This window comes from Bacillus sp. EB V-12 (assembly GCF_056158125.1).
In genome coordinates, this window is record NZ_JBUXJL010000011.1 from 1 (window position 1) to 166,931 (window position 166,931).

Below are 166,931 nucleotides of genomic sequence, written 5' to 3' on the forward strand. Positions count from 1 at the left end.
TTACATAAAGGCTCGGTAGCTCAGTCGGTAGAGCAGAGGACTGAAAATCCTCGTGTCGGCGGTTCGATTCCGTCCCGAGCCACCATTTTGAAGTCGCAAGCCGACTTAGCTCAATTGGTAGAGCAACTGACTTGTAATCAGTAGGTTGGGGGTTCAAGTCCTCTAGTCGGCACCACTTTCAAAATGAGCCATTAGCTCAGTTGGTAGAGCATCTGACTTTTAATCAGAGGGTCGAAGGTTCGAGTCCTTCATGGCTCACCATTTACAATTTAATGCGGGTGTAGTTTAGTGGTAAAACAAGAGCCTTCCAAGCTCTGGTCGAGAGTTCGATTCTCTTCACCCGCTTTTCAATTATGGGCCTATAGCTCAGCTGGTTAGAGCGCACGCCTGATAAGCGTGAGGTCGATGGTTCGAGTCCATTTAGGCCCACCATAATTGTTCCGCAGTAGCTCAGTGGTAGAGCTATCGGCTGTTAACCGATCGGTCGTAGGTTCGAGTCCTACCTGCGGAGCCATATTTATAGAGAAGTACCCAAGTGGCTCAAGGGGCTCCCCTGCTAAGGGAGTAGATCGCGAACGCGGTGCGAGGGTTCGAATCCCTTCTTCTCTGCCAGAACTGGCCCGTTGGTCAAGTGGTTAAGACACCGCCCTTTCACGGCGGTAACACGGGTTCGAATCCCGTACGGGTCATACTAAAAGAGATAGCATAATCTGCTATCTCTTTTTTGTTGTGTAAAAGTGGACTTTGAATAGTCTGCTTTTTTATGCAATAGAAGAAATATGAAGTATTCGCTGTTGCAGTTGGGTACATAGAGAGCCGTAAATACAATCATGTTAATTATTTGGACCTGTATGAATATGAAGGAATTAACTTCAACTTGAACTTTTACCCCAGCTGTATGGCTGTAGCCTCCTACACTTGGAGAAACCGATGAAAATACATCCGGGAGCTACTGTGGAAAATAAATAATATATAGAAGAAGCTGCCTCTCAATAGGGTGACCTACTGGAGACAGCTTTTTTATGTTGTCATTATTGTCGAGTTTTGTCGGTAAGTCGGTATATTGCAAAAATCGCTGATATAATTTGAGTTACGATCGATAAATTTTAATAATCGCTGATATATTTGGAGTTACGGTCGATATATTCTAAAAATCGCCGATATAATTTCACTTACCGATGAAAACCACAAGAAAAACCCTTTCACAATCTAAAGAAAACGCCTCCATTGAAATGGATTCCACACCTATTCCAATAACTTTACACCCTATGTGAAAAAGTTCACAAATAGGTCATAATTTGTGAAGTAATTCACAATAATACGTGCTACAATATGAATGTAAAGAAGTTAAACAACATTAAATTAGTATTTTAATTAATTACTTAAACAATCATAAAAAAATATATGTGAACAATAGAGAGGGGAAATTACCATGAAAAAAGGTATCAATCGTGTAGTATTAGTAGGAACAGGAGCTGTAGGTTGTAGTTACGCTTACTCAATGATCAACCAAGGTGTAGCTGAAGAATTCGTATTAGTAGATGTTAATGAAGCAAAAGCAGAAGGGGAAGCAATGGACTTAAGCCATGCGGTACCATTCTCTCCATCACCAACAAAAGTTTGGAGCGGTAGCTATGCAGATTGTAAAGATGCAGATTTAGTAGTTATCACTGCTGGATTACCACAAAAGCCAGGTGAAACTCGTTTAGACTTAGTTGAGAAAAATACAAAGATCTTTAAACAAATCGTTCGCGGTATTATGGATAGCGGATTCGATGGAATCTTCTTAATCGCAACTAACCCAGTTGACATTTTAACTTACGTAACTTGGAAAGAATCTGGTTTACCAAAAGAGCGCGTAATTGGTTCTGGTACTACTTTAGACTCTGCTCGTTTCCGTTACATGTTAGGTGACTACTTAGATGTAGATCCACGTAACGTTCATGCTTACATCGTTGGTGAACACGGTGATACTGAACTTCCAGTATGGAGCCACGCTACTATCGGTGTACAAAAACTAGAAACAATCTTAGCTAACAACGAACAGTACAAACAAGAAGACTTAGATAAAATCTTCGAAAATGTACGTGATGCAGCTTACCATATCATCGAGCGTAAAGGTGCAACTTACTACGGAATCGGTATGTCACTACTTCGTGTAACTAAAGCAATCTTAAACAACGAGAACAGCGTATTAACTGTATCTGCATACCTTGAAGGCCAATACGGTGAGAAAGATGCTTACGTAGGTGTTCCAGCTGTAATTAACCGCGAAGGTGTACGTGAAATCGTAGAGCTTGAGTTAAATGAAGAAGAAAAAGCGAAGTTCGCTCATTCTGTAAAAGTATTAAAAGAAACAATGGCACCAGTACTATAATAATTGCTAAATCATTCAGGGGCGGGACACTGCTTCCTACCTCTGAATTCATATAATTTAATATAAATTCCTTTTCCGGTTTCCCTTGTATATCCCCAATATACCCCTTTTGCTGGATCAGGGTCGTTTATAGAAAAGAGCACTCTACTTTAAGTAGAGTGCTCTTTATTATCCCGCATTAACGGGCAGTAAGATCCCCACCTCAAAATGCAGCGAAAGCAAAGAAGTTAGTTTGGTGATCAACTGCCCGTAAAAGCCCGATTGGTTCAACTAATAATCAGTGGGGGATGAACCCCCCCCACTGATTAAAGTTTCACTTTATCATTTTTTAGGCGTTAATCCTAATTTCTTTAAAATATCTGCCAGTGTACCGCTTTTGGATTTTTCTACAGGTGTTTGTGATTTAGATGCATCTGGACCTTTTTTCAAGAAGTTCTTTTCGACGAAGCGAATATCTTTTTCGTCGACAATACCATCTTTATTAAGGTCTCCGTCTTTTACAGTTAGTCCTTTTTTATCATAGTTGCTAGCGATAATTTCGGTTTGATTTAGTTGTCCTATTTATTTTGCCTCTGATATAATCAGCCTTATAAGAGGAGACTTTTGGTATAACCATGAAATTAAATAATAGTAACTCAGTGTTCATGTTGTGTTATCATCTTTGGTGGCTAGCCGTAGATAAAGTAAAACAGTTTATGGGAGATCAAGGCGAAAAGTGAGATGAATTAATATGACAAAGCATAATAAGGCGTACAAGTTTCGTCTGTATCCAACAGAAGAACAAGCAAATCTGATACGTAAAACTTTTGGGTGTGTACGCTTTGTATATAACAAAATGCTAGCTGAACGAAAAAAAGTATACGAAAAATACAAAGAGAACAAGGAAGAACTAAAGAAACAAAAATTCCCTACTCCTGCGAAATACAAGGTGAAGTATGAATGGTTGAAAGAAGTCGATTCATTAGCATTGGCTAACGCTCAATTAAACTTGCAAACTGCGTATAAGAATTTTTTTAGTGGTCAAAGTGATTTTCCTACATTCAAAAGTAAAAAGAGTAGAAAATCCTATACAACAAATAGAGTAAACGGAAATATTATGTTATTTCATGGTTATATCAAACTACCGAAACTGAAATTAGTGCGATTGAAACAACATAGAGAGATACCGCAAAACCATATCATTAAATCATGCACGATTTCGCTGACACCAACTGGTAAGTATTATGTGTCTGTTTTAACTGAATATGAAAAGGAAATTGTTCAGAAAGAAGTAGAAAGTGTAGGTGGATTAGACTTCGCAATGGCCGAATTGTATGTGAGTAGCGAAGATGAGAAAGCCAATTATCCTCGCTTTTATCGTCAGATGCTGAATCGATTAGCAAAGGCACAACGAGTATTAGCAAGACGTGTGAAAGGCTCAGTACGCTGGAATAAACAACGCATTTGTGTAGCGAAGTTGCATGAAAAAGTCGCCAATCAACGTAAAAATTTCCTTCATCATAAGTCTAAAGAATTAGCTACGAACTTTGATGTTGTAGCAATTGAAGACTTACATATGAAAGGAATGTCACGAGCACTTCGCTTTGGTAAGAGTGTAGCAGATAACGGTTGGAGGATGTTCACTACATTTTTAGCATATAAGCTACAAGAACAAGGAAAACAGCTTGTAAAAGTAGATAGGTGGTTTCCTTCTACAAAGATGTGTAGTAATTGTGGAAACAGAAAAGATATGCTACTATCTGAACGCACGTATGAGTGTTCTTGTGGACTAACAATAAGTCGCGACTATAACGCAGCTATTAATATTAAAAGAGAAGCCATACGCCTATTAGCTAGCGATAGCGTAAATAGCACAAAATAACCTTTGGAACAAGGGTGTTAGCTCGGCTGTCCTAGGACAAATTCGTTAGCTATTAAAAGTAGCGACTAACCGAGAAGCCCCCACTTCAAGTAAGCTCGTAAGATATGCTAAGTGGTGGGTAGTTCACTTCTGATAGTTTTGTTTCCCACAAAATCTCATGATCATCGTTTGGATTAGATGGCTGTCCATCATTTACTAGAAACTTGACGATAATGTGATCACCTAAATCTTCACCGTCATTATTTTGCTTTGCATCTGTAACTTCATATGATGTTTCAAGTGCTACTTTTGCGATATCCAATGTACCTTTATTTTCAAGCTTGAAGTTCCTTTCAATAAAATCACCTGGTTTTAAATCTTTCACATTAACGATTACACTTGGATTAATAGAAAGATCTAGTGTTCCAGCTTGAAATGAGTTACTTGATGTTTCTGAATCACTGAAATAGGCGAATACACCGCCGAATGTAAGGGATAAGCCAAGTGAAGCGGTGATAACTCCCATTCCTACTTTTTGTTTTAATGACATAAGAAAGCCTCCTAGTTAAATTTGTATAGCAACCGTTCGCAACAAGGATAAATGAGTAAACATAGTAGTCCGCTATGAATTGTGGTTACGAAAGATTGATGTTCTTTATTGAGAACAAGTATATGCTTATAAATTTCGCATTTCAATAAAATTGTGACAAAAAATATTGAGAAACATTTTTTTATGACAGATTATTTTGTTTTGATTTTAAGTGAAAAATAGCATGAAAAATAGGATAAACATAATAAAATAAAGGTTGAGAAAAAATAATTGGTAAAAATATAGAAGAATAATAAAGCGTTTTCAATGAATATTCGTCAAAATTCGATATTTTACACGGAAATGTGAAGGAAAACTAACATTTTTAAGAAAAAAACGAATGTTTTTTATAAATTAACAAGGATATTGCAGTTTTTCGCAGAAATAGTTAAAGTATAAAAAATTCTGTCATCTAAGTGAGGTGAGCATATTGAGTGTAATAAATTGTGAAGAAGTGAAACGAGATGAGTTTCATACAGAAAAGTACTATGAAAGTTATAATATCTTTGGCGCACATGTTGTGACGGAAGATGAGATTCAAGGAGTACGATTTACAGTGTGGGCTCCTCATGCGAAAGCAATGAGTGTTGTTGGAGATTTTAATGAGTGGGATTATGAGCAACATAAAATGCTACAAGTGACAGAAGAAGGCATTTGGTCCTTGTTTATACCGCATATTGAAGAAGGAGAAATATATAAATATGCGATTGAAACGTTGGCTGGTGACGTCATTTTAAAGGCAGATCCGTATGCTGTATATGCAGAAGTAAGACCGAATACGGCATCTGTAGTTTTTGATATAAAAGGATATGAATGGAATGATAAAAACTGGACTCGTAAGAAAAAGAAAAAATCGATTTATAAAGAAGCGATGACAGTTTATGAATTGCATTTTGGTTCTTGGAAAAAGAAAGAAGATGGAACACTGTATTCTTACAGGGAAATGGTAGAAGAACTCATTCCATATGTGGTGGAACATCAATTTACACATATTGAAATTATGCCGCTTGTTGAGCATCCATATGATCGTTCTTGGGGATATCAAGGAACGGGATATTATGCAGCGACGAGTAGATTTGGTACACCGCATGATTTAATGTATTTTGTCGACGAATGTCATAAATATGGAATCGGTGTCATTTTAGATTGGGTGCCGGGGCATTTTTGTAAAGATGCTCACGGTTTATATTTGTTTGATGGCACACCGACCTATGAATATAAAGATAAAGATGTACAAGAAAATCCAGTATGGGGAACTGTCAATTTTGATTTAGGAAAGAGAGAGGTACGTAATTTCTTAATTTCAAATGCGTTATTTTGGATGAGATATTTCCATATTGATGGTTTCAGAGTTGATGCAGTTGCGAACATGTTGTACTGGAATAAAGAAGGACAAGAGCAAAGTAATGAGCATGCTGTTTCATTTTTAAGAGAGTTAAATGAAGCAGTGTTTGCAGAGGATGAAGATTTTCTTATGACGGCAGAAGATTCAACAGCTTGGCCACTTGTAACAACTCCAACGTATGAAGGTGGGCTTGGATTCAATTACAAATGGAATATGGGCTGGATGAATGACGTGCTGAAATATATGGAGTGTGCGCCTGAATATAGGAAACACATTCATGAGAAAATGACGTTTTCTTTGCTATATGCGTACTCTGAAAACTTCATATTACCGCTTTCTCATGATGAAGTCGTTCATGGGAAAAAGTCGTTATTAAATAAAATGCCAGGTGATTACTGGGATAAGTTTGCTCAGCTTCGTTTATTATATGGATATTTCTTTACTCACCCAGGAAAGAAATTACTTTTCATGGGAGGAGAATTCGGACAGTTTGATGAGTGGAAAGACCTTGAAGATTTAGATTGGAATTTACATGATTTTGAAATGCATCGTTATATGCATGATTACTTTAAAGAGCTCATAGCATTGTATAAGCGCTCAAAACCACTTTGGCAGCTTGATCATTCGCCTGAAGGTTTTCAGTGGATTGATGCTAATAATAACGAGCAAAGTATTTTCTCGTTTATCCGTCAAGGGGATAAACAAGAGGATGCGTTAGTTATCGTATGTAATTTTACGAAAGCTACATATGAAAACTATAAAGTAGGTGTACCAGATTTCGAGTATTATAACGAGATTTTAAACAGTGATGCACAGCAATATGGCGGTTCGGGGCAAGTGAATAAGAAACGTCTTAAGACGATTCTAGAACCGTACCATAATCAAGCAGCACATGTAGAGATTACAATTCCACCATTTGGCGTATCCATATTACGACCAGTGAAGACGAGAAAGGGGAGCAAAAAACAAGATGGCTCAAAAACAAAAGTGCGTAGCAATGTTACTAGCAGGGGGAAAAGGTAGTCGTTTAAGTGCATTAACAAAAAATTTAGCCAAGCCAGCTGTTCCATTTGGTGGTAAATATCGCATTATTGATTTTACGCTAAGTAACTGTGCGAATTCTGGTATTGAAACGGTTGGGATTTTAACGCAATATCAACCACTCGAACTTCATAATTATATCGGAATCGGAAATGCGTGGGATTTAGACCGAGTAAACGGTGGAGTCACAGTATTACCTCCTTATGCGGAGTCTTCAGGGGTTAAGTGGTATACAGGTACGGCAAGTGCCATTTATCAAAACTTAAACTATTTAAGTCAATATGAACCAGAGTATGTTCTTATTTTATCAGGCGACCATATTTATAAAATGGATTACAGTAAGATGCTAGATTACCATATTGAGAAAGAATCGGATGTATCCATTTCTGTTATTGAAGTACCTTGGGATGAAGCGAGTCGCTTTGGCATTATGAATACGAATGAAGAGATGGAGATTGTTGAGTTTGAAGAGAAACCACAATTTCCAAGAAGTAATCTTGCATCAATGGGAATCTATATTTTTAATTGGTCAATTTTGAAAGAGTATTTAGAGATGGATGCAAGAAACCCTGAATCTAGTAACGATTTCGGAAAAGACGTACTTCCGCTTTTATTGGATGAAGGGAAGAAGTTAATGGCGTATCCGTTTGAAGGATATTGGAAAGATGTTGGAACGGTGAAGAGCTTATGGGAAGCGAATATGGATTTGCTTCGCGATGAAACATCACTGAATTTAAACGATCGTAATTGGCGTATTTACTCTGTCAATCCAAACGAACCGCCTCAATATATTGCTGAAAAGGCGAAAGTAGAAGAATCGCTTATTAACGAAGGGTGCGTCATTGAAGGGGACGTGAAGCATTCTGTTTTATTCCAAGGAGTGACGGTGGAAGAAGGAAGTATGGTGATTGATTCTGTCGTTATGCCAGGGGCTAAGATTGGTAAAAATGTTGTGATTGAAAGAGCGATTGTTGGATCAGAAATGGTTATTGAAGATGGAACAGTCATTCGTCCAGAAAAGAATGTTGACGATGTAGTATTAATTGCTGAAGGGAAATAGAAAAGGGGGATGAAATGAATGGGAGAAAAAATGTTAGGAATTATTAATGCAACGGGAAGTTTTCCTTCCTTAAAGAAAGTAACAGGGCATCGTTCACTAGCGGCGTTACCGTTTGGGGGCCGTTATCGACTCATTGATTTCATGCTTTCAAATATGGTGAATTCTAGTATTCATAGTGTGGCAGTTTTTACAAGCCATAAAAATCGTTCGTTAATGGACCATGTTGGTTCAGGAAAACAGTGGGATTTAGATAGAAAACGAGACGGACTATTTTTATTCCCGCCAAACTGCCAATGTGACCAAGATGAATTTGGGTCTTTTGCACACTTTAGAAGACATATTGATTATTTTCTAAGAAGCAGAGAAGAGTACGTTGTTATTACGAATAGCCATCTCGTAACAGCATTAAATTTTCAAGCGGTGTTAGAGCGACATATACATACGGCAGCTGATATTACAGAAGTTTGCCATGAAGGGGTTTCGCTTCAAACATACGTGTTAAAGAAACAATTATTGTTAGACTTATTTGAGTCATATAAAGGTGTGGAACAATACAGTTTATTTGATGTAGTGAGAGAAAAGCGCGGGAAATCATTACACATTGCTACATATGAACATACTGGATATGTAGCAATTATTGACTCGATTGAAAGTTACTATAAACATAGCTTAGAAATTTTGCAACCTGCTATTTGGAAGCAATTATTTAAGAAAGAAGCACCGATCTTTACGAAAGTAAAAGATGAGCCACCAACTCGTTATTTAAAGGGTGCAGTCGTGAAAAATACAATGATTGCAAATGGCAGTATTATTGAAGGGGAAGTCGAAAACAGTGTTGTTTCCCGTTCAGTTAAAATTGGAAAAGGTTCAAGTATTCGTAACAGTATTATTATGCAAAAGAGCCAAATTGGAGATAACTGTATAATAGACGGTGTTATTATTGATAAAGACGTGAAAATTGGCGACGGTGTCGTATTAAAAGGAAGCGCCGATGAGCCGTATGTTGTAGAAAAAGGAAGCGTACAAAACAGTACGATTAATAGTTATTCCTAAAGAATCAGTGGGGGCTTTTTCCTCCACTGATTAAAGTTTTAATTTAAATGAAAACTCGAAGGGAGGAAGCTGCAAGAGGAGTAATAAAAACTTTTCGCGCAGTGGGACAACAAGTGAATATTTTATTTGCAGTATCAGAATGTGTACCGTTTGTGAAATCGGGAGGATTAGCTGATGTAGCGGGTGCACTCCCAAAAGAGCTAAAAAAATTAGGAGTGGACGTTCGTATTATACTTCCGAATTATAGTCTCATTCCGCAAAAGTTAAGAGATGGATGTACGTTACATAAAGTAATTAACGTCCCTCTTGGGTGGAGAAATCAATATTGTGGAATTTTAAAAGGTGAGCAAGACGGAATTACGTATTACTTAATAGATAATGAATATTATTTTAAGAGAGATTCTCTGTATGGGCATTACGATGACGGAGAGCGTTTTTCTTATTTCTCAAAAGCAGTGTTAGAGTGTATTCCGCACCTTGATTTTGAAGTGGATGTTCTTCATAGCCATGATTGGCATACGGCTATGGTTAATTTCTTACTTCGTGAAAAGTATCAAGATAACCCGTTATATGAGCGTATTAAAACGGTATATACGATTCATAACTTGCAGTTCCAAGGTGTATTTCCTCCTGAAGTGATGTACGACTTGTTAGAGCTTGGTGATGAATATTTTCATAGTGAGCAGCTAGAGTTTTATGGAAACGTAAACTTTATGAAAGGCGGTATTATTGCTTCGGATCAAATTACAGCGGTGAGCCCGACGTATAAAGAAGAAATTCAATATAAATTTTTCGGTGAGAAGTTAGATGGATTACTGCGAAAATATAATGATAAGCTTAGCGGCATTGTAAATGGTATTGATACGAGCGTATATAATCCAGAAACGGATTCGTATATTAAGGCCCAGTATGATGCAGAGTCATTATATGAAAAGAGTGAAAATAAACGCGCCTTGCAGCGTTATTTTGGTTTACCAGAAAAAGAGGATACACCAATTATTTCAATGGTAACGAGATTAACGAAGCAAAAAGGTCTTGATTTAGTACGTACTGTATTCCGCGAAATAATGGAAGAAGATGTACAATGTATTATTTTAGGTTCAGGTGATTCGGAATATGAGCAATTCTTTGAGTGGATGGCATATGAGTATCCGGAGAAGGTAAAAGTTTATATCGGATTTAATGAAGAATTAGCTCACCAAGTGTATGCGGGAAGCGATTTGTTTTTAATGCCATCGCTGTTTGAACCGTGTGGACTTGGACAACTTATCGCATTAGCATACGGTACAATTCCAATTGTAAGAGAAACAGGTGGGTTAAACGACACGGTACATTCTTATGATGAAGAAACAGGCGAAGGAAATGGTTTCAGTTTCACGAATTTTAATGCACATGACATGCTACATACGATTCATCGTGCAATTGAATTCTATCACGATAAACCAGTGTGGGAGCAGCTTGTAAAACAAGCGATGAATGAAGATTATAGCTGGGAGCAATCGGCTCTTGCTTATAAGGAATTGTATAAAAGTCTCATGGAATAACATGTAGGTGGTGAAAAAATGTTTACTCATGTTGAAAGTTTTAAATCAACTTTTCTAGAAAAGTTAGAGACGATGTATGGTAAAAGTTTTAAAGATTCTACAACTCGTGATCAATATAATACGCTCGGCCATATGGTACGTGAGTATATGAATAGTCAATGGATTGCAACGAACGAGAGTTATCGATCCGGAGAGCAAAAGCAAATGTATTACTTGTCTATTGAGTTTTTGCTTGGACGTTTGCTTGGAAGTAACATCTTGAATTTAGGTATTCGAGAGGTATGCGAGCAGGGGTTATCTGAACTAGGGATTTCGTTACAAGAGTTAGAAGAAGTGGAAGCAGATGCAGGCCTTGGTAATGGTGGGCTTGGACGCTTAGCAGCCTGTTTTCTCGATTCACTCGCATCTTTAAACTTACCAGGACACGGCTGTGGAATTCGTTATAAACATGGTTTGTTTGATCAGAAAATTGTTGATGGTTATCAAGTTGAATTTCCAGAACAGTGGCTTCTTCATGAAAACGTATGGGAAGTAAGAAGGTATGATCAAGCTGTAGAAGTAAGTTATTTCGGCAGTGTTGAACCGCTAGAAATTGACGGGCGTTTAGAGTTTAGGCATACAAATGCAGAAGTCATTATGGCCGTGCCATATGATGTGCCGGTAGTTGGCTATGAGACGAGTACTGTAAATACACTTAGACTTTGGAATGCTGAACCAGTTCCTTTCCCGCAAAATTGCAAAGATATTTTGAAATATAAGCGTGAAACAGAGGCTGTATCGGAGTTTTTATATCCAGATGATACGCATGATGAGGGAAAAATACTTCGTTTAAAACAACAGTATTTCCTCGTATCAGCAAGTTTGCAAAATATCGTTCGAATGCATAGAGAAAGATATGGTGACCTTCGTCAACTACATGAAAAAATTGCGATCCACATTAACGATACACATCCGGTTTTAGCAATTCCGGAACTGATGCGTATTTTACTAGACGAAGAAAAGTTAGCATGGGAAGAAGCTTGGCACATAACGACGCAGACGATTTCTTATACGAATCATACGACGTTATCAGAAGCGCTCGAAAAGTGGCCAATTCACATTTTTAAACCGTTATTACCGAGAATTTATATGATTATTGAAGAGATTAATGAACGTTTCTGTCATGAACTGTGGGAACAGTATCCGTATGAGTGGGATCGTATTGAAGCAATGGCGATTATTGCACATGACCTTGTGAAAATGGCTCATTTAGCGATTGTCGGTAGCCATAGCGTAAACGGTGTAGCAAAAATTCATACGGAAATATTAAAGCAGCGGGAAATGCGATTGTTTTATGAATTTTATCCAGATAAGTTTAATAATAAGACGAATGGAATTGCTCATAGGCGCTGGCTTATGAAAGCAAATCCACAGTTAACAAATCTCATTTCAGAGGCGATTGGAACGGAGTGGAAGAAAGAACCGATTAAGCTTCAAGAGCTACAATTAGTTCAATATGATGCGAGTTTCCAAGAGAAATTTGCAGAGGTAAAACAAGAGCGTAAAGAGATTTTAGCAGAGCGTATTCATAATACAATGGGGATTACCATTGATCCAAATTCTATTTTTGATGTGCAAGTGAAAAGATTACATGCTTATAAACGACAATTATTAAATGTTCTTCATATTTTATATTTATATAACCGTTTGAAAGAGGATGCTAGTTTTACATTTTATCCGCGTACTTTTATTTTTGGAGCGAAAGCATCACCTGGCTATTATTACGCGAAAAAAATTATTAAATTAATAAATGAACTCGCAAGAAAAGTAAATAATGACCCGTATGTCAGTCAATATATGAAAGTTATCTTTCTAGAAAACTATCGAGTTTCTTTAGCGGAAGATATATTCCCAGCGGCGGATGTAAGTGAACAAATTTCAACGGCGAGTAAAGAAGCATCGGGAACAGGTAATATGAAATTTATGATGAATGGTGCGATTACACTCGGAACGCTAGATGGTGCTAACGTTGAAATAAAAGACCGGGTCGGTGATGATAACTGTTTTATTTTCGGTTTAACGGCCGAAGAAGTTCTTCATTACTATCAAAATGGTGGCTATCGTGCAAGTGATTATTATCACCACAATAGACACATTAAAAAAGTAGTTGATCAATTAACAAATGGTTTCTTTGCACAATCGGGAGCTGAATTTGAAGCGATTTACGATTCTCTCGTTATTCAAAACGATGAATATTTCGTTCTGCGAGATTTTGGTCCATATGCTGAAAGACAAGAGGCTGTCGGTAGAGCTTATGAGAACCGAACGAAGTGGCTAGAAATGTCGATTTTAAATATTGCACAGTCTGGTCATTTTGCGAGCGATCGAACAATTTTGCAGTACAGTAATGAAATTTGGGGTATTGGTAATGCAGTTAAACAGTTTTAAAGAGGTTGCTATATTGGGAGATATATTATCGATTTACCAACAGAAATGGATATTAATAAATAAAACGTGCTTAATAAAATTAAGCTCGTTTTATTTATTTTGCTTAAGAAAGAAATGGAACAGTGGTATATATGATACCTGCCCCATCATACTCTCCTGTCGCAAAGTATGAAAATGTAAAGAAACCTGTAACCGTAAAAATTACAATAAGGAAAAATGCGAAGATAAATTTTAACATGTAAGGTCCCCTCATCCAAAAATAACTTCATAGATTATTATAGTATACGAATATTTTATTTCCAATTGTTTACTGGTTAAAAATGAGAAGTCAGACATGTTTTGTATGTTGTAATGGAATGATTATTTGTAATGGATTTTGTGTTTTTTGTAAATGTCATGTTGTGATGGACGTGTGCATACTCCCAATCATGATCATTAAAATTTATGTTTCGGGGAGGGAGAAGTGGAACGACATCGAATAAGTTGACGAAACGAAAGCTACTAGCTACTTGTAGTTTATAATAATTTCGAAAAGCGATATCTCCTACTTTTGGAGAAGCGAATGTATAAAGTCCATACTGTGCGAAGGCAGTATTTATACGTGCATCTAATATGTGTAATGTGGCAAGCGCGCCACCTAGACTATGCCCAGTAGCTAGCAGTTTTTTATGTGCTGGCAATGATACGAGCATATCCATAATAGAATCACGACAAGACTCATAAATAGAGAGAAAACCGTTATGGACATTTCCGCCATTTAAAGCATAAGGATAAGGTTTTTGATTGACGAGAGAATCAATAATCCAATCTGGATCTGTTTGAGTGCCTCTGAAGGCAACGATAATTGTATCCTCAGATTCTAATATAAATCCGAACCATTCTGTTGTTTGAATGGCCTTTCCTTGAAAACCTTGTACATATTGAAAACCATCTGGTATTTCGAAAATACCATTTTGTTTATATTGTTCATACGTTAACTCACAACAAGAAGCTAACAGTATGGCAGTTTCTTTATCAAAGGATAAAGGAGTACGCATTAAGGTAGCCCTCCTTAAGAAAAGGTATAGTTTAATATATGCGGTGAGGAACTTGATTCATTCTTTTGGAGGTGGGGAATAGCTTGTATCGCTTACCTAAATCAGTGGAGGAAATTATAATGGCAAAATAAAACAGTGCCTGATAAGGGCACTGTTTACTCTTTTTCATCTCAAGGAATCGACTTTTTTAGTTATTCTTAATGAACTGACGCATGCGTTAGTTGCATAAGTAAGAGGTTTGAAAAAATAGCCTGTATATATTTGAATGATGAATAACTTACCTATTTTCTTGTGTTTGTTTGCGTTACATACAGAAAAAATTCGGAAAATAAAACATATTATTTATCTGTTTGTTTTTGCTTCTTTTTCAAATACTCCGTACGCAATTTTTCAAGTTGCTGCTTTTTATCAAATTTGGCAGGCTTCTGTTTTTCATGGAACTTTGCCACAGCTACCTGACTTTTGGAATCCAATTGATATTTTCCCACTTTGTTCACCTACTTTTCTTGTCTCTAAAGAGAATCTACTCAACAAATATAATATACCTTATTTTCCTGAAGTAAACCTTATTACTTTATTTTAACTGCTTTTTCTCGTTTGTAGACGTAAATTAAAACACCCTTTCACTTTATTACTGCAAGCAAGGGTGTTTTAATTTTATTATTTTATTAGTTGATGGCCATGCCCACATAAGGGCACAGTTTACTCTTTCCCATCTAATAAACGACCAAGGCCACCTAATACACTACCTTCGCCAGTACTTTGCGCTGCTGGGCTTGTAAGGCGTGCTGCTAATCGGCTAAGTGTTAAGGACTGAATCCAAACTGTTCCAGGTCCTTCTAACGTTGCGAAGAATAAACCTTCGCCGCCAAATAGAGCTGTTTTTACTTTTCCAACGAACTCGACATCATAGTTAATGTCTTTTGTCATAGCAACGAGACAACCTGTATCAATGCGAAGTTTCTCACCAGGTTTTAATTCACGTTTATATACAGTTCCACCTGCGTGCATGAAAGCAAGACCGTCACCTTCAAGTTTCTGCATGATAAAACCTTCACCACCGAAGAAACCAGTTCCTATTTTTTTCGTAAATTCAATTCCGATAGAAACACCTTTTGCGGCACAAAGAAAGGCATCTTTTTGACAAACTACTTTTCCTTGATATTCTGTTAAATCTACAGGAATAATTTTACCAGGATAAGGAGCAGCAAATGAGACGTGGCGTTTGCCGTGACCTGTATTTGTAAATACAGTCATAAACATACTTTCGCCTGTAACGAGACGCTTACCAGCGCCCATTAATTTTCCGAATAAACCTCCAGATGGGCCAGAACCATCACCGAAGATTGTTTCCATTTCTATGTAATCTTCCATCATCATCATTGCGCCAGCTTCTGCGATCACGCTTTCTTCTGGATCTAACTCAATTTCAACAAACTGCATATCATCTCCGTATAACTTATACTCGATTTCATGTGCTCTCATTTTTTTCACCTCGTATGTAATAGATACTTATATTGTACAGAATTTAATAGGATTAGAATACTTTAGTTTTGTTAATTTTCAAATAAAGTGGAACAAACCAAAACTGATTATCAGCTCCCGCCAATCAAGCTGTCCGCAAATACCGGGCTAAAATATGAATATGGAAATTCAACATTATATTAAAATTATAAAAAAATGGTGGAATGAAAGTGTTCTCATTTGACGTTTTGGATATAGCGTGATATAGTGAAATCACTATTGAGCTACATAATGTGGTACGGAAATAAAGCACGTTGAATTAAAGGCTGTAAGCTTGTTATACATTCATGTCCTTTATATCCACCTTTTCATGTGGATTCATAGTTTCATTTTTATTTAGGAGGTACATGACATGCAAACAGGTAAAGTTAAATGGTTCAACAGCGAAAAAGGTTTCGGTTTCATCGAAGTTGAAGGTGGAGACGATGTATTCGTTCACTTCTCAGCTATCCAAGGTGACGGATTCAAAACTTTAGAAGAAGGTCAAGAAGTTTCTTTCGAAATCGTTGAAGGTAACCGTGGACCACAAGCTGCTAACGTTACAAAAAACTAATTAGCTAGCGATAAAAAGCATTCCGATTTTCGGAATGCTTTTTTTTATTCTTTGGAACTCGACTCATTTGAAGATAATTCGCCCTTAAAGGTACGCTCTTCAAAGTCATCAAGCATTTGTTCATATTCTTCATGTTCTTCCGTAGCGAAAACTTGCGGATTTTTTCCATACATATCTGTACCAATAAAGTTTTCGAAATCTTCTACGTATCCTACATTTTCCTCACTGTTTACGTACATGCCATTATAGTTTTTCGAATCTCGTCTTTCTAAATCAGACGGTGTTTCAGACGTTCCATAATTGGCAACATCTTGCCACGCATCTTCTGCATCGTACTCAACAGAGCGATCCTCATCGTGTTTATGGAAAGAGGGAGACAATACTTCTTCTTCAACTGGTCGTGTATTCATATTTAGCTTATTTGTCGCGTGCTGGATGCATGTTGTAGCAGTCGGCATTGCTTCTAATCTTTCAAATGGAATTTCTTCGCCAGACACTTCGCAAATGCCGTACGTACCCGCTTCTATTTTTTGCAAGGCATGTTTCGTATCCTCTAGCTGTTTATGCCAAAGTTCAATAAGCCCGAAGTCTTTTTCACGTTCATATAGCTCTGTTGCCATATCAGCTGGATGGTTATCATAGCTAGATAATTCTCCAACAGACTCACGTTCAGATGCACGATCTTCATTTTCGTGTGTTTGTATCGTTTGCTCTAGTTCGTGTTTTTGTTTTTCTAAAACGGATTTAAATTGATTTATTTGTTGTGGAGTTAACATAGTCGTCCACCTTCCTACAATTCAGTTTCTTTACATAGTATGAGCGTTGCGAGTAGGAATTATGAGATGAATTTCAGATATGAAAAAGGAGCCGCATAAGCAGCTCCTTTTATAGAAAGTATCCAAGTAATAATCCGATTCCCATGAGGAGACCGAAGATCGTATTTGTTTTTGCTGTTGCAATCATCGCAGGTACCATTTCCATCGGAATGCTTTTGCCGATAAAGCCTTTCGTCGCTTTAAATGCTTTCGGAGCACTTAAAAATACGATAAGCATCCATGGTGATACGATGCCCACGATAATTAAAGCAATTGTCCAAATGTAGGAAACGATGAACATCGAAGCAAGTACACCAACAGCTCGCTCACGTCCGACGAGAATTGCTAACGTTTTACGACCGTTTTCTTTATCGCCATCCAAGTCACGAATATTATTAGCTAGTAAAATGGCGCCAATTAAAATGGAGCTTGGGATAGATAGTAAAATGACTTCTGATGTTACAGTTCCAGTTTGAATAAAGAATGAAATCCCAATAATAATGACACCCATAAATAATCCGGCTGTCAACTCTCCAAATGGTGTATATGCAATTGGAAGTGGGCCACCTGTATAAAGGTAAGCAACGGCCATACAAACAAGACCGATTGCAGCAAGCCACCAGCTAGAATTCATACAAATATAAACACCTAATAGTATTGCGATGCCGAAAAATCCAAATGCTAAGTTAAGCACTGTTTTTGGCTGAATGCCATCGCGAACGATAGCGCCGCCGATACCAACTGAACCTTCGTGATCGAGTCCTCTTTTATAATCAAAGTATTCATTAAACATGTTTGTTGCTGCTTGAATGAGAAGACAAGCAAGAAGCATCATAAGGAAAAGAGGAAGATGTATTTGATTTATACCTCCGACCTGCATCGAATATGCTGTTCCGATGAAAACAGGTACGAAAGCGGCTGTTAATGTATGGGGACGTAGTAAACTCCACCAGATGCGCCAGCCTGTTTGCTTACTTGGCTTTGGCGCCGTAGGAGAGGAATTCGTTTTGACGTTCATTTCCATGTTGAATCCTCCTTTGGTCACATATTGTACACAACTAAGTGTAGAAAAAGCATCATTTAGTGTCAACGTTTATTTTCTAGGAAGAGAAGGTGAATTTCTCAGAAATGCTAAACGTTGACAGGCCTTTCGTTTGAGGTGTATCTTAAAATCAAGCGTAATTATGACTATTTTTCGCCCATAGGGGGGAGACAATTGTGATTCAAACGAAACAAAAAGGCTTGCAAGAAGTTCTTATTGCAGCTATCAAGCGTGCAACTAACGAAAAAACATTGGTTAGTTTTGTAAAACAAATAGACTGGGTGGATCCGCTTCTGTTCTATGCAGCAGGAAAAAGGATTTCATTCGAAAATAGATGTTATTTTGCAGACCCGGCTCAGCATGTAATATTTGCAGGAATTGGCTCTGTTTTCACTATAGCAAATTCTTCTCATAAGCGCTTTCAAACCGCTCGCGACGAGTGGGAGAAAGTAAAAGAGAATGCATTTGTCCAAAGAGATGAATATGAATTTGGAACGGGTCCGCTTTTATTTGGTGGTTTTTCCTTTGATCCAGAAAAAGAGAAAACGGACCTATGGAAAGAGTTTAAAGATACGACATTTTCACTACCAGCATTTTTATTAACTGTAAAAAATGAAAAAGCATGGTTAACGATGAATACATTTGTTTCAGCAACAGATTGTGCAGAAAATCTTTATAACGAAATGATTTCTTTAGAAGAGAAAATTTTGAGAGAGAGTAAATGTGCGCTAAACGGATCGAAATTGACTGTTATTTCTAAAGTAGAAGTGGATCCGAAAGGCTGGATGAAAGCAATTGAAAAAGTACAAGATGAGATGAAGCAGGGTAACGTGCAGAAGGTTGTATTGGCGAGGGAACTAAAAGTAGAGATGAATCATTCGATTGATTCTGCTCTTGTTTTAGAAGCACTTCGCATTGGTCAACCGGATTGTTACGTATTTTCTTTTGATTATAAAGGGGCATGCTTCTTAGGAGCGACGCCTGAGAGATTAATTCGCAAAGAAGATGAGAAATTTACATCGATGTGTCTTGCGGGTTCAATCGGTCATGGTCATTCTATAGAAGAAAGTAAGCGAAATAGTAATGCGCTTCTTCATGATGAAAAGAATTTAGCTGAACATGGGTATGTTGTTAACATGATCCGCTCGGTACTAAATGAACATTGCGAATACGTTAATATTCCGGAAAGCCCAGGTTTATTAACAACGAAAAACTTAATTCACTTATATACGCCTGTAGAAGCAAAAGGCGATGCGAGTCTTTTAACAATGGTAGAAGAATTACATCCAACACCAGCTCTTGGCGGGACACCTCGTTTGGAAGCGATGAAACTGATCCGTGATGTTGAATTGTTAGACAGAGGGTTGTATGGTGCACCGATTGGCTGGATAGATGATGAAGGAAATGGTGAATTTGCGGTTGCGCTGCGCTGCGGATTATTAAACGGCGAGAAAGCATCCTTATTTGCCGGTTGTGGTATTGTAATTGATTCAATCCCGCAGCTTGAATATGAAGAAACAAGTTTGAAGTTTAGACCGATGCTTGGTGCTTTGGAGGAATTAATGAAATGAACAATCATATAGAAGCATTATCATATTATTTAGGCGCGTTCGTGGATGAACTGACGCGTCTAGATGTATGTGATGTTGTCATTAGTCCAGGCTCACGGTCAACGCCGATTGCTTTACTAATGGAACAACACGAAGGAATGAACACATATTTACATGTGGATGAAAGATCAGCAGGATTTTTCGCGCTCGGTATTGCGAAAGCAAAAAAACGTCCAGTAGCATTATTATGTACGTCAGGAACAGCAGCAGCGAACTATTATCCAGCTGTATGTGAAGCTTTTCATTCAAGGGTCCCACTTATCGTCTTAACAGCGGATAGACCGCATGAATTAAGAGATGTGGGTGCACCACAAGCAATGAATCAATTTAATTTATACGGTACTTTTGTGAAACAATTTACAGAGATGGCACTGCCAGAAGCAAGTGAAGCGATGTATCATTACGCTCGTATGACGACGCAGCGTATAGTAGCAAATGCTTGTTTAGCACCGCAGGGTCCTGTTCATCTTAATTTTCCAGTTCGCGAGCCACTTATCCCTGATTTCTCACTAGAAAGCTTATGGGATAAAGGACGTAGTGAATATACAGGAGTAGTTCAGCAAGGAAACGCGGTGATGCCGAGTGAATATGTAGATTCTCTTGTAGGGCGCCTTTCACATATGGAAAAGGGGCTTATTATTTGTGGAGATGATAGTCATGCAGAAATCGCAATGTTTGCAACGCAACTAGCTGAAAAAACTGGCTATCCTATATTAGCAGACCCACTTTCTAATATTCGTAGCGGACACCACGATAAAACAATGGTAATTGACTGTTATGATACATTTTTACGAAATGAAAAGTTAAAAGAAACATGGAAACCGGACGTTTTAATTCGCTTTGGTGGTATGCCTGTTTCTAAATCATTAACGCAGTTCATAAAAAAACAAACAAAAGCAGTTCATATCGTTGTCGATGAATCAGGACAATGGAGAGATCCAGCTCTTGTTGCGACAGAAGTTGTGCAAGCAAGTGACATTGAATTCTGCAAGGCATTAATAGAAAAAATGCCAGTTATGAAAAAGAATGATTGGTCCCTAATGTGGCAACATATAAACGAAAAAACGAAGGAAACGCTTCGTGAAATGGAAACATATGAAACTGCATTTGAAGGAAAGGTTATTACAGATATTGTGCGCGTATTACCAGAAGACGCAACGTTATTTGCGAGCAATAGTATGCCAATTCGTGATACAGACTCATTCTTCTTCACATCGGATAAAAACATCCATGTGATGGCAAACCGTGGTGTAAATGGTATTGATGGAATCATTTCGACAGCTCTAGGAGCAAGCGTTATTTGCGATCCACTTGTATTAGTAATTGGTGATTTATCATTTTATCACGATTTAAACGGGCTGTTAGCAGCGAAATTACATGAATTAAACATAACAATTGTCGTTGTAAATAATGATGGTGGGGGTATTTTCTCATTCTTACCACAGTATGAGAAAAAGGAACATTTTGAATCATTATTTGGAACACCAATTGGACTTGATTATGAGCATGTTGTCAAAATGTACGGCGGTTCATTTAGCCGTGTAAATGGTTGGGAGCAATTCCGAGAAGAAGTTCGAAAAGGAACGACGACAGAAGGTTTACACGTTGTGGAAATTTGTACGAACCGTGATGAAAACTTAACATTGCACCGTACGTTATGGGCAAAAACACAGGACGTAATTACTACATCTTTACAAGGTGAATCAAAATGAAAGTAACGCTGCAAGGTGTATCGTATGAATATGAAGTAGTCGGAAGCGGGGAACCACTTCTACTTCTTCATGGTTTTACGGGAAGCATGGAAACGTGGCGTTCTTTTATCTCTTCATGGAGTGAGCAGTTTCAAGTTATTGTAGTTGATCTTGTTGGGCACGGAAAGACGGAGAGTCCTGAAGATGTTGCGCATTATGATATCCGAAATGTGGCATTGCAAATGAAAGAACTACTAGATTACCTTCATATTGAAAAAGTACATATACTTGGCTACTCAATGGGAGGAAGACTGGCGATTACGATGGCATGTCTATATCCAGATTATGTACACTCTCTTTTATTAGAAAATTGTACAGCTGGGCTCGAAGACGAAGCGGATAGAAAAGAACGTCGTGAAAAAGATGATCGACTTGCCGATAAAATTGAGCGAGAAGGCATAGAAAGTTTTGTATCGATGTGGGAAGATATTCCGCTTTTTGCAACGCAAAAACGTTTAGCAAAAAACGTACAAGAAGCGGTGCGAAAAGAACGACTTGCTAACAACCCAAAAGGGCTCGCAAATAGCTTGCGCGGCATGGGAACGGGGGCTCAGCCTTCCTGGTGGGATGAGCTGAAAAACTTAAAAATACCTGTTCTTTTAATGAACGGAGAATATGATGAAAAGTTCTTCCGCATATTAAAAAACATCGAAAAATGCGTCTCTGACGCGAAATTTGTCAAAATTCATGGTGCTGGCCATGCAATTCATGTGGAACAACCGGAAAAGTTTGATACAATAGTAAAGGGATTTCTAAAAACTATGCAGTGATACTTTTTTCAGTAAGAAGGAAGCCACGCTTATAGGTGAAATCAGAAATATACAAGGAGGTAGTTGTAATGGCTATTGAATGGGTAAAAGAAGGCAATTACGAAGATATTATTTATTCAACATACAATGGTATCGCAAAAATTTCGATTAACCGTCCTGAAGTACATAACGCATTCCGTCCAAAAACGGTAATGGAGTTAATCGACGCTTTTGCACAAGCTCGTGATGATGCAAATGTTGGCGTTATCATTTTAACAGGTGAAGGGGGACGTGCATTCTGTTCTGGCGGCGACCAAAAAGTTCGCGGTCATGGTGGATATGTAGGTGACGACCAAATCCCTCGTTTAAACGTATTAGACTTACAACGTCTAATTCGCGCAATTCCTAAACCAGTTATCGCAATGGTAGCAGGTTATGCAATCGGTGGTGGACACGTACTTCATATCGTATGTGACTTAACAATCGCTGCAGACAACGCTGTATTCGGACAAACAGGTCCTAAAGTAGGAAGCTTTGACGGTGGATACGGAGCTGGTTACTTAGCTCGTATGGTAGGCCACAAGAAAGCTCGCGAAATTTGGTACCTATGCCGTCAATACAACGCTCAAGAAGCGCTTGATATGGGCTTAGTAAACACTGTAGTACCATTAGAAGAGCTTGAAGCAGAAACAGTACAATGGGCACAAGAAATTTTAGCAAACAGCCCAATGGCACTTCGTTTCCTAAAAGCTGCATTCAACGCAGACACAGACGGTCTAGCTGGTATTCAACAACTAGCTGGAGATGCAACGTTATTGTACTACACAACTGACGAAGCAAAAGAAGGTCGCGACGCATTCAAAGAAAAACGCAGTCCGGACTTCGGTCAATTCCCTCGTTTCCCGTGATCAAACCAAAAGCGAAAGCGGCTCGCCAATAAAGTGAGACGCAACGAAAAGGTCAAACCGGAAACAAAACAACTAAGAGACTTGATATCATATCAAGTCTCTTTCTTTCATGAAAGGAGAATGAATGATGGAGACGATGCCAAATTGGTTAATGCAACGTGCATTTTTAACACCAGATCGCACTGCAATTGAAATAGAGGAAGAGAAAGTTACTTTTATGGAGCTGCATGAAAAAGTAGTATCTGTTTGTGAACACCTCACGCATGTTGGAGTGGAGCGAGGGCAAAAGGTGGCTGTTCTGATGAAAAATGGTATGGAGATGATTACAGTTATTCACGCCCTATCTTATGTAGGTGCAGTAGCTGTGCTTTTAAATACGCGTCTTTCAAGAGAAGAGCTACTTTGGCAAATGGATGATGCTGAAGTTGTTTGTTTAGTAACGGATCAAGATTTTGATGCTAAAGATGTTCCTGTTTATTCATTCGCCGAAGTGATGAATGGACCAAAAGAGGAAGCCTCTATACAAGAAGAGTTTTCTTTAGAAGAAACGATGACAATCATTTATACGTCAGGGACGACAGGAAAACCGAAAGGCGTTATTTTAACGTACGGTAATCATTGGGCAAGTGCGGTCGGCTCTTCGCTTAACTTAGGGCTTCGTGATGATGATTGCTGGTTAGCTTGTATGCCGATGTTCCACGTTGGCGGACTATCTCTTTTAATGAAAAATATTATGTATGGCATGCGCATTTTACTCGTTCCGAAATATGATGCGGATTTTATTCATAAAGCACTTCAAACGAGAGGCGTAACGATTATTTCTGTCGTTTCTAAAATGTTAACTGATTTATTAGAGAGACTTGGGGCAGAGACATATCCATCTTCTTTACGATGTATGTTACTTGGCGGAGGACCAGCGCCGAAACCGTTATTAGAAACGTGTGTAGATAAAGGAATTCCTGTGTATCAAACGTATGGTATGACAGAAACGTCTTCGCAAATTTGTACGTTATCAGCTGATTACATGTTAACGAAAGTAGGATCAGCTGGAAAACCACTATTTCAGTGCCAGCTTCGTATCGAAAAGGACGGCGTAGTAGTGCCGCCACATGCGGAAGGTGAAATCGTAGTAAAAGGACCGAACGTAACAGGCGGTTACTTTAACCGTGAAGATGCGACGCGAGAGACTATTCAAAATGGATGGCTTCATACTGGCGACCTCGGTTATTTAGACAAAGAAGGGTTTTTATACGTATTAGATCGCCGCAGTGATTTAATTATTTCTGGCGGAGAGAATATATACCCAGCTCAAATTGAAGAAGTGTTACTCTCCCATCCGGCAGTAGCGGAAGCTGGTGTTGTCGGCATGGCTGACGATAAATGGGGACAAGTACCAGCTGCTTTTGTTGTGAAAAGCGGCGCGGTAACAGAAGAAGAAATTCTTCACTTTTGCGAGGAGAAATTAGCGAAATATAAAGTGCCGAAGAAAGCATGTTTCTTAGAGGAATTACCACGTAACGCTTCGAAAAAATTGTTAAGACGAGAGCTAAGACAATTAGTGGAGGAGATGTAGGTGGAAATAAAAAAAGCGACACTGTATATAACAGAAATGCCACTCTTAATCCCATTTGCTGCAAGCTACGGGACTTACGAAAAGCGTGAGAGTATCGTTATTGAATTAGAGGATACGGACGGGTACATTGGATTTGGGGAAGTCGTTGCATTCTCTGAACCGTGGTATACGGAAGAAACGGTGAAGACGGCGCTGCATGTACTGCAAGACTTTTTAATACCTGATTTATTAAAGGCTGAAATTTCTCATCCGAATGAGGTACCGGGTCTATTTCAACATATAAAAAGAAACCGAATGGTAAAAGCCGGAATAGAGGGGGCTGTTTGGGATTTATATGCGAAGCGTCAAAAGAAATCGTTAGCGACAGTACTTGGCGGAACTAGTCACGAAATTGAAGTCGGCGTTGTAATTGGCCTTAATACGATTCCAGTTATGTTAAAACAAATCGAGAAGTACGCGGAAGAAGGATACGAGCGTTTTAAAGTAAAAATAAAACCGGGGCATGATTATGAGTTATTGAAAGAAATTCGTAAAGAGTTTCCGCATATCCCGTTAATGGCTGATGCAAATTCAGCATATACATTAGGGGATACGGAGAGGCTGAAACGACTAGATGAATTCCAATTAATGATGATTGAACAACCGTTAGCGGATTACGATTTTCTTGATCACGCGGAATTGCAAAAGAAAATTGAAACGCCGATTTGTTTAGATGAAAGTATTCATAGTTTAGAAGATGCACGCGTTGCGATTACGCTTGGCAGCTGCCAAATTGTGAACATTAAACCAGGGCGAGTGGGCGGATTAACAGAATCAATCCAAATCCATAATTATTGTATGGAACATAACGTACCCGTTTGGTGCGGTGGTATGGTAGAGATGGGGATTTCACGAGCGCAAAATGTTGCGCTTGCGTCATTGCCTAACTTTACGATTCCAGGAGATATATCTGCTTCTAGTAGACATTGGGAGCAGGATATTATTTGGCCGGAAGTGACGCTTGAGGGCGGGAAAGTGATGGTGCCGCAAAGCGTTGATGCTGAGTATGAAGTAGATCGCGGAAGATTGGAAGAAATTACGAAGCAGCGGATTGTGTTTGAGCGGTAAATGGAAGTTTCATTAGGATGCCCGCAAATAGCGAGAGGATTTTGTCGTTCATTGTCGGTAAGTCGATATATTTCAATAATTGCTGATATAATTTGAGTTACGGTTGATATAATTGGAAAATCGCTGATATAATTCAAGTTGTGTTCGATATAATTAGAAAATCGCTGATATAATTTTATTTACCAAGGTTACTCTAACGAGTAGCCTTTTTGTATTGTACAAATTGGATAGACTAGTTTACAATCGAGCGTATAAAAATGGAATGAAAAAGGGGGAGTAAAATGAAGCGCATTTCAATTTTAATAGCGGATGACGAGGCAGAAATTGCTGATTTAATTGAGATACATTTAGAAAAAGAAGGATACCATGTTGTGAAGGCAGCGGATGGGGAAGAGGCGGTTCATATTATTGAAACGCAGCCAATCGACTTGGTGGTTTTAGATATTATGATGCCGAAAATGGATGGATATGAGGTGACACGTCAAATTCGCACGAAACATCATATGCCGATTATTTTTTTAAGCGCGAAAACTTCGGACTTTGATAAGGTGACAGGTCTTGTACTAGGCGCGGATGATTATATGACGAAGCCTTTCACACCGATTGAATTAGTTGCACGTGTAAATGCACAACTGCGTAGGTTTTTTACGTTAAATCAACCGAAAGTAGCGGAGAGTAAATCTGCTTTAGAAATAAGCGGAGTCGTAATTAATCCCGAGCGTAGGACGGTTGATGTATATGGTGAGCAAATTGAATTAACGCCGAAAGAGTTTGATATTTTATATTTATTAGCGAGTCATCCGAAGAAAGTGTACAATGTGGAAAATATTTTTCAGCACGTATGGGCAGACGATTATTATGAAGGTGGAAATACAGTAATGGTACATATTCGTACGTTGCGTAAGAAACTTGGAGAAGATAAAAGAAAGGATAAATTAATAAAAACAGTGTGGGGAGTAGGTTATACTTTTAATGGCTAATATGATGAAAAGTTTTCGATTTAAAATGATTGCCTTATTTGCGTTAAGTATGGTGCTTGCAGCAACTGTAACTTATATAATTTATAAAGGATTGCAGCTGTATTATAAAACGATGGTTCGCTACGAAGAGCCTTTAGCACAATTTAGGTCAATGGTAAGGGAATTTGGAGACATTAATTTCTTTTTAATTTTCTTTATTCCGTTATCTATTATCTTTTTCTTCTTTTTGACAAAACCGTATTTAAAATACTTTGATGAAATTTCTAATGGGATTCATCATCTTGCGAACGGTAACTTTACGAATAAAGTTCAAGTTTCATCAAATGATGAGTTTGGAAATATCGCGCGTGAAATAAATGTTGCAAGTGAAAAGTTAAAAGAAGCTGTTGAAAGAGGAGATTTTGCTGAAAGTAGTAAAAGTCAGCTCGTTGTGAATTTAGCTCATGATTTAAGAACACCATTAACATCCGTGTTAGGATATTTAGATTTAATTCTTAAAGATGAAAATTTAACAAAAGAACAAATTAAACATTTCTCCACAATTGCATATACGAAATCGCAAAGACTGGAAAGCTTAATTGATGAGCTATTTGAAATTACACGTATGAATTATGGCATGCTAAAGCTGGATAAAAAGCCGATTGATATAAGTGAGTTGCTTATACAGTTAGAGGAGGAATTGTATCCGTTATTAGAAAAACATCATTTAGAAGCTAGATTGAATGTGGCTCCTCATTTACCGATGCACGGTGATGGAAAATTGTTAGCTAGAGTATTTGAAAACTTGTTAACAAATGCCGTTCGTTACGGCTATGATGGACAATTTGTTGATATGAATGGGTATGTTGATAATGGAGAAGTTGTCGTACAAATTATGAATTACGGAGATAGCATCCCGGAAGAAGATTTACCGTATCTTTTTGATATGTTCTATACAGGTGATAAAGCAAGAACTGAGAACCGTGGCGGGACAGGCCTTGGACTATTTATTGCGAAAAATATTGTCGAGCAACATAACGGTACGATTTCTGCTGAGAGCAATGTAGTTAGAACGATATTTGAAGTACGATTGCCAAAAGACGAGAATGTAACAATTTAATAAAAATTTAAACTTTACCCCACTTTTTATTTTAATAGTTTTTTCTATTCTATACGTAAGTTACGTTAAGGAGGAACTAGAAATGAAAAAGTGGGTATTTATTTCTTTTTTTATAGTATGCACAGTATGTGTAGGCGTTTATATATCACCGTTATTTCAAAAGGAAATCGACGTTAAAATTGTCGGGAAAGATGAGCTAGTAAAGGCGGCAAACACCGATGGGAAAGAGATTACGAAGGAACAAATTTATAAGGGCGATTTATTATTAGTTAACAGGGATTATCCAGTAAAAAAAGATAGTATTAGGTCTGATATTATAAATGTAAATCATAATAGTGAATTAGTAAGAGGTTATGTAATATTTGATAGAAATCTTCGTTTATCAAAGGATGTTGTGAAAAAGTTTTTGAACGTTGTCGATGCGGCTGGAAAAGAAAGTGTTAACCATTTTTTGATTAGTAGTGGTTATAGAGATTTCCAAGAGCAAAAACAGCTATATGAAAAAATGGGATCTGATTATGCACTTCCAGCAGGATACAGTGAACATAATTTAGGATTATCACTGGACATTGGGTCTACTCAAAAGAAAATGGAGAAAGCGCCTGAAGGAAAATGGATTGAAGAGAACGTATGGAAGCATGGCTTTGTATTACGTTATCCGAAAAATAAAAGTAACATTACAGGCATTCAATATGAGCCATGGCATATACGTTATGTAGGCTTACCTCATAGCGCAATTATGCAAAAAAAGAATTTCACACTAGAGGAATATTTAGAGTTTTTAAAAGAGGAAAAAGAGATTTCAACTGAAGTAGAAGGTAAGAAATATACTGTTTCTTATTATAAAGTTTCTGAGAATATGAAAGTGAACGTTCCAGCAAACAAGCAGTATGAAATTTCCGGGAACAATATGGATGGGGTTATTGTGACGGTTCAGGAATAGAGAAAGAGGTTGTTCCGTTTGGAGCAACCTCTTCGTATATATAAGAAAGGGATTGATGTTTTTTGTCGGTAAATCGATATTCTTTGTCGAATCGTTGATATATTGTGAGTTACGGTAGATATAATTGAAAAATCGTTGATATATTGTAAGTTATGATAGATATATTCAAAAAATCGTTGATATAATTTCCTATACTATTAGCATTTTGGAGGAGCATCTTTTTATTTGCTTTTAAACATTATAACGTTATATTTACTTCTCCCTTTTTTTGTGTTACGCTAAACGTGTGAAAGAGATATAAAATGAAACTTTAATGTAAGCGTATTCTTATGGCTTCTTATAGAAAAGGGTGGAAATACAATGACAGAACGATTCGTACTACGTAATGTGAAACGTGTGAACGGGGAAGAGATTGACATTGTAATTGAAAATAATAAAATCGCACAGGTGACGAAAGCTGGTGCTGGCGAGGGTGGAAAGGTTCTTGATTACTCTGGTACTTACGTATCGAGTGGTTGGATTGATTTACACGTTCATGCTTTTCCAGAGTTTGATCCGTATGGCGATGAGGTGGATGAAATTGGCGTTAAGCAAGGGGTAACGACAATTGTTGATGCGGGTAGCTGCGGAGCTGATCGTATTGCAGATTTAGTAAAAAGTAGAGAGCAGGCAAAAACGAATTTATTTGCCTTTTTAAATATTTCTCGCATCGGTTTGAAACGAATTGATGAACTATCCAATATGGAATGGATCGATAAAGAGAAAGTAATAGAAGCAGTAGAAAAGTATAAAGATGTAATCGTTGGGTTAAAGGCGAGAATGAGTAAAAGTGTCGTTTGTGATAGCGGAATTGAACCGCTTCATGTTGCACGCTCTTTATCCCGTGAAACATCATTACCAATTATGGTACATATCGGTTCAGCGCCTCCTCGCATTGAGGAAGTTGTACCTCTTTTAGAAAAAGATGATGTCATTACACATTACTTAAACGGGAAAGAAAATAATTTATTTGATGAAGAAGGCAAACCGCTACCTGTATTACTAGATGCAGTGAATCGTGGTGTTCATTTAGATGTTGGTCACGGTAATGCTAGTTTTTCTTTTAAAGTAGCAGAGGCGGCGAAGCATCACGGTATTGCTTTTAATACAATTAGTACAGATATTTACCGGAAGAATCGCGTGCATGGTCCAGTGTATAGTATGGCTCACGTTCTTTCGAAATTCCTTTACTTAGGTTATCCGCTAGAAGAAGTAATTGATGCGGTTACGAAAAATGCAGCAGAGTGGCTTAAAAAACCAGAGCTTGGCCGTATTCAAGAAGGCGATATTGCAAACTTAACTTTATTTACGGTGAAAGATGAGAAGGTTACGTTAATTGATTCAGAAGGGGATCAGCGCATTGCTGAAAGAAGGATTGATACGAAAGGGGTTGTAATTAATGGGTCATTCATTGAATGCTAAGTACGGATTAAAAAGAGTAATTAATGCGAGCGGTAGAATGAGTATTTTAGGTGTATCTGCTCCTACAGATACAGTAATGGATGCGATGAAACATGGGGGACAAAATTATGTGGAAATTGCTGATTTAGTAGATAAAGCGGGAGACCATATTGCGAGAATTCTAGATTCAGAGGCAGCGGTCGTTGTGAACTCAGCATCGAGTGGAATTGCGCTTTCTATCGCTGGTATCGTTACAGAAGGAAATCGCCGTAAAAGTGAAAGACTTCATCAAGAAGTAATCGCGAAAAACGAAGTGATTATGTTAAAAGGTCATAACGTTCAATACGGTGCTCCTGTTGAAACGATGATTTACTTAGGCGGCGGTAAACTTGTAGAAGTTGGCTATGCAAATGAAGGGAAAGCAGAGCATATTGAAGATGCAATTGGTGAAAATACAGCAGCGATTCTGTATGTGAAATCACATCATGCAGTGCAAAAAAATATGATTTCTGTTGAAGAAGCATGGGAAGTTGCGCAGCGAAATAAAGTACCGCTTATCGTGGATGCAGCAGCTGAAGAAGACATTCAAAAATATGTGAAGTATTCAGATCTTGCTATTTATAGCGGTTCAAAGGCAATTGAAGGACCTACTTCTGGTATTGTGGGCGGTAAAAGAAAGTATATTGAATGGCTGAAAGTGCAATTACATTGCATTGGAAGAAGCATGAAAGTTGGGAAAGAAACAACTTTTGGTTTACTTCAAGCACTTGATGAGTACGGAGTAAAAGAAGATAAGAGCGAGCAAGAAAAAGAATTGCTACAAATACTTATGCCGCTAAAAGAATTAAATGGTGTAAATGTAACGATCGTTCAAGATGAAGCTGGAAGAGCAATCTTTCGAGCTCGTATTCATATTAACGAGAAAGAATTAAATAAATCAGCAAAAGATGTTGTGACTGCATTACGCGAAGGGGAAATTGCCATTTATACACGTGATTACGGAGTAAGACAAGGATTCTTTGATATTGATCCACGTCCACTTCAAGGTGATGACATATATGTGATTGAAGAAAAATTGAGAGAAATTGTAGGGGGAAACTAAAATGACAAACATTCAAAAACGTTTTTATAAAGACCGCGTAGCATTAAATGTATTGGCAAACAATATCCAAAATGCGAAAGATATTTTTGAAGCAGCAGAAGGATATGTAGTAGTAGGTGTTTTATCAAAAGATTATGCAACTGTAGAAGAAGCTGTTACAGCGATGAAAGCATACGGAAAAGAAATTGATGACGCTGTATCAATCGGACTAGGTGCAGGAGATAATCGCCAAGCGGCAGTTGTCGCTGAAATTGCGAAGCATTATCCTGGCAGTCATATTAACCAAGTGTTCCCTTCAGTTGGAGCGACACGTGCAAATCTTGGCGAAAAAGATAGCTGGATTAATAGTTTAGTATCGCCAACAGGAAAAGTAGGTTACGTAAATATTTCTACTGGCCCAATTAGTGCGGCTGGAGAAGAAAAAGCAATCGTTCCAATTAAAACAGCGATTGCACTTGTACGTGATATGGGCGGAAATTCATTGAAGTACTTCCCAATGAAAGGGCTAGCTCACGAAGAAGAATATCGCGCAGTTGCGAAAGCTTGTGCGGAAGAAGGATTCGCATTAGAGCCAACAGGCGGAATTGATAAAGAAAACTTCGAAACAATTGTACGTATTGCGCTTGAAGCAAATGTAGAGCAAGTTATCCCGCACGTGTACTCTTCTATTATTGATAAAGAAACTGGTAACACGAAAGTAGAAGATGTGCGTGAATTATTAGCAGTCGTGAAGAAGCTAGTTGATCAATATGCGTAAGAAAATTGCAGCGTTCGGCGAAGTAATGATGCGCCTGCAAGTACCTGGATATGAATTGTTGTCGCAAGCTAACACGTTAAATTACTCATTTTCAGGTACAGGTGTGAACGTTGCAGCGGCACTTTCTCACTTAGGGCATGAAGGGCTTCTTATTTCAACTTTACCGGAAAATTCGGTTGGAGATGCAGCTGTATCTTACATTCAAAAGTTAGGGATTCAAACTTCTCTTGTTTCAAGAGGCGGTAAATATGTAGGTATGTATTTTTTAGAAAATGGATTCGGTGCACGTGCAAGCCGCGTTACGTATTCGAATCGACTAGAAAGTAGCTTCAATACGGCGTCTGAAGAGATGTACCAATTTGAAGAAATTGCTAAGGAAATTGATATCGTTCATTTTTGCGGTATTACACTTGCGATGAATGATACGGTGCGCCATCATATGAAGTCTTTAGCGAGAGCAGTTAAAGAAAACGGAGGAACCGTCGTTTTTGATTGTAATTATCGTCCATCACTTTGGGGAGAAGACGGATATGAACAGGCAAAACCGCATTATGAAGAAATGCTGGGACTTGCTGATATCGTTATGATGAACGAAAAAGATGCAATGTTTGTTTTAGGAATAAAAACCGAAGAAACGGAGCGAGAGGCGCAACTTGTTGATCTTATTCCAAAGGTAGCTGAAACGTATCATATCGCTACAATCGCTGGTACTCATCGCTCTATTAACAGTGATAATACACATTCGCTTCGCGGGTTTATATGTAAAGATGGAACGTTCACTTTTGCAAAAACACTTACGTTTTCTGTATATGATAGAATAGGTGCTGGAGATGCTTATACGAGCGGAATTATTCATGGCGAGATAAAGGAGTTCGCACCAGAGAAAGCTGTTTCATTTGCGTCAGCAGCTGGAATGCTAGCACATACAATCGTCGGTGATACGCCAATGTCATCAGAGAAGGATATACTTCGGGCAATGACGGCATCAGTAGGTGATGTAGAAAGGTAGTGGGTGTAACGGTGAACGTAACGAGAAAAAAAGGACCATTATATTTGCAAATAAAAAATATTATTCGTGATCGAATATTGCATGGTGTATATGCGATTCATACGAATATTCCTTCCGAACCGCAGTTAGAAGAAGAGTTCAAAGTGAGTAAAATTACAGTGCGAAATGCGATTAAAGAACTCGCTCAAGAAGGATATTTGGAAAAGAAAAGCGGTAAAGGAACGAAAGTCATCCGCAATACTTCTGCGACAAAACTGTCAAAGGGTAAGAAATTTACTGAAGTGTTAGTGGAAGAAGGATATAAAGTACAGAAGAAATTGCTAAAAGCAGAAATTGTGCAGAATGAAGAAGGAACAGTGCCATTTCGATTATTCGGTAAGGAGAGTTTTCGTATTGAACGTTTATATACGTTAAATGATGCACCGTACATTCATTATACGCACTATTTCTCAGCAGGAATGGCAAGTTCAGATTTATCGGATTTTGACTTGCAATCGCTTTATGATTTAGTTGAAGACCGAGGTATTCATTTAGAAAACTTCAGAGATGAATTCGCTGTTGGACTCGCGCCTATTTTCGTTGCAGAAGCGCTAGGTGAAAAAGAGGGGACAGCGCTATTAAAACGCATGCGTTATTCTTACGATGAAGTTGGCGAAATAATTGAATATAGCGAAGGCTACTACAATACAGAAATGCAGCATTATGTAGTGAATTATGACGTATAAAAAAGAGGGGATTTTCCCTCTTTTTTTATAAAGTAAGGAGAATGGGAGATGGATATATACTTATTAATCGTCACGTTACTTGCAATTGCGATTGTTATTTTAGGGGTATCATGGTGGAAATGGCATGCATTTATTAGTTTAACAGTTGCGAGTTTGTTTTTAGCTATCATGTCTGGACTGAACTTAACGAAAATAGTGACTGCCTATGAAACTGGTGTTGGTAGTGTACTAGGGCATTTAGTTGGTATTTTAGCTCTCGGAACAATTTTAGGGAAAATGATGTCCGATTCAGGGGCCGGCATGCAAGTGGCAGATTTCTTTATTCGATTTTTCGGTGTAAGGAAACTACCTTGGGCTATGTTATTTGCAGGATTTGTTATAGGGATTCCAGTGTTTTTTGAAGTGGGGATCGTCATTTTATTACCACTTGTTATTTCCATTCGAAAAACGACGAAGCAAAATATATTATTAATTGCGTTACCTGTCATTGCAGGATTATCTATTGTTCACGGGCTCGTGCCTCCGCATCCAGGGGCGATGACAGCAATCGGTATTTATAACGCGAACTTAGGAAAGGTACTTTTATATTCATTAATTATCGCGTTACCAACAGCCATTATCGCAGGACCGATATTTGCAAAGTGGGTACATAAAAGGGTTATACCTGAAAATGAACCAGAGCTTATTCGAGTTACGACTGTCTCAACTGATTTGCCGAGTCGTAAAGTTTCATTCTTTATTATTTTACTACCAGTTGTATTGATGATTTTATCAGTAGTTGCACCATATATTTCATTACCGAAAAAAATGACTGAATTTTTCGTGTTTATAGGAAGTCCAGTAATCGCCTTACTTATTTCATGTTTCGCAGCATTTTATTTACTTGGTATCAAACAAGGAATTAATAAAAAGATGATTAAAAAATTAACAGACGAAAGTTTATTACCGGTCGGTTCCATTATTTTAATTATCGGTGCAGGCGGTGGATTTAAACAAATATTAATTGAAAGTGGCGTTGGAACGGCCATTGCGCAAATGGCAGAACATATATCGTTATCACCAATTGTATTAGCTTTCATGGTAGCTGGATTAATTCGAATTGCAACAGGTTCAGCGACAGTAGCATTAACGACAGCAGCAGGGATTGTTTCACCAGTTATTCAGCACATGTCTGGTGTGAATTTAGAGTTGCTTGTTATTGCAACCGGTGCAGGATCATTGATGTTTTCTCACGTAAATGATGCAGGGTTCTGGCTTGTAAAAGAGTATTTAGGTTTGACGGTGAAGGAAACGTTTAAAACGTGGACGGTACTCGAGACATTGTTATCATTTATTGCATTTGGTTTTGCTCTTTTGTTGAATATGTTTCTTTAGGAGAGGAGATCAGATTTAAACGAATAAAACCTACAGAGGAAATGTAATTTCTCTGTAGGTTTTATTCGTTTTTTGTGCTTTCTATTACTTAATGGAACGGACATACTGATCTTCTCCATCGTCTTTGACAAAGACTCCTAGCTCATTCAAATCTTTGCGTAAATGCTTCTTTTTTTTCGAGTTTCCTTCTCGAAGGGCATTTCGTCTTTCATACAAAATAGTATTTATGCTTTTATTAAATCGCTCATCCTCTAATTTCCATAAGCTATACTCATGTTTATAAGGATCTTGTTCCACCCAGGGGAAGCCGTGCATTAAGAAAGTATCTTTAATTTTGCTTGGGGTAATGTCAGATGTTTCACGTAACCATTCTCGGTCTTCTTGATCAATGATAACCACTTGACGCTTATCTACAAAAACGGCTTTTACATTTGATCTGGTGATTTGTTTCTTTTGATCGTCCTTATTCACGTGAATGCTTTCCGAAGTAATGTTCATTTTTAAAGCTTCACTATAAATAATTAAAGAAAATAAAATTCCTGCAATAACACCAATTAGCATGAGGATAATAGGAAGCCAGAAGGGGTTAATAGAATGTAAAAGTTCTATAATTTTTGAATCAGAAAAGAGAGGAATCTTTTTTATAATCTCTATTAATTTAGGGGAAAAATATCCAATAACGCCTAAAAGGATGGGACTTGCTATAGCAAGTAATTTTTCTAAAAAACCTAATCCAATGACAGATGCCTTTTTCATGTGTAGTTCATCCTTTCTTATATATTTTTTTTAACCAGGCATGTTTTAAACAGTGAGTTTCTTCACCATTTTTATGAGCTCATCTGAGTAATTTTCTATGGATATAGATGAATTTGCCTTCAGCATTCTTTCTTCGATTGCTCCTAAAATAAATGAAGCTAATGTGTCGGTTTGGAAAGAATCGGAAAACACGCCATTTTGTTGACCAGTCTTCAAAATATCTAATAACATCGTTCTAAGAGCATCCTCCTCTTCGTCGTCTTCGATTCTGTAATAAGGAACGTTCTCTTCATTTCTTGCATTAAAGACAATCTCAATTAAGGCAATATTATTTTTGTAATGAGTTTCTTGATAAGCCAAATGTGCTTCAATAAAAGCCTCTAGTTTATTTATTTCAGATTGAGCTAATAGTACTCGATTAGTAATAAATTCATGTTGTTTGGCAACTAAAAATTGTAATGTACGGTTCATAAGGTAAAGCTTATCATTAAAATGATAAGAAATAAGTCCGGTACTAATCTTAGCCTTTTTTGCCACCTTCGTTAAGCTCAAGTTGTTATATCCAACCTCTTCTAATGTATCAATACATGCAAGAATAATTTGTTCACGCCTAGCCTCTGCGATAAAAGAATCAGTCACGCTATTCAACTCCTGATTTATATAATTTGAATGTATAATCAAAAAATTGATTGATCGTTCAATTAAATATTAGTAAGAAATTAAGAGGATGTCAAATGTTTTATGCTTACATCTGGATAAGGCTCATTCGCTTTTTAATAAAGCCCAATTGCTAAAACAAGCCCGTTTTTAGGTAAGCCAAGCTTCCTATTCGCCCTGAAAACATAATATAAATGGAATCCCCTCATTTAGAGCAAGGTGAACTTGTTATGAATGATACTAAAGGAGGAATAGGGTAATGAGCGAAAAGTGTGAACACAGACATGATGATTGTAACCGCAGACATGGTTGCGGAGGCGGTTTTGCGCTTCTAATCGTATTGTTTATTTTATTAATTATCATCGGTGCTAGCTGCTTCGGCGGAGGCGGCGGTTGTGGTTATGGCGGTTACGGCGGCTACGGATATGGTGGCTACGGCGGATATTGCTGCTAATTATTAAAAACTATTGAAAATGGCCTTGTGCAATACGCACAAGGCCATTTTATTCATATTTTTATATGCTGTGATAATTTATTAATGTACAGAGAACGGATTAAGAAGAAGAAAATGATCTCGATAATCCCGAAAAAGGTGAGTACGATACATGTCTCTTTTAGTAATGAGAAAGAGAACATGCTTTGTAAAAACTTAACTGCAAATAACGTGTGAATACCAGCAACGATGTAAGGGACGAAAAATAAAATTCCTAATTGAATCGTTGCAGAGCGAAACATTTCTGATTCAGTTAAGCCAAGCTTTGTAATCGTAATATACTTTTGTCTTTCAGTTGTTAAGTCATTATACATACGGAAATATAAAACACTAGCTGCTCCGATAAAGAAAATAAAGCCGAGAAATGCCCAAATAAAGAATTGAGCGACTGCATTTCCTTTACTATGAACGAGTTCATCCGTAGCTGTATAAATATAAAATGGTTTAATGAAATCTTCTTCATTTTTATGTGCTTCATACAAGGTTTCTGCATCATGATTTAAGCTTTTTAATATATTTTTTGTTGGGACAATTGCATTTTCCCAATTTTCCACGAAGTAGTTATAGACTGTAATTGTTTCAATATGAGGAATCATATTTTCAATTACTTCATCTTGCATCACAATTAAGTGAGGTAATGCAAAGGGAGGCTCAATTCCTCTATTAATAAAACCTTTAATTTGAAATTCCTTTTTATTAGAGCCAAGTGTAATCGTGTTCTGCTTCGCAAATGGGTTAGACACGAGATTTAATAACACTGGTGAATAGCGAGAAATATTATAAACTTGTGAAGAATCGAGAGTGATTTTTGGTCTGTTTAATTGCTGTGCTATTGCGTTATAATCACTCATTTTCATAATGGCAATTGATTCTTTTGAAGCTGTATCTTTTAAAACGGTAAATTTATATTTGTCATATTGAAAATTAGCATTTGTAAGTTCAGTTTCAATCGTAGTAATATGCTTTTGTTCAAATGCATTAACACCTTCTGATGTATAGGTGAATGGTATTGGATATCGTTCTAGTATGGGTGCTTTCGTATTATTGTTTGCAGCAAATAACCCGATAATAATTGTAAATGCAAGTGCAGATAGCATAGAAACAATAAAGAGTACATTAATATTACTGCGTGTACGAGAAACTAAATCTGAAATCCATAACATATTTATTTGTTTTAAATAAAACTTTCTTCGTTTCTTTAAAATATAGATAAAGAGAAGAAATGTTTGTGAAAAAAATAAATACGTCCCAACTACTACAAGCGGTAAAATAGATAGCATAATTAAGAATACAGATCCATTTTGTGCATTTTTTTCCGTTATGTAGCCTTGCGGATAACCAGCAATATAATAGCATAGTCCTAAACAAGTTAAAGCAAATAGTGAAATCAGTATAGATGGTTTTTTTTCGCTCTTCTCTTTGTTAACGCCCTTAATAAGCTTCGTTGTTTTTCGAGTACGAATAAACATTGGTGTAAATGTAGAAACGATTAAAAATAAGATGATAAACGTTACGGTTGTAACGATAATCGCTTCTGTTGGCCAATATAAATAGAGACCTTTCGCGTTTGTTAATTTCGAAGTGACTAATAAGAAAAAGTTAGAAAATACAAGTCCACCTTGAATGCCGATAAAGATAGACAATATCCCGATTATCATATTTTCAGTAAATAACAGTCTCTTTAATTGTCTCTGTGAGATACCGAGAATGGTGAGTATCCCGAATTGCTGCTTCCGTACATTTAAAAATGTTCCAATTGAATATAAGAGAAAGAAGAACGAGAACATAACAATCACAAGCTGTGCTGTACTAGCTAAGTTCATTAGAGGATCACGTTCTTGGAAACTTTGTACACTTTGTAACCGCGGGTGATACGCGTATACAGTAAATGAAAAGAAAACCATGATAGAAAACGCACTACTTACAAAGTAGGCGAAATATGCTTTCGAATTACGTGAGACATTTTTAAATGCGAATTGCCAAAATGTCATCCACGTCTTCCTCCTAATAATGCTAAAACATCTAATATTTCTTGATAAAATTTCTCACGGTACAATCCGCGGTGTAGTTCATTGTAAAGCTCTCCATCTTTAATGAAAATAACACGGTTACAATAACTTGCTGCAAACGGATCATGGGTAACCATTAAAATCGTTGCATCTTCTTCTTTATTTAATTTCGTAAATAGCTCCATTACGTCAATTGCCGCTTTTGAATCTAAGTTTCCTGTCGGTTCATCGGCAAGTAGAAGTGAAGGATGATGAATGACAGCACGTGCTACTGCGGTACGCTGTGCTTGTCCCCCGGAAACTTCAAAAATACGCTTGTCCAAAATATGATCAATTCCAAGCTTTTTTGAAATGTTATCAAGCTTTTCATCCATTTCTTTTAATGGAACATTATCTAATGTTAAAGGTAGTACGATATTTTCACCGATTGTTAGTGTATCTAGTAGGTTAAAGTTTTGGAAAACAAATCCTAACTCTTGGCGGCGGAAAATAGCTAACTTCTCTCTACGAAATGTGTGCGGTTTTTTTCCGTTAATCACGACATCACCAGAAGTCGGAGAATCGATTGTAGAGATAACGTTTAAAAATGTAGATTTCCCGCTACCAGATGGTCCCATAATGGCAACGAATTCACCTTTATCCACGTGTAAATTTATATTTTTTAAAGCAGTATGAGGGACTTTTCCCTCATATACTTTTGAGACGTTTTTTATGTGTAATACTTCTTCCATAGTAATCACCTTTCTACTTTTTAAAACTTAATGTGTTGTGATAATTTTTGCATATAAAAGGAACGAATTAAAAGGAAAAATAAAATTTCAACTGTTCCAAAAATCATAAGTACGACTGTAATTTCAGCGAAGAACGAGAGATGTAATATTTCTTGTAGCATCTTTGTCGCAAACATCGTATGGATTGATGCCATAATGTAAGGCACGAAGAAAAGAATCGCAAGCTGAATTGTCGCTGAACGTTTCATTTCAGTCTCAGTTAAGCCAATTTTCGTAATCGTTATATATTTTTCTTGCTCATTTGTTAAATCTGTATACATTCGGAAGTAAAGAACACTACCAGCACCGATAAAGAAAATAACACCTAAGAAAGTACCAATTAAGAAGAATGAGGCAACATTTAGTTTTTTCTTATATAGAGAATCGCTCGCTTCACTTGCATGGAAAGGTGGGTGCTCTGCTTGAATTGCTGCATTATCGTTATGGATTTTTGTTATAAACGATGAACCGATATTATGTGCTTTTTCCCAATCTGTAACTTTGAAGTTATATACACTCATTTGTTTGGAAACTGTGGATAAGGCTTCTACATTTTCATCAGATAGTATGAGTAATTGGTATATTAAGCTGTTTGGGAATGGGCTATAACTTTTATATTCTTTTACTTGTAGTTGTAAATTGTTTTGAGTAAGTGTAAGAGTATTTTTCTTTTCTTCATTGTGAAGTGTTCCAATAACTTGATCATCTAAGTCTTTCATAAGAATATAAGATTCATTCTTATTTACCGTGAGTTTTTCCAAATTTAATGCTTTAGCAAGTACATTATAGTCACTTTGTTTAATTGCGTAATAGAGCTGCGTGTTATCTTCAGCTGAAGATACCTCATATATATCCGTTTTAAATTTTGTATAAGTAAAGTGCCCTTCATTAAATTTCTGCTCTAACCAGTTTAAATGTTCATCAGCTAATGTATTTTCAGTATGCGATAAATACGTAAACGGGAAAGGGTTTTGTCTAATTGCATCAAACTTTGTAAATTTCCCAAAACCGTATAAGAATGTAATCATTGTAAAAGCGAGTGTTGATAGCATCGCTACAATAAAGAGCATGTTAATGTTTGTCCGAATGCGCGCTGCTAAATCCGAAATCCAAAGCATATTAATTCGTTTCATATAAAACGTTCTTCGCGTTTTTAAAATACGAATAAGTAAAAAACTAATTTGTGAAAAGAAAAAGTATGTTCCAGCTGCAATAAGCGATGGGATGACAAATATACTAGAGACGGCATATAAAAGCCCAATGATGTCACCTAGCGACATAAAATACAACGGATTTGCGGCTAACGCATATCCACATATTAAACACGTCGCACCAAATAGAGAGATGAGCACGGATGCTTTTCTTTCTTTTTGTTGTGTTCCTTCTTTTAAAAGACGTACGGCTTTTCTCGTACGAATGAGCATCGGTGTAAAAGATGATACGAGAATGAAGAGCCCAAGAAAGATGATGATAGTTAAAACGATAGCACTTGTAGGCGGATATAAATATAAACCAGGTACGTGTGTAATTTTGGCGGTAACTAATAAAAAGAACTGTGAAAAGACAACTCCAAGTTGAATGCCAAAAAATATAGAAAGAGCACCAATTAACATATTTTCTATAAATATGAGTCGCTTTAATTGTTTTTGAGATATGCCAAGTACTGTTAAAATCCCGAACTGTTTTTTTCGTACTTTTAAAAACGTCCCGATTGAATACAGTAAAAAGAAAAATGAAAAGAACACAATGACAACTTCTGAAATTGTCATTAATATGTTCAGAGAATAATTTACGTCTGTCATATGCAATTTCGGATGAAATAAATAAACTGCAAATGAGAAAAAGATTGCGATGGAGAACGCACTGCTTACAAAATAGGCGAAATAAGCTCTGGCGTTCCGCGTCACGTTTTTAAATGCAAACTGCCAAAATGTCATTCACCTAAACCTCCTAATAGGGTGAAGATGAAAAGAGTATGAGAGATACTCTTTTCATCAAGTTTGTTTTAAATATTTTGTCCACTCGTGTATTGTGATAATTTTTGCATATAAAGTGAACGAATGAATACGAAAAATACGATTTCAACGAATCCAAAAATAATAAGAACGGCTGAAACCTCTTTGAACAGAGATAAACCAATTACATCTTGTAGCATTTTTGTTGCAAACATTGTATGAATGGATGCCATAATGTACGGAATGAAAAATAAAATACTAAGTTGAATGGTTGCAGATCGTTTCATCTCTGTATCTGTTACACCGATTTTAGAAATCGTTATATATTTCTCTTGTTCGTTCGTCAAATCCGTATACATTCTAAAGTAAAGAACGCTACCAGCTCCAATGAAGAAAATAACTCCTAAAAAGGTCCCAATTAGGAAAAATGCAGCACTGCCTGATGTTATTTTGTATAACGATCCTGCTGATTCAAAGGAACGAATAAGAGGTCCTTCATACTGGGATTTATTTCGATCTTTTTGCACTTTTTCTATAAAATTATCAGCAATTTCATATGTCTGTTCCCAGTTTTGAATTTTGTAATTGTATGCTGATATATGCTTTACGGTGCTAGGTAAGTTATTTACGATAACATCAGGCAAAACTATCGTTTGATATGAAAAGCCAGATGGAATTGCATTCACATGCTCATAGCCTTTCACTCGTAATTTCGTATTTGTACTAGAGAGTGTAATGTAATCTCTTTTGTAGCTTTGCTCAAATTCGTTGAATATGGTGTTATAAGATGTCCCTGTTAGCACATATGCTTCGTTATCATCCATAAATAGTTGTTTCATTCGTAAAGAATCTGCAAGTTTGTTATAGTCACTTTGCTTAATTGCGTATACGTCATTATAAATAGCTATATCTTTATCTTCTTTTAGTGGTGTTTCATATATATCAGCTTTTATTTTTTGATAAGGGAAATGCTCTTTTTGTAATTGTTGCTCAAGCCAATTTAAATGTTCTGTAACAAAAGGGTTCGCATCATAAGAAAAATAAGAAATTGGAAAAGGAGAAGTTCTATTCACCTCTAGCTTAATAAATTTCCCGAATCCATATAGAAACGTAATCATTGTGAAAGCAATTGTAGATAGCATCGCTACAATAAACAGCATATTAATATTCGTTCGAATACGGCTTGCTAAATCCGAAATCCAAAGCATATTAATCCGTTTCATATAAAACTTCCTTCTTTTCTTTAAAATATAAATAAGTAAGAAACTAATTTGTGAAAAGAAGAAATATGTTCCAATTGTAACAAGCGTTGGGATAATGAAAATACTTGAAACCATATATATAACACCGATTTGCGGGCTTACTGATACGAAATATTTAGGATTTCCAGCTAACGCATAACCACCAAATAAACAAATCGCACCAAATAATGAAACAAGTATGGATGGTTTTCTTTCTTTTTGTTTTCCACCATTTGTTTTTAAAAGGTGTACTGCTTTTTTTGTACGAATAAGCATTGGTGTGAATGCAGATACAATGATAAAAAGACTAAGGAAAACAATGGTTGTTAAAATAAACGCGTTAGTAGGCCCGTATAAATATATTCCTGGAACATGGGTAAGTTTGGCTGTTACTAATAAGAAAAATTGAGAAAAAACAACTCCAAACTGCATGCCGAAAAAGATAGATAAAATCCCGATTAACATATTCTCCATAAAAACAAGACGATGTAATTGTTTTCTCGATATTCCTAAAATGGTCAAAACACCAAATTGTTTTTTTCTAACTTTTAAAAAAGTACCAATGGAATATAGTAAAAAGAAGAAAGAGAAAAATACAATTACTACTTCTGAAAATATCATTAATCCTGAAATTTCAGAGGTCATGTCAAAGTTTTGTAATTTCGGATGGAATAAGTAAACAGCAAACGAAAAGAACACAGCAATGGAAAAGGAGCTACTTACAAAGTAAGCAAAATAAGCTCTTGAGTTGCGCGTGACGTTTTTAAATGCAAATTGCCAAAATGTCATAGATTATACCTCCGGCTAGAAGATATAGAAGTAGTTGTATTGCAAAAAATGTATGAGAGTGAGTTCTCATACATTTTGCTTGCATATGTTACGATCATGCTTCGGTCACCTTCTCCGTATGTTCTGCTTGATTATTTGCAGCGTTGTGGAAGATGATTTTAATCGTCGTTCCTTTACCAACTTCAGAATCTAGTTTGACAGAGTGACCTAAATAATCACAAATTTTACTTACAATATAAAGTCCCATACCAGTAGATTCTCCGAAGGCGCGACCGTTTTTCCCAGTGTAAAATGGTTCAAATACTCTTCGAATATCTTCTTGCGGAATACCAACACCTTCATCGCGAACTTCTAAAATAATATCTTTTCCGTTTCGGTAAGCAGATAAGAATACTTTCTTTCCGCGTTCCCCAGAGTAACGAACAGCATTTGTCATTAACTGATAGATGATAAATTTTAGCCATTTCGCATCAGAAGCAACTTTTAAATCAGAATGGACTTCTAAAACAGGGAAGACACCATTACGAATGAATAGTTCTTTTAATCCGTTAATATTTTTTGTTACCGTATCTTTTAATGAAATCGTCTCGACATGGAAATCTTCATGGAAGTTATTTAACCTAGCCATGTATAAAGCCATATCAAGTCCTTGGTTTAGACGCTCTAATTCTTTTTTAAACTTTGGAATTAAATGCTCGTCTTCCATTTCTAGCACCATAAGCTGCATAACAGAAACAGGTGTCTTCATTTGATGTACCCAATGGTTAATGAATAATTGATGTTCTTGTTGTTTTACTTCATACGATTGTAGTTCTTTTTGGAATAGACGGTACTGCGTACGTACGAGTTCATTGACACCGTGAGGCATCGGAGCAGTTGCTCTTTCAATAAACGCATCTTCCATTTTTTCTGGTTGCTCACTTAATCTATGGTACATTCTACGATTGCGAACGTAACGATAAGCGAGGAAACAAATAAATAAGTATAAACTTAAAACGACGAAGTAAAATTTATTATTTTGAAATCCGTCTACTGCATCATAAAGAACGAAAATGATACCGAAGTTTAATACGTACAGTAGAAAAAATGCAAAATGATCACGTAAAAATAGCTTCATGCTTATTCACTCCAAGTTGCGTTAAAGCGATATCCAAGTCCACGTACTGTTTCAATAGAGTTCTCAATGCCAAGCTCATTAAACTTTTTACGAAGACGTGTAATGTTTACGTTTAATGTATTTTCCTCAACGAAACTTTCGTCATCCCAAAGCGCAGCTAATAAATCTTCACGGCTCGCTGTACGAGGGAATTTAGATAATAACATTTCTGCTAAAATTGCCTCTTTCTTCGTTAAAAGAACTTGTTCAGATCCAAAATGAATTTCTGGACGTTCTGGGAATAGTTTTAATCCTTCTACTTCAACGATACGTTCCGAAATATTTGGTGCATAATCACCGTAAATACGGCGTAATTGTCCTTTAATTTTCGCCATTACAACGTCGTAGTGGAATGGTTTTGTAATGTAATCATCCGCACCGCTTTCAATTGCCATAATTTGTTCCATCTCACCAGCACGCGCTGAAATGAAAATAATTGGACAAGTAGATTCATGACGAATTTGACGGCACCAGTAGAAACCATCGAATTTCGGTAAGTTTACATCAAGTAAAACAAGATGTGGTTTCACTGCGTTAAACGATTCCATAATATCATCGAAATTCTCCGCTACCACAGCCTCATAACCGTACTTCTGAATGTGAGATTGCAGTAATGATGAAATATTTGGATCGTCTTCAACGATTAAAATTTTATACATATGTATATTCCTCCTCAAAAAAACAATTGTAGCTATAGTGTATCATGTGTTTCAAGTCTTTTCATTATGTTGAAAGATAAGCTAGTAAACAGTATAGGTTAAAAGTGAGAAAAGTAAAAAGGGCGCTGGATGAAATTGACAAATAACGGTAATTGGTTTAATATTTAGATAAATATCTAAATGTCTAATTATCGAAAGGAAGAAAGACATTGAATCAAGCATTCAAAGCATTAGCAGATCCAACAAGGCGAAAAATTTTAGACTTATTAAAAGAAGGCGATCTAACCGCTGGTGAGATTGCTGAACATTTCAATATGACAAAACCAAGTATTTCACACCACTTAAATGCACTTAAAAATGCTGAACTTATTCAAGATGAAAAGAAAGGGCAATTCGTTATGTACTCTTTAAACACAACGGTCTTTCAAGATTTATTGACTTGGGTGTTTACATTTACGAATAAGGGGGAAGAGGGGAAATGAAAAAGCATCTTTTTGCAATCTTATTAATTGTTATAACTTGTTTAGCTTGGGCGTTTGCTTGGCCACATTTACCGGATACAATTGCAACGCATTGGAGCGGCGGTAAAGTAGATGGATATTCTTCTAAATTGTATGGAATGCTTTCTATGGTTGGAATTATGATTGTTTTATATATTTTTCTAAACGTGTTACCAAAGATTGATCCAAAGAAAGCGAACTACGAGAAGTTTTCTAAAGCTTTTATGATGATGAATAACGGGATACTACTGCTACTATTTGTAGGGAATATAGATATTATTACAAGTGGATTAGGATACAATTTATTCATTAATCGCGTGCCGGAATTATTAGTGGGTATTTTATTTATAGTCATCGGAAACTATTTACCACAATGTAAACCAAACTACTTTGTAGGTATAAAAACACCGTGGACATTAAGTAACGAAGAAGTGTGGAGAAAAACGCATCGTTTTAGCGGAAAGGTGTTTGTTGCATTGGGGATCATTATGATTTTAAGTGTTTTTGCACCAGTGGCGTGGAAATCTTTCGTAATGGTTGGAATTATTATTGGTGCAGTAGGATTAACGATGGGATATTCATATATTGCTTATAAAAAAGAAATAGGGGCCTAATAAAAAATTATGGGGGAGAGAGGATGAAAAGACACGTATTACCATGGAGTTTAATTAGTGGCATTGCAATTGGATGGTATATTGTATGGCCATATTTACCAGAACAAATTCCACGCCATTATAATGCAGCAGGAGTAGTAGATGGATATTTTTCTAAAATAGAAGCAAGTTCATTCTCGATAGGTAGTATGGTAGTGCTCTATATGATATGGCTAGTTTTTGGATTCATAAAAGATAAGTCTACACAGCAATCCAAAGTTCTTTCAGCGATTAATTATGCCATTCTCTTTATCGGATTTGGATGTAACATATTTGCACTATTAGCAGCGTCTAATTATATTGCATCGGGCTCAATTGCATTTAATTTTGGACTTGGAACATTGTTTCTTGTACTAGGTAATTACATGCAACAAACGAAGCCGAACGGGTTAGTAGGCATTCGAATGGACTGGACATTAGAAAATCCTGTAGTTTGGAGAAAAACACATAGATTTGCTTCGAGGGTATTTGTAATAGGTTCACTTTGTATATATGCCGGGGCTTTGCTTCCAGATCCATTTAATATTTTTATGGGGATTGGAATCATATTAATATGTATTATCGTATCAACAATAAAGTCATATAGTATTTATAAAGAAGAGTTGAAAATGTAAATAAAGCTGCTTTTCCTTTTAGGGAAGAGCAGCTTTGTTTTTTTATCACTTCTTCAAAACCGGTATCCAAATTTCACTTTTAAAGTTTGGAGAAGATATATCTTTCTGTTCATTCCACAATATTTCCGGTCCTTCCGCTAGTTCATAGTTCGAAGAAGGGAACCATTCAGAATAAATACGTCCCCATACATTTTGTAGTGCATCAGGAAATGGACCGACAGCTTCGAATATAGCCCATGTTGAAGCTACGACTTCGAGTTGTTTAAACTGCTCTGGACAATCTTTTGTTGTGGCTACTCCAATATAGTGATCAAGTTCTCCTTTTTCCTCCATTCTTCTTTCAGAAAAATTAGTAGAAGCACTAATAATTCCATTCGGTTCCATGTTTGAAAGTGACTTTAACATTTCAATGGACTCTGGGTTTAAACTTTTCCACATAGAAGCAATTTCTTCATTTACACCATTAAAAACGATTGGTACTCGTTTTGTAATACCTATAATTCGAAAGGGCTCTTTTTCTTCAATTCGATAGTTCATTTCATTTCCTCCTTGAATGGATAATTGGAAGGTCATTGGTGAATAAGCCTTCAAAGAATGGCTACTATTTCGGGCCTCTGAAGGTGTTATACCGTGCAAGTTTTGAAATGCACGAGCGAATGAATCTGGTGAGTTGTATCCATATTTTATAGCGATATCAATGACTTTTACATTGCTGTTTTTTAGTTCAAAGGCAGCGAGAGTAAGACGTCTACAGCGAATATAATCAGATAGTGATATACCTGCTAAAAACGAAAACATTCTTTTAAAGTGATACTCAGAACAAAGAGCTAGCCTCGCAACTTCTTTAAAATCAATTTCATTCGTAAGGTTATCTTCAATATAGCGCATTGCAGCATTCATATTTTTAAGTGAATCCATATTATGACCTCCTCTGTACATAGAATAGCAGGAACGAAATAGCTCCATCCGACATTTCGTGCACAACTTTGTAGGTGCATTTTTTACCTTACAAAATTGTAATGTTCCTGTAAGGAGAATGAATGGATGGTATGATATCCCAATGTTATAGTAACAAAGTACTTTAATTCATTACGTTAACTTTTTGATTTCTTTACTTATGTGCCTTACATAACTGTCATGTTTGTGTAAGAAACATCGATAGTGGCAAGAGTAGAGAGTGTATATAGTTGAAAATAGAGAATAGAAGAAATGAGGGATGTCGAGATGAAAACAGTATTAGAAGCAAAAAATATTGAAAAAGTATATGACACGGGTGGTAATAAATTTGCAGCGTTAAAAGGTATTAACTTACAAGTAAAAGAAGGTGAGTTCGTTGGAATTATGGGACCTTCTGGTTCTGGTAAGACGACTTTACTAAATGTTCTTTCTACAATTGATAATGCGACGAACGGTGAAATTTTAATTGATGGAAAAGATATTGTGAAAATGAATGATGATAAGTTAGCGTTATTCCGCCGCGATCATTTAGGCTTCATTTTCCAAGATTATAACTTATTAGATACGTTAACAGTGAAAGAGAATATTGCTTTACCACTTGCGTTATCAAAGGTGAAAGCGAGTGAGATTGATCGCCGCGTTCTTGAAATCTCAAAGAAATTTGGTATTGATCATATTTTAAGTCAGTTCCCATATCAAGTATCTGGTGGACAGAAGCAGCGCTGCGCAGCATCACGTGCAATCGTTACGAATCCAAGTATGATTTTCGGAGACGAGCCAACTGGAGCGCTTGATTCTAAATCTGCAACAGATTTACTTGAAAGTATGAAGTCATTAAATGAATATGATAACTCAACAATTTTAATGGTAACGCATGATGCATTTGCAGCAAGTTATTGTAAACGAGTTATTTTCATTAAAGATGGTGAACTATATAAAGAATTGCACCGTGGTGAATCAACGCGTAAACAGTTCTTCCAAAAAATTGTTGACGTAATGTCTTCTATTTCTGGAGGTATGGCTGATGACCTTATCTAGCATTGCCCTCCGCAACATACAGCGGAACTTTAAAGACTACTTTGTATATTTCGCATCTATGATTTTTAGTATCGTTATTTATTTTACATTTAAAGCACTGCAATATAATTCACAAATGGAAAAAGCAGCAGAAGCTTCAAAAAAAATTAGCGGAGCGTTCCAAGTTTCAAGTGTCATGCTTATCATTTTCGTAGCAGTGTTTATTATATATTCGAACGGTTTCTTTACACGTAAACGTAAAAAAGAAGTTGGCTTATATTCGTTATTAGGTATCCGTAAAAGACAAATTGGTAAAATGCTCTTTTATGAAAATATGTTAATGGGATTAATGTCTTTAATTATCGGTATTGCGATTGGTAGTGTCCTTTCAAAATTATTCCTTGAACTGCTAGTAAGCATGATGGGATTAAACTTAAATGTTCATTTTGAAGTACCGATGGCTGCCATTATTGATACAGCACTTATTTTCTTTGTGATTATTTTATATACATCACTTCAAGGATATCGTTTAATTTATCGATTTAAGCTAATTGAACTTTTCCGCGCCGAACGTGAAGGAGAAGCAATGCCAAAAGGATCAGTTATTATGGCATTAATTTCAGTTGTCTTAATCGGTTCAGGTTATTTTTTAGCATTAATGTTCATGAAAGCAGTTAAATATGCAGACTTTATGGCAGTTGCACTTTATATTTTATTGGCGACAGTATTAGGTACGTACTTACTATTTATGTTCTTTACAGTATTCGTATTGAAACGTGCAAGAAATAATAAATCATCGTTTTATAACGGTATGAATATGGTAACGACGTCGCAGCTACTATATCGTATTAAAGGAAATGCAAAATCACTTGCGACAATTTCTATTTTAAGTGCGGTAACATTAACAGCGGTTGGTACGTCTGTTACGATGTATTACAACACATTTACGCAATCAAAAGCAGTTGCACCATATAGCTATTCTTATGAGAAAAAAGATGCAGCGCTTGATAAGAAAGTAAATGCGATTTTTGCAGAAGAGAAGAAAGATCATCCGATTAAAGATCAATTTGAAATTGAGACAGTTCCTGTAAAAGGGAAGTTTGAAGGAGATAAAGTTGATTTCATCTTTAATATGAACTACAGTATCTCAGAGAAATATCAATTTATGTCTCAATCTGAATTTAATAAGCTTGCTAAGAAAATCGACGCAGAAACAGTGAATGTAGCTGCTGATGAAGCATTTATATATGATAGTTCGTATATTGAAGGACATGAGTTTAGTCCACAATATAAAGGAAACAAAGCAGTATTCCAAATTGGGAACGAAACGAAGCAATTAAAAATCCAAGGTGCAAATGACGTTGCGATTACAAATTTAGGTGAATTAGTTGTTGTCGTTTCAGATGAAATGTATGAACAAGCGAAACAAGCATTTGGAACACGTATTGTAAAAAATATTGATGTGAAAGATGAGAAAAACAGTAAAGTGTTAACGGAAAAATTAACAAAAGTGATGCCAGCTGGTGAATCAGAAATGGTGTTATCATTTAGAGATTTCTACACTGGTTTCCATATGGGGCTTGAAGGAACAGGATTAATGATGTTTATTGGAATGTTCTTAGGGCTTGTATTCTTACTAGCAACAGGTTCTATCATTTACTTTAAACAATTAACAGAAGCAAATGCTGATCGTGAGCGTTATGTTGTACTTCACAAAATAGGGGTCACAAAACAAGAAATGAAAAAAGCTATTGCAAAACAAGTAAGCTTTATCTTTGCAATCCCGTTAGTAATCGGAATCCTGCACAGCTTGTTTGCATTAAAAGGTTTAGGGAACATACTACCATTTGAAATTATGATTCCGCTTCTAATTAGTATCGGAGTATACGGCGCTATTTATATTGGATATTACTTCTTAACTGTTCGTTCTTATTATAAGATCGTGAGTGCGAAGTAATAAGGGGCAGCTATCGCTACAGGCGATAGCTGTTTTTTTATTCTTCATAAAATCTTAAGAAACTTCCTCAATTTTTATTAAGAAACGATAGTTATACTTAGACACAAGTTAAAAACTATCGAACGAATGAGGAGAGGTTTACATGCAACTCATAACATTCTTACATGAATTTATGAAACATCCGAAACATACTGGTGCAATTGCGCCAAGTTCAAAAATATTAGCAAAGAAAATGGTAGGAGTAATTGATTTTAATAAAGCGCAGTGCATTGTAGAATTAGGGCCTGGTACAGGAGTCTTTACGAAAGAAATTATGAAGAGAAAGAAGAAGGAAACAATATTTCTTCTTATTGAAATTAATGAAGTGTTTTGCAAAGAGCTAAAGAGAAAATTTAAAGATGAGCAGAACGTCATTGTTGTGCACGGTTCAGCTGAAAATATAAAGAAGTATATGGAAGAGTTCCATATAGAATGCGTGGATTACGTTTTATCGGGATTACCTTTTACTTCTTTACCAGAAGAAGTTTCAAAGCGTATTTTAAACAATGTAATGGAAGCGATACATGAGAATGGTGAATTTATTACATTTCAATATTCACTTGTGAAAAAAGGATTTATACAGCATTTCTTCCCTGAAATTACACTAGAGAAAGTGTGGCTCAATTTCCCACCAGCGTACGTCTTTAGCTGTAAAAAAGAGCTAAGGAGAGCGTATGCATAATGGAATTACATGAATTATTATCCTATATTGAGCAGTACGGTTATTGGGCATTATTTTTCTGTTTATGGTTAGGTATTATCGGTATGCCAATTCCAGATGAAATGATTGTTATGAGCGGAGGATTTGTATCTTCATTAGGTATATTAAATGTTATTCCTGCGTTTTTATTAACGTATTTAGGCGTTGTGTCCGGACTTTCTTTAGGCTATATATTAGGGAAAATATTTGGTACAAAAGTACTTGATAAGCTAATGAAAAAGAAAAAAGCAAAGTATGTTGTGAAATCGCAAGAGATGGTAGAGAAGTATGGTCATTATGCATTAGTTACAAGTTACTTCATACCAGTTGTAAGACATGTTGTACCGTATTTAGTTGGAATGAATAACATGTCATTTAAGACGTATGCTTTGTATTCTTATACGACAGGATTTCTTTGGACACTCGTTTACTTTGTGCTAGGTTCTTTATTTGGACAACATATTGAAAGAATTGTAGCAGTTGCGATAGAGTATGGCTTGTATTTTGGCGTGATTGTTTTTATTGTTACAGGTATTCTTTATTTATATAGACAAAAAAGAATCACACTGATGAGTAAATAGAAGTAAAGAAAGTTTCTTCCAGTATGAAGGACAAGATAGGATTATAAGTATAAAATTATCTTTATTTAATGGTAAAATATAGGTAAGTAGTTAAGGGAGGAAGAGCGTTGTGCTACTCATTTTTAGCCTTATCTTAATTGGAATTATGTGCAGTATGAAAATAGTATCTTTACACATGATAGAACGACAAAAGGTAGAGGAACGATATGTATATTGTCCAAAATGTGATACAAAAATTAGAAGAGGAAATTCAGCTCCTTTTTGTTCGAAATGTAATTTAATATTTTAAAAATAAAAAGTCCGAAATCACTTTATATAGTTTCGGACTTTTTATTTTTAAGTAAACATTAATCCACCTAGTTCTCTTTCGTTTGTTTATTAGCTAAAATGGATTATGAATAACAATAGTATGTAAACGAAAATAAATATAAATGTACACATGGAGTGTTATATTTGGAGATTTTAATCATAGTAGGATGCCTATTAATAGGAATTATTTTGATTAGTATAAGTATCTATCGATTTGTTAAAGAAATAAAAGAAAAAAATTCAAAGAAAGAGAAATGGAAAGTAGTAGCTGGAAATTTGATAGAGTTATTTAGTGATCCATTGCACGGAGCACCGTTCTATTTTTTAACTGGGGGTCTCTTTTTTGTAATCGGGCTGTTATTTCTTTCTATGGGAATGGGATGGCTTGAAATTGATTAAGGCGTATTAACAAAGATGTTTCATAGTTGTATTGCGAAGAGGAGAGAGCAAATGCCGGTTATAAGAGATATACAATTGAGTTTTCTAAAAGTAAAAGAGCATACTAGAAGCACTGAGACATTACAGTTAGCATCTACAAGCAACTACGATGAAGATATCTCTTTTGGTAAAGAGACGAGCTGTATTACTTCTTTATATTGTCGACATATGCCAAAGTTAAGAATGGAGTATGAGAAAGGTATTTTGATTCATTGTGTGGATGATATTTCATTACTCGATGAGTGGGAGAAGAAATATAGAATTTTTCCTGAATATATGAATGTTTTTGTGGAGTATGAGAGTGTGAAGGATTTTCCATATTTATCAGATAGAGAGAAAAAAGAATTAGCCCTTCAAATCGTTCATGCGGAAATGAAGCGTTTAGCTGTGAAATATGATTGGGATATAGAAGAGTTAGAAAAAGTGAAGAATAAGATACTAGAATTGAATTATAGAAACGAGTTCGTATATATAAAAAAGAGTAGTCCGAATAAAAAATACGTATGTAATATAACATGTCAGCATGAAGTGGCTTATGCTGACGTGTACTTAGAAATAAGAGAGTATAGAACGAGGCGGTTAATCAAAAAGGAAAAGCTTATTAGAGAAGAAGATATGTATAAGATGTTTCATCATGTTAGTGAAGTGGCTTGGAAGTTAAATCATAAAGTGCTACTGATGAATGATAAAGGAAAAACTGTATGGATGTTAACCTTTTTAGAGAAAGATATCCCAGCTAATTTAGTTTGGAAGATTGAAAGAATAGATTGAAAATAGATGAGAAGTGGAGTGCATATGATGGAGACACAAATCGTTATTGGAGTACCTGGTTTATGGAAAGATAGAACAGAATTAATACAAGAAGTTGTGAGTAAAAGTAACTATATATTAGCGGGAAATGTGATGCACCATAAGGAGAAAGAGATTGGCTTTGAAATTGATATATATGAACAAGACCCTTCTTTGAGAGAGGCTTTCTTCTATGCAGGTGGTGAGCGTTTTAATGAAGAATTGCTTCAGGAGTTGGAGAAGCATACTTATACAGTGTATATTATTGCAAAAGTTGACGATACAGAGAGATTACAAGAAGTAATTGATGTAGGAATGGAACTTTTAAATGCAGGTGGACTTGCTTTAAAAGTTGAAACAGCAGGTGTGGCTTATTTGAAAGAAGAATGGCAAGAGCTTGCAGAGGATAAGGAAATCTTCCCGATGTATTCGCACCTTGTAACTTTAGTTGGAGATGAAGAGGACGGTTATTATTCATGTGGAATGCAAGCATTTAATCTACCAGACGTTGTTTTAGACGGAGGGATAGATCCGGAAGTAGCTGTAGATTTATTGAATGATTTTAACCTACATAATATATTGGAAAAACCTAATTTGAAAGATGGAGATACAATTAGTTTCACAGAAGATGCTCCAGTGTATCTCTTATCTCATTATATAGATAATCGTTATGAACAAGAGGATCCATTTTATAATCCGTGTGGGGTATGGAAGTTAGAGAGTGCTTCGGCAAAGAAATCTATCTTTCAAAAATTGGGGAGTGTGCTAAAAGGATGGAAAAATACATAAAAGAACAGAGGAGTATATGTGATAAATATAAAGCGGAGTATGTAGAATCTCCGAATGACTTGAAATTAGGAATAGCGCAAAATGTGAAAGATGGTATTGTTCCGATTAATGGGTTACGAATGCCTATAGAAAACGGAACGACAGGTTGGTACATTTGGGCTGGTGAAGAAATGGGGACAGAAGAAGATTTCTTTCTTCCTTTACATGTTCAACATATTGATGAATGGGCACCTGAAATAAAGAAGTATTTAGGGTTACCACCTGGTTGGAGATTTTTAATTGCTGGAGATTACGAGGACGTGTGGTATGATCCGAATTTGTTTGATGAAGATTTAGAAGAGGATACAGATGAATGGGAAGAAAATATGCTACAAGAGTATGGATGGTACATGCATAGCATATTAGCAGAAGATATTGATGGCATCCATGCTAATTATCATACGCATGGTCTAAGAGATAACTTTAATCATCAAGATTTACAAATAGCATTAAATATGGATCCTGAAGTCGCGCATAGTGTTTTTTGTACCATAATAGAAGAAATAAAGAGCGGAAAAAAGTTTGAACAAGGGATTGAGTATACGGATATTATTGAAGGATATCCCATTATTATGAAGTCTTTCGTAGAGATGGATCGAGAAGTTTTGAGGGTTTTATTACCTGATGAAAGAGGGATTCTTCCTACTAGGTCAGAGTGTGATGAGTGTTATAAGACTCAATTGGATAGTATTGAGGAAATTTGATAAAAAAAGAGCTTGAAACTATTCAAGCTCTTTTTTTATCACTATTTATGTCCTAAAATATGCTCAATCTCATGCAAACTTAATTTACTTGCCTTAGCAATCGTTTCAAGTGGTATACCAAGATCATACATATTTTTAATCATTTGAATTTTCCCCTGTTGAATGCCTTTTTCAAGCCCTTTTTCAATGCCTTTTTCAAGCCCTTTTTTAATTCCTTGTTCCATTCCTCTTTTTATTCCTTCTGTCTCTGCATGGGCGAATTTTGCTGCTTCATCCATTAAAACTTTCTCCCTTGCGTCATAGGCTTGTCGGAAAGAAGAATCCTGACTCATACGTTCCCATTTATTTATTGCTTTTTGTAAAATAGGGTCTTGGTTCATAGCAATATCCTCCAATAGTTTAGTTAAGTGCTCATCCTCATTTGCTGAAAGCAATAAAAGCCAACGAACAAATGGATCTTTCCACGGATTTACTTTTTCTTCATGCCATTGTTCAGTTAACTTTGGAATTTCTATAATGTGGATTTCAATGTCGTCACTCAGGAGTTTTTGTTGTTGTGTATTCCATAATATGCTTGTTGTATGGAAGGCTGGGTGTTCCGAAAACATTACGCAGTTTAGTAAGTTTATGGTGATGGTTTTGTGAAGTGCACTGTAGGGCATCCCTTTTTGTAGTTGAGATGTGTATAGTCTTCCCCAATAATATAAACTGCGTTTAACCATATCGTGATTATTATTGAGTTGTATTTCTACATTGACTTTTGTTCCTGTGTCTAATGTTGCTGAAATGTCTAAAATAGATAACTTATCCTCTTCATATTCCCTGTGTAAATGTGGATCTTCTAGTTGTAGAGAAGCAATGGGCGACTCTAAAGACTCTTGTAACATAGCATTTAAAAATGCAATTAGAATATCTTCGCTACCATTCGTACCAAACAATTGTTTAAATGCAAAATCAATGCGTAAATTAACTAATTGTTGGTTGAACAAAGTTTGTCCTCTCCCTTATATGAAGGTACTTCTTTCCTTCATTGTACATAAAAAGAACTAGAGTATGCAAACAAGCCATTCTTCTATTTTATTAGAGGTTGTTTAGAGCTTCCTATCATTGACTACCACGAAAATTTCATATGGACTGTTTGGGTATCACTTAGTAAAGAAAGTTATGATGAAGTATTAGAAAAGTGGGATGAGAGAAGCCGAGAAAATAGTGATCCTTATTTTGGTTGGTTATCTGTAGAAATACCATTTTATCCAGAAACATTAAATTTAAAAACAAATGTACATATAAGAGAAGTTGGAACGGCACCGTATGTTGAATTAGAGCCAACCGAGCATCCTTTAGCAATCGAACAAAGAAATGGAATTACTTTAGAGAGAGTTAAAGAAATACAAGAAATGATTCAACGACATAGCTAGATTAGAAGAGAAAAAAACGAGTGCTAGCACTCGTTTTTTTCTTTACACAACCGCAGGATTATAAATCATCGTAAAGTGTCCTGTTAATAATTCAATGTGACAAGGTGTATGAAGCGAACTTTCTCCATCTGTATCTACTTCTTTTTCTTCTTTCGTTTCAATATGAATGGATTTCGCTTTTACGTGGAAGATGTCATTTTCATTTGAATCCTCGAATAGTTTCTTTCCGATGTAATCTTTAAATGCTTGAATACCTGTTGATTTGACTACGAAAATATCAAGTGTTCCGTCATCACATTTAACGTTCGGAATAAAGGATGGAATACCACCAAGATATTCACCATTTCCAACCATGACAAGGACAGCTTCGTCTTCATATACTTGTCCGTCATAAGTAATTTTTACTGGGAATGTTTCAGCATTTTTTACAGTTCGAATTGTGCTTAAATAGTAACCGATTTTACCAAGCTTTGCTTTTTCTTCTGCATCGATATTGTTTGATACTTCAGATACGAGACCAATGCCCCAGAAGTTTAAGAAATGTTGTCCATTTGCTTTTGCAACGTCAACTGGTTTTATATGTTCTTTTGTAATAAGTTTTGCCGCTTCTGCAATGTTTTGCGGAACGCCAAGTGTGCGAGAGAAGTCGTTGCAAGTTCCGCCTGGAATGATTGCAAGTGTAGGTCTATTTTCGAGAGGTGCTAAGCCATTTGTGCATTCAAATACTGTTCCATCACCACCAAAGACGATAATTAAATCTACTTTACTAGCAAACTCTTGGCAATATTTTGTTGCATCACCTTGTTTTTTCGTATGAAGGATATGTAGATCAGGAAAAGCTGCGGCAAGAGGTGGTACGATTTTCGTTAAATTTGTATGTAAGTCACCTTGACCAGCTTTCGGATTTACGATGAGGAGTACTTTTTCAAATTTTGTCTTTGTCATATTTCATCTCTCCCTGTAGTTTGTAAATGGAAAGAAAGGAGCTGTTCCCATGTATTTTAGAACAGCTTCTCCCTATTAATTGGATGCTAACATTGTCAGTTATTGTCGGTAAGTCGATATATTAAAAAAATCGCCGATATACATTTTATGTACTATCAATTTTTTAAGTTATACGATTATTCCGTTACAACTGAAGCAATGAATGGTAAGTTACGATATTTTTCCGCACAGTCGATACCGTATCCAACGATGAATTCGTCTGGAATTTGGAAGCCAACATACTCAGCTGTTAAGTCTACTTTACGACGTTCTGGCTTATCAAGTAATGTACAGAACTTGAGTGCCTTTGGTTTATGCATAAAGAAGTGGTCTTTTAGGAAATGAAGTGTTAAACCAGAATCGATAATATCTTCTACAACAATTACGTTTTTTCCAGTAATGTTTACGTCGATATCTTTTAGTAGTTTCACTTTTCCTGTTGTTTCTGTTTGATTTCCGTAGCTAGATGCAGAAATAAAGTCAATTGTTACATCATTTTTGATGTGACGAATTAAATCAGCAGCAAATACGAATGAACCTTTTAATACTGCGATAACTACGATTTCTTCTCCTTCAAAGTCACGTTCGATTTGAAGTGCTAATTCTTTAACTTTTGCTTGTAATTGTTCTTCAGAAATTAAAGTGTCTTTTATTTCAATATTCATTGTAATCCTCCTACAGTGTAAAACTTGCGAACATTTCGACTGTAAAGGATAGAATAGAAAAAGTCAAAGGAGATAGTAATTTTTTACAAAGATAACGCCAAAATCATCTGATGATATGATATACTAAGTGTATTAAGAAAACGCTTCCATAAAGGGTGAATATGATGAAGAAGAAACAGTACACAAGTGTAACATTTATAAAAGCATTACTTTTAACAATTGTTCTTGGCCTGTTGGCTTACGTAATTGATGTACCTGCGATTCGTATTTCATTAATTGGAATGACTTTAGTGTTAGGAGCAATTTCGCACGGTATGATGTCGCAGCTAAAAGAAGCTGGACTTGATGATATGAGAGATCATATAGATAAAAAGTAAGAAACCTTCATTATATCGAGTGAAGGTTTTTTTGTTTCTTACAAAAATGTAAGGTAGTTGTAAGGCAAATCGATAGTTGCATAAGAGCATTTTGGATAAACTATGGGTGTAAGGTAAAAGGCAAGCATATTTTAGGTAAATTAAGTTTTAGGCACTCTATATGTGAAAAAGGAGTAGGAGGGCATGGAGAAACGTTGGACGACCTTTTCTTTTTTAGCGACTAGTAACACCGTAATGCTAGATGGAAAAATGGATTTTTTGCACTTGTTTGATCGTGAAGATGATCATTCTTCTTCTAAATTTACAATGAAATGGAATAAATGGAGCGAGAGTTGTAGGTTTGAAGAAGAGGCCCCTAACGAAGAGCAAAAGATTATTTTAACAAACCCTATTAAAGCGTGGGTTGTTCAACGTCGTAAGTGTAACGTCAAAAATCACTTCAAGAAAACTGAGCCGAGACAATTAGTTATCGCTCCGGCCCGTTCTACTTCCAAATCACGCGAAAGTAACATGTAAATAATTGAGACACACACCCGAAAAAACATCGTACATATTGCGATGTTTTTTTCTTTTTCTACAATGAAATCTTTAAATGAAATATATTTCATCTGCATCTTATATTTATATCTCTTGCTTATTCTAGTAATACATCCGGTGCGAGTTGATGTGAATAAAATATAAGGAGAGAATTAAGATGAAAAAGAGACTATTACCAATTTGTGCAATGGCACTTTTAGCAGTAGGATATTCTTCAGTAGCGAGTGCAGATACTGGAACAGTAACAAAGGAAGAAGCGCAAGTGCAACAAGATAAAGCTAAAAAAGAAGAAGCAATTAAGGAACAGCAAAAAAGTGAAGTAGAGAAAAAGCAAGCGGCACAAGTACAAGAAAAAAATGATATGGCTAAAAAAGAAGAAGCAATAAAAGCTGAGAAAAAAAGTGAAGAAGAGAAAAAGAGAATAGCGCAAGAACAGTTAAAAAACGATATGGCCAAAAAAGAAGCAGCGATAAAAGCCGAGCAAAAGAATGAAGTAGCTAAAAAAGAAGTAGCAAAGCCAGTTGTACAAGGTGAAAAATTACCAAATACAGCATCGAATAATGTAGTAATGATGGGATTAAGTGCATGTCTTGTAGCGGTAGGTACATTATTTGGTTTGAATCGTCGCAATAAGATTAAAGCGTAAATAAAATATTTTCCTATAAAGAATGGGATAATTTCATATATTAAAAATGGTAGGTTACTCCTACCATTTTTGGCATGGAGGAATGAAGAATGAAGTTACTCAATTATATCGGTATCATATTGATGGCTATAGGGCTATTCATGGGATCCTATTATGCTGTGGAATGGTATAAAGGAAGAAGCTCTGCCGGGCAATTAACTGCAGAAGAAATAAAGAGCCTTAAAAATATACAAGATACTCAACTTTCTCATGAAACACCTGTAACTTCTCAAGTGCCTTCTTCTCAAACAGAACATAAAGAAGGAGAAAAGGTAGCGATGTTAAACATACCGAAAATAAAGAAGAAGTTTTCTATATATTGGGGAGCAGATGATACGACTTTGAAAAAAGGAGTGGGTATGTTCGTTAGCGATTTAACGACAACTCCATCTGGAGGGGGACATACTGTACTGAGTGGACATCGAGATACTGTATTTACAGATTTAGGAGAGTTGAAAGAAAAGGATACTCTTATTTTAGAGTATGATAATAAAACGTACACATACGAAATTCAAAAGACGTGGATTACCCATGCGGATGATCGCACTGTTATTATAAAAAAAGAAGAACCGATATTAACACTGACAACTTGTTACCCATTTAATTATATAGGGGATGCACCAGATAGATATATTATCGAGGCGAAGTTAACTGCTAGTTATTCAAAGTGAAATTATAGTTTCTGAAAGCGAGAGGGGGATAAATAAGTTATGTCAAAAAACATTTTAATTGTTGAAGATGAAGACATATTACGTGAAATATTAAAAGATTATTTTTTAAGTGAGCAATATGTAGTGTTTGAAGCGAGGGACGGGAAAGAGGCTTTAGTTGTATTTGAAGAAGAAGAGGTTGATTTAGTTATTTTAGATATTATGTTGCCAGAACTCGATGGATGGTCTGTTTGCCGAAGGATTCGAAAGACGTCCGAGGTGCCTATTATTATGCTGACGGCGCGTGTAGATGAAGACGATACGTTACTTGGTTTTGAACTTGGGGCAGATGATTATGTGACGAAGCCGTATAGTCCGCCAATTTTATTAGCAAGAGCGAAAAGGTTGTTAGAAAGCAGAAAAGTGACAAAGCAACTTTTAGAGAATGAAGATGATACATTATCAATCCACGGCATTCACGTTCATTTTCCGTCTCGCACTGTTACGGTAGATAGAACCGATATTAATTTAACGCATACAGAATTTGAAATATTAGCGTATTTCATGAAAAATCAAGGAATCGTTTTAACGCGAGAGCAACTCATTTCAAGAATTTGGGGATATGAATTTGCTGGTGATGATCGAACGGTGAATAGTCATATTCGTAATTTAAGAAATAAATTAGGAGAGAAAGCAAAGTACATTACAACTGTAGTACGAACTGGTTATAAATTTGAGGGGAATATATGAGAAAAGGAATTGTACTAAAATTATTTACTCTTACAACAGCATTATGTATGTTGATTTTAGCGACGATATTTATTGGACAAACGATATTTTTTAAACAATATTATGCGAATCGAAAAGTGGAAGATATTAAAGTAAATTTAAATTCCTTTGAGAAGAATTATTTAAATTATGCAGGAAATGCAGAAGAAATTCAAAAACTAGAGCAAGACTTTTTAAGAGAAAATAATACGTGGATTACGACATTAGATAAGAACGGGAATTTAAAACATGCAGATGATTTTTATTTTGAAGTAACGATAGATCGTAGGCAACAAAAGAGCTTTGGACAACAAATATTCAAAATTCCTTTAGGCAATCTCGTCAATATAGAAGAGATTGAGAATAAATCATCAGATCAGTTTCTAGGCCAAGGAATTTATTTTTCTGGAGTGAAAAAAGGAGATAGTTTTATTCCATTCTCTTTCTCGTTATCTAAGCAGAATTTAAGTGGATCTAATAAACCGTTAGAAAAAGCATTTAAGGAGAAAATGAGTAAATTAGATGAGGAGAAAAAGAAAGCAGCTGAGGAACAAGTAAGTAAGGAAAAGAAGCCGGCTGTTCAGGAGCAAGCTGCCCAAGAACCAGATGCTTATATAGGTGGGTTTGTTACAAAAGTACAGTTTCCAGATGTAAAAGGCCTCGTAAATCCAATTTATAAAAATACTTTGTTTTTGGATAGTATAAAAGAATTTCAAACGGATGTATTACTAAAAGAGAGTAATCAAATAGAGTATTCAACAAAGACAATGGACTATGAAAAGAATGATATAAAATATAAATTATTAATGAAACCAATAAAAGAAAAAGATGGATCAGTAACATATATTTATGCGATGGCTTCTTTACAGCCTGTAGATGAAGCTGTACAAATGGTGCAAGATTATTACATCTATATCATTGCATTTGTAGTCGTTCTTATTTTTTTAGCTTCGTTTTATTATTCAAAACAAATTGCAAAACCATTACTAAAAATAAATGATACGACGAAGAAAATAGCACAATTAGATTTTACAGAAAAAATACCGATTACTTCAAAAGATGAAATTGGAGATTTATCGAAAAATATTAATGTTCTATCAAATAAACTCCATTCGCATATTGGGCAGTTAGAAGAAGATATTGAAAAGGAAAGAAAGTTAGAAAAGACGCGAAAAGAATTCATTTCTGGTGTTTCACATGAATTAAAAACACCGCTAAGTATTATGAAAAGCTGTATTTCTATTTTAAAAGACGGGGTAGCTGAACATAAAAAAGAGTATTATTTTCAGGCAATGGAGAGAGAAGTAGACAAAATGGATACGTTAATTTTGGATATGCTTGAGTTAGCTAAATTTGAATCTGGTACATATAAAATGAAAAAGGATTCGTTTTATATTGATACAGTAATTGAAGACATATGTGAACATCTATCTGTGGAAATAGAGAAAAAAGAGCTTCGTGTTCATAAAAATATATGTTCATTTGAAGTGATTGCAAATCAAGGCCGGATTGAACAAGTCATCGTGAATTTCATTACGAATGCCATACGTTATACACCAAATAAAGAAGATATTATTATTTCTACAATAGATGAGAAGGATCGTATAAAAGTGTGCATTGAAAATAAAGGTACTCACATTGAAGAAGAACAATTAGATAAAATTTGGGATCGTTTTTATCGAGTGGATACAGCTCGTCAGCGTTCACAAGGTGGGACGGGACTTGGGCTTGCCATTTCAAAGAATATTTTAGAACTACATGATACTGAATATGGGGCAGGAAATACAGAAGATGGTGTGTTATTTTATTTCTATTTACCGAAAAAAGCGTAGACAATATGATCTATGCTTTTTTAATTTATTTTCATATTATCTTTACCTAATCTTTATTTTTAATCAGTATAATTTGTTTAGAATATGAGGTTATGTAAGGAGTCGATGAACCGTGCATAGCAATTGGCTAAGTATAATGGTATTTATTTTCTTTTGCGCATTTATTGTATTTTTAATTGATATTACGATATGAAAAAAGAGCGCTCATTAAGCGCCCTTTTTTTGTGTATTCATTTGATAAGCACTGATGCTTTTGAATAATCGTGGTGAAGTGATAAATAAAAATATAAGTAAAACGGTACATAAAATAAAAGAACCAAGCATTGTACTTCCATTTACGATTAATGAATATAACACAGCTGATTGACCTTTCGGCGCATATTGTCCCCAGAAAATAATGCCGGCAATAAAGTGGCAGAAATAGCGAGCAAAGCTACCGATAAATGTAGCAAGGATAATATAAGCAAGGACTTTCTTACCCTGATTTTGTTTTGATGAAGGTTTGTCTTTACGGTTACCTAAATTTGATTGTTCTAAGCTATTTTCATTGGATGTTAAAAGTGCTTTTTGAATTGGACGATAGAATAAGCCAGCAAATCCGATAAAAGCAAAGGCAATGAAGTACTCAATGAATGCTTGAACAGGTGTTAAAATATAAGCATCTCCCACGACAATTTGTAATAGTCCCCAAACTAAACCGCCTAAGAAAGCTGATTTAAAGCCCCAGCGGTAAGCAATAATAAAAATAGGAATCATAGCGAATGAGATAGAACCGCCTGTTGGAAGTTTAAGTGATAATGGTAAAATATCGATAATCATGGCGAAGGCTGCAAGAATAGCAGATTCGATCATCGCTTGTAAATTGGTGTTACGCATGTTGTCTCCCCCTAAATCCAAGTTGTACAAAAAAGAATAGATATCATAGGAGGATACGAAATACGTAAATAAAAATGAGGTATGTATTTCGGACGTTTGCACAATCCCTGCGTTAGCATTAACTAACAGGTTCGAAGGGTCGGAACGAAGTGTTCCCTCTCAGCGGCATGGCTCCCCCAGTGATAACGAGATTCTTTATTTGCTATTGTTTATTGTAAGCGAAATGGATGAGAATGGCAAACAAATGCTGTATGACAATAATTGAAATAGAATTGTAGCGAAATGTTAATAAATATGAAGCAAAAGGGTATAGTACAAGAGAAATTGGGTGTGGTATAATTTTTTTGAAAATAATTATCATTCTCTTCTGAGGGGGAAGGTTATGAGCTTAGTAGATATTAAAATTGGAGAGAAAGTGTTAGTAAAAAGTATTCAGTCTTTAGATCAGCTATTAAAGCGTAGACTAGCTGCTTTCGGTCTTGCGGAAGGAAGCGAACTTCGCTTGAAACAGAAAGCGATGTTCAAAGGTCCTTGTACATTGGAGTGTCGTGGACAGTTAATTAGTATTCGTCATTGTGACGCGAAAATGATAAAGGTGGAATTAGCGTGAATAAGGTAGCTTTGCTAGGGAATCCGAATACAGGGAAGACATCATTATTTAATGCACTTACTGGTTCTTATGAATACGTAGGAAACTGGAGCGGTGTAACAGTAGAAAAAAAGGTTGGTAAATTAAAAGATAGACAAGGAACATTAATTGATTTACCAGGTGTTTATGATTTAAATCCAGTTTCACGTGATGAAGGTGTTGTAACAAACTTTCTATTAACAGAAGAATTTAATCATATGTTAAATATCGTAGATTCCTCGCAGTTTGAAAGAAATATGCATTTAACGTTGCAGTTACTTGAATTTGGTAAGCCAGTCTCAATTGGTTTAAACATGGTTGATGTGGCGAAGCAAAGAGGAATTGTCATTGATGTAAAACGATTATCAGAGCTATTAGGTGTAACAGTCGTTCCTGTTGTTGCAAGAAGTGGAAAAGGCTGTGAAGAACTGCTTACGACTCTTAAAGAAAATGACAAAAAAGAGAAAAAGCCATTCCTTATTTCATATGGTGTACAAATGGATGAAGGAATTGGAGAAGTAATTGCTCTTTTAGAGACAGCGAATTACGAGCATCCGAGATGGTTAGGACTTCAATTTTTAAGCAATAACGAAGTAGTAGAAAAAGAAATGAAAGCATTACCAATTTATAAGGAACTCATAGCCATTCGATCTCGCTTAGAAGGAAGACTTGATTGTACGTTAGAAGAGCACATTTACAAAACTCGTGAAGCGTATATTGAAAAGTTAAAAACAAATGTTATGAAGCATGAGAAAGAAGGAAAAATTCCTTTTTCAGAAAAAATTGATAGATTAATTACACATAAAATTTTAGGACTTCCAATCTTTTTAGCAGTTATGTTTTTTATTTTTCAGGTTACGTTTACGTGGATTGGTACACCTTTATCGGATATGTTAGATGAGTTTTTTGGTGGCCAGCTTACGGATTGGGTGACGGCTGGACTTACAAGTATTGGAGCTTCTGATTTTATTCAAGCACTAGTTACAGAAGGTATTATTGCCGGTGTTGGTGCTGTATTAGTGTTCGTACCACAAATCTTTGCACTATTCTTTTTTATTTCATTATTAGAAGACTCAGGGTATATGGCGCGAATTGCAGTTGTTATGGATAGAATTATGGAGTTTTTCGGCTTAAACGGAAAAGCTTTTATTCCGATGATTATCGGTTTTGGATGTAACGTTCCAGGTATCATGGCTGCGAGAACGATTGAACAGGAAAAAGAACGTTTACTTACCATTTTAGTAACACCATTTATGTCTTGTTCAGCACGATTACCTGTATATGCATTATTTGCGGGCGTATTTTTCCCGCATAGTCAGGCGACTGTTGTATTTTCTTTATATGTTGCAGGGATTGTTCTTGCGTTATTAGTTACAAAAATTATGTCTCTTACAATTTTGAAAGCGGAAAAGTCTATTTTCGTAATTGAATTACCGCCTTACCGTGTGCCACAAGCAAAAACATTATGGCTAAGCACGTGGGAGAAAGGAAAGGGATTTGTTCGTAAAGCTGGTACATTCATCTTTGGTGGTTCGGTTGTTATTTGGTTATTAAACTATGCAGGTCCATCAGGATTCGGCGTTGATATGGGAGATAGCTACTTAGCGATGATTGGTGGATTTATCGCACCATTATTTGCACCACTCGGCTTCGGAACGTGGCAAGCTGCAGCATCCCTTTTAACAGGATTTTTAGCGAAGGAAGTTGTCGTTTCTACAATGGCAATTATTTATGCAGTTAAAGAAGATGTGCTTGGAAATGTAATGGGAGCACATTATACAGCATTATCAGCTTATGCATTTATGTTCTTTATTTTATTATATGTTCCGTGTTTAGCGACGGTAGCTGTTATTAAACGTGAAACAGGATCAGCGAAGTGGACGATTTTCTCAGTCGTTTATCCACTCGTAGTTGCTTATGTATTAACGCTCATTATATACCAAGTTGGATCCTTACTCGGATTCTAGAAGGAGATGTATTGTGATGATGGTCAATATTATAATTGGAGCTATCATTTTTGGTTATGCAGCATATACGTTAGTTAATTTTGTAAAGAGAAGTAAAAAAGGAAAATGCGCGGCATGTTCTTTAAATAAGTCATGTCAGTCGCAAACTTGTAGCCCGGATATGGAGCAAATTGCTCATAATAAATAGAAAAAAGCTTTGCGAATTTCGCAAAGCTTTTTTGTTTTACTTTTTAATTTTTACAAGTTGAGAAGCTTCTACGCCTTTGTAACCAGGGAATTCTTTACTTGGGTCTTTATCAAATTTTAATACACCTACAGATTTTTCATCACCTTTTACATTGCTGTAAGTTGCGTCATCGACAATCGCATACATATCTGTATATGCACGACCACTTCCGATAATTGTGTTGCCTTCATATTTTAATTTTGCCCCATCAAGTGCAGCATTTTCTACTTTTTCTTTTGCAAATAATACACCTTGTTCTGTTGTTACAGCTGGTAATTTATCAAGTGGTTTCGTGTTGTCTTTTTCATCAACTTTGCTAAGTAACTCTTTTTTCACTAGTTCTTCACCAGTTTTCTTATCCATTACAAGAACTTTTTTACCATCTAATGTTGTCATTTTCATTTTATAGAAGTCTTTTTCTTTCACTTCTTTTTTGTTTTTATCTGTAATTTGCTGAACTTGTTCTTCTGATCCGTACAGTACAAAGCCGTTCGCTTTCTCTCCTAATAAAGAACAACCTGATAATGCTCCAAGTGAAATTGCTGCTGCTAATCCGATTCCTACTAATTTTTTCATGATGATTTCTCCTTTTATATGTTTTATAGTAAATACAATTTTTGTATTAGTGCTTACATGTGAAGAAGCTTGTTTGTTGCTTCTGGTATTAGTGTATAAGAAATATCGGAATGCAACTATCGAGTTAGCTTACAGTAACATTACACTTATGTAATTTAGTGAAATTGCACAAAAGTAAGTTAATTTCAAAGAGGGATAATGAGAATATATTAGAAATACAATATTGTATATAGAATGTCATATTATAATGGATGTATTTTGGAAATAACATGTAAGGACATATTAGTTTTGTTATAATAAACACATAGGCTGTAAAATGAATATTCTTTACTGTAAAGGGAGATTTTTCAGTTTTCCAAGTAGTGAATTTGAAATATGAGGTATATCATAGGAGGAATTTAGATGTCTGTATTTAAACGATTAAGAGATTTAACAATGTCAAATGTGTATTCGTTAATTGAAAAAGCGGAAGATCCAGTTAAGATGACTGATCAATATTTACGCGATATGCAAGCCGATGTACAAGAGGCTGAGAAAAGTGTAGCAGCTCAAATCGCACTTGAGAAGAAATTCAAAATATTATTTGAAGAGCAAGAAGCACTTGTGAAAAAACGTGAAGAGCAGGCTCATATGGCTGTTCAAGCTAATAACTTAGATCTTGCGCGTCGTGCATTAGAAGAAAAACAAAATGCAGAGCAAAAAATGAATGAGTATAAAGCAAGCTACGAGCAAAATAAAGCTGCTGCTGATAACCTGCGCCTAAAGCTAGAAGAAATGCGTAAGCAATTAAATGAGCTGAAAAATAAACGTGAAACACTTGTAGCGCGTGTAAATGCGGCGAAAGCACAAAAGAATATTAATCAGGCGATGTCTGGATTTGATTCAAATTCAGCAAAAGCTGGTTTAAGCCGTATGGAAGAGAAAGCTCTTCAATTAGAGGCTGAAGCGGAAGCAAGCGGTGAAGTTTATAAGAAAGAAAAATCATTAGATGATGAATTCGCAAGCTTAAACAAAAATTCTGCTGTTGACGATGAATTAGCTCGTATTATGAAGCAGTATGAGAAATAATATAGAATAAAGACAAATGAACCGACATGTCTAAATATATTCATGTCGGTTTTCTATTATATTTTAGAGGAGGTTTTGCAATGACATGGATGAATGTAGTTGCCATGCTTGTATGGACTGGAGCGAGTGCAGTACTTTTATTTGCAATTATGTGGGTTGATTCGATTTTTACAAAATACAATGATTTAAAAGAAATCAAAAATGGGAATACAGCTGTAACAACTCGTTTTATTATGAAATTATTTGCACAAGGGTACATTTTATCTCAATCGATAACGAAAGCAAATGATTTATGGCAAGCACTACTTGCATCAGCAGTTTCTTTCGTTATTTTATTAGTGGTAGAAATGTTTATCGAATTTGTGTTAAAGAAAATGTCTGGCTTAGATTTAGAAGAAGGTACGAAAGAAGGCAGCGTTGCACATGCGATGTTAGCTGGATCATTACATATTGTTGGTGCACTTATTTTAGGTGCTTGTTTATAAAGAGAAAAGGAGGGGTAGATCATGAGTTTATTTAAACGAATTAAAAATATAATGAAAAGCCCAGAGCCACCGAAGCCGGAAAAGAGTCTTTTAACGTTAGCTCCTGGTGATATGATTGAAGTTTCATTAGTCATGTACGAATTAACTGGGAAAACGAGTATGCATTCTCGCAAGGAAATTGTTTTAACACTGCAAGACGGGAAAGACATTCGTTATTTAAAAATTGAAGATCGTGAAAATACGTATTACAAATTATATACACCAATTGATGGTCGCTTAGATTCAATTGAGGAAATTCCGACGACAATTGAAATGGATGATACTGAGTATCATATGGAAGAACAATATAACGGACGTGTTGTTGTGATGGGGAAAACACCATTCTCCGCTTCAGAGGAACAGTACGTATGGGAATTCCAATCAGATAATCGAAAATTATTGCGTATTGAATGGCAAAATGGTCGCACAATGATGTATGAGGGAGAAGCAATCATTCCTGCTGATGTACAAATTATAAGAGCAACGTAAGGGGGCGTAATCATGTCAAACCGATTGTTTACCATGATTAAATCGTTTGTGATCCCTATACTTGCTATCGTTATATTACTTGTTGTTGCTGGTTATGCCTTATCAGGTTGTCAAGGCGGGCAGACAAAGTCGATTCAAGACCGTTATCCACTTGAATCTGTTGCCAAGGAAGGTAAACAAGAATCTTACGTGTATAGGGCCGCCAATCGGTCAGTTCCTGAAGTAGCGAAGGAACTCATTAACGAAAGAGAACCGAAGCAAGCATCTAAAGAAGACGAAAATCAAATGTTCCTCGTTTATTCTGATAAGATTTATAACCTGCAAAAGGATAAAGAGAAACCATCTGATACGTTAATTGAAATAAGTAATAAAGAATTTGTCCGTCAAAATTACCAACCGTCCTTCTTGCAAGGATATATTATGGGTAGCATATTAAACGATATATTCGGTTCACGAAAATCATCATACGGTGATTATCGAGGATATAATGACAGACAAAATCATAAACCAGTTATTCCAGAGAGACCACCTACGAAAGAAGAAAAGAAAACCCCACCTCCAATTACGAAGGAAGGGAAAGGGTCTATCATTAAGCGAGGTGATAATGTAGATTCGAAACCATCAGTAGGTGATAAGGGAAGTATTACTGAAAAAGGAAGTAATACGACGCCCCCACCTTCTACTGGAAGCAAGGGTAAAATTACAAAAACACCAGGCGGTTCAAGCGGATCAGATGTGAAGCCAAAATCATCTATTAAAACGCCGCCAAGGAATACATCTCCTCCGAAAACGAGGGTCGGTGGTTCAGGAAAAATTACGAAGAGAAGATAGTGTAGAGACCGAAAAGTGGAATTTGCTTTTTGGTCTTTTTTGTTATGGGAATTAATTCCTCTCAGGTGGTACGATTTAGGCATAAGGGAGGAAGTAAAAATATATCAGCGATTATTGAAATATATCGACTTACCGACAAAAACTGACAACGATAGCAACTTAATAATAAAAAGAGGGTGTGCCAAAATTTTGGCACACCCTCTTTTTCATAACGATTAATGAATATCACGTTTCTTAAAGTTACCGCCTTTTACTTCTGCTACGTCATAAACGGTAATAAAGGCATTAGGATCGATTTCATTAATAAGTTCTTTCATTTTACTTTCTTCTAAACGGTTAATTACGCAAGAAATTTCTTTGAATTTCTCTCTTGAATAACCACCGTATACTTCGTTATATGTTGCACTTCGGCCTAAACGATCGCGAATTGTTTCTACCATTAATTCAGGCTCTTTTGTAATAATTTTAAATGCTTTTGAACCACTTAAACCAACTTCAACGATATGAATCACTTTCGAAGCGATAAAGTAAGCAATTGCCGAAAGGATAGCTCCTTGCAGGCCGAATACCGTTGATACGAAAATAAATACGAACATGTTTAAGAATAAAATAAGGTCACTCGTTCCAAATGGTAACTTACGAGAAAGCAATACAGCAAGCATATCGATTCCATCTAATGCCCCACCGTTACGTAATGCTAGTCCCATACCAAAACCGATGATAATACCACCAACAACTGTAACTAATAATGTATCGCCTTCAATAATAGCTGGTATTCCGTGCATGACAACGGTACCTACTGCTAATGAAGCAATCCCGATAATGGAATAAATCGCAAAGCTTTTACCGATTTGCTTATACCCTAACCAAACGAAAGGAATGTTAATAACTGCGATTAGAGCTCCTAATGGCAATCCAAATAATCTTGAACTAACGATACTTAAACCAGTTACACCACCGTCTGATACGTTATTTGGAATTAATACTGCTTCTAATCCGTACGCTGTGATAAATGCCCCAATAATAATCATCAAAGCTTTTGAAGCAATTCTTAGCTTATTGGGCTTGTTTTTGATAATTTTCTCCATGTAATTTCCTCGTTTCAAACTAGTTTCTTATTTGTTACGTCATTCACACCTAAATTTTATTTTAACATTTAATTTGAAAAAATTCTCCTTTAATGGATGTATGCAGGGAATATTATCACCAGATTATCTTTAAAATATTTTTGAAATCAGTATAAGAAATCCCATCCTTTCAAAGGATGGGATGCTATTAAGAAAATATAAAACTAAGTACTGATACGAATAAAGCGAAGCCTAAAATAGTTCCACATATTTTCATATGGCGCTTACGTCCCATTACGACAATCGCAACATATTCACGGATCATTGCGTTAGGCCAGTAATAAAATGCAGTTTTTGATCCAATACCTTGGCTGTTAAGACCAGCTTGTCTTGCATATATACCAGCACGGAAAAGGTGGAAATTATTCGTTGTAAAAATACTTTTATATTTACCTTCTGGTTTTAAAGAATCCATAATTTCTTTAGAGAACAGCATATTTTGATATGTGTTTACAGAGCGATTTTCCTGGACTGTATGTTCAAGAGGAATTCCTTTTTCAACAGCGTAACTTTGCATCGCTTCCGCTTCTGGAAGACCTTCATCTGGACCTTGTCCACCAGAAAAAATAATTGTTGGTGGTGTATTCACAGCGGCTTGTTTCCAATAGAAGTCGATCGCTTTATTAATGCGGCTTGCAAGTAAAGGTGGTACTTTATCATTAATTAAGCCGCTACCAAGAACGATAATGAAATCTTGATTACGTCTTGGTCTGTTGAATTGGTATAAAAAATATGCGCTTAAGAAGTTAGATAAGTGTATAAAGAAATAGAAGCTTATAAGAGAAATAGCTGCAAAAATAGGCTCTAAATGCGATGAGACCAAACTTGCTGGGTTTATAATAGGGAGTAACATAAAGAATAACATCCCTAAAGCAGCAAGGAGTGTTAAACAGTTGGCGAACCGTCTTCCTTCTCGCTTCATTAAAATTCTAGCATTAAGAAATAGCCCAAACATTAAAGCAACAATACCGAAAGGAAGCATAATAAGAAGTGCTAAAATAGGTAAAATTATAATATAGCGTAGGACATCACTACTTGAATTCACAGATATAATCACACAAAAAAGAAGGAAAAAACAGACAAAGGCATTAAATAAAAAGCCGTTTATTATTTTCCGCGGATCTTTTAAATATGAGATAAGAAAAATAATAAACAATATAAGAGGAATAATTCCAAAATACAGCATAAATATAGTACACCTCAACTTGTATAAGAATTTGACATACCTTTTATATTACATGATTTTATAAGTGAAAATGAAAGAAAAAGGATTTTGAATTTTCTTAATAAAATATATAGATACGTATGTTACAATATATTCAAAGCGATATATTAAAAGTAAAATGGTTGAAAAGGCACTCAATAGAGTGCTTTTTCTTTTTGTATGCAATTGTGCATATTATATTTTTTTTCAAATGAAGAGGATTACAATATAAGTTGTAGACAGACTTTATAAAGCAGAATTTCATACAAACATTTCCCTCTACTTTTTGTATCTAACAATCGTATAACAATAAATAATTCTGTTTTTGAAAGGTGGCTTCTTTGAAGGCATCTTTTTTTTATTAGTATAGATAGTTTTCACTGTTAGCATAGTGTAAACTATCTATACTAAACATTAGCAATCTTCCGTATAAATATTATCAATTTACTATATATTCCAGTGGTGTTAACCTACATATGAAAGGCTTTCTTTTTCAAAATATTACCCCTAATAAAATTTTGAAGAAGTCAACTGTCTCCAAACTTGTCTTTATGCTTAAAGAAAAAGCACTCAATTTGAGTGCTTTTTCTTATTGAAACATGCTATTTTTCTAGGCGATTTTCATAAAATAAAAGTAAAGAAATGAAAGTGGGTGACAAAATGCCGGCAGTTGTGGAAGGTGTTATTATTGAAAACTGCAATGGAACAATTAATGTAGGGGATAAATATAATGTACAGCCGATTGAAAAGACGAAGGCTTATAATGGATCGGGATCATCAAATACAGGAATGAAAGTACAAACGTTTAGCGGAATTAGTACAGCTGATGTATGGGATAATGATGTGAATGATCAGGGGATACAGTTTACCTTATAGTACAGTATGTAAAATTGCATAAAATGATGAAGTTGCCCTATGATACAATCTAGCTGTGAGCTGTTAATGATTCTTCTATAGTGTAGTTGTTAGATTAGAAATATAACATCTTATTAAAAATCATACGTATAAAAAAGACACTTCAAATGAAGTGTCTTTTTTTACCTTAGTGATACCCTTTAGCAGAGTCTTTATGAATTTTATTTTTAAATATACTGTAGCTCCAAAGCTGATATCCAATAACGATTGGTACCATGACCATTGCAACGAAGAACATAATTTTTAAGTTTAATTGACTACCAGCTGCGTTGTATAACGTTGTACTGTATGCATCGTTAATACGAGATGGTAACATTCTTGGGAACATACCTGCAAAGCCAGTTGTCATAAACATTGCGATTGTTAGGCAAACGAATGTGAATGCAAGGCCAATTTTATGTTTGTACACCATAATTAGTGCGAGTACACTCATTAGCATTGCAAGTACTGGAAGAATGAATAGTACCGGATATTCTGTAAAGTTTTGGAATAAGTTTGTTCTATTAGCAGTTGCTACATAGAAAATAGCTAAAATGATAGCAGCTGCCATTGAAAATGGTCTTGCGATTTTATAAGCACGATCAGATACTTCACCAGTTGTTTTAATCATGACCCAAAGGGCACCGGATACGACAAATATAGCAGTGAAGAAAAGACCACCTAATATACCGTAATGGTTTAGTAAGCTAAGTAAATTTCCTTCATAGCCATTTTTTCCGATTTGTAGTCCGTAATACAAGTTAGCGAATGTAACACCGAATAAGAAGGCGATTAGGAAACTGCCAATTGCAAATGCCCATTTACAAGTTTTTTGCCAAATTGGTGAATCATCTTTATGCATGAATTCCAGTCCAGCGGCACGAGCAAATAGTGCAAGTAATACTAAGAATAACGGTGTATATAAATAACTAAACATATTAGCATACGTGACTGGGAAGGCAGCAAATGTTGCGCCACCAGCTGTAATTAACCATACTTCATTACCGCCCCAGAACGGGCCAATTGCTTCTTGTAATTGATTTCGTTCTTGTCGATCTTTCGTAACGAAGGGAAAAATCATTCCGTTACCAAGTGCATACCCGTCAAGAATGAAGTAAACTGTCCAAATCACGCCCCATAAACCGAACCAGATGATTGCAAGCATATCATGAGACATGAGCCACACCTCCCTCAGTAGCAGGTTCTTCTAATGCGGCAGGTCCTTTTTTCGCAAACTTCAGCATTAAATATACGTCTGCTATTAAAAGTAAAGTGTAGAACAAAATTAAACTAATTAATGAGAACCAAATTTGCGGAACGGATATAGGTGATACAGATTCTGCTGTACGCATTAGTTTATATACTGTCCATGGCTGGCGACCTACTTCAGCGACGATCCATCCTGCGTTAATCGCGATATAAGGAAGTAAGACAGACCATATTGTAATTTTTAAATAACCTTTTGAGTTTTCTAGTTTTCCTTTTCGGTTTAAATAGAAGCCATACCAAGTTAATGCCATAAAGAACATACCGAGTGCAACCATTAATCGGAAGCTATAATACACGAGGTTAACATTTGGACGTTCATCTTTCGGAATATCTTTTAAACCAACAATTTCGCCATCAAATGAGTTTGTATAGAAGAAGCTTCCGAGTTTTGGAATCGTAAGGAATTCAAAATTCTTCTCGTTTTTCACATCAGGAATTTGAACAATTGAGAAGCCTTGTCCTTTTCCGGTTTCCCAAACTGCTTCCATCGCAGCTCCTTTTGCGGGTTGATATTTAGCCGCTGATACACCAGATTGATGTCCCATAAACGGTGTAATTGTTGCGGCGAATAAGCCTAACATTAAGCCGAACTTAAATGATTTTTTGAAGAATTCAACTTCATTTTTACGTAATAAGTGATAGGCACTAATTGCCATAACGAAGAAAGCACCAACAATATAACAACCAACTACAGTATGGAAGAACATATTCCAAGCGTATGGATTCGTAACGAGTGCCCAGAAATCATTTAATTCAGCGCGGCCGTTACGTACTACGTAGCCAACAGGGTTTTGCATAAAGCCGTTTGCTGTAATAATCCAAAGGGCAGAAATGTTTGTTCCAAGTGCAACCATCCACATGCAGAAGGCACGGAACTTTGGTGAAATTTTGTCTTTACCGAATAACCATATTCCCATGAAAGTAGATTCTAAGAAGAAGGCAACAAGTGCTTCGATTGCGAGAGGTGATCCGAAAATGTCTCCCATATATTTGGAGTACTCAGACCAGTTTGTTCCAAATTGGAATTCCATCGTAATCCCGGTTATAATCCCCATTACGAAGTTAATTGTAAATAATTTACCCCAGAAATTTGCCATTTTGCGGTATGTTGGATTCAATGTGCGGGCGTATTGAGTTTCCATACATGCTACTAAAATGACAAGTCCGATTGTCAAAGGTACAAATAAAAAGTGATAAAAAATAGTAATTGCAAATTGAAAACGACTCAGTAACAGAACGTCGGACATAATGAATATTCACTCCTTTTTTACATTATCTACAATCAGTTTATAGTGAAAATACGTTTAAAGTATGTGAAACTTGTTACAAAGCTGTGTGTATATTTTGAAAGAATTATGTCGATTATCTGAAAATATCTTATTTTTACTATAAAGCGATATCCTTTTTGAGTTTTTCATATTTTGGTACACTATTTATGTAGTGTAAATGAGAGAAAAGAGGGTTCCTTACTATGAAGTCATTAGAAGAGATTTTGCAGTACAATGAGAAATTTGTTGAAGAGAAAAAATATGAAGAGTTTGTAGCGGGGAAATTTCCAAACAAAAAGATGGTAATTATTTCTTGTATGGATACAAGACTTGTTGAACTATTACCGAAAGCGATGAATATGCGTAACGGTGATGTGAAAATTATTAAAGTAGCAGGCGCTGTTATTTCACATCCATTTGGAAGTATTATGCGTAGTATTTTAGTCGCTGTATACGAACTTGGCGCTGATGAAGTTTGTGTAGTTGGTCACCATGATTGTGGTATGGCAAAAATTCAAGCAAGCAGTACGATTGAGAAAATGAAAGAACGCGGTATAACAGAAGACAAATTAGATATGCTTCGTTATTCTGGAATCGATTTAGAACAATTCTTGCGCGGTTTCTCTAGTGTGGAAGAAAGTGTAGAACATAGCGTATCAGTACTTCGCAACCACCCATTACTTCCGGAAGAAGTACCTGTTCACGGTCTTGTTATAGATCCTGATACAGGAAAATTAGATTTAGTTGTAAATGGTTACGACAATTAAGAATTTACTTTGTCATCCTTTTTATCTGGGACAGGATCAAATCCTCCCGGGTGGAAAGGGTGACATTTTAATATACGCTTACAAGTAAGCCAAAAGCCTTTGAATGCACCATGTTTTTGAAACGCCTCTAATCCGTAATGAGAACAAGTCGGATAAAAACGGCATGTTGGTGGTGTCATCGGAGAAATGAATTTTTGATAAAAGCGTATAATCCCAATAAAAATCTGTTTCATAACGGTCTCCTTTTCAGCATATTCTTAAAGTATTATAGCACGACTGTACATAATACTTTACTAATGTGCATTTCCGTTATATCATATTGGATATAACGGAATTAAATTAAAAGCGGGAGAGATGTTGTATGCCATCAGTAGAAAGCTTTGAATTAGATCATACGATTGTAAAGGCACCTTATGTAAGACATTGCGGAGTTCACAATGTAGGTAGTGACGGTATTGTAAATAAATTTGATATTCGTTTCTGCCAACCGAATAAACAAGCAATGAAACCAGATGTTATTCATACGTTAGAACATTTATTAGCATTTAATTTACGTAAATATATTGATCGTTATCCGCACTTTGATATTATCGATATTTCACCGATGGGCTGCCAAACAGGATATTATCTTGTAGTAAGCGGAACACCGACAGTACGAGAAATTATTGATTTATTAGAACTAACATTAAAAGATGCGGTTCAAATTACAGAAATTCCAGCTGCAAATGAAACACAATGTGGTCAAGCGAAGCTTCACGATTTAGAAGGAGCACAACGCTTAATGAACTTCTGGTTAAGCCAAGATAAAGATGAACTTGAGAAAGTGTTTGGATAAAAAGGAAAACTGCCTGTGAAAGGGCAGTTTTTTTATTGTGCTAAGAGCGACCATACTCTTCTTTTTTATGAAAATATATTAGATACTCCAACATATAAAACAAAGGCAGAACCGAGAAAATAAACAAATGCTTTTGCTTTTTCCTGTTTCTTCATTTCATCAATTCCAAAAAGGATAAACATAATACTTAAAAGGATAAACACGTAAGGTAAAAGAATAGTGAAGTTTGCAAAGAAGCTAAATAGGGCGAGAGAAAGAGCGATAGTGGCGATTATAATTCGAATGTTTTTTAACATGGAATCCCCCTTAGTAGAAAGACATAGTTACTGAGAGAAAATAATTATAAATGCTAAATTGGTCAAAATTTCATTCTACATGTAGTGAAAGTAGTTCGATATTAAGAAGAAGAATATAAGACCAGAAACGAAAAAATACGGGATACTCATTGATTTTCGTCCGGATTTTAATTCATTAATTCCTAGAAGAATAAAGGAACAACTGAGAATAAATTGTAAGTATGGAAGAAGTGAAAAATTATCGGTAACATGGACATAAGTGCTTAGAGTGAGTAAGAGAAGCATGAGAAATGCTAAAAAAATCCGTAATATAGTTAGAGTTAGCATTGTATAGCCTCCTTTAGACCATTTACTAGAATATCTCTGTGAAACCAATAAATAAAGCAGCGGCCCCTGCTAGTAGAGCGAGCAGACTACCTCCTGTTTGTCGTTTTAATATTTCCTCTAAACTTATGGTGAGGGCCATACCTCCTAAAAAGATGAACATATAAGGCATTATTTCTCTACTACCAGTAAAAAATCCATAGATTGCTATAGATAAGGCAATAAGTGATAAAGTAATCCGCCCCCCTTTTAGCATAAAAGACCTCCTCTATTTTATGTAGGTAATAATGAGAACTATCCAAATGAAAGCACCGGCAATAATACAAATAAGTCCAGTTGCTAATTCCTTTTTCTTTATTTGTTCAAATGCGATGAGAAACATTAAAGCCCCTAATAGAAATTATGAAAGAGGTAAAAATTTATTTTGACCTGTATATGATCCAATTGCCGACATAACGATCACAGTGAGGGCTACTATGATGCGGAGTATACGAAGCATATTATGAATCCTCCTTATTCTTTTTTGTATAAGGATTATCTTCTAGTTTATCGACGGAATGTTTATAAGCATAGCCTTTATTAATTGTCATGATGGAGAGTACGAGGATGATTAGGACGATGATAATACCGATAATTAATATTTTGAACATAAAACCCCTCCTTTTCTTTATTTTACATAATTTTGTAATTGATGAAAACAATAGAAATTAAAAGGATGAAAGAAGGGTGTTACATGGAGACGAAAAAAACATATTATATATCAATAGGAAACGGTCAAATTTCACAAGTGAAGACGGCGGATACTTATAATTTTGAGATTTCCGCAAATGATGAGGAAATTACGGAATTAAGAGAGCACTTCGATCAAGCATATGTAGAAGATTTAGGGTCATTTGTACGCTCCCACGTTCCATTTGTTGAGTATCATCACGATTCAAATAATGACCGATATGATGAACAACTACAAAAAGCATATAAAATGATTTATGATTTAGGAAATCATGAGACGAAAGAATTAGTCGCGCAAATGGGAATAATCAATGGATTGTAATTGGATAATATTATGCAGAAAAGCGAGAATATGCTACAATTTGTGGTAGGAAAAACTTGTAACCATCAATAGGGGAGTAATGGCATGTACAAATTTAAAGATTATTACCACAACACTGTACAATTATCGTTTGAACGTTATCCATTTTCTCCTGAGCCAAAGCATGTTTGGGTTGTATGCCGGTACGGGGATCAATGGTTATTAACGCATCATTTACGTCGCGGTCTTGAATTTCCAGGTGGTAAAGTAGAACTAGGGGAAACACCGGAAGAAGCGGCAGTTCGAGAGGTTCATGAAGAAACCGGCGGCATAGTTTCTGATTTAACTTACTTAGGACAATACAAAGTATCTGGAAAAGACAAAATAATCATTAAAAACATTTATTTTGCAACAATTAGTGCGGTAGAAGAACATACGCATTACGAAGAAACGAAAGGGTCTGTTTTATTAAAAGACATTCCTGACAACATTAAAACGAATAGAAAATTTAGCTTTATAATGCGCGATGACGTATTAGCGCGTACGATGAAACATATAGAAGAAATCGGCTGTTTTACGAAGTAAAGTAGCCGGTTTCTTTTTTTGTATGTAAGAATAAATGTAAATATATCTTTACATTATTTTGGGTATATTATACAATTTTGTAAAGATATATTTACATTTTAGGAGGGGGAAGATGGATAAAAGAAAAGAAACGACTGTTACTGTTTCGATGGTTAAATTAAACTTTTCTTTATTTTTTATAATAATTGCTTTGTCGTTTGGAATTGGTTATTTGCATATATTTCTTTCAGGTGGGGTTCAAGTCGAAGTTACATTATTAACGATGTTTCTTTTTATTATCGCAATGATTGTTCTCGTTTGTATTCATGAAGCGATACATTTAATTGGCTTTCGCTATATCGGAGGTGTTCCGTGGAGTGAACTAAAATGGGGCGTTAATTGGAAATTAGGTGTTGCATATGCTCATTCTAAACAGGCGGTTACAGTAAAGCAAATGAAGAAAGTGTTAATGCTTCCGTTTTTACCAACTGGAATTTTGCCAATTGTATTGGGATTAGCTATGAATCTGGAGCCACTCTCATTTTTAGGAATTCTACTAACAGCAGGGTGTATCGGCGACATTGCCGTATATCAAAAAGTTTCAAAGTTTCCAGATGATGCGCTAGTAAAAGATCATCCGAGTAAACCACAGTTTACAGTGTATGAATAATAAGAGGAGGCGTTTTTGAAAAACGCCTCCTCTTATTATTGTTACTTTTGGTTGGTGAATTGATATATTGTGAAAATCGCTGATATAATTTATTTGTTATTATTGTGTTGATACCTCCACCTCTAAAAACGAAAGCACCTCCAACAAATCATCTACGATACGTGAATGCTTAAAATCACCCCAAAACGAATCTTTTTTCCAAACACCAAGAATCCCTACTTGTTCAGAACCAAGCACATCGTTTTCTGGATGATCTCCAACATAAAGACATTCTTCTGCCTTAACATCTAGTCTTTGCAAAGCACGTTCGAAAATTTCAGGGTGAGGTTTTTTTATTCCTTCAGCTTCTGAAACGAGAATGGTGTTTGTATACGTATGTATATGTAGTGCTCGAAGGTTGCTCATCTGAAATTCAGTAAAACCATTTGTGATAATACCAATTTTAATGTTTCGCTGTTTTAACTGTTGAAGTAGTTCATGCGTGTTTTTGAAAGGAATACAATGATGTTGGAAGTTTGTAATATAGTCGTGTAGTAGTTGCTCTTGCGTTAAAGTAGTAATGTTGTATTCGGAAAGGAGAGTAGCATATACTTTATCCTTCCACGTATAGCCATTATTATCGAGTTCAAGAAATCGAGAACAATACTCTGATTTCTCTATGCTCTTCAAATGTGAGGCGAAGCGATTATATTGCTCACAAATAAATTGTTCTAAAGATTGGCGCCGATCTAATAGTGTTCCATCTAAGTCGAATAGGATTGCACGAATCATGGGAAGCCTCCTTGCAGTTTTTATAATTAATTATCGCATATTCGCAAAAAAATGATTATGATATTTTGTAGAATGGAATAATGGGGGATTGTATGAAGAAACTGTATGGCAAGTTAGTGTGTTGTATTATAGCAAGCGGTTTAGTTGCAGGATGCGATAGTGCTATCGAGGTTACAAAAGAAAAAGAAATTTGTAAAACAGAAGAAGAGTGCACGCAAATAGGAGATAAAACATTACAAAAAGTATATAAAAAGATAGAGGGACTTTCAGAACTTGAAAAAGTAGAGGATTATGACATAGAAGAGTATGAAAGTATGAATATGAAAGAGGCGGAACAGAAAAAAGAAGAGGATGACAATTACTTCTTTTTAGCTTCTTATTATATCGATGATGATGAAATTGTAGATCCTTATTTTGAGAAATTGGATCGTAAGAGATTGAATAAAGTTTTTGCAGATGACGAAGTAGCAAAAGATGATTTGTTAAGTCAGCGACAAGATAGAGAGTATCATGAAACCTTATGGGACATGTATCGCACTCTCGTCCCAGTGAAATATCGTGAGAATATAACAGGATTTGGTCTAATAACGGATGGTTATGATGGCGTTGTTGCCCATGTCATGCCAAGTATAGATGACCCGAGAGATTGGGTGCTTAGTTTAGACGTGCTGGATTCTGGGGTGAATATAGATGAAGTGATGAAAACATTAATTCATGAAACGGCTCACGTATTAACGATTGGACATAAACAAGTACCAGTGGATAGAAAGTATTTAGAGGCGTTTGATGAAGAGAAAGACATTTCATCATATCGAAATAAATGTAAAACGGTGTTCTTGAAAAATGGATGTGCGAGAAAAACTTCGTATATTAACCAATTTTATAATGAATTTTGGAAACCAATTGAGCAAGAGTGGACAGAAAAGAAAGTAGAAGAAAGTGAAGAGGCACAAATTGAATTTTATAAAGAAAAGCATGATGATTTTGTATCGCTATATGGAACAACAAATGTAACGGAAGATATCGCAGATACATTTACAGCGTTCATTTTACAAGATTCAAAAAAAGTGAAAGAAGGAACAGAGTTAAAATATAAGAAAATTGCTTTCTTCTATCAGTTCCCTGAGCTTGTAAAAATGAGAGCGGAAGTGCTGTCAGGATTATATGATGTTTCGAAAACGATAGAACAACAAAGTGGAGACTAATGTGAGTTATGCTTTCGATATAGTTTCGTTAAAGAAAAGCGTGAAGAATTTTTAATTCTTTGCGTTTTTTCTTATGTTGATAAAATTGAAAATTCTGTATTTTTATCAAAAAGAAGAAGGAACTGGAGGCACAAAAGAGAATTAGTATAAAAATGTCACAATTTAGACACAATTATAATGCGCGTGTTGTAGGGACTATAAGTTTACTCTCGAGGAGGTAATGAAACGTATGAAAACGATTCTTGCTGTTGCTGGTCTCATTTGGGTAATGTCTCACGGTTTTCCGATTTTTGAAGGGGAGCAAATTCGTAGTGCTTTGAATGAAAAGTTTAATGATTATCATGTGATAGATCGAAAAGATAATGTCGTTACAGTACGTGTGAAAGACTGTTTCCATACAGTTACGGTTGCGGATGGAAACATTACAAATGAAACGAAAATGTGTGATAAAAGGTAAAAGAAAGAAGCTGACTATAGCGCACTGTTTTGAGTCAGCTTCTTTTTCTTTTTCCAATTAGAATTTTTTCAAATGCCTCAACAAATACATACATAAGAGTTGCAAGAACACATGTGAGTAGTACGCTAAGTAAGACGAGTGTGAAGTTAAAGACTTGGAATCCGTAGCTAATTAAGTAGCCAAGTCCTTGTTTGGAAACGAGAAGTTCTCCGAAAATAACACCAACCCAGGATAAACCAACATTTACTTTTAACGTTGAGATAATTGCTGGAAAGGATGCAGGGAGAACGACTTGCTTATAACATTGCCATTTATTTGCGCCAAATGTGTCCATCACTTTTATATAGTTAGAATCGACTTCTTGAAATGCACTGTAAATAACGAGAATGGTAATGATGATGGAAATGATTACTCCCATTGCGATAGAAGATGAAATGTTTGGACCGAAAATAACGATGATGATTGGACCGAGTGCAACTTTTGGCATTGCATTTAGGACGACGAGGTAAGGATCAAGTACGCGGGCTAGAAGTGGCATCCACCAAAGGAACGTGGCAATAATAGCACCGAGTACCGTTCCGAGAATGAAGCCTACTCCTGTTTCCAGCAATGTCGTCCATATGTGGACCCAAAGTGAACCGTCGATCCATTTCGTTAAGAAGAGATCCCAAATACTCGAAGGAGAGCTAAAGAGTAAAGGATCAATCCATTCTTTTTTGCTAGCTATTTCCCATAGTGCAAAGAAAAGAATAAGTAGTAAAAGTTGTAGCGAGCGAGCAATCCAAGCGCGTCTGCGTTCGTTCTTTCGAAATTGTTCATGTAGTTGTTTTATATTATCCAAGTCGTTCCAGCTCCTTCCATATATCTTGAAAGAGGGCTGGGAAATCGTAGTGATGGCGTGCTTCTAACGGTGATAAAGAACGGATACTTTCCGGGACGATAAAGGTTTTTGCGATTTTTCCGGGATTCGCTTGCAGTAAATAAATACGATCACTCATCGCGATCGCTTCTTCAATATCGTGAGTAACAAGTAGTGATGTTTTCTTATATTTATTTAGTAAGTTGAAAACGAGTTCTTCTAGTTTTAACTTCGTTTGATAATCGAGTGCGGAGAATGGTTCATCTAGTAATAAAATTTTCGGATCAGTCGCTAATGTTCGAACGAGAGCGGCACGTTGACGCATACCGCCGGATAGTTCACGAGGATATTGTTCTTCTACACCATGAAGACCGACTTGTTTTAAAAGATTTAAAGTATGTTCTTTCATTTGTTCATCATAAATCTTTCGAATATGAAGTCCAAGCATAATATTTTCTTCAATCGTTTTCCAAGGGAATAAGTAATCTTGTTGCAACATATATCCCATAGATGATGTTTTCGTTGTAATCGGTTCACCATCTAAAAAGACGATACCGTCAATTGGATCAAGTAGTCCAGCAATGATTGAGAGGAGCGTTGTTTTACCGCAACCACTTGGACCGAGTATAGAAATAAATTCGCCTTCTTCCACTTGTAAGCTCATATCTTCAAGAATAAGTTTGGCATTCTCTTTTGCAAAAAAGCAGTGAGAAACGTTACGTATTTGTAAAAAACTCATACACTTCGCCTCTATTTCTTAATAACGCTTTCGGCAATTTTTGTATTGACGAGCGCTTCATGTGGGACTTCTTTTTGTAATTCACCAGCGTCTTTCATAATCGTTTGGAGCTGTTTCCATTCTTCCGCATCTAGTAGTGGATTTGTCGCATAAGAATGTTGCTTTTTATACCGTTCAATTACTTTTACTGTAATGTCTTTTGAAGTGTCTTTAAATAGCGGGGAAACAGCATCAGCAATCTCTTCTGGACTATGTGTATCAACCCATTGCTGTGCTTTATAGAGCGCACGTGTGAACTTTTCAGCAGCAGCTTTATCTTTCTTTAAGAAACTTTCTTTTGCCATGAATGTTGTATAAGGAACAGTACCAGATTCATTTCCGAATGAAGCGACGATATAACCTTTACCTTCTTTTTCGAATATGCTTGCAGTCGGTTCAAAGAGCTGGACAAACTCTCCTGTACCAGATGCAAAGGCATTTGCAATATTAGCAAATTCGATATTTTGAATTAAGTTCGTATCTTTACGAGGATCAATGCCATTTTTCTTTAAAACGTATTCCCCAACCATTTGCGGCATGCCGCCTTTACGCTGTCCTAAAAATGTAACACCTTTTACGTCATTCCAATTAAAAGAGTCTAGTTTTTTACGTGAAACTAAAAATGTCCCATCTGTTTGTGTAAGCTGTGCAAAGTTAATGACAGGGTCTTTCGCTCCTTGTTGATGAACGTAAATAGACGTTTCAGAACCGACGAGAGCAATATCAATTCCGCCAGATAATAGGGCGGTCATCGTTTTATCGCCACCAGCTGTTGTTTGTAGGTCAATATTTAGTCCTTCATCTTTAAAAAATCCTTTTTCAATCCCAACATATAATGGGGCATAGAAGAGAGAATGGGTAACTTCGCCGACGCGAATGTTTTGAGTTTGTTCTTTCGTACCTTCTTTTTTACTACTACAAGCAGCAAAAGTAAAAACAGCTAGTAATATGATGCAAAAAATCGCGATTAATTTTTTCACTATATAACACCTCCCAGAAGTCACTCTACAAGCATGATATGTAGGTAAGTGCCCATATGTGAGTGTAGATAGCAGGAATTTTTTTGGAGGTAAAGAAGTACAAATATAAGGGGTGATAAAATGGAGTACGAATACGATGATAGCGTACATTTACATCTTGATTATTTCGGGACAGAATGTGATATGGAATCGATTGCTTATAAGAGGAAGAATGAAGACGTATGGGATGTGTATTTTAATTTTGGAGTATACGGTATTCAGAAAGACGATGTAGAGTTAGGTAGGTTTATGGATGAATATGCCGGTTATTACGTTTTTTCTGTACATGCTCGCGACCTTAGTTGGGAATTTGGAAGTGCCCAGTTTGAAGAGTGGGTTTTGAAAAATCGGATAGTAGAAAAAACGCTACAAAAATAGGAGGAATTTTGTGATTGGATTTCTCATCTTATTATTTATTTTTGTGGCCGGATTTTTTATTATGCAAATGCTTATTTACCGATTTGTAAAGAAAAACATCCATAAATATACAAAAATAAAATGGTTTCATATGTGGCTACATATGAATATGAAAAAAAAGGCCCGAGATTAGATTTTTTTGATTTTGTAGTTACAGTACTCGTATGTATCGTATGGAAAATATGGCTGCTTCCTTTTATATAATACACATGCTAATCATCTTCTCTTTTATCATAAAATAACGAAAAGAACCTGTCTTGTGGCGGGTTCTTTTCGTTATAGTAATAGTTGTAAAAAACTTGCATTTATACATAAAACAGTGAGTGGTGTTGTGAAAAATATTTTGACAAATACAGAAACACATACATACGGAATTAAAGTGTAATTACAGAATGGACAAATTGGCCGTGTGTAAAGTGTGGGGAATAAGAAAGAGGTCGTCCAACGGTGGACGACCTCTTTCTTATTATGCTTGGTTAGTGCGGAAGAATGGAAGTTTCTGCACAATGTGAATTAATCCGTATGCAAGAATTAAGCACATAAGAGGATTAATGAAAAATCCATAGCGATTAATTGCTAAGAATAAGTTTGAGAAGATAATGTAAATAATAGAACTTGCTACTAGCATCATAACGCGTTTATGTTTAAATGAATTTAGCATGAAGCAGAAGCTGCTCAAGAATGTACCGATGATAAACACTCTATGACATAGTTGCATAAAGTTGTGAATACGGTATTGGTCTACAGCAGGAGCTGTTTTGAATAATTCAATTGTTTTACCGACAGTGAACCAAGAGAACCAATAAGTGAAGTCCGTCTTAAATCCGTTCTTGATTAATTCTTTTGCGTATGCACCTTTGTCATCTAAGCCTTTAGCTCTCATTTCATTTACTATATTTTCATATCCAATTTTATTAAATGGATCTGCACCGGCAATTAGTGGATCTGCACCTTGGGTTGAGAATAAAATAAATTGGTTGAGTGCTAAGTAGTTACGAACAACCCATGCGCCAATAATAAAGAAAGGTCCGATAAACCATAACAATCCGATTCGAATGGAGTCTTTAAATCCATATGTAAATAACACAACAAGAACAGGAATGAGCATCATTGGAGCTGGATTTGGACGGAACATAAGTAAAATTGAAACGACAATTCCAAACCATATATGGAATTTCACTTTATTGTATTTCCATGCGAGAACAAATACATATACACATAACGCCAATAAGAATATGGATGGAACTTCTGTTAGCAATGTACGGAAGTATGTATAGTTACTTGGATAAATAGCATATAAAATACTTGCAACAATTCCATAAATGTTTTTTTCGAACAATTCTTTTCCTATTAAGAATACTAATAGCACTGTGCAAAGGTTCATGATCATGTTAATAACAGTTGCTACGTAATAGTAAGGAATTGATGTAATATCAGAAATAATCATAGCGCCAGCTAATAGTAATGGCTGACCTGGTGTAATATATGCATTTTTTCCTGGAACTTCACTAGGTTCTAAATACACATAACCAAATACACCATGTTTTAATAGTTGTTCAGCTGTTAACGAATAGTTAAAGGCATCATTTGCACCATATGTTACTTTGACTAACTCTCCATCTAATCCTGGCTGTTTTACTAAACAAAAAACGTGCAACAGGAAAGAAAGCGCCAAAATTACATATACCGCTTTAGGCAAACTCTTAAACTTAGTAAGCAAAAATGAGCAACTCCTTTTTTATTAATTCTTTCGTATTTTTATGTGAAATCTTTAATAGTATTAAGGATTTCCAAAACATAGTTATTATATCATAAAGTGGAATGCTGAAATTAAGTTTTTCAAGAATGAGTAATTTGTATGCCACAATTTAACTGTTGATTAAGGGAATATTAAGACAATACATTTATGATAGAAACAAGTATGCAGACGAAATATGTAATATATGTTATTTTAATAGAAATAGTTCTTTCGATGCGGGGGAAATTAAGACATAGAAACGAGGGAATGAATTGAAGTATGGTTCTACACTTTTTCATCTTCCAAAAAGAAATATATTAATTTCTAGCATTATAAGTAGTATGGTGACTTTATTAGTAATAACTATGCTGTTTATGATTTTAAAGGTTTTCAATTTAGACATGATGAAAGATCATTTAAATCAAAAGCTTGTTTTAAGTGTTATGATGATTTTCGTATGGGGCATAACGTTTTATATTACGCATTTCAATAAAAAAGAGATGTCTATACTTAGAGCATCCCTACGAGTGCATTTTATATTATTTTTGCTAGCTCATACAGTAGCGTTATTTTATATTGTCATGCAAGTTAATATGAGTTTCATAGAGGCAATGAATTGGATTTACTTTTATAATATGCAGTTTATATTAAGTTTTGTAGTAATTTATGCAATATATATTCTTGTATATAATTTAATAGGTAAGGTTTTTCTAAGTATGGTTTTAACGAGCTGTACGTTAGTCATTTTATGTATTGTGAATTATTTAAAGCTTATTTTCAGAGGTGATCCGTTATATCCTTCTGATTTCACACAAATTACGCATATGCAATCTGTTATACCGATGGTGATGGACTATTTTAGTTGGAGTTATATTTTTGTCATTATCGTAAGTATCGTAGCTTGTATTGTAGCAGGGATATATATGAGAAGGTATATTCAAAATGTAAAGATTCATCTAGGAATAAGAGCCTTATTAGTAGTAGGATCTATTTTTGTTCTATATGCGTATGGTAATTTTGCGAATACATTTATGAATAAAGTATTTCAAAAATCAGGTGTAGATTTTGTTTTGTGGAATCAAAATGAGAACTATGCTTCAAATGGTTTTGTACTTGGGTTTATTAGCAATTTAGATACAACAGTTATGGAAAAACCAAAAAATTATTCTAAAGAAAATATGCTTCAAATAGCAAACGATATAAAAAAACAATATAGTGGAAATATAGGGAGCCAAAATAAAAAAGAGAAACCGAATATTATTTTTGTAATGAGTGAATCGTTTTGGGATCCGACGAAAGTAACTAACCTTTCTTTTAGTGAAGATCCTGTACCAAATTTACATCATTATATAGAAAACTTTCCTGGTGGACAAACTATTTCTCCTACATTTGGGGGGAATACGGCGAACGTTGAATTTGAGGCATTAACAAGTTATTCAATGAGTTTGTTAAAGCCAGGTTCTATACCATATCAGCAGGTTATTACAAATAAGAAAGAAATTCCATCAATTCCTACAGCGTTGAAAAAAGAAGGTTATTATACAAGTGCAATTCATTCATTTGGTCGCACATTCTTTAAACGTGATGATGTATATAAGGTGTTAGGGTTTGATAAGTTTAATGCAGAGGACACGATGGAAAATGTGGATATTGATGGAGATTATATTAGTGATTTAGCGATGAGTAAAGAGATAATTGCTGAGTTAGAGAAACAAAAACAACCTACATTTATTCATGCAGTTACGATGCAAAATCATTTTCCATTTACAGAGGGCCGATTTGGTGAAAACATAATCGAAATTAGCGGTCTAGAAAATGAAGAATCAAAGGGAGAATTAGAGACGTATACAGAAGGATTAAGACGTTCAGATGAGGCTCTTCAATATTTAATAGAGCAACTAGATAATTTTGATAGACCTACATTATTAGTATTCTTTGGAGATCATCTTCCATCATTAGGAACAAATAAATCTTTTTATAAAGAAAATGGGTATATAACGAATGAAAAAACACCGAATGAACGTTTAGCCATGGCGCAAACACCGCTATTAATGTATGCAAACTTTGATATGCCAAATGATAATTTAGGTTTAGTAAGCCCAATTCATTTTTCTAATCTTATTTTTGATTATGCAGGATTAAATAAATCCTTATTTTATCAATTTTTATCGGAACTTTACAAGGAAATACCAGTGCTTAGAGATGAATTAAAAGTTGATAAAAATGGAGAAGTAATCAATGATTTAACAAAGAAACAAAAAGAAATGTTAGAGCAATATAAAATGCTTCAATATGATTTACTCGTTGGAAATCAATATAGTAAAGATATCCTCTTTAAATAAAAGAAACAAAAAGAACTTGTATAACGATACAAGTTCTTTTTTCATAGTATTTAACGGGGTAACCAGACAAGCTGGGTTTAGGGAGTATTACTTGTACATTTAGTATATATGAAAATGTAATCGTTTTATTTGTGTATTTGTGAGAAATATGTGAATTTTATGTTTTGTGAAAAATCGATTGTATTAACTTTCGTTCTTGTATTGCAGTTGTTATGCATGTAAAAATTTTATCAGTTCTTTATTTAATTCATCCGCTTGATCGATTGGTGAACCATGACCACTATTTGTAAGAGCATGTAACTGAGAATTTTTAATTCGTTGCTGCGTAAGCTCAGCACTTTTGTAAGGAATTAGTTGGTCGTGAACGCCGTGGAAGATTTTTGTTGGGACGTTAATTTTATTTAAATCTTTCGTTACATCTTCATTTGCAGCTGCTTGTAAAATTTTTATAAGGGCATAAGAAGCGGACTGCATACCGAGATAAGAAAACCATTCAAGGGTTGCAGCCCCTAAGTTTCTATTAAAAAAGGATAAAGATACATCATTTAAAAATTTTGGTAAATTAGCATACATTTGATTAATGAGAGCATCTGCTTGTTCTTTCGGTACACCGTAAGGGGACTCTTGATTTTTAACGAAAGAGGGGGAGACAGCGTCAATTAATGCGAGCTTAGAAATGCGGCGCCCATTATAGCGAGACATATAGCGAATAGAAAGAGCACCACCAACTGAGAAACCGACTAATGTAGCGTTCTCTACTTGAAGTGCTTCCAGAACAATTGCGATATCATCCGCTAATCGATCATACGTGTAACCAGTCCATGGCTTATCAGATTGTCCATTCCCTCGTATATCCATGGCGATACAGCGAAAGCCATGCTCTGGTAAAACATTGAGTTGATATTGGTACATTTGATGATTTAAAGGCCATCCGTGAACGAAGAAAACAGTCTTACTACCTGGCCCAGGATTAATGTCTTGCACAAAAATATGCACATCTTTCTCGACAGTAACAAACATAAATTTCCCCCTATTTTATGAATATGCTCTATCCCAAAAGCGTTGTTTTGTCATAGCTTTAATAAATTCATTTGCTAGCCTTGTAGGGTCTTGTTCTATTAAAATACCAGGCTTTCCTTCGATATTTAAAGATTGAATAATAGAAGAGCCGTTTTGGAAGGAGCCAATCGGCTTAAAGTGATTATATGATTCTACGACAAATGAACTTACTTTGTTAAGAAAATGATCATCCATCATAAAGGAGTGGTGAGCTTGTTAAGAAAATATCATTTACTTCCCACTGTCCATTTGGCGTTCCCTGCACTATGCCTAAGCGTTCGGAAACGATCACAGGCAGTTAAAGAGTTTTCATTGTTTGAAATTTTAACACCTGTATTTGTTGTCATTTCCTTTCCTTCGTTTTCACGCGTAAAAGATTGGAGTTGTTCGGTCTTTTTATTTTTTTTGCCATCCATAAAAAACACCTCCCATAATATACGTATTAATGATCATAGATTTTATGCTCTGTATATAGTCTAAATATATTGCGTTTTTGGTACGATTTTCCTCAAATGTTCGATTTATCTTTGTTTGTCTATGAAAATCATTTATTATAATAAATGGTATTCTTCGAGATATTATTTTGAAGGGGTGTTGAAGTGAAAGAAAGTTTTCTATCATATAAAGAAGAAGAAAGAAATGCAAAAATCCTTTTATGGGTGTTATATGTCATTGTTATTGTATATCAAATTTTCTATGCAATCGTATTAGAAGATAAATCAATAATGGATAAGGGATATAATATAATATGGCAAGTTATTTGCGGAGTAGCAATACTGTGCGTGAATATATATTTAATGAAAAAAGAGAAGGCAAACCTTGTTAAATATGCATGGATATTTGCATACATAGGGATAGAACTCGCTAATATATTTTCGTATGTTTTTTATAATAAGGCGGCGTTTGATGCGACAAATATAATAGAAATTATTCTCATTTTCTTTGTACCTATATTTTTAAATAAAAAATTCTATGTGTTTTTACTTTCCTCTATTGTAGGAAAATATTTAATTTATTTATTTGTATTAGAGGAAGTAAAAGCATTTATGTTCCTTATTATGTATACACTTATGTTAATAGCTGCATATATCATTTTAAACAGATTTTTACAATATCTTTCAGCTGTAAAGGAAAGTATTGCGATTGCTAGTGAATCACAGAAATTAGCAGTAATCGGAAAAATGGCAGCGACGGTTGGACATGAAATTAAAAATCCACTTGCTTCATTAAAAGGATTTACGCAATTACAACGAGAGAAGCATGAAGAGGATCCTATTTATAAACGTATGATTTTTGAAATAGAAAATATGAATAATATGATAAGTGAGTTAATGGAAGTTGCTACATGCAAACCTTCTATTTATAAGAAACATGATGTAGGAAAAATTGTATTACAAGTAATAACAAGTCTTCGTGAAAAAATAGATGAATTAAACATTCAGTTTATTTCTAATGTGGAAGAAAAAACAATAGAAGTTGAATGTGATGAACGAAAAATAAGAGGAGTCTTTGTATATACGATAAAAAATGCTTTAGAGGCAATGGGACAAGGTGGCATATTACATTTACAATTAGAAAATAAAGGGAAAGAATATGTAATGATCAGTGTGATCGATAATGGTCATGGTATTAAGCAAGAAAACTTACCCCGTGTCACAGAGGCCTTTTATACAACGAAACAAGATAAAATTGGTCTGGGACTGACGGTAGCGAATCGAATTGTCGCCGAGCACCTTGGTGAGTTGCATATTTCAAGTGAAAAAGATATTGGAACGAGAATAGACATCATTCTCCCAAGGAAGTGTGGAAATACTGAAATCCAAGTGGAAGAAAAGCTAGGAGTTACCATATGAATAAAGGCTATATATTTAAAAATGAAGAAATAAAGGCGCTGAAAGCATTTTTAAGTTTATTTTTTATTATATTTTTCGTATATGATCTTGCCTATGAATTTATCGTACCGTTAATCGGTGGAGAGCAAGAAGGTGTAGGAGAGTTTGAAGATGGTTTAGGTTTATGGCTTTACTTTTTGATGGTGGTATTGTTTTGCATTGGAATATACTTTATGAAATGGAAGAATGCTTTTGCGGTAAAGTATATTATTCTAATTGGCTATAATGTATTAGATTGTATCCATAACATTATGATTTATTATGGTAGCGATGCAGAATTTGACGGTGGAAATATAGTAGAAGGATTTTTTATTTTGTTTGCACCAATCTTTGTGAATAAAAGATATTTCTGGTTAGTTCCAGCGATACTTATCGGAAAGTATGCTCTTACAGGAATCATTATTCAATCTTCTCTCGTTTTAATCCCAATGGCATTATATAGCGTATTTACTATCATATGTTGGATTATATTTTTAAGGGTTCAGTCTTACGTTCGTACGCTTGAGATGATGGACAAAGAAATAAAACAGACAGAAAAACTAGCAGCTGTTGGAAAGATGGCAACGGTTATTGGTTATAAGATTAGAAGACCTTTAGCAAACTTAAAAAAACTTGTGAATAAACAAGCAGACAAGCATCCAGAGGATAAAATTTATAGTGATATTATGAAACAAGAAGTAGATCGGATTCATATAATTGCTACAGAACTTAGTGGATTTGAGAAATCTAAATCACTAGAATCAGAAACTCATAACATACAAGAAATTATTTCTTATGTTATTCGAGTTATGGAAAAGCCAGCTTTAAAACAAGGAGTCTACATACAAGGTATTTACAGTAAAGACTTACCATCAATTATATGTGATGAAAAACGATTAAAACAGGTCTTTTTTAATTTAATCAAAAATGCAATTGAAGCAATGTCAGTTGGCGGAACAATTACGATTAAAGTTACTGTAAAAGATGGAATCATCGTTCAAGTGAAAGATGAGGGATGCGGCATTCCGAAAGATAAAATTCCAAAGTTAAATGAAGCCTTTTATACAACGAAAGAAACAGGAACTGGTCTAGGTTTAGTAGTTACAGAAAAAATTATTAAAGACCACAACGGTAAAATGAGTTTTGAAAGTGAAGTTGGGGTTGGAACGACGGTTGAAGTTATGTTACCACTGCATTAACTACAAAAAACATCACTTATTTGGAAGTGATGTTTTTGTGTTCTTCTTAGGTAGACGTTCTAAAAAAGAGGACGATAACGAAAAATAATATATTGATAGGGTAAAAAGAAAATAATGGATGTTTTACTATGAAAAATATATAATGGCTTTGTCTGTTATTTGTTGTAGTTCATTTATATTTCTATTTGTTGACCCGAATTTCGGGTCTTTTTTTATGAAATGAATTGCTATATATCAGTAATTAGAAAAATAGAATATACAGCACTTGCAGCATGAATATAAAGAGCGGTTGTATCCTCCCCAAAAAATAGGTTTCCAGCTGTAATACTGGTAGCACCAGTAAAGTCGGTGCTATCAGTAGGTTCGTTTTTCGGCACAACGAAAGTATTTACGTAGGTACATGTGTTTTCTCATTTATCTATCTTTCTGTGGTCGATTGTATTGTGTATATAAATTTAAAAAATGATAGTGTTAGAGCCACCATTTTTCCTGAGGAAGCAAAATAACATCCACATCAAAATTCTCTTTAAACCAACCATACATCAATGTCTCTTTCACTAAATATTCAGAGGCAGAGTGTGACACACCAATTAGAGACATATTCGTTTCTTTTACATAATCCATAATGAGCGAGTATTTATGTCTGCCGTAATCATTGTCGATATGGCAATGGATTTCTCCTGTAATATATGCTTCAGCACCTTTTTCTTCTGCTTCCTTCATCAAAGATACAACATCGCCACATCCAGCGATAATTGCGATTTTTTTGATGGAATCATGTCGTTTACCTTCGAAGTCTGTGTAAGGAATCTGGAAGAGTTGTTTTAGATGTTTTTGGAGTGCTTCTGTTGATGTTTCATCTATTTCACAAATAAGGCCAACTGGTTCTTGTTCTGGACCTCCATATGCAAAGTCGTCCACTACAGTAGCGTTTAATGCTTTTGCAATTGAAATACTCGTTCCATGTGTTTGATGAAAATCCATTGGTACGTGACATGTATATATAGAAAGTTGTTTTTCTTTTATTCCTTGCAAATATTTTTCAGGAATTGGTAAGAAACCGCGGCCTGATCTTCCAAGCGGATCACCGCACTCCATTACAAGGGGATGGTGCATAAAGAGTAAATCACCGGGTGTGGATTGTGAAATGAATGTTTCAAGAACGTCATCTGTAGGGAATACAGCTAAAAATACTTTGTTTACATTTTCAGATCCGTGCATCATAAGGCCGTTAAATAAATCTACAAAATTTGCTTCGAAAAATTGTTGCCAAGGAAATTTGATAGGATCATATACGGCTGGGATAAATCGACTAAAGGCACTATCTTTTCCGTATTTTTCAATTTGGAATAAGTGATCGAGTGATTGCTCTATTTTTTTTAAGGCTGGCATGTTTGATAATCCTCCTTAAGATGATTCTTGCTTTATGAGTTGTTTGTATTCTTCATAGCAAAATAAGAAGCGGATAGGAAACAAATAAAACCTAGAATCCAGCTAATAGAAGGAGAATAGGGAAGTACATGCTGTAATAGCATTCCGCTAGAAATGAAGAAACTACTAAATACACCTAATAACATGGGATATCGTTGTAGTTTGAACACAGATAGTAAGCATCCTTTCTCCTGCATGAACTACTCATAAAAGCTCGATTGCTGAAACTTTATCACATACATTGTATATTAGTCTTAATTTTCTGTATATAACTTTTAAGAAAAATGGTGATACAATATATGAATGATAAGAGAAGAGAGGATGAAGATTAACATATGTACGTTACTGTAACAGAAGCAGCATATAAAAAGATTATGGATACGATTCCAAGTGAAGCGAAATATATAAAGTTATTTTATGATAATGAAGGTTGCGGTTGTGTTATGAGCGGAATCATCGATTTAGTAGCTGTAGCAGAGAAAGATGAGCGCGATGTGGATATTGAATCAAGCACAATGAACTTTATCGCTGATCGTACAAAGCTTGTATTTATGGACGATAAGTTAACGGTTGATTGGCATGAAGGTGGAGGAACTTTTCAGTTGAAGAGCCCAAGCCAGTTTTATAATCCAAATATGAAATTACACGTTCGAGTATAGTAAAGGTGAGTCCAAAATGTATTTTGGACTCACTTTTTTTATTTTATAAGTCGCTATTATTGTCGATAAGTCGATATATTGAAAAAATGGCTGATATAAATGGAGTTGCGCTGATATATTTGGGAAATCGCCGATATAATTTCATTTACCAAAACGTTTCATATAATAAAAAGATTTTTTCACATAATGAAATGTACATGTGATTGAATTTTCTGTATAATCTTCTTTGCGGAGGGGATACGCATGAGAAGATGGGGAATTGAGTTATTAATTTTAAGTGTTGTTATTATTTGGGGGATTAACTATACAATTGCGAAGTATGGACTTTTAGAATTTACAGCAATTGAGTTTACTGCACTTCGTATGATGGCGGCGGCACCGCTTCTGTTACTCCTTACCTTTTGTATTGAAAAGTCGGTTTATATGGAGCGAAAGGATATACCTAGATTAATTATCGTTAGCGTTGTAGGTATTGTACTGTATCAAACGTTATTTATGGAAACTGTCAAATATACATCCGCTACAAATGCCTCTTTACTCATTTCTATTTCACCTATTTTTACAACTGCATTTGCGATTTTCTTGAAACAAGAAAAGTTTTCTTCTCGAAAGTTAATCGGTTCTATGACTGCCTTTGTTGGTGCAGCATTAGTTTTAGTAGCAGGACATTCACTTACTAGTTCTTTTTATGGAAATGGAATTGGACTTATTACATCAATATGCTGGGGGCTTTATCCTGTTTTAGCAGGACCATTAATTAAAAAATATTCAGCTTTACGTGTTACTGCATGGTCTGCATTAGTGGGTGCAATTCCGCTATTATTGTTAAGTGGTCCGCATGTGTTTGTCATGCCATTTCACATTACTCGCGGAATGACACTATTTGCTTTACTATATTCTATTTTCTTTGTAACAGTATTCGGTTTAGTAATGTGGTATGTTGGAGTTCAAAAAATTGGGGCGTCACATACGATGGTATATATGTATATAACGCCGCTTGTAGCGGTTCTATTTGCAGCTGTCTGGGCAAATGAATATGTATCGTTTCAACAAATCATCGGTGGAATTATCATTTTTGTCGGTCTATGGTTTGTGAAATCGGAGAAAGTAAAAGTTCATTCTATTGCAGGGGAACCTATATCAAAATAGGAAAACAGATCACCTATGATCTGCTTTCCTATTTTTTTATTTTTGGTAAGAAGATGAGAAATAAGATAGCAGTAATAAGTGGAATTAAGTTTAAAAATGGAATACGGAAGAGTGTAATAAGAATAATACCTGGAAGAAGAACACCGAGGACAGCGTAAAAAATGCTATGATTTTTCGTGTACCAATACAATGAAAGTCCAATAAGTGCAGGGATAATGAGGTGAATGAGAGCCATTAAAAAATAAATCATTAGACGCCCCCTTTATTTGTGTGCTTATTACATCATATCCGTATGTTCATAGATTGATATCATTTTTTTCATAAATGGACGAAAAAAGTTTGAAAAACCGTCACAAAATATGAGAATATGATGTTTGAAATCTTGTATAATATTATTTTCTAAAAACATTTAAACAACATAAACATACTGTTTATGTTGTTTTTAATTTGAATGAAATGAATGTAAGGAATATGAATTTGAAAGAAATTTTTTGTTGGATAGATAAGAACGAATGAAGAGAGGTACAGCATGATTAGTATGTCACTAAGATCATTTAAAATCCAATCGTATTATATACTAGGTATTTTGTTACTAGGTTGGATGTTAACACCGTTTTCAGCACACTTTTTAGGCGCTGGAATTGGGCTTATTGTAAGTATGTATTGCGTTTGGCTTTTAGGCAGAAGAATTGAGAAGCTTGGAGATAGTATTGTAAAGAAGACGAAAGCACCGACACTCGGTATGTTTAACCGTTTTGCAGCTGCCATTTTGGGTGCTATTATTATGTACGAAATTGAGCACCACATGGTTATGTGGGCGTTTGCAGTAGGGATTATGGGTGGGTATTTCTTAATCGTTGTGAATTTAGGTTACTATAGCATGAAAGATGAGAAAGAACTAACAAAGAGCTAAAAAGATAAAAGACTTCTTTTTAGATGGAATAGATGATCCAGTCACGAATAGAAGCGGTCAGGGCCTTTTTTAGCCCCATACGATGTGAAACCCGAGAGATGTAGTGAGTAGGGATATAATGTATATATTCGAAGCTGTAATTTTATAATCTAGGTCACAGATGAAGAGATTAGCGTTTCACTTTATATAAGATATAGAAAGAAGCTTACGTTTTCACGTAAGCTTCTTTTTTATGTAAGTGTGTGTAACCGTTAAGCCGCATTGGGTTTTGTCGGTGAGTACGCGAAACTTTACGGTTACACGACACTTATTCATATGAGTAAAGGGTTATTCCAACAGAAAGTTTTAATTTAAGCGATTGGACCGCCTAAGTTAATAATGTCTTCAGATACGCTGTCGAATTTTTTGAAGTTAGCTTTGAATTCATTTGCAAGTTCGATTGCTTTTGCTTTGTAAGCAGCTTTATCAGCCCAAGTTTGTTCAGGCATTAACACTTCGTCAGGTACACCTGGTACGTGAAGTGGAACTTCAAGACCGAAGATATCATGTTTAGCTGTTTCAGTTTTCGCAAGTTCACCGTTTAATGCAGCTTGAATCATTGCACGAGTGTAACCTAAGTTCATACGTTTACCAACGCCGTATTCGCCACCAGTCCAGCCAGTGTTTACTAAGAATACTTTCGCATCGTGTTTCTCGATTTTTTCACCAAGCATTTCAGCGTAGCGAGATGCATCAAGTGGTAAGAATGGTGAACCGAAGCAAGTTGAGAATGTAGCTTGCGGAGAAGTAACGCCGCGCTCTGTTCCTGCTAGTTTACTAGTGTAACCACTTAAGAAATGATACATAGCTTGCTCTTTTGATAACTTACTGATTGGAGGCAATACGCCAGATGCATCAGCAGTTAAGAAAATAATTGTATTTGGGTGTCCAGCAACACTTGGCAGTACGATATTGTCGATCGCATGCATAGGGTATGCAGCACGAGTATTTTCTGTTAAAGTAGTATCGTTGTAGTCGGCGATACGTGTTTGGTCATTAATGATAACGTTTTCTAAAACAGATCCAAATGTGATTGCATCGAAAATTTGTGGTTCTTTCTCGTGAGAAAGGTTTACACATTTCGCGTAGCAACCGCCTTCAATATTGAATACACCGTTATCAGACCAACCGTGCTCATCATCACCGATTAATTTACGGTTTGGATCAGCAGATAATGTTGTTTTACCTGTTCCAGATAAACCGAAGAATAGTGCTACGTCGCCTTCTTCACCTACGTTTGCAGAGCAATGCATAGAAAGAATATCTTGTTCAGGTAGTAAGAAGTTCATAATAGAGAAGATTGATTTTTTCATTTCTCCAGCGTATTCTGTACCACCAATTAGTACAATACGTTTTTCGAATGAAACCATAATGAATGCTTCAGAGTTTGTACCGTCAACAGCTGGATCAGCTTTGAAGTTCGGTGCAGAAACAATTGTGAACCCTGACTCATGAGTTGTTAATTCTTCTTCAGTTGGACGAATGAATAATTGATGTACAAATAAATTGTGCCATGCATATTCATTAATAACTTGAATTGGTAGGCGGTAATTGCGGTCAGCGCCTGCAAATCCTTTGAAGACGAATAACTCTTCTTTTTCTTTTAAGTATTCTAAAACTTTAGTATATAATTTATTAAAATGTTCTTCAGAAATCGGTTGGTTCACAGCTCCCCAAGCAATTTTGTCAGCAACCGATGCTTCTTTCACAATAAATTTATCTTTAGGAGAACGTCCTGTATATTTTCCAGTTGAAGCAGAAACGGCACCAGTCGAAGTTAATTTCCCTTCATTTCGCATTAATACTTTTTCCACTAATTGCGGAACACTTAGTTGAATCTGTGCATTGCTTCCGTTCAATAATTCGTGTAAACCAATTTGGACATTCACAGTACTCATATTTATATACCATCCTTTTCATTTAATGAAATATTTCTCGTAATCCCCAACAAGAGTATAACACAATTATATAAATAATGTATACTATTTATTTCTTTTTGTTTGTGTGAATGCATTATTTCCCTATTAATATTTCATTTCAGGCGTATTGAGAAAAACTTTCAGGAAAATGTGAATATTAATTGACAAATGAATATCATTTCTTTAGTATAGGTTGGGACGGATACTCTCTTATCCCGAGCTGGCGGAGGGACAGGCCCGATGAAGCCCAGCAACCTCACTTGTATTGATAAATGCAGGTGAATAGGTGCTAAAACCTGTGCGAGGCTACAGGTCTCGAACGATAAGAGCGAAGGGCAAAAAGCAGTATGCAAGTAGCAAATTAAACCTTTCCTCTATGTAAAGTAGGAAAGGTTTTTCTGTATGCTTGTGTGGGAGAATAAATGTATGTCGCAGTTTGTGGCAAATTAAGGATGAGTTCCGTACAATATATACAATTACTGTAGGGAGGTTTACCACATGACAAAAAAACGTCATCTGTTCACATCTGAGTCTGTAACTGAAGGACATCCAGATAAAATTTGTGACCAAATTTCTGATTCAATTTTAGATGCGATCTTATCAAAAGACGCAAATGCACGTGTAGCTTGTGAAACAACTGTAACAACTGGTTTAGTATTGGTAGCGGGGGAAATTACGACTTCTACTTACGTAGATATTCCAAAAATCGTTCGTGAAACAATTCAAGGCATTGGTTACACACGCGCAAAATACGGATTCGATGCAGAAACTTGTGCAGTTTTAACATCTATCGATGAGCAATCTGCTGACATCGCTATGGGTGTTGACCAAGCGCTAGAAGCACGCGAAGGTCAAATGACTGACGCTGAGATTGAGGCAATTGGTGCAGGAGACCAAGGTTTAATGTTTGGTTTCGCATGTAATGAAACACAAGAGTTAATGCCACTTCCAATCTCGCTTGCTCACAAATTAGCTCGCCGTTTAACTGAAGTACGTAAAGATGATACATTATCATACCTACGTCCGGATGGAAAAACGCAAGTTACAGTTGAGTATGATGAAAATGGTAAACCAGTACGTGTTGATACTATCGTAATTTCTACACAACATCACCCAGATGTTACATGGGAAGAAATCGATCGCGACTTAAAAGAGCACGTAATTAAAGCTGTAGTACCAGCAGAATTAATGGATGGAGAAACGAAATTCTTCATTAACCCAACTGGCCGCTTCGTAATTGGTGGACCACAAGGTGATGCTGGTTTAACAGGACGTAAAATCATCGTTGATACTTACGGTGGATACGCTCGCCACGGTGGCGGTGCATTCTCTGGTAAAGATGCAACGAAAGTTGACCGTTCTGCAGCATATGCAGCTCGTTATGTTGCGAAAAACATCGTAGCAGCTGGTCTTGCTGAAAAAGCAGAAGTGCAACTTGCATACGCAATCGGTGTAGCACAACCAGTATCAATTTCAGTTGATACATTCGGCACTGGTAAAGTATCTGAAGACGTACTAGTAGAACTAGTTCGTAACAACTTCGATCTTCGCCCAGCTGGTATTATTAAAATGCTAGACTTACGTCGCCCAATTTACAAACAAACAGCAGCTTACGGCCACTTCGGACGTACTGATGTAGATCTATCATGGGAGCGTACAGACAAAGCAGCAGCTTTAAAAGAGCAAGCTGGTCTATAATATATGAAAAAAAGCTTTGCGCGGTGAGCGCAAAGCTTTTTTTATTTATAATTACGTTGGAATAAAGCGAAGAGTTCAATGTCATGCCAATTGCCATTGCGGAATATAGCTTCTTTACAAGTTCCTTCATGTTGAAAACCGAGTGATTTATATAATTTAATTGCTCTATCGTTAAAAGAAAATACTCGTAAAGAAAGGCGATGTAAATTTAATTCTAAAAATGCATAATCCAATAATAAGGTGAAAGCTTCCTTCCCATAACCTTGCCCCCAGTAATCCTTGTTACCAATATCAATAATACATTCAGCGTTTCGGTTATACGAATCAATATGAATTAAAGAAGTAATACCAATTGAAAGATGCGTAGATTTTTCTTCAATGATATAGCTCTTAGAGTCCGAAGAATGAATAAATTGCTGGCAAAGTTTTTCTGTGTCTTGAAGGGAATATTTATCAAGAGTGAGAGTAGTTGAACTCATAACGTCTATATCATTATGCCATTTATAATATGTTAGAATATCATCTTCGGAAAACTTTCGTAACTGGATACGGTTTGATTTAAACAATGTAAGTCCTCCTTTTGTATTTTCTTTTCACATGATTTACAAAGGATTGGTTTCTTCTGGACATATGTAATCAACCTTTCATTTGACGTGCTTTACCTGCGCAAAAGGCACTACTTAGTAAAAATAGTGTCGCGAATATAATGCTTACTAATGTAGCGTATGGAATTGCGCCTTTTAAGGAAAAGCCGACAGTGATTGAAGCGATGAATAAGAGGATAAATGTTGTTGTTAATTTTTTATAAAGTTCCATACTATGTAGACCTCCAATTTATTTTTTAGTACAAGTTTTAAAATTGAATTCTATTATGTAGAAAATATAAAGAGTAGCTAAAGATGTGTAGTCTAGGAGTATAAGAAAGTGCACTTTCCTTTTTGTGGGTTAGTATACTTATATTGTATCATGGCGCATGATTGGCTTCATACATAATTGTGTAAAGGTATGTATGATAAAATGAAGAAAAGTCTTTAAGAAAGGAAAGATAAAAAATGAGTGTAACTGAACATAAAAAACAAGCTCCAAAAGAAGTGCGTTGCAAGATCGTGACGATTTCCGATACACGTACGGAAGAAACAGATAAGAGCGGACAACTATTACATGAATTGTTAAAAGAAGCGGGACATAAAGTAACTTCTTATGAAATTGTAAAAGATGATAAAGAAAGTATCCAGCAAGCAGTGTTAGCTGGTTATCATAAGGAAGATGTAGATGTTATATTAACAAATGGCGGTACTGGTATTACGAAACGCGATGTCACAATTGAAGCAGTATCAGCGTTATTAGATAAAGAAATTGTTGGATTTGGTGAGCTGTTCCGTATGATTAGTTATTTAGAAGATATCGGAAGCAGCGCAATGTTAAGTAGAGCGATTGGTGGTACAATTGGGCGCAAAGTAGTCTTCTCGATGCCAGGGTCTAGCGGAGCGGTTCGCCTTGCGATGAATAAATTAATTTTACCGGAATTAGGTCATATTACATTTGAGCTGCATCGCCAATGAGTAAGTATGCTGGAATTGTATTAGCAGGTGGTATGTCGAGTAGATTCGGTGAGCCGAAAGCGTTAGCAATTTGGAAGGGAACTACTTTTGTTGAGCATATTGTGAAAGTGATGGGAAATACTTTGCAAGACATTGTAGTAATTAGCCATACTGATATAAAAGAGCGAGTAGAGCAATTCGTACAAGTACCTGTTATAGAAGACATTCCGCACTATAAAGGAAATGGACCGCTTGCCGGCATTGTATCAGGTATGGAATACATAGAAGCAGATTGGTATGCTATTATGCCTTGCGATGCGCCAAATGTTTCGCATGAATGGTTTACCATTTTACTGGAGCAAACGAACAATGAATATGATGCGGTTGTACCTATTATTAATGGAAGAAAACAACCGCTACTTGCGGCGTATCATAACCGCGTGAAAGAAAAGATTTATGCTTTACTTCAGGAAGAAAAAAGAAGTATGGGGCAGCTTTTATCACAATGTAATGTGAAGTATGTTTCTGGAGAAGATGTACAAGCGAATGCTGATTGGTTTATAAATGTAAATACGAAAGAAGAATATGGGCAGGCTCAAAAAGACCTTTCAAATGAATGAAAGGTTTTTTTGATATACAGAATTGGGGAACAATTGCTGTATAAAGGTATGTGAGTAAGTTGATTTTAAGGGGAATTCTTAAAATCATTATACAGTTAAAATACTGTATAACCATATATTAATTTTTATGGGTTTTTATTACAAGTCTGTTTAGTTATGTTTATTTTTGATATAATTAATATAGAAATAAAACAATGCTTAACCTTATGTATCATTTATTAAACTAAAATTTATGACCATGTAATAAACTCCCTTCGTTTTTTTGAAGGGAGTTTTTCTATTTAAGCAAGCAACTCTGATGCGTTATGCTGAAGGACTTCTTCATATTGGTTAAGCAAGCCACGAAAAATCTCATCCCAGCTCTTTGATTTCGCAAAAGATGAAGCTGCTATTCCCATCTGCTCAAGTTTTTCTTCATTTTGTAATAAAAAATAAATGGATGATAGAAATGCATCTTCATTTTTAGGCGGACAAAGAACTCCCGTTTTTCCATCTGTAATAATATTTTTAACCCCGCCACTATTTGCACCAATAACAGGTGTACCGCATGCGAGTGATTCAAGTACGACATTTCCGAATGTTTCAGTAGCTGATGGAAATACCATTATGTTAGAACAAGCATATGCTTCAGCTAAATCTGCACTTTGTAAATAGCCAGTAAAAGTGATATTTGTTTTCGGAACAGCTTCACGTAAACTTGTTGCTAGAGGACCGTCTCCTGCTATAAGCCAATGAATGTCGCTTCGAGTATGTGCTGATTTAACGATAAGATTTTGCAACGTATCAATATCTTTCTCAGGAGCAATCCGTCCAACATAGGAAAGGACGTACTTCGCTGTAATATTATATTTTTTTCGGAATAGGTCTGTATTGTAAGATGGATGAAAGAGATTGCAATCTACACCACGTCCCCAAATAGAGAGGGCCTGAAAGCCTTTATGTTTTAATTGATGTAATGTTTCAGGAGAGGGTACAAAATTTTTTTGCATATGACTATGAAACCATTTTAAATAGTTCCACAGCATATTGGAGAGGAATTCGATTTTGTAATAACGTAAATAGGCATCGAAATCAGTATGATAAGAACCGACAACTGGGATGTTTAACTTTTTTGCATAATACAATCCACAAAGTCCCATGTTGAAAGGTGTGGCAATGTGAATAATGTCAGGTTTAAAGGAAAGTAGTTCCCGTTTAATGCGCGGAGTAGGAAAAGAAAAACGACATTCTGGATATAATATTGTTAACGGGATACTTCTCATCTTATTCACATTCGCTACAAAATTATCTTCAGCTGTATGCTGAGGGGCGAAAACAGAATAGGCGATCTGTTCTTTCTGAAAATATCGTGTTAATCGCTCTAACGTTTTCGCAACCCCGTTAACTTGTGGCGTAAAAGTATCGGTAAAAATGGCGACTCTCATCATATCACTCCTTTATGTGAAAAGTGGGATGAATTGATAAAAAGAGATGATGCCAGAGCAAGTGCCAAGGCACATACCGACGAATACATCTGACGGATAGTGAAGTCCTAAATAAATACGTGAAATACCAACGCATAATGCTAACGGTAATAGGAAAGCAAGTAAGCTTGGATTATAGCAAATAAATGGAATGAAGACAGAGAAAACGGCTGTTGTATGACCAGACGGGAAAGAGTGGTCTTTTAATGGATGGACTGGATATTTTGCATCCTGAATTGTTAAATAAGGACGTTTTCGTGGATACCATCTTTTTAATATTTGTACAGGAATATGGCTAATTGCTAAAGAAATAGCAGTTGCAATTGCAGCTTGATGCAAAGTTCCCTTTGCGAAAATCAAAAAGAAAAGTGTGAGTGCGATGGAGAAAGTCGCGCCACCGATATGAGTAATATTGCTGAAAAAGATATTTAATGTTTTTTGATCAAAGTAGCGATTAATTCCTTTGAAAATGTAACATTCTATTTTATATAATCCACTGACCTTCATGAAAATTCTCCTCCCTCGTTTACATATATATGGAGATATTAGCTTTTATTTTAATAAGATTTTGTTGAGGGAGTAATAATGTTTTGTAAAGAAAAAGTTAGATTTTATATAAAAAAAGCTGCCAATCGTATGGCAGCGGAAATTTACTTCTGTAATGATTTATAATATTGACCTTTTTCAACGTATTGCGTGCGAATACGCTCCATATCTTTACGGTCTTCTGCTGTTAATTCACGAATGACTTTCGCGGGACGACCGAAAGCTAACGTGTTTGGTGGAATTTTCTTTCCTTGTGAAACGAGGCTTCCAGCGCCGATAAAAGCTCCTTCGCCAATTTCAGCACCATCTAATATAATGGATCCCATTCCAATTAAAGCATCTTTTTTAATATGACAACTATGTAAAATAACTTGATGCCCAACTGTAACATCATCTTCTAAGATAAGAGGATACTGAGGGCTTTGGTGGAGTGTACATTGGTCTTGTACATTTACTCGGTCTCCAATGATCGTTGGTGACACATCACCACGGATGACTGTATTAAACCAAATACTTGATTCCTCGCCAACGTAAACATCACCTGTAATCGTAACATAGTCAGCGATAAAAGCACTACTCGCAATTTTCGGTTTTTTTTCTTTGTAAGGATATATCATGTAAAGTCTTCCTTTCCTAGAGACTAGTTTTAGTGTATCAAATTATGAGAAAGAGTGAAATGGAGGAGAGCCGTATGTGGAATTATGAAGCGGAGGAAGCAAAGGCTGTCATTGTTATTGTGCACGGCGCAATGGAATATCACGGACGTTACGAAGCCGTTGCGGAAATGTGGAATCATATCGGCTACCACGTCGTGATGGGGGATCTTCCGTCACATGGAACGACTTCAAGAAATAGAGGACATATTGATTCATTTGATGAATACATAGAGGAAGTTAAACTATGGGTGAAAGAAGCAAGAAAGTATAGGTTACCTATTTTTCTATTCGGTCATAGTATGGGTGGTCTTATTGTCATTCGTATGATGCAAGAAACGAAGAGAGAAGATGTAGAGGGTATTATTTTGAGTTCGCCTTGTTTAGGGGTAGTGACTGGACCCTCTGCTCCGCTTCAACTTGCTTCAAAAATATTAAATGTTGTGGCTCCAAAATTGCAATTTGCAACGAATCTTACGGTGGAAATGTCAACACGTAACCACGAAGTGAGAGATGCAATGGAGAATGATTCTTTGTTCTTGCGCAAAGTATCAGTACGTTGGTATAGTGAATTGATTAAGTCTATCGAAATTGCTCATAAAAAAATAGATGATTTTCCAGATGTTCCGCTCTTGCTAATGCAAGCTTGTGAGGATAAACTTGTAGATAAAACACGTGTCCGCACTTGGTTTGATAATGTTAAAATAAGTGATAAGGCTTTTAAAGAATGGCCGAATTGTTATCACGAGTTATTAAATGAGTATGAGCGAGATGAAATTTTGAGTTATATTCAGTCATTTACTGAAATGCATGTCAATAATATAGTAAAAACAAACAAATAAATCATTATTTGTACATTTAATAGAGGAGATGAAGGAAGAAGTGAACGTACCGAGTAATCCCATAACGCTCATGGCGAAAGTATACCGTGATGTGTTTCCGGTTGTACACCATGAGCTAGCGATGTGGAAAGAGCGTGCCTACCATATTCCGAATGATGAGCTTCATAGTCAGGCAATCGCAAGTATTGAGCATAAAACGTTTCATTGTGAGGGCGGTGGCATTTTAGCTCTGCTAGCAAATGAGCACCGAGAAGAATGTATTCGTTTTATCGTAGCGTATCAAACGATCAGCGACTATTTAGATAATTTATGTGATCGCAGTACATCACTTGATCCAAATGATTTTGCCGCACTGCATGAATCGATGTTAATGGCATTATCACCTGAAGTAGAAGGTGGCGGTAATTATTATCGTTATCGTGATGATCAAGATGATGGTGGTTATTTAGATGAACTTGTTGAAACATGCCAAGATGTTTTAAAGAAAACGAAGCACTATGACAAAATTGCTCCTGTTCTTCATGAACTTGCTTGTTATTATTGTGATTTGCAAATTCATAAACACGTGAAATTAGAAGAAAGAGAGCCGCGCCTGAAAAATTGGTTTGAAGCACATAAAGAAAACTTACCTGAGATGAGTTGGTTTGAATTTTCAGCATGTGCCGGTTCTACACTTGGAATTTTCTGTCTTGTCGCATATGCATTTCATGATGAGTTACATGATGAAGATATTGCGAAAATTAGACAAGGGTACTTCCCTTACGTACAAGGACTTCATATCTTACTTGATTATTTCATTGATCAAGAAGAAGACCGTATAGGCGGAGATTTGAATTTCTGTAGTTATTACGAAAACGAGCAAGCGATATTAGATCGGATGAAACACTTTGTAGAAGAAGCGGAGAAGAGCATTGGTGATTTGCCTCATGCGAAGTTTCATCGTCTCATAAGCCGAGGGTTACTTGGTATTTATTTATCAGATCAAAAAGTATCAGCACAAAAGAATATGCACAAAATGGCACGGCGCATTGTAAAGTACGGAGGCCTCACTTCACGCTTCTTCTATTGGAACGGGAAGATGTACCGAAAAAAAACAGCGCAGTGATGAAGAAAACCACTCATGTAGAGTGGTTTTCTTTTCATTATGATCGTATTTTTGAAAATACATATATAAGAAGTTCAATCGCAAAAATCACTAAAACAGATAGCCCGAATAAAGGCATGACAGCGCCTAGTATAACCATCATGATAAAGAAAACGATTATGCTTTTCTTATCTCTTTGCTTTGGTGGTGCTGCTAATTTTCCTTTCGGCTTCCTTGCTAACCACATTTTTATTCCGTAATAAATGAGAAGTAGTAGAGATAATGTCGTTAGTAAGCATAATATTTTATTTGGCCATCCGAATAAATGTCCTTCATGAAGTGGGATACCGTAAGTGAACCATTGTGCAAGTAATCCATAATCACGATAGTCCGTTTTGGAAATGAGTTCCCCGCTATATTGGTCAAAGTAAGCTGTTATCTCTTCATTTGGTGCAACATGCATACCTGTAATACCAGAACCGCTCGATTTCGAAACAGTGAATACACCTTTTGGATCAGCTGGTAGTGAAATAACATATGGCTTCTTTATTTCAATTCCTTTTTGTAATTCATGGACAGAAATTGCTTTCGGTTCATTTGAATTCGATTCAGGAGGAGCTTCTTTTCTTGTTGCCCACGGCAATTCTTTTACCTTTGATTCAGGCGGTGCCATGTACAATTTTGGATATCCGAGTGATTCATTTGACGATGCAATTTTATAAATTTGGTTCCCCATAAATCCTGACCATGGCAATCCAGATGCGACTAGCAGAAAGAGAGGAATTGTAAATATAATACCGATAATAGAATGACGTCTTTTTGCTTTTTCTCGCTTATTGGATGATGGTGTGTTTTTGAATTGGCGTATACTCATGTACAATCCGGTTATGATTAAAAAGATTGTCCAGCATGCCGCAAGCTCCACAGTATAGTTTACGATAGTGCCGCCAACTAAAAGAGAACTATGTAATTCCCTCATTATATTGGCAAACGTTTCACTTGCATTTTGATCCCCAACAATTTGATTATTGCTGTCTAAATACACATATTTTTGTTGCCCAGTATACTCATTTGCAATGGTAAGTCTCGTATTATAATCCCCATTAAACTCACTAATTTTCGCCACGCTATAATGTGGATATTTTTTCTCTGTTAAGGAAATAGAATCAGACATCGAAATAGATTCTGTTTGAGCACTCTTCCCAAAATATAAATCTTTATAGATGAAATCTTCAACTTCCTCCCGAAATAAATACCCAATTCCGCTCAGTGACAACGTAATAAGAAGCGGCGTAATAAAAAGCCCAGCATAAAAATGCCAACGCCAAAAAATGTAATGAAGCGAACGATTTACTTTCATACTTTCAGTTCCCCTAACCTTCCCTATATGAATAACTACTTATTTAATATAGCGAGATTAAGTGTGATTACTTTGAAAGAATTGTGAAGAAAGTTAAAAGTTTGTGGGATTTTTATTAAACATAAAACACATTTTAGAAGGAGTGTTTTCTATGTTTATGAAGATCTCTTTATATTTGATAAGTACATCCTAACAACCGCTTTCGCAAGACATTGAGAAGAATCAACAAAATTCTCACTAGCCACAACATTCAAATCAGTACATGCGATAATTGCGGTATCTACTTCATCCTTCAACTGCACAACGAGCGCGCTCCATAATTTGCGAGCTTTTTCAACTTCTCCGCTTTTAATATACGTAATAATTTGATTAATCATCGTTTGCCATTTTTCATAATGAATGTATTCTATATTCCGTTTTGCAATCCCGTCTTGATAAATACCAGCTTGAACTGTCGCTTCTGTTGCGAGAAGAGCGACTCTTTTTGTATTTTTAGGAATTGCTTGTAACGTCTCATTGACTATATTTAAAATCGGAATGGACAGAGAATGCTGTAATTCCTCGAAATAAAGATGCGCCGTATTGCACGGCATAGCGATAAAGCTTACGCCAGTACTTTCAAGTTTTTGTGCTCCTTCAATAATCGCTTTTTTCATCGTTTCGTGATCAATAGGCCGATCCATGTAAAACGGTGTTGGGCACGAATAAATCATCATATGAGGAAAGTCCATATCATGCTTTGCTCCGTATATTGTTTGGCACATTGCTACAACTGTATCGACAAATGGTCCAGTTGATTTTGGTCCCATTCCTGCTAGTATTCCAATCATTGTTTCGTCTCCTTTAAGAATGTTTACATCCATTATATAGGAGAATAAAAAAAGACGTGCAGTGAGTGCACGTCTTTTTTTGTTATGTTTTGTCGAACAATCGATATATCCGAGAAATCGTTGATATATTGTAAGTTATGATAGATATATCGAAAAAATCGTTGATATATCCCGAGTTACGATAGATATAATTGAAAAATCGTTGATATATTACCGCTTCTCAATCGCCACAATAAATGGCGGATTATTTTGCTGGTTAATAAAGCTATATCGCAGTACGTGTGCTTGTTTTTGGTCTAGTTCTTCGGCAAATTTAAGTACAGCGTCGCGTTCTACTTGTCCTTCTGGATGTCCGTGGTAAATGACAAGGACGATGATACCTTCAGGCGCCATTACTTCTAATAATTGCTCGATCGCCGAGATTGTTGAGTTCGGTTTTGTGACGATATGTTTGTCTCCGCCAGGAAGGTAACCTAAGTTGAAAATTGCACCTGTTACTTTTCCTTTTGCATCTCCTGGTAATATGGATAGAAGTGTATCGTGACTATCGTGAACTAAAACAGTACGTTCGAAAAGTTTTTTTTCTTTTAGACGAGTTGTTGAGCTTTCAATCGCCTCTTTTTGAATATCAAATCCAAATACTTTTCCGTTATTTCCAACGATTTCAGCTAGGAAGCAAGTGTCATGCCCGTTTCCTAAAGTTGCATCTACAGCGTAATCGCCTTCTTTTACTGCCGTTTGCAGCAGCGTGCGAGCAAACGGTAATACCCGTTCTAATTTCATTTTTGTTTCTCCTCATTTGCATATTTTCCTTGCCAGCTTCCGCGGCGTACAAATTCTGCATCGATGGAATTTAAAACTTCCCATTTATTTAAGCTCCACATTGGGCCAATCATTAAATCAGGCGGACCGTCACCTGTGATGCGGTGCACAATTACGTCTTCTGGAATAATTTCAAGTTGGTCAACAACGAGGCTTACGTAATCCTCAAGAGAAAGGAATTCGAGTTGTCCTTTTTCATATTGCTTCACCATTGGCGTTCCTTTTAATAAATGAAGTAAGTGGATTTTAATTCCTTGTACGTCAAGTTTCGCTACTTCACGAGCTGTTTCCATCATCATGTCGTAATCTTCAAGAGGAAGACCGTTAATAATATGAGAGCAAACTCGAATGCCATGCTTACGTAATTTATTTACACCTTCAACGTAAGAAGGATAATCATGAGCGCGATTAATAAGGTTTGCAGTACGTTCATGAACGGTCTGTAGTCCGAGTTCAACCCAAAGGTACGTGCGTTTATTTAAGTCCGCTAAATATTCAACAACATCGTCCGGTAAACAATCTGGACGAGTTGCGATAGAAAGACCGACAACGTCTTTTTCTGCTAGAAGCGGTTCGAATTTTTCTTTTAACACTTCAAGTGGTGCATGTGTATTTGTGTACGCTTGGAAATAAGCGATACATTTTCCGTCTTTCCACTTTGAGCGCATTTTTTCTTTCATTTCATGATATTGCGTTATAACATCATCGCGGCGATCGCCAGCGAAGTCACCAGATCCAGCAGCACTGCAAAATGTACAACCGCCATAAGCAACTGTACCGTCACGGTTCGGACAATCGAAGCCAGCATCTAATGAAACTTTAAAGATTTTTTCACCAAATTCATTTCGTAAATGGTAATTCCATGTATGATAACGTTTATTGTCGTTTGTATATGGAAAAGGGTTTTGAACCTTCATTACTTTCCCTCCTAAGCCGAGTCAAAATAACACAAAATCCATTATAACATACTCATAAGGTTCATAAGGAAGGGACAAACTAAAGGGGAATTGAAGCAAGGAGGGACAATTATGGCAGAGCGTCAATCACTTGAATCGTATATTACACAAGCGGAACAAGCGGTGGAATATGCGAAAGAACAATTAGAACAAGGCATGAGACAAGAGCATTATAATACGATGGAGTATTCGGATGCGCAGTTGCAATTAGAACAAGCATATAACGATTTACAAACGATGCAACAACATGCGAATGATGAGCAACGTGAGCAGTTAAATAGAGCGCGTATGGCAATTCGCCAATTGCAACATCAAATGATTATTACACCGCACTAATAAGGAGTGAATGTAATGGCGAAACGTTCAGATCAAAATAACCCAGAACAAAAAACACAAAATGGACATAACGCTGAATTTTCGAATGAACTTGATCCGATTGTTCAAGTGAAACAGCGTAACAGTAAAAAAGGACAACCTCAAAGATCAAAGCAATCAGAGTAAACCAGGTCGCAATATGACCTGGTTTTGTTTTGTTATATGACAATAATGTAAGATTCCTGTAAGGTTTGCCGATAGTTGTAAGCTTACTTTTCCAGTAGAGTAAGGGAGGATTAAATTTTGGACAAGGAGCTGCTTTATGGGGAACAATATTACAAACAAACGAATTGATGAGTTAGATTACATTCGTGGCTTCGCATTACTGGGGATTATTTTAGTAAATATTTTAGCACTACTTCATATTAAAACTCCAGATCCTAATACAGTAGATGCTAGCTATCAAAGGTTTCTATACTTATTTGTAGAAGGTCGTTTCTTCTCGATTTTCTCATTCTTATTTGGAGTGGGATTCTATATCTTCATTACAAGAGCGATTGCGAAAGGGAAAAATGGATATGTTCTATTTTTCCGCCGCGTAGTTGCATTATTTATTTTTGGTTTGATTCATTACATGTTTCAGCCTGGAGAAGCACTAGCGTTATACGCAATTTGCGGATTAATCGTTTTACCGTTTTATAAAGCGAAAAAACAAGTGAACTTAGTAATTGGTCTTATTTTGACAATAGCCTTTAGTGTAATGGGTGTTAAAGAACTATTACCACTTGGTTTAATTTTATTAGGTCTTGCTGCAGGACAATATCGTGTATTTGAAAATCTTTCAAAAAACATAAAGCAAGTCGCTATTTTTACAGGCATTATGTTTGTTTTAAGTGTGGCAGCTGTATGGTATCAATATGGACACGTGCCTGCTGACCCATTTGTAAATATGATATTGATGAATGAAGACGGAACAATGGATTCTGCAAGCCATTTTCTGAAAATTGGTATTACTGTTGGACCAATTATTTCAGCTTTCTATGTAGGAGCATTAATTTTATTACTTCAGTTAAAACCAGTTCAAACATTATTAGCACCATTGAAATACTACGGTCGTATGGCTTTAACAAATTATATCGGACAAACGGCAATGATTTTAATTGCCGGTAGTGTATTTAACTTTGCAGGTAACTTAACATACATGCAGACGCTATATGTATGTATCGCAATTTATGCAATTCAAATTGTGTTTAGTGTAATTTGGATGAAAATCTTTAAAATGGGTCCATTAGAATGGATTTGGCGTGTTATTACGTACTGGACGGTAACACCTTTAAAGAAATAAAGAGAGAAGTGGGCTGTTCTTTTTGTGGAACAGCCTATTTTTATTTTCAGCTTTTGTAGTTGCGCCGATATATTTTGAAAATCGCCGATATAATTTCATTTACCGATTTACTATGCCGAAATGTGAACTAGTATTAACAGCCAAGCTTACAAGTACACCTTTTTTATATTACAAAAGTGTAAGGTAAATGTAATGTTAACAAATAGCAGTTCACTTCCAAAAGGCGCAAAATAGGTAATGGAAAAACAAGCGTAGGAGGATATATATGACGAAACCAGTTGTAGACGTGAAAAACGTTCAAAAAGTGTACGGTAAAAAAGGTGAGAACCAATCACACGCGTTAAAAGGTGTGTCATTCTCAATTCAAGAGGGTGAGTTTGTTGGAATTATGGGACCATCTGGTTCTGGTAAAACGACATTATTAAATGTAATTTCAACGTTAGATAAAGCAACGGGCGGCGTTGTTGAAATTGCAGGAACGGATATTACAAAAATGAAACAAGGTGAGCTTTCTGATTTCCGTTCACAAAAGTTAGGATTCATCTTCCAAGACTTTAACTTATTAGAGAACTTATCTATTTATGAAAACATTGCACTTCCACTCTCTCTTCAAGGTGTTCCATCACGTAACATTGGACCAAAAGTCGAGAAAGTAGCGGATATGTTAGGAATTACAGAAATACTTCAAAAGTACCCATCTGAAGTATCTGGTGGGCAAAAGCAACGTTCGGCAGCAGCGCGTGCTTTAGTGCATGAGCCGGCAATTATTTTAGGGGACGAGCCAACAGGAGCGCTTGATTCTAAAAATGCAACGAGTTTACTTGATGCGATGACAAACTTAAATAAAGATCAAGGCGTATCTATTATGATGGTTACACATGATCCATACAGTGCAAGTTACTGTCAGCGTATTTTATTCATTCAAGATGGTGAGCTATATAAAGAAATTCACCGCGGCGGTACACGTGAAGAGTTTTATAAAGAAATTTTAGATGTGCTTGCGGACTTAGGCACACAAAAAGCGTAAGAAAGGAGGTTCTAGAGCATGTTATTCAAACTTTCCATGTCAGGACTAAAGAGTAAGCTAAAAGATTATATCGTCTTACTTGTTGGTCTTGTCATGTCCATTTCAATTTTTTATATGTTCCAAACATTAGCGTTAAACGAGGCCTTCCTTAAGGAAAATTCTACTATTGGTCAAATTGGATTTGTATTCCAAGCAGGTTCATTTTTACTAGCTATTATAACGTTCTTCTATATTTTGTATGCGAACTCTTTCTTACTATCTCTTCGTCAAAAAGAGTTTGGTATGTATATGATGTTAGGAGCAAAAAAGCATAAAGTTACATTACTTATGTTTATTGAGACAATTGTATTAGGCGCCGCGTCTCTTGCAATTGGAATTGCAGTTGGTGTAGGACTTGCAGAAGGTATCGGTCAATTATTAATGAAACAATTAGAATTTGCTGGTGAAGGCTATAAAGCATTTTACCTGCCATCTATGACTGTTACGTGCATCTTCTTCTTTGCACTATTTGTATTATCGGCAATTATGAACAGTATTAAATTATCACGTATTTCTGTCCTGCAACTTGTACATGCAGACGCACAAACAGAACGTGTTGCAGTAAAAGGAAAAATGACAGGTGTAGTTGCATTCCTTGCGGTTATTTTATTAGGAATGGGCTATGCATCAATGATTTACATGGAAAAACTAAGAGAAATGGGAATCATTATTGCATTAATTACAACGACAGCTGGTACTTACATGCTGTTTGGATCACTTCTCCCGGTCTTTATTAAAAAGTTAAAGAGTAATAAAAAGCGTAGTGAAAAAGGACTTAACGCTTTTACATTTGCACAATTAAACTTCCGTATTAATAGCTTAACGAAAGTACTTGCGACAGTAGCGATGTTAGTTGCTCTTGGAGCAGGTGCAATTTCAGGTGGTATGGCGTTTAAAAATAACGCTATCAAACTGTCTGAGGGTTTAGTAATCTATGACTCAGTTGTTCATAATCCTACAGCTGAAGAAAAGAAAATTTTAGACGGTATTACATTTAAAGAAAAAAATGAATATCGCTACAAAGTTGATGATAAATACGTTTATTATGTAAAAGAAGATTTAGAAAAAAATCGTCCTTTCGTAAAAGATATGACAAATATGAAGTCGATGAAGGATTTAGTGAATACAAAGAAGGTTTCACAGGAGCTACCAGTAGGTGCAGTTTCTAGAGAAATGAATGAAAAAGATGCGAACGCTAAAGAACTTCCAGAAGAATGGGTTGATGCTTTTAGCACAATTCATCCGTATTATATATATGAAGATCATGCAATTAAAATTGTAGATCAAAAAATGTACGATGGGATAAATGGTAAAGAAGGTATAGCATTTATCGGAAAAGCAGATGATTTCTTAGCATATACAAAAGAATGGAAAAAACTTGACGAGTTGCAGCTAGATAAATATAAAAATGTAAAAGCTGAAAGATTAAATAGTAAATATCAAACTTACGACATGTTATACGGCGTTGCGAGTGGAACAGTATTTATGGGATTCTTCCTTGGAATTGCGTTCTTAGCAATGATGGCAAGCTGTCTTATGTTTAAAATTCTTTCTGGTGCATCAAAAGATATTACGCGTTATCAAATGCTCCGTAAAATCGGTGTGCGCCGTGAGTTATTAACAAAATCAATTTATAAAGAGTTATTCTTAGTATTCTTATTCCCAGCAATTGTGGGTATCGCTCACGTATTAGTTGGTATGAATATTTTCGGATTTATTTTAATCGATCCGTACTTCCGTATTTGGGTACCAATCGTAATTTTCGTAGTTATTTATGCGATTTATTACTTCATTACAGTTCAATTGTATAAAGGAATTGTTCTTCCGAAAGAAGATTAATAATAAAAACCGAGCAAAAACGCTCGGTTTTTATTATTTTCAGAAAAAACACTTTAATGTTACTGAAATATATAATATAATGCAAGTAAGTAACGTAATATAAAAGTAGAAGTAGCTGTATAAGGAAAGGAGGAATCCAATCTGTAGAAAGAAGCTGAACTTTTATCCCCACATTTTTTACCGCAACGTATTTATACAATCGTAAGTTTCCACATTGAAAGTTTTCAGAACCACCTGAGTATATTGTGAAAATAATGGATAACACATGGAAATCTCATAGCATGATAAGGTAAAATGGACAACATAATGAGAAAATTACCGTTCATAAGATGAGGAGAATACATGTATGGAAGTTGTAGAGGCATTAAAAGATATAAGCCAAATTGAGGCTATGAAAAAATATTTAAAAGAGCACTCCCAGCGAGATTATCTTTTATTTGTTATTGGAATTAACACAGGATTAAAAATTACAGAACTACTTAGCATGAAATTTGAAGATGTATTAAATGAAGATGGGACTGTTAAAGAGTTTTATACTCTTCCTGTGAAAGATGAAAAATTTAAACAAGATATTTATTTAAATACAAAAGTAAAAGAAGCGCTTTTAGATTACGTACAATCTATTGGCGTTAAAAGAGAAAATTACGTATTTCAATCTAATAAAACGCCAAATTCAATTACGCGCCAACAAGCGTATCGTGTAATTCATAATGCTGCAGAAGCAGTTGGAGTTGTTGGTAAGATCGGAACGAATTCAATGCGAAAAACGTTCGGATTTCATGCGTACAAAAGAGGGATAGCGATTGCGCTGTTGCAAAAACATTTTCATCACGCGACTCCATCAGAGACGCTAAAGTATTTAGGTATTTCAAAGGATGAGACCTTTAAAACGGAGATTGATGTCGATTTATAAAAGCCGTAACTAAAAAAATTAGGAGGCGGAAAATATGAATATTAGAGAGAGTGAACTGCCGGGTATTGGATGTAAGTTTGAAGTGATTACAAAAGGTAATGAAAAGATGGTTATCGTTATTCATGATGATGGCCGAAGAGAAATGTACCATTTTGATGCTGATCATGAGGAGAGTATTTCAAGCGTCTCGCTTCGTGATTCCGAAGCGAGACAAATTGCAGCTATATTGGGCGGAATGGTATATAGACCACAAGCTTTAGATACGATTGAAATGGCCTTTGAAGGATTATCAATTGAGTGGTTTAAGGTGGAAAATAATGCACCAGTCGTACAAAAAACAATTGGTAGTTTACATGTCCGAAACACATATAACGTAACGATTATTGCCATTTTGAAAAAGAATATGAAGAAGTTCTTTAATCCAGGCCCAGATTCTATCATTGAAGCTGGCGATATGCTCGTACTATCAGGCGAAAGACATGAAGTAAAAAGAATTATTAATGAGTTGCTTTCAGTAGGAGGGGATTCATAATCGATGGATACTTTAATCTTTGAAGTTGGGACTGCGTTAGTATTAGTCGCTTTTGCAGCTATTCTCGCTGCAAAGTTAAAGTTCTCGATTATTCCGTTTCTCATTATACTCGGTATGCTAGTGGGGCCACATGCGCCAGATTTAGGGCTTATCGATTTAAGATTTATTGAAAGCGGAGAAGTTATTTCCTTCCTCGGCCGTGTTGGCGTTATATTCCTCTTATTCTATTTAGGCTTAGAATTCTCAATTAAAAAATTAATTAAATCAGGAAAATCAATTGCCTTTGGGGGAACTGTTCATATATCGCTTAATTTTATATTAGGTTTAATTTACGGATATATAATGGGTTTCCCCTTATTAGAAACATTAATTATTGCTGGGATTATAACAATTTCATCGAGTGCAATTGTTGCGAAAGTAATTGTTGATTTAAGAAGATCTGGTAATAAAGAGACGGAGCTAATTTTAGGAATCATTATGTTTGATGATATCTTTTTAGCCGTATATTTATCAGTCGTTTCAGGATTAGTACTCGGAGGGGCAACGTCACTTGTAGGGGCTCTTACATCTATTTTAATCGCAGTAGGGTATATGCTACTATTCTTTGTAGTTGCTAGAAAAGCTACACGATTTTTAAATAAAATGTTAGATATTTCGTCCAATGAAATTTTTATTATCGTAATATTCGCTATTTTGTTCTTTGTAGCAGGATTTTCAGAAACGATTCATGTCGCGGAGGCGATTGGAGCATTATTATTGGGGCTCGTCTTTTCTGAAACAGAGCATAGTGATCGAATTGAACAGCTCGTTGTTCCGTTTCGTGATTTCTTTGGAGCTATATTCTTTTTCAGCTTCGGTTTAAGTATAGACCCATTTTCACTTGGAGGAGCAGTGTGGTTGGCATTAGGAGCAGTTTTCATTACTCTGATCGGTAATTTTACTGCTGGAATGGTTGCGGGGCGTAAAGCTGGGTTATCGCATAAGGCTTCTACGAATATCGGTTTAACACTTGTATCACGCGGAGAATTTTCCATTATCGTCGCGAATATTGGAATCGCGGGCGGCTTAATGGCAGCGATTAAACCGTTCTCCGCTTTATATGTTTTAATATTGGCATCGTTAGGACCATTATTAACGAAAGAGTCTGGGAGAATATACTCGCTACTAGATAAGGTGTTTAAATGGAGTGCTAAAGAACGTGCGAAGCGAGAAAAGGAAGTTGGATAGTATAAAGAGGCTGCATGAAGTTCATGCAGCCTCTTTATACATTGTTACTGTTGTCATTTTTTGTCGGTAAGTCGATATATTTTAATAATCGCTGATATAATCCAAGAAGCAATCAGTATAATTTCATTGATCGCAAAACCATTATCTGAATTTCATCAACTATTAATCAGTTGCCTTCCTATTTAAAAACGACTACAATTTTACTGTTATATATATGAACGAAAAAAATAGAATAGGAGGGGAAACTATGCCAAGGAAAGTATGGCTATTAGTAGCTGGGATGATTATTAATGTCACGGGTGCTTCTTTTTTATGGCCTTTTAATACAATTTATTTGCATGATCACCTAGGAAAATCTTTATCTGTGGCCGGAATGGTATTAATGATCAATTCGCTTACTGGTGTAATCGGAAACTTGCTCGGCGGTGTTTTATTTGATAAATGGGGCGGTTATAAATCAACTTTAGTAGGGATTGTGATTACACTTGTATCGATTTTAGGTCTTGTGTTCTTCCACGGTTGGCCGTTATATGTTGTGTGGCTAGCGTTAATCGGCTTCGGTTCTGGAATGGTCTTCCCATCGATGTATGCGATGGTTGGTACGGTTTGGCCAGAAGGCGGAAGACGGGCATTTAATGCGATGTACGTTGGACAAAATGTTGGTATTGCGATCGGAACAGCATGTGGTGGATTAGTTGCATCGTATCGTTTTGATTATATTTTCTTAGCGAACTTTATTTTATACTTTGTTTTCTTCTTAATTGCTTTTATTGGATTCCGCGGTATGGAAGACAAGAAAGAGCCAGGAGTGCAAAAAGAAGTTGAAACGAAAAAAGGGTGGTCACTTACACCTGGATTTAAAGCACTTCTTATCGTGTGTGTAGCATATGCTTTATGCTGGGTTACATACGTACAGTGGCAAGGAGCGATTGCAACACATATGCAAGAATTGAATATTAGCCTTCGTCACTATAGTTTATTATGGACGATAAACGGAGCGATGATTGTTTGTGCGCAGCCACTTGTTAGTATGCTAATTCGTTGGATGAAGCGTTCTTTAAAACAGCAAATTATGATTGGGATTTTCATTTTTGCGGCGTCATTCATTGTGTTAAGCCAAGCGCAGCAATTTACGATGTTCCTCGTTGCGATGGTAACATTAACAATAGGTGAGTTATTTGTATGGCCTGCGGTTCCAACGATTGCAAATATACTTGCACCAAAAGATAAATTAGGGTTTTATCAAGGGGTTGTAAATAGTGCGGCGACTGTAGGGAAAATGTTCGGGCCGGTCGTTGGCGGAGCAATTGTGGATTTATACAATATGGAAGTATTGTTTATAGCAATCATGGTAATGCTTGTAGTAGCGCTTATAGCAACGAGCATTTATGATAAACGAGTAAAAGTAGAAGAAACAGTTGAAGAAAAAATTGCAGTTTAGTTTGACGGAACATGTAACATGTTTTAGAATATATTTAAATAAAACAACCTTTAGAACAAGGGAGATAGCTCGGCTGTCTTAAGATGAATTCGTTAGTTATTAAGAGTAACGATTAACCGAGAAGTCCTCGCTTTAAGTAAGCTCTTAAGAGATACTAAGTGAAGGATAGTTCACTTAACTTATATGTGTAATAACAGTGAGAAGGAGTAGTAGTAATAGAAGCTGGTTTAGAGAGTTGACGGTCGGTGCAAGTCAATCCACGTTTCGTTATGAACTCGCCTTTGAGTTGCAGTTGTGAAACTAATAGTAGCAATTGCCGTTAATCCACGTTACGGATCTAAGCGAATGTATATTTGTACATTAATTTAGGGTGGTACCGCGGGAATCTATAACCTCTCGTCCCTTTCTAGGGATGAGAGGTTTTTTGTATTTTGGGCGGTGAAAATAAATAGAATTTCAAGGAGGGTATCTCATGAGCTTTAATCATCAAGAAATTGAGAAGAAGTGGCAAGGATACTGGGAAGAGAATAAAACATTCCGTACGCCAGATGAGACAGAAAAACCAAAATTTTATGCACTAGATATGTTCCCATATCCATCAGGTGCAGGCTTACACGTAGGACATCCAGAAGGTTATACAGCGACAGATATTTTATCTCGTATGAAGCGTATGCAAGGATATAACGTTCTTCATCCAATGGGATGGGATGCATTTGGTCTTCCAGCAGAGCAATATGCACTTGATACTGGAAACAGCCCAGCTGAATTTACAGAGCATAATATTAATACGTTCCGTAACCAAATTAAATCATTAGGTTTCTCTTACGATTGGGACCGTGAAGTAAATACAACAGATCCAAACTACTATAAGTGGACGCAATGGATCTTCCTAAAACTATTTGAAAAAGGCTTAGCTTACGTTGATGAAGTACCTGTAAACTGGTGCCCAGCACTTGGTACAGTACTTGCAAACGAAGAAATCATTGACGGTAAGAGTGAGCGTGGTGGACATCCAGTTGAGCGTCGTCCGATGAGACAGTGGATGTTAAAAATTACAGCTTACGGAGATCGTCTATTAGAAGATCTAGATGAGCTTGATTGGCCTGAAAGCTTAAAAGATATGCAACGTAACTGGATCGGTCGTTCTGAAGGTGCAGAAGTACACTTCAACATCGATGGTACAGACGAGAAATTCACAGTTTTCACAACGCGCCCTGATACATTATTTGGTGCAACATACTGTGTACTAGCTCCAGAACATGCACTTGTTGCAGAAATTACAACAGCAGAACAAAAAGAAGCGGTAGAAGCTTACATTAACGCTGTAAAAATGAAGAGTGACCTAGAGCGTACAGAACTTGCGAAAGAGAAAACTGGTGTATTCACTGGTGCTTACGCAGTTAACCCAGTAAACGGTGAGAAATTACCAATCTGGATCGCTGACTATGTTCTTGCAACTTACGGAACAGGTGCTGTAATGGCAGTTCCAGCTCACGATGAGCGTGACTATGAATTCGCATCAGTATTTAATCTTCCAATGAAGGAAGTTGTAAAAGGCGGAGATATTACGAAAGAAGTGTACACAGGTGATGGTGCACACATAAACTCAGCATTCCTTGATGGATTAAATAAAGAAGAAGCAATCGCAAAAATGATTGAATGGCTTGAAGCAACGAGCGCAGGAAATCAAAAAGTAACGTACCGTCTACGTGACTGGTTATTCAGCCGTCAACGTTACTGGGGTGAACCAATTCCAGTAATTCACTGGGAAGATGGTACAATGACAGCTGTGAAAGAAGAGGAATTACCATTAGTTCTTCCGAAAACAGAAAACATCCGTCCTTCAGGTACAGGTGAATCACCACTTGCTAACATTGACGAGTGGGTAAATGTTGTTGATCCTGAGACTGGTAAAAAAGGTCGTCGTGAAACGAACACAATGCCGCAATGGGCTGGTAGCTGCTGGTACTACCTACGTTACATCGATCCAAACAATAGCGAAGCACTTGTAGATCCTGAAAAAGTAAAACAATGGCTTCCAGTTGATATTTATATCGGTGGTGCAGAACATGCCGTACTTCACTTACTATATGCTCGTTTCTGGCATAAAGTATTATACGATATCGGTGTAGTTCCAACGAAAGAGCCATTCCAACAATTATTCAACCAAGGTATGATTCTAGGTGAAAACAACGAGAAAATGAGTAAATCAAAAGGTAACGTTGTAAATCCTGATGATATCGTAGCAAGCCACGGTGCAGATACACTTCGTCTATACGAAATGTTCATGGGACCATTAGATGCTTCAATTGCTTGGTCTGAAAATGGTCTTGACGGAGCTCGTCGTTTCCTAGACCGCGTATGGCGTCTATTCGTTCAAGATAACGGTGAATTAAGTGAGAAAATTACTGACGCACCAAATAAAGAGCTTGAAAAAGCTTACCATCAAACAGTGAAGAAAGTAACAGAAGACTATGCAGAGCTTCGCTTCAACACAGCGATTTCTCAAATGATGGTATTCATCAACGATGCATACAAAGCTGAAACACTTCCAAGAGAATATGTAGAAGGTTTCGTAAAAATGATTGCACCAGTTGCACCTCATATCGGGGAAGAGCTATGGAGCAAACTTGGATACAATGAAACAATCACATATGCAAGCTGGCCAACATTTGATGAGTCTAAACTTGTAGAAGATGAAGTTGAAATTGTTGTTCAAGTTATGGGTAAAGTTCGCGCAAAACTAACAATGAGTAAAGACGCATCAAAAGAAGAAATGGAACAACTTGCACTTGAAGCAATTCAAGACCAAATTGAAGGGAAAACAGTTCGTAAAGTAATTGTTGTTCCTGGAAAACTTGTTAATGTTGTTGCAAATTAATTTATTCTAAATAAAAGCTCAGAGTATGTATACTCTGAGCTTTTTTGTGTAGAAAATAATCTCTGGATCACCCTAGTCTAAGTTTTCAATTATTCCAATACGTACAAATAAAAGAGCGGAATTCCAATACAGACAAACACCTATTTTTCTATAGGAAATATGATAAAAAAGGTAGGCTAAATTGAGTAGAAGAGGTGAAAGGAATGAAAGGGATGGACAATAATGCACCACATGGCTTTTTCGGAGGTGGATCGGATAGTTATGAACAAATGATGTTAATGGGAGGCGGACAACAAGGATATGGCGGAATTCCGAGCTGGATGGGTGGAACACCTGGAGGATTTTCCACATCAGTAGCTGGAGCACAAACTGGAATTCCAACATTAACAGGAGGATTTCCATCATCAGTAGCTGGAGTGCAAACAGGAATCCCAACATTTGTAGGCGGAGCAGCGGGAGGAGTACCAGTAGGCGTACCAACTACATTCCCATCTTTCGTTGGAGGAGTACAAACAGGATTTCCGGTACCGGGAGTAGGTGTTGTGGCAGGAGGAGTAGGTGGTTATCCACAAGGTTTTTACGGTCACCATGGCCACCACGACGGTCATCATGGCCATCATGGACATCATCACCACCAAGGTCACCATGGCCATCATGGACACCATCACCACCAAGGACACCATGGCCATCATGGACACCATCACCACCAAGGTCACCACGGTCATCATGGACATCATCAACAACAAGTACATCACCACGGCCACCATCATATACATCCGCAGGCTGTTCTTTATCAAATTCATCAAGATCAACATGGTCACCATGGCCACCACGGCCACCAAGGTCAACATGGTCATCATGGACACCATCACCACCAAGGTCACCACGGTCATCATGGACATCATCAACAACAAGTACATCACCACGGCCATCAAAGCCACCACGGTCACCAAGGTCAACATGGTCATCAAGGTTACCAAGGCCAACAACACCAACAACACCAACAACACCAACAATACCAACAATACCAACAGTATCAACAACAACAATCTTCTCCTTGGACAGGTGGAATTGGAGCAGGAGGAGCGGGGGCAGCAGCAGGAGCGGCTAGTATTAGTGGAGCTGCAGGACATGCGGGACACGTGGGTCATTAATGATTGCCAGAAAAAAAGACATAATAAAAAACTGCTAGGAAATCCTAGCAGTTTTTTTCAGCTTCTTGGCGTTGACGTTCGATTTCAGCACGAAGTTGTGGTTCTGGTGCTTGCCAGCCTTCAGGTTTTAGAATTTTACCGTCACCTTCGCGGAATCGAGGTTTCCCGTCAGGGAATAGTTTTGCCATGTTTGCGTTATTTACAATTTCGAATCCTTTATCAGGACGTACGCCCATTTCGGCAAATGTTCCGAATGCAAAGTAAATAAGGTCAATTAGTGCATCGTATTGATCTTCAACAGTCGTCGCCTCTAGAAATTCTTCCAGTTCTTCCTGCATAAAACTTGCACGGATTTTTGCACGCTCTTCTGTTAATTTTGTTGGAGTATTTGTCACAGGATGTCCGAATACTTCATGCATTTTCGCAACAAGTTCGTATCCTTTATCTAAACCTTTTTCGTTTGTCATGTTGTTTCATCCTTTCTTACGTTATGCCGAAGTTTATTGTAACATAAGGTGATTGTGAAATGAAAAGAACATCTTATCGAAATAAGATGTTCGCTCGTTATTCTTCTTTTTTTATTAAAAGGGATGAAATAAGATCGATGCCAAAAATACCGACCAGTAACATTGGTATAACGACAAGTAAGTAACGTGTGAAGGAAACATTTTTTAAGTATGTATGAGCAAATAAAAAGACACCGAGAAATAAAATACCATTTAAAATAGGCTTTACTAATTTTTTAGACATAAGTTCCCCCATAAATATCTTCTCTCTCTCTAAAATAAAAACTCCTCTCTCCGTTGTATCATGCTGGAGAGAGGAGTTCAATCATTTCTCATTCAATGACACCAGAATTTGTAATATTTACGGTGTATTTTATATGAACCGGAACATCTTTATACATTTGTCTCCATTCTTCTAATTTGAATGGGCGATAATGTTGCTTATACTTTGCACCTAGCCCGAGAGGATCGACGCCTAAAGATTTAAACTGCTTAATTAATTTGGAAGCCTGTATGTCCAATTGTTTTTGGACGTTTTTTTCAATGTTTTTTGTGTTCTTGTTATTTTCCAAGTTAATTGCTTTCGATAGTTCTTGAATACGTGCATCAAGATGAACATGAATGAAAAAAGAAGGCTTTCCGTTTTTAATTTTTATATCGTAAGTTGGAACAGAACGAATATTATTAATCATGACGTACGCAGAATCTGTTTTAAATTCATGTGAATCTAATTTATGTTTCTCTAATAGTCCTTTAAATATGAACATATCTTTTTCCGCAATTTTACCGATATATTTATCTTTTTTAAAAAGGCCAATTCCGGTAATTTTTATTTTATCACCATGCTTCTTTAGAATGGGAATATAGTAGTCTTTTCCTTCTTGGTAATAGCGAAATGCTCCTATATGTAGATTATCCGCTGGTAAAGGTCCGGTCTCCATGTTATGTTCTAGCAATTTTTTTATATAAATGGCAACGTTGTATGAAGTCGAATATTTGCCTTTTAAAAGTTCAGTACCATTCCCATCTAATAAAGCAGCATATAGAGCGTTCCCTATATTCACATCTCGAAGTAATGTATCGAATGAAGTAGACATTCCTTTTTTGGCAAGCCTTATTGTATATAGAGCGACACGCATTTGTCCGCTAGCAAATGGTTGAGAAGACTCTAAAGATGTGTCTGCTTTTACTTGTTTTACCGCATTTGCACTGCCTTCAAAAACTTGAACTTTATTTCCTTTTTTCTGAATGGGACAAACGAATGTCACTTTTACTTTATTATCTTTTGCGACATCAAAAACTGTTCCTTGAATAAGTTGTACATCATCGATAATATTTTTTTGTAAACATCCAATTAGACTGAAGAATGTTATACAAGAAATAAGTATTAATTTGCTTGTGCTTTTGATTTTTTCCATTTTCTTTTCACCCACACAATAATAAATAGGATTGGGATGTATACATAAATGAGCCAAAAACTAACTTTTGATACATTACTAATAAAGTTATTAATATCGTGTCTGTTTGTTAAAAGTTGCGAAACAATGAGAGTGATAAAGATAAAAGCAATTAAAACACCCCTTTGTTTTACACGAAATATTTCATGAGTTCCTCTCATTGACGCCCATAAAGGGAGGATAAAACTTGAAATAATAACGAGTGCATAGCCTGAAATTGCAATATATTCGAGTCTTTCTATAAATGGTAATTGAATGACTTGGGTCATAGAAAGTTGTGCCCATATTGTTTTTAACAATTGCTTCTCACTAAAAAATGCAAAGGCTAAAAGGGTACTAAATAGATATAGAAGATTTGAAAATAGTGCTCCAAGCTGAGCGTATTTATGAGATTGCATAGGCTTTTTCACAAATGGATACACCATGAGGTAAATCTCAAAACCGGTCATACTGTAGATTGACAGTTGAGCGGATTTTAAAATGTCTGAAAAAGAATGTGTGAATATAGGTAGTAAATTATCCCAATGTGAATATTTCAAAACGAATAAGCTTAGAAATAAATATCCTAATGTACCACCAACAGAGATGACGCAAATACCGGTAATGACACGAAATCCAGAAGAGATAATGTAATAGCTAACTAAGCATAAAAAGAGTGTTAACATAAAGGTGGAAGCGGTAGGAAACATCCATACTTGAATAATTTCAACATATGTTCGGATGACTGAAATACTAACGATTAAAAAATAAGCCATAAAGATGATGCTAATGCCATTTCCTAGCCATTTTCCAAATGTTTGCCGATGTAAATCAACTAAATTCCCATTTGTTTCTTTTAATAAGACATACATCATCCATATAATAATATGGATGAAAATTCCTGTGATTATAACGCCCATCCATCCATCGTATCCAGCGGCCTTTGCGATGATTCGAGCGAAGCCGAGAACGCCAGCACCGAACTGTGCACCGTGAATTAAGAAGAAAACGAAGATAGGAGATATTTGATATTTTTCTTGAACTTTACTCATCGAATGCACCTCATTTCTTAATCATCAAAGTCCGATCTATGTTTTGTTGAAATTCCTTTCGCTGCTTTTTTTACATGTTGTGGTCTTGCTTGTACATCTCTTGTATCAATCATTGTTAAAGGGAAACGAATCCAAGAATCTTTAACAGATTGTTGTCTTGTTGGGTAGAACAAAGCGTATGGCTTGCGTAAAGAAGTAAGTCTAAATAGATGCGTAAATAAGAAGATAAATCCAAGAGAAATCCCGAAAAGTCCTCCTATTTCTGCAAATATGAGAAATGGGAAGCGTAGTAATCGAACCGCATTACCCATTTTGTAAATAGGTGTAATAAAGGAAGCGAGTGCTGATAAGGCAACGATAATTAATAAAATATTACTCGTTAAACCAGCTTGTACAGATGCTTGCCCGATTACGATACCGCCTACAATACCGAGCGTTTGACCAACTTTCATCGGTAACCTCGCGCCAGCTTCCCTCAGTAAGTCGATTGCAAGTTCTAAAAAGAGTGCTTCAATTAAAGGCGGGAATGGTACTTGTGCTCTTGATAAAATTAAAGTTTCAAGTAAATCACTTGGAATGAGTTCATAATGATAATTTAAAACTGCAACGTATAACGGTGTAGCGCAAATTGAAAATAGAACGGCAATTAATCTTAAAATCCTTGAAAATGTAGCGTACATCCAGGAGACATTGTAGTCTTCTGGTGAAATGAAAAAATCAAAATAGGATACAGGTGTTAGTAAAACACTTGGAGAACCGTCCACAAAAATAGCGATTTTACCATCGATTAGTGCTTTTGTAACTCTATCAGTGCGTTCTGTATTGATATAGAGAGGGAAAATCGATTTTTCACCCATTAATTCTTGTAAATAAGCACTATCATTAATTTGATCATATTCAAGAGCGCGTAATGATTCCTCGAGAAAATCTACATTATCTTTTTCAGCGAGGTTGTCTAAATACATCATGACAACTTTTGTTTTGGAAAACTCGCCAATAATCATTTCTTTTGTTTGTAAATCTAAAACAGGAAGACGTTTTCGAACTAAATTAATGTTTGTATCAATATCCTCTACGAAACCTTCTTGTGGTCCGATAACAGTTGATTCGTTTAAAGGAGGGGTTGGTGCACGATAATTATCAATTGCAATGTTTGCAAGCATACATTTTTGATCTTGCTGATTCAATTGAATAATCGCATGCCCCTTTAAAACCATATCCTCAATTTTTTGTAAGTCGTTCGTAATTGTAATGCCGCTCATTGGAATATGTTCTTTCAGCTCTTCTAGTGAAGCATTAGGTCGTTCCAAAAGAGTAGGCATTAAATATTTTTGTAATTTCTCTCCATCAAGCGAAGGACGATAGTAAGAAATCCAATAAGGCATCGTTTCATCGTCGGATGTATGATAATTCACAAAATCACTAGATTTTTTCAGCTTCTCTATTAAATTTTGTAAAGAATGGATACGGTCTTTTTCTGGTTTCGTAAAATCATAAATACTATTACCTTTAGAGTTTTGTTGCTTACTTTGAGAAGGTTCATCTTGCTTAGCGTTTTGTTGTTTATCTTGAGACGAATCACCTTGTTTAGCACCTTGTTGTTTATCTTGAGAGGAATCCTCTTGTTTAGTACTTTGTTGCTTATCTTGAGAGGAATCCTCCTGTTTAGAGTTTTGTTGCTTATCCTGAGAAGAGTCCTCTTGTTTAGAACTTTGCTGCTTATCCTGAGAGGAATCCTCCTGTTTAGAACTTTGCTGCTTATCCTGAGAAGAGTCCTCTTGTTTAGAACTTTGCTGCTTATCCTGAGAGGAATCCTCTTGTTTAGCACTTTGTTGCTTATCTTGAGAGGAATCCTCCTGTTTAGCGCTTTGTTGCTTATCCTGAGAGGAATCCTCTTGTTTAGCACTTTGTTGCTTATTCTGAGAAGAATCTTTTTGCTCGTTATTTTTACCTTTATTATGTTTCATACTTCTAGTCTGTTCTTTGTTATCATCCTCTGCATTGTTAGAATGCTGCTCCTGATTATCTGTTTCGTTTGCTTCTAGTTTATTTGATTTTTTTTTCTTACGTAGCCAATTCCAAATCATGTGTATGCCCTCTTTAATCTTGTAATATAGTGCTATTTTGTGGCTAATTTTGTATATTATTCATTTATTTATGAAAAGAAGAAGGAGATTAGTTTGCATAGAAAAAAATCTTTAGTAAGCAGTTCATACTATAACGGGGAGAGGAAGAGTCTGTGCAAATTGTAAAAAAGGAGAAGTTTGTTTTAAAAGAGTTTACGTTTGAAAATGGCAGGGAAATTCCTGTTCAAATGGGATACGAGACATATGGCACTTTAAATAGAGAAAGGTCAAATGTGATTTTGGTTTGTCATTATTTTAGTGCAACAAGTCATGCGGCAGGAAAATATACAGTGCATGATGAGGAGTCTGGTTGGTGGGATGGGCTCATTGGAGCTGGAAAAGCAATTGATACAAATAAGTATTTTGTTATATGTACAGATAATCTTTGTAATGTGCAGGTGAGAAATCCATATGTGATTACAACAGGACCGAAATCGATTAATCCAGAAACTGGAGAAGAATATGCTATGGATTTTCCGGTTTTTACATTTCTTGATGTAGCTCGTATGCAATATGAGTTAATAAAAGGTATGGGAATTTCAAGGTTACACGCTGTAATTGGACCGTCGGCAGGGGGAATGATTGCACAACAATGGGCGGTTCACTATCCACATATGGTAGAGCGGATGATTGGCGTTATTACGAACCCACAAAATCCAATTATTACGTCAGTAAATGTAGCGCAAAATGCGATTGAAGCAATTCAACTGGATCCAAGTTGGAAAGATGGAAAATATGGAGAAGAGCAGCCGATAAAGGGGCTTCATTTAGCAAATAGAATGATGTTTATGAACGCGTTTGATGAGTATTTTTATGAAATGGCATTTCCTCGTAACAGTATAGAGGTAGAACCTTATGAAAAGTTTTCTACACTAACATCATTTGAAAAAGAAATAAATAAAGCGACATATACAAGTATAGAGTTAGTAGATGCAAATTCATGGATGTATACTGCAAAGGCAGTTTTATTGCATGATATTGCACATGGGTTTTCTTCACTAGAAGAATCTCTTTCTAACATAGAAGCGAATGTACTTATGATTCCATGTAAACAAGATTTGCTTCAGCCGTCTCGTTACAACTATAAAATGGTAGATATTTTGCAAAAACAAGGGAAGTATGCGGAAGTGTATGAGATAGAAAGTATAAATGGGCATATGGCGGGAGCATTTGATATTCATTTATTTGAAAAGAAAGTTTATGAATTTTTAAATCGGAAAGTATCTAGTTTTGTTTAGAAGACAAATGATGGGGAAAAGGTGCAATGTTTGTAGTAGGCACCTTTTTTCACATGATTTGTAGACGGAAAATATATGTGGCAATTGCTATACCGAAGAATGCGATACTAAGCAATAGAAATAAGAATGACATTTCTTGGGGTGATTTTATTTTTTTAGTATTTTTCATACTAAGAGTAATAATTGCAGCGATTAAGAAAATGATGCCCATTATGAAAAGGGAAAGTGTCATTTTCATTGGCTCCTTTCATAAGACAAGTATATTGAGGATACAATGCAAGAGTTATGTTTGTAAAGAATAAGTTTTGCGAGAAAATTGAGAAATAGTTTTTCGATTCTTTGCGTTCTTTCTTTTGCGTGCTAAAATTGGTAGAGAATGTTTGTGAAAAAGAAACTAAAGGTTTTATTGTATATAAGGAGGAACTACATATGACAGAAGTTAAAACAATTACTACAGAAGAGGTACAAGAGCGTTTAGAAAATGGAGAAACGTTATTTCTAGTAGACGTAAGAGAAGATGAAGAAGTAGCGGCAGGAAAGATTCCAGAAGCTGTACATATTAAAATGGGCGATATCCCACATAAAGTAGATTTCTTTAATAAAGAGAATGAATATATCTTTATTTGTCGTTCAGGAATGCGCAGTGAAAATGTATGTCATTATTTAAATGAGCAAGGGTTTAAAACAGTGAACATGGTTGGCGGTATGCTTCAATATGAAGGTGAAACGAAATAGTTAATAGTTAAAAACTTGAAACGAGTCTGTTTCAAGTTTTTTTCTTTTGCATACAGTATAAAAAAGGAGGAGGGGGAAATGGGAATTAATTTGCGTAAAGTGAAAATTATTAATAATACAGGCGCTGTTAATGTCGGTGACTGTTATGATATCTCGCCTTTAGCTGTGGCAAAAGTATATGCAGGTGCTGGAGGATCGAGTGCGGCTATTTTTTTAAATGGAAAAAGGCAGCCAGAAGCGGTGATTAGAACATCGGTATTTCTTCCGCCTTTGGCAACAAGTACACGTACGTTAGGTTCATAAAGGAAAGGTAGAGTGTAATTATGCCTGCGCATATAAAAGAATTTGTTATTGTTAATAATACTGGAAATATATTTACCGGTGATAATTTGAGTGATACTTCATTTACTGCTTCGAAATCATATAGTGGTTCGATGGGATGCACTTGGATTGATGTTGTTACAGTAATAGGGACGGAGACAAAGCTTTGTTTACAACCAGGAGATTCTGTCACAACAACATATACAAGAGGCACTCCTGCTGGTACTGTAACAGGAACAAATATGGGGCAAAGTGTAAATGCATCGGGTATAGCACAAGCTGTCCCTAATACAGATAATATGGATTCAATTGCAGGACTCCCTTAAGGCATTAAGGGAGTTTTTATTATTTAAAATAAAAATAGTCTTGGAAATTATTTTTGTAAATAGATTAAGAAGAGGCTTATTTATTATGAAAAAGACGGTTTGTAGGTGGTGAAAGTGTGAAGAATCGTGATAATAATCGGAAGCAAAATTCGTTAAGCTCTAATTTTAGGATTCCACCCGAACTTATTGGGCCTACTTTCCCCCCTGTTCCAACTGGATTTACAGGTATAGGGATTACTGGTCCAACTGGTCCACAAGGCCCAACAGGACCTCAAGGACCAAGAGGATTACAAGGTCCGATGGGGGAGATGGGCCCGACAGGACCTCAAGGTGTGCAAGGGATACAAGGATCAGTTGGGCCAATAGGTGCAACTGGACCAGAAGGACAGCAGGGGCCACAAGGATTGAGAGGACCACAAGGAGAAACTGGAGCGACAGGACCTCAAGGTGTGCAAGGGTTACAAGGTCCGATTGGTCCAACGGGAGCGACTGGGGCACAAGGTATACAGGGGATACAGGGATTACAGGGGCCAATTGGAGCGACGGGACCTGAGGGACCTCAAGGAATTCAAGGCGTCCAAGGGTTACCGGGTGCAACTGGTCCACAAGGAATACAAGGAGCACAAGGGATACAAGGAACACAAGGACCGAGTGGAAATACAGGTGCAACCGGAGCGACTGGAGCAACTGGTCAAGGAATAACAGGACCGACTGGAATAACAGGTCCAACTGGAATAACTGGACCATCTGGAGGACCTCCTGGTCCGACAGGGCCAACTGGTGCGACAGGTCCGGGGGGCGGACCGAGTGGAAGTACAGGTGCGACTGGAGCAACGGGGAGTACTGGGGCTACAGGAAGTACAGGGGTAACAGGAGCAACGGGAACTACAGGTCCGACTGGAAGTACGGGAGCACAGGGCTTGCAAGGAATACAAGGAATTCAAGGGCCAATTGGCCCAACAGGTTCAGAAGGACCGCAGGGGATTCAAGGTATTCCTGGTCCGACGGGAGTAACTGGTGAACAAGGAATTCAAGGAGTTCAAGGTATTCAAGGGATAACGGGAGCAACAGGAGATCAAGGTCCGCAAGGGATACAGGGGGCTATAGGTCCTCAAGGGGCCACAGGAGCAACAGGAGATCAAGGTCCACAAGGAATACAAGGAGTACCAGGGCCATCAGGAGCAACAGGACCACAAGGAGTTCAAGGGATACAAGGTCCAATGGGCGATATAGGACCAACAGGTCCAGAAGGCCCAGAGGGACTTCAGGGCCCGCAAGGAATACAAGGAGTACCGGGGCCAGCTGGAGTAACGGGTCCAGAGGGGCCACAGGGGATACAAGGAATTCAAGGACCGGTAGGAGCAACAGGCTCACAAGGTCCCCAAGGAATTCAGGGAATTCAAGGTGTGCAAGGGATAACGGGAGCAACAGGAGTACAAGGAGCAACTGGAATTCAAGGTATACAAGGAGAAATAGGATCAACGGGTCCAGAGGGTCCCCAAGGAGTGCAAGGTGCTCAAGGGGCGATTGGTCCAACAGGTCCAATGGGCGCACAAGGAGTGCAAGGAATACAAGGGATTCAAGGCCCAACAGGTGCACAAGGAGTGCAAGGTGCTCAAGGAATACAAGGAATTCAAGGTCCGACGGGTGCAACAGGAGATACGGGAGCAACTGGGGCGACAGGAGAAGGCACTACAGGCCCAACAGGAGTAACTGGTCCGACAGGGGTAACAGGACCATCTGGAGGACCAGCAGGACCGACCGGCCCAACGGGGCCATCAGGTCCGGCGGGAGTGACTGGTCCATCTGGTGGACCACCTGGCCCGACAGGAGCAACTGGGGCGACAGGAGTAACAGGGGATACCGGGGCGACGGGCTCAACTGGAGTGACAGGAGCGACAGGAGAAACGGGAGCAACCGGAGTGACGGGTTTACAAGGTCCGCAAGGAATCCAAGGTGTGCAGGGAGAGATAGGTCCGACGGGTCCCCAAGGTGTTCAAGGTCCCCAAGGAATTCAAGGAGTAACGGGGGCCACTGGAGATCAAGGTCCGCAAGGGATTCAAGGCCCACAAGGCGACATAGGTCCAACAGGCCCACAAGGAATTCAAGGCCCACAAGGTTCTCAAGGAATCCAAGGAGCGACAGGGGGAACAGGAGCACAAGGCCCACAGGGAATCCAAGGTCCGCAAGGTGACATAGGTCCGACTGGGCCACAAGGTCCAACTGGAATCCAAGGGATACAAGGAGAGATAGGTCCAACAGGTCCAGAAGGCCCAGAGGGACTTCAGGGCCCGCAAGGAATACAAGGTGTGCCAGGGCCAGTTGGAGCAACGGGTCCTGAGGGTCCTCAAGGGATACAAGGCATTCAAGGAGTGCAAGGAGCAACCGGCCCACAAGGTCCACAAGGAATACAGGGAATACAAGGTGTGCAAGGGATAACGGGAGCAACAGGAGCACAAGGAGCAACTGGAATTCAAGGGATACAAGGGGAAATAGGAGCAACAGGTCCAGAGGGACCCCAAGGAGTGCAAGGTATACAAGGGGCGATTGGTCCAACAGGTCCGATGGGCGCACAAGGAGTGCAAGGTATACAAGGGATTCAAGGAGCAACAGGAGCACAAGGAGTGCAGGGACCACAAGGAATTCAAGGAGTGCAAGGTCCGACGGGAGCAACAGGAGAAACGGGATCAACCGGAGCGACGGGAGAAGGATCAACCGGTCCAACAGGAGTAACCGGTCCAACAGGGGTGACAGGCCCGTCAGGAGGCCCAGCAGGACCGACCGGCCCAACGGGGCCATCAGGTCCGGCAGGAGTGACAGGTCCATCAGGTGGACCACCTGGCCCGACAGGAGCAACAGGTGCGACAGGAGTAACAGGAGATACCGGGGCGACAGGCTCAACTGGAGTGACAGGAGCAACAGGAGCAACGGGAGCAACCGGAGTGACGGGTTTACAGGGTCCACAAGGAATCCAAGGTGTTCAAGGAGAGATAGGTCCAACCGGTCCACAGGGTATTCAAGGTCCACAAGGAATACAAGGAGTAACGGGGGCAACTGGAGCACAAGGTCCCCAAGGAATTCAAGGCCCACAAGGCGACATAGGTCCAACCGGCCCACAAGGAATTCAAGGTCCACAAGGTCCTCAAGGAATCCAAGGAACGACGGGGGCAACCGGAGCACAAGGCCCACAGGGAATCCAAGGTCCGCAAGGAGAGATAGGTCCGACCGGCCCACAAGGCCCACAAGGAATTCAAGGCCCGCAAGGAATTCAAGGTCCAACGGGAGCTACAGGAGCAACCGGAGCGACAGGTCCACAAGGGATTCAAGGTCCACAAGGAATTCAAGGCCCGCAAGGAATTCAAGGTCCAACGGGAGTTACAGGAGCAACCGGAGCGACAGGTCCACAAGGAATTCAAGGTCCACAAGGAATTCAAGGCCCGCAAGGAATTCAAGGTCCAACGGGAGCTACAGGAGCAACCGGAGCGACAGGTCCACAAGGAATTCAAGGCTCGCAAGGAATTCAAGGTCCAACGGGAGCTACAGGAGCAACCGGTTCACAAGGTCCAACTGGAGATACAGGTCCAACCGGAGCTGGAGCCACTGGAGCGACCGGGGCGACTGGAGTTAGTACAACTGCAACGTATGCGTTTGCGAATAATACATCAGGAACCGCTATTTCCGTTTTATTAGGGGGTACGAACGTACCGTTACCGAACAATCAAAATATTGGCCCAGGAATAACCGTTAGTGGTGGAAATACTGTATTTACAGTTGCGAATGCAGGAAACTATTATATAGCCTATACAATTAATTTAACGGCAGGTTTACTTGTAAGTTCTCGTATAACTGTAAATGGCGGTCCGCTTGCGGGAACGATAAATGCCCCGACAGTGGCTACTGGTTCATTTAGTGCAACAATAATCGCTAACTTGCCTGCTGGAGCTGCTGTTAGCTTACAGTTATTTGGAGTAGTTGCAGTAGCTACATTATCTACAGCAACGCCAGGGGCTACCCTAACTATTATTAGATTAAGTTAATAAGCAGAAAACCTTGAAACTTTTATGTTTCAAGGTTTTTTTATCTTTGTATTTGTAAGTAAACCTCGTTAACCAGGGGAGTGGCTCCCCTCTAATTATTTAAAGTTTCACTTTATTCTCTTGAGCAAAAACATCGCAGTTCGAAAATATATTATAATAGAATGAAAAGAAAGAAATTTGGCAGAAAGGGAGGGTGGCGATGCAGGAGATGGTTAAAGATTTTTTTGGACGCCCACTTCAAGATTTACGTATATCTGTCATTGATCGTTGCAATTTTAGATGTACATATTGTATGCCAGCGGAAATATTTGGGCCAGATTATGCTTTTTTGAAAGATGAGTTTTTACTAACCTTTGATGAAATTGAGCGTTTGGCAAAATTATTTGTTAACATCGGTGTACGAAAAATTAGAATTACTGGCGGTGAGCCACTACTTCGTAAAGATTTAACAAAACTTATTGCACGTCTTGTGAAAATTGATGGGCTAATAGATATAGGGTTAACGACAAATGCTGTACATTTAACGAAACAAGCGAAGGCATTAAAAGAAGCTGGATTACATAGAGTGAATGTTAGTTTAGATGCAATAGATGACGACATATTTAAGAATATTAATGGTCGAAATATTAATACAAAACCGGTAATTAAGGGAATTATAGCAGCTAAAGAGGCGGGGCTGGAAGTAAAGGTAAATATGGTTGTAAAAAAAGGGATGAACGATTATCAAGTACTTCCGATGGCTGCGTATTTTAAAGAGCAAGGAATCACGCTTCGGTTTATTGAGTTTATGGATGTTGGTAGTACAAATGGGTGGAATTTTGATCAAGTCGTTACAAAACGAGAATTGATTGAGATGATTCATAAGATGTATCCACTTGAGCCAGCCGAAGCGCATTACTTTGGTGAAGTTGCGAAGCGATATCGGTACGTTGGAACAAATGTTGAAGTTGGTTTTATTACATCTGTTTCTGAGTCATTTTGTGTCTCTTGTACGAGGGCGAGAATTTCGGCAGATGGAAAGTTTTATACGTGCTTATTTGCGACAGAGGGTTTGGATGTAAGAGAACTTCTTAGAGGAAATCTTTCGGATGAGGAGTTATTAAGTGTTATACAAGATGTATGGATGAATAGAAAAGATAGGTATTCGGATGAACGAACAGAAGAAAGTGCAAAAAATCGTCCGAAAATCGAAATGTCTTATATAGGAGGATAAGAAAGGGGGCTATCGCATGCAGGAGCGATATTCAAGACAAATATTATTTTCTGGTGTTGGAGAAGAAGGACAGAGAAAAATAAGAGAGAAGCATGTGCTTATTATTGGTGCTGGTGCTCTCGGTGCGGCAAATGCAGAAGCGATTGTTAGAGCAGGTGTTGGAAAAGTAACGATTGCTGACCGTGATTATGTAGAATGGAGTAATTTACAAAGACAACAACTATATACAGAAGAAGATGCAAAGCAGTATAAACCGAAGGCGGTAGCGGCAGCAGAGCATTTAAGAGCGATTAATTCTGAGGTGGAAATAACTCCTGTTGTGACGGATGTAACGGTGCAAGAAATGGAAGAATTAGTGAATGATGTAGATTTAATATTAGATGCGACAGATAATTTTGAAACGCGTCTTCTTATTAATGATATTTCACAAAAGTATAATATTCCGTGGATATATGGTGGGTGTGTCGGAAGCTACGGAGTAACGTATACAATTTTACCAGGGAAAACACCGTGTTTTCGCTGTTTAATGGAGCATCCAGCGAGCGGTGCAACATGTGACACAGCTGGTATTATACAACCGGCAGTACAATTAGTAGTTGCGCATCAAATTACGGAAGCGCTGAAAATATTAGTAGAAGACTTTGGTGCGCTTCGTGAAACGATGTTATCGTTTGATCTTTGGAATAATCAACAGATGGCATTTAAAGTGAATAGGCAGAAAAAAGATACTTGTTTATCTTGCGGAAGGTTACGTACATATCCGAGTTTAACATTTGAAGGACAAACGAAAACAGAAGTGTTATGTGGGCGGAATACAGTACAAATTCGCCCGGGTGTGCGGAAGAATTTTAATTTAGAAGAAATTAAAAAACGCTTACAAAGAAGCGTAGAGATAAAGGCGACACCTTATTTATTATCATTTCCGGTAGAAGAATATCGTTTTGTTTTATTTACAGATGGCAGGGCGTTCATTCATGGGACGAATGATATGAATGTAGCGAAAAGTTTATATGCAAGATATATAGGTTGAACCTAAAGGAAACCCTTTAGGCTCAACGGAGAGAGGATTATGAATTTCTCGTATAATCTCCACTTTTTCCACCTGTTTTTTCAAGTAAGTACGTTTCGCCGATAATCATACCTTTATCGACAGCTTTACACATATCATACACAGTAAGAGCGGTAGCGGAAGCAGCTGTTAAAGCTTCCATTTCAACACCGGTGCTACCTTCTGTTTTAACTTTTACTTCAATGAGTAAACGATATTGTTCTTCTGATTGTTTCCAATCGAAAGAAACGTCAACACCTTTTAATAATAAAGGATGGCACATTGGGATAATATCAGAAGTACGTTTCGCGGCCATAATGCCTGCGATTTGCGCAACTGCTAATACGTCACCTTTCCCAATTTCATTGTGAGAGATTTTATCGTAAATTTCTTTCGTAACGACAATGCTAGAGCACGCAATTGCTGTTCGAACGGTTGCTTTTTTGTCGCTTATATCAACCATTTTTGCGCGTCCTTGGTCATTGAAATGTGTAAATGAAGACATGGAATTCCTCCTTGAAGTAATTTCTATTGAATATATAAAGTTTAATCGAGATAAAAAAAATTGCAAATATGAGGTGAGAAACGATGGTAGAAAAACGAATTCCAATTCAAGTTGCTAAGGCAGTAGAACGGGTAATGAAATATGCGAAGCATGGTGAAGTAGAAGAAATTTCTATTACGGAAAGTTACGGGAGAATTCTCGGGGAAGATGTTGTCTCAGATCATGACGTTCCTCATTTTGATCGTTCCCCTTACGATGGTTTCGCCATTCGAGCAGAAGATACGAAAGAAGCAACTCAAGAGAATCCAGTTGAATTTGAAGTAATAGGAGAAATCGGGGCGGGTTCCGTTTTTTTAGAGGAAGTAGGAGCTTTTGAAGCAATTCGCATTATGACAGGAGCAGCTATTCCAGAAGATTGCAATGCAGTCGTAATGCTAGAGCTGACAGAAGGGTTTGAGAAGAACGGGAAAACATATATGAAGTTAAAACGCCCTTTTAATAACGGTGACAATGTGTCGTTTAAAGGAGAAGATATAAAACAAAATCAAGTTCTCGTTAAGAAAGGTGTTGCAATTAATCCAGGTGTTGCGGCCTTACTAGCAACGTTTGGATATAGCACGGTGAAAGTTGTAAAACAGCCTGTTGTCGGTATTGTAACGACAGGAAGTGAATTATTAGAAGTACATGAGCCGTTAGAACCGGGGAAAATTAGAAATAGTAACTCGTATATGATCGCAGCTCAAATTATGAAAGCTGGCGGGAAAGTTCGTTATTATGGTCAACTCGCGGATGAGTTAGATGCATGTTTTACAGCTGTTCAATCAGCGATCGATGAGGTCGATATTTTAATTACAACAGGCGGTGTATCAGTAGGAGATTATGACTACTTACCAGCTATTTATGAAAGATTACAGGCAAATGTACTCTTTAATAAGATAGCCATGAGGCCCGGAAGTGTAACGACAGTAGCTGAAGTTGATGGAAAGTTACTCTTTGGTTTATCAGGAAATCCGTCTGCTTGTTATGTAGGCTTTGAATTATTTGTGCATCCAATTATAAAAACGTATTTGTATGCGAAGGAACCTCACGTATATAGAGCGGATGCTATTTTACAAAAAGATTTTCCGAAGCCAAATCCATTTACTCGTTTCGTAAGAGCGAACGTAACAATTGTGGATGGGGCGTTACAAGCGATGCCGGTTGGTTTAGATAAATCGAGTGCGGTATCTTCACTTGCAGATGCGAATGCTTTTATCGTGTTACCCGGAGGAACGAGAGGATTTGAGACCGGAATGAAAGTATCCGTATTATTGTTAGAGCACTCTGAGGGATGTGAGTGGCCATGGGCGAAGCCCCTTCAATCTTACAAATAGTAGGGTATCAAAATAGCGGAAAAACGACACTTGTAGAGAAAATTGTGCATGCATTAGCCGAAAGCGAAATGAAAGTTGCTACAATTAAACATCACGGGCACGGAGGTTTTCCAGAAGTAGCGCAAAAAGATAGCGAAAGACACCGTAAAGCTGGTGCTGTCGTAAGTAGTGTAGAAGGTGCTGGATTACTTTCACTTTCTTCACTAAGAAAGAAATGGTCCTTGCAAGAAATTATTCGCTTATATGAGTTTTTTAAAGTGGATACAATTTTAATAGAGGGCTATAAAAAAGAGAACTACCCGAAAGTAGTGTTACTTCGTTCTGCGGAAGATGCTGAGCTTTTACATAAAGTAGAAAATATAGTGGCGGTTATTACGTGGTATGATGTCCCAGTAAATATACGAGAAGAATATAAAGTATTTCATATAACAGAAGAAGAGTTGTACATAGACTGGTTTTTACAAACGGTTAGGAGTGCGAAATGACAAATACATATTATGAAGTAATTGATACAGAAATCTCGATTGAAGAGGTAACGAAGAAAGTAATTCGACGTGAATGCGGTGCTGTTACAACATTTATTGGAACGGTTAGAGAGTTTACGAAAGGGCGTCGTACATTATACTTAGAATATGTCGCTTATAAAACGATGGCAGAAAAGATGCTAGAGAAAATCGGCCTGGAAGTGAAAGAGAAATGGCCGGGTACATATGTTGCGATTACACATCGCATCGGTACGTTGCAAATTTCTGATATAGCGGTTGTTGTTGCTGTTTCAACACCACACCGTAAAGCGGCTTATGAAGCGAACGAATATATTATGGAACGCATAAAACAAATTGTTCCGATTTGGAAAAAGGAGTTTTGGGAAGATGGTGACTCATGGATTGGTGATCAATTAGAAAAAACACCATATCCGGCGGGAGAGCCTGGGAAGGAGCTATAAGTATGATTCGAGTATTGTTATTTGCGCACTTGCAAGAAGAAGCAGGGACAAGTGAATTACAAATAGAGAAAGAAAATATTACGGTTGCACAGTTAAAAGATGTTGTTGCGAACGAATATAATGTACCAGTTTCAGAGCCAATTATGGTTGCGATTAATGAAGAATATGCAAATGAAGATGACAAGGTCCAATCTGGTGATGTTGTTGCACTAATCCCACCAGTGAGCGGTGGTTAATATTGGATTCATTAAAACGACTTTCCTATATAGGGAAAGTCGTTTTTTTATGGCAGTTTTGAGAACACTAATCTATAGAACAAGGAGGGAATTATGAAAAAAATATGTGTAGTTATGACAATGCTATGTGCGTCTTTTTTCTCTTCTCCAAGTGATTCTTTCGCGAAAGAATCAAGAGAACAGCTTTTAGAGAGTGCATTATCAAATAGGTACTATTCAGTTATTAGACAAGTGACAGAAGATCAATATGAATGTGCTTCAGTCATAAATATAAAGCGTCTCGGCAAGAAAGATGAATTTGTTCCTAGGTATGAAGTGAAGCTACAATTTCTTACATTTCAAGGAGCGCATAATCCCCCGAACGATAAAGTTACGCTTACTTTGGAAGACCATTTAGATCACGTAAAGATAAAGAAAGTGGAGCGAGAAAAGAATGTTTCTGACGCTATTGCAGAAAAAGTTTGTGAACAGGAAAAAGAAAAAATAAAAGCTCACTCTAATGACTTAGAGTGATAACCTATGCATTTAGTAAAGAAAGGTAATGAGTGATGGATATATTTTTAGCGATTTTACCAGCTATATTTTGGGGAAGTATTGTGCTATTTAATGTAAAACTGGGCGGGGGACCGTATAGTCAAACGCTCGGAACAACGTTTGGAGCACTTATTTTCTCAATTGTTGTTTATATTTTTATGAAGCCAGTATTAACACCTACCGTTATCGGAGTTGGAGTTGTGTCAGGTTTATTTTGGGCGCTTGGTCAGGCAAATCAATTGAAAAGTATTGATTTAATGGGTGTTTCGAGGACGATGCCAATTTCAACAGGACTTCAATTAGTCGCGACGACTTTATTTGGCGTTATCGTATTTCATGAATGGTCCACGACAATATCGGTCGTCCTTGGGATTTTAGCGCTCGTTTGTATTATTATCGGTGTTATTTTAACATCGCTTCAAAGTGAAGAAGAAAAGAATGCAGAGCAAGCAGCAAACTTTAAAAGAGGTATCGTAATTTTATTAATTTCAACAGTCGGCTATTTAGTTTACGTAGTAGTGATTAGACTATTTAACGTAGATGGTTGGTCAGCTTTGTTGCCACAAGCAGTTGGTATGGTGTTAGGTGGGATTTTGCTTACCTTTAAACATCATCCATTTAATAAATATGCAATTCGAAATATTATTCCAGGATTAATTTGGGCAGCTGGAAATATGTTTTTATTCATTTCGCAGCCGCGTGTTGGAGTAGCAACAAGTTTCTCGCTATCGCAAATGGGAATTATTATTTCCACGCTTGGTGGGATCCTTATATTAGGTGAAAAGAAAACGAAACGTCAATTAACGGGTATCGTTGTCGGTATTGTTTTTATTATCGCAGCCGGAATTATGTTAGGTATAGCCAAAAGTTAAAGGAGGTATGGAAATGTATAGTGATTTAGCAGGGAAAGTTGTCGTTATTACAGGATCAGCAACTGGTCTTGGAAGAGCGATGGGAGTGAGGTTTGCTAAGGAAAAAGCGAAAGTGGTTATTAATTATCGCTCACGAGAATCAGAAGCGAATGATGTGTTAGAAGAAATTAAAAAGGTAGGCGGCGAAGCGATTGCTGTAAAAGGTGATGTAACCGTCGAATCGGATATTGTGAATCTCATTCAATCTGCTGTGAAAGAGTTTGGTACGCTTGACGTTATGATTAATAATGCAGGGATAGAAAACGCGGTACCGTCGCATGAAATGCCGCTTGAAGATTGGAATAGGGTAATTAATACAAATTTAACAGGTGCTTTTTTAGGAAGTCGTGAAGCGATTAAATATTTTGTAGAACATGATATTAAAGGGTCAGTCATTAATATGTCTAGTGTTCATGAGAAAATTCCGTGGCCACTATTTGTGCACTATGCAGCAAGTAAGGGTGGCATTAAACTGATGACAGAAACGTTAGCGCTAGAGTATGCGCCAAAAGGTATTCGAGTAAATAATATAGGACCAGGTGCAATTAATACGCCAATCAATGCAGAAAAGTTTGCTGATCCTAAAAAACGTGCTGACGTAGAAAGTATGATACCTATGGGCTACATTGGAAAACCTGAAGAAATCGCAGCAGTAGCAACTTGGCTTGCTTCATCAGAGGCGAGTTACGTAACCGGAATTACGCTATTTGCAGATGGTGGAATGACGTTATATCCATCGTTTCAAGCTGGGCGTGGGTAATATAAAAGGACGAAGAGATAAAACTCTTCGTCCTTTTTTTACAAAAAAAAATAGCGGCCAGCTATTTTAAATTTAGTGATTAATTGTATCTTGAAGAAATTCTGTTGCTTGATGTTCAGAAACATTTTGTACGAGTGCAACTTCACTGATCATCATTTTTCGGGCGTTATCTAGCATTTGTTTTTCACTCGCATTTAAAGTTCTCTCTTTATTGCGGCGAAGTAAATCCCGAACAACTTCTGCGCTATCTTGTAAATTGCCGTTTTTCATTTTTTCCATATTCATTGTATATCTTTGTTTCCATGAGAGTGATGTGTCTGACTCCCCGTTTTGAAATTCAAGAAGTATATCATCTAACGTACCTCGATCAACGATATAACGAATACCTGATTTTTTTAATTGATCCATCGGAAGCATTACTTGCATATCTTTACTAATGATGCGTATCACACAATATTGACGTGAAGTACCTAATATTTCTTTCTCTTCAATTGCTTCGATGATTCCTGCACCGTGCATTGGATAAACGATTTTATCACCAATTTGAAACAAATCATCCACCTCCATATGTGGTAACCACTTTTAATGATAACATACGTATGTAAAAATGTCAAATTTTATATAATAACATAATATTTATATTCGAGTCAATAAGATAAAGTGCTTTTTTTGTATTTTTTCGGGTTTTATTTATAGTGATTTTTTTAGAAAAATAGTACAGGTGAAGAAAGAAGGCATATCCACTTATTTTTAAGCATAAAATGTAAAAGCGCTAATACAATATACCTAAATCCGTTCTTTGCAAAGGAGGGAGAGAAGGTGGGGCGCACAATAAAAATTGATATTACAAATAAAGTTGTAGCTAAATTTAGACCAAATTATTTGGAATTATATACGAGTAAATTTATGATAGGTAAGTTTTATGTCTATACTGAAGATAAAAAATATGTGTTAGAAGACGGATATATATATGAGAATGGAAAGTTTTATCGCATCATAGATACGCACCGTGGCAATAATCAAGCGGCGGAGGGCTGCGATCTAGGATGGTGTTAACATGATTCGTGTGAAAGTTTTTGATGAAAGTCACGAAAAAGACTTAGAAGACGCTGTGAATGTGTTTTTGAAAAAGATTGATGATAGCAACTTTGTAGATATTAAGTATCAAGTTGGTGTTTCTATTAACGACGATGAAAACCAAATTTATTGTTTTTCAGCAATGATTGTTTATAAAGCATAAAAAAGAGCTGGCTCACCCAGCTCTTTTTTATGTTTCATGTTGGGACAACATGTGTCGGTAATACGTTCATAATAGATTGGGTTGTGCCTAATTTCTTTGTCGTTAAAAGAGGCTCCCCTGTTTCATGGTTTTGGGCATCTTTACACATACCAAGGTGATAACGATCACCTAAAAATGGATCAATATAAAAACCGTTTTTGAATACTTTATCATTTGGATGTTTTTCATGATGAATATCAGAGCAGTTAATGCAATAGAACATCGCTTTCATCCCCTTTTTATTTTTGTTTGAAAAAAGTGAGTCGGTAGTCATTTCGCTCCTGAGGAAATGTTGAGGAGAAGAGAAATAACTACCTACTCAAATGGTGGGCATATTCCTTCTGACTTTGTCATATCTCGCGTATTGTCCCTTGAGGGAAGGAGGAGAGACGAAGTACGCATGATATAAGTAAGGCGCTTCTTTCAATATGAATGATGGAGTTTCATGTTGAGAGAAGTTTTTATTTTGTATTGTCTTTGTGAGTATATTATGAGGAAATGCTAAGAGGGTGTTTGTCCTGTTGAAAAAATGTTGAGAATTTCTCAACAGTAAAAGGATTAGCGTTGACATGAAACTAAAAGGTGTTATATTATCAAAGTATAACCAAAAGGTGTTATGTTATAACGCCGAGTAAAGGAGAATGAAAATGGAACAACAAAATACATTAAATGATATTAAACAAACAATCGTTTTTAACGCGTCTATTCAAAAGGTATGGAGTGTAGTATCAACTGCAGAAGGGATTGCGTCATGGTTTATGCCAAATGATTTTGTATTAGAGGTAGGACATGAATTTCATGTGCAATCACCATTTGGGCCATCACCATGTAAAGTATTAGAAATTGATGAACCAAACCATTTATCTTTCTCATGGGATACAGATGGCTGGGTTGTTTCATTTGATTTGAAAGACTTAGGAGATAACAAAACAGAATTTACGTTAATTCACGGCGGCTGGAAACATCCTGATGAAATTCTTCCGAAAGCAAATGCGAAGAGCTCTATTATTCGCGATAGAATGAGCGGTGGTTGGGTAGCGATTGTAAATGAAAAACTGAAAAAGGTTGTCGAAGGCTAAGTGTCCTCGTCAGCAGCGAAATATGATGTATTTCAAGCAATTGCTGATCCAACCCGCCGAGAAGTAATACGGTTATTAAGTGACAAAGAGTTACCGATTTCCAAAATAACGGATCATTTTCCGATGAGTCGTACTGCGGTTGTAAAGCACCTTCATATTCTTTCAGAAGCGAATTTAGTAAGTGGAAGAAAAAGCGGAAGAGAGAAGATATATCGTTTGCATCCAGAACCATTAGAAGAATTACAACAATGGCTCTCGTATTATGAACGTTTTTGGGATAATAAATTATCCATGCTGAAACATATTGTGGAGAATGAAAAATAAAAAAGGATGACCAAAATGGTCATCCTTTTTATTGTTGCTCACTTGTTTGTGTAGCTGGCTTTAATAAGAGCCAAGCGATAATTAATGTAAATACTGCTAATACGAAAGTGCTCATATAAATGACGTGTACGCTTGATGCTAATGCAGATTGCGATTCGGTTACTACGTTTGCTGTAGTACCGCCATGTCCACCAGATACAAGATCAAGATTTTTAATACCACGTGCGTGAATCATCGTATTGAAGATTGTACCGAATATTGCAGCACCTAACGTTTGACTAAATGTATTAATAAATGTGTTTAAACCAACAGCTGTTCCGCGTGTATGAGCTGGTACGGCTGCTTGAATTGTTACCATGTAAATCGGTGTCACAAGCCCCATGCCTAAGCCGAATAATCCGACTGCTACATAAATAAGGAACGATGGTGAATTTGTTGATAGTGTAAATAATAAGAACGTAGCGACTGATAAAATGCTAGCTCCAAGTAAAATGATTTGTTTCGTTTTTAATTTGCCTACTAAGTTACCAGAGAAAATAGCGCCAAATGTCCACATAACAGGAATTGGCATTAAAATAAGTCCAGCTTCTGTAGCGTTTTTCCCTAATACACCTTGGCTCCAAATTGGAAGGTACATTGTAATACTAATAATCATTGCGCCAGCAATAAGAGTTAATATATTTATCGTAGATAATGTACGGTTAGAGAAAAGTGATAGCGGAATTAATGGTTCCGGAGATTTCTTCTCGATGAATAAGAAAATAATAAATGAAATAGCGGCAAAGATTAATAGGCCGATAATTGTCATGTCTCCCCAGTTTTGCTTACTGCTACCTGTTAATAATGCATATAGTAGAGCGATTGTACTTAATGAGAAGACTGTTGCACCAAGATAATCGATATGATGCTTAGCAGGTTTAATAGATTCTTTGTAGTAAATTGCAATCATTAAGCAAGCGATAATTCCGAATGGAACGTTTAGGAAGAAAATATAGCGCCAAGAAAGGGAATCAACTAAAAATCCACCTACTAACGGTCCGATAACACCGGATACACCCCAAACGGCACTCATCCAACCTTGTGCTTTCGCGCGGTCTTTCGCTTCGCTATATAAGTCTCCAATAATCGTCATTGTGATTGGCATAACAGCACCAGCACCGATACCTTGAAGCGCGCGGAAGAAGATTAATTGTTCCATCGATGTAACGACTCCGCAAAGTGCAGAACCGACTAAAAAGATTGTAGCTCCGATCAGTAAAACTTTTTTACGGCCAAATAAATCAGCGAGCTTTCCGTATATTGTAGTCGAAACAGCTGTTGCAAGCATATAAATTGCATATACCCAACTAACAAGTTCGACGCCTGACAAATCACTCGTTATACGAGGGATTGCTGTACTAACAATCGTTCCTTCTACCGCAGAAAGAAACGTCATTAACATTAAAGACATCATGACTTTTTTTCTCATTTGTTTTTCCCCTTACCCTTTTTTAAATATTCAACAATATAAAATATAAAGGTACTAAGGTATATAAAGCAACAAAAAAGCAATGGGAAGTTAAGTGGAGCCTATATTTGTCGTTTCTTGTCGGTAAGTCGATATATTTGGGAAATCGCCGATATAAGTTGCAGAATCGCTCATATAATTTCATGTACCTATAAAAAAAGAAACAGGAATCCCTGTTTCTTTTTTTTAATACTGCATTTTCGCGTTTTCTCCAGCTGTCGTTCCGGCAATTCTACCAGTAACAAGGGCTGATGTAATATTATAGCCACCAGTATAACCATGAATATCAAGAACTTCTCCGCAGAAATATAAGCCGTTCGTAAATTTAGAAGACATTTCTTTCGGATTAATTTCTTTCACGGATACACCGCCGCCAGTAACGAATGCTTTTTCAATTGACTGCGTACCATTTACATTCACAGTAAACTCTTTAAAGTCTTTCACAAGTGCACGAATCTTTTCGTGAGAAACTTGTCCAGCTTGTTCGCTGCCGTCAATTTCATTTTTTTCTAATAAGAATAGGAAGTAACGTTCAGGAACATAACCTTTTAAAACGTTTTTAATTCCTTTTTTTGGATCTTCTTTCATTTGTTTCAGCATGCGCTGAAACAGTTGCTCACTATTTTCCTCTGGCAATGCATCAATACTCATTTGTATTGTATTCGTTTTAAACTTTTTCAGTGCTTTCACGACGAATTGGCTACAGCGAAGAGCAGCAGGTCCAGATAGGCCGAAATGAGTGAAGAGCATGTCCATTTTGTGAGAAATGATAGCTTTTCCTTTCGGGTTTAATACACTTAAGTTTATATCACGTAAAGCAAGACCTTGTAATGAGCGGTCACGTATAAACGGCTCGTTTGAAAGGATAGGTACTTCTGTTGGGAATAATTCTGTGATTGTATGACCCGCTTTTTCAGCCCAAGCATATCCGTCTCCAGTAGATCCAGTTTGAGGAACTGATTTTCCGCCAACAGCGATAACGACGTGATTTGTTTCTAACACTTCGCCTGTTTGCAGTATAACTGCTTTTGTTTGACCATTTTCATATTCAATCGTTTCAACAGGCGTATTTGTACGAATTTTTACACCTAAGTCTTTTAATCGTGTTAAAAGTGCGTCTACAACAGATTGTGCTTTGTTTGACACAGGGAACATGCGACCGTGGTCTTCTTCTTTCAATTTAACACCGAGATTTTCGAAGAATGTAATAATATCTTCATTATTAAAAATAGAAAAAGCGCTGTATAAGAAGCGACCGTTTCCTGGTATATGTTTAACAATTTCATCAAGTGGTAGACGGTTCGTTACGTTACAGCGTCCGCCACCAGAAATTGCAAGTTTACGCCCAAGTTTATTTCCTTTATCAAGAAGTAAGACATTTGCGCCTTCTTCTGCAGCACCAATTGCAGCCATTAGCCCAGAAGGACCGCCGCCGATGACAATAACATCATAATGCATAATATATCGACCTCATTTTCTACATTTCCTGCCTAAAAGAATAGCATGTTTTCCCTTAAAAGAAAAATAGAGTGAAGTACTGCTTAATGAGAGAATTGTGGTACAATACAAAAGTTAGAGTTCAGCACTATCCTGCCATTTGTAGGCGATAAGACTAAAACCTCAAGATTTAGGAGAAGTAAATAGGGAGTCTGTTAGCCTGTAAATGCTCGAATGGTTCAACTAATAAGGAGTAGGAGAGAAGTCTCCAACTAATTATAGTTTCACTTTATGTAGATGTAGGAGGATTTTTGTATGTCCGATTCGAAATTTCTGCGCGGAACGCTTATTGTTACGCTAGGGACATTTTTAGTAAAGTTCTTAGGCATGATTTACGTCTTTCCGTTTCATGCATTAGTAGGAACAGAAGGCGGAACGCTCTATACATATGGATACATTCCATATACGATCTTTTTAAGTATCGCAACGGCAGGTGTGCCACTTGCTGTTTCAAAATTTGTTTCCAAATATAATGCGCTTGGCGATTATAAAACGAGCCGGAGAATGTTCCGCTCGGGAATGGTTATGATGATAGTAACAGGAGTTCTTTCGTTCCTAGTACTGTACATGACGGCGCCATTGTTTGCAGAAGCGATGCTTGGTAAACAAAGTATACACAATAATGTAGGAGAAGTTACGACGATCATTCGTCTTGTAAGTTTCGCGCTTATTGTTGTACCAGCAGCGAGTTTAATTCGTGGTTATTTCCAAGGTCACCAGTCTATGGGACCAACTACCGTTTCACAAATTATTGAACAAATTATTCGTATCGTCTTTTTATTAGCAGGTAGTTTTATCGTTATTAAAGTACTTGGCGGTACAGTTGCAACAGCAGTTGGAGTAGCGACATTTGCTGCGTTCGTTTCAGCGGTTGGAGCACTCGGTGTGTTAATTTGGTACTGGCTAAAACGTAAAAAATATTTGGATCAATATTTAATTGAACAAACTGTACCAGAATCAACAGTAAGCACCGTTCAATTGTTTAAAGAGTTATTTGCATATGCGATTCCTTACGTTGTAATTGGGTTAACAATTCCTTTATATCAACAAATTGATACATTGACATTTAACTCAATTATGCAGGCGATTGGTCAAGGTGATATCGCAGAGCGAGCTCTCGGCATTTTCACAATGTGGACGCATAAGTTAATTATGATTCCTGTATCACTTGCAACAGCGTTTAGTTTAACGCTTGTACCAGCAATTACAAAATCATTTACTGAAAAACAATACCGCTATTTGAAATTACAAATTACACAAACATTCCAGGCAAATATGTTTTTAACATTGCCAGCAGTTGTCGGTATTTCTTCACTTGCATATCCAATTTATACTGCGTTTTACGATTCAGATCCACTAGGTGGACAAGTATTAATGTGGTATGCACCAGTTGCGTTGTTATTCGCTTTATTTACAGTAACAGCGGCAATCCTGCAAGGTATTAACCAGCAGAAGCATGCGATTATTGCGCTTATAATGGGCGTTATTTTGAAATTTGTATGTAACGTAATCTTTATTCGTTATTTCGGTACAGTAGGAGCAATTCTAGCGACAGCAGTTGGTTTCTTAGCTTCTGTTTGGTACACAAATCAACAAATTAAAAAATACGCACACTATTCATTCGGTGTTGTATATAAAAGAACATTCCAAATTGCAGTACTGACACTTATAATGGTCGTTGCTGTAAAACTATCACAATGGATTCTATCCTTCATGATTTCGCCTGATGGCCGTATTGGTGCTCTTATAACAGTTGCGATTTGTGCAGGTATTGGCGGTCTTGTTTACGGATTGTTAGCAATTCGCACAGGAGTACTTGAAAGAGTATTTGGTGGAGAAGCATTAGATAAAATTCAACGTAAACTTGGTAGTAGATTTAAAATAAAGTTGAAATCAAGAGGGGCGTAATTACGTCCCCTTTTCTATGATAAATAAAGAAGGTGAAAAACGTGAGATTAGATAAATTATTAGCAAATATGGGATATGGAAGTAGAAAAGAAGTAAAGAAATTATTGAAAGATGGCGTTGTGAAAATTGATGGAACGCCAGTAAAAGATGCGAAAGTTCATGTAAATGTAGAAGAGCAAGAAGTTATGATTCACGGTGAAGTTGTGGAATACAAAGAATTTGTTTACTTAATGATGCATAAACCACAAGGTGTTATTTCAGCGACGGAAGATGATAATCATGAAACAGTAATAGATTTATTAGAATTAGAAGATGCAATCTTTGATCCGTTCCCAGTTGGACGACTTGATATCGATACGGAAGGCTTCCTATTGATAACAAATGATGGGAAGTTATCACATCAATTATTATCTCCGAAAAAGCATGTGCCGAAAAAATATTATGCACACGTTGCAGGAGTAGTAACAGAAGAGGATGTAAAAGAATTTGCTAAAGGTGTTATTTTAGACGATGGCTATGAAACAAAGCCAGGTGCACTTACAATATTGAAAAGCGATGATATTTCTGAAATTGAGCTTGTGATTACGGAAGGGAAATTCCATCAAGTGAAGCGTATGTTTGAAGCGGTAGGAAAAAAAGTAGTCTACCTAAAGAGAACAGAGATGGGTCCGTTAGTATTAGATGAAGAACTAGAACTTGGACAATACCGAGAGCTAACAGATGAAGAAGTAGAAATGTTAAAAACATATCAAGTAGATACTGAAAAGTAGTACCTACCTTTATAGGCGCAGAAAAGACCCCTTTCTAATTATTAGAAAGGGGTATGTATTTATTTACCATACAATTATTTTTCGTTATGAGGTCATTCTCACTTTCTTTCCTGTTGTTGTCCACTTACCGCGGCAAGGGCTATACACGAGTTCATTAAACTGCAACACATTTAGATCACGTTGTATCGTTCGCGGTGTGATCCCGAACTCATCTACAAGGTCTTTCGTCGTTACCGTTCCGTTTTCATTGATGTACATATAAATTGATTTAATGCGTGTTAGCATACGAGTAGTTGTAGGTTTCAAGAGAAAACCACTCCTCTACTAGTTTTTTTGACCCCATTCAGGAAAGAAGGTCGTTACTACCATTGTACTCTACATGATAAAATTCATGCTTTAATCTACTTAAATTTTACAGAAATTTAACAAATATTCATATAGAAAAATATTGGTAGTTGACATTGTATATATGGTCAGTCAACTAACACATAAAATTCTACGTAAAACGCCAAATTCCTGCAAATTTTTTTGAAAAAACAAAAGAAAAACTAATAAGAAATATCTGAAATATTACAATTGTTCGGTATTTAGTTTTCGTGTATGGCATAAGAGATTTCGGTTTGTTATGATGAAAGAAACAATATAGTGAAGGATGGATGCGTGATGTCAGCAATTAATTGGACAGAAGAAGTTGCGAAACGAAAAGATGATTTAATTCGTGATACACAACAATTTTTACAAATTAAAAGTGTATGGGAAGAAGAATCTGCGAAAGAGGGCGCACCATTCGGTGAAGGTGTAGAAAAAGCTTTATCTTTCATGTTACATAAAGGAGAAACTGAAGGTTTTACTTCTAAAAATTTAGAAGGATATGCAGGTCATCTTGAAATGGGGCAAGGAGAAGAATTAGTAGGTATTCTCTGTCACGTTGACGTTGTACCAGAAGGAGATGGCTGGACGACTCCTGCATATAGTGCAGATATTCGCGACGGAAAGATTTTTGCACGTGGTGCAATTGACGATAAAGGCCCAACGATGGCAGCATATTATGCGATGAAAATTGTGAAAGAATTAGGCTTACCTCTTTCCAAACGTGTTCGTATGATTATAGGAACAGATGAGGAAAGCAATTGGAAATGTGTAGATCACTACTTTAAAAACGAAGAAATGCCAACAATCGGTTTTGCGCCAGACGCGGATTTTCCAATTATTAATGCAGAAAAAGGAATTTCTGATATACAAGTTGTGCAAAATGGTAGTGAAGAGAAAAAAGGTACATATGAACTTGTTTCATTTGATTCAGGGCGCCGTTTAAATATGGTTCCTGATTTTGCAGAAGCGGTTATTACAGGAGAAGATGTAAATGCACTTACAGTAGCATATGAAGAGTATTTACAAACTGCTAAAAAAATAGGGAAATCGACTATAGAAGGAAATACAGTGACGTTGCAAATAGAAGGAATTTCAGCGCATGGATCTACTCCTGAAAAAGGAGAAAATGCAGGTTTATTATTAGCAAACTTCTTAACTACAGTTTCACTTGATGGAAAAGCAACTGCATTTGCGACATTTGCAACAGAAACATTTACTGGTGATATTTTTGGTGAAAAAGCTACTATTGCTTATAAAGATGAAATTAGCGGTCCGTTAACAGTGAATGTCGGTCGCATTTCTTATACGAAAGAAAACGGTGGTAACTTAGGGCTAAACGTACGTTACCCAGTTACAACTAACTTTGAAGAAACAATTGTGAAGTTGAAAGCATATATTGGTACGCATGGTTTTGAAGTGGCTGACTATTCTAATTCTCGCCCGCATCACGTCGATAAAGATCACGTATTAATCCGTACGTTACAACGTGTGTATGAAGAACAAACAGGTGAAAAAGCAGAACTATTAGCAATCGGCGGCGGTACTTATGCTCGTTCATTAAAAGCTGGTGTGGCATTTGGCCCGCTATTCCCTGGAAAAGAAGAACTTGCGCATCAAAAAGATGAGTATATCGAAATTGAAGACTTATTAAAAGCAACAGCAATTTACGCGCAAGCAATTCATGAATTAGCGAAGTAATGGATATATAAATAATGTCCGCTCTCTATTTTGGAGAGCGGCTTCTTTTTACCTGAATGAGATAAGAAAGAAAAGCAACAATAGAAAGAAGGAGAAGATGTACATGGAACTGCATTATTTTGTCGCAATTACGTTACCGAATCATATAAAAGAAATGCTGTCTAACTATAAAGAGGACATGCAAGAGGAATTACAATTTCGTTCATGGGTACATAAAGAAGACTATCATATTACCCTTTCATTTTTAGGGAGTGCAACGGAGGAACAGCTAGAGGGAATAAAGAATGGATTACAAACAATTGCAGAAACAAAAGAACTATCGTTCACATTACAAGGTTTTTCAACGTTTGGTAGGGAAGATCAGCCTCGTATTTTTTGGGCGAAGGTAAGTGAGAATCACGATTTGTTTCAGTTGCAAAAGCAAATACATGCCATTTGTGAAGAAAATGGATTTTCTCTAGAAACACGCCCATATCACCCGCATATTACCGTTGCTCGTAAATGGATAGGAGAAGAAAAGTTTCGTTTAGAAAGTATAAAAGAAGTGCCTGAAATATCATTTCAAGCAGATACAATTACTTTATACGAATCCCACGTGAAAGAAACCCCGAAGTATAAATCGATTGCTGAAATAAAATTACAAAAATAGAATGTTGAAAACGTTTTTTATGCAGGTGAATATACTATAGAGAAGAATGGAGTTACTGTATAGAGTCTTGTTGATAAGAAAAGCCTTATCATTTGCAGCTCATTTTATCTCGCCTAATTGGTGAAGGCTAATAATAAGTGAGGATGGAGAAATTTTCTCGCTCATTAAAGTTTCACTTTATTTTAACTTTGAGAATGATGGTGATTTTTTTATGTTGAAAGTAAAACGTCCATTTGATGCCTATTTAGATGAAATGAATAAAATTACAATTTTGCTCCCACATGCGTATGGAACAAGTCGGACATTTCGTTTGCAAGAAGGAAGTAATGTGAAAGATTTACCGATTGCTCATACGATTGCGCTTCCAGATGCAACGAAGTATGAGTGCTTTATAGAAGAGCCGCTAGATGTGGGGAAGTATTATACAGTACGAGATGAACGGAATGAAGAAACTGATTTACAAATAGGTGCTGTTATTCGAACAAAAATTTTCGATGAAAAGTATTATTACGAAGGTACAGATTTAGGTGCTGTTTATCAAAAAGAAGAAACGACATTTAAAGTATGGGCCCCAACTGCAAGGCTTGCGAAAGTAAGAATTTATAAGAGCGATAAAGAATATGCCGATCATGAAATGTACAGGGGAGAAAACGGAGTTTGGATTCAAACATTACAAGGTGATTTAGACGGAGCACGCTATACATTTCTTGTTTGTATTAATTTAATATGGAACGAAGCTGTGGATCCTTATGCAAAGTCGGTGACGGTAAATGGAAAACATGGTGTTGTTATCAATTTAGAAAAAACGAATGTAACAAGACGAGAGGGATTACCAACATTACAATCAATGACAGATGCCATATTGTATGAACTGCATATTCGTGATGCGACTATACATCCAAATAGTGGAGTAATTCAAAAGGGAACATATAAAGGATTGATGGAAGAGGGAACAACAGGACGGAATGGGACATTAACAGGGTTGTCTCATATAAAAGATTTAGGTGTTACACATGTTGAACTATTACCTTTATATTGTTTCGGTGGTGTAGATGAGGCGAATCCTTCGTCCGCCTATAATTGGGGATATAATCCATTATATTACAATGCACCAACAGGATATTATGCTACAAACCCCTCTGATCCGTATAACAGGATAGTTGAGTGCAAACAACTAATTGAAACATTTCATAAACAAGGTATTAGGGTGATTATAGATGTTGTATATAATCATGTTTATGAAAGAGAGCTATCATCATTTGAAAAGCTTGTTCCAGGATATTATTTTCGTCATGGTGAAGATGGTATGCCTTCTAATGGGACGGGAGTCGGAAATGATATAGCGTCTGAACGGAAAATGATGAGGAAATTCATTGTAGAGTCTATTTTATATTGGCTTACTGAATACAATGTCGATGGATTCCGATTCGACTTAATGGGAATTTTAGATGTTGATACAATGAATATGATAGAAAAAGAAGTGCGAAACATAAAAAGAGATGCTTTGTTATTAGGAGAAGGATGGGATTTACAAACACCGCTTCCTCGTGAGGAAAAAGCAACGTTAAATAATGCGAAGAAAATGCCACATATCGCGCAGTTTAATGATCAATTTCGTGATGGGATAAAAGGGAGTACATTTCATATAAATAAGCGTGGTTTTGCATTTGGTGGGCATGTAGACTGTAATCATTTGCAGTATATTGCAGCAGGAAGTCTTTTAAGTATGAAAGAAACAGGGCTGTTTCTAGAGCCAGCGCAAAGCATTAACTATGTAGAATGTCATGATAATATGACGATGTGGGATAAACTAGTGCGCAGTAATGAAGAATCAGAAACGATTTTGAAAAAACGTCACCTGTTAGCGAGCGCAATGGTTATTCTTTCACAAGGCATTCCTTTCTTACACGCAGGGCAAGAGTTTTATCGTACGAAGAAAGGAAATGAAAATAGTTATAATGCAAATGATGAGATCAATCAATTAGATTGGGATCAAAAAGAGAAAGAGATAGAGACCGTTAACTATATAAAAGGTTTAATTGCGATTCGTAAAGAGCATGGGGCATTCCGATTACAAAGCGCAGACCTTATAAAAAAACATATGACTTTTTTACAAACATCTACAGAAGTACTTGCATATCACCTAGAGCATGTAGAAACGTTTGGGCCGTGGAAAGAGATTATCGTCTTATTTAATAGCGGTTTAGAAGCTAAAACTGTGCAACTTCCGAAAGAAGCAACGTGGCATGTGTTAGTAAACGAAAACGAAGCGAAAATAGAGCCAATTTCTTCATTTAGAGGAAAGGAACTTAAGCTCGCTCCAATTAGCACGTATATATTGACGATAATGTGACAAATCGCTACTTGACGATGAGAATGTAATAAATGTAGAATTGACAAAGGTGACGATTTTGATAAGTTGTCATTCTATGACAGGTTTTGTAAAATAAAATAGAGGATTTTTGGCTTAGGCTAATTTTTCTTTTCATTTACAGTAAAATATATGAATCCACAACATGTGTAGAAATGTTGCGGTTTTTCTTTTCATAACTATAAAAGATAAGGATTTGTTAACGGGTAATGAATATGGAATGGTTGGAACAATTATTAGGAAAAGAGTGGAGTCTTGTACCGGCTGGTGGAGTAACGGGCGATGCATATATTGCGCAAAACGGACAACAGAAGTTATTTTTAAAGCGGAATACATCGCCCTTTTTAGCGGTATTGTCAGCAGAAGGAATTGTTCCAAAATTACTTTGGACAAGAAGGGTAACGAATGGTGATGTAATTTCTGCTCAAAAATGGCTTCCGGGACAGAAGCTAGAGCCAGAGGATATGAAACTAGAACGTGTTGCGAAACTTTTGAAGAAAATACACTCCTCTAAAGCGCTTGTACAGATGATTCAAAGACTTGGGAAGCAGCCGCTTCACGCACAAGAGTTATTACAACAACTGCAACTCGTTTTAAGAGGAGATATAAGGGATGATGAAACAATTCAGCAAGGCCTTCAATATTTAATGGATTCATTAAAAGCTATTGAATACAATGAATTCGTTGTATGCCATTGTGATGTAAACCATAACAACTGGCTATTGTCGGATGAAGATGAATTGTTTTTAATTGATTGGGATGGAGCTGTAATTGCTGACCCAGCTCTAGACCTCGGTATGTTATTATATTGGTACATTCCGCGCCAGGAATGGAGTGAGTGGCTCGGTTACTATGATATTGAAATGGATGAATCGCTGCTTAGGCGTATGAGATGGTATGTGATAGCACAAACGATTTTGTCTATTCAATGGCATACAACAAAAAAACAGCAAGCAGAAGCTGAATATTGGCATCAATATTTACAGCAACTACTTGCTTCAGAATGATACTTAAGAAAAATTGTCCATTCCAGCAATCCACTGAGTAAGTTGTTCTTGATTATTGGAAATATGGTTGTCCAAATTAGAGGAAGATTTACCCGATTGACTATAAGAATATACATCGTTTAGCATTGTTTTAGCGTCACTACTTATATTATCGTTTGCGAGTAACGATTGAATGAGGCGCTCTAATTGCTCGCATTCTGAAACTGTCCCGCAGCAATCACTTTGGTGGTTGACTAAAATATCTTTCAGCACTTCTAATTGATGTTGTTGATTAATTGGCATGAACGGATCATCCTTTCGATTGTTTTTCTCTTCAAATGTAAGAGAAAAAGCTGTTTCGTCATGGAATGTTTAATGCTGTATGTAGTTTTTATCAAAATGGTACATCTTATACTTGAAAGAAACGGACCGAGTGCTCGTACGTACTTGGTTTTTTGTTTGGTAGATTGATTAAAAAAGAAAGAAGGAATTATTCCTTTAAAATAGCTATGTAAAGAGAGGGAAACATCTATGCGTTTAAGACATAAACCGTATGCAATGGATCGAATTAATGAATATTCACATATCGTAATCGGAAACCCAGAGGAGCGCGCTGGTAGCTGGAAAGAAGTATTTGGAAACGAACAACCAATTCACATTGAAGTAGGTACAGGTCGTGGCCGCTTCATGTATGATATGGCGAAAGCGAATCCACATATTAATTATATTGGAATTGAAAAATTCACAAGTGTTGTTGTAGATGCACTTGATAAATTAATTGAAGAAGAATTACCAAACTTAAAGTTAATTAATAAAGATGCTGAAGATTTAACAGTTTTCTTTGCGAAAGGTGAAATTGATCGCGTTTATTTAAACTTCTCAGATCCATGGCCAAAGAAACGTCATACGAAGCGTCGTTTAACGTATAAAACATTTTTACGTAATTACGAAGAAGTGTTAGTAGAAGGCGGAGAAATTCATTTCAAAACAGATAACCAAGGTTTATTTGAATATTCTCTTATGAGTATGGCTGAGTACGGTATGTTACTAACGTACTTAAGCTTAGATCTTCATAACAGCGACTTTGAAGGTAACATCATGACTGAATACGAAGAGAAATTCTCTAGTAAAGGTCATCGTATTTACCGAGTTGAAGCAAAATATCGTACAGAGCCTATGCAGTAATGCGTAGGTTTTTTTACATCTAAAATAATCAGAATTTTATGTTAAGATTAATTGAAAAGGGGGATGTGTAATGGAACAGTTACAAATTGGAGATATAAAAGTAACGTGGTTAAAAGGCGGGAATACACATTTAGATGGAGGAGCAATGTTTGGAGTCGTGCCGAAAGTACTTTGGTCACGTAAATATAAACATAATGATACAAATCATATTTATTTACGAACAGATCCGTTACTTTTGCAAACAAAAGACGGAAATATGCTCATTGATTCCGGGATAGGAAACGGTAAGTTGAATGAGAAGATGAAACGAAATCAAGGTGTAACAGAAGAATCATCGGTTTATGAATCATTAGAAAAATTAGGATTAAAGCCTGAAGATATCGACTACGTCTTGATGACACATCTTCATTTTGATCATGCATCTGGTCTAACAAAATGGGAAGATGATCACCTTGTACCGTCATTTCCAAATGCGAAAGTTTACGTAAGTGAAACAGAATGGAATGAAATGAGGAATCCAAACATTAGATCACGTAATACATATTGGAAGGAAAATTGGGAGCCAATTGTAGATCAAGTTGTTACGTTCCAGCAAGAAATAGAAATTACAGATGAAATCAAGATGGCGCGTACGGGTGGTCATAGTGATGGACATGCAGTTATCGCTTTGGAGAGTCAAGGGGAAACGATGCTACACTTAGCGGATCTCTTACCGACGCATGCGCATCAAAATGTATTATGGGTAATGGCATACGATGATTATCCGATGACCTCGATTGAAAATAAGCAAAAGTGGATGAAGTATGGTGCTGAAAAAGAGGCATGGTTTACGTTTTACCATGATGCATATTATCGCGCTGTGAAGTGGAATGAGGAAGGGCATATCGTAGAAAAAATAGAACGGAAAACGAGTATAGAAGCATAAAAATAGGAGGTTGTTCCATCATATTTATTGGAGCAGCCTCTTTTTTATTGTCGGGTTTTGTTGATAAATCGATATAATTGGGAAATCGCTGATATAATTTTAATCAATACCCACAATTAAAAAATAAGAGGTTCACCTAATGGGAACCCTCCTTTTTATGCTGCTATAACCTCTAAAACAGTACCTGTTTTAGCATCAACTAAAAATTCAAATCGTTCTTGTATATCATTTAACATTGTTGTAAGACCGCCGCGATAAACTTCATATGCGACATCATATTTTTCAAATGTCTCTGGAACCATATGTACCCAAGAGCCAGTAATTTCACCTTTATGACTTAATGCTTGTTTCACCATTTTCAATGCTTTTTCTGAAGAAATATGGGATTGTTCTTGTACTTTGTTTGCAACGAGATAACCAGCTGCGAACCCAACGCCAAGACCTGCTACTAAACCTTTCCAACTCATATATTCACCTCAATTCTATAAAATAAAAATAGTGTACCGATAATAATTATAAAGCAAATACAGCTAAAAAAGAAGAAACTAGAAACATTTCGAAAATTTCGTTACAATAAAAGAGGTATTCTACTAAGGTTTGAAAGAAGGGGACTTCGTGAATAAAGAGACATTACAATTATTTCGTACGTTAACAGAATTACAAGGTGCATCAGGTTTTGAACATGATGTACGCCGTTTTATGAAACAAGAATTAAGCAAATATGCGGATGAAATTGTACAAGACGGTTTAGGTAGCGTATTTGGTCTGAAAAAAGGGGACGAAACTGGCCCGCGTGTTCTTGTAGCAGGTCATATGGATGAAGTAGGTTTCATGGTTACGCAAATTACGAAAAACGGAATGCTTCGTTTTCAAACGTTAGGCGGCTGGTGGAGCCAAGTTTTATTAGCACAGCGTGTACAAGTTATGACGAAGAATGGTCCTGTTATTGGGGTTGTTGGTTCTATTCCTCCTCATTTATTAAGTGACGCGCAACGTGCAAAACCGATGGATATAAAAAATATGTTAATTGATATAGGTGCAGATAGCTATGAAGATGCGATTGAGATTGGTGTAAAACCAGGACAACAAATCGTGCCAATCTGCCCGTTTACACCGATGGCAAATGAGAAGAAAATTATGGCGAAAGCTTGGGACAACCGTTACGGATGTGGTCTTGCAATCGAATTATTAAAAGAATTAAAAGATGAAACATTACCAAATATATTATATTCTGGTGCTACTGTACAAGAAGAAGTAGGGCTCCGCGGAGCGCAAACAGCTGCAAATATGATTCAACCAGATATTTTCTATGCGCTTGATGCAAGTCCAGCAAACGATGCATCTGGTGACAAAACACAGTTCGGTCAATTAGGAAAAGGTGCTCTTCTTCGTATTTACGATCGCACGATGGTAACACATAGAGGAATACGCGAATTCATTTTAGATACAGCAGAAACAAACAACATTCCGTACCAATACTTTATTTCACAAGGTGGTACAGATGCGGGCCGTGTACATACAAGTAACTCTGGTATCCCATCAGCAGTAATTGGTGTTTGTGCGCGCTACGTTCATACACATGCTTCAATTTTACATGTTGATGATTATGCAGCGGCGAAAGAATTAATTACGAAGCTTGTAAGAACAACGGATAAAACGACGTTAGAGACAATTAAGAATAACGCGTAGAGAGGAAGAAGGGCTGAAGAGCCTTTCTTTTTTTAGCTTGAATAGATGACCCATCCATGAGTGGGAATGGTCAGTGCCTAATTGGTGCTCGAATGGTGTATTAAGACCCTGGATAGGAAAAGAGAGGAAGGCTGTTTTTGTTTTTGAAGACGGTAATGTTGTTAGAAAAAACCTTCTTTTTTAGATTGAATAGATGACCCAGCGATGAGTGGGAGCGGTCAGTGCTTAATTGGTGTTCGAATGATGTATGAAGACTCCAAGTAGGAAGTGAGAGGAAGGCTGTTTTTGTTTTTGAAGACGGTAATGTTGTTAGAAAAAACCTTCTTTTTTTAGATTGAATAGATGACCCATCCATGAGTGGGAGTGGTCAGTGCTTAATTGGTGTTCGAATGATGTATGAAGACCCCAAGTAGGAAGTGAGAGGAAGGCTGTTTTTGTTTTTGAAGACGGTAATGTTGCTAGAAAAAACCTTCTTTTTTAGGCTGAATAGATGACTTGGTGATATGTGGTAGTGGTTGATGCTTAATTCGTATCTGATAGGGATATTAGAATAGAATGATGAATTTTTATAGAGGTGAACGAAATGAAAGTAGTAGTAGGATCAAAGAATAAAACGAAGGTTGGCGCTGTGGAGAAGGTTTGGAAAGATGCTGAAATTACATCTCTTTCTGTTCCGTCAGGAGTATCAGCTCAGCCTTTCTCAGATGAAGAGACGATGCAAGGAGCGATTAATAGAGCGAAGCGAGCGCTAGAGGAAGGAGAAGCTCCAATTGGTATTGGGCTAGAAGGCGGCGTAATGAAAACGGAGCACGGTTTATTTATGTGTAACTGGGGCGCGCTAGCAACAATGGATGGGAAAGTATTTGTGGCCGGAGGAGCGCGTATTACGTTACCAGACGATTTTTTAGCACCTCTTGAAGATGGTAAGGAATTAAGCGAAGTGATGGAAGAGTTTGTGCAGCGAAAAGATATTCGTAGTCACGAAGGTGCTATCGGTATTTTTACAGATGATTATGTCGACCGCACGGAATTATTTGTACACGTTGTTAAGTTGTTAGTTGGGCAATATAAGTATGACAAAAAGCAAGCATAAACCTTGCACCGTGCGCGATGTATGGTAGTATAAAAGAAAGATTATAACATGAAAAATGCACTCGTTAGAGGAGGAAATATAGATGAAGTCATTAGAAAGCATGGAGCAATTCCAACAGTTAAAAAATGAAGAGAATGTAGTCTTTATGTTCTCAGCAGAATGGTGCCCAGACTGCCGATTTGTAGATCCATTTATGCCAGAAGTAGAAGAGAAATATAGTGATTTCTCATTTTACTATGTAGATCGTGATGAGTTTATTGATCTATGTGTAAAATTAGACGTATTTGGCATTCCGAGCTTTGTAGCGTACAATAAAGGTGAAGAAACTGGTCGCTATGTAAACAAAGATCGTAAAACACAAGAACAAATCGAAGAGTTCATTGAAGGTTTAAAATAAGGCAATTTGCCAATTGAATTGTAAAACAACCTCTACCTTCGCGGGGGAGGTTATTTTTTTGGAAGGGAGGAAAAAAGAGATGAAGATGACAAGTAAAAAGATGAAAGATGAGTTAATAAAGAAATTATCTCGCCCAGAATGGGACTTTCAGTATGATAGTGAGAAAGAAGTTTTACGTATTGAACAAAAAGACTCCAAAAAAGGTATTAACGTATCGCTTCCAGGAGTTGTGGCAAAATGGGAAGTGAACAAGGAAAAGGCAATTGAAGAAGTTGCTTATTACGTACAAGAAGCGCTAATTGCGATGCATAAAGAAGAAAATAGCGGAGCGAAAATTTTACCTGTTATTCGCTCTACTTCTTTCCCGAAACAAGCAGAAGAAGGAAATCCGTTTATTATGACGGATCATACGGCGGAAACACGTATTTACTACGCGCTAGATTCGAATAAAACGTATCGACTAATTGATGAGCGTCTATTACAAAAATTAGAACTTACAGAACAGCAAGTGCGTGAAATGGCATTATTCAACGCACGCTCATTAGGTTATGAATTTAAACAAGACACAGTAGCGGGTAATACATTCTACTTTTTAAACACAAATGATGGGTATGACGCGACTCGTATTTTAAACGAATCGTTACTACAATCGATGCGTGAAAAGATTTCTGGTGACATGGTTGTTGCTGTTCCTCACCAAGATGTATTAATTATTGCTGATATCGTCAACGAAATCGGTTATGATATTATTGCACAAATGACAATGAAATTTTTTGCCGAAGGGCATGTTCCGATTACATCACTTTCATTCGTATATGAAGATGGAGAATTTGAACCAATCTTTATTTTAGCGAAAAATCGGAAGAAGACAGATGGAAAAGAGAAAGGATGAACGAAGTGAACGTTTTTTACAACCTTGAAGGAATTGGTGACACTTTAATTGTTGCCTTACAAGATATTACTTTAGAGAACCGTACTTTTGATCGCAAAGGAGATGTTGCACGCGTATACGATCGTGAAAGCAATGTAACAGCAGGATTCAACATCTTTAATGCATCTTCTTACTTAGAAGTAAAAGAAACAGGCAACCTTACATTAACGAAAGAGCTTGTAGAGAAAATCAACGGAATTTTAGCGAAGAATGGCTTTGAAGAAACAGTAGAAGCAGATCTTTCTCCGAAATTTGTTGTAGGCTATGTAGCTGAAAAAGAAAAGCATCCAAATGCTGACAAGCTAAACATCTGTAAAGTAGAAATCGGTACAGAAACATTACAAATCGTATGTGGTGCACCAAACGTTGATGCAGGACAAAAAGTTGTCGTTGCAAAAATTGGTGCTGTAATGCCAAGTGGTATGTTAATTAAACCAGCAGAACTTCGCGGTGTTCCTTCTTCTGGAATGATCTGCTCTGCACGTGAATTAGAGCTTCCAGATGCTCCACAAGAAAAAGGTATTCTTGTATTAGAAGATAGCTTTGAAGTTGGACAAGAGTTTAAATTTTAATTGATATAAGAAGAGAGAGGTTGTCCTTTTGGACAGTCTCTCTTTTTGTTTTGTCATTTTTTGTTGGTAAGTCGATATTCCGTGTCGAATCGTTGATATATGTAGAGTTACGATAGATATATTTGAAAAATCGTTGATATATGTAGAGT

At 36.5% G+C, this 166,931-nt stretch carries 172 protein-coding genes, 8 tRNA genes, 7 pseudogenes, 2 riboswitches and 1 other annotated feature; of the genes and pseudogenes, 122 read left to right on the forward strand and 65 right to left on the reverse strand.

What is annotated here, in order from left to right:
- Positions 1–9: 9 nt before the first annotated feature.
- The 9 genes from ACZDYH_RS24795 (at position 10) to ACZDYH_RS24835 (ending at position 2,377) form a co-directional block, all read left to right on the forward strand.
- A tRNA-Phe gene (locus ACZDYH_RS24795) sits at positions 10–85 on the forward strand.
- A 14-nt stretch (positions 86–99) separates the two neighbouring features.
- Positions 100–175 (forward strand) — tRNA-Thr (locus ACZDYH_RS24800).
- A gap of 10 nt (positions 176–185) precedes the next feature.
- Positions 186–261 (forward strand) — tRNA-Lys (locus tag ACZDYH_RS24805).
- Between the two features lie 13 nt (positions 262–274).
- A tRNA-Gly gene (locus tag ACZDYH_RS24810) sits at positions 275–345 on the forward strand.
- A 10-nt stretch (positions 346–355) separates the two neighbouring features.
- Positions 356–432, forward strand: a tRNA-Ile gene (locus ACZDYH_RS24815).
- Positions 433–439: 7 nt separating this feature from the next.
- Positions 440–514: transfer RNA gene (locus tag ACZDYH_RS24820), tRNA-Asn, on the forward strand.
- A 7-nt stretch (positions 515–521) separates the two neighbouring features.
- Positions 522–612: transfer RNA gene (locus tag ACZDYH_RS24825), tRNA-Ser, on the forward strand.
- Between the two features lie 5 nt (positions 613–617).
- Positions 618–689 (forward strand) — tRNA-Glu (locus ACZDYH_RS24830).
- 743 nt (positions 690–1,432) lie between these two features.
- On the forward strand, positions 1,433–2,377 hold the full coding sequence (locus tag ACZDYH_RS24835; protein ID WP_000715339.1) for an L-lactate dehydrogenase: 945 nt from the start codon (positions 1,433–1,435) through the stop codon (positions 2,375–2,377).
- A 321-nt stretch (positions 2,378–2,698) separates the two neighbouring features.
- Here the strand turns inward: ACZDYH_RS24835 and ACZDYH_RS24840 are convergent.
- Positions 2,699–2,929, reverse strand: a pseudogene (locus ACZDYH_RS24840) (hypothetical protein); the annotation flags it as partial.
- Positions 2,930–3,107: 178 nt separating this feature from the next.
- On the opposite strand from ACZDYH_RS24840, the gene ACZDYH_RS24845 reads away from it, so the two are divergent.
- Complete coding sequence (locus ACZDYH_RS24845; protein ID WP_474887400.1) at positions 3,108–4,238, forward strand: RNA-guided endonuclease TnpB family protein; 1,131 nt, start codon at positions 3,108–3,110, stop codon at positions 4,236–4,238.
- 124 nt (positions 4,239–4,362) lie between these two features.
- Here the strand turns inward: ACZDYH_RS24845 and ACZDYH_RS24850 are convergent.
- A pseudogene (locus ACZDYH_RS24850) lies at positions 4,363–4,767 on the reverse strand (TasA family protein); the annotation flags it as partial.
- Between the two features lie 469 nt (positions 4,768–5,236).
- Between ACZDYH_RS24850 and glgB the strand changes: the two are divergent.
- The 5 genes from glgB to glgP all read left to right on the forward strand — a co-directional run bounded on the left by glgB (position 5,237) and on the right by glgP (position 13,276).
- The gene (gene glgB, locus ACZDYH_RS24855; protein WP_000111405.1) at positions 5,237–7,174 is read left to right on the forward strand and encodes a 1,4-alpha-glucan branching protein GlgB; all 1,938 of its coding nucleotides are present in this window, start codon (positions 5,237–5,239) and stop codon (positions 7,172–7,174) included.
- Positions 7,122–8,252: a glucose-1-phosphate adenylyltransferase gene (gene glgC, locus ACZDYH_RS24860; RefSeq protein ID WP_016123516.1), complete on the forward strand. Its 1,131-nt coding sequence runs from the start codon at positions 7,122–7,124 to the stop codon at positions 8,250–8,252. Before glgB ends, glgC begins: the two co-directional genes overlap by 53 nt.
- A gap of 18 nt (positions 8,253–8,270) precedes the next feature.
- Positions 8,271–9,305, forward strand: a complete 1,035-nt coding sequence (gene glgD / locus ACZDYH_RS24865) for a glucose-1-phosphate adenylyltransferase subunit GlgD (RefSeq protein WP_006915634.1) — start codon at positions 8,271–8,273, stop codon at positions 9,303–9,305.
- A gap of 113 nt (positions 9,306–9,418) precedes the next feature.
- Entirely contained in the window at positions 9,419–10,849 is a 1,431-nt protein-coding gene (gene glgA, locus ACZDYH_RS24870; RefSeq protein WP_033691681.1) for a glycogen synthase GlgA, read from the forward strand.
- 18 nt (positions 10,850–10,867) lie between these two features.
- Complete coding sequence (glgP, locus tag ACZDYH_RS24875) at positions 10,868–13,276, forward strand: glycogen phosphorylase (protein WP_434713019.1); 2,409 nt, start codon at positions 10,868–10,870, stop codon at positions 13,274–13,276.
- Positions 13,277–13,379: 103 nt separating this feature from the next.
- Here the strand turns inward: glgP and ACZDYH_RS24880 are convergent, their stop codons facing one another.
- The 4 genes from ACZDYH_RS24880 to ACZDYH_RS24895 all read right to left on the reverse strand — a co-directional run bounded on the left by ACZDYH_RS24880 (position 13,380) and on the right by ACZDYH_RS24895 (position 15,798).
- A complete protein-coding gene (locus tag ACZDYH_RS24880; protein ID WP_000911065.1) occupies positions 13,380–13,514 on the reverse strand; it encodes a hypothetical protein in 135 nt (44 codons plus the stop codon).
- 76 nt (positions 13,515–13,590) lie between these two features.
- Positions 13,591–14,313 (reverse strand): lipase family protein, encoded by a 723-nt coding sequence (locus tag ACZDYH_RS24885; RefSeq protein WP_001260134.1) that lies wholly within the window; start codon positions 14,311–14,313, stop codon positions 13,591–13,593.
- 338 nt (positions 14,314–14,651) lie between these two features.
- The gene (locus tag ACZDYH_RS24890) at positions 14,652–14,801 is read right to left on the reverse strand and encodes a hypothetical protein (protein ID WP_000521639.1); all 150 of its coding nucleotides are present in this window, start codon (positions 14,799–14,801) and stop codon (positions 14,652–14,654) included.
- Between the two features lie 214 nt (positions 14,802–15,015).
- Entirely contained in the window at positions 15,016–15,798 is a 783-nt protein-coding gene (locus tag ACZDYH_RS24895) for a TIGR00266 family protein (protein WP_001201257.1), read from the reverse strand.
- A gap of 391 nt (positions 15,799–16,189) precedes the next feature.
- Here ACZDYH_RS24895 and cspD point away from each other — a divergent pair, with 391 nt between their 5' ends.
- Positions 16,190–16,390: a cold-shock protein CspD gene (gene cspD / locus ACZDYH_RS24900; RefSeq protein WP_001193054.1), complete on the forward strand. Its 201-nt coding sequence runs from the start codon at positions 16,190–16,192 to the stop codon at positions 16,388–16,390.
- Between the two features lie 44 nt (positions 16,391–16,434).
- On the opposite strand, the gene ACZDYH_RS24905 is transcribed toward cspD, so the two are convergent.
- Together ACZDYH_RS24905 and ACZDYH_RS24910 are read right to left on the reverse strand one after the other, a co-directional pair.
- Complete coding sequence (locus tag ACZDYH_RS24905; protein ID WP_000957366.1) at positions 16,435–17,166, reverse strand: yteA family sporulation protein; 732 nt, start codon at positions 17,164–17,166, stop codon at positions 16,435–16,437.
- A gap of 109 nt (positions 17,167–17,275) precedes the next feature.
- A complete protein-coding gene (locus tag ACZDYH_RS24910; protein ID WP_025709977.1) occupies positions 17,276–18,229 on the reverse strand; it encodes a 1,4-dihydroxy-2-naphthoate polyprenyltransferase in 954 nt (317 codons plus the stop codon).
- Between the two features lie 194 nt (positions 18,230–18,423).
- Here ACZDYH_RS24910 and ACZDYH_RS24915 point away from each other — a divergent pair, with 194 nt between their 5' ends.
- From ACZDYH_RS24915 to gntP, 15 genes are all read left to right on the forward strand, one after another.
- Positions 18,424–19,818, forward strand: a complete 1,395-nt coding sequence (locus ACZDYH_RS24915; protein WP_016123513.1) for an isochorismate synthase — start codon at positions 18,424–18,426, stop codon at positions 19,816–19,818.
- Complete coding sequence (gene menD / locus ACZDYH_RS24920; protein WP_001059195.1) at positions 19,815–21,569, forward strand: 2-succinyl-5-enolpyruvyl-6-hydroxy-3-cyclohexene-1-carboxylic-acid synthase; 1,755 nt, start codon at positions 19,815–19,817, stop codon at positions 21,567–21,569. The genes ACZDYH_RS24915 and menD overlap by 4 nt, the downstream gene beginning before the upstream one ends.
- Positions 21,566–22,378 (forward strand): 2-succinyl-6-hydroxy-2,4-cyclohexadiene-1-carboxylate synthase, encoded by an 813-nt coding sequence (menH, locus tag ACZDYH_RS24925; RefSeq protein WP_016123511.1) that lies wholly within the window; start codon positions 21,566–21,568, stop codon positions 22,376–22,378. The genes menD and menH overlap by 4 nt, the downstream gene beginning before the upstream one ends.
- 68 nt (positions 22,379–22,446) lie before the next feature.
- Positions 22,447–23,265, forward strand: coding sequence for a 1,4-dihydroxy-2-naphthoyl-CoA synthase (gene menB, locus ACZDYH_RS24930; protein WP_000963881.1), 819 nt, complete (start codon positions 22,447–22,449; stop codon positions 23,263–23,265).
- A gap of 127 nt (positions 23,266–23,392) precedes the next feature.
- Entirely contained in the window at positions 23,393–24,838 is a 1,446-nt protein-coding gene (locus ACZDYH_RS24935; RefSeq protein ID WP_033695228.1) for an o-succinylbenzoate--CoA ligase, read from the forward strand.
- Positions 24,839–25,945, forward strand: coding sequence for an o-succinylbenzoate synthase (gene menC / locus ACZDYH_RS24940; RefSeq protein WP_434713013.1), 1,107 nt, complete (start codon positions 24,839–24,841; stop codon positions 25,943–25,945).
- Positions 25,946–26,226: 281 nt separating this feature from the next.
- Positions 26,227–26,925, forward strand: a complete 699-nt coding sequence (locus ACZDYH_RS24945; RefSeq protein ID WP_163092707.1) for a response regulator transcription factor — start codon at positions 26,227–26,229, stop codon at positions 26,923–26,925.
- Complete coding sequence (locus ACZDYH_RS24950) at positions 26,918–28,024, forward strand: sensor histidine kinase (RefSeq protein WP_025709983.1); 1,107 nt, start codon at positions 26,918–26,920, stop codon at positions 28,022–28,024. Before ACZDYH_RS24945 ends, ACZDYH_RS24950 begins: the two co-directional genes overlap by 8 nt.
- Before the next feature lie 82 nt (positions 28,025–28,106).
- Positions 28,107–28,967, forward strand: coding sequence for a D-Ala-D-Ala carboxypeptidase VanY (locus ACZDYH_RS24955; RefSeq protein ID WP_000759406.1), 861 nt, complete (start codon positions 28,107–28,109; stop codon positions 28,965–28,967).
- A gap of 360 nt (positions 28,968–29,327) precedes the next feature.
- The gene (locus tag ACZDYH_RS24960; protein ID WP_025709984.1) at positions 29,328–30,428 is read left to right on the forward strand and encodes an amidohydrolase/deacetylase family metallohydrolase; all 1,101 of its coding nucleotides are present in this window, start codon (positions 29,328–29,330) and stop codon (positions 30,426–30,428) included.
- The gene (locus ACZDYH_RS24965; protein ID WP_006915668.1) at positions 30,406–31,509 is read left to right on the forward strand and encodes a DgaE family pyridoxal phosphate-dependent ammonia lyase; all 1,104 of its coding nucleotides are present in this window, start codon (positions 30,406–30,408) and stop codon (positions 31,507–31,509) included. The genes ACZDYH_RS24960 and ACZDYH_RS24965 overlap by 23 nt, the downstream gene beginning before the upstream one ends.
- Before the next feature lies 1 nt (position 31,510).
- A complete protein-coding gene (dagF, locus tag ACZDYH_RS24970) occupies positions 31,511–32,266 on the forward strand; it encodes a 2-dehydro-3-deoxy-phosphogluconate aldolase (protein ID WP_000181896.1) in 756 nt (251 codons plus the stop codon).
- The gene (locus ACZDYH_RS24975) at positions 32,259–33,275 is read left to right on the forward strand and encodes a sugar kinase (protein WP_006915669.1); all 1,017 of its coding nucleotides are present in this window, start codon (positions 32,259–32,261) and stop codon (positions 33,273–33,275) included. The genes dagF and ACZDYH_RS24975 overlap by 8 nt, the downstream gene beginning before the upstream one ends.
- Positions 33,275–34,000 carry a GntR family transcriptional regulator gene (locus tag ACZDYH_RS24980; RefSeq protein WP_000539276.1) on the forward strand — a complete coding sequence of 242 codons (726 nt, stop codon included), beginning with the start codon at positions 33,275–33,277 and terminating at the stop codon, positions 33,998–34,000. Before ACZDYH_RS24975 ends, ACZDYH_RS24980 begins: the two co-directional genes overlap by 1 nt.
- 48 nt (positions 34,001–34,048) lie before the next feature.
- On the forward strand, positions 34,049–35,374 hold the full coding sequence (gene gntP, locus ACZDYH_RS24985; RefSeq protein WP_000356182.1) for a gluconate permease GntP: 1,326 nt from the start codon (positions 34,049–34,051) through the stop codon (positions 35,372–35,374).
- 84 nt (positions 35,375–35,458) lie between these two features.
- Here the strand turns inward: gntP and ACZDYH_RS24990 are convergent, their stop codons facing one another.
- Positions 35,459–36,130: a YqeB family protein gene (locus ACZDYH_RS24990; RefSeq protein WP_000710347.1), complete on the reverse strand. Its 672-nt coding sequence runs from the start codon at positions 36,128–36,130 to the stop codon at positions 35,459–35,461.
- A 45-nt stretch (positions 36,131–36,175) separates the two neighbouring features.
- Positions 36,176–36,769 carry a TetR/AcrR family transcriptional regulator gene (locus ACZDYH_RS24995; RefSeq protein WP_088362124.1) on the reverse strand — a complete coding sequence of 198 codons (594 nt, stop codon included), beginning with the start codon at positions 36,767–36,769 and terminating at the stop codon, positions 36,176–36,178.
- Between the two features lie 277 nt (positions 36,770–37,046).
- Here ACZDYH_RS24995 and ACZDYH_RS25000 point away from each other — a divergent pair, with 277 nt between their 5' ends.
- Positions 37,047–37,241 carry a YjcZ family sporulation protein gene (locus ACZDYH_RS25000; RefSeq protein ID WP_001290395.1) on the forward strand — a complete coding sequence of 65 codons (195 nt, stop codon included), beginning with the start codon at positions 37,047–37,049 and terminating at the stop codon, positions 37,239–37,241.
- Positions 37,242–37,294: 53 nt separating this feature from the next.
- Here the strand turns inward: ACZDYH_RS25000 and ACZDYH_RS25005 are convergent, their stop codons facing one another.
- The 6 genes from ACZDYH_RS25005 to ACZDYH_RS25030 all read right to left on the reverse strand — a co-directional run bounded on the left by ACZDYH_RS25005 (position 37,295) and on the right by ACZDYH_RS25030 (position 45,859).
- On the reverse strand, positions 37,295–39,271 hold the full coding sequence (locus tag ACZDYH_RS25005; protein ID WP_088362123.1) for an FtsX-like permease family protein: 1,977 nt from the start codon (positions 39,269–39,271) through the stop codon (positions 37,295–37,297).
- Positions 39,268–40,020 (reverse strand): ABC transporter ATP-binding protein, encoded by a 753-nt coding sequence (locus tag ACZDYH_RS25010; RefSeq protein WP_000393250.1) that lies wholly within the window; start codon positions 40,018–40,020, stop codon positions 39,268–39,270. The genes ACZDYH_RS25005 and ACZDYH_RS25010 overlap by 4 nt, the downstream gene beginning before the upstream one ends.
- Positions 40,021–40,040: 20 nt before the next feature.
- On the reverse strand, positions 40,041–41,996 hold the full coding sequence (locus tag ACZDYH_RS25015; RefSeq protein ID WP_000145009.1) for an ABC transporter permease: 1,956 nt from the start codon (positions 41,994–41,996) through the stop codon (positions 40,041–40,043).
- A gap of 68 nt (positions 41,997–42,064) precedes the next feature.
- Positions 42,065–44,044, reverse strand: coding sequence for an FtsX-like permease family protein (locus ACZDYH_RS25020; protein ID WP_088362122.1), 1,980 nt, complete (start codon positions 44,042–44,044; stop codon positions 42,065–42,067).
- A gap of 94 nt (positions 44,045–44,138) precedes the next feature.
- Positions 44,139–45,161 (reverse strand): sensor histidine kinase, encoded by a 1,023-nt coding sequence (locus ACZDYH_RS25025; RefSeq protein WP_000765341.1) that lies wholly within the window; start codon positions 45,159–45,161, stop codon positions 44,139–44,141.
- Between the two features lie 2 nt (positions 45,162–45,163).
- Entirely contained in the window at positions 45,164–45,859 is a 696-nt protein-coding gene (locus ACZDYH_RS25030) for a response regulator transcription factor (protein ID WP_000276738.1), read from the reverse strand.
- Between the two features lie 209 nt (positions 45,860–46,068).
- Here ACZDYH_RS25030 and ACZDYH_RS25035 point away from each other — a divergent pair, with 209 nt between their 5' ends.
- From ACZDYH_RS25035 to ACZDYH_RS25045, 3 genes are read left to right on the forward strand one after another with little or no spacing between them, the layout of a single operon-like run.
- Positions 46,069–46,341, forward strand: a complete 273-nt coding sequence (locus ACZDYH_RS25035; RefSeq protein ID WP_001070523.1) for an autorepressor SdpR family transcription factor — start codon at positions 46,069–46,071, stop codon at positions 46,339–46,341.
- Positions 46,338–46,973: an SdpI family protein gene (locus tag ACZDYH_RS25040; protein ID WP_000716355.1), complete on the forward strand. Its 636-nt coding sequence runs from the start codon at positions 46,338–46,340 to the stop codon at positions 46,971–46,973. The genes ACZDYH_RS25035 and ACZDYH_RS25040 overlap by 4 nt, the downstream gene beginning before the upstream one ends.
- A gap of 23 nt (positions 46,974–46,996) precedes the next feature.
- On the forward strand, positions 46,997–47,626 hold the full coding sequence (locus tag ACZDYH_RS25045) for an SdpI family protein (protein WP_000820681.1): 630 nt from the start codon (positions 46,997–46,999) through the stop codon (positions 47,624–47,626).
- Between the two features lie 45 nt (positions 47,627–47,671).
- Here the strand turns inward: ACZDYH_RS25045 and ACZDYH_RS25050 are convergent, their stop codons facing one another.
- Positions 47,672–48,544, reverse strand: coding sequence for an AraC family transcriptional regulator (locus ACZDYH_RS25050; RefSeq protein WP_474887412.1), 873 nt, complete (start codon positions 48,542–48,544; stop codon positions 47,672–47,674).
- Between the two features lie 306 nt (positions 48,545–48,850).
- On the opposite strand from ACZDYH_RS25050, the gene ACZDYH_RS25055 reads away from it, so the two are divergent.
- The 9 genes from ACZDYH_RS25055 (at position 48,851) to ACZDYH_RS25095 (ending at position 55,945) form a co-directional block, all read left to right on the forward strand.
- A complete protein-coding gene (locus ACZDYH_RS25055; RefSeq protein ID WP_000859655.1) occupies positions 48,851–49,621 on the forward strand; it encodes an ABC transporter ATP-binding protein in 771 nt (256 codons plus the stop codon).
- A complete protein-coding gene (locus ACZDYH_RS25060) occupies positions 49,608–51,557 on the forward strand; it encodes an ABC transporter permease (protein WP_102955971.1) in 1,950 nt (649 codons plus the stop codon). The genes ACZDYH_RS25055 and ACZDYH_RS25060 overlap by 14 nt, the downstream gene beginning before the upstream one ends.
- Positions 51,558–51,699: 142 nt before the next feature.
- On the forward strand, positions 51,700–52,278 hold the full coding sequence (locus tag ACZDYH_RS25065) for a class I SAM-dependent methyltransferase (RefSeq protein WP_100618327.1): 579 nt from the start codon (positions 51,700–51,702) through the stop codon (positions 52,276–52,278).
- On the forward strand, positions 52,278–52,877 hold the full coding sequence (locus ACZDYH_RS25070) for a DedA family protein (protein ID WP_025709992.1): 600 nt from the start codon (positions 52,278–52,280) through the stop codon (positions 52,875–52,877). The genes ACZDYH_RS25065 and ACZDYH_RS25070 overlap by 1 nt, the downstream gene beginning before the upstream one ends.
- A gap of 109 nt (positions 52,878–52,986) precedes the next feature.
- Complete coding sequence (locus tag ACZDYH_RS25075; protein ID WP_001986677.1) at positions 52,987–53,166, forward strand: hypothetical protein; 180 nt, start codon at positions 52,987–52,989, stop codon at positions 53,164–53,166.
- Positions 53,167–53,330: 164 nt separating this feature from the next.
- On the forward strand, positions 53,331–53,585 hold the full coding sequence (locus ACZDYH_RS25080; protein ID WP_000404319.1) for a hypothetical protein: 255 nt from the start codon (positions 53,331–53,333) through the stop codon (positions 53,583–53,585).
- A gap of 51 nt (positions 53,586–53,636) precedes the next feature.
- Positions 53,637–54,395 carry a hypothetical protein gene (locus tag ACZDYH_RS25085; RefSeq protein WP_025709993.1) on the forward strand — a complete coding sequence of 253 codons (759 nt, stop codon included), beginning with the start codon at positions 53,637–53,639 and terminating at the stop codon, positions 54,393–54,395.
- A 27-nt stretch (positions 54,396–54,422) separates the two neighbouring features.
- Positions 54,423–55,202: a DUF4261 domain-containing protein gene (locus ACZDYH_RS25090; RefSeq protein WP_048534978.1), complete on the forward strand. Its 780-nt coding sequence runs from the start codon at positions 54,423–54,425 to the stop codon at positions 55,200–55,202.
- Positions 55,187–55,945 carry a DUF4262 domain-containing protein gene (locus ACZDYH_RS25095; protein WP_000417366.1) on the forward strand — a complete coding sequence of 253 codons (759 nt, stop codon included), beginning with the start codon at positions 55,187–55,189 and terminating at the stop codon, positions 55,943–55,945. The genes ACZDYH_RS25090 and ACZDYH_RS25095 overlap by 16 nt, the downstream gene beginning before the upstream one ends.
- A 41-nt stretch (positions 55,946–55,986) precedes the next feature.
- Here the strand turns inward: ACZDYH_RS25095 and ACZDYH_RS25100 are convergent, their stop codons facing one another.
- Positions 55,987–56,934 carry an Rpn family recombination-promoting nuclease/putative transposase gene (locus tag ACZDYH_RS25100; RefSeq protein WP_166694797.1) on the reverse strand — a complete coding sequence of 316 codons (948 nt, stop codon included), beginning with the start codon at positions 56,932–56,934 and terminating at the stop codon, positions 55,987–55,989.
- Between the two features lie 84 nt (positions 56,935–57,018).
- Between ACZDYH_RS25100 and ACZDYH_RS25105 the strand changes: the two are divergent.
- Positions 57,019–57,363, forward strand: a pseudogene (locus tag ACZDYH_RS25105) (DUF2199 domain-containing protein); the annotation flags it as partial.
- A gap of 42 nt (positions 57,364–57,405) precedes the next feature.
- Here the strand turns inward: ACZDYH_RS25105 and ACZDYH_RS25110 are convergent.
- Both ACZDYH_RS25110 and hpt read right to left on the reverse strand, forming a co-directional pair.
- Entirely contained in the window at positions 57,406–58,308 is a 903-nt protein-coding gene (locus tag ACZDYH_RS25110; protein ID WP_000167892.1) for a diacylglycerol/lipid kinase family protein, read from the reverse strand.
- A gap of 176 nt (positions 58,309–58,484) precedes the next feature.
- The gene (gene hpt, locus ACZDYH_RS25115; RefSeq protein ID WP_001019295.1) at positions 58,485–59,012 is read right to left on the reverse strand and encodes a hypoxanthine phosphoribosyltransferase; all 528 of its coding nucleotides are present in this window, start codon (positions 59,010–59,012) and stop codon (positions 58,485–58,487) included.
- Between the two features lie 161 nt (positions 59,013–59,173).
- Here hpt and ACZDYH_RS25120 point away from each other — a divergent pair, with 161 nt between their 5' ends.
- The 6 genes from ACZDYH_RS25120 to ACZDYH_RS25145 all read left to right on the forward strand — a co-directional run bounded on the left by ACZDYH_RS25120 (position 59,174) and on the right by ACZDYH_RS25145 (position 63,861).
- Positions 59,174–59,389, forward strand: a complete 216-nt coding sequence (locus ACZDYH_RS25120; protein ID WP_002001286.1) for a hypothetical protein — start codon at positions 59,174–59,176, stop codon at positions 59,387–59,389.
- A 183-nt stretch (positions 59,390–59,572) separates the two neighbouring features.
- Positions 59,573–59,905, forward strand: a complete 333-nt coding sequence (locus tag ACZDYH_RS25125) for a hypothetical protein (RefSeq protein WP_000415613.1) — start codon at positions 59,573–59,575, stop codon at positions 59,903–59,905.
- 178 nt (positions 59,906–60,083) lie between these two features.
- On the forward strand, positions 60,084–60,572 hold the full coding sequence (locus tag ACZDYH_RS25130) for an LPXTG cell wall anchor domain-containing protein (RefSeq protein ID WP_000746705.1): 489 nt from the start codon (positions 60,084–60,086) through the stop codon (positions 60,570–60,572).
- Positions 60,573–60,661: 89 nt separating this feature from the next.
- On the forward strand, positions 60,662–61,282 hold the full coding sequence (locus ACZDYH_RS25135; RefSeq protein ID WP_000771592.1) for a class D sortase: 621 nt from the start codon (positions 60,662–60,664) through the stop codon (positions 61,280–61,282).
- A 39-nt stretch (positions 61,283–61,321) separates the two neighbouring features.
- Positions 61,322–62,011, forward strand: coding sequence for a response regulator transcription factor (locus tag ACZDYH_RS25140; RefSeq protein ID WP_000041856.1), 690 nt, complete (start codon positions 61,322–61,324; stop codon positions 62,009–62,011).
- On the forward strand, positions 62,008–63,861 hold the full coding sequence (locus tag ACZDYH_RS25145; RefSeq protein ID WP_001225341.1) for a sensor histidine kinase: 1,854 nt from the start codon (positions 62,008–62,010) through the stop codon (positions 63,859–63,861). The genes ACZDYH_RS25140 and ACZDYH_RS25145 overlap by 4 nt, the downstream gene beginning before the upstream one ends.
- A 207-nt stretch (positions 63,862–64,068) precedes the next feature.
- Here the strand turns inward: ACZDYH_RS25145 and thiT are convergent, their stop codons facing one another.
- Complete coding sequence (gene thiT, locus ACZDYH_RS25150; RefSeq protein ID WP_001246588.1) at positions 64,069–64,737, reverse strand: energy-coupled thiamine transporter ThiT; 669 nt, start codon at positions 64,735–64,737, stop codon at positions 64,069–64,071.
- A gap of 86 nt (positions 64,738–64,823) precedes the next feature.
- A riboswitch (TPP riboswitch) is annotated at positions 64,824–64,925 on the reverse strand.
- Between the two features lie 194 nt (positions 64,926–65,119).
- Between thiT and ACZDYH_RS25155 the strand changes: the two genes are divergently transcribed.
- Genes ACZDYH_RS25155 through ACZDYH_RS25165 form a run of 3 tightly spaced genes read left to right on the forward strand, consistent with a single transcriptional unit; the run spans position 65,120 to position 67,519 of the window.
- Positions 65,120–65,347, forward strand: a complete 228-nt coding sequence (locus tag ACZDYH_RS25155) for a FeoA family protein (protein WP_000060512.1) — start codon at positions 65,120–65,122, stop codon at positions 65,345–65,347.
- A complete protein-coding gene (feoB, locus tag ACZDYH_RS25160; protein ID WP_166694796.1) occupies positions 65,344–67,332 on the forward strand; it encodes a ferrous iron transport protein B in 1,989 nt (662 codons plus the stop codon). The genes ACZDYH_RS25155 and feoB overlap by 4 nt, the downstream gene beginning before the upstream one ends.
- A 16-nt stretch (positions 67,333–67,348) precedes the next feature.
- Positions 67,349–67,519, forward strand: a complete 171-nt coding sequence (locus ACZDYH_RS25165) for a FeoB-associated Cys-rich membrane protein (protein ID WP_000989598.1) — start codon at positions 67,349–67,351, stop codon at positions 67,517–67,519.
- Positions 67,520–67,555: 36 nt separating this feature from the next.
- Here the strand turns inward: ACZDYH_RS25165 and ACZDYH_RS25170 are convergent, their stop codons facing one another.
- A complete protein-coding gene (locus ACZDYH_RS25170; protein ID WP_000737501.1) occupies positions 67,556–68,134 on the reverse strand; it encodes a lipoprotein BA_5634 family protein in 579 nt (192 codons plus the stop codon).
- 402 nt (positions 68,135–68,536) lie between these two features.
- Between ACZDYH_RS25170 and ACZDYH_RS25175 the strand changes: the two genes are divergently transcribed.
- The 4 genes from ACZDYH_RS25175 to ACZDYH_RS25190 all read left to right on the forward strand — a co-directional run bounded on the left by ACZDYH_RS25175 (position 68,537) and on the right by ACZDYH_RS25190 (position 71,046).
- On the forward strand, positions 68,537–69,202 hold the full coding sequence (locus tag ACZDYH_RS25175; protein WP_000110280.1) for a PspA/IM30 family protein: 666 nt from the start codon (positions 68,537–68,539) through the stop codon (positions 69,200–69,202).
- An 80-nt stretch (positions 69,203–69,282) separates the two neighbouring features.
- Entirely contained in the window at positions 69,283–69,687 is a 405-nt protein-coding gene (locus ACZDYH_RS25180) for a DUF350 domain-containing protein (protein ID WP_000220087.1), read from the forward strand.
- A gap of 21 nt (positions 69,688–69,708) precedes the next feature.
- Complete coding sequence (locus ACZDYH_RS25185) at positions 69,709–70,215, forward strand: DUF4178 domain-containing protein (RefSeq protein WP_000051755.1); 507 nt, start codon at positions 69,709–69,711, stop codon at positions 70,213–70,215.
- Between the two features lie 12 nt (positions 70,216–70,227).
- Positions 70,228–71,046: a DUF4247 domain-containing protein gene (locus ACZDYH_RS25190; protein WP_000071190.1), complete on the forward strand. Its 819-nt coding sequence runs from the start codon at positions 70,228–70,230 to the stop codon at positions 71,044–71,046.
- Positions 71,047–71,261: 215 nt separating this feature from the next.
- Here the strand turns inward: ACZDYH_RS25190 and ACZDYH_RS25195 are convergent, their stop codons facing one another.
- Both ACZDYH_RS25195 and ACZDYH_RS25200 read right to left on the reverse strand, forming a co-directional pair.
- On the reverse strand, positions 71,262–72,134 hold the full coding sequence (locus tag ACZDYH_RS25195; protein ID WP_071731800.1) for a YitT family protein: 873 nt from the start codon (positions 72,132–72,134) through the stop codon (positions 71,262–71,264).
- Positions 72,135–72,321: 187 nt separating this feature from the next.
- The gene (locus ACZDYH_RS25200) at positions 72,322–73,359 is read right to left on the reverse strand and encodes a YdcF family protein (protein ID WP_474887424.1); all 1,038 of its coding nucleotides are present in this window, start codon (positions 73,357–73,359) and stop codon (positions 72,322–72,324) included.
- Positions 73,360–74,019: 660 nt separating this feature from the next.
- On the opposite strand from ACZDYH_RS25200, the gene ACZDYH_RS25205 reads away from it, so the two are divergent.
- Positions 74,020–74,253 carry a spore germination protein gene (locus tag ACZDYH_RS25205; RefSeq protein ID WP_002005871.1) on the forward strand — a complete coding sequence of 78 codons (234 nt, stop codon included), beginning with the start codon at positions 74,020–74,022 and terminating at the stop codon, positions 74,251–74,253.
- 166 nt (positions 74,254–74,419) lie between these two features.
- Here ACZDYH_RS25205 and cydB read toward each other — a convergent pair whose 3' ends face one another.
- Both cydB and cydA read right to left on the reverse strand, forming a co-directional pair.
- Complete coding sequence (cydB, locus tag ACZDYH_RS25210; RefSeq protein WP_000017662.1) at positions 74,420–75,448, reverse strand: cytochrome d ubiquinol oxidase subunit II; 1,029 nt, start codon at positions 75,446–75,448, stop codon at positions 74,420–74,422.
- Positions 75,438–76,787 (reverse strand): cytochrome ubiquinol oxidase subunit I, encoded by a 1,350-nt coding sequence (gene cydA, locus ACZDYH_RS25215; protein ID WP_474887426.1) that lies wholly within the window; start codon positions 76,785–76,787, stop codon positions 75,438–75,440. The genes cydB and cydA overlap by 11 nt, the downstream gene beginning before the upstream one ends.
- A 224-nt stretch (positions 76,788–77,011) precedes the next feature.
- Here cydA and ACZDYH_RS25220 point away from each other — a divergent pair, with 224 nt between their 5' ends.
- Positions 77,012–77,575: a beta-class carbonic anhydrase gene (locus ACZDYH_RS25220; RefSeq protein ID WP_071722150.1), complete on the forward strand. Its 564-nt coding sequence runs from the start codon at positions 77,012–77,014 to the stop codon at positions 77,573–77,575.
- On the opposite strand, the gene yidD is transcribed toward ACZDYH_RS25220, so the two are convergent.
- Complete coding sequence (gene yidD / locus ACZDYH_RS25225; RefSeq protein ID WP_000809330.1) at positions 77,572–77,808, reverse strand: membrane protein insertion efficiency factor YidD; 237 nt, start codon at positions 77,806–77,808, stop codon at positions 77,572–77,574. The genes ACZDYH_RS25220 and yidD overlap by 4 nt on opposite strands.
- Positions 77,809–77,936: 128 nt before the next feature.
- On the opposite strand from yidD, the gene luxS reads away from it, so the two are divergent.
- A complete protein-coding gene (luxS, locus tag ACZDYH_RS25230) occupies positions 77,937–78,410 on the forward strand; it encodes an S-ribosylhomocysteine lyase LuxS (protein WP_001141371.1) in 474 nt (157 codons plus the stop codon).
- Positions 78,411–78,475: 65 nt separating this feature from the next.
- Here the strand turns inward: luxS and ACZDYH_RS25235 are convergent, their stop codons facing one another.
- From ACZDYH_RS25235 to ytzI, 4 genes and pseudogenes are all read right to left on the reverse strand, one after another.
- A complete protein-coding gene (locus ACZDYH_RS25235; RefSeq protein ID WP_000916678.1) occupies positions 78,476–78,706 on the reverse strand; it encodes a YczI family protein in 231 nt (76 codons plus the stop codon).
- A 352-nt stretch (positions 78,707–79,058) separates the two neighbouring features.
- Entirely contained in the window at positions 79,059–79,286 is a 228-nt protein-coding gene (locus ACZDYH_RS25240) for a DUF3953 domain-containing protein (RefSeq protein ID WP_000911652.1), read from the reverse strand.
- Between the two features lie 12 nt (positions 79,287–79,298).
- Positions 79,299–79,529: pseudogene (locus ACZDYH_RS25245) on the reverse strand (DUF3953 domain-containing protein).
- Between the two features lies 1 nt (position 79,530).
- Positions 79,531–79,680, reverse strand: a complete 150-nt coding sequence (gene ytzI / locus ACZDYH_RS25250; RefSeq protein ID WP_000472790.1) for a YtzI protein — start codon at positions 79,678–79,680, stop codon at positions 79,531–79,533.
- An 83-nt stretch (positions 79,681–79,763) separates the two neighbouring features.
- On the opposite strand from ytzI, the gene ACZDYH_RS25255 reads away from it, so the two are divergent.
- From ACZDYH_RS25255 to ACZDYH_RS25265, 3 genes are all read left to right on the forward strand, one after another.
- On the forward strand, positions 79,764–80,081 hold the full coding sequence (locus ACZDYH_RS25255) for a hypothetical protein (RefSeq protein ID WP_000448409.1): 318 nt from the start codon (positions 79,764–79,766) through the stop codon (positions 80,079–80,081).
- Positions 80,082–80,165: 84 nt separating this feature from the next.
- Complete coding sequence (gene mutTA, locus ACZDYH_RS25260; protein WP_000276385.1) at positions 80,166–80,645, forward strand: antimutator 8-oxo-(dGTP/GTP)ase; 480 nt, start codon at positions 80,166–80,168, stop codon at positions 80,643–80,645.
- Between the two features lie 112 nt (positions 80,646–80,757).
- Positions 80,758–81,294, forward strand: coding sequence for a DUF3267 domain-containing protein (locus ACZDYH_RS25265; protein ID WP_000361288.1), 537 nt, complete (start codon positions 80,758–80,760; stop codon positions 81,292–81,294).
- 99 nt (positions 81,295–81,393) lie between these two features.
- On the opposite strand, the gene ACZDYH_RS25270 is transcribed toward ACZDYH_RS25265, so the two are convergent.
- The gene (locus ACZDYH_RS25270) at positions 81,394–82,065 is read right to left on the reverse strand and encodes an HAD family hydrolase (protein ID WP_000617250.1); all 672 of its coding nucleotides are present in this window, start codon (positions 82,063–82,065) and stop codon (positions 81,394–81,396) included.
- A 92-nt stretch (positions 82,066–82,157) separates the two neighbouring features.
- Between ACZDYH_RS25270 and ACZDYH_RS25275 the strand changes: the two genes are divergently transcribed.
- Positions 82,158–83,270: a hypothetical protein gene (locus ACZDYH_RS25275; RefSeq protein WP_000737819.1), complete on the forward strand. Its 1,113-nt coding sequence runs from the start codon at positions 82,158–82,160 to the stop codon at positions 83,268–83,270.
- Between the two features lie 229 nt (positions 83,271–83,499).
- The gene (locus ACZDYH_RS25280) at positions 83,500–83,727 is read left to right on the forward strand and encodes a hypothetical protein (RefSeq protein WP_000849112.1); all 228 of its coding nucleotides are present in this window, start codon (positions 83,500–83,502) and stop codon (positions 83,725–83,727) included.
- 34 nt (positions 83,728–83,761) lie between these two features.
- On the opposite strand, the gene ACZDYH_RS25285 is transcribed toward ACZDYH_RS25280, so the two are convergent.
- From ACZDYH_RS25285 to ACZDYH_RS25295, 3 genes are read right to left on the reverse strand one after another with little or no spacing between them, the layout of a single operon-like run.
- Positions 83,762–84,568 carry an ABC transporter permease gene (locus ACZDYH_RS25285; protein ID WP_000368798.1) on the reverse strand — a complete coding sequence of 269 codons (807 nt, stop codon included), beginning with the start codon at positions 84,566–84,568 and terminating at the stop codon, positions 83,762–83,764.
- Positions 84,561–85,325 (reverse strand): ABC transporter ATP-binding protein, encoded by a 765-nt coding sequence (locus ACZDYH_RS25290; protein WP_000009022.1) that lies wholly within the window; start codon positions 85,323–85,325, stop codon positions 84,561–84,563. The genes ACZDYH_RS25285 and ACZDYH_RS25290 overlap by 8 nt, the downstream gene beginning before the upstream one ends.
- Positions 85,326–85,336: 11 nt before the next feature.
- Entirely contained in the window at positions 85,337–86,344 is a 1,008-nt protein-coding gene (locus tag ACZDYH_RS25295) for an ABC transporter substrate-binding protein (RefSeq protein ID WP_025710002.1), read from the reverse strand.
- A 120-nt stretch (positions 86,345–86,464) separates the two neighbouring features.
- Between ACZDYH_RS25295 and ACZDYH_RS25300 the strand changes: the two genes are divergently transcribed.
- From ACZDYH_RS25300 to ACZDYH_RS25310, 3 genes and pseudogenes are all read left to right on the forward strand, one after another.
- On the forward strand, positions 86,465–86,761 hold the full coding sequence (locus tag ACZDYH_RS25300) for a DUF3986 family protein (protein ID WP_000455580.1): 297 nt from the start codon (positions 86,465–86,467) through the stop codon (positions 86,759–86,761).
- Between the two features lie 10 nt (positions 86,762–86,771).
- Positions 86,772–87,004 (forward strand): annotated as a pseudogene (locus ACZDYH_RS25305) (hypothetical protein).
- Positions 87,005–87,113: 109 nt separating this feature from the next.
- Positions 87,114–87,185: pseudogene (locus ACZDYH_RS25310) on the forward strand (DUF2196 domain-containing protein); the annotation flags it as partial.
- 81 nt (positions 87,186–87,266) lie between these two features.
- Here ACZDYH_RS25310 and ACZDYH_RS25315 read toward each other — a convergent pair.
- Positions 87,267–88,520 (reverse strand): glycosyltransferase family 39 protein, encoded by a 1,254-nt coding sequence (locus ACZDYH_RS25315; protein ID WP_000956221.1) that lies wholly within the window; start codon positions 88,518–88,520, stop codon positions 87,267–87,269.
- A 290-nt stretch (positions 88,521–88,810) separates the two neighbouring features.
- Between ACZDYH_RS25315 and ACZDYH_RS25320 the strand changes: the two genes are divergently transcribed.
- Positions 88,811–90,880, forward strand: coding sequence for an LTA synthase family protein (locus ACZDYH_RS25320; protein ID WP_434712980.1), 2,070 nt, complete (start codon positions 88,811–88,813; stop codon positions 90,878–90,880).
- Between the two features lie 210 nt (positions 90,881–91,090).
- On the opposite strand, the gene ACZDYH_RS25325 is transcribed toward ACZDYH_RS25320, so the two are convergent.
- The 3 genes and pseudogenes from ACZDYH_RS25325 to ACZDYH_RS25335 form a co-directional block, all read right to left on the reverse strand.
- Positions 91,091–91,900, reverse strand: coding sequence for an alpha/beta fold hydrolase (locus tag ACZDYH_RS25325; protein ID WP_000498260.1), 810 nt, complete (start codon positions 91,898–91,900; stop codon positions 91,091–91,093).
- Positions 91,901–91,915: 15 nt separating this feature from the next.
- Positions 91,916–92,234, reverse strand: a pseudogene (locus tag ACZDYH_RS25330) (type 1 glutamine amidotransferase family protein); the annotation flags it as partial.
- Entirely contained in the window at positions 92,167–92,355 is a 189-nt protein-coding gene (locus ACZDYH_RS25335) for a catalase (protein ID WP_434712978.1), read from the reverse strand. The gene ACZDYH_RS25335 and the pseudogene ACZDYH_RS25330, both read right to left, overlap by 68 nt.
- 183 nt (positions 92,356–92,538) lie before the next feature.
- Here ACZDYH_RS25335 and ACZDYH_RS25340 point away from each other — a divergent pair, with 183 nt between their 5' ends.
- Both ACZDYH_RS25340 and ACZDYH_RS25345 read left to right on the forward strand, forming a co-directional pair.
- The gene (locus ACZDYH_RS25340; protein WP_025710006.1) at positions 92,539–93,792 is read left to right on the forward strand and encodes an ATP-binding protein; all 1,254 of its coding nucleotides are present in this window, start codon (positions 92,539–92,541) and stop codon (positions 93,790–93,792) included.
- Complete coding sequence (locus ACZDYH_RS25345) at positions 93,789–95,009, forward strand: ATP-binding protein (protein ID WP_001032627.1); 1,221 nt, start codon at positions 93,789–93,791, stop codon at positions 95,007–95,009. The genes ACZDYH_RS25340 and ACZDYH_RS25345 overlap by 4 nt, the downstream gene beginning before the upstream one ends.
- A gap of 471 nt (positions 95,010–95,480) precedes the next feature.
- Here ACZDYH_RS25345 and ACZDYH_RS25350 read toward each other — a convergent pair whose 3' ends face one another.
- Positions 95,481–96,401 carry a Nif3-like dinuclear metal center hexameric protein gene (locus tag ACZDYH_RS25350; RefSeq protein WP_166694792.1) on the reverse strand — a complete coding sequence of 307 codons (921 nt, stop codon included), beginning with the start codon at positions 96,399–96,401 and terminating at the stop codon, positions 95,481–95,483.
- 374 nt (positions 96,402–96,775) lie between these two features.
- Here ACZDYH_RS25350 and ACZDYH_RS25355 point away from each other — a divergent pair, with 374 nt between their 5' ends.
- Together ACZDYH_RS25355 and ACZDYH_RS25360 are read left to right on the forward strand one after the other, a co-directional pair.
- On the forward strand, positions 96,776–97,099 hold the full coding sequence (locus ACZDYH_RS25355) for an iron-sulfur cluster biosynthesis family protein (protein ID WP_000289570.1): 324 nt from the start codon (positions 96,776–96,778) through the stop codon (positions 97,097–97,099).
- A gap of 243 nt (positions 97,100–97,342) precedes the next feature.
- Positions 97,343–98,248 (forward strand): DMT family transporter, encoded by a 906-nt coding sequence (locus ACZDYH_RS25360; RefSeq protein WP_434712973.1) that lies wholly within the window; start codon positions 97,343–97,345, stop codon positions 98,246–98,248.
- Between the two features lie 28 nt (positions 98,249–98,276).
- On the opposite strand, the gene ACZDYH_RS25365 is transcribed toward ACZDYH_RS25360, so the two are convergent.
- Positions 98,277–98,498: a hypothetical protein gene (locus tag ACZDYH_RS25365; protein ID WP_000639042.1), complete on the reverse strand. Its 222-nt coding sequence runs from the start codon at positions 98,496–98,498 to the stop codon at positions 98,277–98,279.
- A 279-nt stretch (positions 98,499–98,777) separates the two neighbouring features.
- Here ACZDYH_RS25365 and ACZDYH_RS25370 point away from each other — a divergent pair, with 279 nt between their 5' ends.
- Positions 98,778–99,161, forward strand: coding sequence for an ATP synthase subunit I (locus tag ACZDYH_RS25370; RefSeq protein ID WP_000624926.1), 384 nt, complete (start codon positions 98,778–98,780; stop codon positions 99,159–99,161).
- A gap of 350 nt (positions 99,162–99,511) precedes the next feature.
- On the opposite strand, the gene pckA is transcribed toward ACZDYH_RS25370, so the two are convergent.
- Complete coding sequence (gene pckA, locus ACZDYH_RS25375; protein WP_000108815.1) at positions 99,512–101,098, reverse strand: phosphoenolpyruvate carboxykinase (ATP); 1,587 nt, start codon at positions 101,096–101,098, stop codon at positions 99,512–99,514.
- Positions 101,099–101,326: 228 nt separating this feature from the next.
- Positions 101,327–101,448: riboswitch (SAM riboswitch) on the forward strand.
- Positions 101,449–101,617: 169 nt separating this feature from the next.
- Between pckA and metK the strand changes: the two genes are divergently transcribed.
- The gene (gene metK, locus ACZDYH_RS25380) at positions 101,618–102,817 is read left to right on the forward strand and encodes a methionine adenosyltransferase (RefSeq protein WP_000163123.1); all 1,200 of its coding nucleotides are present in this window, start codon (positions 101,618–101,620) and stop codon (positions 102,815–102,817) included.
- Positions 102,818–102,858: 41 nt separating this feature from the next.
- Here metK and ACZDYH_RS25385 read toward each other — a convergent pair whose 3' ends face one another.
- Both ACZDYH_RS25385 and ACZDYH_RS25390 read right to left on the reverse strand, forming a co-directional pair.
- A complete protein-coding gene (locus ACZDYH_RS25385; protein ID WP_149149958.1) occupies positions 102,859–103,383 on the reverse strand; it encodes a GNAT family N-acetyltransferase in 525 nt (174 codons plus the stop codon).
- A gap of 70 nt (positions 103,384–103,453) precedes the next feature.
- Positions 103,454–103,633, reverse strand: coding sequence for a hypothetical protein (locus ACZDYH_RS25390; RefSeq protein ID WP_000424797.1), 180 nt, complete (start codon positions 103,631–103,633; stop codon positions 103,454–103,456).
- A gap of 236 nt (positions 103,634–103,869) precedes the next feature.
- On the opposite strand from ACZDYH_RS25390, the gene ACZDYH_RS25395 reads away from it, so the two are divergent.
- Together ACZDYH_RS25395 and ACZDYH_RS25400 are read left to right on the forward strand one after the other, a co-directional pair.
- Positions 103,870–104,379 carry a MogA/MoaB family molybdenum cofactor biosynthesis protein gene (locus tag ACZDYH_RS25395; RefSeq protein WP_000117123.1) on the forward strand — a complete coding sequence of 170 codons (510 nt, stop codon included), beginning with the start codon at positions 103,870–103,872 and terminating at the stop codon, positions 104,377–104,379.
- The gene (locus tag ACZDYH_RS25400) at positions 104,376–104,978 is read left to right on the forward strand and encodes a molybdenum cofactor guanylyltransferase (RefSeq protein WP_000049595.1); all 603 of its coding nucleotides are present in this window, start codon (positions 104,376–104,378) and stop codon (positions 104,976–104,978) included. The genes ACZDYH_RS25395 and ACZDYH_RS25400 overlap by 4 nt, the downstream gene beginning before the upstream one ends.
- Before the next feature lie 281 nt (positions 104,979–105,259).
- Here the strand turns inward: ACZDYH_RS25400 and ACZDYH_RS25405 are convergent, their stop codons facing one another.
- From ACZDYH_RS25405 to ACZDYH_RS25415, 3 genes are all read right to left on the reverse strand, one after another.
- Complete coding sequence (locus tag ACZDYH_RS25405) at positions 105,260–106,402, reverse strand: glycosyltransferase family 4 protein (RefSeq protein ID WP_001261646.1); 1,143 nt, start codon at positions 106,400–106,402, stop codon at positions 105,260–105,262.
- A gap of 12 nt (positions 106,403–106,414) precedes the next feature.
- Complete coding sequence (locus ACZDYH_RS25410; RefSeq protein ID WP_000868582.1) at positions 106,415–106,948, reverse strand: phosphatase PAP2 family protein; 534 nt, start codon at positions 106,946–106,948, stop codon at positions 106,415–106,417.
- Between the two features lie 143 nt (positions 106,949–107,091).
- On the reverse strand, positions 107,092–107,604 hold the full coding sequence (locus ACZDYH_RS25415) for a gamma carbonic anhydrase (protein ID WP_000640188.1): 513 nt from the start codon (positions 107,602–107,604) through the stop codon (positions 107,092–107,094).
- Positions 107,605–107,678: 74 nt separating this feature from the next.
- On the opposite strand from ACZDYH_RS25415, the gene ACZDYH_RS25420 reads away from it, so the two are divergent.
- Together ACZDYH_RS25420 and ACZDYH_RS25425 are read left to right on the forward strand one after the other, a co-directional pair.
- The gene (locus ACZDYH_RS25420) at positions 107,679–108,482 is read left to right on the forward strand and encodes an alpha/beta hydrolase (protein ID WP_044307041.1); all 804 of its coding nucleotides are present in this window, start codon (positions 107,679–107,681) and stop codon (positions 108,480–108,482) included.
- A gap of 40 nt (positions 108,483–108,522) precedes the next feature.
- Positions 108,523–109,587, forward strand: a complete 1,065-nt coding sequence (locus ACZDYH_RS25425) for a tetraprenyl-beta-curcumene synthase family protein (protein ID WP_001102461.1) — start codon at positions 108,523–108,525, stop codon at positions 109,585–109,587.
- A gap of 37 nt (positions 109,588–109,624) precedes the next feature.
- Here the strand turns inward: ACZDYH_RS25425 and ACZDYH_RS25430 are convergent, their stop codons facing one another.
- From ACZDYH_RS25430 to mnmL, 4 genes are all read right to left on the reverse strand, one after another.
- A complete protein-coding gene (locus ACZDYH_RS25430) occupies positions 109,625–110,926 on the reverse strand; it encodes a PepSY-associated TM helix domain-containing protein (protein ID WP_000867823.1) in 1,302 nt (433 codons plus the stop codon).
- A 155-nt stretch (positions 110,927–111,081) separates the two neighbouring features.
- Positions 111,082–111,756 carry an aspartate/glutamate racemase family protein gene (locus tag ACZDYH_RS25435; protein ID WP_006924860.1) on the reverse strand — a complete coding sequence of 225 codons (675 nt, stop codon included), beginning with the start codon at positions 111,754–111,756 and terminating at the stop codon, positions 111,082–111,084.
- Between the two features lie 210 nt (positions 111,757–111,966).
- Positions 111,967–112,539 carry a tRNA 5-(aminomethyl)-2-thiouridylate-methyltransferase MnmM gene (gene mnmM / locus ACZDYH_RS25440; protein ID WP_197324049.1) on the reverse strand — a complete coding sequence of 191 codons (573 nt, stop codon included), beginning with the start codon at positions 112,537–112,539 and terminating at the stop codon, positions 111,967–111,969.
- Entirely contained in the window at positions 112,536–113,495 is a 960-nt protein-coding gene (mnmL, locus tag ACZDYH_RS25445; RefSeq protein WP_000868033.1) for a tRNA modification radical SAM protein MnmL/YtqA, read from the reverse strand. The genes mnmM and mnmL overlap by 4 nt, the downstream gene beginning before the upstream one ends.
- A 111-nt stretch (positions 113,496–113,606) precedes the next feature.
- On the opposite strand from mnmL, the gene ACZDYH_RS25450 reads away from it, so the two are divergent.
- From ACZDYH_RS25450 to ACZDYH_RS25500, 11 genes are all read left to right on the forward strand, one after another.
- A complete protein-coding gene (locus ACZDYH_RS25450) occupies positions 113,607–113,870 on the forward strand; it encodes a YtzC family protein (protein WP_000840871.1) in 264 nt (87 codons plus the stop codon).
- 15 nt (positions 113,871–113,885) lie between these two features.
- Complete coding sequence (locus ACZDYH_RS25455) at positions 113,886–114,035, forward strand: hypothetical protein (protein WP_001129341.1); 150 nt, start codon at positions 113,886–113,888, stop codon at positions 114,033–114,035.
- A gap of 136 nt (positions 114,036–114,171) precedes the next feature.
- The gene (locus ACZDYH_RS25460) at positions 114,172–115,194 is read left to right on the forward strand and encodes a DUF418 domain-containing protein (protein ID WP_474887442.1); all 1,023 of its coding nucleotides are present in this window, start codon (positions 114,172–114,174) and stop codon (positions 115,192–115,194) included.
- A 265-nt stretch (positions 115,195–115,459) separates the two neighbouring features.
- Positions 115,460–116,221, forward strand: coding sequence for an ABC transporter ATP-binding protein (locus tag ACZDYH_RS25465; protein WP_000165844.1), 762 nt, complete (start codon positions 115,460–115,462; stop codon positions 116,219–116,221).
- A gap of 18 nt (positions 116,222–116,239) precedes the next feature.
- Entirely contained in the window at positions 116,240–118,099 is a 1,860-nt protein-coding gene (locus ACZDYH_RS25470; RefSeq protein ID WP_006924867.1) for an FtsX-like permease family protein, read from the forward strand.
- A 346-nt stretch (positions 118,100–118,445) separates the two neighbouring features.
- Positions 118,446–119,012 carry a tyrosine-type recombinase/integrase gene (locus ACZDYH_RS25475; RefSeq protein ID WP_000454210.1) on the forward strand — a complete coding sequence of 189 codons (567 nt, stop codon included), beginning with the start codon at positions 118,446–118,448 and terminating at the stop codon, positions 119,010–119,012.
- 34 nt (positions 119,013–119,046) lie between these two features.
- Complete coding sequence (locus ACZDYH_RS25480) at positions 119,047–119,544, forward strand: cation:proton antiporter regulatory subunit (RefSeq protein WP_001026053.1); 498 nt, start codon at positions 119,047–119,049, stop codon at positions 119,542–119,544.
- 3 nt (positions 119,545–119,547) lie between these two features.
- Complete coding sequence (locus tag ACZDYH_RS25485) at positions 119,548–120,771, forward strand: cation:proton antiporter (RefSeq protein ID WP_000380167.1); 1,224 nt, start codon at positions 119,548–119,550, stop codon at positions 120,769–120,771.
- Positions 120,772–121,018: 247 nt separating this feature from the next.
- Positions 121,019–122,212 (forward strand): MDR family MFS transporter, encoded by a 1,194-nt coding sequence (locus ACZDYH_RS25490; RefSeq protein WP_001137561.1) that lies wholly within the window; start codon positions 121,019–121,021, stop codon positions 122,210–122,212.
- Between the two features lie 187 nt (positions 122,213–122,399).
- Positions 122,400–122,619 (forward strand) — a binding site (T-box leader).
- A 65-nt stretch (positions 122,620–122,684) separates the two neighbouring features.
- The gene (leuS, locus tag ACZDYH_RS25495; protein ID WP_474887446.1) at positions 122,685–125,093 is read left to right on the forward strand and encodes a leucine--tRNA ligase; all 2,409 of its coding nucleotides are present in this window, start codon (positions 122,685–122,687) and stop codon (positions 125,091–125,093) included.
- A gap of 203 nt (positions 125,094–125,296) precedes the next feature.
- Positions 125,297–126,247, forward strand: coding sequence for a hypothetical protein (locus tag ACZDYH_RS25500; protein WP_474887448.1), 951 nt, complete (start codon positions 125,297–125,299; stop codon positions 126,245–126,247).
- A gap of 44 nt (positions 126,248–126,291) precedes the next feature.
- On the opposite strand, the gene ACZDYH_RS25505 is transcribed toward ACZDYH_RS25500, so the two are convergent.
- The 5 genes from ACZDYH_RS25505 to ACZDYH_RS25525 all read right to left on the reverse strand — a co-directional run bounded on the left by ACZDYH_RS25505 (position 126,292) and on the right by ACZDYH_RS25525 (position 131,328).
- Positions 126,292–126,714: a pyrophosphohydrolase domain-containing protein gene (locus ACZDYH_RS25505; protein WP_000180554.1), complete on the reverse strand. Its 423-nt coding sequence runs from the start codon at positions 126,712–126,714 to the stop codon at positions 126,292–126,294.
- A gap of 97 nt (positions 126,715–126,811) precedes the next feature.
- Positions 126,812–126,997, reverse strand: coding sequence for a hypothetical protein (locus ACZDYH_RS25510; RefSeq protein WP_000038781.1), 186 nt, complete (start codon positions 126,995–126,997; stop codon positions 126,812–126,814).
- A gap of 88 nt (positions 126,998–127,085) precedes the next feature.
- Complete coding sequence (gerHC, locus tag ACZDYH_RS25515; protein WP_006924870.1) at positions 127,086–128,171, reverse strand: spore germination protein GerHC; 1,086 nt, start codon at positions 128,169–128,171, stop codon at positions 127,086–127,088.
- Positions 128,141–129,241 carry a spore germination protein gene (locus ACZDYH_RS25520; protein ID WP_006924871.1) on the reverse strand — a complete coding sequence of 367 codons (1,101 nt, stop codon included), beginning with the start codon at positions 129,239–129,241 and terminating at the stop codon, positions 128,141–128,143. The genes gerHC and ACZDYH_RS25520 overlap by 31 nt, the downstream gene beginning before the upstream one ends.
- Before the next feature lie 17 nt (positions 129,242–129,258).
- Entirely contained in the window at positions 129,259–131,328 is a 2,070-nt protein-coding gene (locus ACZDYH_RS25525) for a spore germination protein (protein ID WP_474887451.1), read from the reverse strand.
- Positions 131,329–131,480: 152 nt separating this feature from the next.
- Here ACZDYH_RS25525 and ACZDYH_RS25530 point away from each other — a divergent pair, with 152 nt between their 5' ends.
- On the forward strand, positions 131,481–132,605 hold the full coding sequence (locus tag ACZDYH_RS25530) for a homoserine O-acetyltransferase family protein (RefSeq protein WP_006924874.1): 1,125 nt from the start codon (positions 131,481–131,483) through the stop codon (positions 132,603–132,605).
- A 49-nt stretch (positions 132,606–132,654) separates the two neighbouring features.
- On the opposite strand, the gene ACZDYH_RS25535 is transcribed toward ACZDYH_RS25530, so the two are convergent.
- Positions 132,655–132,837 carry a hypothetical protein gene (locus ACZDYH_RS25535; protein WP_000175905.1) on the reverse strand — a complete coding sequence of 61 codons (183 nt, stop codon included), beginning with the start codon at positions 132,835–132,837 and terminating at the stop codon, positions 132,655–132,657.
- Between the two features lie 197 nt (positions 132,838–133,034).
- On the opposite strand from ACZDYH_RS25535, the gene ACZDYH_RS25540 reads away from it, so the two are divergent.
- The 6 genes from ACZDYH_RS25540 to ACZDYH_RS25565 all read left to right on the forward strand — a co-directional run bounded on the left by ACZDYH_RS25540 (position 133,035) and on the right by ACZDYH_RS25565 (position 140,267).
- Positions 133,035–133,340, forward strand: coding sequence for a rhodanese-like domain-containing protein (locus ACZDYH_RS25540; RefSeq protein ID WP_000141207.1), 306 nt, complete (start codon positions 133,035–133,037; stop codon positions 133,338–133,340).
- Positions 133,341–133,418: 78 nt separating this feature from the next.
- Entirely contained in the window at positions 133,419–133,643 is a 225-nt protein-coding gene (locus ACZDYH_RS25545; RefSeq protein ID WP_000512463.1) for a spore germination protein, read from the forward strand.
- A gap of 20 nt (positions 133,644–133,663) precedes the next feature.
- Positions 133,664–133,987, forward strand: coding sequence for a hypothetical protein (locus tag ACZDYH_RS25550; RefSeq protein WP_001110852.1), 324 nt, complete (start codon positions 133,664–133,666; stop codon positions 133,985–133,987).
- A 116-nt stretch (positions 133,988–134,103) separates the two neighbouring features.
- Positions 134,104–138,024, forward strand: a complete 3,921-nt coding sequence (locus ACZDYH_RS25555; RefSeq protein ID WP_474887454.1) for a BclA-related collagen-like exosporium protein — start codon at positions 134,104–134,106, stop codon at positions 138,022–138,024.
- A 199-nt stretch (positions 138,025–138,223) separates the two neighbouring features.
- Positions 138,224–139,237 (forward strand): GTP 3',8-cyclase MoaA, encoded by a 1,014-nt coding sequence (gene moaA / locus ACZDYH_RS25560; RefSeq protein WP_474887456.1) that lies wholly within the window; start codon positions 138,224–138,226, stop codon positions 139,235–139,237.
- A 16-nt stretch (positions 139,238–139,253) separates the two neighbouring features.
- Positions 139,254–140,267 carry a molybdopterin-synthase adenylyltransferase MoeB gene (locus tag ACZDYH_RS25565; RefSeq protein ID WP_001158105.1) on the forward strand — a complete coding sequence of 338 codons (1,014 nt, stop codon included), beginning with the start codon at positions 139,254–139,256 and terminating at the stop codon, positions 140,265–140,267.
- A 37-nt stretch (positions 140,268–140,304) separates the two neighbouring features.
- Here the strand turns inward: ACZDYH_RS25565 and moaC are convergent, their stop codons facing one another.
- Positions 140,305–140,790, reverse strand: a complete 486-nt coding sequence (gene moaC, locus ACZDYH_RS25570; RefSeq protein ID WP_000094146.1) for a cyclic pyranopterin monophosphate synthase MoaC — start codon at positions 140,788–140,790, stop codon at positions 140,305–140,307.
- An 83-nt stretch (positions 140,791–140,873) separates the two neighbouring features.
- Here moaC and moeA point away from each other — a divergent pair, with 83 nt between their 5' ends.
- The 7 genes from moeA (at position 140,874) to ACZDYH_RS25605 (ending at position 145,550) form a co-directional block, all read left to right on the forward strand.
- Positions 140,874–142,163 carry a molybdopterin molybdotransferase MoeA gene (gene moeA, locus ACZDYH_RS25575; RefSeq protein ID WP_000229713.1) on the forward strand — a complete coding sequence of 430 codons (1,290 nt, stop codon included), beginning with the start codon at positions 140,874–140,876 and terminating at the stop codon, positions 142,161–142,163.
- Complete coding sequence (gene mobB / locus ACZDYH_RS25580; RefSeq protein WP_000503325.1) at positions 142,133–142,648, forward strand: molybdopterin-guanine dinucleotide biosynthesis protein B; 516 nt, start codon at positions 142,133–142,135, stop codon at positions 142,646–142,648. Before moeA ends, mobB begins: the two co-directional genes overlap by 31 nt.
- Positions 142,645–143,109 (forward strand): molybdopterin synthase catalytic subunit MoaE, encoded by a 465-nt coding sequence (gene moaE / locus ACZDYH_RS25585; protein ID WP_000185943.1) that lies wholly within the window; start codon positions 142,645–142,647, stop codon positions 143,107–143,109. Before mobB ends, moaE begins: the two co-directional genes overlap by 4 nt.
- 2 nt (positions 143,110–143,111) lie before the next feature.
- A complete protein-coding gene (gene moaD, locus ACZDYH_RS25590; RefSeq protein ID WP_000621777.1) occupies positions 143,112–143,345 on the forward strand; it encodes a molybdopterin converting factor subunit 1 in 234 nt (77 codons plus the stop codon).
- A 93-nt stretch (positions 143,346–143,438) separates the two neighbouring features.
- On the forward strand, positions 143,439–143,858 hold the full coding sequence (locus tag ACZDYH_RS25595) for a DUF3888 domain-containing protein (protein ID WP_474887459.1): 420 nt from the start codon (positions 143,439–143,441) through the stop codon (positions 143,856–143,858).
- A gap of 35 nt (positions 143,859–143,893) precedes the next feature.
- Entirely contained in the window at positions 143,894–144,751 is an 858-nt protein-coding gene (glcU, locus tag ACZDYH_RS25600; protein ID WP_000350861.1) for a glucose uptake protein GlcU, read from the forward strand.
- A 13-nt stretch (positions 144,752–144,764) separates the two neighbouring features.
- Positions 144,765–145,550, forward strand: coding sequence for a glucose 1-dehydrogenase (locus ACZDYH_RS25605; RefSeq protein WP_006924883.1), 786 nt, complete (start codon positions 144,765–144,767; stop codon positions 145,548–145,550).
- 72 nt (positions 145,551–145,622) lie between these two features.
- Here the strand turns inward: ACZDYH_RS25605 and ACZDYH_RS25610 are convergent, their stop codons facing one another.
- Positions 145,623–146,117 (reverse strand): CarD family transcriptional regulator, encoded by a 495-nt coding sequence (locus ACZDYH_RS25610; protein ID WP_000451445.1) that lies wholly within the window; start codon positions 146,115–146,117, stop codon positions 145,623–145,625.
- Positions 146,118–146,369: 252 nt separating this feature from the next.
- Between ACZDYH_RS25610 and ACZDYH_RS25615 the strand changes: the two genes are divergently transcribed.
- Positions 146,370–146,606 carry a DUF2553 family protein gene (locus ACZDYH_RS25615; protein WP_000533804.1) on the forward strand — a complete coding sequence of 79 codons (237 nt, stop codon included), beginning with the start codon at positions 146,370–146,372 and terminating at the stop codon, positions 146,604–146,606.
- A gap of 1 nt (position 146,607) precedes the next feature.
- The gene (locus ACZDYH_RS25620) at positions 146,608–146,790 is read left to right on the forward strand and encodes a sporulation protein Cse60 (RefSeq protein WP_000621751.1); all 183 of its coding nucleotides are present in this window, start codon (positions 146,608–146,610) and stop codon (positions 146,788–146,790) included.
- 34 nt (positions 146,791–146,824) lie between these two features.
- On the opposite strand, the gene ACZDYH_RS25625 is transcribed toward ACZDYH_RS25620, so the two are convergent.
- Positions 146,825–147,052, reverse strand: a complete 228-nt coding sequence (locus tag ACZDYH_RS25625) for a DUF3973 domain-containing protein (protein ID WP_000498989.1) — start codon at positions 147,050–147,052, stop codon at positions 146,825–146,827.
- Positions 147,053–147,476: 424 nt separating this feature from the next.
- Between ACZDYH_RS25625 and ACZDYH_RS25630 the strand changes: the two genes are divergently transcribed.
- Positions 147,477–147,908: an SRPBCC family protein gene (locus ACZDYH_RS25630; RefSeq protein ID WP_000437765.1), complete on the forward strand. Its 432-nt coding sequence runs from the start codon at positions 147,477–147,479 to the stop codon at positions 147,906–147,908.
- Positions 147,909–148,232 carry an ArsR/SmtB family transcription factor gene (locus tag ACZDYH_RS25635; RefSeq protein WP_006924901.1) on the forward strand — a complete coding sequence of 108 codons (324 nt, stop codon included), beginning with the start codon at positions 147,909–147,911 and terminating at the stop codon, positions 148,230–148,232.
- A 28-nt stretch (positions 148,233–148,260) separates the two neighbouring features.
- Here the strand turns inward: ACZDYH_RS25635 and ACZDYH_RS25640 are convergent, their stop codons facing one another.
- Entirely contained in the window at positions 148,261–149,700 is a 1,440-nt protein-coding gene (locus tag ACZDYH_RS25640) for an MDR family MFS transporter (protein ID WP_474887463.1), read from the reverse strand.
- Positions 149,701–149,925: 225 nt separating this feature from the next.
- Positions 149,926–151,197 carry a BaiN/RdsA family NAD(P)/FAD-dependent oxidoreductase gene (locus tag ACZDYH_RS25645; RefSeq protein ID WP_000558859.1) on the reverse strand — a complete coding sequence of 424 codons (1,272 nt, stop codon included), beginning with the start codon at positions 151,195–151,197 and terminating at the stop codon, positions 149,926–149,928.
- A gap of 294 nt (positions 151,198–151,491) precedes the next feature.
- Here ACZDYH_RS25645 and ACZDYH_RS25650 point away from each other — a divergent pair, with 294 nt between their 5' ends.
- Positions 151,492–153,144 carry a putative polysaccharide biosynthesis protein gene (locus tag ACZDYH_RS25650; RefSeq protein ID WP_001284028.1) on the forward strand — a complete coding sequence of 551 codons (1,653 nt, stop codon included), beginning with the start codon at positions 151,492–151,494 and terminating at the stop codon, positions 153,142–153,144.
- A gap of 41 nt (positions 153,145–153,185) precedes the next feature.
- Positions 153,186–153,914 (forward strand): pseudouridine synthase, encoded by a 729-nt coding sequence (locus ACZDYH_RS25655; protein ID WP_001234947.1) that lies wholly within the window; start codon positions 153,186–153,188, stop codon positions 153,912–153,914.
- Between the two features lie 84 nt (positions 153,915–153,998).
- On the opposite strand, the gene ACZDYH_RS25660 is transcribed toward ACZDYH_RS25655, so the two are convergent.
- Positions 153,999–154,220: a DeoR family transcriptional regulator gene (locus ACZDYH_RS25660; protein ID WP_000805512.1), complete on the reverse strand. Its 222-nt coding sequence runs from the start codon at positions 154,218–154,220 to the stop codon at positions 153,999–154,001.
- A gap of 357 nt (positions 154,221–154,577) precedes the next feature.
- On the opposite strand from ACZDYH_RS25660, the gene pepV reads away from it, so the two are divergent.
- From pepV to ACZDYH_RS25680, 4 genes are all read left to right on the forward strand, one after another.
- Positions 154,578–155,984 carry a dipeptidase PepV gene (gene pepV, locus ACZDYH_RS25665; RefSeq protein ID WP_102955989.1) on the forward strand — a complete coding sequence of 469 codons (1,407 nt, stop codon included), beginning with the start codon at positions 154,578–154,580 and terminating at the stop codon, positions 155,982–155,984.
- A gap of 103 nt (positions 155,985–156,087) precedes the next feature.
- Entirely contained in the window at positions 156,088–156,633 is a 546-nt protein-coding gene (gene thpR / locus ACZDYH_RS25670) for an RNA 2',3'-cyclic phosphodiesterase (RefSeq protein ID WP_000418984.1), read from the forward strand.
- A 211-nt stretch (positions 156,634–156,844) separates the two neighbouring features.
- Positions 156,845–158,986, forward strand: coding sequence for a type I pullulanase (pulA, locus tag ACZDYH_RS25675; RefSeq protein WP_000921740.1), 2,142 nt, complete (start codon positions 156,845–156,847; stop codon positions 158,984–158,986).
- A gap of 227 nt (positions 158,987–159,213) precedes the next feature.
- Positions 159,214–160,011 (forward strand): phosphotransferase family protein, encoded by a 798-nt coding sequence (locus ACZDYH_RS25680; RefSeq protein WP_001986674.1) that lies wholly within the window; start codon positions 159,214–159,216, stop codon positions 160,009–160,011.
- A gap of 3 nt (positions 160,012–160,014) precedes the next feature.
- Here ACZDYH_RS25680 and ACZDYH_RS25685 read toward each other — a convergent pair whose 3' ends face one another.
- Positions 160,015–160,293, reverse strand: a complete 279-nt coding sequence (locus tag ACZDYH_RS25685) for a YtzH-like family protein (RefSeq protein ID WP_001122235.1) — start codon at positions 160,291–160,293, stop codon at positions 160,015–160,017.
- A gap of 228 nt (positions 160,294–160,521) precedes the next feature.
- On the opposite strand from ACZDYH_RS25685, the gene trmB reads away from it, so the two are divergent.
- Both trmB and ACZDYH_RS25695 read left to right on the forward strand, forming a co-directional pair.
- Positions 160,522–161,175, forward strand: a complete 654-nt coding sequence (gene trmB / locus ACZDYH_RS25690) for a tRNA (guanosine(46)-N7)-methyltransferase TrmB (RefSeq protein WP_001239385.1) — start codon at positions 160,522–160,524, stop codon at positions 161,173–161,175.
- 70 nt (positions 161,176–161,245) lie between these two features.
- Entirely contained in the window at positions 161,246–162,100 is an 855-nt protein-coding gene (locus ACZDYH_RS25695; protein WP_000436855.1) for a YtnP family quorum-quenching lactonase, read from the forward strand.
- 155 nt (positions 162,101–162,255) lie between these two features.
- On the opposite strand, the gene ACZDYH_RS25700 is transcribed toward ACZDYH_RS25695, so the two are convergent.
- Positions 162,256–162,567, reverse strand: a complete 312-nt coding sequence (locus ACZDYH_RS25700; RefSeq protein WP_000118543.1) for a PepSY domain-containing protein — start codon at positions 162,565–162,567, stop codon at positions 162,256–162,258.
- 148 nt (positions 162,568–162,715) lie between these two features.
- Between ACZDYH_RS25700 and ACZDYH_RS25705 the strand changes: the two genes are divergently transcribed.
- The 5 genes from ACZDYH_RS25705 to ytpR all read left to right on the forward strand — a co-directional run bounded on the left by ACZDYH_RS25705 (position 162,716) and on the right by ytpR (position 166,782).
- The gene (locus ACZDYH_RS25705; RefSeq protein WP_474887469.1) at positions 162,716–163,789 is read left to right on the forward strand and encodes a M42 family metallopeptidase; all 1,074 of its coding nucleotides are present in this window, start codon (positions 162,716–162,718) and stop codon (positions 163,787–163,789) included.
- A gap of 583 nt (positions 163,790–164,372) precedes the next feature.
- The gene (locus tag ACZDYH_RS25710; protein ID WP_000869940.1) at positions 164,373–164,882 is read left to right on the forward strand and encodes a DUF84 family protein; all 510 of its coding nucleotides are present in this window, start codon (positions 164,373–164,375) and stop codon (positions 164,880–164,882) included.
- A gap of 82 nt (positions 164,883–164,964) precedes the next feature.
- Complete coding sequence (locus ACZDYH_RS25715) at positions 164,965–165,279, forward strand: thioredoxin family protein (RefSeq protein ID WP_000838193.1); 315 nt, start codon at positions 164,965–164,967, stop codon at positions 165,277–165,279.
- Positions 165,280–165,358: 79 nt separating this feature from the next.
- Positions 165,359–166,171 (forward strand): DUF1444 domain-containing protein, encoded by an 813-nt coding sequence (locus tag ACZDYH_RS25720; RefSeq protein WP_000784588.1) that lies wholly within the window; start codon positions 165,359–165,361, stop codon positions 166,169–166,171.
- Complete coding sequence (gene ytpR, locus ACZDYH_RS25725) at positions 166,168–166,782, forward strand: YtpR family tRNA-binding protein (protein WP_001006771.1); 615 nt, start codon at positions 166,168–166,170, stop codon at positions 166,780–166,782. The genes ACZDYH_RS25720 and ytpR overlap by 4 nt, the downstream gene beginning before the upstream one ends.
- The last annotated feature ends 149 nt before the right edge of the window (positions 166,783–166,931 follow it).

Excerpts from the sequence above, each read along its gene's own strand:
- ACZDYH_RS25480 (WP_001026053.1), top strand. The coding sequence starts at position 119,047 with ATGAATATTAGAGAGAGTGAACTGCCGGGTATTGGATGTAAGTTTGAA.
- ACZDYH_RS25185 (WP_000051755.1), top strand. The coding sequence starts at position 69,709 with ATGAGTTTATTTAAACGAATTAAAAATATAATGAAAAGCCCAGAGCCA.
- ACZDYH_RS25110 (WP_000167892.1), bottom strand. The coding sequence starts at position 58,308 with ATGACAAAGACAAAATTTGAAAAAGTACTCCTCATCGTAAATCCGAAA.
- ACZDYH_RS25465 (WP_000165844.1), top strand. The coding sequence starts at position 115,460 with ATGACGAAACCAGTTGTAGACGTGAAAAACGTTCAAAAAGTGTACGGT.
- ACZDYH_RS25090 (WP_048534978.1), top strand. The coding sequence starts at position 54,423 with ATGGAGACACAAATCGTTATTGGAGTACCTGGTTTATGGAAAGATAGA.
- ACZDYH_RS24955 (WP_000759406.1), top strand. The coding sequence starts at position 28,107 with ATGAAAAAGTGGGTATTTATTTCTTTTTTTATAGTATGCACAGTATGT.
- luxS (WP_001141371.1), top strand. The coding sequence starts at position 77,937 with ATGCCATCAGTAGAAAGCTTTGAATTAGATCATACGATTGTAAAGGCA.
- gerHC (WP_006924870.1), bottom strand. The coding sequence starts at position 128,171 with ATGGAAAAAATCAAAAGCACAAGCAAATTAATACTTATTTCTTGTATA.
- ACZDYH_RS25365 (WP_000639042.1), bottom strand. The coding sequence starts at position 98,498 with ATGATTTATTTTTTAATGGCTCTCATTCACCTCATTATCCCTGCACTT.
- ACZDYH_RS25610 (WP_000451445.1), bottom strand. The coding sequence starts at position 146,117 with ATGGAGGTGGATGATTTGTTTCAAATTGGTGATAAAATCGTTTATCCA.
- ACZDYH_RS25545 (WP_000512463.1), top strand. The coding sequence starts at position 133,419 with ATGGGAATTAATTTGCGTAAAGTGAAAATTATTAATAATACAGGCGCT.
- ACZDYH_RS25055 (WP_000859655.1), top strand. The coding sequence starts at position 48,851 with ATGAAAACAGTATTAGAAGCAAAAAATATTGAAAAAGTATATGACACG.
- ACZDYH_RS25040 (WP_000716355.1), top strand. The coding sequence starts at position 46,338 with ATGAAAAAGCATCTTTTTGCAATCTTATTAATTGTTATAACTTGTTTA.
- ACZDYH_RS25520 (WP_006924871.1), bottom strand. The coding sequence starts at position 129,241 with ATGAGTAAAGTTCAAGAAAAATATCAAATATCTCCTATCTTCGTTTTC.
- cspD (WP_001193054.1), top strand. The coding sequence starts at position 16,190 with ATGCAAACAGGTAAAGTTAAATGGTTCAACAGCGAAAAAGGTTTCGGT.
- ACZDYH_RS25140 (WP_000041856.1), top strand. The coding sequence starts at position 61,322 with ATGTCAAAAAACATTTTAATTGTTGAAGATGAAGACATATTACGTGAA.
- glgD (WP_006915634.1), top strand. The coding sequence starts at position 8,271 with ATGGGAGAAAAAATGTTAGGAATTATTAATGCAACGGGAAGTTTTCCT.
- ACZDYH_RS25630 (WP_000437765.1), top strand. The coding sequence starts at position 147,477 with ATGGAACAACAAAATACATTAAATGATATTAAACAAACAATCGTTTTT.
- mnmM (WP_197324049.1), bottom strand. The coding sequence starts at position 112,539 with ATGAAATTAGAACGGGTATTACCGTTTGCTCGCACGCTGCTGCAAACG.
- pulA (WP_000921740.1), top strand. The coding sequence starts at position 156,845 with ATGTTGAAAGTAAAACGTCCATTTGATGCCTATTTAGATGAAATGAAT.
- ACZDYH_RS25475 (WP_000454210.1), top strand. The coding sequence starts at position 118,446 with ATGGAAGTTGTAGAGGCATTAAAAGATATAAGCCAAATTGAGGCTATG.
- ACZDYH_RS25020 (WP_088362122.1), bottom strand. The coding sequence starts at position 44,044 with ATGACATTTTGGCAATTTGCATTTAAAAACGTCACGCGCAACTCAAGA.
- ACZDYH_RS25165 (WP_000989598.1), top strand. The coding sequence starts at position 67,349 with ATGATGGTCAATATTATAATTGGAGCTATCATTTTTGGTTATGCAGCA.
- menD (WP_001059195.1), top strand. The coding sequence starts at position 19,815 with ATGAACAATCATATAGAAGCATTATCATATTATTTAGGCGCGTTCGTG.
- ACZDYH_RS25650 (WP_001284028.1), top strand. The coding sequence starts at position 151,492 with ATGTCCGATTCGAAATTTCTGCGCGGAACGCTTATTGTTACGCTAGGG.
- ACZDYH_RS25155 (WP_000060512.1), top strand. The coding sequence starts at position 65,120 with ATGAGCTTAGTAGATATTAAAATTGGAGAGAAAGTGTTAGTAAAAAGT.
- ACZDYH_RS25370 (WP_000624926.1), top strand. The coding sequence starts at position 98,778 with ATGATTAGTATGTCACTAAGATCATTTAAAATCCAATCGTATTATATA.
- ACZDYH_RS25470 (WP_006924867.1), top strand. The coding sequence starts at position 116,240 with ATGTTATTCAAACTTTCCATGTCAGGACTAAAGAGTAAGCTAAAAGAT.
- ACZDYH_RS25345 (WP_001032627.1), top strand. The coding sequence starts at position 93,789 with ATGAATAAAGGCTATATATTTAAAAATGAAGAAATAAAGGCGCTGAAA.
- ACZDYH_RS25710 (WP_000869940.1), top strand. The coding sequence starts at position 164,373 with ATGAAAGTAGTAGTAGGATCAAAGAATAAAACGAAGGTTGGCGCTGTG.
- thiT (WP_001246588.1), bottom strand. The coding sequence starts at position 64,737 with ATGCGTAACACCAATTTACAAGCGATGATCGAATCTGCTATTCTTGCA.
- ACZDYH_RS25490 (WP_001137561.1), top strand. The coding sequence starts at position 121,019 with ATGCCAAGGAAAGTATGGCTATTAGTAGCTGGGATGATTATTAATGTC.
- ytzI (WP_000472790.1), bottom strand. The coding sequence starts at position 79,680 with ATGTTCAAAATATTAATTATCGGTATTATCATCGTCCTAATCATCCTC.
- ACZDYH_RS25510 (WP_000038781.1), bottom strand. The coding sequence starts at position 126,997 with ATGTCTAAAAAATTAGTAAAGCCTATTTTAAATGGTATTTTATTTCTC.
- glgC (WP_016123516.1), top strand. The coding sequence starts at position 7,122 with ATGGCTCAAAAACAAAAGTGCGTAGCAATGTTACTAGCAGGGGGAAAA.
- ACZDYH_RS25550 (WP_001110852.1), top strand. The coding sequence starts at position 133,664 with ATGCCTGCGCATATAAAAGAATTTGTTATTGTTAATAATACTGGAAAT.
- ACZDYH_RS25045 (WP_000820681.1), top strand. The coding sequence starts at position 46,997 with ATGAAAAGACACGTATTACCATGGAGTTTAATTAGTGGCATTGCAATT.
- ACZDYH_RS25275 (WP_000737819.1), top strand. The coding sequence starts at position 82,158 with ATGAAGAAACTGTATGGCAAGTTAGTGTGTTGTATTATAGCAAGCGGT.
- ACZDYH_RS25195 (WP_071731800.1), bottom strand. The coding sequence starts at position 72,134 with ATGGAGAAAATTATCAAAAACAAGCCCAATAAGCTAAGAATTGCTTCA.
- ACZDYH_RS25010 (WP_000393250.1), bottom strand. The coding sequence starts at position 40,020 with ATGGAAGAAGTATTACACATAAAAAACGTCTCAAAAGTATATGAGGGA.
- ACZDYH_RS25335 (WP_434712978.1), bottom strand. The coding sequence starts at position 92,355 with ATGGATGGCAAAAAAAATAAAAAGACCGAACAACTCCAATCTTTTACG.
- ytpR (WP_001006771.1), top strand. The coding sequence starts at position 166,168 with ATGAACGAAGTGAACGTTTTTTACAACCTTGAAGGAATTGGTGACACT.
- ACZDYH_RS25170 (WP_000737501.1), bottom strand. The coding sequence starts at position 68,134 with ATGAAAAAATTAGTAGGAATCGGATTAGCAGCAGCAATTTCACTTGGA.
- cydB (WP_000017662.1), bottom strand. The coding sequence starts at position 75,448 with ATGTCTCATGATATGCTTGCAATCATCTGGTTCGGTTTATGGGGCGTG.
- ACZDYH_RS25030 (WP_000276738.1), bottom strand. The coding sequence starts at position 45,859 with ATGTATAAAATTTTAATCGTTGAAGACGATCCAAATATTTCATCATTA.
- ACZDYH_RS25015 (WP_000145009.1), bottom strand. The coding sequence starts at position 41,996 with ATGACATTTTGGCAGTTTGCATTTAAAAACGTGACGCGGAACGCCAGA.
- ACZDYH_RS25720 (WP_000784588.1), top strand. The coding sequence starts at position 165,359 with ATGAAGATGACAAGTAAAAAGATGAAAGATGAGTTAATAAAGAAATTA.
- ACZDYH_RS25300 (WP_000455580.1), top strand. The coding sequence starts at position 86,465 with ATGGAGTACGAATACGATGATAGCGTACATTTACATCTTGATTATTTC.
- ACZDYH_RS25070 (WP_025709992.1), top strand. The coding sequence starts at position 52,278 with ATGGAATTACATGAATTATTATCCTATATTGAGCAGTACGGTTATTGG.
- yidD (WP_000809330.1), bottom strand. The coding sequence starts at position 77,808 with ATGAAACAGATTTTTATTGGGATTATACGCTTTTATCAAAAATTCATT.
- glgP (WP_434713019.1), top strand. The coding sequence starts at position 10,868 with ATGTTTACTCATGTTGAAAGTTTTAAATCAACTTTTCTAGAAAAGTTA.
- ACZDYH_RS25400 (WP_000049595.1), top strand. The coding sequence starts at position 104,376 with ATGAGTAAGTATGCTGGAATTGTATTAGCAGGTGGTATGTCGAGTAGA.
- ACZDYH_RS25290 (WP_000009022.1), bottom strand. The coding sequence starts at position 85,325 with ATGAGTTTTTTACAAATACGTAACGTTTCTCACTGCTTTTTTGCAAAA.
- ACZDYH_RS25175 (WP_000110280.1), top strand. The coding sequence starts at position 68,537 with ATGTCTGTATTTAAACGATTAAGAGATTTAACAATGTCAAATGTGTAT.
- mutTA (WP_000276385.1), top strand. The coding sequence starts at position 80,166 with ATGTACAAATTTAAAGATTATTACCACAACACTGTACAATTATCGTTT.
- ACZDYH_RS24965 (WP_006915668.1), top strand. The coding sequence starts at position 30,406 with ATGGGTCATTCATTGAATGCTAAGTACGGATTAAAAAGAGTAATTAAT.
- ACZDYH_RS24990 (WP_000710347.1), bottom strand. The coding sequence starts at position 36,130 with ATGAAAAAGGCATCTGTCATTGGATTAGGTTTTTTAGAAAAATTACTT.
- ACZDYH_RS25005 (WP_088362123.1), bottom strand. The coding sequence starts at position 39,271 with ATGACATTTTGGCAATTCGCATTTAAAAATGTCTCACGTAATTCGAAA.
- ACZDYH_RS25145 (WP_001225341.1), top strand. The coding sequence starts at position 62,008 with ATGAGAAAAGGAATTGTACTAAAATTATTTACTCTTACAACAGCATTA.
- ACZDYH_RS24905 (WP_000957366.1), bottom strand. The coding sequence starts at position 17,166 with ATGTTAACTCCACAACAAATAAATCAATTTAAATCCGTTTTAGAAAAA.
- ACZDYH_RS25645 (WP_000558859.1), bottom strand. The coding sequence starts at position 151,197 with ATGCATTATGATGTTATTGTCATCGGCGGCGGTCCTTCTGGGCTAATG.
- ACZDYH_RS25625 (WP_000498989.1), bottom strand. The coding sequence starts at position 147,052 with ATGTTCTATTGCATTAACTGCTCTGATATTCATCATGAAAAACATCCA.
- ACZDYH_RS25460 (WP_474887442.1), top strand. The coding sequence starts at position 114,172 with ATGGGGAACAATATTACAAACAAACGAATTGATGAGTTAGATTACATT.
- ACZDYH_RS25060 (WP_102955971.1), top strand. The coding sequence starts at position 49,608 with ATGACCTTATCTAGCATTGCCCTCCGCAACATACAGCGGAACTTTAAA.
- ACZDYH_RS25640 (WP_474887463.1), bottom strand. The coding sequence starts at position 149,700 with ATGAGAAAAAAAGTCATGATGTCTTTAATGTTAATGACGTTTCTTTCT.
- ACZDYH_RS25135 (WP_000771592.1), top strand. The coding sequence starts at position 60,662 with ATGAAGTTACTCAATTATATCGGTATCATATTGATGGCTATAGGGCTA.
- ACZDYH_RS25415 (WP_000640188.1), bottom strand. The coding sequence starts at position 107,604 with ATGATATATCCTTACAAAGAAAAAAAACCGAAAATTGCGAGTAGTGCT.
- ACZDYH_RS25125 (WP_000415613.1), top strand. The coding sequence starts at position 59,573 with ATGGAGAAACGTTGGACGACCTTTTCTTTTTTAGCGACTAGTAACACC.
- ACZDYH_RS25095 (WP_000417366.1), top strand. The coding sequence starts at position 55,187 with ATGGAAAAATACATAAAAGAACAGAGGAGTATATGTGATAAATATAAA.
- ACZDYH_RS25715 (WP_000838193.1), top strand. The coding sequence starts at position 164,965 with ATGAAGTCATTAGAAAGCATGGAGCAATTCCAACAGTTAAAAAATGAA.
- ACZDYH_RS25500 (WP_474887448.1), top strand. The coding sequence starts at position 125,297 with ATGAAAGGGATGGACAATAATGCACCACATGGCTTTTTCGGAGGTGGA.
- ACZDYH_RS25525 (WP_474887451.1), bottom strand. The coding sequence starts at position 131,328 with ATGATTTGGAATTGGCTACGTAAGAAAAAAAAATCAAATAAACTAGAA.
- ACZDYH_RS24975 (WP_006915669.1), top strand. The coding sequence starts at position 32,259 with ATGCGTAAGAAAATTGCAGCGTTCGGCGAAGTAATGATGCGCCTGCAA.
- trmB (WP_001239385.1), top strand. The coding sequence starts at position 160,522 with ATGCGTTTAAGACATAAACCGTATGCAATGGATCGAATTAATGAATAT.
- ACZDYH_RS25270 (WP_000617250.1), bottom strand. The coding sequence starts at position 82,065 with ATGATTCGTGCAATCCTATTCGACTTAGATGGAACACTATTAGATCGG.
- moaE (WP_000185943.1), top strand. The coding sequence starts at position 142,645 with ATGACAAATACATATTATGAAGTAATTGATACAGAAATCTCGATTGAA.
- ACZDYH_RS25435 (WP_006924860.1), bottom strand. The coding sequence starts at position 111,756 with ATGATTGGAATACTAGCAGGAATGGGACCAAAATCAACTGGACCATTT.
- ACZDYH_RS25235 (WP_000916678.1), bottom strand. The coding sequence starts at position 78,706 with ATGTTAAAAAACATTCGAATTATAATCGCCACTATCGCTCTTTCTCTC.
- ACZDYH_RS25505 (WP_000180554.1), bottom strand. The coding sequence starts at position 126,714 with ATGACAAACGAAAAAGGTTTAGATAAAGGATACGAACTTGTTGCGAAA.
- cydA (WP_474887426.1), bottom strand. The coding sequence starts at position 76,787 with ATGTCCGACGTTCTGTTACTGAGTCGTTTTCAATTTGCAATTACTATT.
- ACZDYH_RS25085 (WP_025709993.1), top strand. The coding sequence starts at position 53,637 with ATGCCGGTTATAAGAGATATACAATTGAGTTTTCTAAAAGTAAAAGAG.
- menB (WP_000963881.1), top strand. The coding sequence starts at position 22,447 with ATGGCTATTGAATGGGTAAAAGAAGGCAATTACGAAGATATTATTTAT.
- ACZDYH_RS25680 (WP_001986674.1), top strand. The coding sequence starts at position 159,214 with ATGAATATGGAATGGTTGGAACAATTATTAGGAAAAGAGTGGAGTCTT.
- ACZDYH_RS25265 (WP_000361288.1), top strand. The coding sequence starts at position 80,758 with ATGGATAAAAGAAAAGAAACGACTGTTACTGTTTCGATGGTTAAATTA.
- ACZDYH_RS25430 (WP_000867823.1), bottom strand. The coding sequence starts at position 110,926 with ATGAAAGTAAATCGTTCGCTTCATTACATTTTTTGGCGTTGGCATTTT.
- ACZDYH_RS25565 (WP_001158105.1), top strand. The coding sequence starts at position 139,254 with ATGCAGGAGCGATATTCAAGACAAATATTATTTTCTGGTGTTGGAGAA.
- moaC (WP_000094146.1), bottom strand. The coding sequence starts at position 140,790 with ATGTCTTCATTTACACATTTCAATGACCAAGGACGCGCAAAAATGGTT.
- ACZDYH_RS25450 (WP_000840871.1), top strand. The coding sequence starts at position 113,607 with ATGGCAGAGCGTCAATCACTTGAATCGTATATTACACAAGCGGAACAA.
- ACZDYH_RS25390 (WP_000424797.1), bottom strand. The coding sequence starts at position 103,633 with ATGGAACTTTATAAAAAATTAACAACAACATTTATCCTCTTATTCATC.
- metK (WP_000163123.1), top strand. The coding sequence starts at position 101,618 with ATGACAAAAAAACGTCATCTGTTCACATCTGAGTCTGTAACTGAAGGA.
- ACZDYH_RS25205 (WP_002005871.1), top strand. The coding sequence starts at position 74,020 with ATGAAAGTGGGTGACAAAATGCCGGCAGTTGTGGAAGGTGTTATTATT.
- ACZDYH_RS25255 (WP_000448409.1), top strand. The coding sequence starts at position 79,764 with ATGGAGACGAAAAAAACATATTATATATCAATAGGAAACGGTCAAATT.
- ACZDYH_RS25595 (WP_474887459.1), top strand. The coding sequence starts at position 143,439 with ATGAAAAAAATATGTGTAGTTATGACAATGCTATGTGCGTCTTTTTTC.
- ACZDYH_RS25350 (WP_166694792.1), bottom strand. The coding sequence starts at position 96,401 with ATGCCAGCCTTAAAAAAAATAGAGCAATCACTCGATCACTTATTCCAA.
- moeA (WP_000229713.1), top strand. The coding sequence starts at position 140,874 with ATGGTAGAAAAACGAATTCCAATTCAAGTTGCTAAGGCAGTAGAACGG.
- dagF (WP_000181896.1), top strand. The coding sequence starts at position 31,511 with ATGACAAACATTCAAAAACGTTTTTATAAAGACCGCGTAGCATTAAAT.
- mobB (WP_000503325.1), top strand. The coding sequence starts at position 142,133 with ATGGGCGAAGCCCCTTCAATCTTACAAATAGTAGGGTATCAAAATAGC.
- ACZDYH_RS25540 (WP_000141207.1), top strand. The coding sequence starts at position 133,035 with ATGACAGAAGTTAAAACAATTACTACAGAAGAGGTACAAGAGCGTTTA.
- menH (WP_016123511.1), top strand. The coding sequence starts at position 21,566 with ATGAAAGTAACGCTGCAAGGTGTATCGTATGAATATGAAGTAGTCGGA.
- ACZDYH_RS25410 (WP_000868582.1), bottom strand. The coding sequence starts at position 106,948 with ATGAAGGTCAGTGGATTATATAAAATAGAATGTTACATTTTCAAAGGA.
- ACZDYH_RS25280 (WP_000849112.1), top strand. The coding sequence starts at position 83,500 with ATGAAAACGATTCTTGCTGTTGCTGGTCTCATTTGGGTAATGTCTCAC.
- ACZDYH_RS24895 (WP_001201257.1), bottom strand. The coding sequence starts at position 15,798 with ATGAGAGCACATGAAATCGAGTATAAGTTATACGGAGATGATATGCAG.
- ACZDYH_RS24885 (WP_001260134.1), bottom strand. The coding sequence starts at position 14,313 with ATGCGTACTCCTTTATCCTTTGATAAAGAAACTGCCATACTGTTAGCT.
- ACZDYH_RS25355 (WP_000289570.1), top strand. The coding sequence starts at position 96,776 with ATGTACGTTACTGTAACAGAAGCAGCATATAAAAAGATTATGGATACG.
- ACZDYH_RS24835 (WP_000715339.1), top strand. The coding sequence starts at position 1,433 with ATGAAAAAAGGTATCAATCGTGTAGTATTAGTAGGAACAGGAGCTGTA.
- ACZDYH_RS25200 (WP_474887424.1), bottom strand. The coding sequence starts at position 73,359 with ATGCTGTATTTTGGAATTATTCCTCTTATATTGTTTATTATTTTTCTT.
- ACZDYH_RS24910 (WP_025709977.1), bottom strand. The coding sequence starts at position 18,229 with ATGGAAATGAACGTCAAAACGAATTCCTCTCCTACGGCGCCAAAGCCA.
- ACZDYH_RS25695 (WP_000436855.1), top strand. The coding sequence starts at position 161,246 with ATGGAACAGTTACAAATTGGAGATATAAAAGTAACGTGGTTAAAAGGC.
- glcU (WP_000350861.1), top strand. The coding sequence starts at position 143,894 with ATGGATATATTTTTAGCGATTTTACCAGCTATATTTTGGGGAAGTATT.
- ACZDYH_RS24880 (WP_000911065.1), bottom strand. The coding sequence starts at position 13,514 with ATGTTAAAATTTATCTTCGCATTTTTCCTTATTGTAATTTTTACGGTT.
- ACZDYH_RS25535 (WP_000175905.1), bottom strand. The coding sequence starts at position 132,837 with ATGACACTTTCCCTTTTCATAATGGGCATCATTTTCTTAATCGCTGCA.
- ACZDYH_RS24945 (WP_163092707.1), top strand. The coding sequence starts at position 26,227 with ATGAAGCGCATTTCAATTTTAATAGCGGATGACGAGGCAGAAATTGCT.
- ACZDYH_RS25190 (WP_000071190.1), top strand. The coding sequence starts at position 70,228 with ATGTCAAACCGATTGTTTACCATGATTAAATCGTTTGTGATCCCTATA.
- ACZDYH_RS24935 (WP_033695228.1), top strand. The coding sequence starts at position 23,393 with ATGGAGACGATGCCAAATTGGTTAATGCAACGTGCATTTTTAACACCA.
- gntP (WP_000356182.1), top strand. The coding sequence starts at position 34,049 with ATGGATATATACTTATTAATCGTCACGTTACTTGCAATTGCGATTGTT.
- thpR (WP_000418984.1), top strand. The coding sequence starts at position 156,088 with ATGGAACTGCATTATTTTGTCGCAATTACGTTACCGAATCATATAAAA.
- hpt (WP_001019295.1), bottom strand. The coding sequence starts at position 59,012 with ATGAATATTGAAATAAAAGACACTTTAATTTCTGAAGAACAATTACAA.
- ACZDYH_RS25685 (WP_001122235.1), bottom strand. The coding sequence starts at position 160,293 with ATGCCAATTAATCAACAACATCAATTAGAAGTGCTGAAAGATATTTTA.
- ACZDYH_RS25485 (WP_000380167.1), top strand. The coding sequence starts at position 119,548 with ATGGATACTTTAATCTTTGAAGTTGGGACTGCGTTAGTATTAGTCGCT.
- ACZDYH_RS25420 (WP_044307041.1), top strand. The coding sequence starts at position 107,679 with ATGTGGAATTATGAAGCGGAGGAAGCAAAGGCTGTCATTGTTATTGTG.
- ACZDYH_RS25050 (WP_474887412.1), bottom strand. The coding sequence starts at position 48,544 with ATGGATTCACTTAAAAATATGAATGCTGCAATGCGCTATATTGAAGAT.
- leuS (WP_474887446.1), top strand. The coding sequence starts at position 122,685 with ATGAGCTTTAATCATCAAGAAATTGAGAAGAAGTGGCAAGGATACTGG.
- ACZDYH_RS25360 (WP_434712973.1), top strand. The coding sequence starts at position 97,343 with ATGAGAAGATGGGGAATTGAGTTATTAATTTTAAGTGTTGTTATTATT.
- ACZDYH_RS25405 (WP_001261646.1), bottom strand. The coding sequence starts at position 106,402 with ATGAGAGTCGCCATTTTTACCGATACTTTTACGCCACAAGTTAACGGG.
- ACZDYH_RS25130 (WP_000746705.1), top strand. The coding sequence starts at position 60,084 with ATGAAAAAGAGACTATTACCAATTTGTGCAATGGCACTTTTAGCAGTA.
- ACZDYH_RS24950 (WP_025709983.1), top strand. The coding sequence starts at position 26,918 with ATGGCTAATATGATGAAAAGTTTTCGATTTAAAATGATTGCCTTATTT.
- mnmL (WP_000868033.1), bottom strand. The coding sequence starts at position 113,495 with ATGAAGGTTCAAAACCCTTTTCCATATACAAACGACAATAAACGTTAT.
- ACZDYH_RS25025 (WP_000765341.1), bottom strand. The coding sequence starts at position 45,161 with ATGAAGCTATTTTTACGTGATCATTTTGCATTTTTTCTACTGTACGTA.
- ACZDYH_RS25220 (WP_071722150.1), top strand. The coding sequence starts at position 77,012 with ATGAAGTCATTAGAAGAGATTTTGCAGTACAATGAGAAATTTGTTGAA.
- ACZDYH_RS25395 (WP_000117123.1), top strand. The coding sequence starts at position 103,870 with ATGAGTGTAACTGAACATAAAAAACAAGCTCCAAAAGAAGTGCGTTGC.
- ACZDYH_RS25065 (WP_100618327.1), top strand. The coding sequence starts at position 51,700 with ATGCAACTCATAACATTCTTACATGAATTTATGAAACATCCGAAACAT.
- moaA (WP_474887456.1), top strand. The coding sequence starts at position 138,224 with ATGCAGGAGATGGTTAAAGATTTTTTTGGACGCCCACTTCAAGATTTA.
- ACZDYH_RS25455 (WP_001129341.1), top strand. The coding sequence starts at position 113,886 with ATGGCGAAACGTTCAGATCAAAATAACCCAGAACAAAAAACACAAAAT.
- ACZDYH_RS25700 (WP_000118543.1), bottom strand. The coding sequence starts at position 162,567 with ATGAGTTGGAAAGGTTTAGTAGCAGGTCTTGGCGTTGGGTTCGCAGCT.
- ACZDYH_RS24960 (WP_025709984.1), top strand. The coding sequence starts at position 29,328 with ATGACAGAACGATTCGTACTACGTAATGTGAAACGTGTGAACGGGGAA.
- ACZDYH_RS25620 (WP_000621751.1), top strand. The coding sequence starts at position 146,608 with ATGATTCGTGTGAAAGTTTTTGATGAAAGTCACGAAAAAGACTTAGAA.
- moaD (WP_000621777.1), top strand. The coding sequence starts at position 143,112 with ATGATTCGAGTATTGTTATTTGCGCACTTGCAAGAAGAAGCAGGGACA.
- ACZDYH_RS25325 (WP_000498260.1), bottom strand. The coding sequence starts at position 91,900 with ATGTTTGTTACTGTCGAGAAAGATGTGCATATTTTTGTGCAAGACATT.
- pepV (WP_102955989.1), top strand. The coding sequence starts at position 154,578 with ATGTCAGCAATTAATTGGACAGAAGAAGTTGCGAAACGAAAAGATGAT.
- ACZDYH_RS24845 (WP_474887400.1), top strand. The coding sequence starts at position 3,108 with ATGACAAAGCATAATAAGGCGTACAAGTTTCGTCTGTATCCAACAGAA.
- ACZDYH_RS25180 (WP_000220087.1), top strand. The coding sequence starts at position 69,283 with ATGACATGGATGAATGTAGTTGCCATGCTTGTATGGACTGGAGCGAGT.
- ACZDYH_RS25120 (WP_002001286.1), top strand. The coding sequence starts at position 59,174 with ATGATGAAGAAGAAACAGTACACAAGTGTAACATTTATAAAAGCATTA.
- ACZDYH_RS25240 (WP_000911652.1), bottom strand. The coding sequence starts at position 79,286 with ATGCTAAAAGGGGGGCGGATTACTTTATCACTTATTGCCTTATCTATA.
- pckA (WP_000108815.1), bottom strand. The coding sequence starts at position 101,098 with ATGAGTACTGTGAATGTCCAAATTGGTTTACACGAATTATTGAACGGA.
- ACZDYH_RS25605 (WP_006924883.1), top strand. The coding sequence starts at position 144,765 with ATGTATAGTGATTTAGCAGGGAAAGTTGTCGTTATTACAGGATCAGCA.
- ACZDYH_RS25000 (WP_001290395.1), top strand. The coding sequence starts at position 37,047 with ATGAGCGAAAAGTGTGAACACAGACATGATGATTGTAACCGCAGACAT.